The following is a 230686-nucleotide window of genomic DNA, read 5'->3' on the forward strand; positions in this document are numbered from 1 at the left end:
CCCCGACCAGACCAGCACTGATGCAATGGTGATCAGGGTGGATAACTTTGCCTGTAACATTGGTGGTAATCCCATCGAATCAAAGTGGAATTTTACCACACCGGTTTCGGATCTCAACATCAATGGATTTTTTAAGGGAAACGTGGATCTGGCTACCCTGAAGGACGTTATTCCGATGGAAGACTATGATATTAAAGGAAAAATCAATGCAGATATCCGGTTGAATGGCCGTATGAGTGCTATTGAGAATGAGGAATACCAGAAATTTGATGCTTCGGGTTATATGAGCCTGAACGGTTTCTGGTTCAAAAGTAACGATGTACCACAAGGCATATCCATCAACGAAAGTACCCTCGCCTTTTCTCCCAAAGAGATTGATCTGAAATCCTTCAATGCCAGAATGGGCGAAAGTGATTTTACGCTGGATGGTAAATTTTCAAACTACATCAACTATGTGTTCAGTGACGGCACCCTTAAAGGTAAATTCAATCACAAATCGAATTATATCAATGCCAACGAATTCCTGGACCAGGAAGATGATAACATAGCTGAAACCGATACGAGCGGCAGTGAATTGTTTCTGGTTCCGGATAAACTGGATCTTATATTCACCAGTAACATCCGGAAAATGTTATTTGATAACCTGAAAATATATAATACCACGGGAAAAATTACTGTGGTGAACCGCAAAGCCATTCTTGACAACCTGAACATGCAGATGCTGGATGGTTCTGTGACCTTAACCGGCGTATATAATACAGAAGATACAACGAAGGTTTTCTCTGATATGCAGATGGTTATAGATAATATTGATGTGGCTCAGACCACGGCTTCATTCAGTACAATCCGGAAACTTGCTCCCATTGCAACCTATGCCGAAGGGCGTATATCTCTAAATTTAAACTACTATTCGCCGTTTATGGAGAATGGGGAAATTGACATTGACAAGCTGGCCAGTCAGGGTTACCTGTCCTCTCCCAGTCTGTTGGTGAAAAACAATGCAGCACTGGATGAACTGGCCCGTGTCACTCAGAATCCAAAGTATAAAGATTTAAAAACCGGCCCTTTCAAAGCCAATTATATAATTGAAAACGGCAAGGTGGTCATTAAACCGTTTAAAGTTGTTGTGGATGATAAACCTATGGAAATCTGGGGTGATCATGCGCTTAAGAATGATATGAATTATCATATTAAAACGACAGTAGCGGCTAACGAACTTGGTAAAGATGTGGCCAACCTGGTAAAAATGATCAGCGATCCGAACAAACAGCTGCCCGTTACTGTAAATATAAAAGGCAGCATCAATAAACCATCGGTATCCCTGGATGCAAAAGAAGCAATCAAACAACTTCAGAAAGATGCCTCTAAAGGTATTTTAAACGGTTTGTTTAAATAAAGTATCTTCCTTTTGATTGATGAGTAGCAAAACATATTGTAGCGTCATGATTTTGGTTGACTCTTTTACCCTTCCAAACCTCCCGTAAAATAGGAGGTTTTAAGTCCCCTTTAGGGGATTAAGGGATGGTTTTTAAAAAGCAAATCACATTTCGTAAGTAAAGTTTATTAAGTTATTACTTTTCGGACCCTCTCCTTAAAAAAAAAATAGCCGTAGCAAATTAAGCCACGGCTAACATATATTTTTAAATCTTATTTTCTAAACTTCCAGGGCTCCAACCAACTCAGTCGCTGATTTAAAGCCGTTTTCATCGAGATAGGCATTGATACCTTCCTTGACTTTAATCGATACAGTGGGATCAATAAAATTAGCTGTACCAATCTGTATTGCTGTAGATCCAGCCAGCATAAATTCAATGGCATCGGTGGCATTCATGATCCCTCCCATCCCAACCAGTGGAATTTTTACAGCATTGTAAACCTGCCAGACCATTCTGAGGGCAACAGGCTTTACAGCCGGTCCCGATAAACCACCTGTAACCGTGGATAGCTTCGGACGACGGGTTTTGGCATCAATCGCCATGGCTAAAAGCGTATTGATCAGTGACAATGAATCGGCACCTTCGGCTTCCAGCACCCGTGCAATTTCCGTCACATCTGTCACATTGGGTGACAGCTTCACCATCAGATGCTTAGGGTATACTGCTCTTACGGCTTTTGTAACAGCCGCTGCGGAAGGACAGGATGTACCGAAGGTCATACCTCCTTCTTTCACATTCGGACAGCTGATGTTCAGTTCAATACCGGCCACATGTTCCAGATCAGCCAGTCTTCGGGAAGTTTCGGCATAGTCTTCCACTTTGGATCCTGATACATTAACAAAGAGTTTAGACGAATATCTGGTCAGACGCGGATAGATATGGTTTATAAAATAATCCACCCCTTTATTCTGAAGACCTACAGCATTCAGCATGCCTGAGGCCGTTTCAGCCATTCTGGGATACTTATTACCTTCCCGGTGTTCTAGGGTAGTACCTTTCACCACATAGCCTCCCAGAGCGTTTAAATCAATAAAATCCACAAATTCCTCACCATATCCGAAAGTGCCGGATGCGGTCATTACCGGATTCTCCAGTTCCAGTTTACCAATATTTACCTTTAAATCTGCCATTCTTTTATATCCTTAACATTGAATATGGGACCTTCAACACACGTGGTTTTGTGTCCTTCACTGGTGTCAACCACACAACATAAACATACACCAAAACCGCAGGCCATAAGGTTTTCAAGAGATGCTTCACAATAAATATTGTTTTTCTGTGCATACTTGGCGACAACTTTCATCATCGGATCAGGGCCACAGGTGTATATCCTGTCGAATTTCTGATTTTCATCCCATAGAATATCATGATGCACGACATACCCTTTTTTACCCACAGATCCATCTTCAGTGGTTATGTGTACTTCACCAAACGCTTCATATTTATCAATCAGAAAGATACCTTCCGCTTTTCTGGCTCCCAGTAAAAAGTGTGGACGTATGCCAAGCTTATTCATCTCACGTCCAAGGTATAATAAAGGCGCAATGCCGCAACCACCACCGATCAGGAGCACATTTTCTCCCTTTTCCGGCATGCTGAACCAGTTGCCGAGTGGAAATATAGTATTCATGGTATCACCGGGCTTTAGCTGAGCCATCTTACGTGAACCATCACCAACCTCCTGAATCAGCAGACTCATAATATTGGTTTCAGGATCGTAATCATGAATGGAAATGGGGCGTCTGAGAAAGGTATTGGGTGAATCTTCAACCAGAATCTGGACAAACTGTCCCGGCATCATTTCAGGTATTTTATCCTTATGCGTTACATAAATAACGACATAATCCCTGTTGAGCCTTATATTGCTGACGACCTCCAGGTCGAGTATATGCTTCTTCATTTCAAATCCCTGCATTTTTGAAGTGCAAATATAGAAAAAATGAAGACAAGAGACTATTCTAAATGCGTATCCAGCACAAATTCATCCATGCTGAAATCATCATATATTACCACAATTTTTTTAATGCGTTTGCCGGACGACCTTTCAGCCATAATCCGGTGTTCCGCAACCTGCTTAACATGTGTTTGCTCCGGTTTTTGCTGAACTACAGACGATTGTTCCTTCGGTGTAAACAGATCAGTTCCTTCTGCCTTACTCGCGGTTTGATCCGGTTGAGTGGATGTACTTTTATACATTGGGCCTTCACCCGACAATAACCAGTCGCCACTGATTTCAGGGAAGGAGGCTATGATTTTCTGTAAAAAATCCAGGCTTGGTTTGTTCCTGCCTGCCAGGATATGCGATATATTTGACCGTTGCACCTCTATCAAATCGGCAAACCTGGAGGGTGTAAGTCCCTCTTTTTCTATTAATTCTGCTATTCTATCCTTCATGTTAACGCTAAATGCTGACGATATTCGGTTTAAACCGGGATTATGTACGTGAATATGACCGGTTTTTGCAGTTTACATAATGCACTGTTCAAAAGTACAAAACATGTTACATATCTAAAACTCTATTTACTAACAATCAATTCACAAAAAACAATATGTAACATTTGTAACCTGTTTATGCATATTACACTTGTAAACACAGTTTACATAATTACCATATTACAAATGTATACACTCAGGAATTATAAAATTTTATTCATGCTGTTTAGACTCCCACTCCGGGGCATTTTGAGAGGTCCTTCATTGATGCTGCAGGTTTAAATAAAGCCCTTGGTTTACAATTTACAATATAGAATAGTTGTCGTAGGGGAACAGATTAAATGTTTACAGTTTTGTTTAACGCTTAGTATATAGCATATTAAATCAGGTATTGTTAAGTATTAGATTATATAAATTACCTAAATATATGGAAAACAAGTATATATAACTTCAAGTCGACTGATAAATATTAATCTTAACGTTAATCTAAACCTGAATTATATATATCCGTAGTATTACTTTAAATATTAATTATAAACTGCTGATTATATGATATATAATTTTATTTATATATGTTATGGGGGTTAGTGTTAACGGTTTACATTTCTGCATAATAAGCTTGCTTACAAATGTAACTACTCTTAATTACATTTGTAACTCAAACTATATCTATGTCATATTGTAATCTGAACTCATTAATATTGTTACATCTGTAAATCATAATTCACATTTTACATCTGTAATTTTGTCAGTTTTGTAAATTATATTCAGCACTTTCAACTTCACTCCAGCCTATGTTAGCGATACAGCAAATGTGATATCTGAAATTCCATTTTCAGGATTATGGAAATTTATCAATTCCGTTAACCTGTTTAAATGCAGATCCCATTTTTATAGATTAATGGTTTTCTGAAACTGAACATCAAATCAAGGATTAATACCCTATCTGAGTGCAGGTTGAAATGAAATATGACAATCTCAGACGCTTAAAAGCAAGGGTAATGTGGCTTATTCCACTATTAATCAATGTATTATATATGTTTTGCACCTGTTCAATTTTTTATATGAATAGATTATTTAGTGTTTTTTTATGTGCCTTGACCCAAACACACCTAAAATAAACCGGACAAGCATGTGTACAAATTGAAAGCTGAATCCTTTAGCACACATCCATATTTGAAGTATTGTATTTCCTGAGGCAAAAAACTAATACTGCATTGATAGGTATCTGTATTTCAAAAAAAGATAATCTTATTGTGTTATATGTATTTTTTTACCATCAGATTCTGTTATAAATGATAAGGTTTTTCAATCAAACATGTTTTATCTAAAAAAATTAAAACTCTATCCTACTCATAATAAGATATATAAAAATATATTTTACTTTTTTTCATTTTTTCTATTAGGGTGGTTTACTGGTTTTGTGTGCTAAGAGTGAAACAAATGAATATTAACTTTTTAAAAATAGAAAAATGAAAAAGCAAATTTTAAATTTCAGTGTGTTGGCATTTATGTTCCTTATCATCTTTGCTTCGTGTGAAAAAAACCTGGAAGATCCGTTTATTCAGGATGAAAACTCAATTTTACCAACCCGTTTTAAAGTTGACCTGCCAACTTCAATGAGTAACAGTTCATCCGGCATTTCAACAAAAAGTGCTGAGATTGACACCCTGAAAGGAAATCTGATTTACAGCAACCTGATTACCTTCATTGCAGTTGGCGAAGGTGCTGCTGATATTGTTGAAGCAGTGATCAATTCAATCAGGGTTTTCCGGATTTATGATATCGTGGATATGACTTATGTTTCCGATGACGATAACCGGATGAAACATCTTGTTATTGTTGAAAACACTGAGTTTAAGGGACGAACCTGGCAATATCAGTTAATCATTTCCGATGTGGATTCAGAAGGAAATGCGGATGGTGGCAATGCCATCCAGGTATTCTGGAATAACAAGCCGGTGGAAGGAATTGCAATGATTAAACCATACAACCTGAATCGCAGGGAGAACATGAAAAATACAGAAGCCATGTTGAGTGTGGAATATTCAGAAGCCGGAAATGAAAATTACGAAACTTACATGAAAGTCGATATTTCCGGATTAGCCGTTAACGAAAGAGAAACTTTCGGAATAGACGCCTTGCAGATGTTTGTTGGTAAAAATGGGGATATCCTTGATGTTTACGGTAACTCAAACCATCCAAATGCGAAGTTCTTCACAGAAACCAAAGGTTATAACTGGGCGTTTGTAGCATCCGGAAATAAAACAAAGAATATCTCTGTTGTCGAGTTAGGCCTCCCATTCAGTAATGTAGACAGTGATTCAAGAGATGTGATCCTTAAAGATTATTCCATCAAAAATGTTCTGACAGAAGAAATTAACACCTGGTTTCTGAAAGTCTTTCATGTAAGGCCAAATGCTGAAGATCTTGCCGGCTACCTTAAAGATGCAGATGCTCCCGGTTATTTTGGCAATCACGGTTTTATTCAGGGTGGTACTGCACCATCTTCAGATTATCATGTTCTGAAAGACCGCACAGAGCAACTCGCACCTTACAATCCTAAAGCTGTGAACGATTTGGTGATTGAATTCAAATAAACTGTTTGATGTTGCATGCCAGGGTCCCTTTTCAAAAAATTGATTAGGGACCCTCCTTTTTATAATTGTCACTTTACAAAACAATATGTATTTTAGACAATTATAAACCGGAGGAATTGAGCAGTTCAGAAACCATATTACTGGAAAAATTTGAGCACTTATTCAGGGAGCATTTTACAGCCCTCTGTTTTTTTGCTCAGAAATACCTGGGCGATATGGATAGCAGCAAAGATCTTGTACATGAGGTGTTTGTAAAAGTTTGGGATAAACGGAACGAGTTTGACTTTGAAAAACCGGCCAAATCGTATCTCTTCACTTCGGTGTATAACCGCTGTCTCAATCAGATACGGGATGCCAGGAAATTTAACCGGACAGAAGACAATGAGCTGGAACAAAGTCTGTCGCATGACGGATCAGATAATGAAAGCATAGAAATGGCTGAACTCAAAAGCCTGATCCAAAAGTCACTGAACAGTCTTCCTGAAAAATGCAGAGCCGTGTTTAATCTGAGCCGGTACGAAGGGAAATCATATGCAGAGATAGCTGAAGTTTTGAAGATCAGCAATAAAACGGTGGAAGCTCACATGAGCAAAGCCCTGAGGGTACTAAGAGAAGATCTGAAGGAATATCTGACGATTTTAATACTAATCATACTCAAAAACAATAATTTATTATAGGGTAACCCCTATATAAAGTGTGTAAGAAATATATAAATGAACCAGGACAAACAACATAATATTCCTGTCGGTCTGTTTATCAGAGTCCTGACCAATGAGGCCTCAACAGACGAAAAACGTGAACTGGAGGATTTGTTAAAAACTTCCGATTCGGTGCGAAAGGAATTTTCCTCGTTTGAAATGGTTTGGAATATGTCAGCTGAAACACATCCTGAAGAATCAATTGATGTGGATGCCGAATGGTCAATACTGAGAAACCGTATTTCTTCACAAGGAAAGGTTATTTCGTTCAGACGATTTGTACAGATTGCCGCATCCATAATTGTTATCCTGGGATTAGGTTATCTTGGATGGTCACAACTGGGCATAACCAGAATTGAATCAGGCCTGGCACGCATGGAAAATATTAAACTACCGGATGGTTCAACAGTGAGCCTGAATGCCGAATCAAAACTATCCTATGCCAGAGGGTTTGGATCAAAGAACAGAAATATTAAAATGGAAGGTGAAGGCTTCTTTGAGGTTACAAAGAACAAGGCTCTCCCCTTTATTATTTCTGCTAACGAAGCATCTGTAAAGGTGGTTGGTACAAAATTCAACGTAAAGGCATACAAGAATGATCCGGATATAAAAGTAACTGTTGTTGAGGGTGTTGTAGAACTTTACAACAGAGAAAAGCCACAGGTTAAAACAAGGATCAAAGCAGGTGAGAGCGGAAGTTATAAAAGTAAAAGCGACACGTTGCTTTTACATCCCAATGCTGACCTGAATGATATTGCATGGAAGACACTAACCATGAAATTTGAAAATGAAACACTTGAAAATGTTTGTAAAGTATTGCGCAATACGTATCACTATGACTTCAGTATAACCGAAAAGGTTAAAGATTGTACCATAACCGTTGAGTTTCAGGATCAGGATTTAGGATCGGTTCTGAAAGTACTGAAATCTACACTGAACCTTAAGATGCAACAACAGGGTAAACACATACAAATTTCAGGAGAGGGATGTCCGGAAATAAAACCATAGGATTAAAACTATTTTCGTATTGTACTGTAATTCTGTTGATTTTCGCGGTTAGCATACCACTCAATGCACAATCAACGGACCTGGAAAGATCCTGTTCTGTCCGTTTTAAATCTCTTCCACTGGAAGAAGTCCTCGTCGATTTTGCACAACGCTATCAACTGGAGTTTTCCTACAGTCCTGTCATCATACCTGAAAACGCCCTGGTTGATTACCGATGTGATTCATGCCAAATAAAACAGGCCCTGAAAGAGATCCTTTTTCCATTTTATATAGATTACCAGATTGTAGGAAAACATATCGTACTTATACGTTCTTCCAAACGATCCGTAAGCGGAACAGCGCCTAAAACAGAAAGGTATACAGTAAGTGGCTACATCGTGGATGAAAAAACTGAAGAGGCACTGATCGGTGCAGCCATTTATAATTCTGAAACTGGTATCGGTACGATCAGCAACAACTATGGTTTTTATTCTCTCACACTACCGGAGGGTGATTATCAGCTGCGTTCATCCTACCTGGGTTACCGGGAAAAAAACAGAGCGGTCCACCTGAACTCCGACATATCCTGGAATATTAAAATGAGTATATCACAGTCTTTCATGACTGAGGTGACTGTAAATTCAAGGATACATGACAGCATCCAGGTTCTTCCTTTTGCAGCCGAAACGAATATTTCACTGCAACAAATTGCGGCTAAAAGTACGGGATTAGGCATAGATGATTTCCTCAAGACCCTTGAAAATCAACCCGGGGTTAACTTTCAGGGTGATGGATCAAGCTATTTTTATGTGCGCGGTGGAAACCGTGATCAAAACCTGGTACTTCTGGATGAGGCACCAATTTACAATCCTTCTCATGTGTTTGGTTTATTCACACCTATCACGACAGATGTCATTAAGAAAACCACCATTTATAAAGCAGATTTTCCCATTCAGCAAGGGGGAAGATTATCATCCCTTATCGACATCCGTACAAAAGACGGCAATATGGAAAAGCTTTCCGGAATGGCCAGTGTTGGTATTTTGTACGGTATGCTCAACCTTGAAGGTCCTTTTAAAAAGGAAAGAAGCTCTTATTTTGTAAGTTATCGCCGGTCCTATATCGGATCCCTCATAAAAAGATTTCAGCCTTCTGTAAAAGACCTCTATTTTGATGATTTCACCCTTAAACTCAATTTCCGGATCGGTGAAAAGGACCGTTTATTTCTTACGTCTTATACCGGAAATGATAAATTTCTGAACAACACCAATAATCTGATTAACGGGCTGGAATGGGGAAATCAGTCTTTCACTGCCCGGTGGAACCATATCTTCGGTCCCAGGCTTTTTGCCAACACCACTTTTTACACCAGTAAATACGATTACAGGCTTCATACGGATTATGCCAATAACATTTACTGGAATTCTCATATTTCGAGTGTACACTTAAAAAGTGACATCACTTACTATCGCAATACTGAGAATAAGTTGTTTCTCGGGGCCAAAATATGCAACTATTTCTTTAATCCCGGTAATTACACTGCACCGGATATTACTCCGGCCAACACCGTATCAAAGGTGAGATCGAGAGAACTGGATCTTTATGCGGGAAGCTTCCGAAAATTAACTAACCGGATAACACTGAATTATGGCATCAGAATGGTAAGCTGGAGTAATTTGGGTAAAGCATTTGTGGTCAGCTATGAAAACGGTAATGCAACAGAATACAATAGGTATGAAAACGGCACGGTATTTTATAGTAATATAATGCTGGAACCTCGAATATCAGGATCATATAAACTGAATAAAAACGGATATCTCAATGCCTCATACAACAGAACAACACAGCATATTAATCTGATTAATAATAGCATAAGTCCGTTTAATTCGCTGGAAGTATGGTTGCCGGCCGGCCCAAATATTAAGCCACAAAAAGCTGATATTCTTAATGTTGGTTTCGTACAAAGCTTTAGAAAACAGCAGATAGAATTCAATGCCGATCTGTTTTACAAATTAATGTATAACCAGATTGGCTACAAGAACCATGCGCAAACGGTATTAAACCCTCTTATTGAAGGTGAACTGTTGCAGGGGAACGGTCTGGCTTATGGATTTGAAATGCAACTGACAAAAAAATATGGCAGGCTGAACGGAGAAATTTCTTATGCCTATATCAGGAGTATGCTTCAGATTGATGGACTGAACAACGATGAACCATTTCCGTCTGTACAGGATAAACCGTTCAATTTTACATTTAACCTGAATTACAGGATCAATCCCGGATGGAATACAGCATTAAATATATTATATAACTCCGGAATGAGATACACCACTCCCACTGCATTTTATGTATATAAAGGCTACCAGGTACCTGTGTACTCAAAACTAAATAATCAGCGCTTACCGGATTATAACCGGGTAGATTTAAGCACTGATATTTTACTGAACAAACCGGTCGATAAGACAGAACATCATCTGATTATTGCAGTTTATAACCTGCTGAATTCTAAAAATTATGCATTTTTATATTTCAATAAAATGATGAATGATAACGGACAACTCGTGGTTCCAACAGATCAGCAGAATAATCAGGAACTTGTACCCAGTTACCGCTATATTTATTCTATGATACCTACAATAACTTATAAATTAAGCTTTTAATGGTAAGAAAGAAATCATATCCACCTCAATTGATCATCGTTTTATTGATGTGCCTTCTTTTTTCGTGTGAAGAAAAGACATCCTGGAACCTGGAATCGTCAGGACAGTTTCTGGTAATTGATGCATTGATCACCAATGAGTTTAAAACGCAAAAAATCCGGGTAACACGTCCATATACAGACTTAAATGGCGACCCGGAGGTTGTATCAGGTATTAACATAACGGTTAGCGAAAATGAAAATACCTATATTTTTAATGAATCAGAAGTTGAACCGGGTATCTATTACTCATCACCTTTTAAGGCAGATGCTGGTAAAACGTATAAACTTACCATAAGCTATAATGCCTTTACTGACAGTGCGTTTGCTCAGATGGCTACCGTTTCTGCGATGAACGCATTTAACGTTACGGCTCAAAACAAACTTTATAAGTTCAACTACACCGGCAGCTCTTCCGCAGCTATGACGGAGGTTTACTACAACTGGTCAGCTGTGGATACCTTTTGTACATGGTATGGCGCCTGCGGCGCTATGGAAACGTATTATACTATAAATACTTACGATGTAAGCAAAGAATTTGGACCGCCCAGACAGAACATCCTTTTTCCGGCTGAAACCCAAATAATCAGACGGAAATACAGCCTTACTGAAGCGCATCAGAATTTTATCCGCTCACTGTTAATTGAAACGGAATGGCGTGGTGGTATTTTCGATGTTGAACAGGGTAATATACCGACCAACTTTAAAAACGGTTCCAGAGGTTGGTTTGCTGTATGCGAGGTGTTAAGTGACACAACCACAGTTGAGTAATATTCATAAAAAACGCCCTAATCGTTTTGAAAACAATTAAGGCGTTATCTGTATTTTTAAACGTCTATTCCCACTCAATTGTGGCCGGTGGTTTGGAACTGATATCGTAAACAACGCGGTTTATACCCCTTACTTTATTAATAATGTCGTTCGATACCTTGGCCAGAAAATCATATGGAAGATGAACCCAGTCTGCTGTCATTCCGTCGGTTGAGGAAACAGCACGTAATGCGACCACATTTTCGTAGGTACGCTCATCTCCCATCACACCTACGGATTGTACAGGTAACAACATCACTCCTGCCTGCCATACCTCATCATAGAGGTTCCATTCTCTCAGTCCATTGATGAAAATTGCATCAGCTTCCTGCAAAATTCTCACTTTTTCAGGTGTGACGTCACTTAAGATACGGATGCCGAGTCCCGGCCCGGGGAACGGATGCCGTCCAAGCAATTCAGGTTTTATACCCAGAGCTTTACCTACCCGGCGTACTTCATCTTTAAACAGAAGATTCAAGGGCTCCACTACTTTCAGCTTCATAAAATCCGGTAATCCACCCACATTATGATGCGACTTTATCGTAGCCGAAGGACCGTTGACAGAAACAGACTCAATTACATCAGGATAGATTGTTCCCTGTCCCAGCCATTTTACATCTTTTATCTTATGTGCCTCATCATCAAACACTTCAATAAAGTCACGTCCGATGATCTTACGTTTTTGCTCGGGTTCTGTTATACCTGCAAGATCACCAATAAATTTAGCCGATGCATCCACGCCAATTACATTCAATCCCATGCCCTGATAGGTGTTGAGTACGTCGTGAAATTCATTCTTACGTAAAAGGCCATTATCAACAAATATACAGGTCAGGTTTTTACCGATCGCTTTATGTAAAAGTGTTGCTGCAACAGTTGAATCTACACCACCGGATAAGCCCAATACCACTTTATCATCTCCGAGTTTCTCCTTCAACTCATTCACTGTTGTTTCAATAAACGAAGCCGGTGTCCAGTCCTGTTTACATCCACAGATATCCACAACATAATTTTTAAGCAGCTTAATACCTTCAGTCGTATGATAAACTTCAGGATGAAACTGAATGGCATAGGTTTCTTCACCTTTAATATGATAAGCCGCGTTCACCACATCGTGTGTACTGGCAATGACTTCAAAATCCTCCGGAAGTGCCTGAATGGTATCACCATGCGACATCCACACCTGTGTATCCGGGGTCATATCTTTCAGTAAATCAGAATATTGACTAATAAAGGATAACCGGGCTCTTCCATATTCCCTTGAATCCGACGCTTCCACGCTCCCACCTGCACTCTGTGCCAGATACTGAGCCCCGTAACAAATGCCGAGCAATGGTAAATGTCCTTTAATGCCGTTCAGGTCAGGAAAAGGAGCCTTTTCATCTCTTACGGAATAAGGACTACCGGAAAGCACCACACCTTTAACTGTCTCATCCATAAGCTCCTGAGCCTTATGAAATGGATGAATTTCACAATACACATTGAGTTCACGAATCCGGCGACCAATAAGCTGGGTATATTGTGAACCAAAATCCAAAATCAAAATTTTTTCCTGCATACCTCTTTGAAATACTGAAAATTATGGCGCAAAGATAATATAAACCAAGGCTCCTTCAAACCTATTTTTTTTAACACCTTTTCAGACTTGTTACTTTCTCTCTTTGAACCATTTTCGTAAATTTATCAGACTCAATACAATGACATAAGATTGAGCCTATGTATAATTTCAAGAAAAATAATCTGCAAATTCTGGAAAACGACAGGAGACCTGTAGTTGCCGGCAAGTTTTATCCATCATCAGCCAATGAGCTGAAGAAGGATTTGGAATCGATCTTTTCAGAAAGCCCTTCATACCATGTAGAAGAACCGTTACAGGCCATCATCGTTCCACATGCAGGATATATTTTTTCCGGACATGTAGCAGGATCAGCCTATAAAGCCCTGCAAAAATTCGACAACCCGGTGAATATATTTCTTATTGGAAGCAGCCACAGCATGAACTTTGGCGGCGCCAGCATCTATAATAAAGGGGACTACATAACACCGCTTGGTAAAGTGAAAGTAAACAGGGAATTAGCCAATCAGCTTTTCAAAATGAACGAAAACATAACGTTCTTTCCTGAAGCACATAAAACTGAACATACCATTGAAGTTCAGTTACCCTTTTTACAAATGCTTTATGGTGAAGATCTGCAGATCATACCGATAATCATTGGCACCAATAACAAAGCGGTCATTAAGTCCGTTGCACATACCTTAAAGAATTTTCTTAAAAAAGAAAACCTTTTCATTGTCAGCAGCGATTTCAGCCACTACCCGTCTTATCACGATGCTACCAAATCCGATGGGATGATTGCAAAATCAATCCTAAGCAATGATCCGGAAACATTTATCCAAAGCAAACTTAGGGTTGAAGGCATGAATTTTGACAACCTGGTAACAAGCATTTGTGGTTCAAGCGCTATTTTAACACTGCTTTATATGACCGAAAAGAGCAACTATAACTATAAACTGTTTGATTATAAGAATTCCGGAGATCATGTATATTTTGGAGATAAAACAAGAGTCGTCGGTTACTGGAGTATAGGTGTGACCAAACCCAGAGATGTATTTCATATCACTTCTGATGAACGAAATGCTTTGTTAAGTATAGCCCGCCGGACGCTTCAAAAGTATATTGCAAATAAAGATGTTGATCCGCTTGAAAACATTGAGCTGACCAATGCCTTACAAAAACCGGTAGGTGCCTTTGTATCAGTTTATACAAACGGGAAACTCCGTGGATGTATCGGACGTTTTAATCCTGACTATCCGCTCTACAGGATTGTTCAGAAAATGGCGATAGCAGCAGCAACAGCAGATAACAGATTTTCCCCGGTTCATGCAGATGAACTGGCTTATACCGAAATTGAAATTTCGGTTCTCACTCCTCTGGACAAGGTACATGACATAAAAGAAATAAAACTAGGAAAACATGGGGTTTATATTAGACAGGATAACAAAGCTGGAACATTGCTGCCACAGGTTGCCATAAAAAATAACTGGACACTGGAAGAATTTTTAGGAAGATGTGCCAGGGACAAAGCCGGAATTGGCTGGGACGGATGGAGAAGAGCGGAAATCTTCAAATATGAGGCAATTATATTTAAAGGTTGATTTTAAACTGTTTAAGATAATTTTTAGTGGGTTCTGCCACCAGATTAAAACCATATTCATCAGCACTGTAAGCTTTTTGAACCAGTTTATTGGTCTCAAATAACTTTTCTTCGAAGTTATATCCTTTGTACTTACTTTGAATAAACAGCACATCAACCTGAATTTTATCTTCAACGAGATTGCCCGCCAGGAATCCTGCTATTTCGAAGTTATTGTATATGAGATGAAGATCTGATTTATTGTGCTTATAATCAAATTCAGGAAAAAGCTTAATAATTTCTGAATTGAATCTGCACATAAACTTCTTTGTTAACGGATTTTGCCAGTCCTCCCTTTTCAAATGAAGCTTAAGGCTTTTATTATTCAGTTTAACAAGATAATATATGTTAACTACAACAAGAAAAGCATTCATCAGCAATACCGGCCAGGAATCAATAAGTGCCCCGTAAACGGTAAAAACGAACGCACCTGCCATATTAATCCAGCGCAGTTTTTTTACTGAAGACATCAAGAGACTCACTGCCACCAACGCTGATGCCAGATATCCGATCCACTCCTGCCAGTTACTCATCAGGCTGCTTTAAATTTCATTGGTTTACACACTTTATCCTCTTTTTTTGCCAGTCTGCCACATTTTTTACACTCGTATTTTGGCTTTTCCGGAACCTTTTTGGAATATTCCTTATCAGATAATTTACATCGTTTATTTCCCATGAATATTTACTTATAACCACAAACCAGAACAACTCAGCCATCATTCTGTTTAATAATTTAATATCTTTTGCCGGATATGTTCAATTATAATACTGGTGTCTTCCGGTGAGAACCAAACGGTGTCCGGGTCTTTTTTAAACCAGGTCAGCTGTTTCTTGGCATATCTACGGGTATTCCTTTGAATCAGTTCTATGGCCCGTTCAAGTGAGATTTTACCATCCAGGTATTCAAAAATCTCCCTGTAGCCAACGGTATTCAGTGCATTTTCTCCTTTGTAATGTGCCAGCTCTTTTACCTCTTCCACCAATCCTTCTGCTATCATCTGTTCCACTCTTATGTTAATTCTTTCAAACAAGTCCTCCCGTGGGATATTCAGTCCGATTTTTATCACATTGAATGGCCTGTCCTTTTGCTGTTTTGTTCTGAATTCAGAAAAGGGCTTTCCGGTAGTCAGACAAACCTCCAGAGCATGTATAATCCGAACCGGATTCTTTAGGTCTGCCTCGTTATAATAAGCAGGATCCAGCTGTTTCAGCTGTAAACGTAAAGCGTCTATCTCACCGTTTTTGTGTGCCTCATACAGGTTTTTACGAATTTCAGGATCGACATCAGGCATCAGATCGATGCCCTTAACAACAGCATCAGCATAAAGCATACTGCCACCACATAAAATTGCAGTATCATTTGGCTGGAATATATTTTCCAGTAGTTCCAGCACCTGATGTTCAAATGTACTGGCGTTGTAATACCTGTCCGGTTCAAGAAAATGAACGAAATGGTGTTTTGCTGTTTGAAGCTCATTTGCTGTAGGTGCAGCTGTTCCAATTTTCATATATTTATAGAACTGCCTGGAATCAGCTGATATTATTTCGCATCCAAAAGTCTGAGCCAGTTCCAGACTTACCTTTGTTTTTCCAACTGCTGTGGGACCTACAAGTACAATTAGGTGTTTTACGGGCATTAACTAAAAATATTCATCATATGAATCTGAATCGAGATCCTCAAATCGAATGTCGTTAAACTCATCATTAAATTCATCGTCATCCTCTGTAAGACCAAGCAAAGAGGATACTTCGTCCAGGCCTATGTCATCCAGCAAAATCTGTTCAGGTGGTTCTCCCTCAGATTTAATCAGTGCCGGCTGTGCTATGGTACGGTTCTCGCTTAAAGAGAGTAATTCAATAAAAAAACCTCTGTTCGAAAAAAAGTCAAACTGGTAAATCAGTCTGTCTTTTCTGTTTTTCATAATATCCAGAAGTTTGACATCCTGCATGATCAGTTCTTCGTCATCAGTCCGTTTATCCATCCTGATGAGTGTTATTTCCTGGCCTTTGTCCCAATCTTCATCTGAGACAAAAAAAGATGCAATCTGGCTGGTATCATATCCGACACTTTCCTGTATGGCTTCGTGAAAATCAAGAAAAGTAGCATCACTGTTGATCAGTATTTCACGCACAAAATCCTCTTTTTCTCCGGATAATATTAAAAAATGATATAACATGTTGTTGTCCCCTGTTTTGTATGTCCAAAGTTAAAGAAAAACGGATGGACATTCCAAAAAGTTTAAAAAAAAGGCACTTCAAATTTGAAGTGCCTTGTAAATATTTAAAAGTCAATAGATCAACCACATTTTGAATTACCGCAAGATGTACAGATCAAGCATCCTTCCTGATAAATCAGAGAGTCGCTGTTACAATTCTGGCAGTGTTTTCCGTGTGCCTTGGTTCCATCAGGAATATATTTTTTAAGGGCACGTTCCACTCCATTCTTCCATGTATTAATGGATTCGCTGTCCAGATCAAGTCCCTGAATCAGTTTAGCAGCCAGATTAATAGGCATACCATAACGGAGTACTCCGGAAATCAGCTTCGCATAGTTCCAGAATTCAGGATCAAATTTACAGCTCAAACCTTCGATGGTAATTTTAAACCCACGGCGGTGAACATACTGGAAGTCATATCGCTTATGCCCTTCCTCATCCACGTTCTTTATAATTTTACCCTTCGTCACCCATTTTGGCAACAGAATTCCATCTTCATCATCGGCGAGACCCGTAAAAATCTCGTAAGGTCTTCCATCGAGCAAGCCAACAAAAGCAATCCACTTTTCCTTGTTATTCTGGAAACGAACAACATCAGCCTCAAGTTCTTTCGGACGTTCCTCAATAACTTTCACCGCATCTTCATCAACCACAACGGCATCTTTTTTATCCTTATCAGATACCAGAACACCGGAACGCGATCCATCCCTGTATACTGTTACACCTTTGCAGCCAGATTTCCATGCTTCAATGTACAATTCGCCAACAAGTTCTTCCTTCACATCTTCAGGAAGGTTGATGGTAACGCTTATGGAATGATCGACCCATTTTTGTATTCTTCCCTGCATTTTCACTTTCTGAACCCAGTCCACATCATTGGAAGTTGCTTTAAAATAGGGTGATTGTGCTACGATCTCATCCAGTTCTTCATTGCTGTATTTTTTAGATGTATCATAACCATTTACTTTCATCCAGTCCAGAAACTTATGGTGATAAACGGAATACTCTTCCCAGGAGTCTCCCACTTCGTCCACAAAGTCGACTTTTATACCCGGATCATTGGGATTAACCTTTCTGCGGCGGGTATAATATGGCAGGAATACGGGTTCGATACCGGATGTTGTCTGCGTCATCAGACTGGTAGTTCCTGTAGGTGCAATGGTCAGACACGCAATGTTGCGGCGTCCGTACTGCTGCATTTCATCCAGTAAAGTTGGATCAGCACCTGCCAGTCGTTGAATAAACGGATTATTAATCTCACGCTTCGCATCAAAAATCGGAAACTGACCACGATCTTTTGCAAGATAGACCGATGAACGGTATGCTTCAACGGCAATTGTTCGGTGTACCTTAACCGAGAAATCTGTAGCATCTTCAGTACCGTAACGGAATCCCAGTGCTGCCAGCATATCACCTTCTGCAGTGATTCCAACACCGGTTCTTCTGCCCTGAAGTGTTTTATTCCGGATGTTTTCCCATAAGTTACGTTCTACCCGTTTTACTTCTTCTGATTCAGGATCAAGATCGATCTTTTCTATTATTTTGTTGATTTTTTCTATTTCCAGATCAATAATATCATCCATCATGCGCTGAGCATAAGCAACATGTTTTTTAAACAGACCAAAATTAAATGATGCATTCGGCGTAAACGGATTTTCCACATAGGAAAACAGGTTTATCGCAAGCAAACGGCAACTATCGTAAGGACACAAAGGAATTTCTCCACACGGGTTAGTGGATACAGTTCTGTAGCCTAAATCGGCATAACAATCCGGTACTGATTCATTAATTACATTATCCCAGAATAAAATTCCCGGTTCTGCTGATTTCCAGGCATTATGAACAATCTTCTTCCACAGTTTCTGTGAATCAATCTCCTTAGTCACCACAGGATCATTTGCCCCAATCGGATACTGTTGTTTATAAGGTTGACTTGCTTCAACAGACTGCATAAATGCATCGTCTATTTTAACGGACACATTGGCACCGGTTACTTTGCCCTGCTCCATTTTTGCATCAATAAAATCTTCAGCATCAGGATGTTGAATTGATACGCTTAACATCAATGCACCGCGTCTTCCATCCTGGGCGACTTCGCGTGTTGAATTTGAAAAACGCTCCATGAAAGGAACCAAACCAGTTGATGTCAGTGCTGAGTTCTTAACAGGTGAACCTTTTGGACGTATATGAGAAAGATCGTGACCAACACCGCCACGTCTTTTCATGAGTTGAACCTGTTCCTGGTCAATTTTCATTATTCCTCCATAGGAATCCGCATTATCTTCGTTACCAATTACAAAACAATTAGAAAGTGATGCAATCTGAAACGGATTTCCGATTCCGGACATCGGACTTCCCTGAGGTACAATATATCTGAACTCTTTAATAAGATCAAAAACTTCAGTTTCACTTAGTGGATTTGGATAGCGCTGTTCAATTCTGGCTATTTCTGAAGCCAGCCTTTTATGCATGTCATTGGGAGTTTTCTCATAGATTTTTCCATGCGAATCTTTTAAAGCATACTTATTTACCCAAACGCGTGCAGCAAGCTCATCTCCTTTAAAGTATATTTTTGAAGCTTCAAAGGCTTCTTCAAACGTATAAGTTTGAGAATTTTGCTGTACAGCGTCAATTTTTAATACAACATTTTTTACGTCCATCAGTTCTTTTTTTTGCTAAAGATTTATTTTCAGTTAGTTATTATACTTCAATTTTTTAAAGAGTCAGTCTGCAATTTAGTAACGAATAAAATGCAACAGAAGAATATTTAATCGTAATTATCAACAAAGTGTTTACAGCGCAGGTGTTAATTACAGATCACTGAATAACAATATCTTAGCATTAAATTATACTGTATAAGTGTTGCAATTGTTAATATTATTATATTTTTTTTAGAAAAGTTTTTTCTGCCCTACAACAGAAAACTTTTCTTATGTAGAATCATTCTAATTAATATACAGCTTATTTATCTTCTGTTTTAAGGAAATACAGTGCTTTTTTAGAGTATTTAATTTTCATAATTTAGTCTGCATTGTAATTTTGCAAAAATTTTTGAGATAATGCAGGACAAGGAGCATAAAAAACTTTTTATTGAAACATACGGCTGTCAGATGAATTTTGCGGATAGTGAAGTTGTGGCAACCGTAATGAAAATGGATCAATACGACATAACGGATAAAATTACAGAGGCTGATGCCATATTTATAAATACCTGTTCAATCCGCGATAATGCGGAACAAAAAGTACTAAACAGGCTTGACTATCTTAATTCACTCCGAAAATCAAAACCCGGACTTATAATAGGTGTTTTAGGGTGTATGGCAGAACGCACAAAAGAGGAACTGATTAAAATAAAAGGCGTGAATCTTGTTGCCGGACCGGATGCCTACCTTGATCTTCCGAATTTAATTGGTGCAGCAGAATCAGGTGTAAAAGCTGTTAATGTCAACCTCTCAACTACCGAGACCTACAACGAAGTTATTCCGGAACGGATTGGTCCGTCAAGAATATCCGGTTTTGTATCAATCATGAGAGGATGCAACAATTTCTGCACCTATTGTATAGTGCCCTATACCAGAGGTCGTGAACGAAGCAGAGATACGAAAAGTATATTAAATGAAATACAGGATCTTCAGGTCAAAGGATTTAAGGAAGTAACAGTACTGGGACAAAACGTTAATTCATATCGGTACGAATCTGAAAACGGAGAGGTAACAAATTTCACAGGGCTACTTGAAATGATTGCTAAAACGTTTCCGTCCATGAGGATCAGGTTTACCACTTCGCACCCAAAGGACATGAGCGATGACACGTTAAGAATCATTGCAAAATATCCGAATATATGCAATCATATCCACTTACCGGTTCAATCCGGCAGTTCTGAGGTATTAAAGCTTATGAATCGCAAATACAACAGAAACTGGTATCTGCAGCGGATAGAAGCCATAAAAGATATCATACCGGGATGTGGCATAAGTACAGATATTTTTTGTGGATTTCACGGTGAAACAGAACAGGATCATCAGGAAACATTAAGCCTGATGCAGGAAGTTGAATTTGATGCTGCATTTATGTTTAAATATTCCGAAAGACCCGGCACCTATGCAGCAAAACATTTGGAAGACAATGTACCTGAAGAGGTTAAAAAGAGAAGGCTTGAGGAAATAATTGAACTACAAACGCAGTTATCTTTACATAGCAACAGGAAAGATATCGGTAAAACATTTGAGGTTTTAGCGGAGGGGGTTTCAAAACGCTCCCGGGATAAACTGTTTGGCAGAACACAACAGAATAAAGTGGTAGTTTTTGCAAAAAACAAATACAGAACTGGTGATCTGGTTCAGGTTAAAATTAATGATGCCACATCTGCAACACTCATTGGCGAGCCCGTTTTTTAACCTGACTGTTAAACTTTGAACAGCTGCTTAATTCTATTATTTTTGTAAAAAACACAACAATGCGTAAACTCATTTATTTCCTTATAACAGCATTCACTATTCTCTACGCCTGCTCCCCAAAAGAAAAAGGTGCAGAACGCATAGCTGTTATAAAAACGGATTTAGGCAATATAAAAATTAAGTTATATAACGAAACACCGCTACACAGAGACAATTTTATTAAACTGGTTAACGACGGCTTTTACAGGGATCTTCTCTTCCACCGTGTCGTTGACGGAATGATTGTCCAGGGAGGAGATCCGAAAAGTAAAAATGCACCGGCCAGTGTTCAGCTGGGGTCTGGTGGTCCCGGATATACCATACCGGCAGAGATAGTTTATCCGAAATATTTCCACAAACGGGGCGCAATTGCAGCAGCAAGGCAGGAGGACAGGGTAAACCCTTTAAAGGAATCATCAGGTTCACAGTTTTATATCGTGCTGGGAACTGTATATGATTCCACCCAGCTCGTTAATATTGCGGTTAAAAAAAATGATATTGAGCGCAACAAATATTTTAACAAAATAGTACCAAAATACAGGGACAGTATGAATACTCTGATGTATTCGGATATGCCTGATAAACTGATTGAATTACAGGATTCCATTATGGCAGAGACAGACAGGGCTTTTAAAGAAAACAGCGGCATTTTTTCTTTTACCCCGGAACAGATAAAAACCTATTCAACCATTGGTGGTGTGCCTTTTCTGGACAGAGATTATACGGTTTTCGGAGAAGTAATAGATGGCATGGATATTGTTGATTCGATAGCTGCAATGAAAACCAATCCGGCTACGCAACGGCCGGTAAAAGACATGAAATTTACAATTAAAATGTTAAACTAAAATGCACATTAAACACCATATAATTTCTTTTCTCTTTTTGTTTCTTTTTTCTGCGGCACAATCACAATCGCATGAAGTGTTGATAAGCACAAACCTTGGAGATATAAAGGTAAAGTTGTATGACGGAACACCGGAACATGCCAAAAACTTTATGCAGCTGGTAAATTCAGGCCATTTTGACGGAACATTGTTTTACCGGGTCATCAAAAACTTTATAATACAGGGCGGATCACTGGACTCCAGGAATGCGCCTCCGGGAAAGCATATAGGTTACGGAGTTTCAACCCGAATTATCAATTCGGAATTAAATCCGGATTATTTTCATAAAAGAGGAGCACTGTGTGCGCCACGTCAACCGGATGATATTAATGTGTTTAAAAAATCTGATGTAAGTCAGTTTTATATTATATCAGGCAGGAAATACACGGATGAGGAACTGGACATCATAGAAAATAACCATAATAAGCCTATTGAAATTGAACTGAAAAAAAAATATTACCTCCCTGAAAAAGAGAAGCTTGCAGAGTTAAAACAAACGGACCCGGAAGCTTTTAATGAATTACTCAGGGAGATAAAGAATAAAATTCGGGTCGAATATCTGGCCTCTGATTTAAAGCATTTTACAGATGAACAGCGGAAGGTATATACAACAATGGGGGGTGTTCCGGCGCTGGATGGAGAATACACAGTTTTTGGTGAAGTTACTGAAGGAATGGATGTTGTAGACAAAATTGCAAATCTTAAAACGGACAAAAATGACAGGCCATATCAGGATGTCAAAATGGATGTTCGCGTACTAAAATAAGATGAAGAATCTACTGTATATCGTTATCGGTGTGTTGCTCTTTTCCTGCGGGAACAGTAAACAAGAAAAGAGCAATGCAAAGCAGGACAGTTCAGGCGATGTGGAACAATACAGGAAGAACTTTCTGGTTAATACCGAATTTATAACCTATAATCAGTATGCAACAAAAGTTGAGACCGGTAATGGCGTTCAGGTAGCAGGCAAAATTGTGGCTATCCCCTTTTCAGCATCTTCTGATGCCTATTCAATACGTATATTATATAAAGGTTCAGATATTGAACCCATGTCACGTGGTTACCTGTGGTACGATATAACACAAAATATACTGTTACTCAGAGTCAGTGGCCAGTCTCATAAATTCCCTGATCTGCTGGAAACAGATGTGCCGGAAGAGATGTACGGTTTAAAAATAGTAGACCGTAAATTACAGAAATACATTTGCACGAGGGACTCTGCTGTAGTGGTTAAGTCTTTGAAAATGTATACATTGAACACCCCACATGCCGGTGTCGGAACCGCTTTGTTTGCTGAAAACCACAAACTGGCCGGTATAGTTACTTCCGTTAATATTGATGGGAAAACACAAAAAGTTGTTTACCCTGCATATCGCTTAAAAGCCATCACGGATAACTTAGCGGATAATTTTCAGGCTATTTCCAAACTCCGGTTTAAAACAGATAAGGTTTACCCAGATCCTGAAGATGTTAAAAGCTTTATCATTGAAACAACGATGGGTAATATTGAGATAAAACTGTCAGACAAACTACCTGAATATGAAAAGAACTTTATCCGGCTATCCAGTGACGGATACTATGACAGTCTTCTTATCCACCGTGTGCTTAGAAATTTTTTAATTCAAACAGGAGCAGCTGATACCAGATATGCAAAAAAAGATGATCCAGTAGGATGGAAAGGTCCAGGATACACCCTGCCAACAGAGATCATTCCGGGATTATATCATAAAAGAGGTGCTGTAGCAGCTTCAAAATTGCCGGAATACAAAAACAAGTATAACAGATCGGATGGTTCCCAGTTTTTTATTATTGCAGGAAGGATTTTTTCCAATGACGAACTGGATGAAATAGAAAACGTAAAAAAAATAAAATTCACGCCTGATCAAAGAAAAATGTATACAACAGTAGGCGGAGCACCTGTTTACGATGGTGATTTCACTGTATTTGGTGAAGTTGTAAACGGAATGAATGTTGTTGATTCCATTGCAGCGGTAGCCACAAATGACAAGGACCGGCCTTTAAAAGATATCCGTATAAAAAAAATTCGGATCATAGAAAAATAGCCTGAATTGCGTTTTTTTACTAATTTCGCGCTTCAAATCAGAACAAATCAAAGATATATGAAGGTTATTGATCATATTAAAAAAGCTGAGTCTGATAACAGAACGGCCTTTTCTTATGAAATTTTACCACCTCTGCGGGGTAAAAATATTGACCGTTTATTCCGTAACATTGATGCACTGCAGGAGTTTAATCCTATTTATATCAATATCACCACACACAGAAGTGAAACCGTATTTAAAGAGACACCCGATGGTTTGTTTAAAAAAGTTACGGTGCGAAGCAGACCCGGTACAATTGCTATAGCAGCAGCGATAAAGAGCCGTTATAATGTAAATGTTGTACCACATATGCTTTGTAGTGGTTTCACAAAGGAAGAAACCGAATACGCGCTTATCGATTTACAGTACCTTGGTATTTTTGATTTGCTGGTTTTAAGAGGTGACAAAGCCAAACACGAGAAGCAGTTTATGGCGGCTGATGGTGGCCATTCTCATGCAACAGAGCTGCAGCAACAAATCAATGACTTCAATAGCGGAATTTTATGCGATGGTTCAAGTACAGATTCGTATGAACATAAATTTTCTTATGGAGTAGCCGGATATCCAGAGAAACATGAAGAAGCACCGAATCTCGATTCAGATCTTCAATACCTTAAACAAAAAGTAGATAATGGTGCCGAATATATCGTGACCCAAATGTTTTTTGATAATGCCAAATACTTTGCCTTTGTCGATAAATGCAAAAATGCAGGTATAAATGTCCCGATTATTCCGGGTTTAAAGCCTATTACATTTAAAAGTCAGCTGACTGTATTACCTAAAATTTTCAAGTCTGATATTCCACAGGAACTTTCAAACGCACTGATAAAATGTAAAACAGATGAGGAGGCCGCAAAAGTTGGTACTGAATGGACGATAATGCAGTCGCGGGAACTTATTAAAGCGGGTGTACCAAACATTCACTACTATACTTTGATGGCAACGCAGAGCATCAGGCAAATTGCAACAGAATTATTCTGAGAAACATTTAACATACAATAAAGGGAGGCCAAAAGCCTCCCTTTTCACTTGTAACTCTAATAACGCTCGCGCTCAACATATTTAGTGTGGAGTAAATGATGGGACTTTTCGCCAAGAGGCTGTCCAAGAAAATCGTTATATAATTTGACTACTTCAGGATTTTCATGCGATTTACGGGTTGCCATACCCATGTCTTCCGCGTAAATGGCTTCCATTCGTTTCTGCCGTATTTCAGGGCTTGTCGGAATAGGCTGACCACCACCACCAAGACAACCACCAGGACAGGCCATAACCTCCAGAAAGTGAAAATCGGTCTCCCCTCTCTTCATGGCATCCATAACCTTTTTGGCATTGATTAATCCGTGAGCCACAGCACACTTCAGTTCAACACCATCCAGGAAAGCCCATTCTTTTTTGGGATCATCAATTTTAATGCTGGCTTTTCTTACCCCCTCAAGACCACGTACCGGAGTAATATTAAGGTCCTTAAACGGCACCTCACGTCCGGTAACTATTTCGTATGCCGTACGCAGGGCAGCTTCCATAACACCACCGGTGGCACCAAAGATTACAGCTGCACCGGTTGAATCTCCCATCAAACGGTCAAAATGCATATCTTCAAGTTTCATAAACTCAATACCTGCCTGTTTGATCATAATGGCCAGCTCTCTTGTTGTGAGCACAAAATCAACATCTTTATAACCACTATCATGCATTTCCGGCCTGCTGGCTTCAAATTTTTTAGCCGTACAGGGCATTATAGAGACACTGATAATTTTATCCGGATCAAGATTCCTGGCCTTTGCATAGTAAGTCTTCACCAAAGCACCGAACATTTGCTGTGGTGATTTACAGGTTGAGAGATTATCGAGGTATTCCGGATACATATGTTCAATGTATTTTATCCATCCGGGAGAACAGGACGTAGCCATAGGTAGCTTAACTGTTTCATCTTTATCGACCAATGCTCTTTTCAGACGTGTTAACAGTTCGGTACCTTCTTCCAGTATTGTCAGGTCAGCTGTAAAATCGGTATCCAGTACGGAATCGAAACCTAACTTATTCAGGGCTGCAACAAGCTTTCCTGTAACTCTGGTTCCCGGTTCATAGCCTAATTCTTCGCCCAGTCCGATCCTGACGGCAGGAGCAGTCTGAACAACCACATGTTTTTCCGGATCAGCAATGGCATTCCACACATCCTCAATATAATTGCGTTCAACCAAAGCACCGGTGGGACAGTGATTAACGCATTGACCGCAATTAGTACAAACCACATCTGTAATTGGTTTTTCGAAAAACGTGGAAATCTTCATATTCTCTCCTTTGTAAGCTACTGTGAGGGCATTTACCCCCTGCAATTCAGCGCAGGCTCTGACACACCTCTGACAACGAATACAGCGGCTGTTATCTTTAATGATAGAAGGAGAAAAGAGATCTACAGTATACGGTTTATTTTTGCTGATCTCAATAAAATCCTGAGTCATAATTTTGTATTCTGAAGCCAGGGTTTGCAGTTCACAGTTCCCGTTTCTGTAACACTGCGTACAGTTAGCATTATGTTCAGCCAAAAGAAGTTCTATGACATGCTTACGTGCATTGCGCACTTTTAGTGTATTCGTGTACACTTCCATTCCATCCGAACATGGTGTGGCACATGATGCTGCCAGACGTCTTTGTCCTTCTACCTCTACCACACATACCCTGCAGTTTCCTGCAACACAAAGGTCTTTATGGTAACAGAGCGTAGGAATTTTTACATTCAGCATTTTTGCAGCATCCAGAATTGTTGTTCCCTGATCCACAGTACATTTAGTACCATTTATTAACAGATTTATTTTTTTTGCCATAACAGTCATTTTTTAAAATTAGTAAATCATCTCCTCCCTGAAATTTTCAACAATAGCCGCAAATGAATTTGCAACAGACTGTCCTAATCCACATTTTGCAGTGACCTGCATCGTTTCAGATAATCTCAGAAGAGTATCAAGATACTGGGCATTACGTTCACCACGCTTAACCGCCTGAATGCCTTTGTAAAGAACCTGACAACCAACCCTGCAAGGTGTGCACTGTCCGCATGATTCTTCCTTAAAGAAATCAAGGTAGTTGTTCAGCACGTTAAACATAGATCGTGTACTGTTATATAGCATCATTGAACCACCGGTAGGCAGCGAAATACCAACCAGTTTCCCCTGGTACCCTATTGCCGTTTCCTTAAACTTTTTCCTTGGAACCAGAAAACCGGAAGCACCTCCTACCTGGACGGCTTTTGTATCACCATCTCCGAATTCAGAAACAAAGTCCTGTAACGACATACCCAGCTCCAGCTCATAAATGCCGGCAATAGGTGTATCGCCTGAAATAGAAAAGACTTTTGTTCCCCTGGAATACTGCACACCAAGATCATAAAATTTCTTGTCGCCATATTTAAAAATCGTGTATGTATGTGCCAGGGTTTCCACATTATTTACTACAGTAGGTTTATGCAGGTATCCATTATCGGTAGGAAATGGTGGTTTATTCCTCGGTTCTCCCCTTCTGCCCTGCATGGATTCAAAAAGTGCGGTTTCTTCACCACAGATATAGGCTCCACTCCCCATAAAGATTCCAATAGTAAAATTAAAGTTGAGTTCCTTACAGAAATACTCAAATTCACTGATAGCTTCTTCCAACGGTTTTTTCAGAAAGGTATATTCCCCTCTAAGGTAAATGTATCCCTGGCTTGCACCAATAACCTTGCCGCAAATGGCCATCGCCGTTAATACCTTATAGGGTACTTTTGTAAGTATTTCTCTGTCTTTAAATGTACCCGGTTCACCTTCATCGGCATTACAAATCACATATTTTTTATCCGCTTTAGCCTCTGAAGCCAGTTTCCATTTCAGCCCTGTGGGAAAACCTGCGCCTCCCCTTCCTTTGAGTTCTGAACTGATCAGACTGTTTACAATTTCCTGGTTATCTCTTGCCAGTGTATCTGTTAATATTTTTTCCCAATCATTATCGTTTTTAAAGATCAGGTCTACTCTTTTTAATTGATATGCCATGACAGTTTCGTTTATCCCATTTTTAAATAATCAGATATAACATCTCTTACTTTCTCCGGTGTCAGCTCAGTATATACCTCATCATTAATCAGTATTGCCGGCGCTTTATGACACCATCCCAGACAGTTGGTCTGTAAAAGAGTAAACATACCATCAGGTGTTGTTTCACCTAACTTGATCTTTAACATATCCTGAATTGCCAATAAAATCTGATTTGTCCCTTTCATTGAACAGGAAATCGTTTTACATACCCGGATTATGTTTTTACCGGTTTTTTTATTCTCCATAAAAGAATAAAAAGTAGCAGTACCAAAAACCTCAGCGGCGGGCAGTTCAAGTTCACGGGCCACTTCCTTCATTGAATATTCCGATAAGTACCGTTCCTTTTTGACTACACCCTGAAGTATGGGTAACAGACTGGTTCTTTCACGACCATGAAACTCTGCCAGTTCGTGAATTAATTCCTTGATAGGATCCATAAGCGATTAGTTTAATTAGAGAATTACAAGTGTTTAGTTAAATGAGAGTACCTTGTGGTTTGTTCCTTGCTAATGTGATCAACATCACGACTTTAAATATAGAAATATTTCTTTAATTAAAATTCCAGGGTATAATGTTATTCAACATAATTAGAGAATTTTTTCTTTAATTAAAATGAGATTGAATAAGGCTGTCCAAAAAATTGATTTATAAATACTTATGGAAATTAATGAATATATAATTTTAGGTATAGGGCAAAAAAAGCCGCACCCTGGATCTGAATAAACTCCTGTATTACAGGATTTGAGTGCCAGAGCAGTCAAGTATCTGCCGTCCTAAAAAGGAACCCGAAGGTTGCAGCCCGCTTTCCTACTCTTAAGCTTTCTCGGAAAATTTTGTAGTGTTGAGTTTATCAATCTATTCTGATGCGGCTAATATCTTATATTCAATGAACGTTTTCTATTGTCGAAAATAGGCAAAAAACCCTTTACCTGCAAGGATTTTAATACTTTTTTTATTTAAAAAGGTTTAAATAAATCGGTGTCCGTTTTACACCAAATTATAATTTACTCATTGTCAGAACATACATAAAACAACAGTACAAATCAGTTGAACTGATAAAATGAGCCAATATGCCCCAACATTGTTAACAATAGCAGTAATAAGTTCCCATTTCACGAAATTTCGTTTATTTTTGTGCCCCGTAAAACAATAATATTACAACAATGTCAGAGGATATTTTTAAAAAACTGATCTCACACTGTAAAGAATATGGATTTGTATTTCCATCGAGTGAAATCTATGATGGTCTAGGTGCCGTTTATGACTATGGCCAGAACGGTGTAGAATTAAAAAATAACATTAAAAAGTACTGGTGGGACAGTATGGTTTTACTGAATGAAAATGTGGTAGGAATTGATTCAGCTATATTTATGCATCCAACCATATGGAAAGCCTCCGGACATGTAGACGCATTTAATGATCCCCTTATCGATAATAAAGATTCAAAAAAGAGATACCGGGCTGACGTTCTGATAGAAGAACTGATGGCTAAATTTGAAGGCAAGATTGCCAAAGAGGTAGAAAAAGCTAAAAAACGCTTTGGGGATGCATTTGATGAAGCTCAGTTCAAAGCTACAAATCCCCGTGTACTGGCAAACCAGGAGAAAATAGATGAGGTACATGGTCGCTTTGTACAGGCATTAAATGACAATGATCTGGCAGCATTAAAAGCGATTATTGAAGATTATGATGTAGTTTGTCCTGTTTCCGGCACAAAAAACTGGACGGATGTCCGTCAGTTTAACCTGATGTTCAGCACCGAAATGGGATCAATGGCAGAAGGTGCCATGAAGATTTTTTTACGTCCTGAAACAGCTCAGGGGATATTTGTGAATTATCTGAATGTTCAAAAAACCGGTCGTATGAAATTACCGTTTGGTATTGCACAGATCGGTAAAGCCTTCCGCAATGAAATAGTTGCACGTCAGTTTATTTTCCGTATGCGTGAATTTGAGCAGATGGAGATGCAGTTTTTTGTCCGTCCAGGAGAAGAAATGGAATGGTTCAAGAAATGGAAAGATACCCGTATTAAATGGCATAAAGCCCTTGGACTGGGAGATAATAAATATCGTTTCCATGATCATGATAAACTGGCGCACTACGCTAATGCTGCTACCGATATTGAGTTTGAGATGCCGTTTGGTTTTAAGGAAGTGGAAGGTATTCACAGCCGTACCGACTTCGATCTTTCACAGCATGAGAAGTACTCCGGTAAAAAAATACAGTATTTTGATCCGGAACTCAATAAATCTTATGTACCCTATGTTATAGAGACATCCATTGGGGTGGATCGAATGTTCCTGAGCATTCTCGCTGGCTCATTCCACGAAGAAGAGGTTAAGGGAGATACCCGTGTAGTTCTAAAACTGCCACCGGTACTGGCTCCGTTTAAACTGGCGGTTTTACCGCTGGTGAAAAAAGATGGTTTGCCTGAAAAAGCAAGGAAAATAATCGATGAACTTAAGTTTGATTTCAACTGTCAGTATGACGAAAAAGATTCAATCGGAAAACGCTATCGCAGACAGGATGCTATCGGAACACCATTTTGTATCACTATTGACCATCAAACACTGGAAGAAAATACAGTGACTATAAGACACAGAGATACCATGGAACAGGAACGGGTTAACATTTCGGACCTGCACTCCATTATTTCTTCCAAAGTAAGAATGAAAAGTCTGTTTAAACAGATAACAGAATAATTTTATTTATACTGGCAGTTTATACCTGAATTGCCAGTATAAATTTCACCCATATTGATGCCATAACGACAAGGGCCATGGCAATCCTGGAGTGCCAGAACACATTGGCAATATACAGACCGGATAAAATCAGGTGCTCATCATGTTTTGTTGTTTCAATAACGCCTTTACCCGATGATCCGTTAAATTTGATGGTGGTACCATTATAATCTGTCAGTTCCCACTTGGAATTCCAGAAATTATAATTTTTTAGATCAACCGTTTTCTCCTTAGACCTGATTTTAGCTGTAGAATTGAAAAAATTATAGCTGATAGTGCCTACAATGTTTCCATCTTTATCGGTAACCCTGGTTTTAAACCGTAGTATACCTGTCGTTTTAAAGTGAATCTGTTTACGTTTCAGATCCGCTTTCGCAACCCTGTTAAATGTACTTTGAATCAGGTTACCAACATGCGATCCCTGATTATAAAGATAATAGGTGTTTTTGAAATACTCTTTTTCCCAAGTGTAATCAGTATTCATAACGTAAGCTCTTTAGGTTGTACTGGCGTTCTTACAATCAAATTTAGTGAATTTTAACAATGTTAAGGATTGTGTAATAGTTAAGTTTATGTCTTTTTATTGTCTTAGCTACCCAAACCGAACATATGCTTTACGACATTTTATGTTATTAAGCCAATCCCTGAGTTCAAGATTTTCAGTCACATAACCCCCTTTTAAATCAGCTTTTTAAAACAATTCTAAATAAATTAAGTCATGGTGATTTTAGCAAATATATATTACATTTGTTGCCATAAATTGCAAAGTGGAGATTGCAAAATGCACTCAGAAACGATAACACATTCAGGAAAGGTAAAAGAGATAAAGGACACATGTGTTGAGGTTGAAATTCAGACCGGTTCAGCCTGCGGACACTGCAGTGCCAGTGATCAGTGTGTAGCAGCGGATTCGGGTTCCAGAAAAATTTCGGTGGAGAACTACAGCGGTCCACCCTTACAGGTTGGAGATTCGGTTACGTTAACGGGAAAAAACCGTGATGGTCTTTCTGCTGTTTTCCTGGCCTATTTTCTTCCATTTATACTTATAATAATCACGCTTTTTACAGCCAATACCATATTGAATAATGAGGCTGTGTCCGGTTTGATTTCATTAGGGATCCTGGTACCTTATTATGGAATAATATGGTTATTTAAAAACCGTTTGAAAAGGAAATTTTCATTTAAAATAAATAGTTAGCAGTAAATATGAGTCTGACATTAATAGTTATGATAAGCCTTGGTGGCCTTGGAGGAATCTCTGCTGCAATTCTCTATTTTGCGGCACAGAAATTCAAGGTTTATGAAGATCCAAGAATTGATCAGGTTGAAGAAGCACTCCCAGCAGCTAATTGCGGTGGATGTGGTTATCCCGGATGTCGTGGATTTGCTGAGGCATTAGTAAAGGCGGATGATCTTGCAGATTATAACTGCCCCGTCGGTGGTGCGGATGTAATGAAAACTGTGGCATCTATTCTGGGAAAAGAAGCTGCTGTTGTCGATCCTCTGATTGCAGTGGTCAGATGTAACGGCACATGTGAAAACCGTCCAAAAACAAACAGTTACGATGGAGCGACCTCCTGTGCCATTGCGTCATCATTATATGGTGGGGAAACGGGATGTTCTTACGGCTGTCATGGTCTGGGGGATTGTGTGGTATCCTGTGATTTCGATGCCATCTACATGGATGAAACAACCGGATTACCGGTAGTTAATGATAAGTGTGTGGCTTGTGGTGCCTGTGTAAAGGCTTGTCCGAACAACATTATTGAGTTACGTAAAAAGGGACCAAAGGACAGACGTATCTATGTATCCTGCGTGAACCAGGATAAGGGTGGTGTTGCCAGAAAAGCCTGCAATGTTGCCTGTATTGGATGCAGCAAATGTTTAAAGATATGTCCGTTTGATGCCATTGTCATGGTAAATAATCTGGCTTATATTGATTATAACAAATGTAAGTTATGTCGCAAATGTGTAGATATTTGCCCGACAAATTCAATTCATGAGCTCAACTTTCCACCCAGAAAAATAAAAGTGGATGCAGAAGCAGTTAAAGAGGCAAAACAGGAAAACGAAAACAGCAATACTAACTCAATTAATAAGGAGGGATAATGGGTTTAAAGACATTTTCAATAGGTGGTGTTCACCCTCCCGAAAACAAACTTTCGGCAGATAGGAAAATTGAAATTCTTCCTGTTCCTGAAGAGGTAGTTATTCCGCTTGGACAACATATTGGTGCTCCTGCTTCGGCAATAGTAAAAAAAGGAGATCAGGTCAAAACCGGCCAGTTGATCGCTCAGGCAGGTGGATTTGTTTCTGCGGCAATTCACTCACCGGTTTCAGGTTCTGTGACTAAAGTTGATGAGGTACTTGATGCAAGTGGATACAGAAAACCAGCCATTTACATCAAAACCGACGGTGATGAATGGGAAGAAACAATAGACCGTTCCGAAAAGCTGATTACAACCTGTAATCTTGATTCCAAAGCGATAATTGAGAAGATTAAGGATGCCGGAATTGTAGGTCTTGGAGGAGCTACTTTTCCCACACATATAAAACTTTCCCCTCCTCCGGGAATGAAAGCTGAAGTCCTTATTATCAACGGTGTGGAATGTGAACCGTACCTGACTTCCGATCATCGGGTTATGCTTGAAAAAAGTGATGAGTTACTGGTTGGGATTGAAATCCTGAAAAAAGCACTTCATGTTGACAGGGCCATTATCGGGATTGAGAACAATAAAAGGGATGCGATTAAGCTACTCACAGATAAAGCAGCCAGGTATGGAAACACACAGGTTGTTGCATTAAAAGTACAGTATCCTCAGGGTGGTGAAAAACAGCTGATTAAGGCAACAATAAATAGAGAGGTCCCTTCGGGGCAGTTACCTATATCTGTGGGTGCAGTTGTTCAGAACGTGGGAACAGCCCTTGCTGTTTATGACGCTGTACAGAAAAACAAACCCTTGTTTGAGCGCGTGGTTACGGTAACCGGTAAGTCACTTAAACAACCGGGTAATTTTCTGGTCAGGCTCGGTACACCTGTGAAAACCTTGATTGAAGCTGCTGGCGGTTTGCCCGAAGATACCGGTAAAATTATAGGCGGTGGGCCCATGATGGGAAAAGCCCTGGTTAATACCGATATTCCTGTTACCAAAGGAAGTTCAGGTATACTTATCATAAAAGATGAGGAAGCTAAGCGGAAGCCAATGCAAAACTGTATCAGGTGTGGTAAATGTGTTAATGTATGTCCGATGGGACTTGCTCCTTACCTGTTAATGGTACTGGGTGAAAAGGATGCACATGACAGATCGGAAAAAGAACGCATCATGGATTGTATAGAATGTGGTTCCTGCAGTTTTACCTGTCCTGCAAACCGGCCTCTCCTCGACTATATAAGACTGGAAAAAGGAAAGGTAGGCACCATAATTAGAAACAGAAAAAATTAAATACTTAACTATGTCAAAGATAACAGTAGCCCCATCACCTCATGTGCACAGTGGCGACAGCATCTCAAAAAACATGTACTATGTGTTGCTGGCACTGATACCTGCATTTGCGGTTTCGGTATTCAATTTTGGATTGGGCAGTATTGTCGTTATGGCTGTTTCAGTCGCATCATGCCTGCTTTTTGAATATGTTATTGCAAAATACATTCTTAAAACAGAACCTTCGGTAACAGATGGTTCGGCTCTGATTACAGGTGTTTTGCTGGCATTTAATGTTCCTTCCAATCTCCCGTTCTGGATATTAATAATCGGAGCTTTGGTTGCGATTGGCGTAGCAAAAATGAGCTTTGGAGGCCTTGGAAACAACCTTTTCAATCCGGCACTTGTTGGAAGGGTCTTTTTACTGATCTCATTTCCCGTTCAGATGACATCATGGCCTGTTCCCGGAGCTGACAGATTAGCATATACTGATGTAAGTACAGGAGCAACGCCATTAGCCATAATAAAGGAAGGACTGGCCAATGGCGAAAGTTACAGCTCTTTACTCGGCAAACTACCCTCATATGTTGATATGCTCTTTGGTTATACAGGAGGTAGTGCAGGAGAAATGGCAGCAGCAGCACTGGTTCTGGGTCTTATATTTATGCTTTGGAAAAAAGTAATATCATGGCATATCCCGGTAAGCATCATCGGAACTGTCGCCGTGTTTACTTCCATTCTTTATTTTGCCGGAGCACCTTCTGCTGATCCTATTGTTCATCTCCTTTCCGGTGGTCTGATGCTGGGAGCTGTTTTTATGGCTACAGATTATGTGACATCCCCAATGAGTAAAAACGGAATGATAATTTATGGAATTGGGATTGGGATTATTACCGTGGTTATAAGAGTTTTTGGGGCATATCCTGAAGGTATTTCATTTGCAATTCTTATCATGAATGCCTTTGTTCCCATTATTGATATGTATATCAAACCGAAACGTTTTGGTATTGTAACGGCAAAAAAGTAAAGTGAATTTACAATGAAAAAATTAGAATCGACTTTTATAAACATGTTCCTTGTATTGCTTGCGATTGCTTTAATTTCGGGTGGAGCACTGGGAACTGTATACAATATAACCAAAGCACCTATAGCTGAAGCTAAAATGGCCAAACAGTTAAAAGCCATTCAGCAGGTAGTACCGGGCTTTACCAACCAGCCATCCCAGGAATCGATAAATGTGGATACCGATGGTGGAACCGTGGTACTTTATCCCGCAAAGAAAGATGGTAAGTTCATTGGAGCTGCAGTGGAAACATTCACTAAAAATGGGTTCAGTGGTCTGGTAAAGGTAATGGTCGGCTTCGACAGGGAAGGTAAAATCATTAATTACTCGGTTCTGGAACACAAGGAAACCCCTGGTTTAGGAAGTAAAATGAATGAATGGTTCAGAACAGGAAAAGGGGATATCAACGGGAAAAATCCCGCTACAACAAAAATGACGGTATCCAAAGATGGCGGGGACATTGATGCCATCACAGCAGCCACCATTAGTTCAAGAGCTTTTCTGGATGCTGTAAACCGTGGTTATAAAGTTTATATGGATAATATTACCTCCCTGGAGGGAGCGACTGCTACAAATGAATAAACATTGTACACATGAATCAGTGGAAAAATTTTAATAAGGGCTTTTTCAGAGAGAATGCAGTATTTGTTCTGCTTCTGGGAATGTGCCCTACCCTGGGTGTTACCTCTTCGGCCATAAACGGACTTGGTATGGGCCTGGCAACAACCTTTGTATTAACAATGAGTAACCTGGTTGTATCACTGGTGAAAAATCTGATTCCGGACAAGGTGCGAATACCTGCTTTTATTGTTATTATTGCATCATTCGTAACATTGGTGGAGTTATCAATGCAGGCTTACTTACCTTCATTGTTCGAAAGTCTGGGTATCTTTATTCCACTTATTGTAGTGAACTGTATAGTGCTAGGTAGAGCTGAAGCGTTTGCTTCAAAAAACAGCCTGTTAAGTTCCATTATTGATGGTCTGGGTATGGGACTCGGATTTGCCATGGCACTTACAATTTTAGGTTCTGTACGTGAATTTCTTGGAAGCGGAAAAATTTTCAATCTGACCATCTATCCAAATCAGTATGGGATGCTGATATTTGTACTTGCACCGGGAGCATTTATTGCCCTGGGATATTTAATAGCATTTATAAACCGTATGCGTAAAGTTGCATAAATCAGAAAAAAGGGATCATGGAATATATATTGATTTTTATATCGGCAATTTTTGTAAACAATATTGTTTTAGCGCAGTTTTTAGGAATCTGTCCGTTTCTGGGTGTATCCAAAAAAATTGATACCGCTGTTGGTATGACAGGTGCAGTAACGTTTGTTATGGTTATTGCCACAATAGTAACATACCTGATACAAAAATACATTCTGGATGCATTCGGCATTGGCTTTCTGCAGACCATAACCTTTATACTGGTCATTGCTGCATTGGTTCAGCTCGTAGAAATTATACTCAAAAAAGTCAGTCCACCCCTGTACCAGGCACTTGGAGTTTTTCTTCCCCTTATCACAACCAACTGCGCCATTTTAGGTGTTGCTATCATGACCATCCAAAAGGAGTATAATTTAATGGAAGGTGTTGTATTTTCCTTCTCCACAGCGCTTGGATTTGGTTTAGCGTTGATACTTTTTGCAGGACTTCGTGAACAAATGGACCTTGTAAAGATTCCTAAAGGTATGAAAGGGACTCCCATTGCACTAATCACTGCCGGATTACTGGCTATGGCATTTATGGGATTTGCCGGTATTGTATAATCAAAATCAGACAGTTATGTCAGAGGACTGGAAAAAAAGACTGGGAATGGTTTACTCCACCAATCCGGACTTCAACTACAATGAAGATGAAGAAAATACTGAAGAGACACCGGAAAATGGAAAGCAGAATTTAAAAGTTTTTCGGGACAGCAAAAAAAGAAAGGGGAAAACAGTCACCCTTATCACTGGCTATGTTGGGCACGAAGACGATTTAAAAGAACTGGGAAAACTTTTAAAAACCAAATGTGGTGTCGGGGGAACGGTAAAATATGGCGAAATCCTCATACAGGGTGATTTCAGGGATAAAATCTTTGACATTTTAAAATCTGAAGGCTATAAAGTAAAAAAAGCAGGCGGTTGAATTAAGGATCTGCCTTTTCATCAGAAGACATTATAATTGGGATTCAAATGCATGCATCCGCTGAAGTAATGTTGGATGTGAGTAATAAAAAAAGACGTATAATCTGTGCGGCTTCAGATTGCTCAGCGATTTTACCGAAAGTTTCTTAAGCCCTTCTATCAAAGCCTGTGCTGAATAATGGTCTCCTGCAAATTTATCAGCTTCATATTCATTTTTGCGTGATAGCATATTCATAAATATTCCCAGAATAAAAGACACCGGGCTGTAGAGTATTCCAAATGCCAGAACATTGATATGAAAACCCGGAACTTCAGCGCCCAAAGCTGAACTCAATTCACTGCTTTGCAAAAACAATGATAGTATATAGAGCATTATACCACTGTTAGCGATGGTAATAAAAATACTCTGAAGTGTATGTTTCTTTTTATAATGACCAATTTCATGAGCCAACACAGCCGTCACCTCATCTTCCGACAGATCATTTAAAAGTGTATCGTATAATACAATTCTTTTTTTAGGACCCAGACCGGAAAAAAATGCATTGGCTTTCGTACTGCGTTTGGATCCATCCATAACAAAAATATTATCCAGATGAAATCCTGTATTTTTGCTCAGGCTCTCCAGGTTATCTCTTAATGATCCTTCTTCCAGTGGCTTTTGCTTGTTAAAAAGCGGCAGAATCAACGAGGTATAAAACATAGACATAAAAAGGGAGAATACAATAATTATTCCCCAGGCGATCAGCCAGAAATAGTGCGGTGTTAAGGTATAGACCCAGACCACCAGACTTAGAATACCACCCCCGAAAACGGCGGTAATCAGCCATCCTTTCAGTGTGTCGAGAATAAACGTTTTAGGTGTGGTTTTGTTAAAGCCGAATTTTTCTTCAATCACAAAAGTGGAATAGATACCAAATGGCATAGTTAATAAATCTGATGCCAGACCTATAATTCCAAAAAAGAGCAACGCCATTAATACCGGATTTTCGGTAACAGACCGGACATGATTGTCCAGCCAGCCAAAGCCCCCGAAAAATAGGGTCAGGAGAATTAATACGGTGCTGAAGGTTCCGGTAATTTGAGAAAAGCGTTGTTTAACCTTGTAATAATCCTGAGACTTCCGGTATTCCTCTTCGTTATATATCCCCTTGAGTTCTTCGGGTAAAGTGTTACTTAATTGTCTTGTATTTAGCCAATCGAGATACAATTCGAAACCATAATCGAAAAGTAAAATAACAATGATAATCCAAAAAACTGTATTTTCCATTTAAAGAGGTTAAAATAACGCTAATTCATCAAGCATTGACAAAGATATTATAATTCTTTAATCGACAAACAGTTGTTCGGATAACACTACTGCTACAAAACTTCAATTAAGCGGACATCAAAAGAAATTACGGCAAAGGGAGGGATTTTACCCGATGTTCCTTTTCTTCCCCAGCCAAGTTCCGGAGGTATCCAGAATTTAAACCGGCTCCCTTCCTTCATTAACAGGAAACCTTCCTTTAACCCTTCAATAAGTTCATCAAAGTTAACCTCATCCGGGATATTTTTACGGTATGTATCTTCAAGTATAGTACCATTCAACAACAAAGCCCTTTGGTGAATTACCAACCTGCAGTATTCATCCGGTGTTTTTCCGTTGCCGTCTTCAATAATTTGATATTGCAAACCTGATTCCGTTTCATGAACTCCATCCCTCCTCCTGTTTTTAACAAGAAATTCCTCACCATTTTTCTTGTGCAGGCCTGCACCACCACGGTTCTTTGATTTCTGTTCCCGTTTAGCCAAAACTATCTTCTTTAAACAGATTTGTCTGAACATGTTTAACAGTCCGGTTGAGCTCCACAAACTGAACCAGTCGTCTCAGGCAGCGGCCACAACTGGCTGAAGCTCCTGTCATAAGTCTGATATCCTGTACAGAAGCATCAGGTCTCTTCTTCAATGCCTTTAATATTTCAGCCCCACTCACTCTGTTACACATGCAAATCATAGCTACAAAACTAGCGTTTAATTATAGAAAGAGACTTTAGTAAAAGCCATGGAATACTAACATTTTTTCAAATCGGTTGCCATTTTAATGTTATGATCATAAATTTGATATAAATCAATACGTTTCTGTTATGAAAAAATCACTGTTCTTTTCAATTGTAAGTTTCCTGATGACTGCATGCGCCCCTGTATATTTTCCAAATCAGTTACAGACACCTTTATTACAATATGAAGGAGAAGCAACAGCTTCGGCTTCCATCGGAACATCCACGTTCGACATGCAGCTGGGGTATTCCCCCATTCAGCATATTGATTTACTGGCAGACTTTTCGCTTGCCAATGGAGACGATCATGAACATCTTCAGTTTGAAGGAGGCCTGGGCCTGTATCAGACTATTGATAACACGCTGCATCTTGAACTTTTGGGAGGCGGCGGTGGTGGTTACTCCACAACGACAACGCAGGGTACATTCGGAGAACATAATGAAGGTGCTTTTACACGCTTTTATATCCAGCCCAATATTTTTATGGTGAGTGAATACGTTGAAGCAGGTTTAGCCACCAGGGCTTCATTCATCTCATTCAGAGAATTTGGAACCGGTGTTTATATTGAACCTACTCTGGTTGGCAGGTTTGGCCTGCCGCATTTAAAATTCCAGTTACAGGCCGGTTTATCTTTCAATATTAATGATAACTCTGTACTGGATTACAACCCGATTATTTTTAATGCCGGCCTGGTTTATACATTTCATAAACGCTATTATCCTTAATGCATTATTTTACGGGAGCATCCGGTTCCTTTGCCATATGATTATAGGTTAACCTTGTGAGTAATCCAGGTAAAAACTTACTGAGAAAAACAGTCAGTTTACCTTCCACAAAGGTCAGTATAAGCGTACGTTTTCGTTTGATTGTGGCATGGTATATTCGTGAGGCTACCTCTTCGGCGCTCATCATCTTTTCTTCTTTCCTTGGTGTTTCACCCTGCGAAGAACCATCAGCTGTTAAGGCAGAGTATCTTACATTAGAAGCCGTAAATCCAGGAGCGGCTATCAGTACATGTAATCCCTTTTTAAGATTCTCAGTTCTGATGGTGTTTAAAAAGCCATGCATTGCAAATTTTGATGCTGAATAACCGGTTCTCCCCGGAAGGCCTACATATCCGGCAATAGATGATACCCCAACGAGGGAACCTTTACGCTCTATCAGATAAGGGAGTGCATATTTTGTACAGTACACGGTTCCCCAGAAATTAACATCCATCAGACGTTTTAAAACTGAAAGCTCCACATCGAGAAAGTTAGCACGCATGGAGATACCTGCATTGTTGATTAGCACGTCAATCTTGCCAAAGGCACTCACTGCTTTATCTATCAGATTTTTACAGTCCTTTTCAATGCTAACATCCGTTTTTACTGTTACCACTTCCGTTCCACTGCTTCCAAGTTCTTTTCCAAGTTCTTCCAGTTTATCAATAGACCGGGCAGCCAGAACCAGTTTTGATCCTTTTAATGCAAACTTTCGTGCTAATGCCAGACCAATTCCGGATGATGCACCGGTTATAACCACAACTTTGTTTTTCATACCGTGTATTGTTTTTGGATCAACAAAAGTAAGATTTGAAAAATTAAATTGCACATTCCCCGTTAAACTTTTGCATTGGACAATGCAATGACATGATTTTTTTTAACTTTGCTTAAGCTTATAACATTTAAACTATGATTCAACGCATTCAAACACTATATCTGTTTCTGGTAGTGATTCTTACAGGAGTAATTCTGTCAACAAATATTTTAAGTTTCATGAATACAGGGATTCTGTATCTGAGTCCGTACAGGCTGTACAATGAAACCGGAATTACCTTAAAGGAATCAATGCCGCTGGCAACACTTTTCCATCTGGGGTTTATATTAGTAGCCGTAGCTATATTTTTTTATAAAAAAAGGGTTATTCAGATTCGTATTTCCATATTCAGTCTTGTCTTATATTTAGGCTCTTATGCCCTGATAGCATATTACTATTTTACATTTAAAAAAGATTTATCTTTAGAGTTTAATTCCGTAAAAATCGGAGCCATACTGCCGCTTATAAATGCAATTTTACTGTATCTGGCAGTCAGAAGTATCGGGAAAGACGAAGCTCTGGTTAGATCACTCGACAGAATTCGATAGAAAATTATACGTTATTCTAAAAATTAAAACAATGGCAAAAACAAACTCAATAGAGGAAACAAAGCACAATCTGATTACATCAGGAACAAGAATAAAGGGTGATTTATCAGCCGAAGGAGATTTAAGAATTGATGGAAATGTTGAGGGCACTATAAATTGTAAAGGTAAGTTAGTGGTAGGCCCTGAAGGCACATTAAAAGGTGAGATTTCCTGCAAAACAGCCGAAGTCATGGGAGCCATTGAAGGCCAGCTTCTGGTCAATGAACTGCTTTCCATTAAAGCCACAGCAAAAATTAACGGTGATATAAAAACCTCACGCCTTGCAATTGAACCCAATGCTGTATTTACCGGAACCTGTGACATGGGAAAGCCGGTTGCTTCAAACACGACCGTAAAAGAACAGAATGATAAGAAAAAATAGCAATGAGTCCCCACAAAATTCGCAGAGCTTACAGATTTATGGGATTATATGCCCTTATTTTATTTGTATTGCATAATGCCGTGAACGCAATCATACCACATCTTTCAATTTTGAAGGAGCTGGTTATTATTCATGTCATTATATATGCCTTAAGCATCATTGTGTATGCAGCATCCAAATTCCTCATTGATCACAATAAATCAAATAAACTTCTTGTTGTCTTTGGTAGTATAACTGCGAAAATGTTTCTGGTACTCGCTGTCATTCTTGTGTTTTACTTTATAAAGGAAAATAACCTCAACACCTATATTTACTCCTTTATGATAATATATCTGTTATATCTCCCTGTTTTAACTTACTTCTTTGTAAAAGACTTTAAATAAGCATTTTCAGCATGTTCATTTCCAATTATATTGATTCTTTTAAATCAAAACATATTCTTATTATCGGTGATGTGATGGTAGATTCCTATCTATGGGGAAGCGTTAAGCGTATCTCACCGGAAGCACCGGTTCCTATCTTAAGCCGTTCAAGGCGGGAACACCGTTTAGGTGGCGCTGCCAATGTAGCAAGAAATATTAAGCAGCTTGGCGCTATACCACTTATATGCAGTGTGATTGGCGACGATTCAAACGGTTCTGAGTTCAGAACACTACTGAACGAAAAAAATCAAATAACAGATCGCTATATCGTAAGTGATCCTTCCCGCCCTACCACCATCAAAACAAGAATTATCAGTGGCGGTCAACAGCTGTTAAGGGTAGACGACGAAGTCACCGATCCACTATCGCACGATATAGAACTGGAATTGGAAAAAACAATTGAGCAATGTATCAGGGAGAATACGATAGATGCTGTTATCATTGAAGATTACGATAAAGGAATTATTTCAGAAGAATTGATCCAGAAAATCAATGAACTTTTTATTCCGCTTACAGTGCCTGTTTTTGTGGATCCGAAACGTAAGAATTTCTTTTCATATAAAAATGTCACTCTTTTCAAGCCCAATTTCAATGAGTTTTGTGCCGGAATTAACAAAGATCTTGAAAAAGATGATATCGTTGAAATTGAGAAACAAGCCAAGCTTTACAAGGAAAAGTACAACATCAGAAATATGCTAATCACTTTATCTGAGCATGGCATGTTGTTGAGCGGTGAAGAGAATCTGCATATTCCTGCTCAGAAAAGAGATATTGCTGATGTTTCAGGTGCCGGAGACACGGTGATCAGCGTTATTGCGGTCTGTTATTCAGCTGGGATGCCTATGGAGATGGCGGCTAAAGCGGCCAATATAGCAGGTGGACTGGTTTGTACCAAATCGGGAGTTGTACCGGTTGACATGGATGAACTGCTCAGAGAGTGTGAACGGATTTATAAAATCTGATCACAGCTTTTTAATAGCCAGCCCATAAAGCTGCTGCATTCGGGCCACAATCCTTTCTTCATCCCTCAACCGGATACCAATATCAATTGTACAACTGAGTTCAAATATCTGGTTTTTAATTTCCGGTTCTTCCTCTTTCAGCAAGCGCATAACGTCATTCATCAACGGATAATCAAATGTTAACCGATATGGCTTCGTCACTATACATTCTTTTGTTTCAGCCTTCATAAGTGCATCCTGAGCAGCCTCCCTGTAAGCCCCGATCAAACCACTCACGCCTAATTTCACACCACCAAAATACCGAATAACAATAACGAGAATATAAGTAACATCAAACGAAAGAAGTTGTCCCAGAATTGGCTTTCCAGCTGTACCGGATGGTTCTCCATCATCGTTTTGGCGATACTGTTCACCCATTGATCCTAAACGGTATGCGTAGCACACATGACGGGCATCATAGTAGGTCTTCCTGTATTCCTCAAGCAGTATTTTGACTTCTTCTTCTGACGACACCGGATGAGCATGGGCAATGAATTTACTTCCTTTCTCCTTATACAGGCCTTCAGAATGCTCCTTAATGGTTCTGTATGTATCCTTTACCATTTAAAATGTTATTTCTTTTAGTTGCTGTTTGCCCATATCCAGTAAAAAAAGATGATCCGGCTGAAGTGCATGATGATATTCCAGCAGTTGTCTCCGAGTGGATTCGTTGTGCACCGATGGTGCAGACTCGCCTGTTTTGACTTCGATTACACACAGTTTACCTCGCCTTGTTGCTGTAAAATCGGGGATGATTCTTATATTTTTTTGTCTGCCGTCCTCAGCAAGTTTATACTGATATGGCTTTTGGTACTGAATATGTCTAAAACCTTTTCGGGCTAAAAATTTTTCGGCTTTTCCTTCCATTTTTTTCCCAAGCCGCATCCGTCTTCTCTGCTTCCGGTTCATCCGGTACTGTATAAATACCATCCTGAACAGGTACAGAGAAAGAAATACCAGCAATAAAATGACCCCGTACAACCAATATTCACTCATCCTTCACTCCTTCCAGAAAAAACAGATCTTCTGTAATTGCGGTTATTCTTCGTTCTGCAGCCCCTTTATATGTTGCATTGCCTTCTGAAACTTTCTTGCTGCTTCTATCCAGAAAATCAATAAACTGCTGGTAATAGACTTTGGCCTGCTTCTTTTCATTCAAATCAAAATCATACATAGAACCTTTATAAAACATTGCCAGAACAGCCTGTGTTGAATCAGCTTCAAGCGCCAGATCGAACTTTTGTTCAGCAGTTTCAAATAACTTCAGCGCCCTGTTGCTTATTCCCATCTGCAGATTCAACTCAGCAATCACTTTATTTTCAGGCGTGAGCAGATCAAGTGCCTTTTGGAGGTATGGCAGGGCGAGCACATTATCACCAGTGTAACTAAGTGCACAGCCAAGGAAAAAGTCAACATCAGGAGCATGATCGTTATCACTGATATAACGTTTAAGTAAATCTATCGACTTGTCATACTGTTCAGTCTTGAAATATGCAATTCCCAGATACTTTTTAATGTTATCATCAAAAGAATTCCTGCTGTATGCTTTTTCAAGAAAGAAAACAGCACTTTTAAACTGTGCTTCTTTATAAAACGTCATGCCATCATAATAATAAAAGAAAAAATCGGCAGGGTATTTCTTCATACCGTTACGGCAAAGATTCTGCACAAAAGCCAGATTATCGAGGCTGTAATTCAGTTTTACAAGATTACGCTGAATTTTAAGATTTTCCGGATCAAACGCATATGCTTTTCTTAGTATCTGGTCAGCATTTCTTAACCGTTTTGCAGCTATATAGGCATCAGACAACCGCATCATATACTGTACATTTGATGAATCCTGCTGATGGGCATATTTTAAAACCGAGATCGCTTTGTACACATTATCAAATGCAAGGTACAGATTGCCTAACGGCAGGTAGGTCTGCTTATTGCCGGAGTCTGCCTGAAAAACCAGTTCATAGTATTTGAGGGCCTGGTCCAGGTAACCGGCTTCATAACTTATATCTGCAAGCTGTAGTGCCAGATCAGCATTATACTCTTTTTCGGCCACATAATCGCTCAATGTACTTGCTGCGGTCTGAATCGCCCCTGATTTTCTTAATGCATAAGCCAGATAACTGACTTCTGTGGCACTCAAATCTGTTTTAGGCCCCAGTAATTCAATAACACGATCGTAGGCTCCATTTAAAAGATGCAGGTTCAGTGAATCTGCTTTCGTCTGTGATACGGCAGGGATCACCAAAAAGAAGCAAAAGATATTAACAAAAAGAAACTTCATAAGGTTATTTTACTTCATAACGCAGAAAAAGTGATTCATGTATGTGAACCCGTTAATTTCCCTGCCTTTCAAATGTAACTACAATTTAATGAAGTTCAAAAATCCTTTTCGCTATTCGAATAAAAAAAGGCTACACCGCTGTGTAGCCTTTTCTCTGTTTGTTGACCTACTGAGCTTAATAATCGCATTAAGCTATATCTTTATATTAATCAAATAGTCTTTTTATAATTTTCAGACCGCCCTGTGTACCTTTGGCCACAAAAATGTATTCATCCTGAACCGTCACATAGTTTGCAGATGCATCTTCAATATCTTCATCCCAAACGTACAGCGGTTCTACAATTACCGGATCTTCGCCATAAGTTATTGTCGGTTTTTTGCATACAACCAAACCGTCAGCACCATTAGCAAGGTAGATGTACTCGTCATCCACACTTATGCCATTTGTATTTCCGTGATTCAAAAGTTTTGGTGATGATTGCAAAACAATCACTTTTTCGAAAATATCCACTGCGACAAAACCATTTGCCCCCATTGACACATAGCAATAACGTGAATCGTTCTCCATAAAACAGGTCGCTTTCCCTGAATACTTATCAGCGTCGTTATCAACATTATGGTATAGTGAACCCAAAGGAACTACTGTCTCGTTTTCTGTATCATTTAGTCCAATTCTGTAAACATGGAGTTTTGCAGCTTCCCCTCCTTCGAGTGATGCATGAAATTTCCCCATGGTATAACCATTCGTGGCTGAAAATTTTGCATTGGCAAAATAGTCTGTACCATCATCCCGGTATCCTTTTTTAAAATTAAGCGCAAATGTTCCACCACCCGAATTACCGGCAGTAATCATCAACCAGTCACCTGCTTCCTTAATACCGTTAACTGATGCAACATTTTTTATAGTGATAATATCCAGTGTCAGTGCACTGCCGGAATCGGCTGTTACATTTCCTTTATTATCAAGTTCCACAGGAATAATAACAGCACCTTTCTTAAACGAAGAGCCTCCCAGCCACATCAGTTTGCCGGCATGGTAGACTTCACAAACATTAATATCAATATCGCTGAAAAGAATTTCTTTTATGATGGTAGGATTTTCTGAATCAGTGAGATCCAATACTACAAGTGCACCTCCGTGACCAGCTCCACTAAGGTTATAAGTAATGTACGCTCTGACTTCAGAGTTTACCTTAAAAACTTTAACGTAACTTGCACTTAACATTTCACCATTAATAACCGGTGAATTTACTGTTGATTCCAGCATAAAGTTTTCAATGGAAACCTTTACACTTTTCAACTGAACCTGGGTATCGTCATAGTATTGCGTAAAAGGAACCTCAACGCCCTGGTAATTAACACTTGAAGAGAATTGCCCCTCACCGTTGACCACAATATCAGATAACTCACCAAATGAGACAAGAGGCTCTTCCTGTTTTTCACAGGATGCTATCAGCACGCCTCCCAAAATAAGTAACAGAAAGTAAATTAAGTTCTTCATCTCTAGTGATTTTAACAATACTATAACATAATGTTATCACAAAGATAAACAAACTGTTTTAATTTACAAATTATTTACATTAAATTTTTACTTTCTAAACAATAATGCGCGTAAGATTAAGTTAAGTATAATTCATTTTATTTATTGGGCATGCATAAAGCCCTGTTTTTGAAGTACATCAAGCAGTAATGCTGAGAAATGTTCATTGTCATTTTTTTTGTATCTCACATCAGTGAAAACCTGAGCCAGGGTCTCTTTTTTATTTTCAGTAACGAATTGTTTGTTTTCTTCCAGTGCTTCTTTAGGCGCATAAACCTTTTTAATCTGTTCCGCTGTGTAATCCTGATAAACTTCAGTATGTACCACTGCTTCAAGCGGCAGCCGGTCTGTCTTTTCCGGTTTCTCATCCGGCCAACCAAGTGTTACCGTGGTTACCGGAACAACACCAACAGGCAGATTAAGAACGTCAATAATCTGATGTGCCATATATGTTGTTGTACCCAGATAGCAAATACCAAGTCCTTTATCTTCAGCTGCTATACATACATTCTGAGCCACAAGCAGAGCATCTATCGCAGCCGTCATAAATGAAAGAAAATTATCATAACCCGGCTCAGCCTTATTTATTCTGCACCATTTATTGAACCGGTTAAAATCGGCACAAAAGGTTAAAACAACCGGGGCATTTTTTACCATTGGCTGATTAAAATGGCAAGGCGATAACCTGTCTTTAATCTTCTGAGATTGTGTTGCCACAATACTGTAAACCTGCATATTACCTGTGGTTGATGCTCTGCATCCTGCTTCCAGGATCGTATGAAGCAATGCTTCATCTATTTTTTCTTTCGTATACTTTCTAACGGATCTGTGATTAAGCAATGTATCTGTCATGTGTTTAATAATTATATTCAGAATTTTAATATACGGAATACTTTACCTGCAAGCTTTAACATTCCCGGGTATTTTGTCCATTTCCACCTGAAATTTATCTCTTCCTCGCTACCAAAACGGGCTTTAAAATCGCGAACTCCATAGGGTACTCCTGGTATCCCTCCCCCCATAAAATCAAACCGTTTGGCTTTAAAATCCTCCGCTTTACGTATACCGCCCCATGTAGCCATCACGCTTGGGAAAAGATGCTTATATGCTTCATGCAATCCGCCAATATACCATTCAAAAAAAGTCTCTTTCTCAACACCAACCAACAAAATACCTCCAATCACCATGCGATTATATTTTACGGCCAATAACTGAATACTGTCATTATGCCTGCCTAAACGAAAAGCAGAAATAAAAAAACTTTTGTCAGGTAATGGTTTTCTGATTTTATGCCTGTAGAGCTGGCGCAAAATTCCATAAAAAGTGCCTACTTCGTAAATATCTGTAAATGGTTCTACAGATACGCCGGCTTCAGCACTTTTATTGACCTGCCTTTTCTTTGATTCACTCAACAGTTCAAATGTATTTTCAGAACCAAAATCGATATACAGATTAACTCTTTCCTGAACGACAAAGTTATGCGCCGTCAGGACATCCTCCTGAATCTCATTTTTTTTAATGTTCCTGAATTCCGTATAAAAAACCTTATGCCCCAAAGCCGCTTTATACGCTGAAATCAATTCATGCAAACATTCTGCATTATCCTCTTTAATCACAGGTTTTTGCATCAGTATAGCCCTTCGACCGTACTGCCATAAATAATAGGACCGGATAATAACAACAAGCATCAAACCGTTTATCTTTCCATCTTTATACTGTACAAAATATACCGGATGATACCCTTTTGTCAGGGTGTAAAGATTAAAAACAAGTGGTAGATGAAATACTGATTCCGGAGATTCCTGCTGGAGAAAAGCCAGAATTTCTTCTTCAGTAGCTGTGGATAGTATGTTTTCGTATTGTTTAACCAATGCCTTAAAATTGTTTAAAAAACTCGTTTTTAACCAGTTCCTCCCTTAAATTCTTTAGATCAGCATGCTCAATAAGCCAAAAAATAAAGGCGCTCAAGTTAATATAATCCTTTAAAAACAGGGTATAACTTTGCGTTGAATTATGAGTTTTCAATAGTTCTTCAGCCTTTTCCAAAAGGGCAGAAATGCATGATTCACCACATCTGAAATTATAAACCAGTTGATATTCCTGTTGAAGCTTGTCTGTATAACTCCGGCCAACCGGATCACAATATACAGCGGGTACATTCATACATGCCGCTTCGCTTGCCATTGTTGCACTTTCACCGATATACAGATCTGAACTGCCTAATGCGTCATGAATTTTTTCAACTGGCCCGGAATACCTGTACTGCTCTAATGTCTGAGGTAAAGGTTGTTCTGAAGAAATTATGATGTTAGCCTTAGCTTTAAAATGATCGATCAACTCGGTTTTTTGCTGCATTGAAAAACCGTTTCTGAAAAAATCATGCGTTGCATTCCAGGATACAAATCTGAAAAAAATTGTTGGTTTTTTACCATGTATTTTCCGGGCAGGCTCGCCTGCAGGCAAATAAGCCAGTTCATGCAAGCCGGGGTATCTAATATGCTTATGTCCCAGATCAAGCGTAAAAGGTTCCGGTGTAAATATCAGGGTTGATCCCAACCTGTAAAACACAACCTGTTCCTTGTTTTCTGTGTCATCAAAAACAAAATGTTTTATACCCGACAGACCGCATACTACTGAGGCATAAGGTGATGCGCCACTGAGCACCAGGTCAGGTTTAAAATTTCGGACAACTTTAGCCAAATGAACGGAGTTCAGCCAAAACCCTTTCAGTTTTCCTGATTTGGTTTTATAGTTTTTACCTGTCTGAACAGCAGGCAATCCAAATGCGGTGAGTAAAACATCACACTGATCCTTATTTCTGTAAGAAAATAATACATCATAACCTGACACCATTGCATTCTGAGCCGCTTTCCGGAATAAATGCACAAACGAGGGATGTCCTATATCAAATAATATCCGCATTAAAATCTGTATGAAAAACCAACGCTGGTTAACTGCTTAATCTGAAGCTTCTTGGAATATATCTTATTCCCTTCGCTATCGTCTCCGATGTAAATTTTTTCATCATCATCATACTTTAAATTTACGGAGAATCTTACAGAAAAAACATGACTGAATTTATATTCAAATTCACCTTCCCAATCCACATCTATATTTTGCGGGTTTTTAACATAGTTGGAAAACAGATAAAGGTTGGAATTCACATGGGTTTCATCATTGATGTTCCATTTAAGATTGGCTTTAACGTAAGCTCCTGCTTCAGTTTTAGAGCGTTTTCCGGGTTCCACACCATATTTCTGCACACTTATCTTTGCCGTGTCACTGACCAGTGTATTTTTCATTGTCAACGGAGAAATCAGTACTGACAGGAGATTTTTTTTGTATTTGTAATCCAAACCAATGGAAAGATAAGTTTTGGCCGGAGATAAAAAACCTGAGATGGGCTGTGAACGGCTGGCATCATTCGCATCATAACCGTAGAATATCTGTGACTGAAAGTCGAAATCAATTGTATAGTACCAGTTTTTGAATGCTTTGTACCCCACTTTTGAACTTAGCTTTAAACGGTCATCATTTTTTCTGAACAATTCATCCTCATCAAACTGCTTAATTGCTCCAAGTTTAAGTTCAGCTTCATTCTCCCATTTTACATTCTTTTTATTATAGTCGGCTTCAAACCGTCCTATACCGAGTAATGAAACGGAACTCTCTCCTCCCTTAGCCCAATGCTTTGTAAATGTTTCGTTAGCCTGTAAGGCACCATAGCCTTTCAAATCCCATGGATTCTTTATTTGATCAAATCCCGTAATCTTTCGTACATAATCTCGCTCCTCTCCAGAGAAATTCTTATAGTCCAGTTCCACATTCCGGATAAACGGCATATAAACAGTATCTGAAATTTCCGGTGGATCAGGGAGCTGATCCCAGTGCAGATCAATATACGAGGGATTATCAAAACTTATAAATGTCCTGGTATCGTCCCATATTTTATTTTCAACCTGAACCGTCGTATCAATGAGCACGGAATCCAGCTTATATGGCAGTGTATCAACGTCCATCATTAACTGTTTCTTTTTCCATAATTCCGGGTATACCAGATCGTGGTAAGTCACATAATCCAGTCCGTAATAATTCAGAATAAGACCGGGGATAACAGGCCTGTATCGGTATACATTAAAATGAACACGTTCATCGAATCTTTTCCATGATTTGTAAATCAGCTTTAACTGTTCGTCGTATGTAAGATTGCTGTGAATGTAATTAAAGTTGTATAAATCCGGATATTCAACAAAATGAGGCAGGTCCGGAACAATATAACCATCTTTTCCCGGAATATAGGGTTTGGCGTTCCGAATAACAATCTGTGCTACAGAATCCTCCATTAAACTGTCAATCTGACTTAGAATAACCTTAACTGAATCTGTCAACGCAAACGTATCTGCAGGTGCTGTCTTAACAGAATCAGACTGCGGAATATAATTAAGATGGAAATCATTCACATCATTACCGTATCCGCTAAATGTGATTAACAGATTAGAAATCAGATAAATTATCAGGTAGCGATTATATCGGCTCATACCTTAAACCAAGGCGTTTTGAATAAGCCGCAAGTTATAAAAATGTTTGAGCTTACACAATACAATGTATTAAACACAAAGCTATCTTTATATCCAAAGCTTATCACAGAATTAATCAATAAATCTTTTTAAATTTGCGATTCTTAAAGTGAAACGGGAAATCTTAAATATTGTTTTACTGGGAAGTGGAAATGTTGCGACCCATCTTGGGCTGAACCTTCATAAAATGGGGATCAGGATAATCCAGGTTTACAGCAGAACCGAAACAAATGCAAAGGTTTTGGCTCAACAGTTAAATGCATCATTTACAGCAGACCTTGGCAGCATTGAAAATGATGCCGATTTGTATATTATTGCCTTAAAGGACAACTGTATCGCAGAAGTTGTATCAGATAAACGCCTGAAAAACAAACCCATGGTTCACACTGCAGGCAGTGTTGGCACTGATGTATTTAAGGATTCAACGCAGCAGTATGGTGTACTGTATCCCTTTCAGACTTTTACCAAGTCCAGAGAGGTCAGTTTTAAAGCTATTCCGGTTCTTATTGAGGCCAGCAACCCTGATTTTGAATATGCATTAATGAAGCTGGCCGGCAGACTTTCGGACAGGGTAATACAAGCGAATTCAGCACAACGGGCTATACTGCATATTTCGGCTGTATTTGCCTGCAACTTTACAAATCATATGTATGCGGTTGCAGAAGACTTACTTCAGAGCAGCGGTCTGTCGTTCGATTTATTAAAACCGTTGATTTCTGAGACCGCTGAAAAAGTAATGATGATGCGTCCTGTCGAAGCACAAACAGGACCGGCAGTTCGCTTTGACTCAGTTATCCTGGATCAGCAAATGAAAAAGCTGAAGGACGAACCGGTATACCAGAAAATATACGGATTACTGAGCGAAAGCATACAAAAACAACAAAAAAGGAAAAATGGCTAAAAAGAATTTTAAAGAACTTTTACCGGATATAAAAGCATTTGTTTTTGACGTGGATGGTGTATTATCAGGCAGTGAAATTGTTTTACATCCCAATGGCGAACCTATGCGGACTGTAAATATAAAAGATGGATATGCCATGCAGCTGGCTATTAAAAAGGGGTATCCTATTGCTATTATAACCGGTGGTAATACGCGCAGTGTCAGAATGAGGTATAAACGACTTGGGGTATCTGATGTCTATATGAAATCGTCGGAAAAGATTCATGATCTGAACCATTTTCTAGAAAAGCATCATCTGGATGCCAAAGATGTGCTGTACATGGGGGATGACATCCCTGATTATCCGGTTATGCAAATCTGTGGATTTCCGGTCTGTCCTGCAGATGCAGCTCCTGAAATAAAATCGATCTCAATTTATATCTCCGATAAAAAGGGAGGTAAAGGTTGTGCCAGAGATATCATCGAACAGGTTATGAAAGCACAGAATAAGTGGATGGACGACCACGCTTTCGGCTGGTAATATAGTCTTAGCGCCCAACATATGATCGATAGTCACCGGGAATAATCTGTTCCAGCTTATCTGTTGCATGGTTATATTCATAAACCCAGCAACTATGAATAACAGCTCCGCTGTTCAGTTGAACCGGTAATTGAACCCGCCTATATTCCCAGGGTTCCGGAAATTCTGGTGTACACTCCTCGTATTTATCCAAATGATAAAACAGCTGAAGGGCTTCTTTCAGCATATACACATCTCCATAAACACGACTTTCCTCTTCAGCTGAATGCACAAAGCCCGGATAACCACTGACTTCAAATAGTTTTCCGGTCATAAAACCATCTCCCAGATTTATCCCAAACTTTTTTACTAAAGCATTCATTTCACGGTTAACGCTGGCTGCCAGTGTACCATATACAAAAAGATATTCTTCCTTCAATGAAATATGTTTATTGTTATTATATACAACGTTCTCTCACTTTAACAACTGAGACTCAGAAATTGTTAGGTAAAATAACGCCATAATATCTCATATTAAACTAAATTTACATTCCGGAAAAAACTTACGGTAAAATGGACAAAAAGCAGGCACCACAAAGCATTGAAGAGTATATATCTGATTTTCCAGGGGAGATCCGTTTGAAATTACAACAACTGCGTACAATAATAAAAGAAACAGCCCCGCAAGCCATCGAGAAAATAAGCTATGGAATGCCCGCTTTTGCACAAAACGGAAACCTGGTTTATTTTGCTGCGAATAAAAAGCATATTGGCTTCTATCCTACTCCGTCTGGCATAAAATTTGCTGAAGCAGATTTAAAACCATTTAAGTATTCCAAAGGTGCTATTCAGTTTCCAACGAACAGGGAGTTACCGGAAAAACTGATTCGCAGAATTGTAGAATTCAGGGTGATGGAAAATATGAATAAAACCAGGAAAAAAAAGCAATAGTATTTAAGTTTTAAACCAAATGTAAAAATATGAAAAAGCAAACCCCACTTGTTAAAGTAGCAGCATTTTTAATGGCTGTTACTGTTTTATTCAGTAGTTGTGTTAGTTCAACCGTTATCAGAACATTGCCGGAAGGTGCAAAACTGTATATGAATGACGAATTCGTAGGCTTGACTCCTTACAAGCATAAAGACACAAAAATTCTACTGAGCGAAACAAGCATTCGTCTTGAAAAAGAAGGTTACGAACCTTTTTACACCTCAATCACAAAAGATGAACAGGTTGATCCGGGAGCTATTGTAGGCGGTATCTTTCTTACCTTTCCATTTATTTGGGCACTAGGTTACAAACCGGTTCACACGTATGAAATGATACCTTTAAGGCCCGAAGAGAATGTTATTGAGCCTTTTGATCAGCAGGATATACAACTTACCGAACCTGTTGATACTGTACCGGCTAAGAATCCTACGGTCAAAATTATAAAATAAGATATCAGCGTTTTACATCAACCAGGGCACCATTTATAATCTTGTCCACGACATCTTCATCAAGAAGAGTCGTGGTATCGCCCAGGTTTGTCGCATCACCTTCTGCAATTTTTCGCAGTATTCGTCGCATGATTTTACCACTACGTGTCTTGGGTAATCCCGGTACGAGCTGAACCAGATCGGGACGTGCAATAGGACCAATAATCTTTGAAACGCCCTGTTTAACGCTTTTACGTATTCCTTCTTCTCCACCTGTTGACAGTTCACCACATACAATGTAGGCATATATGCCCTGCCCTTTAATGGGGTGTGGATACCCTACCACCGCTGATTCATTAACTAGAGGATGCTCATTAATCGCATTCTCAATTTCAGCGGTCCCCAAACGGTGTCCTGAAACATTAATTACATCATCTACTCTTCCCAGAATACGGTAATAACCATCCTCGTCTCTTTTAACTCCGTCTCCGGTAAAATAAAGATTCTTAAACGTACTGAAGTATGTTTCTTTAAAGCGCTGGTGATCACCCCAGATCGTTCTGGCCATTCCCGGCCATGGATATTTAATACAGAGATTACCTTCCACTGAATTTCCTTCGAGCTCACGGTTATCACCATCCACAATCATGGGCTGAATGCCCGGAAGCGGCAGCGTAGCAAAAGAAGGTTTAGTCGGTGTAACTCCGGCTATCGGAGATATCATAATACCTCCGGTTTCTGTTTGCCACCAGGTATCTACAATCGGACATTTATTTAACCCTACATGGTCGTGGTACCAGTGCCATGCCAGTTCATTTATCGGTTCACCCACTGAACCCAGAACTTTAAGGGAAGACAAGTCCTTATTATCCAGAAACTCATTCCCTTTTGCAAGTAATGAGCGGATTGCCGTAGGGGCTGTATAGAACTGATTGACCTTATGCTTTTTTACAATATCCCAGAATCGGCCGGCATCCGGCCAGGTAGGAACACCTTCAAACATGAGTGTTTTGGCACCGGATAATAAGGGACCATAAACGATGTAGGAATGCCCGGTGATCCATCCGATATCTGCAGTACAGAAATAGACATCACCGCTGTTGTACTGAAATACATTGGCGAAAGTATACGCAGAGTAGACCATATAGCCACCGGTGGTATGCACAATCCCCTTGGGTTTTCCTGTTGAGCCCGAAGTATAAAGAATAAATAAGGGATCTTCAGCATCCATTTCAACTGCAGGACATTCATCTGACTGTCCACTCACAACATCATGCCACCAGACATCTCGACCACCTTTCATGGCTATCTCTGTTCCCGTGCGTTTAAGAACAATAACATGTTCTATTGTAGGACAGGTTTGAAGTGCTTCATCGGAAATTTCTTTCAATGGTGTGATTTTGTTTCCTCTGAAACCACCATCTGCAGTTAAAAGGACCGTTGCCCTGGCATCATTAATTCTCTCCTGAAGTGCATTGGCCGAAAATCCGGCAAAAACAACGGAATGAATGGCACCAATTCTGGCACAAGCCAGCAGCGCTACAGTAAGTTCCGGTACCATAGGCATATATATCGCCACACGGTCACCCTTTCCAATACCCAGTTGTATTAAAGCATTGGCGAATTTATTGACTTCAGCAAACAGTTCGCTGTAGGTAATCGTTTTGGCTTCTTCCGCTGGATCGTTTGGTTCCCAGATAATAGCGGGTTGATTACCGTAAGTAAAAAGATTGCGTTCAAAAATGTTTTCTGTAATATTCAGTTTACCATTGACAAACCATTTAACCTCGGGCTTCTCAAAATTCCAGTCAACAACTTTATCCCATCGTTTTCTCCAGTAAAAAGATTCTGCCTGTGCTGCCCAGAATTCACCAGGATTTGCTATACTCTTTTGATACTCATGAATGTATCCTCCCAAACTGTGGATTTTATTTATCATTTTAAATCAGAATAAGGTTAAACATCGATTTATCAATTTAAACTAATTTAAAATAACAATTTGCAAAGTGATACAGTTCAAACTTTCATCCTGTCGCAAAAAATCGAAAAAAAAAGCCTGGGTAAAAAATACCCAGGCTTTACATTATTATTTATATAATATATTAATCAATTCCTTCGCCTTCAATAGCTTCAACAGGAACAAACTCCAGATAATCCATTTGAAACTGACCTGTTCTTGATGCTTTGATATGAAACTTATGCTCTTTAACTTCGTCAAACGTATATATGCCAAGAATTCGTCGCAAGACATTGGAACTTAATCGCACGTTTACTGTAGCATTTGAATAAAAACCACCATCTGACTTGTAACTGGAAGGCCCTTTCATGTAACCCCTGTTGCGCATGGTTTTATCGTTTTCGTAACCGTTTGGATCAGCCGGATTTGAACCAGGTAATTCATAACCTATCGACGGATTGGTTGCCAGAATATTTAAATCCAAAGGAATACCTGTTGGCACTCCATCCCAGTACATCTGCACAGCTCCCCTGTTACCATTGGAATGATAGCACATCCTCACTTCATACGTTCCTTTCGGTATAATAGGCGTTGTTATGGTAAATTCATACAATCCTTCCAGCAGGAATATCTCATCGCCCTGAAAATCAATAAGCCGCGAGTCGTAGCAGTAATAAAAAAACACGGTCTGCTCAGAAAACTCCAGGCGATCCACATATCCGTGAGGAAGTATAAACCTGCTTCTGTTGTTTACTCCATCTCCGATACCTCTCATGTTATTGTTTGTAAGTTCAGGAAAGAAGGAAGCCAGGTCCAGCCTCAGTCTTTTACTTGAGACTTCAGAAGCTACATTCAGGTCATATTGCAATATTCCATCTATTTCATGGTAAACACCATTCAATGCATCATTGTCATAGTTATCGGTCAGAGTAACAAATTCACCGGTTGTACTGTTATAATTAAAGACGTTTGTTCTGTTACTGCTTCTCAATGTTCTTACTTCCATTAAGGTCTTCGGACACATCATTTCCACATATTCATACATATCATATGTCTGGATCGTATTTGATGTATTATAATAGTCGATAATAAACTTTGTACGACCAATTTGCTTGTTAATGAGATGGTATGCAACAAATTTGTTCAGGCTGTTTCTTGGATCTGTAATGTCTTCTACACCTGCATCTTCGGGAAAAACGGCATCATATACTGTTTTGGCATACGCTTTCATGTCTTCGAGATTTTCAATTCCATGAGCTTTGTATGTGGAATCGCTTTCCATTAAAGCCGTATATCCGTATTTTTTAAATTCAGGAACATAAATTGTCGTTCCCAGACGTTCCCGGGGGACATCGTCATAATAGGTATTCCAATAATTATAGCTATACGATTCATCCTCTATTAAGGTCAATTTCTCATTCAATCGGGTTGCCAGTAAGGCCTCTGAAAAAAGCTTGAATTTAGGATCCTCAGTTATGGCTTCCACCAGCGTTTTCTCTGTTGGCTTCAATACCTCTCCAATCACATGAATAATTCCGTTATGCACAATGACATCGGGTTTAAGAATAGGTGAGGTCTTATTGACACGTATAGTATGATCACCGGTTTGAAAACCAGCAAAGGTTACTGATATATATCGCTTACTCATAGTCAGATAAGGCAACCGTCCTTCCAGAAAATTTTCCGTTCCCAGTTCCTCATCTTTTATGATATGATCAAATGCAATTTTTTTCAGTGTATCAAGTGAAAAATCCTCCAGCGAACTTCGTCCTCTTGAGGTATAAAAATCATGCATAGCCTCATTTGTCGGCGCAAAACAAGTATATTGTCCATATGCGTTCAGAAGTCCCATGACCTCTGTAGTATCCAGTAATTTTCTGAATTCAGAGAAAGAGTCCGGGCGGTTCATAAAATAGCGTCCCATCATTTCTTCCTGGAAGGTGTAATAACTGCTGCGCGTAATATTATCACTGTTGCAGGATGCGAACAATACAGAGAAAAATAATGCAATATATACCAGGGATCTAAGCTGATAGCCCGGTTTACCAAAACGAATTTTATCTGTAATTTTATCAGTATTCATATTTTGTATTATCAGAAAGGTTTAATAAAAAAGTTTTATTCTACATATTTTGAAATAAAATACAACAAATTAAATTATAAATAAGCGCAATGATTGATATAATTTCGAAATATCATGTCATATTTTCACAAAGATAATCTGAATTTCTCTTTATCAATTAAGTAAATATACAAAAAAAGAGCCGGAATCAGAACCGGCTCTTTTTATACTTGTTAATACTTTTCTATCCTAAAAACGATATCAGTACTCCAGCAGCAACAGCAGAACCAATCACACCAGATATATTACTTGCCATACAATACTGCAATACATGGTTACTGGAATCTTTTGTTAATGCAATTTCATTGGCAACCCTTGATGCCATTGGGACTGCACTTAAGCCTGTGGCACCGACGAGTGGATTAATCTTTTTCTTACTGAAAATATTGTAAATCTTAACCGCATAAATTCCTCCTGCCACAGAAATTGAGAAGGCAATAAAACCGCCCCCTACAATCATCAGTGTTTTCCAGTCCAGAAATACATCTGAAGTCATTGTCGCACCAACTGTTAAGCCAAGAAAAATGGTACTGCTGTTCATAATGGAATTGCTTGCAGCATCGAACAGCCGAAAGGTGTTGGCCCCGATTTCCTTAACCAGGTTACCAAACAGCAGCATGCCCAGAAGCGGAACTGCAGATGGAACAAATATGGATACCACAATTCCCAGTACAATCGGAAAAGCTATTTTAGCTGCTTTCAGATTCTTGATCTGGTATTTTGGCGGATATTTTTTATCCATTTGCTTCATATTGATTTTGAGCTCTTTATCCCCACATGTTAGTCTGACCACAAACGGAATAATTACCGGAACCAGGGCCATATAAGAGTAAGCCGCAATGGCTATCGGCCCTAAAAGATGAGGTGCCAGTTTCAATGTTGTATAGATGGCTGTAGGACCGTCAGCTCCACCAATTATACCGAGCGATCCGGCCTCTTTTGGCGTAAACCCAACAGCAGTAGCACCAAACAGAACGGCAAAAATACCAATCTGGGCTGCAGCGCCAAAGAAAGCAAGTTTCAGGTTACGCAACATGGGACCAAAATCTGTCAGTGCCCCAACACCCATAAATATAAGAGGTGGCAGCAAACCTGTTTTGATCAGTGAGTAGTACAGGAAGTTCATTATTCCGTATTCATGCGCGATTTCAAACAGGTTCATATATGAGGATTGTTCAGCCATATGCGCAACAACCTTTGGGTCCAAAGCCTTAATGGCATTCTGATCCATCCCTAAAAATGCGGTGTGAACCCAGTCAGCCGGTACCACGCCCATCGTTCCACCGGGAAGGTTGGCTAAAATCACCCCCATACCAATAGGAACCAGTAACAATGGCTCATATTGTTTTTTTATGCCAAGGTACAAAAGAAATGCACCTACTGCCAGCATGAGGAGATATCCCGGATGCGCCGCCAGTTCTGACAACGCTGTCATCTCAAATAAACGTCTTAATATCATAATATAACAGTTCGTGATTGATTAAGCCAGCTTAAAGAGCACATCATCTTCTTCCACATCAGACCCGTTATCAAAACAAATCTCAACCACGGTACCCGACACATCGGCTTTAATGGCATTCATGGTTTTCATGGCCTCAACATAACCAACCAAATCTCCTTCATTTATTTTATCCCCCACTTTAACGGCCTTATCACCGGCATTTTTAACCAGGTAAAACTTACCTTCAAGCGGTGATGTTATTGCAGCACTTCCCTGGGCAGATGCTGCCACAGCCGTTGGAGCCTCTTCCTTTTTCACTTCCTGAACCGCAGCTGAACCTGTTGAATTACCGTACGACACTGTCACGTTAAACTGTTCACCATCCACTGAAACCATCATCTGTTTTGGTGTTGTATCCATTGCTGGAGCTGTGGATGGCACTGCAGGAGCAGACTCTGCAGCCAACGCTTCTTTTTTAGCTTTTAAATCAGCTTCAAAATCTTCTTTTGCTTTACCGGACTTATACGCCCTGTATTGTTCCGGATGCATGGCGAGTTCGAACAATTCTTCATCATCCTGTCCGTAATCCCAACCTTTTTCATCCATCTCTTTTTTGAAGTCTTCCAGGGCATCAGGATATTCATTTTGTGGAATTCCTGTAAAAAATTCCCGACCCTGTTCTTTGGCCAGTGCAATAATTTCCGGCGCAAGTTTACCCGGAACCTGCCCTGTTTTGCCGAGAATCATATCCCATACAGAATCCGGAATCATGGACCAGCGTTCCTGACCTTTTTCCATCTGCATCACATTCATCAATGCCACATTCTTAACATACTGACTGTAAGGTGTTACTAATGGAGGATATCCTAATTTAGGCCATGCATACGCCACCTCATCAAACAACTTAATCAGAAGATCATCCTGTGTCAGTTCAGCTTCATTATGCTTAACCTTCCATTTATTCAAACTTTTCAGGTTATTCTCAAGGTCAGCCATTAAACTCCCCATCATACCTCCCGGAAGTCCCGGACCAATAAGCAGCGAATTCATGAAGCGGTTTTTCGGATTGATGTACAGGCCAAGAAAATCGTCAATAAATTCCTGTGTCAACTCACGAACCTTCATATAAGCCTTCATATTAATATCGGGCACTTTGAATCCGGCATCCCGCAACATTTCATGTATGGTTAAAATATCCACATGTCCTGTTCCCCATGAAAGCGGTTCCATGGCTACATCAATGATATCGGCACCGGCCTTGGCAACTTCAAGAATGGAAGCAGGAGCAAAACCAGGTCCAGAATGTGAATGGTACTGAATGATAATATCAGGATGATTTTTCTTAATGCCTTTTACAATTTTTCCCAGCCAAACCGGACGTCCGATACCGGCCATATCTTTGACACAAATCTCGTCAGCCCCCATTTTAATGAGCTTTTCTGCCAGATCCACATAATATTCAACGGTGTGAACCGGAGAATATGTGATACTTAACGCAGCCTGAGAAATCATTCCGGCCTCTTTGGCAAACTTAATGGAGTTCTCAAGGTTTCTAGGGTCATTTAAACCGCAGAAAGAACGTGCGATATCTGTTCCCTGCGCCTTTTTAACCTTAAAAAACAAGCGCCGTACATCTGCAGGTACCGGTGTCATGCGGATACCATTTAATGCGCGCTCAAGCATATGCGTCTTTATTCCGGCTTCGTGAAATGGCTTGGTCCACTCACGAACCGCTTTATTAGGGTTCTCACCAAATAAAAGATTAATCTGCTCAAAGCCACCACCATTGGTTTCCACCCTGTCAAAACATCCCATTTCAACAATGTGTGGTGCAACTTTGGTTAACTGATCTACCCTGGGTACATATTTACCCGATGACTGCCACATATCTCTGTACAGCAGTGAAAATTTTATTTCCCGGCTCATAGTATTAATGTTTTATAATTTTTCGACTTTTTCCACAATCCCCTTACCGTTAGTGACGATACTTACAGCAGCTGAAATTGCTGCGAGCTTTTTGGGACTAATCGTCTGTTTAACCTCTGCAATCTTTTCTGTAACGGGAAGTTTAATAAAACGGTTGGTAAATAATATGATGGCCTTTCCAACGTAAACAACAAGAAGAAGAATAATAAAAACGGTTATCATTCCTATTGCGAGCAGTGAAAATGCCAACTGATAATCTGCGTTCATCTTAAATTAGAATTTATAAGAAATAGATTGGACATTTTAATAAAAAGATGCAATTTTAATCAAATAACTTATAATCTAAAAGTCAATTTATCAATCCTGCCAATGAAAAGCTATAAGAATCTCTAGCATAAGTCATTCTATCTGCAATTTATACAGAGTCTAAATCATATCTACTTTTCTAAATATTTGTTAAAATGGTATAACAGAGCGCATCCTAAACAGATAAAATGCACGTATAAATCAATGAAGTCTCCCCCTTCACTCAACAAGGTCATTTATTGTTGAGCTTATCTCAGGATATTGAAATTTAAACCCCAGTTCTTTAAGTTTTGCAGGTATAACTTTTTCGCCACCTACAACCACTTCTGCGGCACCGCCATAGAGTAATTTCAATGCGAAAACAGGTACAGTAAACAGGGCAGGTCTGTGCAGAGCCTTTGCCAGCGTTAGGGTAAATTCTTTATTGGTGCAATATTGGGGAGCCACAAGATTATAAACACCATTGGCTTTTTTGTTGGTGAGCAGTTCCTCCAGCGCCCTGATAAGATCTTCGATATGAATAAAAGACATGACCTGTTGCCCATCGCCTATCTTTCCACCGACAAACCACTCAAAGGGTTTCTTCATAACCGGAAATGCACTGCCGTCTTTCCCCAATACTACACCAAACCGGGTTATACAGCTACGTATTTCAAGGTCATTGACTTTTTTTGCTTCTGCTTCCCATTGTTTAACGACATCTGCCAGAAAATTATGGCCGAAATAAGGTGTGGTTTCATCGTTTTCATGTTCATAATCATAAATACCGATGGCAGATGCGTTGATATAAACGTCAGGCTTTCTTTTCGTGACGGTAAGGGCAGCAACAATTTTTCGTGTGGTTTCAACCCGGCTTGAGAGGATTTCTTTTTTCCAGGATTCTGTCCAGCGTTTTATCACAGGTGCTCCGGATAAATTGATGATGGCATCACATCCATTGAGATATGCAGCAAAGTCGTCTTGTGATAGTTTAAAATGGTTTCTTTTGACGGGGACAATTTCATGCCCTTCAGACATCAGATACTTACTTAACTTCTGACCAATATACCCGGTAATACCTGCAATGGCTATTTTCATGTTCTGTTTAATTCATATTTATATCAATTAAACAAAATAAAATGCATTCTGTTTGAAAATATATTGAAAGAAAAAGAATTTACGAAATTACCTCACCAATCAGATCGTATGATTCTGCTCCGATAATTTTAATCGTATAAAAAGATCCAACATTCAGATTTTTACCACTAACAAGGACTTCAGGGTCAACTTCGGGGGAATCAAATTCTGTCCGGCCAATATAATAGTCTGCTTCTTTACGGTCTATCATTACCTTCATCTCCTGTCCCACTTTCTGAACACTAAGTTCATTGGCAATTTCTTCCTGAACGGCCATCAGTTTTTCAGCACGGTCCAGCTTAACTTCTTCGGAAATATCATCGATCAAATGATCACCGGCGTAGGTTCCGTCCTCTTCTGAATACGGAAACACCCCTAAACGCTCAAAACGGATATCTTTTACAAACTGCACCAGCTCCTGGAAATCTTCCTCCGTTTCTCCCGGAAAACCGGTCATCAGTGTTGTTCTTAAATGAATGCCCGGCACTTCCGTTCTTATTTTTCGGATCAGGTCATATGTCTGCTGTTTAGATACCTGGCGTTTCATCTTTTTCAGCATGTTATCACTGATATGTTGAAACGCAATATCCAGATAAGTGCAAACTTTAGGATTGGTACGCATCACCTCCAGAATCTCAAAAGGGAAACCAGCGGGATATGCATAATGCAACCGAATCCATTCTATGCCCTGAATTTCAGACAGAGCTGTGACCAGTTCGGCAAGTTTGTGTTTTTTATAAAGATCCAGACCATAATACGACAGATCCTGCGCAATCACCTGGAGTTCCTTCACACCTTTTGATGCTAGCTGTGTGGCCTCCTCAACAAGCTTGTCAATTGGCACTGATTTATGTTTTCCGGTAATCAGAGGAATGGCACAATAGGCGCAAGAACGATTGCAACCTTCTGATATTTTAAGATAGGCAAAGTGTGAAGGTGTAGTTATATACCGGTTGCTACTGGTTGTCTCTTTATCATTTTTGTTTTCAACGAGTTCATCTAAAACCTTGCTCCAATTAAACTTTCCGAAATATTTATCTACCTCCGGAATTTCACGGTTCAGATCTTCCATATACCGTTCAGACAAACAGCCCATCACATACAGCTTTTCTATGTCTCCATTGGTACGGGCATCGGCCAGTTGCAGGATCATGTTTACCGACTCCTCTTTGGCATCACCAATGAAACCACAGGTATTTACCACCACAATATCTCCGGAAACTGATTCCGGATCATGTTCCACATCAAAACCGTTATCTGAAAATTTCTGCAATAAAACCTCAGAATCCACAAGGTTTTTAGAGCACCCCATTGTAATAACACTTACCTTCTTCCTCATCCCGAATGGAGCATTAAAATGAAATATGATTAGCTGAAAAGAGAATCCACAAACTCACGCTTGCGGAAAACCTGAAGATCATCTATGCCTTCACCGATACCAATATATTTGACAGGTATCTTAAACTGATCCGATACGCCGATCACAACACCACCTTTGGCAGTTCCATCCAGTTTTGTGATGGCCAGTGCATTAACTTCTGTTGCCAGGGTGAATTGTTTGGCCTGTTCAAAGGCATTTTGTCCGGTTGAACCGTCAAGAATGAGCAGAATTTCATGTGGCGCACCCGGAACAATGCGGTCCATCACCTTTTTCACCTTACTCAACTCATTCATCAGGTTTATTTTATTATGCAAGCGGCCGGCTGTATCAATAATCACAACATCGGCATTCTGTTGTTTGGCAGACTGCAGGGTATCGAAAGCCACTGAAGCAGGATCAGCACCCATATGTTGCCTGACGACAGGTACATCTACCCGTTCTCCCCAAATTACAAGCTGTTCTATTGCCGCTGCCCGAAATGTATCCGCAGCACCTAAAATAACTTTCTTTCCCTGTTTTTTAAACTGATAAGCTAACTTCCCGATGGTTGTTGTTTTTCCAACACCATTTACACCAACCACCATAATCACATATGGGTGATCGGACTCCGGAAGTTCAAACGCTTCACCGTCTCCTGTTTCATTTTCTGACAGTAAATCAGAAATTTCATCCCTCAGTATTTGATTTAACTCATCAACGCCAAGGTATTTATCTTTTTGCACACGCGCCTCAATCCGTTCAATTATTTTAAGTGTTGTTTCCACCCCCACATCTGATGTAATCAATACTTCCTCCAGATTATCAAGTACTTCATCATCCACCTTAGACTTTCCTGCTACAGCACGCGAAAGTTTTTTGAACACACTTTCCTTGGTTTTTTCCAAACCTTTATCCAGCGTTTCCTTCTTTTCTTTAGAAAATAATCCGAACAGAGCCATGTGAAATAGTTTACTGAATTATTGAAGCGTAAAAGTAAAAAAAAACTTCCCTTTTTGGGGGAAGCTCTTTGTATTATTAAGAATAATAATTATTTCTTAAAAAAATCCTTAACCAAGTCGTTAGGAACAATTTCTTCTTTGAAAGAATAAGCTCCGGTTTTATCGGATTTTACCATTTTAATTACTTTGGCATGACCTTTACCGGCTCCTTTCTGTAACGATGCTACTGCTTTCTTAGCCATAACTCAATTATTTTATTTCTTTATGAACAGTTACTTTTTTTAGGATTGGATTGTACTTTTTAAGTTCCATCCTCTCCGGAGTATTTTTACGGTTTTTTGTTGTAATGTATCTTGAAGTTCCAGGCATACCGCTTTCTTTATGCTCAGTGCATTCAAGAATAACCTGTACTCTGTTTCCTTTCTTAGCCATTGTTCTATCTCCTCAATTAAATATTTTTAGCTACTAAACCTTTTTCTTTTGCTTCTTTCAGCGCTTTATTCAAACCAATTTTATTGATTGTGCGTAAACCTGAAGTAGAAACCCTTAAAGTGATCCAACGATCTTCTTCCGGGAGATAAAATCTTTTATTGATCAGGTTAATATCGAACCGTCTTTTAGTTCTTCTTTTAGAGTGTGAAACATTGTTTCCCACCTGTGCTTTCTTCCCTGTTATCTGACAAATCTTTGACATTTCGCTATGCTTTTATATACGTTTTTCAAACAGTGCGCAAAATAAGCAATTATTTTCGATATAAGCAAAATTTATTTTCCATAAAATTTAATGCTTTTACGCTTCATTTCAAGGGTTTAATCATTTTGATCACAATTTCTGCAGTCCGGAATTGATAATCTAAAACAAAAACCGCACATAATCATCTGTCCTTCAGCTCCTTTATCAACACATCGCATTCTCCGTCCAGAAGAGACTTAAACGTCTGTGCATCCGCTGTCTTTCCCTCATAGAGGCCATAATGGAAAGGAATTGCAACCTTAGGTCCAATATCTTTTATAGCTTCAGCAGCTTCTTCCACACTGTTCATCGTATAGGTCTGCCCCAGAGGCATAAAAGCAATATCACAATCTATGGATTGCATAGCAGGAATACGTTCCGTGTCTCCGGGATGGTATATCGAAAAACCATTGTATGATATGATGTAACCGACCCAATTATTGGCCTGCGGATGAAAACTGGTTTTGACCACATTATAAGCTGGAACAACTTTAACTCCAATACCATCCAGATCAAATTCATCACCGGGTTTCACAAGAACAAGATTTTCAAAACCACCTTCTTTCAGCTTACTTTCGCATGTTTCAGGTGCTACAATCAACACGTTATTCCCGTTCAGCTTTGCAATTTCATTCACGTCCAGATGGTCGCCATGACTGTGTGTGATAAAAACAACATCAGGAGTATCATTACCGGGTAGCCTGAACGGATCAACATACACCGTTTTATTGCCAAACGGGATTTTAATTGATGCCTGACCAAACCAGTCTATTTTTTTAGCAAAATCCATTGTCTCTTTTGCTGATTTCTGACTAAAACCTGTCAAAGAAATCATTAGCATTAAGACAAAGCAAACAACTCTGTTGTTCATTTCATACTTTTTAAATACTTGTATAACTCACTATCGGTAGACAATATCACCGATGTTTCACCATCAAACGTCTTTTCGAACGTTTCCATAGACTTCATAAAAGCGTAGAGTTCACGTGAGCTGCTGTTTTTATTATAGGCTGTTGCATAGATTGCGGCTGCTTTGGCATCCGCCTTACCTTTTATTTCCTCGGCTTCCTTAAACGCTCCGGACTGTATGGTTTGCAGTTCCCTCTCCTTCTCTCCGTTTATCCGGGAGGCTTCTCCCTGACCTTCAGACCTGAATTTATCTGCAATCCTGTAGCGCTCACTTTTCATTCGCTCATATACCTGGGTTCTTACTTCTTCGTTGTAATTGATCCGCTTAAACCTGAAATCCAGAATTGCTATTCCAAGTTCGGTGGCCAGCTTATTTGCTTCCTGAAGGATCATTTTCTCAATCTTTTCTCTTCCTACAGTAATGTCCATCAATGAATCGCCAACGAGTTCCCCGATAATACCGGAAGACTGGGGCTTGCGATTACTGTTTCTTACGGCTTCTTCAATATTGTTTTTCGCGATATAGTCCCTGGTTTCACCATCCAGAATATCATCCAGCCGTGACTGAGCACTGCGTTCGTTATTGAAACGTTTAAAAAACTGCAACGGATCTGTTATCTGCCAGCGTGCATAGGTATCCACAAAAATATACTTCTTATCCTTGGTGGGAACCAGATCAGGATCACCATCCCATTCCAGAAAGCGCTTATCAAAATAATTAGCGGTCTGTATAAACGGCTTTTTAAATTTCAACCCGGGAGTCAGAACAGCTTCTCCAACCGGCTTCCCAAATTGCGTGATAACAACCTGCTCGGATTCCTTAACGATATAAACACTTCCAGCAAGTAAAATCACTGCCACAATTAAAATTACGGATATAAATATTAGCTTTTTCATGATTTCTTATTTTGCAGGTTGAGAGTTTGACATTTGCATCTGTAAGAGCGGAAGAACATTATTACCCTTATCATCAGTAATAATTTTCTTACCCAGTTTTGGAATCACATTCTGCATGGTTTCCATGTAGATCCTGCGTTTTGTTACTTCGGGTGCTTTAATATACTCTGAATAAAGGGCATTGAAACGAGCCACATCACCCTGCGAATTATTTACTCTTGCAGTGGCATAACCTTCTGCTTTCTGAATGGTCTCTTCGGCCTGCCCCTTAGCCTTAGGGATAACCTTATTATACTCTGACTTTGCCTGGTTAATCAGCGTTTCTTTTTCCTGCTGAGCTTCGTTTACTTCATTAAACGCATCTTTTACCGGTTCCGGTGGATTTACATCCTGTAAAACTACCTGATCAATTTCAAATCCTAAAGCGTATTCTTTGCAAATTTGCTGAACAAGGGCTTCAACTTTACTCGAAATTTCTGTTCTACCTACAGTCAAAACCTCATTCACCGTTCTGTCCCCGACTATCTGTCTCATTGCAGCCTCAGAAATATCCCGTAACGTGGTTTCCGGATTCCGGACTTTGAACAGATAATTGTAGGGATCATTAATTCTGTACTGAACCACCCATTCCACATCGGCAAGATTAAGATCGCCGGTTAGCATCAGAGCCTCATCCCTCACACCAGATCTGGTATATGTCGATCTGACATCGGCCTTTACGGTTCTGAACCCAAATTCCTGCTTTAACTGCCGTTCTACCGGTACCTTATACAGTTTATCAATAAGTGGGAGTTTTACATTCAAACCGGGTTCCACGGTTCGCTGGTATTTACCGAAACGAACGATTACACCAACTTCTTCGGTGTTAATCTGAAAAAATGTCCCAAAAAGAAGTATAAGCAATACTATTGCTGCTACGCCATACTTTACTAACCTGAGTATGTTTTTAACATCCGGCTTCTGGGATCCTAAATCATTAAAGTTAATCTGTGCCATAAAATTTATTTTCCTGTGATAGTGTGATATTTTAATTTATTATTTGCTTAAAACAAAGGATTGATACTTTAGCTTTATTCGGTAGAATTAGAAAACGGATGCATTTCTTTTCCTTTTTCAGCAGCCTGTCATCCTACCTCCGCCATACTAAAAATATATTTAAAAACGCTTAATCAGTTTTTTGGGTTTTATGCGTTAAATCACCGTTCCTGCAACACAGCAACAGCATCTACCTCCACAAGTACACCTAACGGCAGGGTTTTAACAGCTACAGTAGCTCTTGCCGGAGCTGTGGATTCATCAAAAAAGGATGCATAAACCATATTGAAAGCTTTAAAGTTATCCATATCTGATAAATAACAGGTCGTCTTAACCACATCATCAAATCCGGCTCCTGCCTCCTTCAGTACCTGACCCAAATTAGTCATAACCTGCCTGGTTTGATCTTCTATGCCACCTTCCACAACAGTCATTGATTCCGGATGAAGACCGATTTGTCCGGAAGTAAATATCATACCACCAACTTTAACAGCCTGAGAATAAGGCCCTATTGCTTTGGGGGCCTGCGATGTTGAAATAATCTCTTTATTCATAAAAACTCAATTGGGGTTCCAAGGTAGTGAAATTTAAGGGATTTAACTTAAAAAACAATACGATGATTTAATTGAACGACACGGATTATTAAGATACAGGCAGTACAATTGAAATTACCCGGATACGGACAACACTTTAGCTCCCTTAATCTTTTGGCGTTTAATCTCCAGTAATGCTTCATTAGCCTTATCAAAAGGATATACCGTAACTTCTGCTTTAAGTGGTATATCTGCTGCTATATCTAAAATTGCTTCCAGATCCGATCCTGCCACATTCGCAACGGATTTAATTTCTTTTTCCATCCATAAATGTTTCTCATAGCTTATCTTTCCCATCAGATCAATATCGTGATCCTCCTTTCTAATAGCATTTATTACCAGCCTTCCACCCGGTCTGAGGCATTCAAGTGCGGATATCACCGGTTTCCAGACCGGTGTAGTGTCGATAATAGCGTGCAGCTGCTCCAGAGGCTTATCCGAAGTATTTCCGGCCCATTTACAGCCAAGATCAAGCGCAAATTTTCGTTCCTCAGGATTACGGGCAAAAACAAATACATCAGAATCAGGATATTGATGCAGAATCATTTTTAATACTAGATGAGCAGAAGCCCCAAAACCGGTTAATCCAATCCTGTTTCCATTGCTGATTTTACTCAATGCCACAGATCGAAAGCCAATGGCCCCGGCACACAGTAGTGGCGCAGCCTCACTGTCTGAGAGCATATCAGGGATTTTATGAACACTTTGTTCAGGCACTTTCATATATTCTGCATATCCTCCATTCCGGTCGCGACCTGTTGCCAAAAAATCTTTACACAGGTTCTCATTTCCCGATTTGCAGTATTCACAGTGTCCGCAGGCCGAATAAATCCAACCTACACCTACCCTGTCACCTAACTTAATATCTTTACGTATACCCCGGTGTTTTTCTATTATGCCTACAACCTGATGCCCCGGAACAACGGGTAAATCGGGAGGAGCAGTCCGCCCTTCTATTTCATCCAGTTCTGTATGGCAAATTCCGCATACCTTTACTTTTAACAACACCTCTCCTTTATCAGGTTCCGGCCTGGGGAGTTCTTTCATCGTCAGCGGAACATCATCTCCAGACAGATCTGTGATTTTATCAATTACCCAGGCTTTCATATATTGGATTTTAAGAGACATAAAATGTAATGTACTGTAGAAGCTATGCTTTAAATTTAAAGATAATATCAGTAGAAATCAAAAATGTGTTTTCAGATATAACAATTCTTAAAATATTATAAAAACTAATTTATATCGTGCGCGATATATAATTATGTCTTACATTTGTGTCGCAAACGATACAATAAAACATACTTAAAATGGACGCACAATTTTATGATTTTAAGGCTAAAAGCCTTCAGGGAAAAGAGATAACGATGGACAGTTACAAGGGAAAGACGGTATTAGTTGTCAATACAGCCAGTAAATGCGGGTTCACCCCACAGTTTGAAGGTCTGGAAAAAATGTATGAAAAGTACCGGGAGCAGGGGCTGGTTATTCTGGGTTTCCCTTGTAACCAGTTTGCAAATCAGGAACCGGGAGACGAGCAATCCATAGCTGAAGGATGCATGGTGAATTATGGGGTAACCTTTCCAATGTTTTCTAAAATTGATGTCAATGGAGAAAACGCACATCCATTATATAAATATTTGAAATCTGAGTTGGGCAGTGTTCTTGGAAGTAAAATAAAATGGAATTTTACGAAGTTCCTGATTGATAAGGATGGAAAGCCGGTTAAACGATTTGCGCCGGTAACCAAACCGGAAAAGATAGAGCCCTACATAGAAAAGATGCTGAAATAAAAGTTATTTCAGCATCTGGTCATGAATTTCGGTTTAAACCAATATTTTTGCAGACTCAATATCCGGATGTGATATGAAATACGAACAGCTAAAACTAAGTAACCAGATTTGTTTCCCGGTGTATGCCGCATCAAGGCTTATCATCAGGGAATACCAGCCATACCTGGACAAGCTTGGTATTACGTACCCACAATATCTTGTTCTAATGATATTGTGGGAACAGGATGGAGTAACGGTTAACGAGATTGGTTCAAAGCTTATATTGAACACCAATACGGTAACACCCCTGCTGAAACGTATGGAAGTAATGGGACTGTTGTCCCGTGAAAAATCGACATCAGATGAACGAAAGGTGATTGTTAAACTAACATCCAAAGGTAAGTCAATGATGGAAGCAGCTTCAGAGATTCCTGAGAAGCTTGTGTCGAATACCGACATCTCCACCATGGATATTGAGGATCTCATTGATCTCAAAAATAAACTATACGAAGTGATTGATGTACTTTCTAAAAAACAACCATTAAATGCAAGACACTAACTATTCTATTCTCTTTTTACTGGCGCTGGTAGTATTTATTATTAATCTCCCGTTTGGCTTCTGGCGCGGAAAGACAAAAAAATTTTCTTTTAAATGGTTTCTGTTTATCCATCTTCCCATTCCGGCGATTATTTTATTAAGAATTTACAGTGGCGTAGGTTTTGCATTTATAACTTATCCTGTGCTTTTGACATCCTTTTTTATGGGGCAGTTTGTCGGACGGAAGTATATTACAAGCCTTATTTCCTGCAAAAAATAGGTTTATTTCTAAATTTGTCTGACAAATTCACCGACACCGGTGAGCACCATTTGAACACCTATGGTTGCCACAATAAGCCCGAATATCCGGATCAGTGAATTCATAAGGTTGAGTTTATTCAGTCCGTTACCTATTTTACGTGCATATTGCATAAAGAAGAAGTTTATAAATAATGCTGCGATAATTGAAACCACAGTGACAGTATAGCCGTAATGTGCGGGGAATGTTACAGCTGCGGTTATGGTTGCCGGACCCGCGATCATAGGGATTGCTATCGGAACAGCGGTAATGTCTTTAACAGATATGTTTTTATCCAGTTTTATAAACTCGCCACGCTGTAAGCCCTGAATACCATTATAAAACAACACAACGCCACAGGTAACCTGAAATGCATAAAGCTGGATATGGAACACATAATTAAACACAAATTGTCCCAAAGCCAGAAAAAACAAGAGAATGACCATAGCTGTTATGGTTGATTTTACAGCTATGTATTTTATGGACTGATGATCGAACTGGTTTTGAAGCGTATTAATCACAAATACCTTGTGTACCGGATTGACTAAGGCAAAAAATGCTACAAAACAACTTAAAAAGAGATTAAGGCTAAATCCGTCCATCGCAAATTACTTTTGTTTTCATTCCTGTAGAGTGACACTTTTACATCCGGAAATGACATACAAATTTTATGTTATTTTGCGATAATTCCTAAAAGCAGATGTTATAAATTTTTAAATCCAAAAGAATCAGCACATCCCGTTATTATTTGCAGATTCTTTGGGAACCTGTTGAAGAGAATCCCAGTGTTCCACAATTTTTCCGCGTTCATCAAAACGGAAGAAATCCATAGTAATATATTCTTCATTGCCCGGCCACACCTGATGTGTATGGAGGGCTACGAGGTCACCTTCTGCCACACTTCGTAAAAAACTTACTGACTTTTCGGGATACTCCTTTTTCATTCGATTAAAATACCTGATAAAACCTTCCGGTCCATCTTCAACGGCCGGATTGTGCTGAATATACCTTTCACCCACATAGAGTTTTACTGCAGTTTCCGGATCACCATTAAATGCCATCCTGTAAAATGCCATCGCATTTTCTTTGTTTTTGTTTTCAATCATATCAGTTTCGTTTAACCTCATTGTATTAAACAAATCATACCGGAATAGTTTCAGAGCGGACCGGGAATACCCTTATTTGATTCAATTGCAACATAAGTTCAATGAAATGTAACATGGCATTACAGCGTTTTAATAAGCAAAATTTACCCTGTCAATAGCGTTTATCCTCTTTCACCAATATAGAGCTGAAACGACAAATGGATATTAAAGGATTACTGTCAATTCCTCTTCCCCATTTGTCAGATAATACGCTACAAATGTCATGGGTTCTGTATCTGAATAATTATCAAAATGGACGATTGGAGTTTCAGCCGGTTCATAAAAGGCTTCTCCGGCTTTCAGAACCTGTGGGTTCTCCCCTTCAACCTGAAGCAGACAGGAGCCGGATACAATTTGTCCGACTATCGGGCAGGGATGACGATGATATGGTGCCTTCTGGCCTGCCTGAAATTCAACTTCCATAATTTTTACCACCGAAACATCCCGTTTGCCGATATCAACATTCAACAATCCTTTTCTGCTGATGGTGCTTTGATCATTCTTTTCCATTACTGTCTGATTTTGAATTATAAATTCTGTTCATAATGCCAACTCAATTCAATTAGAACATGCCTGATAATACGGCCAAGTCATAAGTTATATAACATAAACAGCCCCAAAACGTTGATAAAATCAATATTTGTTAACGTGATGGTTATTGTAAATGTGTAGACAATTTTACTTTTCCCAAATACCAGATAATATGAAAGGTTTGTATTTAGATATGAGTGCGACTAAATAATAAGCTTAATCCATACAGCAGAAGAACTTTTCAACTACAATTTAAATAAAAAAGGAAGATCGCAGGAATTCATAGTACAGATATCTATAGCTGGATGAGTTTATTAAGGCGATTACAGGCCAGAAGCAAATGGATTGTTTTAGAAAAAAACAATTTACAGATTATGCATCCTGTCAAACCAAATATTAGAGCAGAAAATTAACATAAATCTACATTAAATATCCAAACATTAATCGCATTGTTTTCATTTCTGATTTTTATCCATCCCAGCACCTTAGAGACCCTTTCAGATTGTACATCTTCATTCCGGTATACAAGACCAAGCTTTACAAAGTCACCTTTTTGATCAATTATTTTGAGTAGTTTTCTTCCTTTTTCAGATCGGGACAATACAATACATTCCGATTCTAAATCCGGCATAGAATAAACTTTTCTTTGATCAACCTGAAGCATATCAAAAATTGAAAGAAAACAGTCATCAGTTTTAAGCTCATTAAAATACTTAATACTGACATAAAACCTGCTTTCCAATTGATACCTACTGATCCAGGCTTCAGATTTATTTTCAATATCATATACGATCTTAATATAATCTTCATTTTGATCAATAATTAAATACCGGTAGTTCGATATTGCAGTATCCAGGGGTGGATGATATCCGAAATTGCTAAATGGTTTACTGATTCTTAAATCCAAAACTGTTGTTTTTTTAAAATTATCATCGAATATATCCAGATCAATACCTCTTTTTATGCCCGAATTAAGTGTTAGTATTCCAGTCCCTTTTTTTAATAAATCTGTGGGAAGATTATCTTTAGTCACATAAAACTTTTCCCAGGGAGCATCTGAGAATATATTCATCTGAATAAAAACAATACAAAAAAGAATTAATGCTGTTTTTTTCATTTTATTTTTTCAGTTCAAATCCAATATAACCTAATCATTTAATGACAACTATAATTTGTTGCCAAATCATATATAAATGTGTTAAGTTTAATTATCTATATTTTAACAAGCAAACCTCACTATTTAATTTCAACATATACAAGTCCAGGTATTTAACTCAAAAATCAACGTTTATTCCAAGTGAATAAACCTCTGGTCGCGGATAACTGTAATAGTCTGTTCCATCAGCCACTTCAGGATCTCGTCCGCTGTAACTGGTTAAAGTCAAAACGTTTTGTGCCGAGAAATACAGGTCAATTGTATATCTTTTCAGAACCGGTTCAAATTTATAGCCAATGCTAAAATGGTCCAGTTTCAAGAATGATGCGTTTTCAACAAAGTAATCACTGCTAAACTGGCGTTTAATAAAGTTGGTGCTACTTAAAGAAGTGCTTTGATTTTTCCAGTAATCAATTGGGTATATCTGATCGTATGATGAACCTGCAGAGAACTCATTATAAACATAATTACCAAGATGAATACGGGAACCAAAGGAGATATCCAGGTTTCTATAGTTGAACTGACAGGACAATCCCATCAAATACTCCGGTGCCGGATTTTTATATATGTACCTGTTATCAAGATTATTAACATTAGCTCCTTCACCGGTGAAGTCAACATACAAACCTTCAATGGGATTTCCATTATTATCATAAACCTGCTTATTCAAATAATAGGAAAACACAGGATATCCAACCCTGGTAACCTGTTTGGTTCCTGTAAGTCCACTTCCGTAATATATTTCATCAACAAAACGGAATGCATTGGAATACAAACTCCTGACCGTATTGCGATTATGTGACAAATGAAATCCTACAGTCAAATCAATGTTTTCTTTTGATAAAGGTTTAAGAAATAAGGCACAACTGTAACCAGTATTCTCTATGCTGCCACTATTTGTCAGAAACGAATTTGAATAATTACTAACCCTTGGTATATTAACTGAAATCAATAAATTTTCAGATGATATTTTATAAGTACTGAAAGTTCCGCTGATACGATTCTTAATAAGTCCAAAGTCCATACCAAGCGTTAATTGTTTAATACTTTCATATAAAGTATAATGTTCAGTGTTAGCATCATTATCCAGATTCAGGGGACCATAACCAAGTTTTAATTTCAAGCCGGAAACAAAATCTGAATTTTTCAGAAAAGCCTCTTCTTTAATCTTCCAGGCTAATAATAAGGATAACGTGTTATGTCTGTATGGAAAACGAGAATTAGCATAACTGTTAACGATGCAGGAAAGTAAATATTTATCCATCAGACTATAATTCAATCGGCCAAACAGAAGTGATTTGTAATTTTCAGTCCAATATATTGATTCGTACGGATAATATGTTTCGTTTGTTTCGTCTACATTACTACGGATGTAACTGGAATTTCCTTTTTTTGCATGGTTCCAAAAGAAACCAGCCATAGCGCTGATTTCACTTTTAATAGGTGTGAAATACTTTCTGTATTTTAAACTGAAGCCCAACTGATCATTATTGTTGGTAAAAGAGTAATCGGATAAACGTCCGGTATATGGTTGCGTTAGCATTACCGGAGAAGTTACCGGTCGGTTATCATATCCGTCTGTTTGTGAATGATCTGCTCCAAAATTCAAGCTTACCTTAAACTCATTGTTTTTGCTATTTTTAAAAACAGGCAGCCTGTAATCAAGCTGAATGTAGGCCATAAATCTATTATTTACCGATTTATGGTCCGCTTCCAGTATCTGTTCCAAGGGATTAGGGGTGCCTAAAAAAGCGTCGTAGTTTTCCCACTGAAAATAACCGTTTGAATTTACATTGCCATCCATAATCAGTTGAGTTGGATCCATAGATATGGCTGAACCAATCGCATTAACATCACCATGGTTTTGGTTCGCTTTCAAACCTTTGATATTTATATTTAGTTTCAGATTATCTTTTAAAAATGATGGATGCACATCAAGAGAACCTATAAATTTTTCCTGCCCTGTATTTTTTAGAACCCCGTTCTGGTTTACATATACCAGTGATATTCTATATGGAATTTTTCGTGCCCCTGAAATTGACAGATTATGAATCTGTGATATGGTTTTTCTGAATATCTCTTTTTGCCAGTTGGTATTTGCGGAACCAATACTTCCCATAGCTTCAGGTTCATATAAATCTTTGTGGTTCTGAATGATCTGTCGGAACTCATCACCACTGTATACATCAACAAAATCACCAGGCGTTGAAAAGGCAAAATTAGTCTTATAACTTATCCTGAGCTTATCCCCTGAATGTGCCTTTTTAGTGGTAATTATAATAACACCATTATTTGCTTCATAGCCATAAATTGCTGCAGCAGAAGCATCATTTATATACGTAAAACTTTCTATGTCATTCGGATTAACGATTGAGAGATCAGCATTGTACATAATGATATTATCGACTACCATCAATGGGGCATTGCTTTCATATAAACTTGTTGTGCCTCTATTGAGTAAGGTGGAACTGCCTCCCGGAATACCATTAGAGGTGATCTGCAAACCCGGTATTCTGCCAATTATCAGTTCTTCCGGTGAAATGAAAAAACCACGATCCGATTGATGCGGATAAAAAACAATACCGGAATCAAAACCATCGTTTTTTGAGCCAAATTCGTAAAAGACATTTTTCTTTTCTGAAGCCTGATTTATCAAGCTATCCGCTTTGTTTAATAAGCCATTCCCGGACTGACTTCTTACAGGAGATGAGATACCTAAAACAAAGCAAATAACAGCAAGTGTCTTACATAGAAGTAATTTCATTGTTTAATTTTATTGATATCAGAATCCGTGATTTCAACATCTGACCAACACGTCGTAAACCAGGCAAACAAACATGATATTATTTATTCATTCGACAATTTCCGAACTTGTCATTTTTCAAACAGAATAAAAGAACTAGTTCTCATCAGAACTTCATTCCAGTCCTGCTTTTTCCTTCACTAAAGCCTCAAACTGCAATAAACTGTCTCTTAATTCACTGTTGGTTACTTCAACCATATCTGAATCCAGATCAAAAAATATTCTTGCCCATGTTCCGGTTGGCAGTCCGGAAGGTGTGTAGTCACCAGCCAGCTCATTTTCGTTATGAAGAGCTGAATAGAAGTAATTAAAAAGATCCACAGTTTCGGTATTCTGTTCCAGAATTACATCTTTGCTAATATTGCTGAAATTAAAATACGTAATATGTGCTTTTAGCTTTCCGTTATTAACGGTTTCATAGAGATCAAAATGCAGACTACCGGCGCCGTCCCGCTCAAAATGCATGCACCTGTAATACCCGGTAACTGTATCAAGATAATCCTCTTTTTGGCAGGACACTATGCATATGGAAGCAAAAAGCAGCAGGAAAATTACTTTTTTCATGGTTCAAATTATTATCAACAATCAAATATAAGATAAAAACCAGAAAGAAGAATCAGCATAATCATAAATAAATACTGTAATTTCTACAGATCAGTACCTTTTTCCTGTACTGATTTATGCCTTCGTTTTCCAACAGGTTTTTATGCATCTGACAATCAAATAGGGTACCATCGAATAATTCAATAAGTTTCATAAGATATTATATTGGTTAAATGTATGAAATTTCAATAAAATTTCAATGTTTCACGGGTACTGTCAGCAATAGTAAAAGTAATCTATCCTTTAATTTAATTTATCCAGGTAACGTTTTATTTTTCCCGGCTCAAGAGGAACATACCCTGTTGCTCTGATAAATTTCTGGCCATCGGTAAGCGACCAGTTAATGAAATCGATAACAACCGGCTTATCAGGTTTATCTCTTGCTACGATGAAGAGTTCCCGGGAAGGTGGTGATGGATAGTTGCCCTTTTCAATGGCTTCTAAAATAGAATCAAACGTATCATAAAAATCTTCCTCAGGATCAATGATCCCATTTGCATTAAGATCCAGAGGAATTACTTCTATCCCATTTCTTTTCAGTCCGGTATGTATATTGTATATATAAGACGTATTGTTAAAGGCGATCCCCTCCGGATCTTTGATAACCTGTGCTAACAGGGCTGAATCGCCCTGTATTTTTATTCCCTTCAGGTCTTTTTGTTGTCCTCCAAGGTATTTAGCCCATGTACCTGCCGCTCCGGAAGCATCATTGCGCGTATAAACCCGAATTGGTGCTTCGGCATTAAGATCTAAAATTTCGTTCCAGTCAGAAATTGTACCATCAATAAAAATACCTTTAAACTCCTCTTTTTTTAAACCACGGTTTTTAAGGACTTTCAGATAAGGATTATTCAGATAGACCGTTGGTAAAACAGCATTTTTACAAAGACCAACCCACCAAACCCCTTTGTCAATAAATTCCTGTTCTATTACAGAAGAGTATAGTCCTAAATCGACTTTCGATTCCAAAGCATCTGCCATACCCTGCCCGGCTCCTACTGCAGAAATATTAAACTGAACATTTTCATGGTCCTTTTTATATTCCTCAGCCCATTTAACAACCAAGGGATACAGTGCGTATGCTCCGGAAATATTAATCGTATTTTCCTGCTTTTTTTTCGACGTACAAGCCGATAGTATAAAAGCTACCAGTATCAGGTAAATAAAAGATCTCTTTTTCATACTAAACAGATTTTAAACGTATTATTAAAGTTGTATTGTTCTGAATTTTATAAGGACCTTCTACTGGAGATCAGTAATTATAATGCCAATTATCCCCTTCTACCTAACTGTCATACCACCAGTCAGTTCTATCATTCAAATTTACAACATTCCCCAAAATCTTTCACGGTAATTTGTTATGTTTTAGTGTATATTTTCGTACTTCGTTTATTCAGTTTGTATCCGTTATCATTCTTTATACAGATATCCTATCTGACCCGTTAATTTTAAGACCGATTTTAATGACATAACCTTAAGATGTTTTCTATGTCCTCCTGCTTCACCCCGTTTTGATTTAATAGCATTTCTTTCAGGAAAAAGGCTATCAAAGTGTAACAGATGCGGGTAAGACAGCTGCAAATATGGAGGATTAGCGGGTAGATTCAGCCTTTGAAATTAAACCAATTAACAATCTTATCCTGCAGAATAAAAATGAAAGGCAGGTTATACCAGGGATTTATTTGCTGCAAGCATTTTGCACCACCGCTAAAGCTTTTGGCAACACGCGGTTGGTTTCTTTTGATGCATCAAAAAAAAACTACTGGGTGAATCCTGAGCTTGGTGAAGGAGAGGGTGTTAAACCCCACGTAACAGAATGTGATTTCAGTGGTATTATTTATTCTTCACCAATCCCAAATCAGTTGATACATATTGTTTAAGCTTTTTATACGGGATCACAGACCAACCTGCGTCATCGCATTTCCGATTGGATATAGGTGATTTACTTCCCAGGTACAGTCCTTTTTCAGTGAGACACCAGGTTGGAAACTGCCACATTTTCACATTATCGTAGTTGCAGTTCTGTGCATTGACCGAATCCATTTTATCAGGATATTCAGCTTTCATAAGCTCCAGTATTTTAGGTCCGAAAACCTTGTAGCGGTACTGAAACCAGGCATACTCTCCATCGCTCAGTTCAGGCTGTGGTTTTTCTCCAAACCAAAACAGAGATTCCAGAGAAACAGGTGCTGCATTTTCTATGTAAAATGTGTTGTAACTGATTAAATCCTGAGCAGGACTTCCATAACACGCTGCGTTGGACGTAACCTTATAGCTGATTAGTTTGCTGCTTAAATACTTAACCTCATATTCATAACGATAATCACCTGGAGTTCCCAGGTAAACACAACCATACCTGTTATTTATAGCCGTCAACAGTTCCGCCTGCAGTTTTATATTTACGGAATCAACCTCCGGCAGCCTTTTGTCATTCGGGATCAGGCGAAACCATTTTATTCCTGTCATTGGTTCAAGCTCATTCATGATGTAAGTCCCCTTCCCTATTTTCTCTTTTTTCAGGTCGATGAGCTTAATATCTTTCGTTCTGTATGCGGCAAAAGGAGAAACACCATATTTCAGAATAGCTTCAATAAACGGATGATTCAGTTCTTTCACATCAATACGGCTCAGTTTAACCTCCATAACCGATCCATCTTCCTCCGTCCAGGTACCTCTCCATACATCCAAATGTATTTCTTTTATATCCAACACATTACCGCGTGTATTAGCATTAGAATATTCATCATATACAATAGCATGCAGTTCAAATGTTGTATCAGGCAAAATAGCGCCTTCCATAACCTTATCATACTTATGATCGGGTGTAAAATAGCGGGCCATACAATTATTTCCATATTCATCAATCTGTATGGCCACAGGTTGATCACCAAACGTTCCGTGCAGGAAATAAGAGTTCTCCCGGTGGGCAAAAAGAGATGTAATATGCATAAAGACAAACAGAATGATAAGATATATGAAGCGCATAACTTATTTTTGACGTTTAAACAGTGATTGTAAAACAATAAATATACAATCTTGTTTCAAAAGAAGTATTAATCCGGGATTTTCACAAAATAATGGATCAGTTCTTATTCTATCTCGAACAAGGAATTAACCACATTACGGACCTTAATGGTCTGGATCATATGGTATTCATTATTACTTTATGTGCTGTTTATACGCTTAGGCAGTGGAAACAGATTTTAATTCTCATTACCGCATTTACACTTGGACATACTTCAACACTGGCATTAGCCGGGTTGAATATCATATCGGTTAATCAAAAACTGGTGGAAACATTGATCCCAGTAACTATTCTTTTAACCAGCATTTACAACATTGTTAAAAAAAGCGCCCCGGATAAAAAGTTTCAGATTAATTATTTTCTGGCGCTTTTTTTCGGTCTGATCCATGGCATGGGCTTTTCGAATTTCTTCAGAGCCATGATGATGGGTATTTCGGATGACTCAATTGTATTTCCGTTATTCTCATTTAATGTGGGTATTGAGGTGGGGCAACTGATAATCGTCAGTCTGTTCCTGATCGCAAATCTTATTTTGTCTACCCTCTTTACCATAAAACACCGCGACTGGAATCTGGTTATTTCAGGTGCTGGCGGTGGTATTGCCGCAACCATGATTATTAAAGCATTGTTTTTAGGGTGAAATCGTTAAAATCCATAGGACTTTTGTTGATCCTGCTGATTCCGGGAGGCTTACTTTATGCACATCCCATAAAAATGACCACGGGAAAACTACAGATTGATACCAAAGACAAAAACTGCATTCTCACCCTGAATTTCTTCATTGATGATTTTGAAAGTGCCCTTCGGCAGATCTATCCGCAGCCGGCGTTTAATTATGATGAACCGGGAGAAATCATGAAGGCAACCATTTATGAATACATTAGCTCCAATTTTGAACTAAAACTGGATGATACCATAATTAGATTCGATTTGGGATCCATTAAAAAGATTGAAGATAATGTATGTCAGGTAAAGCTTAACGGAAATTTCACTAACCTGTCTGATTTTAATCTCATAACCGTGAAAGACATACTGCTCTTTTCATCCTTCAGCAAACAGTCCAATATCTTACATGTGTTTATCGACAACGGATCACATAAGATTCTGCAGTTTTATCCCGGTGTTCCGGTAAGGATTGAAAAATTATAGTTAATAAACGTTTCGCTCTTTTTACTTATACTGAGTATGAATTATTAAGCTACTACGAATCCGTTTATTTTTTTCTTATTTTAGTAGCATTGTTGAGATACATTTAACCTAATATTACTTGCTATGTTACGAAGATTATTACTTGTTGTATTCATTTCAACTTGCTTTATGTATAATTTGCTGTCTCAAACCCAGGACAGTATTGTTGATAAGGGTATAAAATTATACGACGAACAAAAATACCCAGAAGCCATTGAAGTATTTAAAACTGTAGATGAAAATGATTCTGCTTACACCCGCATGTTATATGAGCTGGCTATTACTCACCTGGCTGAGGATGATTACAATCAGACCATAGAGACCTGTCAAAAGGGAATGACAGAACCTTCAACCTATGACGGTTTGTTTTTGGCGACTATGGCAACGGCATTTGATAATATGGGTAAAAAAGATTCAGCCATTTCATATTATAGCAAAGCAATTGCTAAAAAGCCATTTAATTATTTGAACCATTATAATCTTGGATATACTTATTATAATATTGGGGATATGGAGAAAGCTACAAAATGTTTCCAGGAAGCACTCAGATGCAATCCCTTTCATGCCACAAGTCACCTGTTCCTGGGAATAATAAGTGCCCGGCAGCATCAGTTAACAAAGGCAATGCTATCTCTGGAAACCTACCTTATGGTTGAACCTAATTCAAGCAGAAGTAACAAATACCTGGTTTATTTGGATAACATTGCGCAAAGCTATGTGGATACAGCACATGGTGAGTATATTGAACCTTTTCTGGATAATACACTGTTCGAAGAAACTGATCATCTTATTGCATCCAGAATAGTAATTACTGACGAATTTGAACCTGTCATAGATTTTAGTGCAGCTACAGTTAAACAGACACAACTTTTATTCGACAAATTACCGTTCGACACCACAGATAAATCATTTTGGGTTGAGATGTATTTCCCGTTTTTTAAAAGTATTAAAGAAAAAGGATATATGGCACCAATGCTTTACACAATACTAACATCAACCAAAAATAATAAAGTACAGGAGTGGAAAGCAAAAAATGAAAACCTACTTAAAGAGTTTTATAAACTGGGATCTGAACTTACCGCTGTGAAAAACTACAGAGATGTCATTACACCAAACGGTATTGTACATAATATAGTTGAATTCGACAATGACGAACCATACAGCATTGGTGCATATAATTCGGATCAAAAGGAAGAAGGTTACTGGCAGTATTTTAATAACAATGGAGGTTTGAAAGCCTGCGGAAATTACATTAATGGGGAAAAGAACGGAACATGGTTATATTATACATCGGAAGGAAACCTGGAATTTAAACAGGATTTGACGGGTGGTAAAGTAAACGGGATGGAATATAAATACTTTCCGAATGGAAAGATCAGATATGAAGTGGCCTACATAGACGATATTCCTGATGGCATAGTAAAATTCTATAACAAGACCGGGCAACTTGATGAAATAAATTATTTCAAGGACGGAACGCGAAACGGACCTGCAATAGGCTTTTACGATAACGGTGATACCTCTTTTATCTACAACTATCTTGATGGTGAAATAAATGGCCTGTATAAAACTTACCATTATGATCAAAAGATTTATTTAATCTCTAGGTATAAAAACGGAAAAGAAGAAGGAGAAGAAACAACCTATCATCCAAACGGAAATGTTAGTTCAAAAGGTAGTTACATAAACGGTAAAGAAACAGGACTCTGGCAATATTTTTCTGATAATAATATATTACTGAGCGAATACCTTTACAATGACACAATTTTAAAATCAATTACCCAGTACTATGAAAATGGGAAGATTCAACAAATTACGCCATATAATGATGCAGGAAACATTGACGGGGAATTAAAATCCTTTGACAGAGAAGGAAATCATTTCTCCACAGAAGTATATGAAGACGGAAGTATATTAAAACTGATTAATTATACAGGTGATAAAGAAAGAGACAGTTATAGTTCTGATGATATGTCATTTGAGTTTGTAACCTACTACCCTGATGGTCCGGTCGCCAGAAAGGGAAACATCCGAAATGGAAAACTTGACGGTACCATAAAGGATTTCTGGCGAAATGGTAATCTGAAAACAATATCTTATTATAAGGACGGGACAAAACTTCCCAGGGAAGAAAATTACTACATAAACGGGACTTTAATAGCCAAAACATCAGAAGCAGGCACGTATGGAATAAGCAAATATGAAACCTATTACAACAACAGCAATATTAAAAGTTCAGGGTATTTAAAGGATGGCTCTTTTACCGGCCAATATCTGCAATATAATCCACTGGGCCAAAAATCATTTAAGAGCTATTACGTTAATAACGAACCAAACGGATGGTCAACCTACTTTTTAAATGACACCATAATAACTTCACGCTATCAAAACAAAAAAGGAGATTTGGTAAGGGTTGATTATTATGACGAAGCCGGAAACATATATTGTACTAACAATTATGATAAAAAGCCAATATTTGAATCCTATAGTCTGACTGGCGAATTAAGGGGCTCTGTAAATGTTTATAATTATTGCTTTTACGACACATTAAAATGGTTTTACCCAAATGGAAATATTGAGTCTGAAATGTATTTTTTCAACGATCAAAGACAGGGTGATTATAACAGATATTACTTATCGGGAAAACTGCGGCAAAAAGGGAAATACCGCTATGATAAAAAACACGGATTATGGGTTTCGTTTTACGAGAATGGCTTGCCCGAAGATTCATCATATTATATTGATGATAATAGATTTTACCGTAGGACTTCTTATTATGAGAATGGGAAAATACAAGCTATGTCCATGTATATTAATGATGAGATGGATGGTTATACCACATTATGGGATTACAATGGAAACTTGCAAATCAGGATTTTATACAAGGGAGACGAAATTATTTCATATCAAACACCCTTATCTTCTGGTTGGTCTGAACCTATACAGATAAAAACCGGTAATGAACTGATAAAATCATACTTCCCTAACGGGAAAATTGCATACGAAATGCAACTCAAAGATTTTTGTCCCAATGGCGAACAAATATTGTATGCCGCAAACGGCAAAATAATATCACAGGCAGAATATTCATGCGGTTCATTAAACGGTAAACATACATATTACTACGCCAATGGAAATGTAAAATCAGAGGGAAGTTATATTATGGGTGACAGGTATGGTTTATTTAGTGAATTTTACGAGAATGGAAAACTACGCAATACTACAGAATTCAATCAGGACGATATAAACGGAGAAGATGTTTTTTATGATAACACAGGAAAGCATAACAGAACTGAAATTTATTTCAACAACAGATTTATGAAAATGAAAGAATAATTAAGAAAGCAATTTGATTTGAAAAATATAAAAAAAATATATTGGGTTATTTCAGGAATTATTTTAACTCAGACATGTTTGGCAGCGAAAATAAAAATACCTGACATTAAAGATATGACTGCCAGATACAGCAATCAAAATGCAGTGTTCCTGTATAATAATAAAGATATCACATTTGATATTGTTAACGATTCACTAAAGATTTTTCAGCACAACGAGGAAGCAATAATGCTACTTAACGAACATTCCAAAAACGGTGCTAAGAATCATATCTATTTTGGAAAATTCAATTCAGTAAATAATGTAAATACATATACATATTACCTTTCAAAAGGAAAATACAAAAAAGCTGAGGCTACAAACAAAAAAACTACAAATAACATCGGCAACTCTGTATTTTATGATGATTCCAAGCAAATTGAAATCACCTATCCCATGGTAAATAAAGGTTCAGTTATGATTATGGCTTATGATGAGGTCATAAAAGACGCTCATTTTTCAGACTTGTTTTATTTTCAATCCTCTGTGCCTACGGAACGTACAGTCCTTACCGTTAAAGTACATGATAATATAAAAGTTGAGTTCAAAAAATTTAATTTTGACAGGGTGCACATTGCCTGCGATTCAACGCATAAAGGGAAATACACCATTTATACCTTTACAGGGGACAATATGCCTGCAGCAAAATATGGCAATAATTACACCAGCATTCGCCATCTCTGGCCACATATTCACATGCTCGTTAACGAAGTCAGGCTTTCTGATAGAACCGAACGGTATTTTGAAACGACAGATGATCTTTTTACCTATTACAATGGCTTTATCAAAACAATTGACACCACTTATTCTGAAGAGTTTAAAGTCAAAGTAAAGGAAATTACACAGAACTGCATTTCAGACAATGATAAAGCGAAAGCTATTCTTTATTGGGTTCAGGATAATATTAAATATGTTGCTTTTGAGGATGGATACAGAGGATTTATACCCCATAGTTCTCAAAAAGTTTTTGATCAGAGGTATGGTGACTGCAAGGATATGACCAGTATTATAGTCGGAATGATGAAAGTTGCCGGGTTGCCCTGTTATTACAGTTGGGTTGGTACAAGAGACATACCTTATACCTATGAAGAATTACCAACAATAGCAGCAGATAATCACATGGTAGCAGCCTATTTAACCAGGGATTCTTTAATTATTTTAGATGGCACAATGGATATGTATGAATTTGGATATGTTCCACATCACATTCAGGGAAAAGAAGTGCTTATCCGTTTATCCGATAAAGATTACACCATAAAATATTTACCTGTAACGCCTTTTACTGAAAGCCGGATTATTGATTCCTTAAGTATCCGCATTAAAGGATCTTCAGTTACCGGAGTTGCTCAAAAGCGCTGGGAAGGTTATAACCGTTACGAAATTTCCAGTACGTTGGATGGCGTAAAAAATGATAAACTCAACAAAACATTAAATAAGATTCTGGTTCTTGGGAATAATACGTTTATCGTTAATAATTTTAATATCCCGGATATTAAAGACAGAGACAATCCCATAATTATTGATTATTCATTTAATGTCACTGACTACGTGCAAAATCTGGGTAATGAAATATACATTAATTTAAATCTGGATAAAGAATTTGCTGAATATAAAATTGACACAACCTTCTCATGCAGGCCATTTGCAAACGACTTTAAATTCAATGAAACTACTATATCATCATTAGAGATACCTGACGGTTTTAAAGTCAGTTATGTTCCGGAAAACATTTCATATCAGAATCCGTATTTTAGTTTTAAAATTGAATATTCCCAAAATAATAACCGTATCACTCAACATAAAACAATTATTATGAATTTACTTGATCTTGAGCCGAAGGATTTTTCTGAGTGGGATAAAATGATTCTGGAATTGAATAAAGCATATAATCAGACTGTAGGATTAGAAAAAATTTAAACCAACGACTATGAAAAAATTATTTCTTTTACTGTTTTTGGCATCACAGATAATTGCTCAGGCAAAAGGATTTGAAACCACCGATTGGGAAACTTCACCGGATTACAAAACACTACCGGATTCTTTGATGAACGAAAATGTTATTTGTTTGAACCTGAATATAGCATATGACTTCAGACACGGAGATGATGGAAACCTTTATGCATACGAAACAGAACATAAAGTATATCGCATCCTGAATGAAGAATCCATTCAGAGTTTTAATAAATACTATATGTATGATGAGTCCGTACTTGAATATATAACCATAAAGGCACGGACAATTTCCTCCGATGGTACAATAAAGGAATTTGACAAGTCCAACATAAAAGAAATAACAGATGAGGAAACCGGGAAAAAATATAAGATCTTCGCTGTTGATGGTATAGAAGAAGGTAATACGGTAGAATATTTTACCGTGATGAAAAAAGAAGCAGAATCCTTTGGACGAAATTACTTTCAATTCGGCTTCCCTGTATTAGAGGCGAGCTACAGTCTTACATGCCCAGAAAAGTTGCGATACCTAATAAAACCTTATAATGGTCACATGACGCAAAGTGAACCGGAAATAAAAGATAGTACCGTTTATTATTCCTTAACCGGAGAAAATATTCCGGCAATAAATTCTGAACTCTTTTCGTATTTGAATCCCAATAAAGTTCGGGTAGAATATCGTCTCGACAGAAACCTGTTTAAAGGAAAATATCAGTTAAATACCTGGGATATTGCAGCAAAAATTATTAACAATCAGTTTTCAAACCTGAATAAAAAAGAAGAAGCAGCTCTGGAAAAATTTGTAAAAAAGCTTAAAGTACCCAATGGCGAAAATATAGATAAAATCATTGCCGTGGAAAACATCATAAAAAAGGATTTTCTCATCCAGGAGCAGAACAGCTATATTTATAACGATCTGACCTTTACTATTGGTGAAAAGGTCTCGTCGGATAAAGGTCTTGCCAAATTATATGCTAACATTTTTACAAAGCTCAACATACCTTATAATGTTGTACTAACATGTGAAAGAGATAATGTAAAATTTGACAAATCCTTTCCCAGCTGGAATTACCTTACGACCTATCTCATTTATTTCCCGGAATATGATTTATATCTGACCCCATCCATGCCTTTTCTCAGAGTGGGAATGACCAAAGAAGAAGTTATGGCTCAAAATGCTCTATTCATTCGTAAAGTAAGTGTAGGTAATTTTCATTCAGCCGTTGCCGATATTAAATACATTGAAGAGAACTCTTATTTGGATAACCAAAATAATATCATATCTGATATTACACTTGATGTTGAAAATAATAAGGTTAATATTGATCTTACTAAAAAGTTAAAAGGGTTATCAGGTGGATATTTTGAACTTATTCTGTCATCGATGGATGAAGACCAAAAGTTAAGCACATTTAAAAATCTCTCAGGTTTGGATGATTTAAATCCTGAATTTTCCGATTTTAAAATAATCGATCAGAATAATAACAAATACCAGAATGAATTCGGACTTAATTGTAAAGTCTCTACTCCCGGATTAATTGAAAATGCCGGAAATAAAATCTTATTTAAAATGGGGATGGTTATAGGGCCTCAGGCGGAATTATACCAGGAAGCAGAACGTACACTTCCCGTTGAAAACCAATTTAACCGCAGCTACGACAGAATCTTAACGTTTAATGTTCCAGAGGGTTATAAAATATCCAATCCCGAAGCAGGTATAATTAATGTGGTAAGTTCCAGAGAAGAAGATCCACCCTATGGATTTATATCTGAAGTGGAATATTCCGGCAATACATATACAATTAAAATCCATGAGTTTTATAAAGACCTGCTGGCTCCCATAGAACAATTTGAAGCTTTCAGAAGAGTCGTAAATGCCGCTGCGGACTTTAATAAAGTTGTTCTCGTTCTTGAAAAAACAGATTAAAATCCAAAGTTAAAAATCCCTTCTATTACATAATCCTGATGGCTAAAAGAATAGCCGACTTTGGCTCCTACTTTCCATTCAATCGGATAACGGAACAGATTCATATCTATATACATCGTTCCACCCAGAGCATTATATTCATATTCACCTCGACTGAATTTAAACTGTCCAAGGTCAGCCCAAACGCCAACATTTAATCGTTTAAGATATGCCAGCCAAAATATTTCTGCATCCGCATTTGCCAGGGGAAACAGGTATTCAAAGCCTATGCGGTAATTATCCTTGCCATATCCGGAATTTGTTAGTGTACTCCATCCTATTGGCATGGATAAGGGTTGTGTAAATACCATTCCGTATGGTTGATCCTTACTCAGGTGCAGAAAAGTAAGATTCAGTTGAAGACTATGATTTACTTCAAAACCAGGCAGATAAAAACTGACTTCAGCCCCTGAATATATTTGAGAATCTTCAGAGCCTGACATTTTATAGTGCCTATCAAATTTTTGCAGGATTGCCGTAATTTCATATCCCCAGTTTGTTCTAAGGTTCCGGTAAGCGTTTTGTTTCAACCAGGAATGATACAATCCAATACCATAAAATGTTCTGGTTCCCTGGCCTCTGTCAAATTCTATTGAACCGGTATTCTGAAATGTATACCTGTCTGTTGCATAGCTACCGTAGATAAAAGGAGATAATGTAATATACTCTGAAAGATGCCTGAAGACAAACGGGAATTCTACCTTGCCCTCGAACCGCAAGGCATTGATATCTGTACTCACATCATACCCGTATCCTGTTTCATCAATAACTAAAATATTTTGGTTCCATGCACCATAATAGGTGTTAAAATGAATCACAGGAAGAAAACCGCGGTAGATGTAGTTAAAGAAATATTTCTCATCCTTATTGGTCGCTGCAAAATTAACTCCAACCGACATTGTTGCATCATTCAGCATGCTTTGAGACAGCAACGACACACCAGGTAAATATGCCTGTCCACCAAGTTGATAGGCAGCACCGGGTATCCAGCTGTGAAAATTAAACTGATGTGCAAATTTATTGTACCGGCTAATGCTGTATTCTGTTGAATCTTTTTCTTTGAAATCAACTTTACCTAACTCCATTTCAGCCAGATTTCGGTAAAGGTTAGGGGCATAATTGGGCACCTCTGTAAGGTTTTGATTAAGCATCTGATTGTCATTTTGTTTGACAACCTCGTTTCCTTTCCATGTGTAATCAAGGTACACCAGATCACCATCAATAAAAGTAGGTGATATTGCCCCAAACCTTGAATTAGTAATACGTACAGGTTCTCCTCCGGTAAGAGGTATCTGGTAGATATTTTCTATTCCGGACCAATCCCCTGAAAAAAATACATATTCGCCTGTCACATAAGGATGCTTGAAATCCATATTATCGGGCCCAAATAAAATCTTCTCCTCTTTAAAATCATTCCAGCACAGTATTTTGCCACCATCTGTGATTTTGATATATACCAGTGACTTTCCGTCCGGAGTCCATTTTGGAGTAATAATATACCCGTTATTATCATTTTTAAGCCGCTTAATTATGCTGCCATTCTGCGGATTAAGGATTACCAGATTACAACCATTCAGATCATTCATTTCTACTGCAGCAATCTGATCCTTTACAGGATTAAATACCGGACTGTAATAGCTGTTGTAATGCGTCAACCTTTTATTCTTGAACTTTTGCATATCATATACATAAACAGCCTGCTGACTTTCCTGCTCCCATCTTGCATTCGGCATTTCAAGAGTATACAACAACTTATGATCCTTAACATCAAAATACTTCCCATTGCTGTACCCCAGCGATAAAACAGGTACCACAAAACCGGATGTGTCAATTTTCACGATCTGAGGCACACGGCTCAGATTACTTTGATATGCGTAAAGATCAGATCCCTCTTCTGTTATGTATTCCAAACCTGAATAATCCTTTGACGTGTAAATTATTTCCGGCTGATCAGCCTTTACGAGTTGATCCTGTGCTTTCCATAATTCCATAAGGGTATCTGCCGCAAATTTGTAATATTTAAGCTTTCGTGTATCCTTTAAACCGTTACTACGCCTTGAAAAGGGCCAGATATACCATGGATACCGGGCAATTTTATCCAGCTTTGTTTTAAATATATCAGGATCACGAAAAACCCTGTTAGCAGCAACTATCTGGTAGCCGGTAGCATAATGGTCAGGTATAAAATCCCGGTACGATCCAAGAATCATCTTATCGTATCCCGGATTTCCTTTTTGCAGAAAATATGCGCGCATTTCCTTTTCAAAGGAAGCTTGTCTACCCCGTCCGAAGTCTGAAAGCGCTGTTTCAGTAACAACCGCATCACCTTCCATAAACCAGTTTGGGATATATAAGCCAACCGGGAAAGAATATCCCATTTGTCCGGTCAACCAGATGGGAAGTTTGGATGCCCCCCTGTACATACTGGTAAACTGAACCACATGTCTGCCTTCGTGCAAAATCAGTTGTTCATCCCAGGCCTGCCCGTAACTGTCCTGATAAGGCTTGGTCCATAATTCTACCTTATTAGGAGCTACAGCGGTCATACCATTGGCAACAGCAGAATGTGTGCGTAGCACATAAGTAAATTTTTTAGGTTCAAAACCAAGCGAATAATTGACGTATTTATACGCCTTTTCAAGCTTCATAGCGTATTCAATAGCCTGACTTTCATAATTCTCAGAATAAATTACAATGTAATGCAATGTTTCTATTTTTTTCCAGTCTATCGAGGATCGATCCGTGCCGGCATTCACAAATTGAGCATAAATATTGGGGACTGAGACATAAAAAAATATCAAAAGCAATATTTTAGTCATGTTTTTAAAAGATTTTTGTAGGTTTATTACCATAACTTTGTATAAAAATTCAGGGATGGAAAAATTTATCATTTACCAGGCATTTACAAGACTATTCGGAAACAAAAATAATACAAATAAACCTTCCGGCACCATTAGGGAGAACGGATGTGGAAAATTTAACGATTTCACATCCGAAGCATTTAAAGGAATTAAAGAACTCGGGGCAACCCATATCTGGTATACCGGGATTCTTGAGCATGCAAGCAAGACCGGATATCCGGAATTCGGAATTCAGGCCTCTCCGGCTGAAATTGTAAAGGGCCAGGCCGGTTCGCCCTATGCCATAAGGGATTACTATGACGTATGCCCTGATCTTGCTGAAGATGTGCCTAACCGGATGGGGGAATTCGAGAACCTGGTAAACAGAACGCATGAAGCAGACCTGAAGGTCATCATTGATTTTGTACCTAATCATGTTTCAAGACTCTATAAATCAGACGCCAAGCCTGAAGGCGTATTTTGTCTGGGTGAACATGACAACCAGGCTGAAGCTTTCAGTCCCAAAAACAACTATTATTACATACCGGGACAGCCACTTCGTCTTCCAAATACGACTGATCCTGTTCAAAGGGGCGTCTTTTATGAATTTCCTGCAAAAGTAACAGGCAATGACAGCTTTACTGCTAATCCTGAAGAACACGATTGGTATGAAACCGTAAAACTGAATTACGGGGTTGATTATTTAAACGGACATGCTAAATATTTTGATCCGGTCCCAAACACCTGGTACAAAATGCTTGAAATCCTTTCATTCTGGACAGACAAAGGCATTGATGGATTTCGCTGTGATATGGCAGAAATGGTTCCTGTTGAATTCTGGGAATGGGTCATACCACAAATCAAGGAAAAGAATCCTTCTCTTATTTTCATTGCAGAGGTATATAATCCTCAATTATACAGGGAATACATTCATAAAGGCAGGTTTGATTATTTATACGATAAAGTCGGACTTTACGATACGTTAAAAGGTGTTCTGCAAGGTAAACAGTCAGCTACGGACATAACCCGCTGCTGGCAGGATATTGATGACATTAAACAGCACATGCTCAACTTTCTGGAAAACCACGACGAACAACGAATAGCCTCAGAATATTTTATTAATGGCCCATTCGCAATTCTTCCGGCCCTGGTTATTTCCACCTGTTTGCATCCGGGGCCCTACATGCACTATTTTGCTCAGGATGTTGGTGAAAAAGCAGCGGATACTGAAGGATTCAGCGGAAATGACGGACGAACCAGCATATTTGATTACTGGGGTGTAGAGTCTCACCAGCAATGGATGAATAAAGGTGAATTTGATGGTGCAAACTTAACTCAGGAACAGAAACGGTTAAGAAAGCTATATACCGATGTTCTGAATTTTGCGAAAAATGAAAAATGCATCAGTGAAGGACTTTTCTATGGTCTGCAATGGGCCAACAAGGATAATCCGGAATATGACAGTGAAAAAATCTATTCATTTTTACGTTACAACGACAACGAAGTTCTCTTATTCATCTGTAATTTTTCGGATGAAATAAAGGTAGTCAATCTCATCATTCCTGATGATGCCATGGAAATGTCGGGTTTAAAACGCTTATGCCATTTTAAGGGTGAGGAAATCAGTTTTAATTTCGGTTCAACCGAGATAGAATTTGCACAAAAACGTTTTTTAAGACTGAATCACGAAACGGAAGCAAGAGATGTTTTAATCTACCGGATCAGGAAATAAGTTTGTCGTCCAGAATAAAGTTATCAAGCGTTGTATTTTTTAAAATAGAAATAAACTGTTTTCTGGCGCTGTCAAATGACGTATGCAATACACAATGCGAACCTTTCTCTACCGGACAGTTCTCAAAACCCATAATACAACGGTGAACATTTGTAAATCCTTCGAAAGCTTCAACTATTTCTGAGATATAAATTTCTTTACTGGGCTTTACCAATACAAAACCACCTTTACGCCCGTGTATGCTCCTCAACAGATCTTTGTTAGTGAGATCGGTAAGAATACGGCGACAATACTGTAAAGGAATATGTAAATCCTTACTTAACATAGTGGCAGAAACATTCATATCAGGATGTTTTGCCATATGTGTCAGAATCATTAAGGCGTATGTCGTTGTTTTATTAAAAGTCATTGACTCAAACTAAACTAATTCCGGAAATCATTTCAATCTACAGACTAAGAGGCTGAAATTATTATCGTTGCACAAAAATAATGAATTACATAAAACAAACACAACCCGCTCACTTTAATCTTTTATCATTTGTTTTATGCATTGAAGGTCTCCAACGATTCCGGTGGTAAGTCATTTATATCCAAAATCATTAGCCCGTCAAGTGAATAATTAAAATCGGGATCAACATTAAATCCAACAACTCTGGCATTTTGACTCAGATATTTTTTAATCAGAACCGGTATGCGCATTCCCTGTATTTCAAGAGCCGAAATATAGTTATCCAGCTTTTTTAAATCGTCTTTGTGAGAGGCAAGGATCGACTCCACTTCATGTTCCCTGAAACCACTGACCTTAAACTCCATTTTGGGATGAATATATGTAGCCAGTTCAGTGTTGAAATAATACTTCCGGATAAATGACATGATCAGTTCCTTTGAAAAACGGGAAAAATCGTTACTGATGCTTACGGGTCCCATCAGGTACCGGTGGGTATTATGTCTGAGTACAAATTTCAGAATTCCGTTCCATAACAAAAACAGTGATAACGGTTTCTTCTGATATTTTGAAACCACAAAAGAGCGTCCCATTTCGATGGTTTGTTTAAAAACCGGAATCAATTCATCATCCACATCAAATAACGAGGTGATATAGAAACCTTTCTTCCCAAACCGATCCATAATATGACTTCCTCTCCCCAACCGGTAACCGCCAAGCAGCTCTTTTTCCACCCGGTTCCATACGAAAAGCTGATCATAATATGTATCGTAATCATCCAGATCGTATGAACGGTTTGTGCCTTCCCCTACCTCACGGAATGTAATCTCCCTGAGGCGGCCAATTTCGGTCAGAACATTCGGAATAAGCTCTTTAGATGCATAAAACACATCAAACTCATTGCGTGACATCAGCTTATGTTCTGCAGGTAAAGCAGCAATCTCTTTTTCCAGGACGTCTCTGTCAACAGGCTCAATGATCTGTTCCGGTTTCTTTACCCTGAACTTCAGATTCAGCTTGAGTATTTTTTTATCCTCCGAAGAAGAATATTTCAGTGCATTTACGGTTGAATGTAAAAAATCGCGGGTCGCAAAGGAATCCTGCTTAATGTAGTCTTCCGGTTTTAAAGGCATTCCTATTCTGAAAAATACTTCTTCGTCCCTTTTCCGCAGAAATTCCCCGGGCAGTGATATTGTTCTTAAAATGGGGTTTATGCGTTCGGATATATTATATAAGCGGCTGTTTTTACCACTGAAATAAACCGGAATGACCGGTACTCCGGCTTTTTCAATGAATTTTACAGAAGAAATATTCCATTCTTTGCTACTGACAAACTTTCTTTTACGTGATCTGGTGGTAATATCGCCGGAGGGGAAAATGCCAAGCGGATGCCCATCCTGCAGATGCTGAAGGGCGCCTTTGATCCCCTTTTTATTGGGCTGTTTACCAAGTGTAAACGGATCTACCTCAATAAAGTAATCGGCTATGGGTGAAAAAAGACGTAAAAAATAGTTGGCAAGCACTTTAAAACCTTCAAAGCGTTCTGCGAAAATGCGGATCAGAATCAGACCGTCAAGAAAGCCATACGGGTGATTTGAGATAACTATGAATGGGCCTGTTTTGGGAATGTGTTTTAAATCGTTTTCAGGACAAACATATTTAATATTCAGTGTTTCAAAAGAGGCATCAATAAAATTTAAGCCGGTTTGATTGACGAGGTATTTTTTATATAACCTGTTAATTCTTGGAAAACCGGAAGCCTGATAAGCAACATTGAATATAAGCGGATTTTTTAGTGGTCCACCCATATATTTCTGCAAGGCATCCTTATCAAAAAGGTCCATCATCTTTACGTATTGATCATAAAACAAATGTAATTAATAATCTATATTATCTACCGTTTTAATAGGTTAAGAACTAAAAAATAATAATTTTGCATATCCTCAAAATAATGAGACAGAATGATATATCCCTCACTATTCATACGAATTTTAAATAAAGCAAAAAGATTAAAGAAATATTTCCATAATTAAAATATTTTCTATTTTTGTACCGCTCTAACAGGGCGGCTCACAATAACCGAATAGAACAATTATTAACATAAAAAAACGATTACAAGTTATGGCAAATTTAGATTTAAGCAAGTACGGCATCCTGGACGTCAAGGAGATCGTCCATAATCCATCGTACGAGCAGTTGTTTGAAGAAGAGATGAAACCGGGTCTGGAAGGATTTGAAAGAGGTCAGCTTACTGAACTGGATGCAGTGAATGTGATGACCGGTATCTTCACCGGACGTTCTCCTAAGGATAAGTACATTGTTAAAGATGCTACAACAGAAGATACCATGTGGTGGACCTCCCCTGAGTCTCCAAACGACAATAAGCCTGTATCTACCGAGGTATGGAATGATCTTAAAAAAACTACCGTTGAACAGCTTTCAGGTAAAAGACTGTTTGTAATGGATACCTTTTGCGGAGCCAATCCTGACTCAAGACTTAAAGTTCGTTTTATTATGGAAGTGGCCTGGCAGGCACACTTCGTAAAAAACATGTTCATTCGTCCTACAGAGGAAGAACTGGCCAATTATGGCGAACCTGATTTTGTATCGATGAATGCCTCTAAAACCACTAATACAAAGTGGAAAGAGCACGGATTAAATTCAGAAGTTTATACTGTATTTAACCTTTCGGAAAAAATGCAGGTTATTGGTGGTTCATGGTATGGTGGTGAAATGAAGAAAGGTATGTTTGCTATGATGAACTACTACCTGCCATTAAATGGTATGGCTTCAATGCACTGTTCTGCCAATAAAGGTAAAGATGGTGACGTAGCTATTTTCTTCGGTTTATCAGGAACCGGAAAGACAACACTTTCCACAGATCCAAAACGTGAGCTTATCGGTGATGATGAGCATGGTTGGGATGATGACGGTATCTTCAACTTCGAAGGTGGATGTTATGCAAAAACCATTAATCTTGATCCTGAAGCTGAACCGGATATTTATGGTGCAATCAAAAGAAATGCACTGCTTGAGAATGTAACGGTGGATGAAGCTGGTAAAATTGATTTTAACGATGGTTCTGTAACACAGAATACACGTGTTTCCTATCCGATTTACCATATCAACAATATTGTTAAACCGGTATCAAAAGCTGGACACGCCAACAAGGTAATTTTCTTGTCTGCAGATGCATTCGGCGTTTTACCTCCTGTTTCAAAACTGACCAAAGAACAGACAAAATACCATTTTCTTTCAGGTTTTACCGCTAAACTGGCTGGTACTGAGCGTGGTGTAACATCTCCACAACCTACTTTCTCGGCTTGTTTCGGTGCTGCATTCCTTTCACTTCACCCAACGAAATACGGTGAGGAACTCGTTAAAAAAATGGAAGAACACGGTGCAGAGGCTTACCTGGTAAACACAGGATGGAACGGAACAGGAAAACGTATTTCTATTAAAGATACACGTGGTATTATTGATGCTATTCTTGATGGTTCTATCGAAAAAGCTGAAACAAAAACAATTCCTATTTTCAATCTGGAAGTACCAACGGCATTACACGATGTTGATCCTAATATTCTGGATCCGCGCGATACATATACTGATCCTAAAGAATGGGAAGAAAAAGCCAAAGATCTTGGCTCACGCTTTATCAAGAACTTTGTTAAATACACGGATAACGAAGAAGGTAAAGCACTGGTTGCTGCAGGTCCTCAACTTGACTAATTCCAAACAACTCCATAAGAAAAAACCTTCCGGTTTCCGGGAGGTTTTTTTATGCTCTGATTATTAGCTTTAATATTTTAAACGCTACTGCGACTGTAATTCACGCACAATTTTATCGGTTGTCCCTGCAATGTTATACAACAACCGCAACCGCTGTTTTTGCAATCCTGATCCGGAAGCTGATAGCTGCTCCTGTAAATCGTTTAAGAGAACCGTAAAATCTGAAGAAAATCCCTGTTGTCCTGTTTCGGAATAATGGCCTGCCTCTTTTAATCCTTCCATCACCCTATTACTTACTGTTCTAATTTCATTTAAATCGGGCGTACTGGTCTCTCTGTGTGCTCCGAGTGCTGAAATATGCGATAACAACGCATGATTAAGATATGTAAGGGTAAAAGCCTGCTGCATGGACATTTGTTTACTTTTGGGTTCAAGACGCATGCTGTTCCATGCCAGCGCCAGCTCATTGTCTGCCAGATGTGCCTCCCGTCGCGCTATGCGGTATTCCAGATCGTCCTCAGTATGTACATTATATTCATTGGTTATAGCCCGGAGATAAGCCATATTCTTCAGCAAGGCTTTGGAAATCAGGCCAGGCATGCGCCTGAATTGCCATCCCGGCCAAAGCAGCCGTATAACGATAAATGCTATGGTTGCACCAATTACCGTATCTATTAAACGAGGAACCATAATGTGCAGTCCGGCATCTTTTGATATCAGGTTAAATGCACTGATCACAAATGTGGTAATGAAAACCACGGCCACAGAATACCTGCTTCTGACCCAATAGAAGAATGCAAAAGCTGAACCAAGCATCATCAGCACCTGAGCTGCCGTATTGGTAAAAACCTGCAGCAGTATTACACCCAGCACAACTCCACTGGCAGTTCCCAGTAAACGCTGAAATAAACGGCGGCGCGTTTCACTATAGGTTATCTGGCTTACAAACAAACTGGTCAGCATGACCCAGGCTCCCTTATCCAGTTGAAAATACCGTTCGATAACAAACCCAATCAGAAAACTCATGCTTAGACGAATAGCATAACGCATGCGGGGATGTTCAAAAGTCAGAAGCGCTTTAAACCGTTGAAATGGATTCCTTTCGTCTTTTCTCAACCGGGGAACAGCACTACCCTCTTCAGCGTTATCGAGGTATTTTAGCGCCTGTTGGGAACGATCAAGGTTATGATGCAACAGACGAAGTGCCTGAGCCTTCTCTGTATCCATTGTTTTCAGTTTTTCATCAATGGCTTTTGAAATCAGTTCCAGGGCAAGCGGATGTTGATATTTTGTATCGGTGAGCATATTTTCACCTACCTGCCTTGTAGCGTAAGACAACTGCCGCAGCATCTCTCCCATGGCACTCATCACCTCCGGGCTTCCGGCTTCACCACTTAATTTGTCATGCTGTTCATGGCTTGAGGCAGCACGTTCATGCAGGCTCTGCAATACCATAAAACGCTGGAGATAAGGACGAAGTTGTTCCGGTGTATTGAGTTCTCTGCCATAGCTGTTCAGCACATCCTTGATTTTTTCAAGCGAATTAACCACGCTGATATTCAATAGTGCCAGCTCCTGATTGATAGGCTGCTGGTCTTTTAAATTACTCGGGAATAACCCTGATTTCTTTTCAAGATAGACCGAAAGATTAATAAATCCATTGGACATCTGTTCATCGAGTAGTCGAAAAGGCTTTCGATACATCAGGATGAGTGTTAACAGGCCATGGAATAATGCTCCTGCAGGAAGCAATACTGCCTGCCAGTACCAGGCGGGACTTATTTCAATTCCGAGCATGGCGTAAATACCGATAAGTATTGATCCTAATGTGATTGCACGGTATCGTTCTCCGGTTCCTCCAAGAAGAATAAATAAAATGGTAGACAAAATAAATCCTGCACCTAACCAGATGGGATGATTATTCAAAAGACCAACGGCAAAACTCGAAACGAAAAAACTTATAACGGTCAGAGACAGTGCTTTTATACGTCCCCTCGGATGGTCATCTGTTTCTGACAGACCTGCAGCCAATGCCCCTAAAGCCAGTGTAACACCATAAAATGGCTTTCCTGCAATGATAAAAGGAATGGACAGCAATGCCATGGAAACGGTCATCCTGAGCGCAAACAACCTGCCGGGTGAACTGTTGAATGCAAGGGTCAGTTTTAAAACTGCTGAAGATAGTTTATTTGTTCTTCCTGTTATCATTTCATCCTATTAAGTCAGTGCAAATGTAAGCCAAACCAGCCTGAATTTTAAATCTCCGTTGCTGAGTTTAAAACTTCATCAACATTCTGGTGAATGTTCTTTTAAAATCAGGCTTTCAATTGCTGAATATGTTGCTGTTATATCAAAAGGTTTTACTATTTTCGTCCCTAAATAAAATTTTAAACCATGTACAAAAAGACCTTTATTTTAACCCTTCTGACAGTCGCTTTGTTTGCGTGCAACAGTAAATCAAAAGAATCTAAAGCCGAAGCTGAAGTTATAACGGTAAATGTGAGTGAACTGATTGGTTCCCTCGACCAAAATGTCGATAAAGTTGTTGTAGTGTCTGGCACTGTTGACCATGTATGCTCTCATTCCGGCCGCAGAGCTTTTCTGATTGATTCCACAGGAGAACAATCAATCCGCATAGAAGCAGCGGGTGATATTGAAAGTTTCGGCAAGGAACTGGTCGGATCAAACCTTAAAGTAAAATGTGTTATAAAAGAAGACCGTTTAACAGCTGACGATATTCAACAAAAGGAAGCTGCTGTACTGGAAAAACATCCGGAAGATGCAGAAGCTGATGGTGAAAACTGCAGCATTGAAATGCAGAATATCAAACAGATGCGTCAGTGGATGAAAGATAACGGCAAAGATTATTACGCCACCTATTACGCCGAAGGTATTTCGTATGAAGTGGCTGACTAATAAATGGATCAGAAAATGGCTCAGAATCCTTCATCGCGATCTGGGTTATTTTCTGGTCGGGATTACCATTGTTTACAGCATATCGGGTATTATTCTGAACCATAAAAAACAGGGCGTTGATCCGGCCTATAAGACCGTTTTAATCAAAGATAAGTTCGAAAACGCATTGACTATTGAACGTTTTACCGCCGATTTCGAACAAAGTTACCCCGAATATACGCTTAACAGGATATTACCTCAGGAAGCAGGATATCAGCTATTTTTAAAAGGTGGCATTGGTTTTTATGATAACCGGAACGGAGAACTCTGGTTTGAATATTATAAGAAAAAGCCTGTGGTTTTCTTTTTTAACAAACTGCATTACAATCAAAAGAAATTCTGGACCACTCCCGCTGATATTTTTGCCGGCGCCCTGATTTTTCTGGCGTTGTCAGGCCTTATCATGGTACGCGGTAAAAACGGATTTGCAAAACGAGGGGCCTGGTTTGCCCTGGCAGGTATTCTGTTTGTGGTTGTTTATATCTGGCTTTGATTTTTTTTTTAAAATCGGTAAAGTCAAAATAGAACCTATAAATTTCAATCTGCTGTACGCTGAATAATTCAATTGTTCAGTTTTCAGATACTTACTCCCTAATGGAACGAAGGTTATAATCGACTTAACATATTTTCAATCAACCATTCTGTTTAAAAATTTGTTATAGAGTAAATTGAATTGGTATGAAACGAGCATGAACTTTTTAATCAAAAATTCGACAAATAAGCATGATTAAAATAAGTTCATGTGAGAACGGAGCGGTTACATCCGTTCTCAAATTTTAAAGTATTATTTTCCCAAACTTGAAAATTTTAAACGGATGAAACGAATTGTTATTCTATTGTTGGCGTCATTTTCCCTGTTAACAATACAAGCTCAGGATTTTGCAGTGAAGGAACTGGATGCATCACCAAGGCATCAGGAATGGATAAAGGTTAAATCAGGTGACCGTGATGTGAACTGTTTTGTGGTTTATCCTGAAACATCAAAAAAAGCGACAGTTGTTATTGCCATACATGAGAACCGGGGCTTAACGGACTGGGTACGAAGTTTTGCAGATCAGCTTGCAGGCAAAGGATTTATTGTTGTTGCTCCGGACCTCCTATCGGATTTTGGTCCTTCAATTAACGGAACTTCAGACTTTAAAACCTCCGATGAAGCGCGTAATGCCATCTATGCTTTAAAACCGGATCAGGTGATGAATGATTTAAATGCGGTACAGAAGTATGCAGCGCAAATACCGTCAGGAAATGGCAAAACTGCTGTAATAGGTTTTTGCTGGGGTGGAACCCAAAGTTTCAGAATGGCAACGTACAATCAGAATATTAAAGCGGCTCTGGTATTTTATGGCAGTGCACCCGATAAAAAAGATATAGCTAACATTACAGCTCCTGTTTATGGATTTTATGGCGGAAATGATCAGCGCATCAATGCCGGTATTCCTGAAACGGAAACATTGATGAGAGATGCAGGTAAAAGTTATGAATATGTAATTTATGATGGTGCCGGTCATGCATACATGCGACAGGGGGATGATCCCGATGGATCTGCTGATAATAAAGCCGCGCGGGATAATTCATGGAAACGGCTTGTTAAAATTCTGGATGAGATATAAAACCACTTACAGGATAACCGGCTCAACGGTGTATCCCTGGTTTCTTAACAACTGAATTACACCGGTCTCTCCGGGAAGATGAGCGGCACCAACGGCAATAAATGAACGGTGCTGACTTATCTGATAAACAATCTTAGGTATCCAGTCCATGTTTCTGTCATCCAGAAAGGTTTTCATAAACGCCATTAATTCTTCATCCTCCCCTGCTTCATCTTCCGAAAGTTCGTACAGCGCGTTAAGATCCTGAGCCTGATACAAACGGATCAAATCGTGTAGTTCGCTCATTTCACGCACATCAAGGAAATAGTCCACCTGCGTCTCAAAAGGCAGATTTTCGACCAGACCAAATTGAAAATCTATCGTCTCTAGCTCTGAGATTGTTTTGTCATGCTTTCTGGCCAGTTTATAAAATTCCTTTTCATACATCTTGTATTTCCCAATATATTTTGCAGTAAATAACGAATTAACAGCAAATGGTGTTAACCGGTTATATTTCTTTCTGAATTTCTTCTCTCTGATGCCCAAAGAATCCCTGGCAAAACCAATAAGCGCTGCAAATTCATCAGCCTTCAACTTCTGTTCCAGCGTCATTCCGTTTTTAAGATACATCTTTGACGCCAGGTTAAATTGTTCTTTAAATGACAGATCAAACATGTTGACTTCAAATGTCACGACATCACTGTTTTCAATAATTTCTACAACTTTTTCAGAAATATGAAACAGCTTTTTCGGCATGATATGCATGGTTCCAAACAGATACGATGGTTGCTCCAAACCGTTTCCACTGATTTTCCACAAGGTGCTGTTGTATTCCTGTCCGGAAACACTTATACCTACAAAAACTAAAAGGAGTAAAACTAATTTTTTCATTTATTGGAATTTATAATTTAGCATTATTGTTGTCCGGGTAAAAAATAATTATACATATAAATTCTTCGCTTCATTTTATTACGCTCAGAATGACAGTCTGTTAGGTTCATAAGGGGCTGAAGGCCATCCAATACCTGTCTTTCCGAGTGAAGCGAGGAATCATTGAAGTGCTACCCGTACAACAGTAATTTAGAATCATGAACCAGGAGCCAAGACATTTTGTGCGCATAAAGATATTGATTTATACCTTTGAGCAGAACCCGGATACCTGTAATTATTTTTTTAAATTATACTGTATGAAATAATAATAAACGTGTTAAGCATACCATAAGTCAATGATTAAAATGCGTTCTTTTGAATTCCTGAATGCATTGCAATTTTTTTTACAGATTTTCTGCAAAGCAAAAAATTTCAAACAGATGAAACACATTTTAACATATACAGATACCATATTATCTTTATTTTTATCAAATATAAATTACAGTTTTTAGCAAAAATTGCAATCTCTACTTTACAATTATGCCATCAAAATCTCTACTTTTGCATTGCAATTTTTAAAACGTGGACGCATTTTACAGAACACACCGGAATTTGGTTGAGAACATCGACTATCATGTTGAGCGACTTCTTATGCAGGAGATCGACTGGTCTCAACCGCTCATTGGAATCAAGGGTAGCCGCGGTGTTGGTAAAACATCATTTCTCCTGGCATATGCAAGGCAATTTCTGAACGATGAACGTTCATGTCTTTATATCAATCTCAACAGTTTTTATTTCACCCAACGGTCGCTGATTAATTTTGCAGACGAGTTTTACAAGAAGGGTGGACGGATCCTGCTGATTGACCAGGTATATAAATATCCTGATTGGTCCCATGAGCTCAGGTTTATCAACGAAAATTATCCGGAGCTGAAAGTTGTATTTACCGGATCGAGTGTTATGCGGCTGAAGGAAGAAAATCCGGATCTGTATGGAAAAGTTGCATCATACAATTTAAGGGGATTTTCATTCAGGGAGTATATCAACGATAAAACAAATTTAGGATTCCCGGCCTTTGACCTGGATTCCATTTTAAAGGATCACAAACAATTAGCAAGGGAAATTACCTCAAAAGTACGTCCCCTCGCCTATTTTCAGGATTACATACATCATGGTTACTATCCGTTCTATCTTGAGAAAAGTAATTTTTCAGAGAACCTGCTGAAGACCATGAATATGATGCTGGAGATTGATATTACCTTACTCAAACAAATTGAGTTAAAGTATCTGCCCAAACTGAGGCAGTTGCTTTATCTGATTTCCCAGGATGCTCCGGCAACACCCAATGTGAGTAAGCTGAGTACTCAGATTAAAACATCACGCGCAACTGTAAGTAACTATATAAAGTATTTAAAGGATGCCCGTCTGGTCAACCTGCTCTATCCTATAAATGAGGATTTTCCAAAAAAACCGGACAAGGTTTATTTGCATAACACCAACCTGGCATTTGCCATTGACAGGGATTACTCGAATCCGCAGATTCTGAACGAAACATTTCTTTACAACATGCTTCACAAGGATCACAAAATAAACAGCGGAACACTTAAGAATCCTTTCATTGTGGATCAGAAAATCAATTTTGATGTATCACAGAATGCCCGGAGTACGGAAAAAAACAGCGATATTATATATGCTGTGGATATGATTGAGAAAGGTAATGAGAATATCATTCCCTTGTGGTTATTCGGATTTTTATATTAATAAAGTAACACAGAACATATAAACATTTTAAAATTTGTAGAAATGGCAAAGAACAAAAAATTCTTAACATGTGACGGTAACCATGCCGCAGCTCACATCGCTTACATGTTCAGCGAGGTAGCCGCCATTTACCCGATCACCCCATCTTCCAACATGGCCGAAAACATTGACGAATGGGCCGCCAACGGAAGAAAAAATATTTTTGGGGAAACAGTTCACGTTGAAGAGATGCAGTCTGAAGCCGGTGCTGCCGGTGCTGTGCACGGATCATTGCAGTCAGGTGCATTAACCTCAACCTTTACAGCATCACAGGGACTTTTATTGATGGTTCCTAACATGTATAAAATTGCCGGTGAACTTTTGCCGGGAGTTTTCCATGTGTCTGCCCGTTCATTGGCCGCACAGGCACTTTCAATCTTTGGTGACCACCAGGATGTTATGGCAACCCGTCAGACAGGTTTTGCCATGCTGGCAACCGGATCCGTTCAGGAAGTAATGGATTTAGCCGGTGTTGCACACTTAGCGTCTATCAAAACAAGAATTCCTTTCTTACACTTCTTTGATGGATTCCGTACATCACACGAAATTCAGAAAATTGAAGCCCTGAGTAATGAAGATCTTGCCCCACTTATCGATCAGAAAGCTCTCCAGGCATTTCGTGACGGCGCGTTAAATCCTGAAAATCCGGTAACCAGAGGTACTGCAGAAAACCCTGATATCTATTTCCAGGCGCGCGAAGCATGTAATCCGTTCTATATGGCTATTCCCGATGTCGTTGAAGATTATATGGGAAAAATCAGCAAAATCACAGGACGCGAGTACCACCTATTTGATTATTATGGTGCAAAAGATGCTGAAAATGTAATCGTGGCCATGGGTTCTGTAACTGAAACCATTCGCGAAACCATCGACTATCTTGTAGCTAAGGGTGAAAAAGTCGGATTAATTGCCGTCCATCTGTATCGTCCATTCTCAGCTAAACATTTTATGAATGCGTTTCCTAAAAGCTGTAAACGTATTGCTGTTCTGGATCGTACTAAAGAACCGGGATCAGAAGGTGAACCTTTATACCTTGACATTAAAAACCTGTTCTACGGTAAAGAAAATGCGCCGGTGGTTGTTGGCGGACGTTATGGTCTTTCATCAAAAGAAACAACTCCGGCTTCTATCGTAGCAGTATATGACAACCTTAAAATGGCTGAACCTAAAAATCAGTTTACTGTAGGTATTGTTGACGATGTAACGTTTACTTCTCTGCCAATGGGTAAAGAAATTTCTTTGGCTAATAAAGGTACGTTCGAAGGTAAATTCTACGGTCTGGGTTCAGATGGTACTGTTGGTGCCAATAAAAACTCCATTAAGATCATTGGGAATACAACCGATAAATACTGCCAGGCTTATTTCGCATATGACTCTAAAAAATCAGGAGGTTTCACAACTTCACACCTGCGTTTCGGTGATTCTCCGATCCGTTCAACTTACCTGGTTAACACACCGGATTTTGTAGCATGTCATGTTCCTGCATATCTGGGTCAGTACGACATGTTAAAAGGTTTAAAAGACGGTGGTACTTTTCTTCTGAATTCAATCTGGGATGAAGAAGAAACCAAAAATCATCTGCCAAATGATGTAAAAAAATACATGGCCGATCACAATATCAGCTTCTATACCATTAATGCAACTGCACTGGCTGAAGAAATTGGTCTGGGTAACCGTACCAACACTATCATGCAGAGTGCATTCTTTAAAATTGCCAACGTAATACCTTACGACATGGCGGTAGAAGAAATGAAGAAGATGATTGTGAAGTCGTTCGGCAAAAAAGGAGAAGACATTGTAAATATGAACTTCGCCGCAGTTGATGCAGGTGGTTCAAATATTACAAAGGTCGAAGTTCCCGCTGAATGGTCAAAACTTACAGTTACAAAAGAAAAAGATACACGTGATATTCCGGATTTCATCAAAAACATTGTTGAGCCTATCAATGCTCAGAATGGCGATGATCTTCCTGTATCTGCGTTCAAAGGATATGAAGACGGAACTTTCCCAGCCGGTACTGCAGCATATGAAAAACGCGGTATTGCAGTGAATGTACCGGAATGGCAGATGGATAACTGTATCCAGTGTAACCAGTGTGCTTATGTATGTCCTCACGCTGCAATCCGTCCGTTCTTACTGGATGAGAAAGAAATGGCAGGTGCACCGGAAGGACTGGAAGGTAAAAAAGCCAATGGAAAAGCACTGTTAGGATTACAGTACAGAATACAGGTTACTGTACTGGACTGTACCGGTTGTGGTAACTGTGCTGATGTTTGTCCTTCAAAAGAGAAAGCCCTGATTATGAAGCCGCTGGAATCTCAGCGTCAGGAACAGAATAACTGGGATTACCTGGTTAAAAACGTAACAATCAAAGATAATCTCCTTGATAAATACACTAACGTTAAAAACTCACAGTTTGCTCAACCGCTGTTTGAATTCTCCGGAGCTTGTGCAGGTTGTGGTGAAACACCATATATTAAACTGATCACACAATTATACGGTGACCGCATGATGGTGGCAAATGCTACCGGTTGTTCTTCAATCTATGGAGGTTCTGCTCCTGCAACACCTTACTGTAAAAATGCAGAAGGTCAGGGACCGGCATGGGCCAACTCATTGTTTGAGGATAACGCAGAGTACGGTTTAGGTATGGCTAAAGGTGTGAACCAATTGCGTAACCGCATTGAACGCCTGATGACAGAAAACCTTTACAATGTTAACGAAACAACCAAGGAAGCTTTCAAAGCCTGGATTGAAGCCAAAGAAGACGGAGAAAAAACAAGGCTTGTTTCAAAAGCTGTTGTGGATGCACTGAAAAATGAGAAAGCTGATGTAGCCAAAGAAATTCTCGCATTAGAGAAATACCTGGTTAAGAAATCCGTCTGGATCTTCGGTGGTGACGGTTGGGCATACGATATCGGTTACGGAGGTCTGGATCATGTGATTGCAACCGGTGAAGATGTAAACATTCTTGTCATGGATACAGAGGTTTACTCCAATACAGGTGGTCAGTCATCCAAATCAACGCCTGTTGGTGCGGTAGCCAAATTCGCTGCGTCAGGTAAGCGCATCCGTAAAAAGGATCTCGGTCTGATGGCAACCACTTATGGTTATGTTTACGTAGCGCAGGTAGCAATGGGTGCCAACCAGGCTCAGTATTTCAAAGCACTGAAAGAAGCTGAAGCTTATCCGGGTCCGTCGCTGATTATTGCTTACTCACCTTGTATCAACCACGGTCTGCGTAAGGGAATGGGTAAATCTCAGGATGAAACCAAACTGGCTGTAGAAAGCGGTTACTGGCACTTGTGGCGGTTCAACCCACAGTTGGAAGAAGAAGGCAAGAATCCATTTGTTTTCGACAGCAAAGAACCACAATGGGATAAATTCCAGGACTTCCTGAAAGGTGAAGTTCGTTATACTGCACTGCTGAAATCATTCCCTGAAGTTGCTCAGGAATTATTTAAAGCGGCAGAAGATAATGCAAAATGGCGTTACAGTACGTATCAGCGTTTTGCAGCCATGGCTTATGCTCCTGAAGCTGAAGCAAAAGAAGAATAAGTCGTCCATTTCTACAAATAAGAAAAGCCCTCCCAAAATTGGGAGGGCTTTTTTAAATCGTTAACTTTTAAACCTGTTAGTAACCTTTTTCCTGTAGTATCGACTGTATCTTTACACCAAGTTTTGAACCCCAGTCAGCTCCAACCTCCATTGATTCCTTCATAATAGCCGGTGTATTTTGGGCATACTTTTTACCTACAGGTGATTTATAAAATGCAATGATACCTTCAAGATCAGAAAGTGTCATATACTTTTGATAAACAGGAACCAGCATTTCTACAAGATCATCCATAGAAGTTTTCAGAAATTCTGTTTCCATTGTCTCCCATACTTCAACAGGAACAGTTGCACTTTGTTGACGATAAATCGCAATAATCTGATTAATAGCCACTTTAAACGTTTCCTCCGAACCGGAAAGAATCATCATTTCTTTTAAGGTTTCTTTATAACCTTTATTCTGTGCCTGAATAGCAATAACCGAGAGTGAAATCAACAATAACAAGATAAGTTTTCTCATGATATAAATGTTTATTTAGTTAAGATTTGAATTGATTCTTTTATTCGTACCTTATCGTCACGATCCATACTACTACCTGACGGTAAACAAATTCCATGATTAAACAAATATTCTGAAACACCATTCAAATATGATGGATAATTACAAAATACCGGCTGAAGATGCATCGGCTTCCAGAGTGGTCTGGTTTCAATATTATGCTTATCCATTTCTGAGGCCAGATCATGATGAGAAAAACCTGTCTTTTCAGAATCAATAGTTAAGGTTGTCAGCCAAAAATTAGAAAAAAAACGGTTATCAGGCTCTTCCAGAAATTTCACACCGTTAGTGTTTTTAAACAGATCTTTATAAAAGCTTTTATTCTGTCTTCTTTTCTCCACCCATCGATCCAGCACTTCCATCTGACCACGTCCTATTCCCGCCAGCACATTACTCATCCTGTAATTATAACCAATTTCTGAATGTTGGTAATGCGGAGCATTGTCTCTTGCCTGAGTAGCCAGAAACTTAGCCTTTTTAATCATTTCAGCGTTGGAAGATACTAATGCTCCACCTCCTGAAGTTGTAATAATTTTATTGCCATTGAAAGAATAAATTCCAAGCTGACCAAAAGTACCCAGTGCCTGTCCATTAAATTTACTTCCCAAAGCTTCAGCAGCATCTTCAATCAATGGAATTTCATATAAATCACATATTCTTTTTATTTCATCAATTTTGGCAGGCATTCCATAAAGATGAACCAATATCACTGCTTTAGGTTTCTTCCCTTTTGATCTTCTTTCTTTAATAGCCGTTTCCAGTAATTCCGGATCCATATTCCAGGTATCAGGTTCACTGTCAACAAAAACAGGAATGGCCTTTAGATAAATGATTGGATTTACAGACGCAGAAAAGGTAAATGAGGATACAATGACTTCATCATCCTGTTTTACTCCCAGAAGCATCAAAGCCAGATGAATGGCAGCCGTTCCACTGCTTAATACTGCACTGTTCCCACAACCTGTATAATCGATGATATCCTTTTCAAATCCATCAACATTGGGTCCCAAAGGTGCAATATAATTGATATCAAAAGCCTCCTGGATATATTTTTGTTCGCTTCCGCACATATGCGGCGGAGATAAGAAAATTCGTTTAGTCATTTTTGTATTTAATTATTCTTCCCGGATTTCCAACTACAACAGCATTATCCGGCACATCCTTAATAATTACTGATCCGGCACCTATAGTTACGTTAGAACCTATTGTAATGCCTTGAATTACCGTTGAACCAGCTCCAATCATTGTCATACTACCAACTTTAACTGCACCACACAAAATCACTCCCGGAGCAATATGGACAAAGTCACCAATTATGCATTCATGATCCACTGAACATGCATTGTTCAAAATACAATGTTTACCAATGGTTGTTTTACTTTGAACAGCAACATTATAAAATACAACAGTCCCTTCCGCTATCATGGCATCCTGAGAAATAAATGAACCTGGCGCGATAGCTTTCCCAAAGATACAACTCAGTTTTTGTGAAACCCTATATCTGAGTAGATTATCTCCTATTGATACAATTACCGGTTCATTGCCCGCCAGTTCCTGTACATTTTCATGTTTGACTTCTATGCCGTCGTACTGAAATTTGGCCGGATCATCATCCATGTAAAACAAAACTTTTTCACCCCTGCTTTCAATTATTTCTTTAACCACAAGTGAATGTCCGCTGGCTCCAAATAAAATCATAGTTATTTATTTCCTGTAAATTTAGTCATAGTTTCCACTCCTCCACCGGAGATACCTTCTCTTTTTATCACATTCCGAATTGTCAACAATAATATTTTAAAATCCAATCGTAGACTAACATGATCAACATACCACACATCCAGTTTAAACTTCTCCTCCCAGGAAAGGGCATTTCTGCCGTTTACCTGTGCCCAACCTGTAATACCAGGTTTCACATCATGACGTCGGGATTGTTCCTTATTGTACAACGGTAGATATTCAGGTAAAAGGGGTCGTGGACCAATCAGAGACATCTCTCCTTTTATAACGTTTATAAGTTGAGGTATTTCATCAATCGATAATTTTCGGATCATTTTACCTGTCCTTGTAAGTCTCTGGTCATCAGGAAGTAACTTTCCATTTGCATCTTTTTTGTCGTTCATTGTCTTAAATTTAACAATCCTGAATATTTTTCCATGCAAGCCAGGTCGTTTTTGAAAGAAAAATATTTTACCATCATTACTAAAAAAAAGAGGAATAATAAAAAATATTGAGAATGGGGAAAAAATCAATAATATCAAAAAGGAGAATAAAATATCAAAACACCTTTTTATATTAAAAAAAAGACTTTTCACTTTAGGATAATTTCTGGTGAAACAAAAATGACATAACCACTTAATTCAGAGATATTATGTTCCTCATAATTTGCAAATTGCAGATAATAATCAACTTTAAAATTTGGACAAACAGATTTAATAGTTAAGTATTGCCAGGTTCCTTTCCGGGATAAATCATAGTCATCTTTTACCAGGTAATTAGATGTATAACCACCTAAAAACACATTTTCTCCATCAAATTCATCTGACACATAACAAAAAACTGATAACATTACACTATCGCATTCATTGGGTCTGACATGCAAAATTTTAGTTCTATGTAAATAATCTAAATACATGAAAGGTTTAGCATCTTTATCCAACTTATACCCTATTGCATTATTAGGGAAACTATCCGGAAGTTTTCCGGGAAATTTAGTAATGGCCGTATAATTGCTTTGAGCATAGGTTGCAGGATCTAAAGAATTTAAAGTAATAGTTTTAAAACTTACGCTAATTAGAAAAGCAATGAGTAAATATGAAAAGATCATAGGATAATAAATTATATCTATTCGTTTTATATTTATTTTCTCAGTGTTCTCAGAATTTATATAATTATTAATAAAAAATATTCCTACAACGAACGATGTTACCCCCCAAATCCTTAGCAGTACTGATTCAAACATAAAATTGAGGACAAAAACAAACGTAATTATTATTGGATAAATCCTCCTTTTTCTATTACTGGAATATACAGACCCTATGAAAATCCATATAAGTAATAAAATACTTAATACGCCCGATTCACCTAAGTATTCAATGAATTGATTATGAACATTTAAATTATACTTCAATCCCTCCTCAAAACCTGAACTATGATAAAGCCTTAGCATTTCAGTCTTAAAGTCCCCGATACCGTAGCCAAATAACCAATTCTTTTTTAAAGCACTTAAGGCAATTTTCCATATTTCAAATCTTGGCTCGTCGGAATTACTAAAATGTGCAAATAACTCCCATACACGAGGGAAAAAAAGGATAAAGAATACTAACAATATTAAAAAAATTGCAATTAAAATATATTTGGAATGCTTGTTCTGAAATCTGGTATACGATCTTATTAAAATAATTGCAAATACTACAGCTGATGTAAGTGCAGCAATTCTGCCTCCTGTCATAAAAGCGAACGATACCATTAATCCCATTATCAAAAATATTTTGTAATTTGCTTTATTATCATCTGACTTGAATAAAGCATATAAAATAATTAGTGATAATGAAATATTTATACCTAAATATGTTCGATGCTGAAATAAGCTTATCTTCTCCTGAAAATAATTAAAAAGGTCTTGTCTAATCAATATTTTCACATAATCTGTACTAAAATATTCGATTAACATCTCAAGTGCGATATAGAATATTGATAATATAACACCTGCCAAAAAACATCCGATAATCAATTTAAAATCTAACTTCCTGCTGTAACCAATAATTCCCATTATGGGGAAAAGAAGTAACAACAATCTTTTTTCTAAAAACTTTAATCCTATATCAATATCAGAATAAATAAGCGATAATACACTGATAATGAACAACAATAACACTGGAATATATATATAATAAGTATTTTTATTATCACGAATTAATGTTTTCTTATTTAATATTACATCTGTAATCCATCCTATAATAAATATTACAGAAAGCAGAGGTAAAAAATGTCCTCCAAATCCCACAAAAAAAGCAAAAGCACTTATCAATAGGTTAGGCACATAAACAGGACTTATTAATCGTTTGCTATTATTCATCCTATTAATGTTCTATATTCGTCATGAATTAGTTTCCACATTAGTTTATTATCATATCTGCTAACAATTGAATTTCTTGCATTATTCTTTAGCTTTTGATACAAAGATTTATTTGAAAGGATTAAAGTCATAGCTCTTTCTAATTCATTATCATTTTTAGGCTCAACGATTAAACCATTATATTCATTTTTTACAATTTCATTGCAACCATTTATATTTGAAACAATTGCAGGAATATCCATAGCGAGAGCTTGCATTACAACATTGGGAAATCCTTCCCTATAACTGGGATGAATCAGGCAATTAGATAAATATAAATAAGGCCTCACATCGTTTTGATAACCGCATTCAATAATATTCGAACTTTTTTTAATAAATTCAATCGTTTTTTGATTTATAGTCCCCTGTTCATTTTCATAATTACCGACGAGCAATAACTTTACTGCGGTGCAATTTATAATCAATGCATAAAATGCTTCTATAAGCTCATTTATACCTTTATCACCAGTGATTCTTCCAATAAATATAAATACAAAATCATTTTCTTTTATATCCAACTTCTGATAGAGTTCATTTGCTTTTTCCTCAGGAATTTCAGATCTGGAAAAAAAATCAGTGTTTATTCCGTTACTACTCCCATTACCTAACACTTTAATTTTACTTGACGTATAAATATTCTTATTGATATAATCTTTTAAACCCCGAGAGTTTGGCCAGACATGTGTAGCACAACTATATGTAACTTTTTCTACAAACTTCAAAATTTTAAATTTGCATCCTGTTGCTTCCACTAAAGGGAGCCCTGCCACTGTATGAATCCTGTATTTAACACCTGTTATTTTCCCTGCAATCATGGAAAGTGTACCAGCTTTTGGAGTATGCGAATGAATTATTTCAGGTTTTTCTTTTCTAAAAAGTCTAATCAAATTAAAGAGTGCCAACAAATCCTTAAATGGGGAGATATCACGGGTCATTTTAAGACTATATGTTCTGACTCCCTCCTCCTTCTCAACTTCCATTAATAAATCGCCATCCGATGAAGATACTGCCAATATCTCATAAAAGCTTGACATATATTTTAATTGTCCTTTTAATAGCACTTTTAATGAAACAGGAACTGTAGTTATTCTAATTATTTTTTTCATATCAGTGTTTACCATTGACCCAACTAAAAAAATAAGATCAAATTAATTCTTAGTTTTCTATTCTATAAATATGATGAATAAGATTACAGACAAAATAAAATGATTAAGAGAGCATGAAATTTATTAATCCTAATTAAATGCTAATACTCCATGGTCAATTTCAAATAAAACTCTTTCAGTATATTGGTTTGTACCACTATATCGTATCCTAATTCTTTAATACTATCAACTCTGTCACTTCTATGTTCAATTTTATTATCAATTATTTCCTGTGCCCATTCTTTAGCTGATTTTTTTAATGAATGATAAAATAATAAATCAGTTGCTTTAATCTCAGTTGGTAAAACGTCAGAAACATGAGTCGGTAATCCTGAGGCTTGCGCCTCCAGTGCAGCAATACCAAAACCTTCAAATATTGAAGGAAATATAAATGCGTCTGCCCCCATTAGAATATTTGGAATATCATCACGTGAACCAAGAAACAATACACTATCAAATAATTTATCGGCACTAATTCTTTCTATTAAATTTTGTTTTAAATCTCCTTCTCCCACCAATAGTAGCATTGTATCATTTTTTTTATGCAATATTTCTTTAAAAATTGCCAGTAAAAAAATATGATTTTTGGGTTTCGTGAAACTGCCGACATGTACCAACACCAACTTGTTTTCTAAACCATAACTTCGTCTAAATTTCTTTCTAATCTTATCGTCATATCTGAACGTCTCGGCATTAATTGCATTTTTAAGTATTAATGTATCCGATACTTTTTTCTTGCCAAACAACCAGGACGCAGCTTCTTCAGAACATGCAAAAAAGTAATCTGATATATACCTAATTGGTAACTGCATAACATTCTTTACACTTCTACTTATTAAATTACCCCTGGAGCCAGTTGCATGACTATGTATAATTGTTATTCGGTTAAATTTCTTTGCCAAAAGAAGATAGATTGATGCCGTACTCCTGATATGTCCATGAATTATTGTATATTCAGGATTGGTTTTGAGAAGCTTCTTCCATAGTCTCACATATATAAAATGATTTATCCCTGTATATCGTTCAATAACATGAATTTTACCGCCTAAAGATATAATTTCATCATCGTAGGCACATTTTTCATTCGTATGCTTCACAAAATGAAACTGAACTTTAGACCTATCGATGGTACGGTACAGGTTCATTATAAGTGTTTCAGCACCACCCCGATTTAAGCGACCAAGTACATGTAAAACTATTAAAGGTGTTTTCAAATGTTTTATATTAAGAACCTATTGTTGACATTTGATTATTACAGTTTTTATTAAATCATTAACAGTAGGATATATTCATGAATATATTGAATCCTATCTTCTCTATTAATTAATTATATCTAATACCATACTCGTTTTTAAACCTATTGACCAATCTTGTCTATATACTGGATAACCACTTGTTGTATAATCAATTTGCTGTGATGGAAGTGCCATTTTTATGAAAGGGTTTAATCTTATTTTAAACATTTTATATATGTCTAATTGATAAGTGAAACCAGATTGAATAGCTAAGTTAAGCTTACGCGTTATATCCGTTGGAGAATCTGTGCCATAAACATACTCATCGAAATTACTATTCTCTTTAATGAAGAATTGATAGATAAGATTAAGGTTAAAAGCTATTTTCCTTTTATTTCCAATAAATACATCAAATAGTACTGGTACTTCCCAAAAGTATCTTTCTAAATTATAACTTCTATTTATTCCATTTAATTCAATATCAAAACCATACCCCATTTTACTATAATTAATTCCACATCCCAAAGTCATTCTTTTATTGAAATAATTCCTGAATCCTAGACCAACATCAAAACCAAAATTATATTTACTGTCGACCTTACTACTTTGAGATGTAGGAGTCTGGTAAATATCATTAGTTAGAGTAGGTGAAATAAAAGCCTCCAATTGAGTTTGTCCAACCAAAATTGAAGATATAAATAATGATAATACAAGAATATAATATTTCATAATTTAAAAGTTTTAAGTAAATTTATTTCACAATGAATGTTTTCTTAAAAATGTTGATTAATCTATCTATTAGAAAGCTTTTTTAATATCTCAATTGATTTCTTAATTGGACCTTTTTGACGATAAATATAAAATGCTATTACTATTATAAACCATATTGGGGAAATAAAACTTCCGAAAAAACTTCCAGTTAAAATAAAAAGAAATATCAATCCAAATTCGATCATACTTTCTTTAACTATGTTAACTTTTATATACTTTGAAAGCCACAATTCCGCTAAAAAAGTTCGTAAGCCTAAAACAACTACTACAGAGGCCATTAAATAGTCTAAACTTCTGTATACTAACGTAAATATTAAAGTCAAAATCAAACTTACAGCTAGAGCCCAAAGATTTACGTGTAATAATAATTTTTCTTTTCGCAGAACTTTTAAAAAAGTATTATTTAATAATGCCATTTTCCCTTCGAAAAAGCAAATCGGAAATACAAACACAAAATATATCAATCCTTCTTTATACGAAGGAAGCCATTTATTTAGAACAACCTGAAGCGGATAATAAAAAATTAACAGGGATAATAAAAAAGGAGACAATAAATCTCGAATAGAATTATAATATTTTGAAATCTGTCGGTCATCCATCTTACGTAACAATGGATATAATACGACTCCAACAGCATTTATAAAAACCATCATCAATCTTGCTGCACTTAAGGTAAGTGAAATCTTTCCAAAAGTTATAATGTCCCACGCCCTCTCCACTCCTAATCTGATGATACCAATCATTAATACGCTTGCAAGATTTGCAAACATTAGTTTAATACCCGATTTTAAATTTTCAATAATATCATAGATATCTATTAAAAAGGTTTTTAATTTTAATTCTGTAATTTCTTTTACAAGATAAATTGCATAAGCCAACGAAATTACTTTTGCAATTACGTCAGCAACAACCAAGAGTTTATAACTCTTATATCCTACAACTAATAAAACAATAATAAAAAATACATAGATAAACCTATCCATTATCATCACAAAGGCATAGTCCTTAATTCTATTTGTAGCCTGAAGTACATAAACTAACATCCACCTCATATTTGTTGCCACCAGGCAAAATGTAATTAAACGAATTACATACTTTCTATCATCACCTAAATTTAAGTTTAAAGTTGTTAAATAAATAAGTACAGAGAAGATCAACTGTATTATAAATAGTAAATAGAATTGTCCATTTAAACTTTGTTTATTCAGATCATTATAATTCTGCCCTCCATAACGGAGATATATACCGTCACACCAACCAAAATGCAGAAATCCAACATAAGTAGAATAAAACAAATAAAGTTGCCAGTAACTATATTCTTTAACACCTAATACTTTTGGTAAAACCAGACTTGTTAACAGCGATACAATTAATACAAGTAGATTACTAAGTATTGCATAAGAAAGATTGGAAAAAAATTTTTGAAATAAATGACTGGACTGTAATCTCATCTTAAAACCTTCCCGATAATATTTGAAATTTCAAAAATAAAGTCCCTTTAATCGTATTTCTCTTCAATAAAGGATGCATACATAACTTCAAACGACCTGAAATCTTAGTATTTAAACTTAATATTTTGAATAATTTATTTTGTAATGTACTATCTAATTGATCTTTATATCCTGCTAAAATTTCAGAAATTACCTTAGAGTAAAAATTAGATTCATCTTTTAATTCCCTAAATTTAGTCGTAATAATTGTGTATATAGATTTATTTACACCAAATACATTCGTTTGATGCTGTCTGTATAAAATACAAGGTTCCGGATCGTAAACTATCTTTCCAAGATAAACATGTAATAAAGGAATCCAATAATCATGCGCAACGGTAATTTTAGGAATATTTGATTTTATTATCTTCATCGAAGCATAGTTTACAACCATTGTACAACCATGAACAAAACCCTGAGTTATAGCCATTTCCTGCTCAGGGACCTTTACTTTTCCTGAAGGATGTAACAGACCTGTTTTAACTAAATTTTCATCAGTTAAATAACAATTTGAAAAATAAAGTGTAGGGATTTCACTTGATTTAATCTTTTCCGTTGCAACATATAATTTATTATTTAACCATAAATCATCCTGATCAGAAAAAGCATAATAATCAAATTTACCGGCTTTATTTATCAACTCGAAAAAACTCTGTTTATAACCAATATTATTCCCTGTGAAGATTTCAATATGTGCATTTTTCCTTTTGTAGGTATTAAGAATTTCCAAGGTTGCATCTGTAGATCCATCATCTCTTATTAAGCAATAAATTTCAACATCTTGTTGAGATAAAATAGAATCCAGTTGTTGTTTTAAATATCTACTGCCATTGTAGGTAGACATTAATACGAGTACTTTAACCATGAATTACTTCTTTTTCATGCTTAGTAGTAAATAAAAATTCCCTGCGTGAAAACAGCCAAAGCCAAATTATATTTTGAATCCAGGAAGAAAGTTGAGACAAATACGTATCTGAAAAATAGTGGTAAACTAATGGGAAATATAACATTGCTAATAAACAATGATTAAATATATTAAATTCTTTACTATACCTTACCTTTTTATATAAGTAACCATATAATATGCCTAAAATTAATAAAACTAACATCGAATACCATAAACCAAAATCAGCCGTATAATACTGAAATATAGTATATACATTGGTTTTTGTATCTGCAATCTTAATATAATCCTGTACAGTATCTTCTACCTTAGGTCCCCCAAAAGATTCAAAGATTGCATAAAAAAATCTAAAGCTATTTGTCCCATGTTTTAAGGGTTCATCTAACTTATACCATTCTATAAAAGCAACTGGAGGATTTGCAAAATATGCACGCAAATGAAAATTAATAAAATTAACAGTGTCACTTTGATCCTGATAAACAAATTTGGCAAAACTGGATAAAATAAAAATCGAAAGTATTACGATTGCAGTTCGAACAAATATTTTAAACAATCTCTGGTTATCAAAATTTTTGATGTATAAATAACTAAATAGTAATGATATTATTAGTAAGAATATAGCACCTCTATTTGTAACCAATATTCCATATATAACAGATAAAACTAAAAATAAAATAAAATAGATTTTATTTTGCTTTATGGGATTACTAAAATATACTGTTCCTAATAAAATTGTTAATATAATAACGGGACTCCTAGAATACGCAATATAAAAAGGAATTACATATTCACCCCTTGAACGAGCTTCCCCAAGGGTTTGCCAAAAGTTAAATTTTATTTGATGTAATTCAATAAATCTATAAACCTGATAAATATTTAGAGATACAAAAACTACAGCTAAAACAAAAAATAGTTGTAAAAATAAGATTGAAAACTTAAGATTTGTCTTACGTTCTCCGTCACGGACATGAATAATTCCTCTTCTATTTCCAATTAATGAGAATCCAAGTATAAAAATAAACAGACCTAGAAAGTAAATACCATATAAATAATCATTTAGGTCAATAATACCGTTCCAGTATATAAAGACTGAAGAATAAATAATCACCCATATGGCAGCTAGAATAAAAGGAGGTGACTTTATGTCCTTTACAACTGCCCGTACAACGAGTAATAAAAAAAGACACAATATTAATGAAACTATTACAATCATATAAATGAACCTATCAAATGAAAAACATCCCTGTACAAATTTTTAAATACAAATGTATTTTTTTCATCAAAACTATTTAAAAACATATCCAAGGAATAAAACCGGGGAGGTAAAGCCAAAACCATCTAAATCAAGCTAAATTCTGAATTTATAATAATTTTTTATCAAGCCACAACCGATTATTAAACCCATATTGGAGTGTGTAATCTGCCCGTTACTTTCAACAGGTTTCCTTTCCGGTTCGTATGGGTAAAGAACAGTTGATATAGATTTCTCAGTTCCAAAACCGAACTCTAAGTATGGCCCAAAATCAAATAATATTTCAGTTTTTTTCATAGTGTTCAAAGTTCCTTTAAACAGAACAGGAATAAATAAATTTTTTGTTTTTTTCTCCACCAAAGACTCCTTGTCCATACCCGGATAACTTTGAAATTTAGCTTCTTTTATAAAATAAAATCTCTGGTTCAATTGAGAAATAATTGTTATACTTAAAATCGAAACCAGCTGCTATATGAAATCCAACATTACTATCCTGATCCAGGATTTCTCCATAATAGTCATTGTCACGTTGAACTGAATAATTTATTCCTACGTTAATTTGGAAATAAACCTGACCATTAAGAATGACTTGGAAAATAAAAAAACAATAATTATTGCTCCCACTTTTTTCATAAAGATATTCATTTAAAGATATCGTAGTTTCACCGATATTTCATATTTTCAACCTAATAACTACAACTCCAAAAACCAGGCATCCTGCGAGCTGAAAATTAATAGGAGCAAAGGCAATCATATTATCGAAGACAGATAAAGCCATATACAAGGATAAGTTTGCAATAACCGGAATTCCCCACTTCCCCAATTTTTGTTTTGTAAATAAAAAAATCAAATAAACTAACGAAAACAGAAATACCGTGTAGATTAATACACCAGACCATTTAGCATACAGGTATGGTCCATAAAATGCCGTTCCTACAAACCAGGGCGGCAATTTATATGATGATACTCTCTTATTGTAATTCAGATACTTATTGAACCTTTCACCAAAAGAATATGGCATCATTTCAAAAAGTACTAAAGCCCCATAATCATTTTTTAAAGCATTAATTTGCTTGTCCTGAACAGTATATTGCATTTTAGCAATGGGAGAAGTAAAATAATAGTATCCCCAAAAAAACTCATCAGGCAGAAAATCAGGATAACTATTATTTTGATAAATAGAGTAAAAATTAAAACTTCCGTCTCTTTTTTTGGCTTCTTCTCTACTGTCCCCAAATCGCCCAAATAAATAAAAAAACACGATCCCTAATACGATCAGTGAAATTAATTTCCTTACATCCAGCTTTAAGTAATATAACACGATAAGAACACCCGGGAATAGAACTAAAACAGTATAACCACGACTTGCCATTAAAGCTACATGTAATAATCCAATTCCAATTAAAAACAGATATTTTTTATCACGAAAGATATAAACAGCATTTATCCATAAACATATCAACGACGACATGCCATACATTGTTATAGTAGATAAATAATTAATACCTTTAAAGTCCTGATAGTTGTAAGTATTCCCTGAAAATAAAATATTATACATTGGAACTCCGCCATTAATATACAAGGCAATAAAACCCAATGTTAAAATTATTCCAGCAACAACAGAAAAAAACCAGAATTTTTCAGGTTTTAATTTATTTTCTGACTCTGACTTAAAGTATCTTACTTTTAAACCTAACAGAAAAGAAATTATAGCAGAACCTAAAATAAGTAGCAGAACAGGAAATGACAAATTTGGGAAATTGCTCCAACCGAAAGAATAAAATACCAGGCTTAAAGAAACAAATAAGGCATAAGTAAAAAAAGGATTGAATAATACATTTTTTAAAATTTTACCCAAGTTCATTATAAATATTCTATAAATGAGATGTTTTATACAATGCTAATTCCTTAAATATGGCGTTCTTTATTTATTCTTATCATAGTACCACTCACATACCTCTTTCAATCCTGTCTTCATATTATATTCAGGATAATACTCCAATGCCTTTTTTGCCTTTTCAATTGAAGCTAAAGAATGAGGGATGTCTCCCTCTCTTTTACTTTTATAAATTGGTTTTATTCCTTTAATATCTTCTCTGTATTGAGATAGATTTTCAACTAAATATTTAAACAAATCATTTAGAGAAGTTCGTTCTCCATGAGCTACGTTGAATACCTCAGATAAATAATTTTGTTTCTTCCCAACTTTAAGTAAAATACTCTTCCTTGAAGCAAGAGCTGCTAACTCATTAACTTTAACTACATTCCGTATATAGGTAAAGTCCCTTGAAAATGATCCATCTCCATTAATTGAAGGGGATTCGTTATTTAATATCTGTAAAATAAACTTTGGGATAACCGCTGCATATGCCCCACTGGGATCCTGTCTTTTTCCAAATACATTAAAATACCTGAACCCAATAGTTTCAATACCATAAATTTTGGAAAAATTTTCAGCAAATAATTCATCAACATATTTTGTTATTGCATATGGTGATAATGGATTACCTATTACCTCTTCTACTTTAGGCAAAGCTTCATGATCGCCATAAGTTGATGAACTTGCAGCGAAAATAAAACGCTTCACCTTAGCATTTACAGCTGCCATTAATATTTTAACAAAACCACCAATATTCACATCTGTAGATGTAACCGGATCATTTATTGACCTGGGAACAGATCCTAAAGCTGCATGATGAAATACGTACTCAACGCCTTTACACGCTTTCTCGCAATCCTCTGTATTCCTGATGTCTCCTTCAATTAGGGTAAACTTCTTGCTCTTAAAAAAGGGCTCAATATTTTCCTTGTATCCTGTTGAAAAATTATCAAGGCATATAACTTCATTATCATTCCACAGAAAATACTCACATAAATTAGAACCTATAAATCCGGCTCCACCTGTAACTAAAATTCGTTTTCCTTTTAGATGCCTCATCTAATATTTATTATTTTATAACAAAAAATCTATTACTATATTTTTATCAAATAATGGCTTTTGTTTTTAAACTCATGATAAATATAAAGTTTCAAGTATTATGTCTGAAGAGTAATTTGCAAAAAAGACTATCAGTGACTTTAATCAATTAAGCCTTTACTTATTCTAATCTTAGATTAAATCGTTTTAAAGATATTCCTTACGTTTTAATGTTAAATCATCCAGCCAAAGATCAGAAAAGGTATCAAAGTAAATAAAAAATGAAAAATCTTCTTTTAAACTTTCAAAAGTTAGTTCATAATAACACCATTCTTCCTCCTTATACTCAACACCTTCACAAAAGGGATATTTTTGTGCCCATTGAAAAACATCACCAAAATCTACTATTACATCAGAACATTCACTGGCATGCCCTTTCACCCTAAACCAAAATGAAAAAGTATACTCTGTGCCGACAACTAAGTTGGAAAATCTTTGATGCATTATTTGTCTGCCCAACTTAGCTTCTGTAGTTAAGTGTAAAGAAAATGTGCCACTATGTTTAATTTCAGAATCTAAAATTGTAGAGTTTGATTCAGTTAATCCCCAATAATCTAATGCTAAATCAGTTTCAAAACCTCCATCTCCAAATAAATTTAAATTTTCAGTCTCAATTGAAGCAATATTGCTTCCACTTAATTTACCGTATTCATTCATTGCATAGACTCTAAAAAAATATTTCTCATTTGAAGATGTATTTTCAAGAATAAATGTGGTATCCTGTTTTCCTATTGCAACATGTATTAATTGCCCAGAAGTCTCGTCTATTCCCGAATTGGTATTTAAATATACTTTATATTCTCTAAAATCATCTGCATCAGTTGCTGTCCATATTATTTGTACTCTTCTTGAATCAAGCTGAAGAACTGTATCAATTTTCACAGGCTTGGGTAACCTCAATGAATTAAGTTTTACATCATCGTTTACGTCAACTTTATACGAACTTATTGAATACCCCACAGATTCATCGGCGCTAAAATTTGTATTTTTATGTGTCGTGCTGCTTTTATACGTTTGAAGCATATGAATACCTCTTGAAACGTTACCAATTTCAAATTTCCCCTCTTCATCAGTATAAACAGTACGGTTAATTGCACTATCTAAAGAAACCTTAACATTCTCAGCAGGAATATCTCCTTGATAGACAATACCCGATACCTTGAACAGATCAGTATCTGTATTGGTATCACAACTTTCAAAGACAAGAAAAAAAATTCCTGCAATTAACAAACTTAATTTCATTTTTTTCATGATAGTTATTTTAGCCTTAATTATTATGGTTTAGTACATTTTATATACGAATCTTTAATACGCCTTTGCAAACAAAACCCTGCCTTTGGATGGCTTTCCTGAGTAAACACACACACCTTCCTCATCATTCATTTCCAGCGGAATGCAGCGCAGGGTTGCTTTGGTTTCTTCCTGGATCTTTTCTTCCGTTTCGGTTGTTCCATCCCAGTGTGCTGAGATAAAACCTCCCTTGGTTTCCAGTACTTCTTTGAACTCTTCCCAACTGTTGACCTCTGTTGTAGCGGTATCGCGATAATCAGAAGCTTTCTGGTAAATATTGGTCTGTATTTCTTCCAGTAGTTGCGCAATATAGTTTTCAATTCCGTCAATATTCACCACTTCTTTTGTCAGGGTATCACGACGAGCAACTTCCACGGTGCCGTTTTCCAAGTCTCGTGGTCCCATGGCCAGACGCACAGGCACGCCTTTCAGTTCGTACTCAGCAAATTTCCATCCCGGCTTTTTATTGTCACTGTCATCATAACGGACTGAAATACCTTTCGCACGTAACGCTTTCACAATTTCATCCACTTTTTCAGAAATCTGTCCCAGCTGTTCTTCTTTTTTGTAGATTGGTACAATCACTACCTGGTATGGCGCTAATTTAGGAGGAAGCACCAGTCCGTTATCGTCAGAATGCGCCATAATAAGAGCACCCATCAGTCGGGTTGAGACACCCCATGAGGTGGCCCAGACAAAATCCTGTTTACCTTCCTTATTGGTAAATAAAACATCAAAAGCTTTAGCAAAATTTTGTCCCAAAAAGTGAGATGTCCCCATCTGCAGTGCTTTACCATCCTGCATCAAACCTTCAATACAATAAGTATCAACGGCTCCGGCAAACTTTTCGTTTTCTGATTTCAATCCTTTATGAACCGGAACAGCCATAAACTCTTCAGCAAATTTGGCATAAATATCCAGTATCAGTTTTGTTTCCTTTACCGCCTCATCTGCGGTTGCATGAGCCGTATGCCCTTCCTGCCAGAGGAATTCAGCCGTTCTAAGAAACAAACGTGTGCGCATTTCCCAGCGTACAACATTGGCCCACTGGTTCACCAGAATTGGAAGATCGCGGTATGATTGGATCCAATTCTTATAGGTATTCCAGATGATGGTTTCGGAAGTTGGTCTAACGATTAACTCTTCTTCCAGTTTGGCTTCAGGGTCAACCACTACTCCACTGCCATCATCGGCATTTTTAAGCCTGTAATGCGTGACAACAGCACATTCTTTGGCAAAACCCTCCACATGGTCCGCTTCCTTGCTAAGAAAAGATTTGGGAATAAATAAGGGGAAATAGGCATTTTCATGTCCGGTTTCCTTAAACATTTTATCCAGCTGAGCCTGCATTTTTTCCCAGATGGCATAACCGTAAGGTTTAATAACCATACAGCCGCGAACCGCAGAATTTTCAGCTAAATCAGCCTCTTTAACCAAATCGATATACCATTGTGCAGCATTTTCCGCACGTGGAGTCAATACCTTTGCCATTATAATTTTTTGTTAGAATAAAACCTTTAATTTTAGAGGCACAAAGAAATAAAAAATTAGCGAGATTACCTTAAACATAAGAGTCCACCTTAACTTCCTTGATGTTCAAATTATATCTTAATTCTTGTATCTTATATCTTATGTCTTAAAAAACACAGCTTCGCCACCTCACCCACATTTTGCAGTAATTTTGAAACTCCCTAATACAAGTTATGCTATCCGAAGACAGCATAAACTATTATTTATAAAAACAGGATCCAAAGATACCTATTCTTAAGCTTTTCTTTCCAATGTCACATATGAAAAACCAAATTCTGCCACTTCTCCCGGTTTAAAATCCTTTCGCTCTGTTTCTTCCCAATCTTTCCATTCTATTTCAGGAAAATAGACATCAGCATCATATGTTTTATCCACAATGGTCAGATACAGTTTGCCTGCTATCGGGTAAAACTGTTTATAAATCATGCCACCTCCAATAATAAAAGCCTCATCCTCTTCTCTTACTTTTTCCACGGCCTCATCAATAGAATAAACCATCTCACAACCTTCAAATGCTTCTTCAGGATTGTCTGTAATCACAATATTCCTTCTGTCTTTCAATGGGCCGTTTGGCAGACTGATCAATGTGTTCCTTCCCATAATTACCGGATGCCCTGTGGTTATTTCCTTAAACCGTTTCAGGTCACCGGGTATATGAACCAACAGATCATTGTTTTTTCCGATTGCAAAATCCCTGGTGATGGCTACTATAATTGACAGGTTATTGTACATGTGCATTTACGTTATACTGAAATTGGGGCTTTAATATGCGGATGCGGATCATAATCCACCAGTTCAAAATCTTCGAACTTAAAGTCAAAAATGGATTTCACATCCGGATTTATCTTCATTTTTGGTAATGGCCTCGGCTCACGCGTAAGTTGCAGCTTTGCCTGCTCAATATGATTCAGGTATAAATGCGTATCTCCAAGTGTATGGACAAAGTCTCCGGGCTCCAAACCTGTAACCTGAGCCATCATCATGGTCAACAATGCATAGGACGCTATATTGAACGGGACACCCAAAAATGTATCTGCACTGCGTTGGTAAAGCTGGCAACTCAGCTTTCCGTCTGCGACATAAAACTGGAAAAAAGCATGACACGGCGGAAGGTTCATATTGGGCAGATCCCCCACGTTCCAGGCACTTACAATAATCCTGCGCGAATCAGGGTTGTTTTTAATTGTATTTATTGCATTCGCAATTTGATCAACATTACCACCCTCATAATCAGGCCATGAGCGCCACTGATATCCGTAGATATGTCCCAGGTTTCCATCGGAATCTGCCCATTCATTCCAGATTTTAACACCATTATCCTGCAGATATTTCACGTTGGTGTCACCATTCAGGAACCATAAAAGCTCATATATGATGGATCGGAGGTGCAGCTTTTTTGTGGTCAAAGCAGGAAAACCATCCTGAAGATTAAACCTCATCTGATGTCCGAAAACACTTATCGTTCCGGTTCCTGTCCTGTCCCCTTTTTCTACCCCTTCATTTAAAATTCTGTCCAGTAAGTCAAGATATTGCTTCATCTTTTACTATTTCCCGGGTTTATAATTGGTTGAAATCACTTTAAATTCTGTTCTCCTGTTAATCTGGTTACAGATATCCTGTTGCTCCGGTGTCAGTTTCATGATAAATTCAGGCGTTAACACATCCTCTTCCTTTATAAAGTCATACTCTGAAGCCAGTTTCTTGTCCGCCACCACCGGTTGCGACTTGCCATATCCCTTTGCTTCCAGACGGTCTGCCACAACACCTTTCGAAATGAGATAGTTCATAACAGAAGAAGCCCTTTCCTGCGACAACTTCATGTTAAATTCTTCATCGCCAATCATATCGGTGTGTGCACTCAGTTCAATCGCAATATTCGGATTATCATTCAGGACCTCCACCAAAGTATCAAGCGATAGTTTCGACTGCTGGTTTAATTCGGCACTGTTGAAGGCAAAGAATATATTATTCAGACGAATCGGTTTTTTAATGGATGAAAGCTGAAAATCATAATCAAAACTTTTATTCTGTTCAAGCCCGATTGTTGACGCCTCACCTTTTTCATTGAGATAGCCACGACAGGTGACAAGAAATACAAACTCTGCGCCTTTATTCAGTTCATGTGAATAAGTACCATCCTTTTTAGTTCTGATAATCGTGTTGGTTCCGTCGTTTCCAACCAGTTTAATCCGGCTTTCAGATAAAGGAGTACCATCCCGTTCATCTGTTACCTGTCCCTCAAGGATAAACTGTAACTCGGGAAGTTCAAACGAGTAAATATGATCATTTCCCCGATACTCATTCCGGTTCGAGGTAAACAACCCCTTTTCACGTTCACCTTCAAAGGTGATCCCAAAATCATCGGCCTTACTGTTAATCGGAGCGGGAAGCCTTGACCTGATCCATCCGCTGTCCGTTTCCACAGCCTTATAAATATCAAGTCCACCCAATCCGGGCCAGCCATTCGATGAAAAATACAGCTCATCATTAACCCTGAAGTATGGAAATTCTTCATTACCCGGTGTATTGATGTCCGGTCCCAGGTTTTCGGGCGTACTCCAGTTTTGTCCTATTTTTTTAGTGATCCAGATATCTTTTCCACCGTAACCACCCTCAAGGTCGGATACAAAATATATGGCACTTCCATCATTATTTATGGCAGGATGAGCCAAAACAAGCGTATCAGCTGTTGAATCCTGAAAAATCGTGACAATCGTCGGAGTTCCCCACTGTGCTCCTGTCCTTGTAGCACTGTAAATTGATGCGCCATAAGCTTTGCCGTCCTCATTGCGACAAACCGTAAAATATAAGGTCTTTCCATCCGGTGATACAGAAGCGACACCTTCATCCTCCTCCGTATTCAGACTTCCCTCAACCAGTTCCGGTTTGATCCATTCATCCTTACTGTCTTTCCGGGTCATGTAAAAATCAGCCGGACGCATTCCCGTAATATCACTGTTTTTCATTGATATTCCCCCTTCACGTGTTGAGTTGAAATAAACAACATCGTAATCAGGACCAACATATACCGGACAAAAATCACTTCGGCGCGAATCAAAGGCCCGTTCACGTTTAACAATATATCTTGAGTTTTCTTTATTCCATACATCTGCGCTATCCAGAGACAATAAAAGATTCTTTGCTACAGCATTCGTCGAATCATACTTCAGATAGGTATTTACCGCATCCTTTGCCTGGTTTTTCTGGCCCAGACCTGCCAGTGTCTGACCGTAGCGCAGAAACACCAGTGAATCAGGATATTTAAAGGTAATGGCCAAACGATATGAATTGGCTGCAAACTGGTTAAAATTCAGAATACGGTAACATTCTGCCTGCCTGTAGAATATTTTTGCACGCTGTTGATTATTCTTAACTTTTTTAACTGCTTTACGGTAATAGGAAGCTGCCTTATTATATTCTCCTATTTCGTATGTTTTATTCGCCCTCGAAATAACTTTTTTAGCGCTGCACCCCCCTAAAAGAGTCAGAATTATTGTAAAATATGTTAATGTTATAAGCTTTCTTTGCATCTTAATGTTTAGCAATTACTATTGCTTTTATATTTGTAAAAAAACCATCTTTTTAGCAAACGCTTTTTAGATCGATTTATTTTTTTGTCAACTATGTTTTAACAAGTCCCGCGTAACTTTGATGAAAGCACTTTTAATAGCATTACTGGTTTACTTTTTTTACAAGGTACTGATCTTTTCATTCCGGATCCGGAAAGCTTATAAAACAGCACAGGATCAGGCAGAAAATCATGGATCAGAACACGAAGGAGAAGTAACCGTTACCGACAATCACTCCAAAAAGAAAAAACTGGATAATGATGTTGGTGAATATGTAAATTATGAAGAAGTGGACTAACCTTCATTCTTCTCCGGAAAATCGATGGTATAGTGTAAACCTCTGCTTTCCTTTCGTTCCTGAGCCATTTTAATTACCAGGTAACCGACATTTATTGAGTTTCTCAGTTCACAAATTTCCTTGAAAACGATGGACCGGTCAAAGAGGTCTTCGGTCTCCCTGTATAATGTTTCCAGACGGTCGAGTGCTCTTTTCAGTCGTAAATTTGAACGGACAATGCCGACATAATTGCTCATCACCATTTCCAGTTCCCTCCGGCTCTGTGTGATCAGGACCATCTCTTCCGGCAATCTTGTCCCCTCATCGTTCCAGTCCGGAACATTAGTATTATAATCGTATTTTTTAAAGTGCTTTAAAGCATGTAATGAAGCTGAATCAGCATAAACAGCGGCTTCAAGAAGGGAATTGGATGCCAGTCTGTTAGCACCGTGCAGCCCGGTTGATGAACACTCGCCTACGGCGTATAAACGGTTGATTGAGGATTTGCCATCCTGATCCACTGAAATACCCCCACAAAGATAATGGGCTGCAGGAACAACCGGTATCATATCCCTGGTTATGTCAATTCCGACCTCCAGACATTTTCGCGTAATATTTGGAAAGTGCTTTTTGGTCTCTTCAGCATCTTTATGTGTTACATCCAGATAAACAAAATCATGTCCACTGATTTTCAGCTCATTATCAATTGCACGGGCCACAATATCCCTGGGAGCAAGAGAGCCACGTTCATCGTATTTATACATGAATTTCTTTCCGGCATGATTGCGGAGTTCTGCACCGTATCCGCGCATTGCTTCAGTGATCAGAAAACTGGGACGTTCCTTTGGATTATACAGGGCTGTGGGATGAAACTGAACGAATTCCATACCACTGATAATACCTTTGGCCCGATAGACCATCGCAATACCATCGCCGGTGGCAATACCCGGATTTGTTGTGGTCTGGTAAATATTTCCAATTCCTCCGGTCGCCACCAGGGTTACTCTTGACAAAAACGTGTGCATGGTACGTTTTTTTATGTTCAGCACATACGCCCCATAGCATTCAATATCCTTATTCCAGCGATGAACCGTTTTACCTAGGTGATGCTGTGTAATTAAATCAACCGCAAAATGGTTTTCAAGTAGGGAGATGTTATGGTGCTCCTTTACCCTTTTAACCAGGCTGTATTGAATTTCCTTCCCGGTTTTATCCTTTACATGAAGAATTCTGTGTTCACTGTGTCCGCCTTCCCGGTGCAAATCGAACCTCCCGTCTTCCGTTTTATCAAAATCAACACCCCAATCCAGGAGCTGCTTTATTTCTGTCGGTGCATTTTCCACAACTTTTTTAACCACACCGGGATTATTAATGCCATCGCCTGCAATCATTGTATCCACAATATGTTTTTCAAAGTTGTCAGGATCGTACATTACAGATGCGATACCGCCCTGAGCATAACTGGTGTTAGTCTCATATAAGTTCGTTTTCGAAATAATACAAACCGTACCGTAATCTGCCGCCTTCAGGGCAAAACTTAATCCTCCAATACCTGAACCAATGACCAGAAAGTCGTATGTGTGCTTCATTTTTTGAAAAATTTGGTCAAAGTTATAAAACAATAAACGTATTCAGGTATAAAACTCTAACTTTACACAAAATTCGTTATATGATTCGCGCTGAGGATTGCATAAAGATAGGAAAGCTGGGTAAAGCACATGGCACAAAGGGTGCCTTTAACCTGACCCTTTACGATGCATTTTTTGATGATGAAGATACAGTGGAATACTTGCTGGTACTCTTTGAAGGTTACCTTGTTCCTTTTTTTATAGAGGAACTGGTTCTCACAGACATTAAAAGCGGAATTATAAAATTCGATCACATACATAAACCGGAGGATACCCGTGAATTTGTAAATTGTGAACTATATGCTGCCCATGATCAGGTATCATGGCATACAGACGTTCAACAGGAAAATGAACTGGAAGGATTCTCAGTTATGGATAAACGATTTGGAAACCTTGGAACAGTTACTGAAGTGCAGCTTGACACACCGAATCCATTGTTATTGTCAGAACACAATAAGAAAATCATATATATACCTTATAATAATTCTATAATTCTATCCATTGAACCGGAAAGCAGAACCGTGATAACGGAGGTTCCTGATGGATTATTAGATATAAACGATTAATATGATGCTCAAAACGATACTTATTATTGGAACGGGAGGATTTTTAGGAAGTATATCACGCTATGGCGTAAGCTTGTTGACCACAAAATGGTGGGGCAATGGTTTTCCCTGGGGCACCTTAACGGTGAATATTTTGGGCAGCTTTTTAATTGGTGTAATTTATGGACTTGCCGTACAGAACGACTGGCTCACGGCTGATATGAGATTATTCCTGGCTATTGGTTTCTGCGGAAGTTTTACAACGTTTTCCACCTTTTCATACGATATCATCCAGATGATCAATACAGGTCATTTTATATATACCGCATTGTATGTTGCCGGAAGTATCTTACTGGGTTTGATGGCCGTATTTGCAGGGATAGGTCTCTTTAAACTCGCATAAGTATAAACTGTATATTAATTTATTCTTTTTGCATATTCCTTCATTTTGATAAGTAAAACCAAAACTTTGTATCCTTTTGCAACAAATAAGCAGCATTAACAATCAATACGTTTCAAATTGAATATTTATAAACATGAATTGTTAAAATCCGTAAACTTTCAATTGTGTTATACAACATAATGTTAAAATTTGTAGTTATTTAAAAAATCTTCAATTTTGTCCATGTCCAAAGCAATCACCAAGATTCTTTTTACCTTAACATTCTAGTACCATTTTGAGAAAACTCAGAAAAAGAAACCAGCGATGGTTTCTTTTTTTTTGTTCTTTTTTGAAAAAAATAGACAGAAATTATTTTGCAATATTAAGACGGAAACCTATATTTGCACCGCATTTGAAGAAATGCAAAGATGGTGGATGTAGCTCAGTCGGTTAGAGCGCTGGATTGTGGTTCCAGAGGTCGCCGGTTCGAACCCGGTCTTCCACCCTTAAGAGCTTCCTGGTGATTCAGGGAGCTTTTTTTATGTGAAAAACTCAGACCGGGTGAGAAGTTTATCCCGACAGGACAACGTGAGTGTCGGGAAACCCGGTCTTCCACCCTTAAGTGCTTCCTGGTGATTCAGGGAGCTTTTTTTATGTAAAAAAACTCAGACCGGGTGAGAAGTTTATCCCGACAGGACAACGTGAGTGTCGGGAAGCCCGGTCTTCCAACCTTTAGGAGCTTCCTGGTGATTCAGGGAGCTCTTTTTATGTAAAAAACTCAGACCGGGTGAGAAGTTTATCCCGACAGGACAATGTGAGTGTCGGAAAACCCGGTCTTCCACCCTTTAGCAGCTTCCTGCTCTTTCAGGGAGCTTTTTTTATGTGAAAAACTCAGACCGGGTGAGAAGTTTATCCCGACAGGACAACGTGAGTGTCGGTAAACCCGGTCTTCCACCCTTTAAGAGCTTCCTGGTGATTCAGGGAGCTTTTTTTATTTAAAAAACTCAGACAGGGTGATAAGTTTATCCCGACAGGACAATGTGAATGTCGGGAAACCCGGTCTTCCACCCTTTAGCAGCTTCCTGCTCTTTCAGGGAGCTTTTTTATTTCAGATCAATCTTTAATAGATCCATATTCGGATACAACAGTATAACTTCCAATTGCCATCCAGGATTAGCTGAATAAATTTAAAGCTGAAATGTTAAAAACCAGCAGGTTCAAATGAAACGAGGAGCTATATCTCCCAAACGCTCGCTCAGAACAAAATCACGGGGTTAATAATAATGGAAGTTTATCGCAAAAAGGCACCACGAAAATTATGAATTACACCATGATACCGCTTCTGGTTTGGTCGTGAAAAGTTTAATCTGCCAGTTGGTATCAGCCATAATTCCTGCATAATAATCCACAAGCTGCTCCAATTCATTATTCGTTGTTACTATGGCTACTTTAACATGATCATTCCAGCGACTGGCTTTTTTATCAAGTACACCGATCACCTTCATGTCAAAAACGTCCATATTTACATGAATAGTTTGAGAAAAATCAAATAACTGAAAATGCATCTCCTCTAATCTGCTGTCACCGTATATGATATCATCGACTAAAAGAATCTCCTCTCCCTCTACCCGGTCTCCAAATGTGATATAAACATCAGAATCGCACCATTCCATTGTGTAGCTCATGCCGCTAATATAACAACTTTTTAAGATATTCAATGACCGGTTTTAATATTAAAAATACCACACTCTTTTGTGGTTATATTTTTTAATCAGTCATGGATGAAACAATCCTGAACTCGCCATCACTCTGTAACAGGTAAATTATACTTTGAACTTGCACGTGAAATTGCCAGGCATGAGAAGAAACCGATAGCATCGTTATTCACATTACCTTCAATATTGGCTGGAGGACCACTGAACAATGGGATATTCCCAAAAGATTCCAGGTTAACAGCCTGAAGAAAATCATAGTAATCTCGGGATATCTGGATTTGCTCCAGGGTAAAGACATCACCTGGTTGTAATATCTCAGTTGAATCCGTCTGATCGAGATATTTAACAACAATACCGTTGGTATAATTTCCATTGAAAAACTCATCGTTGGTTAATCCCCAATCTGTTACCGATTCGTTTAAAGGTTTATCATTGATTACAGATTTAAAAAGATAATTATTCCGTTCCGGAGGATCCATTGTAAACAACATGATTCCTACGAAATAACGATCAGGTCCTTCTATATATGTCCGCATAAGATTTATGGAATCAACGGGAACAGGATAAGTCATCTCGTCTGTTGCCCTGTATTCTTCCAAAGCACCATCATCATTAATATCCACGTTTTGAATAACGAGCTCATATTCAGTATTAAATTTTGCTGCAAAATCCCTGGGTGTGTAATACATTCCTGCCTGTTTTTCATTCAGATGTATTGTATCACCACCTTCGAGAATAAAAACAGTTGCGCCTGTTACATCCGGTGCTTCAGTACCATCAAAGAAATCTGCTGATTTGGTCAGACGGATCAGATGTGCCATCGGATCATTGGATATACTTCCATCCACTACAATCCTTGCATATGATTTATCTATTTGTATATCTATCCGTTCTGTACATGAAGCCAGAACAACCAAAAACACTATGTATAATACCTTTTTCAATCGTTAAAATTTAAAATTATACGTTATAGCCGGCAAAACCGGAAACAGATAAGTCATCTCAGCATACAACAGATTTGGATTATAATCTTCCTGGTAAAAATTGATCGTCCATGCATTATGGCGATTATAAACATTATAAACCGAAAGGTTCCATTCACTATGCCAGCGTTTGGATGAGTTCGGTTTTGGAGTATATGTGATACCAATATCAAGACGATGATATTCCGGCATCCGGTAAGAATTACGATCTGAATAAATAGGTAAAATCTTGCCGTTATAAACAAACCTGCCCGTAGGGAAAGTCACCGCATTTCCGGTGGCATATACCCAATTGGAAGAGATGGAAAAATTATCATTGAGCTTATAGTTAAACACCAGTGAAAGATCGTGAGTTTTGTCATATGGCGCGAGATAGGTTCGTCCGTGATTAATCTCCGGAATAGTACGTTCTGCTCGCGATAAGGTATAGGCTATCCAGCCATTCCATTTTGTCCGGTTGAACCGAACCAGCAATTCCATACCATACGCCTTTCCTTCCCCAACGCGAACCTCACCTTCAAGATACCGATTCAGAAACAGGTTCGCGTGATCCCTGAAATCTACAGTATTGGTATACTTTTTATAATAACCTTCAATACTCAGTTCAATGCTGTTATCCAGGAAGTTTCTGAAAACACCAAGCGCAAACTGGTTGACCTCCTGTGGTTTAATATTCGGACTTGCCGGAAACCAGATTTCAAACGGGGAGCCGGAAGTAGCATTGGACGCAATCTGCATATACTGATAGTTTCGGTTATAACTTCCTTTTAATGAAGTGCTTTTATTCAGTATATAGGTAAAACCCACACGAGGTTCTATGCCCCAGTATGTGTTATAAATGTCCCACTGATTATGTACAACGGAATCTGTAGGTTGATAGTTTTCATCATAATTATATACAATGGATTCCCCCATGCTTTGAAATGCTGAGATTCGCAGACCCAGTTTCAGTTTGAGTCTGTTACCTATATTAGGGTTTACGGAAGCATATATACCGTGTTCCAGTGCCTGGGTGCCTTTAATGACAAAATCCTGAAAAAAGGCAGAATCCGATTGAGCATAAAAAGCACCGGGTGAAAACTGATGCATGGTTGTACTAAAACCGGTCTGCAGGTTTATATTTTCTCTGATGTGCCAGTTAAGATCGTATTTAACGCCAAAATCCTTAACTCCGGAAACCCATTCAAATGAATTGCTTTCTTCCTCCGGGTCACTATTTCCAAGAATATACCGGTATTGTGTTCCAATCAACGTCAGATCGCTCCATACATTATCACTAAAAATATGGTTCCATCTTAACGACATAATCTGATTCCCGAATCGCATTGCAAAAGTACTCTGCCCGAAGGTGTCATCACCAAGGTAAGCGCTTAAAAACACCCTGTCATTTTTTGAAAACCTCTGATTTAGCTTCAGGTTCAGATCGTAAAAAAAAAGTTTTGTATCTTTAAACCTCTCCGGATCATACAATTTAAGTCCAAGGTCGGCATAGGTTCTTCTTCCCGATAGGGCAAAAGTTGTTGATTTAGTCAATGAACCCTGTAGCATCAAACGCGATGAAATAGTACCAATACCACCCTGTCCGGATATTTTTCCGGGTGTTCCGTTTATTGATTTTATGTCAAGAAAAGATGAGAGTCTTCCACCTACATTTGCCGGAATATCGCCTTTGTACAAAGTAACATCCTGAACAAAATCGTTATTAAACACTGAAAAAAAACCCAGGAGATGAGATGCATTATATACCGGAGCATTATCCAGGAGAATCAGGTTTTGATCCGGTGATCCTCCCCGCACACTGAAACCACTGCTTCCTTCTGAGGTAGCCTGAACACCCGGGAGCAGTTGAATTGCTTTAATAATATCCACCTCACCCATGAATGCGGGAATGCTTTTTATCGTTGTTTTGTCCAGTTTCTGAATGCCCATTTGCACCGAACGCACATTTTCGTCCGGCTGTTTTCCTGATACATTTACCTCCTTAAGCTCCTTATTCACGGGACTCAAGGATATGACAACCGGCTTATCGACCGGCACACTTATGTTAACCGATGACCTTTGATATCCAACGAATGTAACCTGGAGGACATACTCACCCTCTGACAACATCAATTCAAAATTTCCATCCAGATCTGTCGCGGTACCACGGGCTGTATTTTCAACATAAACAGCAGCTCCCGGAAGGTGTTCCCGGGTTTGCACATCCACAACAGTTCCTGAAACCTTATAGCCTTTATCCACAGGATTATTATCGGCATAAAGATTCGCAAGTGCAAAAATTAAGATGAGTATACTTAAAACGTATCTGTCCATAAATTGTGTGTTCAATATAGAAACACCAAAAGGTTTAAAAAGATCAAACAAGGTTGCAAAGCTAAATAAAAAAGCAACCCGGTGGAAATTATAATGAGAAAGCTATTACTAATGTTGCCGGGTTGCTGATTTCAAGATTTTTACTTAACCAAAAAACATCTTTTATGATTACAACATTATGACGAATCCCAGGTATTTAAGTTACAAATCCCCTTATTTTATTAACATCTTTTATAAATGTTCATTTTATGAATCCACCTGTTAGCATGTGTTTCAACAGCATTATTTTATAGTTGGTTACACTACTGACTGAAAACCGTTTATAAATGTTTGATAATTGTTTTTAAAAAAATTTTCAGCTTATCAATAATGGAGTATTTTTGTCGCAGAAAATTCACTCCTTAATATACTTATATAATGAAAAGGGATACAATCATTTTTAATCTTATCCAGAAAGAATACGAACGCCAGTTAAATGGCATTGAACTTATTGCTTCTGAGAATTTCGTGAGCGACCAGGTTATGGAAGCCATGGGTTCTTACCTGACAAACAAATACGCTGAGGGTCTCCCGGGAAAACGCTATTATGGTGGTTGCGAAGTTGTTGACCAAAGTGAAAACATTGCCATAGAACGTTTAAAGGAACTTTTTAATGCGGAATGGGCAAATGTTCAGCCGCACTCAGGTGCTCAGGCCAATGCCGCTGTTATGCTGGCTGTCCTGAATCCGGGCGATACATTTCTTGGACTGGATCTGGCACATGGTGGCCACCTTTCACATGGTTCTCTTGTAAACAGTTCAGGAATTCTGTATAAACCTGTAGCTTACTCCGTTAAGAAAGAGTCAGGTTTGGTGGATTATGATCAGATGGAGGAACTGGCAGTTAAGGAGAAACCAAAACTGATAATTGGTGGTGCTTCAGCATACAGCCGGGACTGGGATTATGAACGTATGCGTGCCATCGCTGATAAGGTAGGTGCTTTACTGATGATTGATATGGCGCACCCGGCTGGTTTAATAGCTGCAGGCCTGCTTAAAAATCCGGTCAAATATGCACATATTGTTACATCAACAACCCATAAAACATTAAGAGGTCCACGTGGTGGTATCATTCTTATGGGTGAAGATTTTGATAATCCTTTTGGTAAAACAACCCCTAAAGGCGTAATTCGTAAGATGTCATCCCTGCTTGACTCAGCCGTCTTTCCCGGTACTCAGGGTGGACCACTGGAACATGTCATTGCAGCTAAAGCTGTCGCATTTGGTGAGGCATTGACACCGGAGTATAAAGCATATCAAAAGCAGGTTCAGGTCAATGCAAAGGCAATGGCAAAGGCATTTATCGATAAAGGATACAAGATTATTTCCGGTGGAACCGATAATCACTCCATGTTGATAGACCTGCGCACAAAATATCCTGAAATTACCGGTAAAATGGCTGAAAACACTTTGGTTCAGGCACATATTACACTGAATAAAAATATGGTACCTTTCGATGACCGTTCACCATTCCAGGCCTCTGGCATTCGTGTCGGAACACCGGCAATTACAACCCGTGGTCTCAAAGAAGATATGATGGCTAAAATAGTGGACCTGATAGATGAAGTTTTAGCTAACATTGAAGATGAATCGGTTATCGCAAAAGTTTCTGATAAAGTACATGCACTGATGAATCCCTATCCGTTATTTTCTGAATAAACTGATCATTATTTTATACTCAGAAGCCGGCAAGCAACTTGCCGGCTTTTTATTTATTCGCAATTATTGTATCTACATATTCATTCCCAAATTTATCCCATCAAAAAACGCCTATTTTTATTGTCCCGGAGTTCTTTTCTGTTTCTACATTCAGGAGGTAAATTCCACTTTTAAACTTACTTAATTCAACCTCTCCGTAGTTGGAATAAAAACTCTCTCTAAATAAAACAACTCCGTTTAACGCATAGATTTTAACATTGACAGGAACACTAACAAAATCATTAATCACAATATGAAGTAGATTTCCGGATATGTTCGTCCTAAAAAAATCTTTATCCATACCATTGCCTTTTAATGCAGTACCGGAACAATAGTTTTCCGACGCAGGACTTGGGGTATTAAATATTATCCATTCAGTATCACATTTACCATAACTTACATCGGCACTCAGCGGAGGGAGGGTTACAGAATCAATTACTGTTGTTCCATCTGATTTATACAAGCCAAGATATTCTCCGTTAGACGCAGACAATTTAAAATTTGTATGAAACTTACCTTGTACTTCTTCATCATCCGCCCACAACAAAAAATAGGTTCCCGGCTGCATAATGGTAATAGGATCACCCGAGGGGATTTGCCAGGTATCCACATTATCCTTTAAGATGAGGCCTGCAATATCAACTTCAAAATCATTGGAATTGAACAGCTCTATCCAATCTTCATATTCACCGTAATTATCTTGAATTGTTGAATTATTGGAGCTTTGAACTTCATTTATAATGATCTGTGCCTGACTATTCAAAATGAAGAATAGAAATAACAGCGAAAGTGTAGTCGTTTTCATTAGAGGTGTATTTTCAGAATAGTGAGCTTTGCAGGCACAAGTTAGGAATAATAAATATATCATTGAAATAATATACTGAGTATTAATAAAATGCACCAGAACGGTTAAGCTAACCCGATAATTGGAGATAAAAAAAACCGCCCTGAAAGAGCGGTTTGGCAATATGCTTAATATTTTATTTATAAATTTTGTTCAGCAACAGCATATCCAGCATAACGATGGCAGCCATCGATTCTACAATAGGTACTGCACGGGGCAACACACAGGGGTCATGACGACCTTTGGCCTTCAATACTGTCGCATTGCCTTCACTGTCAACTGTATTCTGATCACGTAATACTGTTGCCACAGGCTTAAATGCAACCCTGAAATACACATCTTCACCATTGGATATTCCACCCTGTATTCCTCCGGAATGGTTTTTCGTTGTTCTAACCTTACCATTACGAATTTCAAACGGGTCGTTATGCTGCGAACCTCTCAGCTGTGTTCCGGCAAATCCCGATCCGTATTCAAAACCCTTTACTGCATTTATGCTCAACATGGCTTTGCCAAGCTCAGCATGAAGCTTATCGAAAACCGGCTCTCCAAGTCCAACAGGTAAACCTTTAACCAGACCTGTAATTACACCACCAATGGTATCACCTTCCTTTCTGACCTGATCCACCAGGTTTATCATTTTTTCAGCGATTTCCTGGTCAGGACAACGTATAATGTTGTCCTCAATGGTTGAAAGATCAAGCGCGGTGTAAGGTGTTTCCATATGCAAATCGCCCACACTCGAAGTGAAAGCTTTTACATCAATGCCATGTGTTTTTAATGCCTGTTTGGCAATGGCACCTGCAACAACACGGGCTATTGTTTCACGGGCGGATGACCGACCACCTCCCCGGTGATCACGTATGCCGTATTTACTTTCATACACATAATCAGAATGTGAGGGCCTGTACACACTTTTCATGTTGTCATAGTCCCCGCTACGCTGATCTTTATTGTGTATCAAAAAACCGATGGGCGTTCCGGTTGCTATGCCATCAACAATACCGGAAAGGATTTCAACACGATCCTCTTCCTTTCTTGGTGTAGTAATCTTACTCTGACCCGGACGACGACGTGAAAGTTCATTCTGAATAAATTCAATATCAATTGGTGTTCCTGGAGGACACCCATCTATGACACCGCCAACTCCTAAACCATGAGATTCACCAAAAGAAGATAATCTGTAAATATTACCCCAGGTATTTCCAGCCATTGATTTGTATGCTATAGATTAGTTACAACCACATCCGCTACCACAACCACAGCTTTCTGCTCCGGCTTCTGTGCTGCAACTCTCATCTCCACAACCGCAACCACCACTTCCACAGCCACAACCACCGCTCATAATTCCGGCAGCTTCAGCCAGCTCATGTTCCGAAGCTTCACGAACTTCCAGAACTTCACCTTTAAAACACAAATCCTGCCCGGCCAACGGATGATTAAAGTCCATTTTAACATTATCATCAGAAATAGTGACAACGGTTCCGTTTAATCTGTTACCTGAAGCATCCATCATCGGAACGACATTACCTTCAAAAAGAATTTTTTCGTCAATTTTTCCATCAACTTCAAAAATATTCTTTGGCAGGTCCACAATACGATCTTCCATAACCGGTCCGTATGCATCCAGATGATCAATAACAAATTCGTAGTTATCACCCTCCTCAAGGCCCATCAAATTATCCTCAAATTTCTGGATCATCATACCTGCTCCAAAAACAAAAGTTAAAGGTGTTTCCTTTACTGCTTTTTCTTTAAGCTCACCCTCAACTCCCCCTGATCTCAACTCGTATGTAAGGGAAACAAATTTATTTCTGTCAATTTTCATCTTTTAAATTAGTTTTTTGATGAATAAAATATTTACTGTTTAAATTCAGTCCTGATAAAAATCAGATAACCTGAAAAATTTTTTGCAAAGATATACTATTATTTATAAACTATGAACTCAGGTTATTAACAGCTTTTTCAATACGTTTCAGTGCGTCAGCTATCACAGTTCTGGGAGCGCCTACATTAAGTCGCTGAAATCCTTCACCGCCGGGACCAAAATCAGCACCATTGTTCATTCCTATCTTACCTTCCTCAATCATCAACTTCCTCAATTCCTTACTGTTAAGCCCAGTATCTGTAAAGTCAAGCCATAATAAAAACGAAGCACCAGCATCAAATGGTTTTACCTGTGGTATATTCTGATGAATATAATCCAGTGCAAAATCAAAGTTTTGTCTCAGGTATATTTTTAACTGTTTTAACCATTCATCACCATTTTTAAATGCTTCCATTAGTCCAATGTATGCAAACATGTTACTGTGGGCAATATGGAGTGCATTTAAAGCATCATAAAACTTCTTTCTTATTTTCAGATCAGGCACAATACAAAATGAAACACCCAAACCTGCAATATTAAACGTTTTACTTGGAGCCATCAGCGTTATTGAAATCTCTTCAGCCTTTTTTGAAACAGTTGCAAAAGGAATATGTTCATACCCCGGATGGACCAGATCACAGTGTATTTCATCGGAAATTACAAGAATCTGATGCGCATAACAAATTTCTGCAAGCTCGGTTAACGTTTCTCTGTCCCAAACAATACCGGCAGGATTATGGGGATTACTCATGATAAATACAGAAGCACCCTCTTCAGCCTTTTTTCTGAAATCATCCAGATCCATTGTATAGGAATTTCCCCTTCTTTTCAGCTGGTTGAAAACAACTTTTCTGTTATTGGCTTCAGGTATACTGATAAACGGGGGGTAGATTGGAGATTGTATGATCACCTTATCCCCTTCTGAAGAAAAAGTCTGCAGAGCCACTGCAATTGAAGGCAGCACACCGGACATAAACTTAATCCATGATGTATGGATATCCCAGTTGTGGTTACGCCGGATCCAGTCCGCTATTATCTGATTCATTTCACGAGAAGGTATGGTATATCCCAATACGCGGTGGTTGGCTCTTTTTATCACCTCTTCCATAATAAAATCAGGTGTTTCAAAATCCATGTCGGCCACCCACAAGGGTAAAATATCTTCGGTACCGAAATAATAATGACTGAACTCATATTTAAATGTTGATGTTCCTCTGCGGTCAATCAGTTTATCGAAGTTGTATTTCATGAAATTATTTTTAAGCAAGCCTTCAAAATGCAGGTTTGTATGGTATAATAAAGCATAAGAATCTGTATTGTTTAAATGGACACAAAAATAAACAACACAGAATTAAATGCAGAATCAAAAAATGAAAATATAACATTGAACAAACAAAAAACCCGGTTTCCCGGGTTTTAGTTTTTATGAATATCTTTTTCAGAACAGGATTTTAAATCCAGGTACTCATACGACCGTGCAAATTTTTTAATAAAATCCACCTTGTCCTGAGGTGCTTGACGAATAAATCCTTTTTTAATTCCCAAAGGTGATTCATTAAAATTTCTTGAGGTCATTAATCGAAAAGTAAAATGTTTCTGCATAGGCAATATATTTATTATTTTCTACCAAAACGCAAAACAGTATTTACTTATTGTATGCCTGAAAAGTTTTTTAATGCGATCACTGCAAATTAATTGTTTTTAACACACTTATTGCATCAAAACAGGAAACTGATTTTAGAACCACAATCCCTTTGAAATGCAGCATCATCCGGTTAATAATCAAAATATTACAGCTGAAAAATTTAGAGATTAAGGTCTATATTTTTTTCTTCAACAATTTTTCGCAGGTTAATGATCGCATAACGCATTCTGCCCAAAGCTGTGTTAATGCTTACATCTGTCTGATCTGCAATTTCCTTAAAACTCAATCCCTGATAAAATCTGCGTTTTACCACATCCTTCTGTTCCTCCGGTAACAACTCCAGCAGACTTGTCACGTCATCCAGTACCTGCTTTAATACCAACTCTTCTTCAATATGGCCTTCACAATAATTCAGTGAATTAAACTCATCCTTTTCAGAGTCTTCATTAAAATAGGTGTTCTGACCTTTACCCTTGCGGTAGTAGTCGATAACAAGATTATGTGCAATGCGGGTCACCCACGAATAGAATCGGCCGTTTTCAATATACTTTCCCTGTTTCAGTGATTTAATAACCTTAATAAAGGTATCCTGAAACAAATCCTCAGCAAGCTCCTGATTTTTAACGGTGAAAAAGATATATGAATACAACCTGTCCTTATACTTGTCAACAAGAATATCCATGGCTTCATAGTTGCCACGTATAAATTCCTGTACAAGCACGTTGTCATCAAGATTCTTTAGCTCAACCATCTTCTTTATGTATTAGTTAGTTAACGATGGTAGAGTTCACTTCGATAGGCAAATAATGTTTAGTTTGACAAATATTATATCTACAAATAAATGAAACAATTTTGAATTATCCAAATTTAACAAAAAAGAGGCTGCTTTAACAGGCAGCCTCTCTTATTTAAACTTTGAAATATTTTTTAACCGAGATAAGCTTTCAAAAGTTTGCTTCTTGAATTATGACGTAAACGTCTGATGGCCTTTTCTTTAATCTGACGAACCCGTTCGCGGGTCAGCCCGAAACGTTCACCAATCTCTTCAAGCGTCATTTCCTGCGTATTGATACCGAAAAACATTTTAATGATATCGCCTTCTCTTTCTGTAAGTGTTGAAAGTGCGCGCTCAATTTCACGGCAAAGAGACTCGTTAATAAGCGTACGGTCCGCAATGGGCGAATCATCATTCACAAGTACATCCAGAAGACTGTTATCCTCACCTTCCACGAAGGGAGCGTCAACAGAAATATGCCGTCCGGAAACTTTTAATGTATCGGAAACTTTTTCAGCAGGAAGATCCAGCGATTCTGCCAACTCTTCAGGAGAAGGTTTACGTTCGTTTTCCTGTTCAAACTTTGAAAATGCTTTGTTTATTTTATTTAATGAACCAACCTGATTCAATGGTAATCTTACAATACGCGACTGTTCTGCCAAAGCCTGTAATATAGACTGGCGAATCCACCATACAGCGTAAGAGATAAACTTAAACCCTCGTGTTTCATCAAATTTTTCAGCTGCTTTGATTAAGCCCAGATTCCCTTCATTTATAAGGTCAGGAAGGCTTAATCCCTGGTTCTGGTACTGTTTGGCTACGGAAACTACAAATCGGAGGTTTGCCCGTGTCAGTTTTTCCAACGCGATCCTGTCACCTTTCTTAATCCTCTGTGCCAACTCTACTTCTTCTTCCACAGTGATCAGATCTTCACGTCCTATTTCTTGCAAATACTTATCAAGTGAAGCGCTCTCCCTGTTTGTAATCGATTTCGTAATCTTTAATTGTCTCATAACACCATATAAAAATTCAAGGCCGCAAAATTACGTAAATTAAATATTAATGTCAATTATTTTTTTCACGTGAACCCAACGCCGTCCTTAGGAAATATAACAATGCGAACAAATTTAAACCATTTTAGTTTTAAGTGTCAAGTGTTTTTTTGTTAAATCCTGCTCTACGAAGCTTAAACGGTTTAAAAAACATATTATTATTGTAACTTTTACACCTAACATTTTTTAACTAATACCACCGTAATAGTCTTCATGTCATCGTGTTGCTCTGTCCTACTTTAAAACCTTATTCCTTTTATTTAGTTTAAATATTTAATTCATTTTATCTTAAACTTTTTAAAAATTGTATCCTTTCTGCTTATTTTTCTGAATCGGCATGACAGAATGCATCAAATCGCAATTCAAAAAGTATGTTTAACAAAAAACATTTTTTATATTTGCAGCCGCTAAAGCAAAAACAAAGCCACAGGGTACCGTGGCCGAGTGGCTAGGCAGCGGTCTGCAAAACCGTCTACGGCGGTTCGAATCCGCCCGGTACCTCACTAAAGCTCCTCAACCCGAGGAGCTTTTTTATTTACAACCTTCATATATTTGCGCATACTGGTTTCAATCGACTGAACACTGTAAAAGATAAGTTTCGCGTACCAGAATGCCAGAACAGGAACGATCAGCCCTATTCAGATTTAATTATTTTTCATATTTAAAATTCAAGCGCATTTACTAACTTCGTACTACAAAACTCAAAACTAAAATACCATGTTATACGTCACAACAGAAACCATTCCCGGAAAAGAGATTAAAGAAACACTTGCCGTAGTACGGGGCAATTCCGTACGAGCCAGAAACATAGGGCGGGACATATTTGCCGGTCTGAAAAACATAGTTGGCGGAGAAGTATCAGAATACACCCAGTTAATGGCTGATTCAAGAGAACAGGCCATATCACGCATGCTGAAAGATGCTGAACGTATAGGAGCGGATGCAGTAGTGAATGTACGCTTTATGACCAGTATGATTATGCAGGGCATGGCCGAAATTCTGGCTTATGGCACTGCAGTAAAACTGAAATAACATGATCATTCTTTGGATATACGGAGCCCTGGCAATAGTGGCATTGATTATTATCATCTTTCTTATTATCAAAAGGATAGAAGACAGAAAAAACGAGGATTTTGAAAAACGCGACTACTGACACGGCGTATTTCAGATCACAGGCGGATAAAAAACTATATCCAAGCGCTTTAATACAAAAAAAGTTTCTATATTTGCAGCCCGTAAAAAGTAGGTTGTTAATTATTAAATTTTTTAAAACACATGCCAACAAAAATTCGTTTAGCAAGACACGGACGTAAAGGTTATGCTTTCTACCACATTGTGGTAGCAGATAGCAGGGCGCCACGCGATGGTAAATTTATCGAAAGGATTGGTTCTTACAATCCAAATACAAATCCTGCTACGATAGATTTAAATTTTGACAGAGCTCTTGATTGGGTTCTCAAAGGCGCTCAACCTACTGACACAGCAAGATCTATTTTGTCCAGTGAAGGTGTTATGTACATGAAACACCTGACAGGCGGTGTGAAAAAAGGTGCATTCGATGAAGCAGAAGCTCAGAAACGTTTTGAAAGCTGGAAAGCCGACAAAACAAAACAATTAGCCACTCAGGCTGATGATCTTTCTGCCAAAGAAAAAGCAGCTGAAAACGCCCGTCTGGAACAAGAAAAGAAAATCAACGAGGAGCGTGCTGCGGCTATTGCTGCACAACAGTCGGAATTAGCTGCTGAAGAAGCTGCTGAGGAAGCTACTGAGGAAAGCACTGAAGTTGAAGCTGAAGCTGAGGCTACAGAAGTACCTGCAGAAGAAGCAAAGGCTGAAGAAGCTCCGGTTGAAGAATCCAAAGCATCAGAAGAAGCAGAAAAACCTGAAGCTTCAGATGAAGAAGAGAAAAAAGAAGCGTAATAACATATTACCTCTTTACAAGCCATCAGTCGTTTGACTGGTGGCTTTTTTTTTAGTAAATTTAAACATGGATTTGCATGATGCGTTATTCTGGACTGCTGAAAATAACCATGTCGACTGCCACCTTTGCCCCAATAACTGCAAACTGAAAGACGGCCAGACCGGCCCTTGTAATACCCGGATCAACAAAGAAAACAAACTCTACACGCTGGCCTACAATAATCCTTCGGCCATACAGGTTGATCCGGTTGAAAAAAAGCCGCTCTATCATTTTATGCCGGGGCATTCAACGTTTTCATTGGCTACCAATGGCTGTATCTTGCATTGCGTACAATGTCAGAACAGCTCTATCTCGCAATGTGAGCCCACGCAAAAAAGCTCTGAGGCTTATAGTCCGGAAGCCATCATAAAACTGGCAAAGAAACACCATTGTGAATCCATATCACTGACGTATACCGATCCGATTGCTTTTTTTGAATACAGTTATGACATCTGTCGCGAAGCACAACAAAATGACATCCCTGTAACACTGATATCTTCGGGATATATTAATCCTGAACCCCTTAAACTGATCAGCCCACTAATTTCTGCAGCCAACATTGACATAAAATCCTTCAATGAGAACAGCTATAAACTGTTCTTTAAGGGAAAACTTGCACCTGTCCTGGATTCAGTGCTTTATCTTAAAAAACAAAATATATGGCTTGAGATAACCGTTTTACTAATACCCGGTATAAATGACAGCAGTAAAGAAATAACCGCACTTTGCGAGTGGATGGATCAAAACAGTTTAAATGATGTACCTCTGCATTTTTCACGCTTTCACCCCTCACATAAACTTTTGTCAAAATCACTTACTCCACTCACCTCGCTTGAAGCGGCTAAATCCATCGCACAGGAGCATCATATTATCTATTGTTACATCGGAAATGCAGAAAACAAGGACTATCATTCCACTCATTGTCCAAATTGCGGAAAAGTGCTCATAGAACGACACCGGCTCAGTCTTTCCTACATCTACATGCAAAACGGCAAATGCCCGGAATGTCAAACTCACATCGCCGGTATTTGGTAGGCAGTTTCCAATTTGTTTTATTTGTACAAAATTGAATATATGATAATCAGGGAAGCAAAATTTCTGGTCAGCAGCAGTAATGTCAATCAGTGTCCTGATTCTGATATACCTGAATATGCGTTTATAGGACGTTCAAATGTGGGTAAATCCAGTCTTATTAATATGCTGACCAACAATAAAAAACTGGCCATGACCTCCTCCAAACCCGGAAAAACCAGGTTAATCAACCATTTCCATATCAACCAGGAGTGGCATCTGGTGGACCTTCCCGGCTACGGATACACCAGAACAGGTAAATCCAGTCGGGAGCAGTTTTCAAAGCTGATCAGCGATTATGTATTGAAACGGTTGCAGCTGACCAGCATGTTTGTATTAATTGACAGCCGTTTGACACCTCAAAAAATTGATATTGACTTCATAAACTGGATTGGGGAAAACGGCATCCCTTTTTCCATTGTATTTACAAAAGCAGATAAAATTTCAGGATCAAAAGTAAATACAAATATTGAGGCGTTCAATGCTGAATTACTGAAAAGCTGGGAAGAAACACCTCCGTATTTTATCTCCTCTTCTGTTGAGGGAACGGGTCGAAAAGAAATTTTAAACTATATTGATCATATAAACAGTGAATTAAAAAAGCAGACGATTTAATTTTTTCATTTTTAGTTGGTACGGCTGTGCCTTAACAATAATTGTATTAAATTTGCACACCAAATAAGTTTACTAAAATTCAAAAATCATCCCAATGAGGAAAGCCCCTATTAAGATTTTTTCAGGGACATCAACTGAATATTTAGGCGAGAGAATCTGCAATAGTTTAGGCGTGGAAATGGGAAAAATGAAGATTCAGCATTTTGCGGATGGTGAATTTTCAGTTTCTTACGAAGAATCTATCCGTGGATCTCATGTATTTCTGATCCAGTCAACTTTTCCGAATGCTGATAATCTGATGGAGTTATTATTAATGATTGATGCAGCCAAACGCGCATCAGCAAAGATGATAAACGCCATTATTCCCTATTTCGGTTGGGCCAGACAGGACAGAAAAGACAAACCGAGAGTATCGATCGGAGCCAAATTAGTTGCTGATCTTTTAGGCGTTGCCGGTATAAACAGAGTAGTAACCATGGACCTTCACGCAGACCAGATACAGGGCTTCTTCGATGTTCCGGTTGACCATCTTTATGCTTCAACTATTTTTATTCCTTACATCGAACAGCTGGGACTTGAAGATCTGGTGATTGCTTCTCCCGATGTAGGTGGATCCAAAAGGGCAAACTCCTATGCCAAATATCTGGGTGTTCCAATGGTCATCTGCCATAAATCGCGTGTAAAGGCAAACGAGATTCATGAAATGCGGGTTATAGGCGATGTTAAAGATAAGAACGTTATTATAATAGATGACCTTGTAGACACTGCCGGCTCCATAACAAGAGCAGCAGATTTAATGATGGATGACGGTGCCAAAACTGTTCGTGCCTGTGCATCTCACGGTGTATTATCTAATCCTGCCATAAAGCGTATCGAAGATTCATCGCTGACAGAGATTATTTTTTCCGATTCCATACCGTTTACAGGTAGCTCTCCCAAAATTAAAGTACTCTCTGTAGCTGATATGTTTGCTGATACCATCCAGAGGGTTTATAACTACCAGTCCATAAGTTCGCAGTTTTTACTCTGATTTTAAAGCATTTAAATGATATACACCCTGAAAAATTAATTTTTTTCGGGGTGTTTTTTTTCAACCAATAATTACTATCTTTGCAGCCGCATTACAGCATTGGTGTGATGGGGAATTAAGCCCAGTACCATATGACTTAATTTTGAGTAGCACATTTAAAAAATTAAAAATGAAAACTTTTGAAATCAACGGTTCTTTAAGAACTGATTTAGGTAAAAAGGCAACCAAAGCCTTAAGAAAAGAAGGTTTAGTACCTTGTGTTCTTTACAACGGAGACGACAATGTTCATTTTACGGTATCCGCACAGGATCTGCACCATTTATTATACACCGATCAGGTTTATATTGTTGCATTAACCATTGACGGTAAAGTTTATGAAGCTGTGATTAAAGAACTTCAGTTTCATCCGGTATCTGACGAAGTACTACACATTGACTTTCTTCCGGTTTCTGAAGATAAACCAATTCAGATTAACATTCCGGTTAAACTGGTTGGTTCATCAGAAGGTGTTAAGGCCGGTGGTAAATTACAGCTGCAGATGCGTTATCTGAAAGTGAAAGGTATCAAAGCCAATTTACCGGAAAAACTTGAAGTTGATGTTACAGCTCTTGGCCTTGGTAAAAGTATCCAGGTTGGAGAACTTACATTCGAAAATCTTGAATTGCTCAGCGCAAAAAATGCAGTTGTTGTAACAGTTAAACTGACAAGAGCAGCAAGAGGTGCGGCAGCAGCTTCAGCAGAAAAATAAAAATGCTAACAGTTATGCTGAAGAATTTATTGAATAAGTTCAGAAGCCATAACGAAATTGATCCTATGAAGTATTTAATAGTCGGCCTTGGTAACATTGGCCCGAAATACGAAAATACAAGACACAACATAGGTTTTGACATATTGGACGCCCTTGCAGAGGCGTCCAATGTTGTTTTTGAGAGTAAGCGTTATGGCGATGTGGCCACCCTTAAATTCAAGGGAAGAACGCTTATTTTATTAAAGCCATCCACATTCGTGAATCTGAGTGGCAAGGCTGTCAGATACTGGATGCAGCAGGAAAACATTGATGTAAAAAATGTTTTGATTGTTCTGGATGACATTGCCTTACCCTTCGGAACATTACGCATTCGATCCAAAGGTGGTGATGCAGGCCATAACGGTTTAAAGAACATCCAGGAAATATTAGGCCACACCAATTATGCCCGGCTCAGGTTTGGTATCGGAGATGATTATTCCAGGGGACAACAGATTGATTTTGTGCTGGGAAAATGGTCTGAAGAAGAAACAAAAATCGTTGATGAAAAGAAAAAAGTGGCCTCCGAAGCTATAAAATCATTTACAACGATTGGCGTTGAACGTACCATGAACCTGTTCAATAAAAAGTAATGGGAGACGATATCCGTATCGATAAATGGTTATGGGCGGTCAGGCTTTTTAAAACCAGGTCGCTGGCTTCTGAAGCCTGCAAAAAAGGCCGTGTTTTTATAAACGGGCAGGAATGTAAAGCATCCAGGACGGTTCACATTGGTGATCAGGTTGAGGTAAAGGAACCTCCGGTTACATTCCGTTATAAAGTTCTTGATCTGGCAGAAAAACGTATGGGGGCAAAACTTGTCCCGGGATTTCTTGAAGACATTACACCTGAAGATCAGAAAGAGATTCTTGAGATGCAGAACCTGGATCGTAAATACAACCGAAGAAAAGGATTGGGCCGCCCTACAAAAAAAGAACGCAGAGACATCGATAAATTCAGAGATGATGTGTAACACCACAGATTTATTGTTATGTTAATTGCTCAACAGAAGAGAAAAGAAAATATTGCAGAATACCTGATCTATATGTGGCAAATCGAGGATCAGATCAGGGCCTTTAATTTTAACATAGAGGCTATACAAGTTAATATTGTAGATAAATATGATCAGCCGGTTGAAGTGAAAAAGCAGATCAGAAATTGGTATGAGAACCTTATCCTTTTAATGAGAAACGAAGGTATAACAGCATCCGGTCATTTACAGGTAACAAAAAACCTGATTCTTGATTTATACAACACGCATCTGTATCTTCTGAAAACACCAAAGGAAATTAAATACCAGACTACATTTGCCACTGCCAGACCGGATCTTGAGCTGCTGAAGGTAAAGACGAAAGAAACAAATGATATTGCTGCTGCATTTCAGTTCCTCTATGGTACCCTGCTACTGCGATTGCAGGGAAAAGAGTTAAGCAGAGATACAGTTAGCAGTCTGAAGCGAATTTCATCTCTGATAAGTTTACTGGCTGCCAGGCATCACCGGTTTGAACGCGGAGAAGAAGAAATTGATATTTAATAAATCAGGAATATATTCGTCTGGTGATAATAAATTTATATCGCCAAACCCATGAATTATTCTGTATTCAGTTATGAATTGCAAGAAACTCCAGCAGTACTTCAAAGTCCGTAGTTAACACCTTACATTTAAAAGCATGAAAAAATCAGTTTTTGTATTTGACCTTGATTTTACAATATGGGATGCAGGAGGAACCTGGTGCGATTGCACAACACCACCCTATCGTAATGTCAACGCACATATTCTGGATTATCATGGGGCAGAAATACGACTTTATAAAGATGTAAGAACAATACTGGACCGGCTTAAAACATCAGGAAAAATTATAGCTGCTGCATCAAGAACCAATGCACCTGAAATTGCCAGGGAATTACTTGAAAGATTCCGGATCAGACCTTACTTTGATATTGAAGAAATTTATCCATCCTCAAAAGATAAACACCTGTCTGAAATTATGCATCAAAGTAAAATGAATAGCGAAGATCTTGTATTTTTTGATGACGAGTTACGGAATATAAGGGATGTTTCAAAGTTGGGCATTAAAAGCATCCATATACCCAACGGAATAACGGCAGCTCATATTGAACCGTACCTTTAAACCACCAGTGTCTCGTCAGGCTTGAACAAGCCAAGCACTCTTCTGATTACGACTGCCGGGTCAGGATCAATCGGAAATACAATTTCAGGTTTCAGATGGTAGATTTTATGTTCCTTCCTGAACCGTTGCCCACCGCCACCGGTAATATTCAGCATAATAATCTTATCTTTTTCAATTTTTCCTGATTTTACACTGTTAATAAGTGTTGCCAGTGCAATGGCAGCTGCCGGTTCAACATCGGCCCCCTCCAGTTCTTTAAACATTTGTGCAGCCATTTCTGCCTCGTTGTTATCTGCTATCAACACCTCCCCGTCTGTAGCTTTCAGTGCATCATACAAACCACCGGCAAGACTGTAAGGTGGTTTTCGGTTGGATAATACCTTCGCATTAATAATTTCAACCTGTCGACGGGCTTCATCATCATCAAACGGAAAAAGATCACGCGAGTCAGCCACATAAGCATCTGCAATTGGTACAAAAGGATGATTTTGTGAAACCATCAGCTTCATCATCTTATTGCCGTACTTCCCGTCTTCAATAAAACGCAAATTGGCTTCCCAGGCAGCAATCGCTCCTGTGCCACTTCCTACAGCCTGAAAATAATAATGCGGTATTTCACCTATGGTCGTTACCGCAGAAAGCACCGTTGTTCCCATGCCATCACGACGGGCAACATTTTTGGCTCCACCTTCAGGTAAAAACTGCGGATGCGTACAGACGATATTGGATAAATGAATCGCATCAAAATAGTCGGCTCCTTTTTGTGATGCAATAAGTTTTACGCATGGATCCACGGGATGATCGAACCATAAAGCATCCAGATTGTCTTCAGGAACACAAAGTAAAAGTGGTATTTTATTTTTGCTGCAAACACTTGCAAAAGCACGTGCTGTATTACCTGCAGATGCCACAACCAGTATTTTATCACTGATACCTGAAAGACGGGCACAAACTGAATATGCTTCACATTCCTTGAAGGAACCTGTGCGCATCTCTGCTCCCTTTTCCGGCCAGTAACCATTAAAGGTGATGTAAAGGTTTTCCAGTCCCAATTCTTTTGCCAGTCCCTCACTTTTATAGGTTACCGGAGACCCTGAACCTGCCAGTATAGTTTTAATCGGCAACCAGTCCGCAAAACGATATAAACCAGGCAGTTCTTCTCTTATGTTTAATTCCTTTTTCTCGTATTCAGCACGTATAAGTGATGGCGTTTCATCACCTGAATAATCAAGCGTCCAACCTTCATCTTCAAATTCAGCAGCACTGCTTACTGATACTAATCTGTATTTTGTAGGGGCAAAATTCATTATCCTCTGCTTAATTTCGCGTAAAAATAGCAATATTTATTAGAGAATTCCTAATATGCTACCTTGCGGTATTATTTTATTTTATATTTTAGTGCGAAAATTTTAATTCTTATAAAATATTGATAATTTTATAATTCTTTAAAACTGATGTTTAACTGAGAACTGTGTATGAGTCTACTAAAGAAAGTATTCCGGTTTTATTATGAAGGATTCAAAGGCATGACGGTTGGGAAAACATTATGGGCAGTCATCCTGATTAAGTTATTCATTATGTTCGTTATTCTCAGACTTTTTTTCTTTCCGGATTTTTTAAAAACAAATTACAAATCAGATAAAGAGCGTGCAGAGCACGTGAGAAATGAACTTATTAATTTAAATTAAACCACTATGCTAGAGAACTTTGACTTGAGCCTTGTCAACTGGTCCAGGGCACAATTTGCACTCACTGCGATCTACCATTGGCTATTTGTCCCGCTAACACTCGGGATAACGTTTATTATAGCCATCATGGAATCCATCTATGTTAAAACCGGTAATGAGCAGTGGAAAAAGATCACAAAATTCTGGATGACCCTTTTTGGCATCAACTTTGCCATTGGTGTTGCTACCGGAATTATCATGGAATTCCAGTTCGGCACAAACTGGTCGAACTATTCATGGTTTGTAGGTGACATATTTGGTGCACCACTGGCAATAGAAGGAATTATGGCATTCTTTATGGAATCCACTTTTATTGCTGTTATGTTTTTCGGTTGGAATAAAGTCAGTAAACGTTTCCACCTTATTTCCACATGGTTAACTGCCATTGGTGCAAATTTATCCGCCTTGTGGATTTTAGTAGCCAACGGCTGGATGCAGAATCCAACCGGAATGTGGTTCAACCCGGAAACCGTACGAAACGAAATGGTAAACTTCTGGGAAGTTCTCTTCTCTCCTATGGCCATCAGTAAATTCATACATACAACGTCCTCAAGTTTTGTTCTGGCAAGTTTCTTTGTCATAGGCATCAGTTCCTGGTTCCTGTTGAAGAAAAAACATGTTGACATGGCCAAAAAAAGTATTCTTGTAGCCACGGTATTCGGATTTCTATCTTCAATATATGTAGCTTCTACCGGCGACTACAGTGCTGCATCGGTAAGTGAGACGCAGCCCATGAAGCTGGCGGCTGTTGAAGGCCTATATGAAGGTTCAACCGAAGCGCCGTTAGTTGCATTTGGAATACTCACCAACACGGATTCAGAAGATTTGTCAGCCGATGGAAAATACCTTGTTAAAATGGATGTGCCCATTCCGGGATTTCTTTCGTTAATGGCATTTGGCAACTTTGAAGCTTTTGTACCCGGTATTAAGGATCTTGTAAAAGGTAATCCCGAACAGGGCATATTATCGTTTGAAGAAAAAATATCGCGCGGGCATGTGGCCAAAGAAGCATTAAAAGAATTCAGTTCCATTAAAGATAAATCAGATCCCCGCTACAAAGAGTTATATGCTCAGTTTAAAGATGAGCAGTGGCTGGAAAGTTATTTCAAATACTTTGGTTACGGCGATTACTATCATCCTGATAAATCGGTTCGTGAAAAGAATGCCTATGAACTGATCCCAAATGTGCCCTTAACATTTTACTCGTTCCATATTATGGTAATTCTCGGGTTCCTTTTCATTATAGTACTCGGCATCTACGGCTTCATGATTTACAGGGGAACCCTGGAGAAAAACAAATGGTTATTGTGGGCAGGCGTTTTCTTTGTTCCCTTAGCCTACATTGCTTCCATTTCGGGCTGGAATGTTGCTGAGCTTGGAAGACAGCCATGGGTAATACAGGATTTAATGCCAACACTGACTGCTGTGACAAAAATAGACAGCGCCTCAGTTATCACAACCTTCTGGATGTTTGCTGCCATTTTTACGGCGCTTCTTATAGCTGAACTACGCATTATGTTTACCCAAATTAAAAAAGGTCCTCAAGAACACTAAAAAAGAATATCATGGAACAAAGTACATACAATATATTTCAACACTACTGGTTTTTTGTTGATGCCCTTTTAGGTGGATTACTCGTTTTTCTGCTATTTGTTCAGGGTGGTCAGACCTTTATACTAACGCTGGCCAAAAACAACCAGGAGAAAGCCCTAATTGCGAATTCACTGGGCCGTAAATGGGAATTTACATTTACAACTCTGGTTACATTCGGAGGTGCTTTTTTTGCTTCTTTCCCACTGTTTTACTCCACCAGTTTTGGCGGAGCCTACTGGGTTTGGATACTCATCCTGTTTGCCTTTATCATTCAGGCTATATCTTATGAATTCCGATCAAAACCAAATAATTTTCTGGGACAGAAAACCTTTGATATATTTCTGTTTTTAAATGGCACTCTGGGAACCATCTTACTGGGAACTGCGGTTGCAACACTTTTTACCGGTTCAGCTTTTACAATTACCGAAACCAAGTCGGTTATCTGGGAAGGTCCGCTCAGAGGAGTTGAAGCAGCTTTCAATATACACAACCTTTCCCTTGGTCTGGCAGTATTCTTCCTGGCCCGTATCAACGGTTTATTATATTTCATAAACTCCATCAGTGATGAAGCATTTATTGAAAGAACGCAAAAAAGGATTTTACCCAATACAATTGGTTTCCTGGTTACCTTTCTGACTTTCGTCATCTGGTTATTCCTCAGAGATGGTTATGCTGTGAATCCCGATACCGGTGAAGTATTTATGCAACCGTTCAAATATTTCAATAACATGATCCAGATGCCACTGGTCGGAATCGTCTTCCTTACAGGTGTTGTACTGGTTCTGTTTGGATTATTCAGGGTATTATTTACAGATAAAAAGAATGGTGCCATCTGGTTCACCGGAATAGGAACAGTGCTGGCTGTTGTTACACTGCTGCTCGATGCCGGATTTAACAATACCTCATTTTATCCGTCATATAGTTCGTTGCAGAGCTCGCTGACCATCCATAACGCATCATCCAGTCCGTTTACACTCAAAGCCATGTCAATCGTATCCATACTGGTCCCCTTTGTACTGGCTTATATCTGGTATGCATGGAGTGCCATGAATAAAGAGAAGATAACCACCAAAGAGCTGGAAAGCAAAGACGGAGGTCATGTTTATTAATTAACCTATTAAAACGAAATATTATGTTAACTGAAATATTCTGGTTTTTAACCTGGCCTGCGCTCATAGCAGTAACTTATTTTCTTACCACATGGTTGGTTAAAAAATACGAAGAAAAGACTGAAAAGTAGATAGTTCTCTAAGTATAAAATGCCCGTTATGCCGGATATACGCCGGATCTATAACTGATCCAGATCGTAGCGTAACCTGTCCAGCATAATGGGCATTTCATTTTGATCCACACCCTTTTCAATCAGTAAGGTCTTATCCACATTAAAGACTTTGATAAACTTCTCCATATCACCTTTAAACAGGTTTACACTTTGCTTATACATAGCTAAAGCACCCTGCCTGTCCTGTTTTACCCACATTACATGACCAAAATTCATATAATCATGCATATCCGCTTTGTCATCTGCAATTCTCTGATAGTATTTTAAGGCCTGATCCAGTTTCCCGGTAACGAATGAACACCAGGCTATCGGCTTCCAGACGCGCGTATTCTTTGTATCAAGGTATTCAACTCTGAAATAATACTTTAATGCTTCCCCGTATTTCTTCTGATCCAACAGACAATGTCCGATGGACAGCTGCACCCTCAGGTTTTCATCATCAATAACTTCAGCCTGACGGTAATACTCCAGTGCCTTATCCGGCATGCTCAGCTGTCTGTAGCAATAGGCAATCTTTTTAATGGTCCAAAGTTCCTGAGACCGGATCAGGTCAGCTTTAGTATAGAATTGCAGTGCTCCCTGATAATCTCCGGCAAGCTGCATGGAATAACCGGCCTTTTGCAGAATCTCAACATTTTCGGGATCATCCTGCAACAAAATCTCGAATACCTCCAGGGCCTCTACAAAATAGTTTTTGGCAAAGTAGTACTCACCTATATTACGCCACTTCTTTTTATCCTCAATAATTTTCTCAAAAAATGTCTTGTTATGAAAATCGAGGCGCCAGCTGAAAAGATCGCCAAAATCTCTTTTCTGAGGATGTAACTTCGCAAAGCGATATAAATCCTGAATATACTGGTTTGATATTTTTTCTGCATCGAGATCCGGTTTGATGACTGCATCGTCCTTATCGTTTTCATCAAACTGCCCCAGTTCAGCATTTAATGCCTTCGACATCATCTCTTTGTAGGATGAGGGAACCTGCTGAACACTAAGCACAAATGAATATTTATCTGAGTTGCACAAAAAGCGCGTATCTTTTAACGCAGATATAAAATCGGTTTTCAAGTCTTCACCGGCAGCTCTCACAAGATCAGGATGCTGAACCGAAAATGGAATAAACCAGTTGATCAGACGCTTAAAAAACGGAAAACTCTTGAGCATAGCAAAAGTGCTCATAAACACGTCAGCACCTTCCATCTGTAGCTCAGAAAACTCCTCAAGCTTATTGGTCAATCCCGGAACATCATCAAACATGTGTTGCCAGTCCGGGTTCTTATCTTCTGTTATATCGTCTTTCAGAAGATTATCCAGGTTAAGTTTATCCATGATATAGGGGTTCATTTTCACCATTTCAGGCAAAATCTCCTCCTGCATCTTTTTTGTTAGTTTTTCAGTTTCTTTGCTACGAATCAGCTGAATCACTATTTTTTCCACACTTTTAACAAAGCTTTTATCCTCACTTAAAAGCTCCAGACGATGGTTTATTTCAGGAAAAAACTGCAACCGCCCATCAAAAATATAGAGGACAATCAGCGCACCAAATATGGCTCTCTGTCTGATCTCATCGTTTTTATGAACCGAATAATCGAACAATAACTTAAGTTTCCCCGGATCAAAACAACGCATTGAACTCAGCGTTAAAGCTGAAATCATTAAGGATTTTCCAAATACAGGTCCGTTATCCAGAAGCATATAATCGCGAAAATGCCTTACGGTCTGTTCATTATAAAAATCCGACAGCCAGAAATAATTAAAGAAAAACTGCAGATCCTCAAGGTATTTTTCACCTTCCTGCGAATGATCTGCGGCAGATTCTACAAGTGCAGAAAGTTCCAGTTTATCATGAAAGCCTTGTAGTGATTCAAATTTATCGTTCACAATTTCTGCCTTGGGAATTGGAAACGACCGTTTCAGACTGAAGGGAAATGCCGGCGAATATTTCGTCAGCATTTGCTGTGTCACCTCATCCAGCAGACGAAAAGCTGAAGTAATTAAATCATGATAAATGGTATCCCGTTCCGGATCCTTAACACCGGCCACGGTGTATTTCAGCATAAATTTATAAGTGGTCTGGTATTGTTCCATTTTATCCTTAAGATCTACAGATTGCAGATCCTCAAGCATTTCGCTGATGATATCAAATGTATCTTTTAACAAACGCTCCCTGAGATAAGCCTCAGCTTTCCTGTTCAATTCAACTATCTTCTTCTCTTCCATTCTTATTTCCTTATAAAATAGGCTGTTGCCGTATAACTGCTGTTATCCATGGTATAACTGTAGTCCAAACGAAACTGATCCTTATCGCTGACCACACCATTACTGTTTTTTATTTCTATCACATCAACCTGTTGCGGATCAACAATCATCCTGCTCCCTTCTGTCCTGACCTGCAGCATGTAATTCCTTATGGTGGTTTCCGGATCATTAGCGGTATTTAAAAAGTTAGCAATCAACAGCCGACCGGCATTATTCGGATCAACCGATATGCTAACCTCATATGCATATCCGTCATAATAGCCACCAACTTCATTTACAATCCAGTTGCCTTCAAGTTCTGTGATATCCACAACTGTTTTTTCGCAGGATGTCATGACCAATGACATTATAAGTAGCAGGTATATTGCAATTTTATTCATAACAATCTTTTTATGTAAAGATACAAAGTTAATTATCCGCGCTTGCACATTTCAATAACTTCCAGATCCTTTATATTTTTTCCGTCAATCACAAAACGAATCAGTGTCCGTACCTGGTGAAATCCACTATTACCAGCTGCTCCCGGGTTGATATGCAGTAAGTTGAATTTATCGTCATACATCACCTTTAAAATATGAGAATGTCCGCTAATAAATAAATCCACCGGAGATTCAGTAAACATTGTTTTCATGCCTGACGCATATCTGCCAGGATAACCGCCGATATGTGTCATCAGCACATTAACGTCTTCGCATTTAAAGCGCAACACCTCAGGATATTTCTTGCGGTATTCCCAGCCATCAATATTTCCATGTACAGCACGAACCGGGGCGATGGACTCCAGATCGCTGATCACCTGCCATGAACCTATGTCGCCGGCATGCCATATTTCATCACATCCTTTAAAATTATCAAATACGTGGCTGTGTATCTGTCCGTGAGTATCGGAAATTAAACCTATCTTCTTCATTCATTGTAATTAACGAGTTCAGGTTGACAAATAGCATGCCATCAATTTTTTTTGTCGTAAATTGCATATTATTCCAAAAAAAAGTGAATATTTGTCATATGAAAAGATGCCACATATCCAACTGCTTCTCATATTATTTCTAAATATGTCTAATTAATAAATTCAACTACTCTTATTAAAAATGAAACGTTTGATTTTTGTGCGTCATGCTAAAGCAGAAACCTGGGATGGCGAAAAAAATGATTTCGACAGGCAACTAGCCTCCAGGGGACAAAATGATGCAGGTATAATGTCTACGGTATTGCTTAAAGCAAACCTGAGACCGGATCTGATTTATTCAAGTTCTGCTGACAGGGCCTTTCAAACAGCGCAGATTTTTGCAGAAAAGCTGAGCATCAGTCCCGGTAAGGTTAAAAAGAAAGATGACCTGTATGAAGATGTAACTACATCAGACATCCTTGAGATCATTTCAACCAGTATGGAGTCGATAAAAACACTGATGATCGTTGGTCATAATCCCTGGATATCTGATGTTGCGGGAACCATGTCGGACAGTTATGATGACATTATTCCTACCTGTGGTGTGGTGGTACTTGACTTTAAAGTAGACTACTGGGATGAAGTTTTACCGGGTAACGGTTCACTCAAACTCGATGATTATCCTAAAAATTACAGGTAGTTAAGCCATTATAATACTTTCTTTTATAAACTATTTGGTTATTTTTGCCGACGAAAATTAAAAATTTAAAATAAAAATGGCTACAACTTCAGACATACGAAACGGACTTTGTATGGATTTTAAAGGTGGACTATACACGGTAGTTCAGTTTCAGCATGTTAAACCCGGTAAAGGACCGGCTTTTGTAAGGACAAAACTAAAAAACGTAATTACAGGAAAGGTAATTGACAATACGTTTTCTGCCGGGCATAACATCAGCGAGGTAAGAATTGAAAGACGTTCATATCAGTATCTGTACAAAGACGATTTGGGATACAACTTTATGAACAATGAAACATTTGACCAGATTAGCATCAACGAAAACCAGATAGAACATCCTGGTTTTCTGAAAGAAGGGGAAAGTGTGGAAATCGTGTTTCATGCAGAAAATGACACACCACTCCTGGTTGATCTGCCACAGCACATCATCTGTGAAATCACCTATACAGAACCGGGAGTTAAAGGAGATACAGCAACCAATACTCTTAAACCGGCCACCATTGAAACCGGCGCAGAGGTCATGGTTCCGCTTTTCATTGAAATCGGTGAAAAAATAAAAATTGACACATCTACCGGTTCTTATGTAGAAAGAGCAAAATAGAAAATTAACATTAGTTGATGATATAAGCATTTAAAAGCACGTCGTTTGGCGTGCTTTTTTATTTAAGACCGTAAGAATCCATTCAATACTTCTAACATATTTAACTATATATTAATATTTAAATGAAATAATTTGTTATTTTTAACTTTTAATGTTACTTTTGTGTTATTGATTAACGCAATTCATACATTAACAGATGAAATATTTTATTTTTTTGTTAATTACACTGATCCTCTCAGGTTTTACATCCATTTCAGGACAAAACAATCCATACTTAACATTACCGGATTCTTCGGTCACATATATATACAATTTAAGCGGTGACTCCATACCTGCAACTAAAACCTACCGAAGTATAAAAGGCGACAAAACAACCGTAACCACTGTCGGATTTGAGGGGATTGACTGGAAGAATAAAACACAGGTCATATTTATCAGTGGAGTTTTATCATCCAAAGAATTCAGCTATTCATGGTCCGGCACAGCATGGCAACCTGAAACATTAATCACAAAACAATTCGATGATCAGTACATATCAGAAATATGCACCTATTTCAGTTCAGAGAAATCCAATGACTGGATACCTGATTCCAGAACTACTTACTTTCGTAACGTTAATTACGGTGTAGATTCTGTATATACGTATATCCTGAACTCAGACTCAACAGATCTTAATCTGACGTCAAAAGAATACAGAACAAACTGCTATGACCGGCCGATCCAGTCAGTTCAATACACCAAAGACAAAAACAATACCTGGATCATTACAGGCAAAACTGAATATAAGTATTCAGAAGAAGATCATGATGAAACTGCCACACATTACAGTTTCTCAACAGATTTCACACCTGAAAAGAAAGTCTACACCGATTACGACAATACCGGAGAACCTGCATTCCGACAGGAATTCAGCTGGCAACCGGATAAGAAGAACTGGAGCGGCGCAAAGCTATTTGTGAGAAAAGCACCAAACCGGTTTTTAAGCGAGTTAACCCAATACCGGTTTGACGGTCAAACCTGGATCGAAGCTTCAAAGACAGTCCGTCATATGGATTCCGGTATGCATGTTTCCGTTATCGAGAATTTAGTATGGACAGATTCCTTAACCTTATGGACCATGAACACCAAAACCTTTAATGAACAGACTACACGCACAATCACTAAAAATAACACTGTAATGGATGAACAAGTCTACCTAGCTGACCGGAGTATCATCATTCAGAATGAAAAGTACTCACAATCAAGTTATTCATTGTATTCATTGGGTGGTTTACTTCTGCAAAGAGGGACCATAGCACAAAACCATATTGATATTGATCCGAAAATTCAGGAACAGACCCTGGTTTTAATCCTGATGTGTCATTCGGCAATATTTTCAAAGAAACTACACTTCATGCAATAACTCAGAGATTTTAGGAAAAAGAAAGATGCTCCTGTCTTTGGAGCATCTTTTTTCTTATATTCGTAAATCTATTTAACCACTGTTTTGAATACTAGCAAGTTAATAGCATTCTGCCTGTTTCTGTCCACAAGCTTAGTGGCACAGGATCTGGTTATTCTGCATACCAATGATCTGCATTCAAGACTGAATGGTTTTTCACCGGAATCTGAATATACACCACTGAGTATAAATGATGATCCGACTATTGGTGGTTTTTCACGCATAGCAAGTGTAATCCGGAATGAACACAACACATACGGAGAAAAAGTTTTAACCGTTGATGCCGGAGATTTCCTTATGGGCACTCTTTTTCATAACCTTGAACCGACAACAGGTTTTCAGTTGTCACTGATGAAAAAGATGGGTTATGATGTGGTTGCTTTGGGTAATCATGAATTTGATTTTGGTCCGGAGACGCTGTCAGAAATCATAGGCAAAAGTCTTAAAAACGGACCGATTCCAGCGCTTACCCTATCCAATATTCATTTCAGTCAAACATCTGAAAAGGATAATTCACTGGAACATTTCTACCAGAACGGCACCTTATCGCGCCATAGAATTATAGAAAAGAACGGCATAAAAATTGGCATCTTTTCTTTACTGGGTAAGGATGCACAACAGTCTGCAGGCGGAGCATATCCTGTGACGTTTAAAAATTATATCAGATGTGCACGAAAGGAAGTGAAGCTTCTGAAAGAAAAAAATGTTGATTTTATCATTGCCCTCTCCCATTCCGGTGTTGAACAGGATAATTCAGGCAACTGGACAGGTGAAGATGTGGTTCTGGCCCAAAAGGTCCCGGAAATAAACCTGATCATCAGCGGACACAGCCATACAAATCTAAAGGAGCCAATTGTTGTTAACGGCACCGGTATTGCGCAGGTTGGTTCATTCGGATCAACCGTAGGTAAAATTGAAGTTTATAATATCAGGACAAATCCGTCGTGTAAATTCACACAGATTGAAATAAACGACGGTATTAAGGGAGACAAAGACATACAGCTGGCTATCAACGCCCAGGAAGAACGGATTAAAAAAACCATCCTTACTCCCCTGGGATTGCACTACCACCAGGAAATTTTTGAAACAGATTTCCCTCTTGTGCTTGACAAAGCAAATAATCCGGAAGAAGGAAATCTCGGCCCTTTCATCGCCGATGCCATACTAAATGAGACCAACCTCCTGAAAGGAGGAAATACGCATATTGCATTAATTCCAGCAGGCATGATTAGAGGCAATATTTTACCCGGAAACAAGGGACTCCTTACAACTGCCGATCTCTTCAGCATGCTATCGCTGGGCATCGGCAATGATTCCGTACCTGGCTATCCGCTGGCGAGGGTCTTTTTAAACGGGAAAGAGCTTAAACGCATCATGGAAGTATTGCTGATTGCTTATCAGTCCGGAGCATCGAGATATATGTATTATTCCGGTTTGAGAGCGACTTATAATCCTGAGAAATTCTACCTGAGACAAATACAGACACTGGAGGTGCGAAATGATAAAGGAATTTTTGAGACGGTCAATCTCAACGATGATAAAAAACTCTACGGCCTGGTGGGTAATTCTTACCTGCTTAGTTTCGTGAATATGGTCAAAAAGATGAGCATGGGCGTGATTCAGATTACCCCGAAAAATATCGATGGCACACCCATTGACCAGATGTATAAAGCTGTTATTGATTTTGATCCTGAGAGTCCCGGAATCCAGGAAGGAAAAGAATGGATTTCTGTGATTCACTTCAGCGAGACCTTTTCTGATATTGACAACAACGGAGTTCCCAATATCCCCATCACCTACAAGGAAAAAATCAATCCGCTGTATACTATTGAGTCCCTTCCCGGCCGACAAACAATCGTGGAAAAATAAATGAACCGCAGATATTATTTTTCAGCCTGTCTGGCCTTATATTCTTTCTCAAGCACTTCACCAACATAATCCGGAATTATAGTCTGCTCCTCAATTGGCGGCCTGATATATGATTTGTTCTGCTGTTTTGGTGGAAGTGTCAGTTCCTCGTACTCAATTTTTTTATACGGAACCATTGTCAGAAGATGGTGAATACAGTTCAACCTTGCCCGTCTTTTACTGTCCGACGGGATCACAAACCAGGGCGCCTGTTTAATGTCGGTATAATCCATCATTTTATCTTTGGCCATGGAATATTCCACCCAATGCTTACGGGATTCAAAGTCCATTTTACTGACTTTCCATCGTTTGGTTGGATCCTTAATGCGGGCCTGAAAGCGCTTTTCCTGTTCTTCATCACTCACTGAAAACCAGTACTTAATAAGGATAATACCGGAACGCACCAGCATTTTTTCAAATTCAGGACAGCTGCGTAAAAATTCCTGGTATTCATCATCGGTACAAAACCCCATAACACGTTCCACTCCGGCGCGGTTATACCAGCTGCGATCAAACAAAACCATCTCACCTTTTGCCGGCAGATGCGGCACATAACGCTGAAAATACCATTGTGTTTTTTCCCTTTCGGTTGGGATCCCAAGGGCCACCACGCGACATACCCTCGGATTGAGTTTTTCAGTGATCCGTTTAATGGCACCTCCCTTACCTGCAGCATCGCGCCCTTCGAATATCACCACAATCTTCAGTCCCTCCTGTTTTACCCATTCCTGAAGTTTTACCAGTTCAACCTGCATCTTAGCCAGTTCACGGTCATAAATTTTGTGCGTAAGTTTTAATCCGGATTTCATGATACAGCAATTTGAGATGTAAGTATTTGTGTGTTATACAAATATACACCAATTATACCAGCATGTAAAGCAGAATGTTTTACCGCTGAAAGCCTTAACGAACTGAAAATTATTTTCTAAGTATTGTTTTTAATGCTTCCTCCACCCTTCCGGCTTCATAAACTTCGATACCGGACTTTTTCATGGACACATTTTTCAGGTTTCCCTTAGGAATAATAATTTTGGTAAATCCCAGTTTTTCTGCTTCCAGAATGCGTTGTTCAATGCGGCCAACAGGACGTATTTCGCCGGAAAGGCCTATTTCACCGGTAAGACACACATCAGGCTGAATTACCATATCGATATTGGAAGATACGATAGCAGCCAGTATAGCCAGATCAATGGCCGGATCAGCCACTTTTAGGCCACCCGCAATATTCAGGAACACATCCTTGACTGCCAGTTTAAACCCCACCCGCTTCTCCATGACAGCCAGCAGCATGTTCAATCGACGTGTATCAAAGCCAGTGGCCGAACGTTGTGGTGTACCATAAGCTGCCGTACTCACCAGGCCCTGAACCTCAATAAGCAGTGGCCGGATTCCTTCAACTGCAGCCGCAATAGCCACACCACTCAACCCTTTGTGTTCATTCATCAACAAAAACTCAGAAGGATTTTCCACCTCACGCAAACCGGTATGCTGCATTTCATAAATCCCTAATTCAGATGTACTGCCAAACCGGTTTTTAACTGAACGCAGAATCCTGTACATGTGATTTCGGTCCCCTTCAAACTGCAATACGGTATCCACAATATGCTCCAGAACCTTCGGTCCGGCCAGACTTCCCTCCTTATTAATATGTCCGATAAGAAACACCGGCAGATTCTGTTCCTTACTGTATCTGAGTAACATAGAGGCACACTCCCTTACCTGCGTTACACTTCCGGGAGATGATTCCACCCGTTCTGTCGAAATGGTTTGAATGGAATCGATGATAAGCACATCCGGCTGCACATTTTTGATATGCGTGATGGCTTTTTCAAGCGAAGTTTCGCTCACCACATAGCAGTTCTCTGTTCCACCTTTCAGTCGCTGTGCCCTTAATTTCAGTTGCTGAGCTGACTCTTCGCCGGATACATACAGTATTTTTTTATTCGGAATGTTCAACGCTACCTGTAATACCAGGGTTGACTTGCCTATTCCCGGTTCACCACCAATAAGCACCATAGATCCGGGAACGAGACCACCTCCCAGCACCCGGTTCAGCTCGCTGCTCCCTGTATCAATACGGGGTGCATCTTCTGCCCTGATATCACCGATAAGCAAAGGTTTTGAATTAGACTCCACCAGCCCGGCATGCGTACTACCGGCGCTTTTTGTCACAATCTCTTCCACATAGGTATTCCATTGTCCGCAGGACGGACACTTCCCGATCCATTTCGGTGAATCCACTCCACAATTCTGGCAGACATATACGGTTTTGGTTTTGGCCATCTTAAAATGCTTTTTTTATGCGGTCAATGAGTGTTGTGGTAGAAAATCCTTCCACAAGATCCACAGTTATCACATCTCCGCCTTTGTCCATTACGACATCATATCCGGCAATGTCTTCCGGTCTGTAATCTTTCCCTTTTACCAGTATATCAGGTTGTAAAAGTTTAATCAGTTCATAGGGGGTATCTTCATCAAATATCACCACAAGATCGATAAAACCGAATCCTGCGAGGAGAAATGCCCTGCTTTTCTCATCCACCACAGGCCGTCCTTCACCTTTTAGCCGGCTAACCGAAGCATCGCTGTTTAAGCCCAGAACCAGCCGGTCGCCCAGATTACGGGCCCGGGCCAGGTAATCCACATGACCTTTATGCACCAGATCGAAACAACCGTTGGAAAAAACCACCTTCAGCCCCTGCTTTTCCCATTCTTTTACAGTTTGTCCGGCCTGATCCCAATCCTGTATTTTAGAAACGATCTGTTCAGTCTGGTTCATACAGTATATTTTTGAAGAATTATTATAACAACAGGTAAAGATAAAAAAACCGTTCCTTTTGGGAACGGTTCTCACTATAATTATGTACTATAAATTTCTAATCGATAAGTTTGTTGGTTGCTGTGTCAGGAAAAACAAAAACCGGTTCATGCGCTTTTGCCTCTTCGTAAGGCATGGATGCATAGGTAATAATTATCACCACATCGCCCACAGCTACCTTTCTGGCAGCGGCGCCATTCAAACATATCTCACCGGAACCGCGTTCTCCCTTAATCACATAGGTTTCGAACCGTTCACCGTTCGTGTTATTCACCACCTGTACCTTTTCGTGTGTAAGGATGTTTGCAGCATCCATCAAATCTTCATCTATTGTAATGCTTCCAATGTAGTTCAGGTTTGCACCTGTAACAGATACATTGTGCAATTTTGATTTTACTACTTCGACATTCATTCCCATACCGCAAAGTTAATAGATAATATTATCAATTAAACGAATTTTGCCTGCAAAAACTGCAACACAGCCGATCAGCTGCTCATGACCATGCCATGAAGCGACGGGTTGCAGGTTATTTACATCTGATATTTCAAAATACTCCACTTCCAGTTCCGGATCATCGTTAATATAGTCCACGACCCATTTTTTAACGGAATCAATGTCCGTTGTCCTGGCCAGTTGACGGGATTTAAACAATGCCTGCGAGATCCGGACAGCACTGTTTCGTTGTTCTGCTGTCAGTCTCACATTTCTTGAACTCATGGCGAGTCCGTCATCTTCACGCATGATAGCGCAGGGGACGATCTCCACCTTGTAGTTGTATTCACGCACCATAGCTTTTATGATGGTAAGTTGCTGAAAATCCTTTTCACCGAAATAGGCTTTGTCAGGTTGAACTGCATCAAACAACTTGCTTACAATCTGAGCCACACCATTAAAATGACCCGGCCGGTGAGCCCCTTCCATGACGCTCTCCAATGGACCGAAGTTGAAATTCCGCGTATCCGGTTCAGGATACATCTCTTCAGCTTCGGGATTAAAAACCAGATCCACCCCTAAAGGTTCAAGCAACTTCAGATCGTTTTCCAAAGTTCGGGGGTATTTCTTTAAATCTTCAGGATTGTTAAACTGAGTCGGGTTTACAAAAATGCTGACTACTGTAAAACCGCAATCGTTTAAGCTACATTCAACCAATGATAAATGTCCCTTATGTAAAGCCCCCATGGTAGGTACAAAACCTACACTCTTGCCGGCGCGTACAGCGCCATCAATAACGGAACGCAGTTCCCTTACCGTTTTTACTAATTTCATGTTCCAAAATATCGCTGCAAAGTAACAAAATTATATAATTACTCTAAAGCAATAAATGTGATATTCTGTTAAACGTTTGTTTATAACACTATTGTTCAATAAGTTACATTCAATTAACAACAATTAAAAATAATTAATTATTAATTAAATTTAAACTAAGTAATAACATAAACTTAAATGTCTTCAATAAGCATTATGATTTTACGTTTGTTAATGTATTATAACTAATTTTGCAAGATAATTTTTCTGAAAAAATGGCGAATGCTAGTCGTAAGCAAGTCAGAAGAGGGTGGGCACTTTGGATAATTGACCTGTTAATACTGGTCGTTGCATTCCTCTTTATTGCTAAACTGAAACCCGCTACGGTACGGATATATCTTCCAAGATATTCCGATCCGTTTTATGTCTTTCTGGGCATCTGGAGTGTCGTCTCGTTTATTACCGGTAAATATTTTCTGATCCGGAAACTGCGCCGCAAGGATTACCTGGTCATGATTCTTTTATCGAACGCGGCCATCACCGGAATTGTATCTTTTGCCATTTATTTTCTGGGTTACTATAACTTCAGCCGATTAATTGTTTACGGGACGATCGGTATGGCTACGCTTCTGGAACTGGGGTTTGCTGGCGTATTTACCTACTATTTAAAACTGAACCGAAAAGGTTTCTATTACGAGGGTGAACCTGAAGGCCGGCTCCTTGAGCCAATAAAAAGCCGGAAGGAACGCAAACGATTAAAAGAAGAAGCCCGCGAAAAAGAGATTGATGTTGATACCGAGCTTGATGAGACGCTGATAGAAGCTTCATCGCAGGAGGTCCATGATTTTATTGTTAAGTATGTGGACCTTAATTCACCTAAAACAATTCTCTTCTCCACCACCACACTTTTTAACATACAAAAACTGAAACGCAATCACGCTGAAGCCATTATCAACCTTAAACGAATCAACGATGTAAGACATCTGAATACCTTTTTCAGAACGGTTAATGAACGCCTTGTTGAAGGGGGAACATACATACTGAATGCAGAAACAGCCGAGGAAAGAAGAAAACGCCTCCTCGTAAAATTTCCACCGGTATTCAATTATATCTACCTCTGGCTGGACTATCTTCTGAAGCGTGTTGCACCGAAAATAAAAGCAACGCGTTGGCTCTATTTTCTAATTACAAGGGGAAATAACCGTGTACTAACACATGTGGAAATACTTGGACGTCTTTATTACAGCGGTTTTGAGCTGATCAGGGAAAAAGAGATTGAAGGCCGTTCCTATCTCATTATGAATAAAAAAGGAGCGCCCAAAAACAACTCCAATCCATCGTACGGTCCGCTGATACGCCTGCGCAGGCAGGGAAAAGACGGTAAAACTATTGGGGTATATAAATTCAGGACCATGTATCCCTACTCCGAATTTTTACAGGAATACATATTTAACCTGAATAACCTTCAGGAAGGTGGCAAGATAAAAGATGATTTTCGTGTGAGCCCGATGGGTAAATTTTTACGTAAAGTATGGCTGGATGAATTTCCGATGATCCTGAACCTGCTGAAAGGGCAGTTAAAAATTGTGGGTGTAAGGCCGCTTAGCTCGCACTATTTCAGCCTGTATTCTGATGAGCTGAAAGAAAAACGCACAAGGGTGAAACCGGGATTGATTCCACCTTTTTATGCCGATATGCCGGAGACCCTGGAAGAAATCCAACAATCTGAACTACGGTATATCGAAGCCTATCAGAAATCACCGCTTAAAACGGACTGGAGTTATTTCTGGAAAGCCGTGGAAAATATTGTATTGAACAGGGCAAGATCAGCTTAGTCAATTACGAATTAGGAATTACGGATTTCTGATCCTTTGCATAAAACATCGAATTACGAAGGAATTAAGAATATTTACCACCATATTCAATGGCCGACAAGAACAACAACCGGAAATTGCTTTATACTGCGCGGCCATGATTTACATTTCATATATATTTTCTACCATACTTACGCTCCTACGGAGCTTTGTCTGCGAAAATCAGCGCAAACATCAGCGTACATCTGCGAGAAACTTTTTTAGATCGTTAGCCGTGAATCGTTAATCCGATACATTCCGGTTTGATACTGGCCCACTGAGTAATCTGGAACTGGTAATTTGCTCAATAAAAAAGCCTCGGAGAGGCGAAAGTATGGTAGCACAAAACCATCAGAATTAAAACAGAGGGCCGTAGGTCCCGACAGAGATAGAATTTCGTTGCATTAATCCGCCTTGTACAATGGCCGACAAGAGCAACATCCGGAAATTGCTTTATTCTGCGCGGCCATTCTTTTCATTTCATACGTATTTTTCTACCAATCTTACGCTCCTCCGGAGCTTTGTCTGCGAAAATCAGCGCAAACATCAGTGTACATCTGCGAGAAACTTTTTTAGATCGTTAGCAGTGAATCGTTAGCAGTGAATCGTTACTTCGATACATTGTGGTTTGAAAGCGGAAAACTCCGTAACCGGGAATCAATAATCTTGTACCATCTGTGGTAAAAACAAGCCTCGTAGAGGCGGAAGTATGGTAGCACAAAACCATCATATTTAAATCAGAGGGCCGTAGGTCCCGACAGATATTTAATTTCCTTGCATTGATCCACCATATCCAATGGCCGACATGAGCAACACCTTGAAACTGCTTTATTCTGCGCGGCCATGATTTACATTTCATATATATTTTCTACCATACTTACGCTCCTACGGAGCTTTGTCTGCGAAAATCAGCGCAAACATCAGCGTACATCTGCGAGAAACTTTTTTAGATCGTTAGCCGTGAATCGTTAGCCGTGAATCGTTAATTCGAAACATTCCGGTTTGATACCGGAACACTTAGTAACCGGGAAATCTTTGATATCTGCAAAAATAAGCCTCGAAGAGGCAAAAGTATGGTAGCACAAAATCATCATATTTAAATCAGAGGGCCGTAGGTCCCGAAAGATATAGAATTTCGTTGCATTAATCTACCATATTCAATGGCCGACAAAAACAACATCTGGAAATTGCCTTGTTCTGCACGGCCATGTTTTTCATTTCATATATATTTTCTACCAATCTTACGCTCCTACAGAGCTTTGTCTGCGAAAATCAGCGCAAACATCAGCGTACATCTGCGAGAAACTTTTTAGATCGTTTGCCGTGAATCGTTTGCCGTCAGCCGTGAATCGTTAGCCGTTTGCCGTGAATCGTTACGTCGATATATTGTGGTTTGAAAGCAGAACACTCCGTAAACGGTAACCCTTTGTCTTATCAACTTGCGGGAAATATTAATATGGTAATTTATCTGCGTTATTCTGCGCAATCATCGGGAAAAGTTTAAAAAGCCCTGAATACCACCAATGCACCACCTGTAAATTCAATCCGGAAAGAGGTTCCAAGAGCTTCGTTTAAGGTGCCTTCCCAAAGGTTTTTCAGCACAGAATCATTCAAGGGATATTTGAGTTCGTACAGTGTGATGGCAGGATTACCCATGACAGAGAATATGGAGACCTGTTGTGCTTTGAAAGAACCAATTGTTGTCGTCTCATAAACCGGATTAAAAATGCCGTAATCCGAAACCATCTGTAGTTGCAGTTTTTGTCCGTGTTCAGCCAAAAGTCCGATGTTACCCATGGTATGATCTTCCCGTAAGCCAGTGGCACCTAGTATCACCACCTTGTCTAAACCCAACTCCAGGGCTTTATTGACGGCTTTTGTCAGATCGTTGGTCAGCTGATCGGCAGAAGATGAGATGATGGCCTCAAAGCGGCGTTTGAACTGTTCCGGCAACGAATCCATGTCGCCCACAATATAATCGGGTTTTAACTCGTGTTCCAGCAATTTCACCGTGGCACCGTCACAACATATAATGGTTGATGCTTTATGCAAATATTCCAGTGCACGTTGTGATTCCGGAAACAATCCGTCTGCCAGAATCACCGGAACACCCGGTTTTAAATCCTCAATCTGCTGCATGTTCAAACTGTTTATCATAATCCCTACGCCATCGATAAAAACCTACTATAGCGAGCAATGTATAAAAGAAAAAGAGCACCACCGTAGGATACAATCCTTTATACACATAAAGTCCCAAAGATACAGCATTCACCAGGATCCACACCAGCCATTGCTCCAGAATTTTCCTCGCCAGCATCCAGGTGGCGGTAATGCTCAGCGCTGTGGTAAAGGCGTCCCAGTAAGGCACCGGTGAGTCCGTCCACGTAACCAGAACATAAGCAATCACAATAAAAATTAGGACTGTTATAAGCAAAAGTGTTAAAATTAAACGCCGTGTTATCCGGCTTACCGGCAACTCTTCACTCACCTCCTCACTCTCACTCTGTTCCTCACTCTCACTCTTCTTCCCTCCTTTCAGCCAGTAATACCACCCGTAAATGCTGATGACCACATAATACACATTCAATCCCATGTCCGCATAAAACTTGGCACTGAAAAAGATAAAGATGTAAAATGCAGAAGTCAGAATTCCCAGCGGCCAGAGCAGCTTGTTTTGCTTTATCTCAAACCAGAGATAGAGTATTCCAAGCAGTGCGCCGGTGATTTCCACATAATTTTTTATGATCCAGTCTAACATTTAATCAATTACGAATTAGGAATTACGAAATATTAATGAACAATGAAAAGTGAAGAATGAATAATTGTTCATTATTAATTATTCATTCTTCATTCATTCCCTAAAACCTCAGCACGACCTTTGCTGCATAATTCCTGCCTGCCTGAGGAAAGTAGTATTTCCAGGTATATTCGGTTCCCTGCTCATACCAGTTTCCACCATACGCATTGTTGCTGTACATGGCATCATACACATTATTGACCAGGAACTGTGCGCTCAGCTTCATCTTCCAAACGTCAAAAGTACCAACATCCAAACGGACATTCATAAAATGATAGGCATCAATAGCGCGGTCCTCGCTCATGGTATTGTCAAAATACTGTTTCCCCACATATTTATTGATAAGGTGTAATGCAATTTTTTGACTTGCATTGATCGTTACATCACTGCCGGTAATTACCGACGGAGAATAGGAAATATCGGTATTACCCAATTGTTTTGCCTGAATAAATTCGTCCCACATCTCATCGTAAGCCTCAGCATACTCCACATAATCAATGATCTTATTCCGGCTGAGCGTTGCATTGGCCTCCCACGACACCTGCTTAACCGGCTGTATCTTCCAGCCCAGTTCCACGCCCAGACGATAGCTCTTATCCACGTTGGTCATAATGGGATACCCCACACTGTTCAGTTCACCTGTGTTGACCAGCTGATCCTTGTAATTCATGTAATACAGGTTGACGCTGGCCGCTGCCTTTTCCGACGACCATACCGCTCCGGCCTCTGTATCGTAAAGCCTTTCCGGCGTAGGAATATCGTTTCCTCCGGCCTTGGTGGCATCCTTCAGATCGGCTCTTGCAGGTTCACGATTCGCCGTAGCAAAGGATCCGTAAAACCGGATATCGTTGTGTTTATACGACAATCCGAACTTGGGATTAAAGAAGGTCCAGTTATGCGACTGATCCACCAAAACAAGGTCATCATCAGGTCCTACCATGTCGTATTTTATGTTGCGCAACTGCAGATCTTCAAAGACCCAAAAATTCTCCAGAAGCTGGTATTCTGCTTTGGCAAACACGTTAAAATCCTTTTTAAGACCGGTATTGCGGTACCATTCCATGTTCACATCCTGATTGCCGTCACGTAACCATTTTATCAGTCCGTAATGGTCGCCATCGTAGTTGGTGTAGGCTGAACCAAAGGTCATGCGCGATTTTTTACCCTGGTAAATCAACGAAGCATTGGCGCCGTAGAAGCTGTTATCGAGCCATTTCTGACGGATCATATCGGTAGAACTACTCAGCTCAGAAAAACCGTAATCTGCCAGATCTTCACCGGCCTGATACTGCTGGTAGTAGCCTTTTCCGGTTGTTAAGTGAATCGCCGCATTCAGACTGAGTTTTTCACTGAAGGCATGGTTGCCCATCAGCTGGTAATGGTTCTGCCAGTAATTATCGGTCTGACCATCGTAATATTGTGTGTTGCCGGCATCATCCACGTACTCTCCTGCAGGATTAAAGCGACGGTTGGTAGACAGCGAATCGGAAGGCACGCCCCACCAGGTAATGCCGGTATGCTCCTCTCCGATCAGCACGATGGCTTTTAACAACGTGTTCTCATTCCGCCATCCTGCCGACGCAAAAAACGACTGATGATCCGTGAATCCGCGTTCAATGTATCCATCGGAGTTTAATTTGCTGTAACGCACATCTACATTGAACCCGTTCTTCAGAAGTCCGGTTCCTGCCATAACCGTATTTTTAAACGTATTGAACGAACCGCCCATGCCCTGGTACTCGAAGTACGGTTTGGGTTCAACCCCTAAGGTGGTAAAGTTGACCGATGCACCAAAAGCAGCGGCACCATTGGTTGAGGTTCCCACGCCGCGTTGAACCTGAATGTTCTGCACAGACGATGCAAAATCCGGCATATTCACCCAGAACACGCCCTGCGATTCACTGTCATTCAGCGGCACACCATTCACTGTAACGTTGATGCGGGAAATATCGGTTCCGCGAATCCTGAAACTGGAATATCCAAACCCGGTTCCGTTTTCCGAGGTGGACACCACGGACGGCAGCATCTGAAGCAAGGTTGGCATATCGACTGCCACATTCTTCTCCTCCAGTTCCTGCTGATCCACATTGCTGTGCGCAAACGGACTGGAATTGCCGGCCTTAATGGCCGTCACCAGCAACTCATCCATGGTCACCAGCGAAGATGTCATGGTAATCATCACCCGGGGATTGTCTCCCGCTTTAAGCGTAACCGTGCCGGTCACTTTTTCATATCCCACAAAAGATACCAGATAAGTGTAGGTTCCGGGCTCCGTAAGCTTCAGGGAAAACTCCCCATTGTCGTCTGCCACCGTTCCAAGCCTGCTGTTTTCAATCTGAACAGCCGCACCCATAACGGGTTCTCCGCTTTGGTCCACTACCTTACCGTTAAACACACTCGTCTGACCATAAACCACCACCGAAGTCAGCAGCAGAATGGCCATTGCCAATACATTTTTCATGAAAAACACAATTTTTTAGTTAATAAAAAACTATGTGAAATGTGGGTTTACTCCGATTCCCTTCGCCGGCACTACCCGGATCAGGTTCAAAGGGTTTGATCTCAGCCCGTTTTATTAAGGCACCCCCATCACACTATCGCCGCAAAAGTAGAAATTAATTAGGAATTCTAAATTACGAATTACGAATTATTGCGTAATTTAGAATGGGTGAGATGGTAAAATGCATTTCTGAATTGTGACAATGGTTCTCTTAACTTTGAAAGTTTTGATCATTAAGAAGTATAATTAAAACTATTTATTCATCGTAATTTTAGAATCAAATTTGTATTTGTATGAATATCGAAGATTTTTATAAGAAAATAGAAACCGTTGAAAACAAAAATTATTTGTTAGCCGATCTATTATTTTCAGCTATACAGTTAAAGCGCCGAAATTCTACAATTAAAAACCAATAAAATGAAAGTAACATTGATTAGCATTCCGGTGAGGGATCAGAAAAAAGCCTTAAAATTTTATACCGAAAAATTAGGCTTTATCAAAAAGAAAGACGTTGATCTTGGCGGTGGTAACAGATGGCTGACTGTGGTTTCAAAAGATTGGCAGGATGGACCGGAAATATTACTGGAACCGGCCCCTCTTCACTTTGAACCATCAAAAGTTTACCAGGATGCATTGATGGAAGCAGGAATTCCCTGGACACAATTTGACGTTGAAAATGTGGATTCTGAATTTGAACGGTTGACGCAGCTCGGTGTCGAATTTTCGGTAAAACCTACTGTTATGGGAAACGTAAAATATACCATTCTCAGTGACACCTGTGGAAATAATATTCAATTGGTTGAGGAATTATAGATGAATGAAATTATCCCCAACAAATTCTATCGTAGAGACGGCGATTTATCCCGTCACTAATTCTATTCAAACCATGCCCCGGATTTTCACAGGATGAATATGCCGGTCCTGTAAATTTCATATGTCGTTTGTACGCAGAATCACTTAGCGTTCATTATCTGCTTTGATATTAATAAAATTGATGGCCAAATTTAAAATGTAATTATATCAAGACCCTATAAATAGACGTCTCTAAACCTAGTACATTTTATTAGTCACCGGGTGATTATTTAAAATCGTATACGTATTGACCCGGTGAATAAAAACCGATCCTTCCTTTTTGTTGTACTGATTAATAAAAATATTTTCTAATTTTATGTCTCAACGACTTACCATTACTTGACGACTAATATTCATAATTAACCTCAAAAAAATGAAAAAGCTTTTAGTTATTGCTTCCGCTTTACTGCTCTTTACGAGCATCTTATCAGCCAAAGAACCGTTAAAAGATTACAGTTTTATCCGTGGTGTCTGTCACGGAATTTATGGTGATCAGGAAATACTGGAAAGGGATTTAGGCTTTATGGACAGGTTGCAGTTAAACAGCACACGTGTCTGGTTGAATCAAAGGGGCTACGAAAGAGATCCTGAAGCTTATATTAACAGACTTGTTAACTATGTGCGAACCTGCAATGAACACGGTGTAAGCGTTATGCCTATTTTATTTAACGGGAACGGATTAAACCCGGATATGCTGAAAAAAGAGGCACGAAAAGGCTGTGAGGAATATGTCACTGCAATTGTTAATGCCTTAAAGGACGAAGAAGGGCTCCTGATGTGGGACATCATGAATGAACCAAACTGTAACGATTACTACCTGAAAAGTACCGGAGAGACCCAAAAGCAGCATGAGGATGAAATAACTGACTTTGTACGCCATTTTATCAGGTTTGTCAGGAAAACTGACCCAAAGAACGCCATAACTGTCGGACATATGTATCCGAGATTTTGTGAAAATACAAATGATCTGGTTGATGTCATTTCCTTTCACGATTACCTTGAAACCCGTTCGCGCATTGAAGCCAGCTATGTTCTGGCAGAAGAATATTCAAAAAAATACAACAAACCGCTAATCAACAGCGAAATGGGATGTCTTGGCCGTTCCAACCCCTATGATATGGCCCTTGAGATCTGCGAAGAACATAATGTGGGCTGGTATGTCTTTAATCTGGTAATTAACGGGTACTGGGGAGCCATTCATGGCTTGGTATATCCCGATGGAACCATTCGTGATCCGGCTACCATTGCTGCATTATATGGTTTTTACAGAAAAAGAGATTTAAATACCAGCGTTAAGGTAAACCCGAATATGGAAGGACACGCCCAAAAGGCCATTAAACTGGTTCAGGAAATGCTTGGTGGCGAAACCGAAGTATTCCGGTTCTCACAACATTCGGTTGATGACATACTGGAAGCCGCTGAATATTGTGCTAACATCCTGGAAAGTGCCGAAATGGTGCCAATGTGGGAGCCGCCAACAGCCAAAATTGAAACCTGGCGGGCCATGTCAAAAGAAGACAAGGAGAAAGCAAGGGATGAAATTCGCGCTTTCACCTACGATCTTGCACTACAACTAAAAAAATGGTGTGAAATTTTCTAGTAACATCCGAATGAAATATTTACTTGAAGGTCAGCAAACCGACCGAATAAAATTCAGACTACTGCAGCGCAGTGATTTTAATGTCTGGCTTACCTTTTTTGAGCATCCGGATGCGGCAGCCTATTTAGGCATGAGCAATATTGGTTCTCCAAGGGAACAATGCGAAGCGTGGTTTCAAAAAGTAGAAGGCAGATACAAAAACAATACTGGTGGCTTAAATGTCCTGGTTGAGAAAAGCAGCGACAGATTTGTTGGTCAGTGTGGCCTGTTGGTACAGGAGGTGGATGGTAAAGAAGAACTGGAGATTGGCTATTCCCTGTTACCGGAATTCTGGGGCAAAGGCTATGCCACCGAAGCCGCCCGCTTGTGCAGGGATTATGCCTTTGAACATAACTTCCGGGATTCTCTTATTTCCATTATTCACGTGGATAACATCCGGTCAGAGAAGGTCGCCCTGAGAAACGGAATGTCCATAAGCAAACAAACCACCTATCACGGATTACCGGTTAATATTTACCGGATTACACGAGAGGAATGGGATAAATTAAAATAAATGTAATTATCCCCGAATAATTTCTACAGTAGAGACGGCGATTTATCGCGTCTCTAATTCTAATCAAACCATTCACCGGATTTTCACCGGATGAATATAACCGGTGTTGTAAATTTCGTCCGGCGAATGCGTGCCGGATAACCTGTTATTCAATATTTACCTTTGATGTCTCAAAACTATTGGTTTATTATTTATATGTATTTTTTCCGAGACGCGATAAATCGACGTCTCTATCCAGATTCCGTCGTGACAAATAGGGATATTTCATAATAGAAAATCTATTAACAGAGTTGGACTCCGGATGGAGTCTTATATTTGTAGCATTCAGGTATGCTACAAACGTGTGACCCCGGATGGGGTCAAACATTATGCGACGGATTGTCACCGAATGAATATAACCGACTTATAGATTTAATTATTTTAATAATTTGATTCAGGCACATTAATTGCATATGCATTAAAACACAAATACCAGAAGCTATGAACCGAATAACTACACTACTAATGATTGCTCTGTTAGCTTTATCAGGAAGTATTACAGGTCAGATTTTTACGGATAAAGAGGGAAATCCTTTTTCAGGGATATTCAGAACCTATTACAGAAATGGTTCAATTAAAAGCCAGACAAACTATAAAGATGGAATGCCTGTAGGTTTAATGCAGGAATGGCATGAAAACGGTGTGGTCAAAAGTGAGAAACACTATCTTCATTTAATGGGAGAACCGGTTATTAATGGTCCTGTGTATGCCTGGAACTCCGACGGGAAACTTATTTTGGTGAAGAACTATATGTGGGGTAAACTTGACGGGGAATGGATAAGATATGATGCAGCAGGTAAAATTATATTCCATGCTGTTTTTAGAAACGGGAAACATATTTCAGGAGATAAAATAGATATGTATCCTCACCCTCCTCCAAAAATGATACCATATGCTTCCTGCAGATAATTGTTTGAGTAATTTCTTATTGCAATTCCTCCAACTTACTTTATCTCAACTACGTCGTTACAAAGAGGAAAAAATCCATATTAAATAATCTGTTACTACAGTTGGACTCCGGATGGGGTCATACATTGCGCAAAAGATTGCAAATTTCATCCGGCGAATGTGTGCGGTGTGATTCGCTATTTATTATTTGCCTTTGATGTCTCAAAACTATTGGTTTATTATTTATATGTATTTTTTCCGAAAAATAATAAATTGACTTCTCTACCTAAAATCATGCTGGTTTATCAGTTCATAATTTTTTTTATCTTTACGCCTAAGTAATTTGTATAATTATCTGTTGAAATTCTAGTAATCCATTTTAGTAAAGTGTAATTAATTATGATGATTGTAGATACGCATTTCCGGCTTATTGTCATGCGGAGTTAAACAATCCAACTAAAAAATAAACACAAAACAACCATGAAAAAATCTTTGAAAACTCTACCCTTTTTTTTCTTCCTCTTTTTAATGACCTCATATACATTTGGTCAGATACGATTCGAAAAGGGATATTTTATTGATAATGAGAACATTCGTACAGAATGCTTAATAAAAAATATTGAATGGAAAGATAATCCTGTAGACTTTATCTATAAATATAACGAAGCTGATGAGATTAATAAGAATACAATTGATTCAGTTAAAGAATTTGGAATTTATGGAAATGTATTGTATCGTCGTTTTAATGTTAAAATTGACAATTCAAGTGACAATGTGAACAGAATATCCTTAAAAAAGGACCCTGTCTGGTCCGAGGAAACACTGTTTCTTAAACTTCTGGTTGATGGCAAAGCTTCTCTATACATCTATGAAGATGGAAACATAGAACGCTATTTTTATTCCGTAAAGGATTCTCCTGTTACCCAGTTAATTTACAGAAAGTATTTGAATGATAAAGCCATTACATATAACAACAAATTCAGACAGCAGTTATGGATTGATGTGAGATGTGATAATACAAAAATGAAAACTGTAGAATATTTAAATTATCGACAGAAAGATCTGAAAAAATACTTCATGAATTATAATGAATGCATGGGGGATACCATTACGACTTCGAATATCTATAATGGCAAATCCGCAGTCCATCAATTTAAAAATCATTTTTACAATTTAAAAGTAACCTCTGGAATAAGTAATTTATTTTTTTCGGCAGACCATCATACTTCCGATTCAAGAAATTTTAGTTTTGGAACTCAAAGAAATATCCGGTTTGGCTTAGAATCTGAGTTTGTTTTACCATTCAATAAAAATAAATGGAGTTTATTTTTTGAACCAACATATCAGTACTTCTCTGCAGAGGATAATTCAGGAACTGAATACAAACGAATTGATTTCAAAACAATAGAATTTCCTATAGGTTTAAGATATTATTTTTTCCTGAATAAAAATTTTAAACTCTATTTGAACGCTAGCTATATTTCAAGTTACGCCATGTATTTTGATTCGAAGATTGAATTTGAATATAGCTATCATCCTGATTTAGAATTTCCACACAAAAATAATTTCGCTTTTGGAGGAGGATTTGATTACAAAAGGTTTAATCTGGGTTATAGGTACTATTTAGACCGTCATTTATGGAACCCATATTATACAATTAACTACGAAAGAACATCCATAATTATTGGTTATAAACTCCTAAAGTCAAAATAACAGTACCATTCTTAATGCCATAGGTTATTTGATGACTTCAATATTGATTACCCGGATTTTCACCGGATGAATATAACAGGTTTTGTAAATTTCATCCGGCGAATGTGTGCCGGGTGAACCAGCCATTTATTTTTTGCCTATGATGTTTCACAATCCTGGTTTATTATTTATATGTATTCTTTACGAGACGCGATGAATTGACGTCTCTTCAAAAATGAACCGTGCACCGGATTTTCACCGGATTAATATAACCGGTATTGTAAATTTCGTCCGGCGAATAGGTGCCAGGTGATCAACCATTTAATATTTGCCTGTGATGTTTCACAATCCTGATTTATGATTTACATGTATTTTTTCCGAGACGCGATGAATCGACGTCTCTACCCAAAAACAATTTCATCTTTTTTGTTATGCCTGCGTGTTTTTTTCGTTATTTAGATTAGATGAACGCAACAGAATTCAAACAACAGGTGGTTTCACTGTCGGACAGGCTCTATCCCATGGTCGCTCGTATGCTGGGGAACGCGGAAACTGCAGAAGATGCCATCCAGGAAATTATGATTCGCTTATGGGATAAACGCCGGCAATTGAAACACCATCCGAATGTTCCGGGATTTGTGTTCTTCACGGCACGGAATTACTGTCTGGATCTGTTAAAAAAGAGCAATCCGGTATTTGAGAAGGCCGGCGAAATGCATCAATCAGGTTGGTCTGAAAATAGAGGACCAGCTGACCTGGAGTGGAAAGAACTGAATGTTCTGATTCAGGACGTGATTAAAACATTACCGGATCAGCAACATGAAATCATTACACTGCGTGATCTGGACGGACTGGAATTCAAGGAAATCGCAGGTTTGACAAATCTGAACGTGGAACACATCAGGGTGTTGTTATCCCGCGCACGGAAACAGGTTGCTTTGGAACTGAAAAAGATTTACAGCTATGAAGGAAAACATTGATAAACTGATTAAGAAATACGAAGCAGGCGAAAGCTCTTTAGCCGAAGAGAAGTTTCTCCGGGATCATGCCGGGCAGGCAGATTCGGATCATAAACCGTGGTTCACTTTTATGCAGAAAACACACCAGGAGGTACCGCAAAACCTTGAAAAAGCTGTATGGAAAGCGGTTCAGTACAGAAGAAAGCGTAAACGAAGGATAAATACAGGTTTTTTGACAGCTGCCGCTTCCGTAGCCATCTTACTGTCGCTTTTTGTTTACAATCCCCAAAAACACAGGTTGAGCTACCGGGAAAAGGAAGCTGTGCTGAATGAAGCCTTAAGCATGTTCAGTGCGCATAACACAACGCCGCAAGAGGCTCAAAATGTGCTGTATGAAGACGATATGATTGTCATCTATCTGGCGCAGGAATAATGAACATAGAAGTAACACCGGGCAGGACTTCAGTCCAATAAAACTAAAAATTAAACAATTAAAACATATCGCAAATGAAAAATCTGATGATTACAATGTGTCTTATTATTCTGTCCGTGTATGCTCTGTCGGCACAGGATTCGACTTCGGTAATGAAAAACTCTGAAAAACAGGAAAAACTGCAGATCAAATTAAAGACCGATGCCGATCCCGACTTTTATATTGATGGTGTAAAATACGATGCTAAAATTTTCAATTTGCTGGATCCTGATAAAATTGAATCCGTCTCCGTTTTAAAAGGGGATCAAGCCATGGAAAAATACAATGCACCGAACGGGGTCGTTCTGATTAAAACTAAATCAGCGGCAAAGGCCGACTCAGCAAAAACGGCAGATAAACTTGGCCTCAGGGACTATGGCTACTCCGATAAAAAAGATCCCATGGTTATTATTGATGGTGAGGTTTCTTCATATAAAGCTCTTTCGGAGTTAAAACCTGCTCAGATTAAATCCATTTCGGTATTTAAACAAAACGCAGCCATTAAGATGTATAATGCACCGGAAGGAGTTATTATGGTTGAAACTAAAAAAGGAGCAAAAAAAGCGAAATAGACCTCAGGAAAAAATAGCAGCACACCGGATTAAAACAGCTTATAAAGCAACATTTAAAAGGTTTTTGGTGATGTTACACCAATCGTTTAATCCACACTTAGTCACTTAAATTAATTTAGATTAATTCCGTATAGACAATTATTTTTCGTAAATTAAGCTTGTTTAATTAAAAATAATTGCCTTATGAAACAACTATATAAAGTGCTTTCATTTCTTCTTTTATCCGGCATCGTACTAACAGGATGTGATGAGCTGGTGAGCAAACTTGAAAACGTTAAGGACAGTACAATAAAAGCGGTTAAAGCCGGTGAGACAGAAACCGGTGATACAGTCAGAGTGCAGGGAACGTATGTGGATGCCAATGCTGTTTACCTGGTGGACGACGCTTCGAAGCTCCTCATTAACACGCCCATGGATGAAGAGAGTTACCTGCGTCTTGATCCGGTATCGGCAGAAACCTATACCAACGGTGTGGAAACCGGACAGATTATTGAATTAAAGGGTGTTGTGGTGGAATTCGACAGCGAAGAAGACAAGATGAACGCTGAACATCTCGGGCAAGCCTACGTAAGAGGCATACGGGTCATAGAATTTCCAAAGGTCATTGGTAAGACAGATGTTGACCTGACTTACATCACCCCTGGCATCAGCCTTTGCGAATTGAATCCTGTGCTTTGTGAAAAAATCGGAGAGACTCTCAAAGCTGATGAATATGCACTGCTATACAGCGGCGGATGCAATGCGGCAAACAATCACAGCCGATACTGGAACGATCTGAAATTCATGTATCTCACCCTCGTCAATGTATATGATTATGATCCGGATCATATAAAAGTGGTTTATGCCGGCGGAACGGCCGCTGATTCTGAAATGCCGGTTGACTATGCCGCTACAAGCACCGGACTACAAAATGCTATGAACGAGCTTCAGGCGGACATTGATTTCACCGACAAGTTGTTTGTGTTTACCACCAATCACGGCGGTGGCTATGCAACCAGTGATTCAAAAAACCACGGAGGCTTAAGCGATTCTGACGGCGATGAATTTGACGCCTATGGATACGATGAAACCATGTGCCGGTACAATTCAAACCTGTTAAGTGATGATACCTTTGCGGCATTAATAGATAACATCAATGCCGCACAAATGATTTTTGTACTGGAACCTTGTTTCAGTGGTGGATTTATCAGGGATCTCAGTGGTGAAAACAGAATTATCATGTCAGCAGCCAATTCCTTTCAGTTCTCCTATGCACGTACAGGTGGTGCTTATGATGAATTTTCCTATCACTTTACCTCTGCTGTGAACGGAAATGATCCCGATGGTAATACCATTGATGCCGATGCCGATAACGACGGCAGGGTAAGCATGCTTGAAGCTTTCAATTATGCGATAACAAATGATACAAAATCAGAAAATCCGCAATATGAAGATGACGGTGATGGTTTATCCACATCTACCCCATCGGCCGGCGGCGGCGGAGATGGTGCATTCGGCAGTAACATCACACTTTAGTATACAGGTTAAGCGGATGATCTGCTAAACCTCAGAATAAAAGTCACCGGGTGAATATTTCAATGCTGTTAATATTCACCCGGTGACTAATCTTACCATCCCCTTTTGTTTTCAGTCACTTATTTGATACATTTACTGTTTCAAATAACAAAATTGAATACCACTATGAGAACGGGATACACCTCACCAATACTTTTATCGTTACTGGTTTTAACAGGTTTATTGGTTTTTAACTGTAAACCAAAGGAAGATGTCCCGGTCATGGAAACCGGTTCTCAGAGTCCTATGCCAAACCAGTGGATCGACAAGGACACACAGCATAAACTAACCAGACTAACATCCGTCGAAGGCGACAACCGTAGTTTCTATTTTCATAATAATCCATTTCTTCCTTCTGCGGACGGAAAAGAAACACTCATGGTCTATTACGGCAGTCCTACCGAAGGCAGATCCGATCACTGGTACCGTGGCCGGGAAGTGCGCCAGTTGCATGTAATGAACCTTAAGACACTGAAGACCAGACAGCTGACATTTAACTCCACACCCATTCATGGTGAAATAGTTGCAAAAAAACACAGGGAAGTTGTTTACCAAAGCAGGGATACCGTTTTTGCCACCAACGTGGATGATCTGTCAACACGCGTACTTTATATCTTTCCTGATTCCCTGAAACGTACAGGGATTACCACCATGAATGCAGATGAGACTTTACTGGCCGGTGTTTTCAGTACAAGTGAAAAAGACTCTATTCTGAAGCATCACCCCAGCAAAGGCGAATTTTTCAATTTAATTTACGAGGCCAAACTTCCCCACACAATTTTCACGGTAAATGTAGAAACCAAAGCATTAAAGCCTGTCATTACAGATACAGCATGGCTGAACCATGTTCAGTTTTCTCCTACCGATCCGGATGTATTGATGTTTTGTCACGAAGGCCCCTGGCATAAGGTAGATCGCATATGGACTATCCGGATGGGGGCAAGCACACCTGAACTCATGCACAAACGAACGATGTACAGGGAAATTGCGGGCCATGAATTTTTCAGTCCCGATGGACAAACGGTCTGGTTCGACCTGCAGAAACCACGCGGTGAAACGTTTTTCCTTGCCGGAACCAATATTGAAACAGGGAAAGAAACAGATTACGAAATGACCCGTGATGAATGGTCTATTCACTTTACTATTTCTCCTGATCAAAATTTGTTTGCCGGAGATGGTGGTGATGAAGGTCAGGTTGCTCATGCCGAAAACGGCCGCTGGATCTACCTTTTCCGTCCGGATACAGCAGATCATAAACTTGAAAGTGAAAAACTGGTGAATATGCAGCACCACAACTACGATCTGGAACCGAATGTACATTTTACACCCGACGGGAAATCCATTATTTTCCGGGCAAATTTCGAAGGTAAAAGCCAAATCTATAAAGTTGATATCTGATCATGATGAGTCACCCGGTGAATATAGTAAGTTATGGCTATATTCACCGGGTGACTTAATAATAGCAAATCTATGACTAAGGAGATTGACGTCTTAACGGAATTGCCCAATATTGGAAAAACACTTGCCGACAGGTTACACCAGGTTGGAATTGATACGCCCGATCAGTTAAAACAGGATGGAGCTGAAAATACCTTTATAAAAATCCAAACCGTTGATAAAGATGCCTGCCTGAGTATGCTTTGTGCACTAGAAGGAGCCGTTCAGGGGATACGTTGGCACCGGTTAAGTTCAACACGTAAGGCCGAACTCAAAATTTTTCATCAAAATATTAAACGCAACAAATTTTAAAATCGTTAAGTATATATAACAAAGCTGACAAACATTGACTTTCAGCCGGTATTGTGCTATTTTTGATTTCAGAATTTTCCCGTTTACACACTTAGATCTGACTTACAGGTAATTTGTTGCCCCATTTGAGCTTTGGACGAAAGTACAAATGATGCCAGTTTTTACCGGAATATAACAACCGGTTATACGAACAATACCATTAACAACCAAAATACAAACACAATGAGGAAACTTAAGCTACAGATCCAGATGTCTCTTGATGGCTTTATTGCCGGGAACAATGGAGAAATGGACTGGATGGAGTTTAACTGGGATGATGAACTGAAAGCATATGTAGAAAAGCTGACCAGCTCTGTCGACTGTATTATCATGGGACGGAAACTGGCTGAAGGTTTTATACCGCACTGGGCAAATATCGCTGCGGAGCATGATCATCCCGAGTATGATGCAGGAAAAATGTTTACAGACACCCATAAAGTCGTCTTTTCCAAATCGCTTAATCACACCGTGCCGGCTGCATATGGCTGGGAAAACACAGTTATGGCCAACGGTCACCTGATCGAGGAGATTAAAAACCTGAAGGAACGGGATGGTGGCGACATTATCGTCTATGGTGGTGCGCAGTTTGTATCTTCCCTAATAAAATCGGGCCTGATCGATGAATACCATTTATTTATCAATCCGTCTGCCATCGGAACCGGCAAGCCGATTTTTGCTGAACTTGAAGGGAGTTTAAACCTTAAACTTGTTGAATCACATGCATATAGCTGTGGTATCATCATCTTAAAATATGTGCCGGACAAACCATAACCTGAATGTATACTTTAACATGTAACCTTTCATGAGGAAAAGTTAAAGACGGACGGAATTTCAGGAGATAATTTAACAATTGTTATCAACAGGGACCTCTATGACCTTATCAGATCTTTACAACGGTTTTTTAAAAGTTGTAAAAAAGGCTGTTTTTTAATGCACAGACCTGCTCAGCTGAATCATTTTAATGATAAACCAAATTACCTGAGAGAGCTGATTTACCGGAACAGCGGTATTCATTCTGATGACCGGATTATATTCTTTGGGATATAGACCATACAGTATGCAAAAAAATAATTATCTTGTTGCTCAGAATTAAACTTTTGAAAGAAGTAACCTGAAATCCCTGAAGATTCAAATGTTTATTCAGATATAGAATAGAGAGAGATTATTTTATCCAATGAATATGAACCTCAAAAAAAGACACATGATCCGCTTAAATGTAATCTCCATTTTGCTGGTGTTCATTGCACTAAGCAGCTGTACAGGAAATAAATCTGATCAAACCGCTAAAAAACAGGAAGCAGATTCGACACAACTGGCTGAAAATATACCGGTGGCATTCGAAGAAAATAAGTATGATCTCAGTTCATTAGCTAATGCAGGGCGTATTAAAGGGGATCAAATTGACAAATTGTTCGATGATTATCTGGAAGAGCATGCGGAACTTGAATTGGCTATTGAAAAATACCGCAAATTACAGGAGCAGGCAGCTGAAAAAAATGACCGGATCACAACCTTCATTAACAATAATGACAGATACTACAGGCGGGCTGAGGGATTGCTGAATTCGGTAAAGGACAATGACACACTGATATTTAAGCTTTTAGAATCAAGATTAAACAGCAGTATCAAAAATTTTACTAAACAAAAGGAAGCATACGAAAACTTAAGCCAACAGGAATCTGAACTCAATGATTCATGGCACGCATATTTAACCGCGCTGAAAATACTCAAAACCATGGAAATGGTTGAAAAATATCAAGACACCGAACCACTGGACAAAGAAGCATACAAGGAGTTGATAAAGCAAATGGAAACCAGTAGAAAAGATCTGATTAAATGGATCCAATAATATTTTAGCATACACATAAGTGGTACTTCCTTTCTAAAAATAAACATATAACCTGCTGATCAGATGAGTTGCAAACCCGAAATACAGAATAACCATGAACAAAGAAATGTTCAACGATATGCCGCCATACTATTTGCTGTTATATGTTTATTCAGCTTTAACAGCTGCTCGATCTACTCCCCTTCTGTTTCATCTCCCGTACTGGTTAAAAACAAGGGTGATAAACAGACCGATATCAGTATTACTACATCAGATCAGTTAGGATCCGGAGTCGGTTTTTCCTTCAGTAAAGCATATGGGCTTAAGGATAATACTGCTCTCCGCTTTACCGTTACAAAAGAATTGGGTGGAAAAAATGAGTTGGATTTTACCTTAGGTAAGTACACCGTTTTAAGCCCTAAAACACGTTTTGGCCTTTTCCCGGGTTTAAGCGGCGGATTTATTAATTATACCGATATGACCGGAGATATTAAAAACGCAGATTGGGAAAGATGGTCCGGGCATTATTTCTCCCCTTATCTCAGGCTTCAGTTCCTGGCGGAATTTGACTTTATGACCGTTGGCGCCGGTACGACCATCCGGTATTTCATTCCTGATTTTTACCGTGACGATGAACGGTTCAACCAAACCGGATTTGCTATTGAACCATCTCTTTTTATTATGCCAACCTATGCAAAACGCAGAACGCACCTCACTTTAAACTGTGCCTATTCTGATTTTCATCCTGTAGGCAGACTCCATCCGGGATACAACTACTACAGTGATCATTATTTTAATAAACTGGTGTTCAGTATTGGAATAAACTATTATATCAGCAGCAGGGAATAAGCAGGATTACACTGAAACGCTAATCTCAAATCGGGCTTTATTCTCTGTAAAGTATTGACAATCACCTGATATTGTTCTATATTTGAGAATCAGTTATCCCACTTCACGGTATCTTTATCTGTTCATCTTTTAACCGGAATCACCATGAAAGCAGTTGTGTATAATCAGTACGGACCACCGAATGTTTTAAAACTTACCATGATAGACAAACCTGTGCCGAAATCAAATGAACTTCTGGTAAAAATATATGCCACGTCGGTCACGGCAGGAGACTGGCGTCTGAGAAAGGCGGATCCCGTGCTGGCAAGATTATATAATGGTCTGTTACGTCCAAGACGGGTAAAGATACTGGGATTTGAACTCTCCGGCATTGTTGAAGCAGTTGGCAATAAAGTGAGTACCTTCAAAACCGGTGACGAAGTATTTGCCTCCTGCGGAATAAAATTCGGGGCTTATTCTGAATATAAATGTTTCAAAGAGAAAGAATTGATCACACGAAAACCACAGAACCTGACTTTTGAAGAAGCTGCAACGGTTCCCATCGGTTGTTTGTCTGCTCTGAAATTTCTCGAAAAAGCAAAGCTTAAATCCGATCAGTCTGTTTTAATCTATGGAGCCTCAGGAAGTGTCGGAACCTATGCTATACAGCTGGTTAAGTATTTTGGCTCAACCGTAACCGCCGTTTGCAGCACCAATAATACGGATCTGGTAAAATCACTTGGGGCTGATAAGGTGGTGGATTACACCAAAACAGATTTTACCGCCGGAGATGACAGGTATGATATCGTTTTTGATGCGGTTGGAAAAACCAGTAAAACCAAATGTAATCCTATCATAAAACCAGGAGGCCAGTATATTAGTGTGCGCGGATCTGCCAGACATACGCGACAGGACATAGAACGTCTGAGGGATATTATTGAAACCGGAAAGGTAAAACCGGTAATCGACAGGGTTTATCATCTTGAAGATATCAGGGAAGCGCATGCGTATGTGGAACAGTTCAGAAAACGGGGCAATGTAGCGGTCACGGTTGCGGATGACATTGAATAAACATCCGTGAATATGAAACCTGTCAAATCAGGATTTATGAAATAAACCACTTCTGAGATGATTAAAATGATCCGGCAGCTGCATCATAAAACTTGACTTTACAATATAATTGCCATACATTTAAGGCATTAGATTTTATTTACCCCTTTCCGATATACGGAAAAACCGAGCTATCAGAGATTAATTTCTAGTGATTTATCCTGATTTTATGTTTTTCGAGTCATCTGTACGGCCTCATCCGGTTTACATGATGATGGTATAAAAGTGAACGTTCAATTTTAAAACTTATTAACCATGAGTATTTTAACTAAAATTTTCAGCGATAGTGCCAAAGACATCCTGAACGAAGGCGGTAAAATAGTTGACAGTCTGACCACCAATACTGAAGACAAACTAAAAGCCAAAAATGAACTGACAAATATTGTGCTAACCTCTTTAAACAAGATCCAAAATGCACAGAAAGAGATCATCATGTCTGAAACGCAAGGCACAAAACTGCAACGCAGCTGGCGCCCTATCGTCATGCTGGCCTTTGCCTTTATTGTGGTCTACTCCTACTTTATACAACCGGCATTCTTTCCCAAAGCCATTCAAATGACCGATGTAATCAAACCTGAATTCTGGGAGTTACTAAAACTGGGGCTTGGCGGATATGTGATTGGGCGTTCTGCTGAAAAAATTGCCGGTTCAGTGACCAAAAACAGTGATATTACCTTTTTGAGAAAGAAAGACAGAAAAGACGCATTAGGATAGAGCCATGTTAAAGATAAGCAATCATAGATTCACAAAAACCAAGGACATTTCATTTATTTCATGTCCTAAGAATAACCGTCTGTTTAATGCTGGTCAGCCTGATACGATCATTATACATTATACAGCCGGCAGAAGTGGCGAAAACTCGGCCAGTTATCTTGCCAGAGATAATGTAAAAGCCTCGGCTCATATTGTTATTGACCGAACCGGACATATATATCAGCTTGTACCATTTAACACAGTGGCCTGGCATGCCGGACCAAGTTCATATGACGGACGTTCAGGATATAACAATTTCTCCATTGGAATTGAAATCGATAATGCCGGTATACTAGAACCTTCCGGAGATAAATATATTTCATGGTTTGGCAAATCGTATGAACCGGATGAAGTAATCAAAGCTGTTCACCGGAATGAATCTGTTGAACGTTACTGGCATACCTATTCTGAAATTCAGATTCAACTGGTTCAGGATATATGCGAACTTTTGATGGATACCTACCCAACCATAACGACTATCCTGGGACACGAAGAAATATCGCCCGGAAGAAAACAGGACCCGGGACCTGCTTTCCCTTTGGATAAACTACGGAATCTGCTTCTGAGCAACCGCGATTCCGATGCGCCAACCGAATTAAAAAGTGTTGGTTTTGTGGATGCCAACCTGTTGAATATCCGCGAATTGCCATCCGGTGAGGCTGCCATGGTATCTTCCCCTTTATCGAGGGGAACAAGGGTCCGGATTAAAGCCAGTCATGATGGCTGGTACCAGGTTACTGCAGAAATTGAAGGCTGGGTATACGGAGAATACATCTCTTTAGAATAAAAGCCTTTTGCCCTTTGAAATCAAAGGGCATTTTTATTGGTAAGCTTCGGAAATGTTATTATCTTGTCGTTTGTTTATCAGCATCTTATCCGGTTTAAAACGGATGAACATCAACAAAAACCACTTTATCATTTATTTAACTGAAAGGCTATGGATTCCCGCATGAACACATCCCTGTTATCATTCGCATTAAGTGTGTTGTTTCTGGCAACAACAATTCAGCTTTGCGCACAATCCGACAACGGAAATAAGGCAGCAGAGTTAAAAGCCAAACAGGAAAAACTGGCAGCGTTTAAACGTACCTTTTACTGGTGGCCGGAAATCAGTCAGAAGTCCTACACCTGGTACAAATCAGATGAAGGAAAACAGATGGCAGAAAATATTCTTTCGTGGCAGGATCACGGAACAGGATGGCCACTAATGAACACCGCCAGACGACCGTTCACCGGTGATTCAACTATGGCAGGTCCCTGGGGTATGAAAGCGGCTCTGGTAAAAGCAACGGTGAATGAGATCCGGTTCATGGCTCGTGCCTTTACGGCAACCAGGGATGATCGGTATAAAAAAGCACTGCAGGGTGGTATTAATTATATTCTTGAAGCACAGCATGCATCAGGAGGCTGGCCTCACTCCTATCCCTACCGAACAACCGATTATTCTCATTATGCGACCTATAATGACGATGTAATTCCGGACATCATGACCCTGTTATCGGAAATTATGAGTTTTACCGATTACAGAGTTATAGGTGATACTGCAATGAACCGGGTGAAGAACGCCTATAACAACGGGTTGGATTTTATTCTTAAAAGTCAGATTACAGATAATGGCCGGTTAACAGCCTGGGCTCAGCAATACGATGAAACAAGCGTTGAACCCAAAGCCGCAAGAGCATTTGAACCGGTGGCTATCAGCGGTGGTGAAAGTGCAGCAGTGCTGCTTTTCCTGATGAACATCCGAAAACCGTCGGATGAGGTAAAACAGGCTGTTGAGGCAGGTGTACAATGGTACAGAGATGCACAGATAAACGGGTTTAAGATTGTAGAAGAAAACGGGGATGTTGTGTTGAAAGCCGATCAAAAAGCCGGACCAATATGGGCAAGATATTATGAGCTGAAAACACAAAAACCAATTTTTGCCGGACGTGATGGAATTGTAAGATACAAGCTTGCTGAGATTGAAAAAGAGAGAAGAACAGGTTATGCCTGGTATAATCAAAATGGCTTAAAAGTTTTTGACCGCTATTCAAAGTGGAAGCATGAACGAAAATGGGATAATCAGCCGGCCACCAACACAGATGAATCAAAAGTTGTTGAATATTCACTTCCTGATCCGCTTTTATCAAATGGGAAAAAAGTGAAAACTGTGAAAGTCTGGGAAAAGAAAAGACGCCCTGAAATAGTTCATCTGTTTGAAGAATACCAACACGGTAAAACACCGGATCATCCAATCAGAATTAAAAATGAGGTTCTGGAGAAAGACGTTCCCGGCATGAATGGATTATCAAAACGCACCCAGGTTCGTATTACGTTTCCTGATTACCCGGAAGCACATCCAATCAGGGTGCTGCTCAATGTACCGGCAAATGCCACAGGTCCTGTCCCCACTCTGCTGCATATCAGTTTTACACCAAATCCCGTCCTGTTTAATGAACCGGGCATAGATGAAGATATGGCCTGGAATACCAGGTTAAAGATCCCGGTTCCGGACAAAGAATCGTGGCGATTACAGGATACCGATCCAAAGCATTTTATCGATCATGATTATGGTATTGCAACCGTTTTTTATGGCGATATAGAGCCCGATTTTGATTCTGAAGGGAAATATGGTGTGCGTTCCTGGTATAAAAGGGATAGCGTTCAGCATGCTGATGACTGGGGGGCTATTGCCGCCTGGTCATGGGGACTGAGCCGCATTATGGATTATCTTCAGACGGATCCGGATGTGGATGGATCAAAAATTGCCCTATCCGGCGTATCGCGCCTGGGAAAAACCGTAATCTGGGCAGGAGCCAGCGATCAGCGTTTTGCTATGGTCATACCAATGGTTTCGGGCGAAGGAGGAGCAGCAATAAGCCGTAGAAACTTTGGTGAAACCATTGCTGACCTCACCAATCCTCAGCGCTATTATTACTGGTTTGCGCCACGATACAGCGATTATGCATTTCAACCGGATCAGCTTCCTGTAGATGGACACATGCTTATTGCCCTGATTGCACCACGCCCTGTATTGCTGATTGTAGGACAAAAAGATACCTGGTCTGATCCTAAAGGTGAATGGGTTGCAGCAAAAGCAGCAGAACCTGTGTATGAACTATACGGTCTCAAAGGGCTGGAGCAGGAACAATACCCTGAACCCGAGAAACCGATATTAAACGATATGGGCTTTTACATGCACGAAGAAGGGCATGGTGTTTTTCCAAATGACTACAAGGCTATGACAGATTTTATGGATCTTCATTTTAAGTGAACATCTCAAATCAGATAGTGAAACAGGTCTGGTTTTTCATTGATGTATTCATATACAAACCCGTTGTCAGTGAGGCGCTGAAGCAGGGCTTCAAAGTCGCTTTTGTCGGTTAATTCTATGCCCACGAACGCAGGCCCTTTTTCACGGTTATTTTTTTTGGAATATTCAAAATGTGTGATGTCATCCCCCGGCCCAAGCACTTTATCCACAAAATCACGCAACGCACCTGCACGCTGAGGAAACCGAATGATAAAATAATGTTTCAGCCCTTCAAACATCAATGAACGTTCCTTTATCTCTTCGGTCCGGGTAATATCATTATTACTGCCTGAAACGATACAGGCCACATTTTTATGCCTGATCTTATCTGCATAATAATCCAAAGCCGCTATGGATAATGCTCCTGCAGGCTCCACCACAATAGCTTCCCTGTTGTAGAGTTCCAGAATTTTAGTGCAGATTTTCCCTTCAGGCACCAGTACGATATCATCGACAACCTTTTTGCTGATCTCAAACGGAAGTTCACCAACGCGTTGCACAGCAGCTCCGTCAACAAATTTATCAATTGAATCCAGTGTGATAACCTCACCTCTTTTTAAAGATTCATACATGGACGGGGCTCCTGCCGGTTCTACACCTATAATTTTTGTGTTCGGACTGACCTGTTTAAAATAGCTGCCAACACCACTTACTAAACCACCACCGCCAATAGGCACAAACAGATAATCCAGCTGGCACGTTGACTCCTGCAGAATTTCCAGAGCAACCGTTGCCTGCCCCTCTATGATCTGAGGATCGTCGAATGGATGGATAAACGCCATGTGGTTCTCTTCACACTCCTTTTTGGCAGCACTGCCGGCCTGATCATAGGTATCCCCTTCAAGGACAATATCCACATATTCCTTTCCAAACATTTGCACCTGCTTAATTTTTTGCCGGGGTGTTGTGGTAGGCATATAAATTCTGGCTTTGATCCCCAGTTTAAAACAGGAATAAGCCACTCCCTGCGCGTGATTTCCTGCACTGGCGCATACTACTCCATTCTTTAACTGCTCTTTACTGAGACTTTTAATTTTATTGTAAGCGCCACGAATTTTATAGGACCGGACAATTTGCAGGTCTTCCCTTTTTAAAAATACTTTGGCACCAAACTGTTCGGATAAAATCAGATTTTCAGTAAAAGGTGTGTTTCGCAGTATCTCGTTAAGTGTCAGTTTAGCTTTATTTACAGCCTGTAAAGACGGATAGTAGAGTTGAGCCATTTATTTTGGTTTTAAACAACAAAAGTAAGATAAATGGATTGGCAATTGTTTATAAACATGCATTTTCTGAAATCCATTTGATAGAGGAACACAAAGCCCTTCAATTGGTTCACCCTGTGGTTTGCTTATCCTCCAGTTCTGAAACACAATAAACCGAGAATGTCCGGTCCCCCATGCACCGGGGAAGTATATCCCTAATTTTGGGAAATCCTGCCCTCTTCAATCCCGGGGTTAACACTTTTAGCTTAATAATTGGTTTAAATTTGTATGTTGAAAACATTACAAACTAAATTACATATTTATGAGACTCAAATTTTACTTTGCTGTACTGTTCAGTATTTTGCTTTTTCAGGCAGTAAGTGCCCAGACTGTAAATACAACCAGTACCATAGCCTGGCCGCATAATACGGCAGATGATCCTCTGGCAACTTATTCTGATAATACTGCTGACTATTTCAAGCAGGATTATGTATCTCTTGGAAGTAATCTGCATTATAAAGGCGTTAGAACCAGTAACGGTGTAACTTTCAGGACCTATCAACCCAATGCACAAACAGGTACAGGACCTGAAAATGCGATTAGTTTCAATATTAAACCGGTCACAGGACTGACTTTTGTACCAACAAGCATCTCATTTAAAGCACAACGTTATGGTACAGATGGTGGATTTATAGATGTTGTCTGGAAATCCACAAATGGAACAGAAACAGTACTGGCAACGGATATAAAACCAGACAGGGACAATTCAGGTTCTTATACAGACTATTTTTATAGTTTGCCGGAACATTCCGTTAATGTTACTGGTTCTGATGCAGAATGTTCTCTAATTCTGATATTACATGATCTTGGGAATACAAAAGAAGCCGGATTTGCTGACGTAACGGTAGTTGGAAATATCTCCGGAACAGTTGCCAATGTCACCACATACACTTTAACTACCTCCGTTTTGCCGGATGGTGCAGGTGAAGTATCTACTTCTCCCGTTGGAGATGAATTTGATGAAGGAACAGAAGTCACACTGACTGCATCAAAGAATTTCGGATATAAATTTTCTCACTGGGCTGATGCTTCAGACCAACAGGTGTCCACGGCAAATCCGTATACCGTAACGATGAATGCCAACACCGTACTGAAGGCGGTATACAATGCTGTCAATACCTACTCCCTGACCGTAACGCCTGATGGTGGTGCCAATGATTATATGATCTCCTATTTGCCGGAAGGTAACATGATTGACAATAAACGGATGTACGAAGATGGCACGAATGTAACGATTACTGCAAGTGGCAATCCTGTGCTTACCTTCACCAACTGGGACAATGGAGAAACAGGAACGGATCTGACCGTTAACATGAATGAAGACAAATCGATAACAGCCTATTACAGTGCTGTGGATTACATTGTAGGCTGGGATTTTTACCTGCCCGGCAATTCTGGTCGCGTAGCCGATTTTTATTCCACAGACGATAACCAGTCCGCTTCGCTGATACTCCGCGATGCTGCCGGAAATACCACCTCATGGCTGGATAAATCAACTGTCGCTGCCGGGGGTTACGAAGCAGCAGATGGAGCTGCGGTGAACTGGAATAACCTGGCTGACAAATACTATTACCAGATCAGTTTTAATGCTGCTGATTTTACGGACATAAAAGTTTCGGCAGATATGCTGTATAACTATAATGTATACTCTGTTCAGCGCTGTGAATACTCCCTGGACGGAACCAGTTTCACTTTACTGGGAACCTATACCTTAAATGCAGCCAAAGCACTTTTTCCGGGTGAATTCAGCTTACCGGCTGATGCCAATAATGCAGGAATGGTTTACATCCGCTGGATTCCTGATTATACATCAGATGTTGTAGGTTCATCTACTGAAAAAGACGGCACCTGTATCTCTGCCATTTATGTTACAGGAACCGAAGCTATTGTGGATGATGGAACTGCTCCCGTTCTGGTAAACAGTGTTCCTTCTGACGGTGCCACCGGTGCCTCAGCATCAGGAAAAGTTGTACTGACCTTTGATGAAAAAGTTAAGATTGCTGAAAATACAACGGGCCTGGTTGGACAAAAAACATTGATACCCGCCGTTTCAGGCAAGACCATTACTTTCCCCTACACAGGACTTGACTATAATACCGAATATACGTTCACTTTGGCAGGTGGCGTTATCTCCGATCTGACAGACAATACCATAAGCGATCCGATAAGCATTACCTTTACAACCCTTGATAAACCCATGGTTAGCAAGAAGGTTTACGACTTTATTGTAGGTATGGATGGTGATTTTGCTGCTGCATTATCTGCTGCACAGGCAGCTTCATCGAGTGGCAACCGCTTTTATATTTTCTTCCCTGACGGTGATTACAATATCGGTGAACTTACAGGAGATGGCAATGAGATGACGACCATATCGATCCCTAACGTATCCTATATCGGAGAGAGCACTGATGGAGTTATTCTGCACAACAATCCGGCCAGCGAAGGAATTGGTACTACGGCGACGATCTATTTCACCTCTTCTTCATCAAACATTTATATGCAGGATATCACACTGCAGAATGATTATGATTATACAGGCTCTACCGGCCGGGCTGTGGCCCTGAGAGATCAGGGTGATAAAAACATCTACAAAAACGTCAGGCTTTTGAGTTTTCAGGACACCTATTATACGGGTGATGACAGATCATACTGGGAAAACGGAGAGATTCACGGTACAGTTGATTTTATCTGCGGTGGCGGCGATATTTTCTTTAACGAATGTTTGTTGTATCTCGAGGACAGATCAGGAAACTGCCTTACGGCTCCTGCATCCAACGGCGACTGGGGTTACGTGTTTTCAAACTGTACCATTGACGGATATCCGAGCAATAAAGGATCGTATCGTCTGGGGCGTCCCTGGAGCAATGCCCCAAAAGCCGTATATATTAATACGACCATGAAGGTACTCCCTACTGCAGAAGCATGGGGCGATCCGATGAATGTTGTTCCTGCTGTTTTTGCTGAATACAACAGTATGACAGAAAGCGGTTCGGCTGTGGATCTCAGTAACAGACGCACAACTTATACCAAAGATGCAACCACCGTTGTACTTGATCCGGTTTTAACATCAGCGGAAGCAGCGACATACACAGTAGACAACGTTGTGGGTGGCAATGATGCATGGCAGCCAAAGATCAATACAGAGCAGGCTCCCATACCGGTAATAACAATTGAAGGCAATACCATTAGCTGGGACAACAGCGATTATGTATTGGGATGGGCTGTAATTAAAGATGGGCAATTTGTGGATTTCATCACGTCAAACAGTTATACTGTCCCCGTAGATGCAACCAGCGGAACCACCTATTCTATACGCGCCGCAAATGAAATGGGTGGTTTAAGCACTGCCTCAAATGCAGTGGTGTACAATGCGACGGCCATTGAGTTGAACAAGGCTGACCGTAAGATTTCCGGATACAGGTATTATTCTGTTAACGGGAAACCAATCCGCAATATGAAGGAAGCCAAAGGTGTAATCATCATTCAGACACTGTATGATGATGGTAGCATCACGACACAAAAAGTTGTCAGGCTAAAAAAAGACTAAAGGGCTAAGACCCCATAATCCTGAGGCTGCTCCTACCGGGCAGCCTCTTTTTATGTATCTTGTATCTTGTGTCTTATATCTTACCTCTTGTGTCTTATATCTTGTGTCTTATATCTTGTGTCTTATATCTTACCTCTTGTGACTTGTATTTTACTCAAATACCATTAATTTTGAATGAACATTATACCGGCAGGCTATGGAAGTTTTAGTATTAATGCTTTTAACATTTGGAGGGTACATTGCAGCTTACCATCTGTATGGTAAATTCCTGTCCCGTAAAATCTTTAAGATAAACCCGGCTTCCAATGTGCCATCACACAACTTTCAGGATGGTGTGGATTTTGTACCTTCAAAAAAGAAAGTCGTATTCGGACACCATTTTACATCCATTGCCGGTACTGGTCCTATAGTTGGTCCTGCAGTAGCTATTATCTGGGGTTGGGTCCCGGCATTGATCTGGGTATTCCTGGGAAGCATATTCATGGGTGCGGTTCATGATTTCGGGTCACTCGTGATATCACTACGTAACCAGGGAAAATCAATATCTGACTACACAGCCAGATACATGCACAGGCACACCCGGTTTCTGCTTTTCCTGGTGGTATTTCTGGAACTGTGGATCGTAATTGCCATATTCGGCCTGGTAATAGCGATCATTTTTAATATGTTCCCCGCATCAGTCTTTCCTGTATTTATGCAAATTGCCATTGCCGTGTGGCTGGGCCGGATGATCAATACTAAAGGCAGAAACATTAACATTTATACTGCCATTGCAGTGTTACTAATGTTTGCGACCATAATAGCAGGTGTTTATCTGCCATTCAAAATGCCTGGTATTGCAGGTATACCGGCAACCGGTGTATGGACAATTGTGCTCCTTATCTATGCTTTTATTGCCTCTGTTCTACCTGTATCTACCTTATTGCAACCAAGGGATTTTATTAATGCTTACCAGTTAATTGTGGTTATGATTTTACTGGTTGGCGGAGTCATTGCAGCCGCTTTCAGTACCGATCTGAGTCTGGTGGCTCCTGCGATAAGTATGGATCCCAAAGGAGCACCCAAACTGTTTCCGTTTCTGTTTATTACGATTGCCTGTGGAGCTATATCGGGATTTCATTCCGTGGTTTCATCCGGAACATCGGCTAAACAGCTGGATAACGAGAAAGATGCTCTGTTTGTAGGTTATGGCTCCATGCTGATGGAAGGCACACTGGCATTGCTCGTCCTTATAGCAGTGGCTGCAGGCATCGGGTTGGGCTATAAAGCCGGAGATCACACTTTAACAGGTATTTCGGCATGGAATTCCCATTACGCGTCGTGGCAGGCTGTTTCCGGTCTCGGATCCAAACTCAATGCCTTCGTGGTCGGATCATCCAACATGATTGGTACGCTTGGTGTACCATACCAGTGGGCATTGGCCGTTATGGGTGTATTTATAGCCTCATTTGCCGGAACCACGCTGGATACAGCCACACGGTTACAACGCTATGTGATAAGTGAAGTATTCACGGGTGTAAAACCCATGCAAAATAAATGGCTTGCAACATTTATTGCTGTCCTCACCGCGGCTGTTCTGGCCTTTGCAAACGGAGCTGACGGGAACGGGGCATTAAGTCTTTGGCCTTTATTTGGCGCAGTAAACCAAACTTTGGCAGCGCTTGCCCTCATTGTAATCACCCTTTATCTGAAGAAAAAGGGTAAGTATTTCTGGATGGTCTCCGGATTACCGGCTATATTCATGTCCGTGATGACCATTTGGGCATTACTGGCAAATGAAAAAGATTTCTGGGGAGATAAAAACTGGCTCCTTGTTGTTGTAAACTTTCTTGTGATAGCTATTGCATCGGTTATTACGCTGGAAGGATTTGGACTTTTCCTGTTACCGGAACGACATAAGGAAATCAGATCAGAAAAAGCCTAAAATTTAATAATCCATCTGTTTAACGATCTTCTTCTTCAGGATCAGGTTCTGAATGAAAATAAAAAAGACTGTAAAAGATGGCCATCATCATAATACCCCAGTACCGGTTCATCATGGATTCAAAGTTCATACTAATCCCGAATAATAAGGCAAAGGTAATCATCAGAAAATTTCTGCGTTTGAATCCAAACCAGATCAGTGTTCCTAAAATCCACAAAAGGGTTAATAAGCCCGGTATACCGGTTTCAGCCCAGGTATGCAGGTACTGATTATGCGGATTTATTCTGAGCTCCTTCATCTCATCCAATCCGCTGTCCTCGTATTTTTGAGCCAGCATGTGATAAAGATCGCCGTTACCCACACCAAGAAAAGGGTGCTCTTTTATAACGTCGAGCGTAATTTCCCTGGCTTTTAACCGCATGGTATTTTCATCTGATCCTGACGTTCTGCCCGATAATACCTGAAACTGCGGATTGTATGCTACGCCGCTGAGAAGAATCATGGCGACCAGTATCAGCCAGTATTTCTTCAGATCAAGATAATGTCTGTACCGGATGGTCAAAAAGATTAGGATTACGGACAACACAACAGCAGACATCAGGGCACCATTTGTAGAAAGCAGAATAAGCACAAAACTTTCCACAATAAAAACCGGTATTGCAATGCGCTGGATCAGAAGGGATTTGTGTTCATTAATCAGCGTAAATACTACAATGGAAATGCTGAACGCCAGCAATACTGCGGTATAAGTCGGATGCATCAGAAAAGAAAAATTATCACCCATCAGATAGTTGTTATGAATGACAGTATCCAGCAGGTACGTTTTATCGGAAGAAAACCCGGGCACGATACACAGCATCCCGTCACCTATTTGAGTAGAACGGTACAAACCGGTAACAATATAAAGCAATGATACAAGCAATGTTCCCAACACGAAAAAACGAAATCCTTTCCGGGCCACTCTGCGACTGAAGGCCGTAAATAAAAGCAACAGGGGGATAGCCAGAAATGAACTCTTCTGTACCAGTAAGTCAAGCCCACGTCCCGGGTGTTTACTGTAAACCAGACTGATTAGCATTATAAGGAAGTAGGCAAAAACAGGCAAAAAATAGATCACTTTTTCTTTCGATGGAGTGATTCTTTCCTTTAGTGCCTTCCGAAACATTAACACTCCAAATAAAAGCAGGGGAATAATGGAAAACTGCCACCCGAACGGAAGGGTCATCATTAAAATCGAGAATACAAATTCATCAACAGTATCAAAGACGTCAATAATCCGAACGGCTGTTTTATCCATGAGTTGTTATTTAGCAATAACAAAAATAAAAATAAATTTTTGTCTGCTGCTAAAACTCAGAAGTAAAGAAGAATTCAATGTCTTTAAAGTTATCCTGTGCCATTTGAAGCATATACTGAGAATCGGCTAAAAACACATCACGACCATGCTTATCCTTTGCCATGTACTGTGCTTTTCGCTTTTTAAAATCCTCAAGTGCTGCCTTGTTTTTGCTTCTGATCCAGCATGCTTTAAATAAGTTGATGGCATCGTAACGGCACTGTGCATTGTATTCATGCAACAACCGGTACTGTATGACTTCAAACTGCAGCTGTCCCACCGTACCAATAATCTTCCGGTTATTGAACTGATTGATGAACAGCTGGGCCACACCTTCGTCCATAAGCTGATCAATCCCTTTAGCCAGCTGCTTGGACTTCATCGGGTCAGCATTTTCTATGTATTTAAACATTTCGGGAGAAAAGCTCGGCAGTCCTTTATAATGAAGATCCTCACCTTCGGTCAGTGTATCACCAATTTTAAAATTGCCCGAATCAGGTAAACCAACAATATCGCCCGGCCAGGCCTCTTCGACAATACTCTTTTTCTGAGCCATAAAAGCAGTCGGACTGGAAAATTTCAGATTCTTTCCCAGTCTGACATGTGTATAGTTTGTATTGCGCTGAAACATACCTGAACAGACTTTCACAAAGGCGATGCGGTTTCTGTGGTTGGGATCCATATTGGCATGAATCTTAAAGATAAATCCGGTAAACTTTTCCTCGTCAGGCTGCACTTCACGTTCGTCTGCTTTTGATATTCCCGGCATGGGTGCAATATCGATGAAACAGTCCAGCAACTCTTTCACGCCAAAATTATTCAGTGCACTGCCAAAAAATACAGGTGCCACATTTCCGGCACGGTATTCATCAAGGTCAAGCTCAGGATAGACACCTTCGACCAGTTCAGCCTCTTCACGCAATTTTTCGGCATCTGCATCCCCCAGCATTTTATTCAACCGTTCATCAGAAAGGTCGCTGATCTCGTGCATTTCGGTAACAATCTGTTTGCTGGGTGCGAATAAACGCAAATCACGACCATACAAGTTATAAACACCTTTAAATGAAGGGCCCATATTGATTGGCCAGGACAAAGGACGAACCTTAATCTGCAATTCTTCCTCAATTTCATCCAGCAATTCAAAGGCATCCTTTCCTATGCGGTCCAGCTTATTGACAAACACAATTACGGGAGTTTTACGCATGCGACAAACCTCCATCAGTTTACGTGTTTGAGCCTCAACACCTTTTGCCACGTCTATCACAATAATAACACTGTCCACGGCTGTCAGTGTCCTGAATGTATCTTCGGCAAAATCCTGGTGACCGGGCGTATCCAGAATATTAATTTTTCTACCGTTGTATTCAAAGCCCATAACAGAAGTTGCAACCGAAATTCCACGCTGCTTTTCAATCTCCATCCAGTCGGATGTTGCCGTCTTTTTTATTTTATTTGACTTTACGGCACCGGCCACATGAATAGCACCGCCAAAAAGTAGTAATTTCTCTGTCAGTGTCGTTTTTCCCGCATCCGGGTGACTGACAATGGCGAATGTCCTGCGTCGTTTAATCTCTTCCTGTAATCCCATAATCGTATTAAAAGCCTGCAAAATTAAAAATTATGTTTTGCAAACCATGCATAGTTTAAGATTTTAAACGTAATAGCGGAAAATAAACAGAAGGAAAAAAATGAAATTAAAAACTGTAACCGTACTTAAGGCCTATAATATGCGCGTCTACAGGCTTAACCACATTAAATTCATTTTCGAACATGTAGTAAAGGTTAATTTCAGAATGGTTGGTGAGTATATAAGAAGCTCCGGCTTTTAACCGCCACTGATTCAATATACTACCATGGGGATGATTCAGGTGGTGAAACAATTCGAATTTTATTCCCGGTTTTATTTTCTTACCAAACCAGTCATAATCTATGTCTATCGAATTGCGGTTGATTAATTTCTGATCCACACTGAATGCGGCATTGGTGATATCATCAAATCCATATTGCAGGATAGTGCGCAGTTTAATCTTAAAATCCAGGTAGGATACATCGTATTTTACAAAAGCGGAATAACGCTGTTCAGAGAACATTTTGTAACTGTTGTTCTCTCTTATCTGTATCCTCCAGATAACCCCTACGCTGAAATGTTTGGATAAATCGTAGGAAAGAGACGGCTCAATAAATGTTTTATCATAACTGGATATGTTATGCATATACCTTTGCTCCAGTTCAATATGAGCGTCCAGATTATCAATAATCTCTTTTTCTACCTCTAACCCAAAGCGCATTTTAAAATCGGTATACTGAGCTTTCAGAGAAAAAGGGATTATTGATATTGTGATCAGTAAAAAGCTGAAAAGAAAGCGTGATCTAATCATCGTCATCATTAACGAAACCGTCAATATCGGCATCATCGGCCTGATTCTCACTCTCAAAATAATAGATATCCACCCGTGCGGTGTCGCGCAGAAAATCTATTTTACCAACTTCTACCCTGTTGATTTTAAGACCGGTGCGTTCTTCAAGATCCCTTTTCAATTCAGATCTTGTTTCTGGCTTTATGAGTTCAATTTTTTCGTATACAATAGATTTTGTGGATTCGTGACGTAATAACATCATTCTTTCCAGGAAGTAAGCAGTAATAACCAGAATAGTATTCGTCAGCAGTAACTCAGCATACGAGATTTTTTTATTTGCCAGGGCATTGATAACGGAAATACCGATAACCAGGAAGAGATAGGTCATCTCTTTAATCGGGATCTGCCGTGTTCGGTACCTTATTATTCCAAATATGGCAAACAGACCAAGTGCGAAACCAATCTCCAGCTTTACATTTTCAAGCAGGAAACAAAGCAGGAAGATAACAGTGGAAATAATGATATATGTAAAAAAGTAATCCTTACGTTTTCTTACCCTGTAATACAAAAATCGTACGATAACAAATACGAATATAAAGTTAACCAGAAACCTGACAAACAATTCAAGTGTACTGGGACCATCGATGAGATCGATATTGAAAATTTCTACCATTGTGTTTTTTACTTAAGATTTTGGATTTTGTTTATTCTTCGTTTAAAGTTGTTCTGTTTTAAATTGTTCTGTAATAAGCTAACACCTACACAATACTTGCTGAATCCCATCGGATAAACCTTATTGTCTTTTAACAGGGTGGCGAAAGCTGAATTTTTCTCGTACAGGTTCCTTTTTATTTCTATGATACAAATTGACTCGTTCGTCAGCGACTTTTCGGTTTCAATATCGGTAAAGTTGAGTTTATAATCTATCGTCACCCGTTCCTGAATCACCTTATTGACAAGGGTGATACGGATAAACCTGTTACCCAGTTTGGGTTCAAGTAATTCAGATTCATATGGCGTATACTTTGCAACAAACCAGCCATCGCCATTGATGGTTTGTTCGGTATGTTCACCTGAATTCTCTATCCGTTTTTTTATGGTTTCACCCTTATTATTCTTGCGTTTTATTTCCAGAAACTGTTTATTGGTGTATACATATCTTCTAACCCTGATTTTATGACGGTTTAGTTTACCGTTGTGGTGCATCTTGTACATGCTGAAATCATTGGTATCGAAATACGTGGTTTCATAAGCATGCTCACGTTCCTCCTCTATTTCCAGGACATAATAATCCTCTTTCAGCTGCTCCAGAAAGTATGGCAACTGGGATCTTCCGCATACATATTTTGTATCCTTCCGCCTCATCAGTTCCACATTACCCATCTGGTCCAGCGAAATAGGATCAAACCGGCTTATGACTTTCCGTATATCAGGATCGGAATTCGTACTCATATTTTTTCTTTTTGTATAATCGGTCTCTGTCATCATAATAATGACGTTCCACTTTTAAATCATCATTGTAAATCGTTACAATACGCTCTTTCTGCTCCCCCTTCTCATTCAGTTCTATTTCTTCCACAAGGTTGGAATTGGTATCATACTTATACTTAACCCACTTTTTCAGATCATCACCCTTGTCGGAGTATTCTTTTAGTTCAATCAGATTTCCCCTGGTATCGTAAAACTCTATCTGTTCAATCCAGTATTCCTTATCTCCATCGTCAATGCGCATTTCAGAGTTTTTTACCACTTTGATACCCTTCTGTACAATCTTTTTTTGCGACTGAGCAAATCCACCTGCCACACAGAATATTAATACAATCAGACTAAAGGCCCTTAAATTCTTCATAATTATAGTTTTTCAATATTTATGGTTTCAGTTAATTCAACAATCTGATCATCCCCCGTTATGGTAACATACTGTTCTTTTACAATATTTGCAGTTCCTCCCCTAACATCCTCAGAATAGAGGAAAATCCGGTATGTTCCTTTTATCAGATGCTTAAATTCAAATGTCCCGTCATCCTGTGTTCTGATACGGTCATCATAAAACGTATGATTACCATAAGTGATGTATATTTCCTGCTCCTGTGCCGGTGTTATATCCTTTACAACAAGATTAGGATAGGTGGTAGAGTTTTTATAATTGATTACCATTACTTTACCCCTTATAGCAGATGATCCTTCATCCCACTCCTTAATTTTATAGGTATACATGGTATCAAGATGCATACTTACATTATTGGACAGGCTCACGTTATATTTCATTTCCACATCGGGCTGGGTATGATCCGCAGTGTCGTCTGAGAGATAATACAACGTATAGTCACCTCCCCAGATATTGTTAAATTCAAACTGACCATTATAGCTTGTTTCAACCTTATCATTAAATGCAGTATTGCCTTCAAGCATGATATATACATCCTCTGCTTTAGCCGGCCCTTCAGACAAAAGAATAGAAAGGTCGTCGTTATATATTCGTTCTATAAGCACACCGTTAAGTGAGCTGCTTCCCTCATCCCAGTCTTTTAACTTATAGGTATACAATGATCCGAGATCAAATGATTCGTTTTTACCCAGTGTTACATGCTGAACCATCTCAATTTTTGGTTTAGAATTATCCGAAGTATCATCTGACATATAATAAATGGTATATTCCCCCGGCCATAAATACTGAAACGAAAATTCACCGGTATAGCTGGTCTCGACCTTATCATCAACGGATGTATTGTTACCGAATACAATATATACATCTTCAGCCTTCGAAGGCGCTTCAGACAAAACTGCAGAAAGATCTTTATTATAGATTCTTTCAATCAGCTCGCCTTTAATCTCGCTGTTGCCTCCGAATCCCTCTTCCTGAGAACAGGATGTCAAAACTATAATTCCCGCAACCACAAGCATGCAGAGGAATTTTGCCGAAACATTCTTTATCATTTTGTAAAATTAGTGTTAATTCTTGAAACAATCACCCTTTAAGCGCGCTAAAAATAATAAAATAATTTTAACATTACAATACAATTGTATCAAATCTGCAACAGATTTGTAATATCAGTAATTCTCCCGTCTGAAATATGCCCAAAGTACAAAAAAAATTAAATCCGACGGTGTCGCTTTTGGCGATTGCATTTTATAATATCGTGGTTTTAGTTATATTTGCTTGCCAATTTCCAAGCATAAAAATTGATGTATGATTAGCTATATTAAAGGTGAAATTGCCGATAAATTTCCAACGCATGTTATCGTTGATGTACAGGGAATCGGATACCATATAAATATTTCCCTTAATACCTATACACAAATTGCCGAACAAAAGAAGATTCAGTTACATATTCACGAAATAATACGAGAAGATACACATGAATTATATGGTTTCTGGTCGGTACGTGAGCGTGAAGTCTTCAGGCATCTTATATCGGTATCGGGCATTGGCGCAAATACGGCAAGAATGATGTTGTCATCGTTGAAGGTTGAAGAACTGGAACAGGTTATCATATCCGGAAATGTTAATGCATTGAAAAGCATAAAAGGAATCGGGTTAAAAACCGCGCAGCGCGTTATTGTAGATCTGAAAGATAAAATCGGAAAATCTGCTTCATCAGCCGAAATATTTACGCCGGCAGACAATACTATAAAGAATGAAGCGTTATCTGCTTTAGTTATGTTGGGCTTTACACGTAATGCTTCAGAAAAGGCCGTAGATAAAGTGTTAAAAACATCAGAAAATAATGCCGTAGAAGAAGTAATTAAACTTGCCCTAAAACAGTTGTAAGTATTTGATGAGGTTGATAAAAAAAGTGCATTGGAATCTGTTCAGACTTAAAATAGTACTACCCGTTTTGTTCAGTACTTTTTTGTTTTTGTCTTCGTTTGGTCAAACCAGCGATACTACCCTGTTATATCCGGTAAAGAGTATTCAGTCTGATCCATATACACAGGAAGACGCCTCAGGTGTAGACCTTAAAAATCCAAAAAACTTTAAACAGGTTACCGAATACGATCCCGAAACAGGAAACTACGTCATACGGAACATGGTGGGTGATGTGGAAGTAGGCTCACCAACCCTGATGTCTTATGAAGAATACAAGAAATACGACATGGATCGTTCGCTAAATGCGTTTTGGCGTAATAAACAACTGGAGGAAGCCGGCAGAAAAGAGGGTGGTCCACTTGATATTAATATTAACCTCGGCAAAGCCAGCGCTATTTTTGGTGAAGGCGGTATAAAACTTAAGCCTCAGGGTTATGCTGAGTTGCAGTTTGGTGTAAAAACAAATAAAATTGATAACCCTGCCCTGTCTGAGGATCTCAGAAAAACCACCATTTTCGATTTTGATGAAAAAATTGTATTGAGTGTTGCCGGTTCAGTGGGAGACCGGATCAAAATGAATATGGATTATAACACCGAGGCTACATTTGACTTTGACAATACCATTAATCTGAATTATGAAGGCAAGGAAGATGATATTGTTAAAAAAGTGGAAGCCGGTAACGTCAGTCTTCCTCTTGGAGGATCACTCATCCGTGGTAGTCAGAGCCTGTTTGGTGTAAAAACAGAACTTCAGTTTGGAAAACTTAGCGTCGCGGCTGTCTTTTCACAACAGGAATCCGAAACAGAAACCATGACGCTGAAAGGTGGTGCCACCTCAAGTGAATTTGAAATCAGGGCGGACGAATATGATGCCAACAGGAACTTCTTCCTGACGCATTTTTTTGAAAAGAATTACAACAGCTGGATGAAAAATATTCCGGTCATCATGTCCGGTCTGGTCATCAACCGCATTGAGGTTTGGGTCACAAATAAGCGGGGTGATTACGACAACTCAAGAAATATTGTTGGTTTTATGGACCTTGCTGAACCGGAAGCTGCAGACATCTATAACAAGAAATGGACGCCCAGAACTGCAGGAGAAAATCCAACCTATATTGCCCCTGCCAACAAGTTTAACACCTTATATCCCGAATTAAACACCACTTACAGCGGATTTCGCGATATCAGCAATATTTCCACAACCTTTAACGGTGTAATGCAGGGTGGTGTGGATTACGAAAAAATTGAAAATGCCAGGTTGTTGTCCCCCAATGAATACACCCTGAATAAAAACCTGGGATACATCTCTTTAAATACAGCCCTGAATTCGGACGAAGTCCTTGCTGTAGCATTCGAATATCAGTACAGGGGTAAAGTTTACCAGGTAGGTGAATTTTCCACCGACAGTATCCGCTCGCCACAGGCACTGGCGGTTAAATTACTGAAAGGTACCAACCTGAGTCCTCAATTAAAAACCTGGGATCTGATGATGAAAAACATCTATTCCCTAGACGCCCGGCAGGTAGATCGTGAAGGGTTCAGATTTGAGGTCATGTACCGGTCAGACAGTCTGGGAACCAACATAAATTACATTCCTGAACCGGGATTAAGAGACGAGCGGTTGCTGAATCTGATGAATCTGGACAGGTTAAATTCACAGAATGAACAGGGATCGGACGGTTTCTTCGACTGGGTACCTGGATTAACGGTAATACCCGACAGGGGAAAAATTATATTCCCGGTAACCAAACCATTCAGCTCTGAATACCTGAGTACACTGGAAAACATGACACCTGCACTGGCACAAAAATACGCCTACGACTCCCTTTACACCCAAACAATAACGGTGGCTACACAGGATGCTGAAAAAAATAAATTCATTCTGGAGGGATCATATAAAGCTGCTTCCGGTTCAGAAATAAAACTGAACGCCTTTAACATCCCACGTGGTTCGGTGGTTGTAACAGCAGGAGGACGCACGCTTACTGAAAATGTGGATTATACTGTTGACTATGCCTCCGGCTATTTAAAAATACTGAACCAGGCGATCCTGGAATCCGGAACACCGATACAGGTTTCCATGGAGAACTCAGCAACCTTCAGTCTGCAGAAAAAGACCATGATCGGCACACATCTCGATTACCGGTTCAACGATGATTTTACTCTGGGGGGTACTATTATGCACCTTTATGAAAGGCCATTAACCCAAAAGGTTTCAATTGGTGAAGATCCGATTTCGAATACAATCTGGGGCCTAAACGGTGCTTATAAAGCAGAAATGCCATTCCTGACAAAACTGATCGACAAACTGCCGTTAATCGAAACCAAAGCGCCATCATCCATTGCTCTGAATGGTGAATTTGCCCAATTGATTCCGGGTCATGCCAAAGTGATAGGCGGTGGCGGTTCTGTTTACCTGGATGATTTTGAGGCTACAAAAATCGGTATTGACATTAAACACTATTTTTCCTGGAAACTATCATCAACACCAACTGAAATCATCGATGCAACCAATCCGATAACCAATCTGGATTACGGCAAACACCGGGCACGTATCGCATGGTATACAATTGACAGGCTCTTCCAGTATGACAACAGCAACCTGATGCCGGGACACATTAAAAATGATCCGGGAATGCGTTCAAATCACTATTCACGTGCAGTGAGCGAAAATAACCTTTTCCCGAATAAAGATAATGCCTACGGAGAATCGACCCTGATTCCGATATTAAACGTTGCATACTATCCAACAGAAAAAGGACCTTACAACTTCAGTCTCGACCTGGATCCCCAGTCCGGTAAAATGAATGCCCCGGAACAAAACTGGGGTGGTGTGATGCGCAGAATGGAAACCACGGATTTTGAACAGGCCAACATAGAATATATTGAATTCTGGGTGATGGACCCGTTTATTTATGATGATTCGGAAGAAAGAGCCGGTAAACTTATCTTTAACCTCGGTGAAATTTCAGAAGATGTGCTGAAGGATGGCCGGAAATCATTCGAATATGGTCTGCCGGCAACCAGTGAAGTAACAGGACTGGTTGATACCACTTCATGGGGACGTGTGCCAATTAAGCAGTCTCTAACCCAAGCTTTTGCCAATACCGAGAACAGCAGGATATATCAGGATGTAGGTCTGGATGGCCTGAACGATGAAAACGAAACGACCTTTTTCAGCGGCTATCTTGATTCACTTTCAAGAATAGTGACAAGAGGAGCAAACAACTATATCGACAGCCTCTTTAATGACCCGGCGCAGGATGACTATCATTACTACAGGGGATCGGATTATGATGCAGCTCAAACCAATATTCTGGACCGGTATAAGCTTTATAACAATGTTCAGGGCAACTCGCCAACAGATGCGCAATCCAGCGAACCCTACTCTACCACAGGAACTAACCTTCCCGATGCTGAAGACATTAACCAGGATAATACACTGAGTGAAAATGAAAATTACTACCGGTATGAGGTTGATCTTGATCCTCGTCAGATGAAAATCGGTGGGCAACGGTACATTACCGATGTTAAAATGGAACACGTAAAACTGGCCAACGGTGAAGAAGATTCCGTAAAATGGTATCAGTTCAGGGTTCCGGTATCAGATTACGATTCAATTGTAGGTTCTATTTCCGGTTTTAAATCCATCCGTTTCATGAGGATGTTTCTCGAGGATTTCAAAGAACCGGTTATCCTTCGTTTTGCCTCTCTGGAACTGGTACGCGGTGAATGGAGAAAATATACGGTACCTCTTGATGAGATAGGCGAAAATAACCACAGGGATGCCGGTGTTATTGATATCGGATCGGTGAATATTGAGGAAAACAGCGACAGGTCGCCGGTGAATTATGTTCTTCCTCCGGGAGTTGACAGGGTAATTGATCCGGGGCAGCCACAGCTACGTGAACTGAATGAGCAGTCCATGACCTTAAAAGTTCTCAACCTTGCTCCCCAGGATGCCAGAGCTGTGTACAAAACACTGCAAATGGATATGCGTCAGTTTAAACGCCTTCAGATGTGGGTTCATGCCGAAGAACTGGTCAATGCTCCAGATGTGAATACAAACCTGGAAGATGATGATCTCTCCATTTTTATCCGCCTGGGTTCTGACTTTAAAAACAACTATTACGAATACGAGATACCATTAAAGCTTACACCGGCAAGGATTTACAATAACGATAATACCACTCACCGTGAAATGGTGTGGCCGGCTGAGAACAGGTTCGATATTCCTTTCGATCTGCTGACAAACTTCAAACTGAAGCGGAACAGGGAATCCAGGTCATCCGGAAGTGATGTGAAGATTTCCCAGCGTAAAGGAGAACCGGTACCGGAAAATCCGACACACTGGGTATATGTAAAAGGAAACCCGTCGTTAAGTGATGTCCGGACCATTATGATTGGCGTACGCAATAAACGTCGTCAGTCATCGGAATTCCGTTCAGGTGAAGTATGGGTGAATGAACTGCGCCTGTCGGAGTTTGAAGAAGACGGTGGTTGGGCAGGTATCGGTAGCATGTCACTTAAACTGGCCGATCTTGGTACAGTGAACATGTCTGGCAGTATCAGCACAGCTGGATTCGGGGGACTGGAGCAGAACCTGATGGAACGTCAGATTGATGACCTGAGCAGTTACGATATTTCAACTAATTTACAGTTGGGCAAATTCTTCCCTCAAAAGGCTCAGATCAGCCTGCCGGTTAATTACTCCTTTTCCAAAGATGTGGTGAGCCCTAAATATAATCCGCTTGACGAAGATGTAAAACTTCAGGATGCTATTAATAACGCGACCACGCAAACAGAAAAAGACTCTATCAAAAATATGTCACTGGATGTGACAACACGCAAAAGCATCAGTCTTCCCAACGTCAGAGTTGGCTATGGTGGCGAAAAGAAACAGTTCTTCGACCCGAATAACGTTTCTATGAACTTTGCTTACAACGAAACGGAACGTACCTCTCCTACCATTCAACGGGACTTATCCAAGAACTTCAGGGGCGGGCTGCAGTACAGCTACTCCACTTCGGCAAAACCGGTAGAACCATTCAGAAAAGTCAAATTCCTGGATTCTGATTACCTGGCACTGATCCGTGATTTCAATTTCTATTATCTGCCCTCAACATTCAGTTTCAGGACAGATATGAACCGGAATTACAACGAGATGCTCTACAGGGACATCAGTAATACAGGAATTGAATTACCATTGTCAGTGAGTAAAGACTGGTACTGGAACAGACAATTTGATATAAAATACAAACTGACCAATTCGTTACAGTTGAGCTTAACATCGCAATCCAATGCACTTGTTGGTGAACCTGAAGGATTTGATCAGAACAATAACCCATTATCACTGAACAGGAATACGCAACGGGCGTATTACGAGGCCTGGCAGGATTCTGTGATGCAAAGCATTCGCGAATGGGGTCGATCGGTAATGTATCATCAGGTCTTCAGCGCCAGTTACAGTGTTCCATTCTCGAAACTCCCTCTTCTGGACTGGATTTCAGCCGATGGGAGCTATAATGCGACATACGACTGGCAACGTGGTGCAAACTCGTTGAAACCAAGCTATTCTGAAGACGGAACAAGTCTGTTTTTGGGTCACACGATAGAGAATGCCCGGAATATCAACATCAATACAACATTGAACTTCACCGGTCTGTATTCCAAGTGGAAATTTCTGGATGATGCCAATAAGAAATATGGCCGTGCAGGAGGAAACCGTTCAGGTGGAGCCAAAAAAATGGTGACTGTCAGGTTTGAGGATAAATATAATTTCCCTGAAGGAGAAAAAGTAATCATCAATCATAAACTGGGAAGTAAAACCCCGAATGTAAGGATATACGATGCCGAAAACAAGCAGGTGATGGGTAAACGCAACATAGTGGATGAAAACACCATAGAGTTTACAGCGAATCAGACTGTGGATGGTGCTCGTGTTGTCATTACTGCGCGGGTACAGGAAAAGAGCAATCCGGTCATTGAAGTTCTTCAACGCACAGCACGTGTATTGATGGGGGTTAAAAATGTATCAGCAAACTACACCAGGAACAACAGCCTTATCATACCGGGATTTGATGGGGAACCCAATCTTATAGGTCAGGATAACATCGGCGGTATGCCGGCTCCCGGTTATGCATTTGCTTTTGGTAGTCAGAGCCGCGATATTATCGATAAAGCGAACAAAAACGGATGGCTCATTAACAATGCGTTGATGACAGATCCGTATATCAGTCAGCAAATGGAACAGTTCCGTGGTCAGGCATCCATAGAACCAATTAATGGTCTTCGGATAACCCTGAATACCAGCTGGGCTCAAAATGAAATTATCGGGGCGAATTACTTCTATGATTCCGAAAACGGAAACAGGTTCATCCCTGAAGCCAATAAAACAATGACCGGTAACTTCTCTATGTCATGGATCTCCATCCGCACGGCTTTCGAAAAAATACAGGAAGATGACAACTATACGTATAAACCATTTAACGATTTTGTACTAAACAACAGAAATATCATAGCCCGCAGAACAGGTAACGCTGATCTGAATTCGCAGGAAGTTCTTATACCTGCATTTCTGGCAGGCTATTCCGGTATTGATGCCAATACCATTAAAATTCATCCGAATGGAATGCCTGACATTTTCAGCCAGCTTCCAAACTGGAATATTCGCTATGACGGTCTGTCCAAAATACCATTGCTTCAAAAATATTTCAGGAATGTAACGCTGAATCACAGTTACACTGCAACCTATAACATTGCAGGGTTTAATACCAACCTCTCAACCGGCAGACTTGAGATTCCCACTGTAAATATTACGGAAGCACTGAACCCGCTTTTAAATGTGGATATGGCATTTAAAAACAGTCTTACAGGATCGTTGGAAATGAGTAAAATGCGGAACATCATGCTCAATATCAGCAACAACCAGGTCGTGGAAACCGTCTCAAACGATTTCTCTGTAGGTGTGGGTTACCGCTGGGACAACTTTAACCTTATTATAAACAGTGGTGGCCGGTCAAGAAACGTGAGCAACGATCTTAACCTGAGGGCAGACTTCACACTGCGGGATATGAAAACCATCATCCGAAAGATAGAGGAAAACTATAATCAACCATCAACAGGTCAGAATGCACTGAATATTAAGTTTACAGCCGATTATACATTAAGCCGGAGTGTGACTATCCGATTATTTTACGATAGACAGGCCATTAATCCTCTGGTATCCACATCATTCTCTACGGCCACATCTAATTTTGGTGTAAGCTTTAAATTTCAGTTGATACAGTAAAGGTCTGTTTTTATATCTGTGTAGAATCACTCAACCATTTAAGTCAGATGCATCCAATTCAGTCAACTGAGTTCACGAAATACGAATGTGGAATAGGATTTAGGAATTTTGTATGTTCTGTACTTACGAGCATAGGCATGGAATGTTCCTGACCCAAATTAAACTTGAACTTCTTAAAGTAACGATTTACGATTCACGGCTTACGATTAACGACGAACAATTCTAAAAGTTTCTCGCTGATTTACGCTGATGCTTGCGCTGATTTCCACAGACATAGTGCCGAATTCTTATTCCATATGATACGAATCTTTATTCCTAATTCGTTATTGATTATCTATGTAAAACATGGCCGTGCAGAACATGGCAATTTCCATATGCAGTTCCTGTCGGCCATTGTATATGGTAGAACAATGCAACGAAATACTATCTCTTTCGGGACCTACGGCCCTCTGATTTAATTCTGATGATTTTGTGCTACCATACTTTCGCCTCTATGAGGCTTGTTTTTTGCAGATATCAAAGATTCCGGGTTACTGAGTATTCCGGTTTCAATTCGCAATGTATCCAAGTAACGATTTACGATTAACGGCTTACGATTAACGACGAACAATTCTAAAAGTTTCTCGCTGATTTACGCTGATGTTTCCGCTGATTTCCGCAGACATAGCGCCGAATTCTTATTCCATATGATAAGAATCTTTATTCCTAATTCGTTATTGATTATCTATGTAAATCATGGCCGTGCAGAACATGGCAATTTCCATATGCAGTTCCTGTCGGCCATTGTATATGGTAGAACAATGCAACGAAATTCTATCTCTTTCGGGACCTACGGCCCTCTAATTTAATTCTGATGATTTTGTGCTACCATACTTTCACCTCTACGAGGCTTTATTTATCGAGCAAATTACCAGTTCCCGGTTACTTAGTGTTCCGGTTTCTAACCGAAATGTATCGAAGTAACGATTAACGATTCACGGCTTACGATTAACGGCTTACGATTAACGGCTTACGATTAACGGCTTACGATTAACGACGAACTATTCTAAAAGTTTCTCGCTGATTAATGCGGATATTAGGAGCTATCGGGAAAGCTCCGTAGGAGCGTAAGTATGGTAGAAAAATATATGAAATGAAAAACATGGCCGTGCAGAACAAGTAAATTTCCAAATGCAGTTCTTGTTGTCCATTTTATATGGTAGAACAATGCAACGAAATTCTATCTCTTTCGGGACCTACGGCCCTCTGATTTAATTCTGATGATTTTGTGCTACCATACTTTCGCCTCTATGAGGCTTTATTTATCGAGCAAATTACCAGTTCCCGGTTACTTAGTGTTCCGGTTTCTAAACGAAATGTATCGAAGTAACGATTCACGATTAACGGCTTACGATTAACGTCTTACGATTAACGACGAACAATTCTAAAATTTTCTCGCAGATTTACGCTGATGTTTGCGCTGATTTACGTGGAAAGCTCCGTGAAGCGTTAGTCCTGTAAAATCCTGAAATCCGAAAACTCATTCCCAGAATTCCTTACACCTTTCACTTTCGGCTTGTTTCAGGACGGAAAATCCCAGATCAATGGCTTTTTGAAAATCTGCACACCCCTCCTCTTCCATTCCGATACTGTATTTAGCCAGACCACGCAGAAACCATGCATTTTTATTCTCAGGATCCAGATCGATCACCTTGTTGCAATCGGTGATGACCATGTCCATACGATCAGGAAACCAGGTCCCTGCACGGTTAATATAAACACGGGAATCTGTGGAATCTACATCCAGGTAGGCTGTAAAGTCTTCTCTGGCCTGTTGTGGATCGGCAGTAGCCATATACATTCTTGCCCGGTTTAAATACAATGCAGGATCAGCACCGGATCTTGCCAGAGCTTCATTTAACTGTTGAAGCTTTTCAGAAAAATCCGGATAAACCCAGAACCCCATTGTGGACTTAACCCGTCCGCTACAGGTATCTGTAATCAGATCAAAAGAAATATAATAATCTGTTTGGTACATTTTATAAACGCCCGGCCCCGGACAGGTTACACCCTCTAAATCGGTAAAGGTAATGGTATCGTTGCTGACCGCATAGTTGCTGACAACCTCTATGGTACTGTCATTTCCAAAATCAACACCTAGAGTGCCATCAGGACTAAAGTTCAGGCTTACAGGCCCCTGCATCGACATGCGCAACACCTGCATATCCAATACGCTTCTTTTTGCCTGTTCTTCTTTACCGTCTTTTTTTGTGGTCTTATTGTGACAAGCACCTAATAAGAAAAGTACACACAGGAATAAAAGTGGAGTTTTCATGGGACAAAATTTGGACGATTAATAATGTTATGTAACAAATTTAGCTTTTAATCTTTTGAATGTAAAGGCATTGTACAAGATTATTTATTTTAAGGTTGAATCACAATTTTTCGACTCCCTGTAAAATGAGCAGCATCCCGGATCAGGATAATATAAACACCGGCTGCTAATCCTGACAAATCCACCGGCGAAAGCTCACTTTCAATTATGACTTTGCCTGAAAGGTTATAAACAGAAATTCGGGTCTGATCAGTATTTTGCGATAAAATCAGTTGATTTTCTTTAATTATATAAGTCAGGACATCTTCAGTTGCAGTTTGCATGAAATCCACATTCATCTCTTTAAGGTTTAAACTGAATAGTGCTGCCTTTCCTGTTACACTTACTTCCGATGTCACGAGGTAATGCTCAGAACTGACAGCTGCAATGCCTTCTATTTTTGCTGAAAACCCTTGAAATACATCCAGTTTATACCGCGAGTAGGATTTAACAGCCAGTGGGGTGCGGTCAAAGCCATCAATACTGATAAGCATCGGGTATTCATCGCTGTAGCCTGATAAAACAATTTTTCCGGTATACCGGTTATATGTTGCATCCGTAATCAGTCCAAAAGTATTAAAGCTGTCCCTCAGTACAGCCAGCTGTTCACCGGGTGTTTTGGCAAGCTTGTAGATATTACATTTTGCATTTCGCCAGTTTTTTGTGAAGATCCATAACGAATCACTGAAAGCCAGAAAGGCTTCTGCATCATAATCCGATGCATAGGGTTCCGCTGTAAAAGTGCTTTGATCCGCATAACGGAATCGTATAGTATCCACCATAAGAGAATCCGCATCGCCATACAGATAATCGTCAAGAGAAAGACGGTAGATTTTCAGGTTGGTACGTGCGCCGTAGTTATTACCAAAATCCCCAACATAGATATAATCATCGTCTGAACAAACTGCTTCCCAGTCCGTATTAGATGCATTTTTAAGGAATATGGTACGCTTAATGCCACCTGAGACCGTATCAAGTTCAAACAGTTCCGGCAGGCCTTCAGAATCGTTGTGAGAGATCAGCCTCCCGTCAACTATTTCCAGACCAGAAGATTCTGAAACAAGATTGTCTAAATGACAGATGGGATGCAGCTGCTGAGGCCATAGTGTGACTGAATTCAGGACAAATAAGAGAACCAGATAAAGAACCAAATGAAAATGAAGGTCTTGCTTATACATGCGAATCAAACTTTACCGGCACATAATAAAAACTTCCGGCTAAACAGAAACCGGAAGCTTTTATTTGATACAACTCAGTAGGTTATTTCATACCTGTCTGAAACGCTGTCAGCCTTGTATGAAAAGTCAAACAGAACCTAAATTTACAACATAAATCACTCGTCGTCAAGTGCTTTTATATGTTATAATTTACAAATATGGAAATTACCTACTAAGTTACTGGGATAAAATACTGACTTTTAATCCAGTCTGAAGTGATACGTGATTGTACCTATCTGCTTTATTGGTGCGGTAGGATTATCGTTGAACCGGGCTTTTAATGCGGCTTCTTTGGCCACCCTCCACAGTTCAGAATTTTGTGTGGTTGAACCTTTCAATATCGGCGTGGCACTGATAACTCTACCGGAACGGTCCACCTCAATCTGTACCACAACAATTCCTTCTTCCTGTATATTGTATGCCGGCTGAGGAAGAGATCCATTCAGGCTTCTTCCTGTCAGGCTGAAACCACTGCCTTTATTCCCAAGTCCTGATCCGGAATAGGTTCCTGTATTGGCAGCTCCGTTAGGAGATCCCTGGTTGCCGGCATCACCGGTCTGGCCTTCACCGGAGGTATTGTTTGTTCCTGCACCACCACCAAAAGCATTCTGCGTTCGCTGGCGTATTTCTGCGGCTTTACGTTCGCGTTCCAGACGTTCCTGTTCCAGGCGTTCCTGCTCTTCCCGTTTTTTCCGTTCAATCTCTTCCAGTCGTTTACGCTCGGCTTCCTCAGCGGCTTTCTTTAATCGTTCAGCCTCTGCAGCTTCTTTCTGCTTTCTTAATTCTTCCGCTTTCCTGGCCAGTTCCTCCTCTGTCTCCTGTTTCCGTTTTCCGCTCTCAATCACTGGTGCCTCGTCAAAATCCTGGGTTTGTACATCTTCTTTTACGTCCTCCGATGTTTGCGGTTGCGTTTTGACCGGTTCAGAAACCTGGGGAGATTTAGGCTTGGAAGCCGGTTTTTCTACTGAAGGAGCCGGTTCCTGTGGACCGGAACCAACAACAGAATTACCAAAATCCACCAAAATACCTTCTTCCGAATCCGGCATTATCGCCTTAAACCCGAAAAAAATCAGCAATAAGAGCATCACCACAACTGATATTATGGTGTAAATTGTTGCTTTTGTATTTTCTTTTTTGTGTTCCAAATCGTATTATTTTCCCCTTGTGGCCAGAATAAGTTTGTATTTGTTCCTCCGTGCTATATCAAGAATCCTGCCAACTTCTGAGAATGGTACATTCTCGTCCGTATGCAATGCGATATAAATATCAGGATCCAATGTCAGCTTTTCCTGCAGTTTTGGCTCTATCTCATTAAAGTTTACCTGCTCGCCCTCAATATAGTAATGCAGATCCGAAGTTATGGATACCGTTGTATTTGGCTTGGCAGATGTTTGGTGGGCACCAAACGGTAACTTCAGTTTCCTGATCGCTACCGGTGTCACCAGTGTGGATGTAATCATGAAAAAGATAAGCAAAAGAAATACAATATCAGTCATGGATGACATGCTGAATCCTGAATCTACCTTATTTCTTCTTCTGAATCCCATTTATTTTATATTTAAAGCCACCTGGAAATTATTGTCCTTTGCCAGGTTCAGCACAGTCACGGCCTGTTTAGTCGTTACGCCTTTATCAGTGGTCAGATTGATATATGTTTTGGACGGATCATCAATAACAGAACTGATTTCCTGTAATAATCCGGCTTCATCCACCCTTTTCCCATTCACAAAAAAGGTACCTGAACTGCTTACCCGTACTGTGATATAATTACTGATCTGTTCGGTCTTTGTTTCGGCTTTTCGTGGCATTAACAGTTTCAATGCATTCGGGTGAACCAAGGTAGAGGTAACCATAAAAAATATGAGCAACAGAAATACGATGTCGGTCATTGACGACATGCTGAATGATGCATTTACCTTGGTTCTGCGTTTATAAGCCATGAAACGAAAATTATGCCGGTTCGTTTAACAGGTCAAGAAACTCCATGGTTGAAGATTCCATCTTATGCACTACCTTGTCCACACGGGCAACGAGGAAATTATATGCAAAATAAGCTATAATCCCTACAATAAGACCAGCCACAGTGGTTACCATCGCAGTGTAAATACCATTGGACAGCAATCCAACGTCAATGTTGTTGCCGGCATTGGCCATATCATAAAACGCCCGGATCATTCCGATAACCGTACCCAGGAAACCGATCATTGGTGCACCACCTGAAATGGTAGCCAGAAAAGCCAGCCCCTTCTCCATCTTGGCAATTTCAAGATTACCGACATTTTCAATGGCAGCATTCACGTCTTCCAGCGGCCGGCCTAAACGGGTGATTCCCTTTTCAATCATCCGGGCAACAGGTGTTTTGGTCTGCTCACAGAGATTAATGGCAGAATCAATTTTATTGTCCGAGATATAATCCTTTATACGGTTCATAAAACCCGGATCAACTTTGGATTTTTGTTTGATAACCAGAAACCGTTCGAAAAAGATATACAGGGCAAAGATGAAGAGAAGAGCAATCGGAATCATTATCCAACCACCTTTTAATGCCAGATCAAAAAAACTTATACCGGTCTGAGCAGCCTCTTCGGTTGTATCACCAGTCAGCACCGGCATGTCACCCTGAGTTTGTGCCAGCATAAACAAGAAAGAATTCATATAGTTTGCTTCTTTTATGGTTTACTTAATAACGCAACGCTAAATTAATTATTTTCCGTCAAAGAGAAATGGATTGTTAATTGTGTGTTGAAAGGTTGAATTAAATGTAGAACTGACAATGAATAACGAACAATTCAGAAAAAAAACTAAAGCATAAACTGTCTGCCGTTAATTATTCTTTATTCACTTTTAATTTCTGTTGTCTGGTTAAAGCTTCAGAGATTCTGATCGGAATAAAATGAAGCCAGTAATTTTTATGTTGTACTGGTATTTTTAACGGATAACGATGACTGTTAGTTGTTCATGCGTATTTTTTCATAAACCGCAATCATTTCGTTGGCATGTTTATCAATTTTAAAGTGTTTTTCCACACCTTTACGTGCATTGTTACTGGTTTTTGCATGATGCTCCGCGTCATCAAGTAATGTTCTTAAAGCCTGTTCCAGTTCGTCCGGTGTATTGTTTTCGTAAATAACCCCACCGTTTGTTGTATTAATAATCTCAGGGAAAGCACCCAATGCCGGCTGAACCATAGGAATTCCGGATGCCATGGATTCGATCATATATAACCCAAAAGCCTCACCGTTTCTTACAGGAACAGAAATCATAGAAACCCTTTCAAAAAAGGTATGCCTCGCCTCTCCTTCAAACTCATCCAGTACTTCAAAATGGTCCGTCAGTCCTGCTTTTTTTAGCTTATTCAGGTTCTGCTTAATAAATTTAGTATCTGCACCCGTTGATCCACCGGTCAGGATCAGTTTGACATCTGCATATTTTTCATCATTCTTTAAGCGGATAAACGCATCCACCAGGATATCCATGCCATTCTCATGACACATGCGCGAGACATAACCAATATGCCGTTCACCTTTTCCCCGCTCAAAAAAACGGTAGTCGTCAGGATTAACGCCCAGGTGTATGGTATGTAGTTTATGATCCGGAATATCCAGAACGGGTTTCATCCGTTCAGCAAAGTAACTGCTTACCGAAATATAGGCATCAATTTCTTTTCCCTTATCGGCCATCAGTTTCCATACGCCTTCACGCACTCCGGGCTCCATTACATCCACCCAAACATCCTCATCCTGTAATGAACAGACAAGCGGAACATTCAACTTTTGCTTCATTTTGTGTGCCAATCCAAGGAGCAAAGCATTTGAAATATGAATTACATCGGGTTTGCAGTGTTCGGCAATCCAGTCGGTCATCCTTTCCAGTTCCTCTTTTTGCTTGCCATCCTCTCCCATCAGCATCGAAATGGTCATATCTTCCAGTCCTGTTGCGTCGGTTGATCCTGACATTCTAGCCGCAAACTTTAACATGGGTCCCGAATTAAGCAGCTTATCAAACCACTTCGGTGCTTTTCTGAAAACAGGCATCAGCTGCTTCAGGTAAATACTGATGGCACCATAAAATACCGGTGTGTCACCCAAATCGTGTTCATCGGAAAAGAGCGGCAGGTACATCGGAATTTTTACCACATTATGTCCCTGTTCACGTAAGGCCTCAACGAATTTACTGTCGCGCAGACAGTTGCCGCAGTAGAACGATCCGCCTGATCCGGGAATGATTTGAATGATATTCATACAAGTGTGTTTTTAATGAGGAAAACAAAGATAATCAATTTCATTTTTCACCAAGACAATAAAGATTACCATCCTCGGCAGCCACCAGAATTTTCCCATCCACAACGGCCGGTGTTCCACTGATAGCTGAACCAAGCTCATAGCTCGTCAGAACTTTCCCGTTGTTAAGATCAAGGATAAGTACATCGCCACGCATATTGGCTGCCAACACTTTTGATCCACTGATTACCGGGGAGGCATCCACCCTGCTCCCTGTATTATATTTCCAGATGACTGAACCGTCGGACTTATTAAAACAGTACAGAAATTTATCCCGACAACCTGCAATAACGGTTTTACCGCTTAATGCCGGTGAAGCTATGAACGCCAGATTTTTTGTCGCATCCTCCCAACGCCATTTGATACTTTTATGAGCAAGATCAATAGCTGAGAAGCGTCCGTCATAGTCCCCCGTGTAAGCCATCTTATCTTCCAGTGCGGATGATCCGGCAACATAGGTTGCCACCTCAACCTTCTCTCTGAGTTTACCATCCGGCACACCGATAACGTGCAGGAAACCATCGCAACCTCCAAATATCACTTCTCCGTTTAAACACGCCGGAGCACCATTGATATAGTTATCTGATTCATATTTCCACAACAGCTTACCGGATTCAGGGTCAAGGGCATACAAAAAATAGTCATAACTGCCAAACATCAGAGTCGTTTTACCCTGCCAGGTGTAGACCACTGGTGATCCCATAATCTGTCCATCAGTTTTATACTGCCACTTCTCCTCACCATTCTTTAGATCAAGACAATGCACACTACCTCCCAGATCACCTACATACACATAAGCGCCATGCATGGTTGCCGGTGCTTCAAATCCGCTTTCAGAGGTATATGTCCAGACCTTTTGCCCCTGCATATTTACCGCATACAGGATACCGTCCATCGAAGCAACAACGATAGTACCTTTACAAACAACCGGACTGCTTTTAAACTGATCCCCTGAGGCAAAAGTCCATAGTATTTCGGGATCAGCAGGTAAGGCAGATTGAGTCACACCGGTAAGAGCCGGATCACCCCGGAAAACCGGCCAGCACGATTTGGTCTGACTGTTAACCGAGAACGTGATAAGTAATAATAATAACATTAAAAGTTGTCTCATAAACCAGTGTGAAGCATTAAATTTAAGTGCATAATATACAAAGTTTTTATTAAAACCGATATCCGGCCTAAGTGAAAAATTCGTTTAATGATCCTGTTTTGCCGGGAATAAAACCTGTATGATCTACTGCAACTGTACAACATTCATTTTTCACATCATGTTCCAGAAACAGAATATAATTGTTCTGAACTGCTTCTTCAAGAAAATGATGTTTTTCCTGCGCTGTGAGCAAAGGGTTGATATCGTAAGCTGAAATCCACATATGTTGTACCGAAGCTGCCAGTGGTATCAGATCAGCAGCATAAACCAGTGTGATATTTTTAAACCGTATAATCGGCACCAGTTGGCCGGGCGTATGTCCGTTAAAAATCTGTAAGGAAAAACCCGGAATTAATTCAGTCTCATTGTCCGGAAATAGCAAATTTCCGCTTTCAGAAACCAGCTTCATGTCTTCAGGGAAATAGGAATCGGACTCAAGCAAATTGGGGTTAAGGTAGTTTTCCCATTGCGCTCTGCTCACCCAGTATTTTGCATTTGGGAATGTTAATACAGGTTTCGTTATCCTGTTGTTGTGCTGCACACTTCCACCACAATGATCAAAATGCAGGTGTGTAAGTACCATATCAGTGACATCATCAGGCGTATACCCCACTTTACTGAGGGATGTAATCAGTTCCGTCTCCCTATTCAACTCATAAGACGCATAAAACGCCTCACTCTGCTTGTTTCCCATTCCGTTATCTATTAAAATCACTCTGCTCCCGGTGTCAACCAACAGAGAACGCATGGAAAGCAATATGTTATTGTCTGCATCAGAAGAATGCCATTTACTCCATTGTTTTTTTGGTATAGTGCCGAACATGGCTCCCCCGTCCACCTTAAAAGTTCCGTTCTCAATACTATATAATTTCATGTTATAACCTTTGAGATCCACAAATATAGCACATAAAATCCACCTGAATTTCAATGCATTATTTATGTTGATTTTAGATTGAAATTTGCCTAATTTTAGTAGTGAAAAACCTTAAAATACAGAGTATGGAAACCCTGCAATCAGAATCAGTATCTTATTTTGTAGTCTTTAATGAACGCTTTGAGAATCAAAAAGACTTTATCATTCAGAACCTGGAAAACCGTTTTGGGAAGACTGTTCCTAATTTTACCGAAGACGTGGAAATCACCTTTCTGGACTCCAGTCATTATGGAAAAGGCTACAGCCTGAAAATCACTGCGCCGCTTATGCTGGAAAATCTTTTGCACGAACATTTTTTAACCAGCAGCAAAGCCATGGCTATTATAAAGATTGACTAGTTTATTACTTTTTGGCTCTCGAATATTGGAGCGGCCATTCAACATCGACGTTCAGTTCTGAGGCAGCATGTAAAGCAAAATAGGGATTACGAAGCATTTCCCTTGCCATCAGTATTAAATCTGCCTTGTTTTGCTGAAGAATTGATTCTGCCTGCTCTGCATCAGTGATTAAGCCAACTGCACCCGACATGATACCAGTCTCATTCTTTATGCGATCAGCAAACTGAACCTGAAATGCCGGCTCAACAGGAATTTTTGCATAAGGCACCAGACCGGCAGAGGAACAGTCAATCAGGTCCACCCCCCTGCTGTATAAAACAGCAGCCAGCTTTACAGACTCATTGAGATTCCACCCTCCCTCAACCCAATCGGTGGCAGATATGCGCACAAACAGGGGCAGATGATCAGGCCATACAGTTTTAACCGCATCTGTAATTTCAAGTAAAAAACGGATCCGGTTTTCAAAACTACCACCGTACTTATCAGTTCTCTGGTTAGAGATGGGTGATAAAAACTCATGAATGAGATATCCATGCGCCGCATGCAGTTCAAGCACCTTGTAACCTGCTTTTAACGCCCTTTCAGCTGCCTGTTTAAAATCAACAAAAACTTTTTCTATCCCGTTAGAATCCAAAGCCTGCGGTGCCGCATCCTGTTCAAAAAAAGGGACAGCAGAAGGAGCTACTGTTACCCACCCCCCATGATTTTTATCCAGTTGTTTGCCACCATCCCAGGGTCTGGCGCAGGATGCCTTTCTCCCCGCATGAGCCAGCTGAATACCGGCTACCGATCCCTGTTCATGAATAAACGAGGTGATTCGCCGCAACATTTCGATGTGTTCGTCCTTATAAATTCCCAGATCACCCGGTGAAATCCTTCCTTCCGCTGAAACAGCTGATGCCTCCTGTATAACCAGGCCTGCACCTCCTGTTGCACGGCTTCCCAGGTGAACCAGATGCCAGTCGGTAGCAAAACCATCAGACGATGAATACTGACACATAGGAGAAACAGCTATCCTGTTTCTGAATGTGACATCTTTAATTTTTAAGGGAGAAAACAATTTTGACATGCTATTGTATGCTTAAATGTTCTACAATTTATATTCTTTCATCTTATCGCGGTTGGCATTGGTACCAAACACATAAATCAAGGTCTGACCGGGCTCTTGTTTTATATCAAATGTGACTGCACCACGAACCTGCCAGTAATCTTCGATGGCAAACTGCTGTTTTGTTTCCGGATCCCACATTTCCGGAGCACCAGCCAGGGTCCCGAACCGTCCTCGGAATGTAACTTCTTCATCTGATAAATTCCTAACAACAAAAAGGTCTATTCCGTTATAATTATACTGATTCCACTCTAGATTCAGATCAGCCGGGTATTTAAACTGTGGCTCAACTTTCATCATTTCCAGTACTTTATTTGGCTGTACATCATTAACAATGCCACCGCCTCCGAATTTTATGGTTCTGAAATCGTTCAGGGGTAAGTCTTTGACCGGACTGTCCGGTACATCGTATGCAATTACACCACCGTCAGAAACTATTTTTTTATACGTGGTAAAATCAGATACTGCATTGGCATACAGCAAATGGTATACCTGCTTATCGATGGTTATGGTCTGTTCACCAACACCGGCTTTAGCAAGATCCACCGAACTGATTTCATGAAATGCATAGCCATTAAGATATAGACTGTCAAGGTAAACTTTTGACGGTTGCATGGCAGTATCAAGCAAAACCGCCACATCATAAACCGGTTCAGCAAGATCGGAAATTCTCTGCAGACACAAATCGGCATTTCCGTCTTCAGCAAAGGCGTTCTGTAATGCGTCACTACTTTTACCGTGGCTGCAGGCTGTTAAGACCATAGCTATCATCAATAGGGGAAAATTGTATGTTC

At 39.2% G+C, this 230686-nt stretch carries 205 protein-coding genes, 2 tRNA genes and 1 riboswitch (2 of these 208 only partly in view); of the genes, 92 read left to right on the forward strand and 115 right to left on the reverse strand.

The genetic code is table 11. From position 1 onward, the window contains the following. A protein-coding gene (locus tag ACE1EF_RS03075) for a DUF748 domain-containing protein (protein WP_375719144.1) crosses the window boundary here: on the forward strand, positions 1-1396 show its 3' portion. Its footprint begins 1025 nt before the window's first position; only the last 1396 of its 2421 coding nucleotides appear in the window; the start codon falls outside the window, past its left edge; its stop codon occupies positions 1394-1396. A gap of 258 nt (positions 1397-1654) precedes the next feature. Here ACE1EF_RS03075 and ACE1EF_RS03080 read toward each other — a convergent pair whose 3' ends face one another. Genes ACE1EF_RS03080 through ACE1EF_RS03090 form a run of 3 tightly spaced genes read right to left on the reverse strand, consistent with a single transcriptional unit; the run spans position 1655 to position 3830 of the window. After that, entirely contained in the window at positions 1655-2566 is a 912-nt protein-coding gene (locus ACE1EF_RS03080) for a dihydroorotate dehydrogenase (RefSeq protein ID WP_375719145.1), read from the reverse strand. Beyond that, complete coding sequence (locus ACE1EF_RS03085; protein ID WP_375719146.1) at positions 2554-3336, reverse strand: dihydroorotate dehydrogenase electron transfer subunit; 783 nt, start codon at positions 3334-3336, stop codon at positions 2554-2556. The genes ACE1EF_RS03080 and ACE1EF_RS03085 overlap by 13 nt, the downstream gene beginning before the upstream one ends. Before the next feature lie 53 nt (positions 3337-3389). Beyond that, positions 3390-3830, reverse strand: a complete 441-nt coding sequence (locus ACE1EF_RS03090; protein WP_375719147.1) for a helix-turn-helix transcriptional regulator — start codon at positions 3828-3830, stop codon at positions 3390-3392. A gap of 1511 nt (positions 3831-5341) precedes the next feature. Here ACE1EF_RS03090 and ACE1EF_RS03095 point away from each other — a divergent pair. The 5 genes from ACE1EF_RS03095 (at position 5342) to ACE1EF_RS03115 (ending at position 11623) form a co-directional block, all read left to right on the forward strand. Continuing rightward, complete coding sequence (locus tag ACE1EF_RS03095) at positions 5342-6469, forward strand: hypothetical protein (RefSeq protein WP_375719148.1); 1128 nt, start codon at positions 5342-5344, stop codon at positions 6467-6469. A gap of 116 nt (positions 6470-6585) precedes the next feature. Next, positions 6586-7146: an RNA polymerase sigma-70 factor gene (locus tag ACE1EF_RS03100; RefSeq protein WP_375719149.1), complete on the forward strand. Its 561-nt coding sequence runs from the start codon at positions 6586-6588 to the stop codon at positions 7144-7146. Between the two features lie 36 nt (positions 7147-7182). Continuing rightward, positions 7183-8175 carry a FecR family protein gene (locus ACE1EF_RS03105; protein WP_375719150.1) on the forward strand — a complete coding sequence of 331 codons (993 nt, stop codon included), beginning with the start codon at positions 7183-7185 and terminating at the stop codon, positions 8173-8175. Beyond that, positions 8154-10814 carry a TonB-dependent receptor gene (locus tag ACE1EF_RS03110; protein WP_375719151.1) on the forward strand — a complete coding sequence of 887 codons (2661 nt, stop codon included), beginning with the start codon at positions 8154-8156 and terminating at the stop codon, positions 10812-10814. Before ACE1EF_RS03105 ends, ACE1EF_RS03110 begins: the two co-directional genes overlap by 22 nt. After that, positions 10814-11623: a DUF4249 family protein gene (locus ACE1EF_RS03115; RefSeq protein ID WP_375719152.1), complete on the forward strand. Its 810-nt coding sequence runs from the start codon at positions 10814-10816 to the stop codon at positions 11621-11623. The genes ACE1EF_RS03110 and ACE1EF_RS03115 overlap by 1 nt, the downstream gene beginning before the upstream one ends. A 64-nt stretch (positions 11624-11687) precedes the next feature. Here the strand turns inward: ACE1EF_RS03115 and guaA are convergent, their stop codons facing one another. Next, on the reverse strand, positions 11688-13220 hold the full coding sequence (guaA, locus tag ACE1EF_RS03120; RefSeq protein WP_375719153.1) for a glutamine-hydrolyzing GMP synthase: 1533 nt from the start codon (positions 13218-13220) through the stop codon (positions 11688-11690). Between the two features lie 158 nt (positions 13221-13378). Between guaA and amrB the strand changes: the two genes are divergently transcribed. Beyond that, the gene (amrB, locus tag ACE1EF_RS03125) at positions 13379-14818 is read left to right on the forward strand and encodes an AmmeMemoRadiSam system protein B (protein ID WP_375719154.1); all 1440 of its coding nucleotides are present in this window, start codon (positions 13379-13381) and stop codon (positions 14816-14818) included. Here amrB and ACE1EF_RS03130 read toward each other — a convergent pair. The 5 genes from ACE1EF_RS03130 to ACE1EF_RS03150 form a co-directional block, all read right to left on the reverse strand. Further along, complete coding sequence (locus ACE1EF_RS03130) at positions 14808-15389, reverse strand: YgjV family protein (protein WP_375719155.1); 582 nt, start codon at positions 15387-15389, stop codon at positions 14808-14810. The two genes, amrB and ACE1EF_RS03130, sit on opposite strands and share 11 nt — an antisense overlap. Next, a complete protein-coding gene (locus ACE1EF_RS03135) occupies positions 15389-15532 on the reverse strand; it encodes a hypothetical protein (protein ID WP_375719156.1) in 144 nt (47 codons plus the stop codon). The genes ACE1EF_RS03130 and ACE1EF_RS03135 overlap by 1 nt, the downstream gene beginning before the upstream one ends. A gap of 49 nt (positions 15533-15581) precedes the next feature. Beyond that, entirely contained in the window at positions 15582-16493 is a 912-nt protein-coding gene (gene miaA, locus ACE1EF_RS03140; RefSeq protein WP_375719157.1) for a tRNA (adenosine(37)-N6)-dimethylallyltransferase MiaA, read from the reverse strand. 3 nt (positions 16494-16496) lie between these two features. Then, positions 16497-17033: an IS1096 element passenger TnpR family protein gene (locus ACE1EF_RS03145; protein WP_375719158.1), complete on the reverse strand. Its 537-nt coding sequence runs from the start codon at positions 17031-17033 to the stop codon at positions 16497-16499. A gap of 119 nt (positions 17034-17152) precedes the next feature. Further along, positions 17153-19732: an adenosylcobalamin-dependent ribonucleoside-diphosphate reductase gene (locus ACE1EF_RS03150; protein WP_375719159.1), complete on the reverse strand. Its 2580-nt coding sequence runs from the start codon at positions 19730-19732 to the stop codon at positions 17153-17155. A 399-nt stretch (positions 19733-20131) separates the two neighbouring features. Here ACE1EF_RS03150 and miaB point away from each other — a divergent pair, with 399 nt between their 5' ends. Genes miaB through metF form a run of 5 tightly spaced genes read left to right on the forward strand, consistent with a single transcriptional unit; the run spans position 20132 to position 25475 of the window. After that, a complete protein-coding gene (miaB, locus tag ACE1EF_RS03155; RefSeq protein ID WP_375719160.1) occupies positions 20132-21469 on the forward strand; it encodes a tRNA (N6-isopentenyl adenosine(37)-C2)-methylthiotransferase MiaB in 1338 nt (445 codons plus the stop codon). Positions 21470-21528: 59 nt separating this feature from the next. Then, entirely contained in the window at positions 21529-22353 is an 825-nt protein-coding gene (locus ACE1EF_RS03160; RefSeq protein WP_375719161.1) for a peptidylprolyl isomerase, read from the forward strand. 1 nt (position 22354) lies between these two features. Next, entirely contained in the window at positions 22355-23158 is an 804-nt protein-coding gene (locus tag ACE1EF_RS03165; RefSeq protein WP_375719162.1) for a peptidylprolyl isomerase, read from the forward strand. A 1-nt stretch (position 23159) separates the two neighbouring features. After that, entirely contained in the window at positions 23160-24455 is a 1296-nt protein-coding gene (locus ACE1EF_RS03170) for a peptidylprolyl isomerase (protein WP_375719163.1), read from the forward strand. A 57-nt stretch (positions 24456-24512) separates the two neighbouring features. Continuing rightward, positions 24513-25475 carry a methylenetetrahydrofolate reductase [NAD(P)H] gene (metF, locus tag ACE1EF_RS03175; protein ID WP_375719164.1) on the forward strand — a complete coding sequence of 321 codons (963 nt, stop codon included), beginning with the start codon at positions 24513-24515 and terminating at the stop codon, positions 25473-25475. Between the two features lie 56 nt (positions 25476-25531). Here the strand turns inward: metF and ACE1EF_RS03180 are convergent, their stop codons facing one another. Genes ACE1EF_RS03180 through ACE1EF_RS03190 form a run of 3 tightly spaced genes read right to left on the reverse strand, consistent with a single transcriptional unit; the run spans position 25532 to position 28998 of the window. Continuing rightward, positions 25532-27322, reverse strand: coding sequence for an NADH-dependent [FeFe] hydrogenase, group A6 (locus ACE1EF_RS03180; RefSeq protein ID WP_375719165.1), 1791 nt, complete (start codon positions 27320-27322; stop codon positions 25532-25534). Between the two features lie 18 nt (positions 27323-27340). Then, a complete protein-coding gene (locus tag ACE1EF_RS03185) occupies positions 27341-28519 on the reverse strand; it encodes an NADH-ubiquinone oxidoreductase-F iron-sulfur binding region domain-containing protein (RefSeq protein WP_375719166.1) in 1179 nt (392 codons plus the stop codon). Positions 28520-28530: 11 nt separating this feature from the next. Continuing rightward, entirely contained in the window at positions 28531-28998 is a 468-nt protein-coding gene (locus tag ACE1EF_RS03190) for an NADH-quinone oxidoreductase subunit NuoE family protein (RefSeq protein ID WP_375719167.1), read from the reverse strand. A gap of 726 nt (positions 28999-29724) precedes the next feature. Between ACE1EF_RS03190 and ACE1EF_RS03195 the strand changes: the two genes are divergently transcribed. Beyond that, entirely contained in the window at positions 29725-31263 is a 1539-nt protein-coding gene (locus ACE1EF_RS03195) for a glycine--tRNA ligase (RefSeq protein ID WP_375719168.1), read from the forward strand. Between the two features lie 19 nt (positions 31264-31282). On the opposite strand, the gene ACE1EF_RS03200 is transcribed toward ACE1EF_RS03195, so the two are convergent. Then, positions 31283-31786: a hypothetical protein gene (locus ACE1EF_RS03200; protein WP_375719169.1), complete on the reverse strand. Its 504-nt coding sequence runs from the start codon at positions 31784-31786 to the stop codon at positions 31283-31285. A gap of 234 nt (positions 31787-32020) precedes the next feature. Between ACE1EF_RS03200 and ACE1EF_RS03205 the strand changes: the two genes are divergently transcribed. The 8 genes from ACE1EF_RS03205 to ACE1EF_RS03240 are packed head-to-tail and all read left to right on the forward strand — an operon-like array spanning position 32021 to position 37919. Then, positions 32021-32500 (forward strand): SoxR reducing system RseC family protein, encoded by a 480-nt coding sequence (locus tag ACE1EF_RS03205; protein ID WP_375719170.1) that lies wholly within the window; start codon positions 32021-32023, stop codon positions 32498-32500. A gap of 8 nt (positions 32501-32508) precedes the next feature. After that, positions 32509-33411 carry a Fe-S cluster domain-containing protein gene (locus ACE1EF_RS03210; protein WP_375719171.1) on the forward strand — a complete coding sequence of 301 codons (903 nt, stop codon included), beginning with the start codon at positions 32509-32511 and terminating at the stop codon, positions 33409-33411. Next, complete coding sequence (rsxC, locus tag ACE1EF_RS03215; RefSeq protein ID WP_375719172.1) at positions 33411-34745, forward strand: electron transport complex subunit RsxC; 1335 nt, start codon at positions 33411-33413, stop codon at positions 34743-34745. The genes ACE1EF_RS03210 and rsxC overlap by 1 nt, the downstream gene beginning before the upstream one ends. Before the next feature lie 10 nt (positions 34746-34755). Further along, positions 34756-35751 carry an RnfABCDGE type electron transport complex subunit D gene (locus tag ACE1EF_RS03220; protein ID WP_375719173.1) on the forward strand — a complete coding sequence of 332 codons (996 nt, stop codon included), beginning with the start codon at positions 34756-34758 and terminating at the stop codon, positions 35749-35751. A gap of 12 nt (positions 35752-35763) precedes the next feature. After that, positions 35764-36369, forward strand: coding sequence for an RnfABCDGE type electron transport complex subunit G (locus ACE1EF_RS03225; protein WP_375719174.1), 606 nt, complete (start codon positions 35764-35766; stop codon positions 36367-36369). A gap of 11 nt (positions 36370-36380) precedes the next feature. Continuing rightward, complete coding sequence (locus ACE1EF_RS03230; protein WP_375719175.1) at positions 36381-36968, forward strand: RnfABCDGE type electron transport complex subunit E; 588 nt, start codon at positions 36381-36383, stop codon at positions 36966-36968. Between the two features lie 17 nt (positions 36969-36985). After that, complete coding sequence (rsxA, locus tag ACE1EF_RS03235; protein WP_375719176.1) at positions 36986-37558, forward strand: electron transport complex subunit RsxA; 573 nt, start codon at positions 36986-36988, stop codon at positions 37556-37558. 16 nt (positions 37559-37574) lie between these two features. Then, complete coding sequence (locus ACE1EF_RS03240) at positions 37575-37919, forward strand: translation initiation factor (RefSeq protein ID WP_375719177.1); 345 nt, start codon at positions 37575-37577, stop codon at positions 37917-37919. A 30-nt stretch (positions 37920-37949) separates the two neighbouring features. Here the strand turns inward: ACE1EF_RS03240 and ACE1EF_RS03245 are convergent, their stop codons facing one another. The 3 genes from ACE1EF_RS03245 to ACE1EF_RS03255 all read right to left on the reverse strand — a co-directional run bounded on the left by ACE1EF_RS03245 (position 37950) and on the right by ACE1EF_RS03255 (position 39911). Next, a complete protein-coding gene (locus ACE1EF_RS03245; RefSeq protein ID WP_375719178.1) occupies positions 37950-39185 on the reverse strand; it encodes a M48 family metallopeptidase in 1236 nt (411 codons plus the stop codon). 92 nt (positions 39186-39277) lie between these two features. Further along, entirely contained in the window at positions 39278-39709 is a 432-nt protein-coding gene (locus tag ACE1EF_RS03250) for an FKBP-type peptidyl-prolyl cis-trans isomerase (protein WP_375719179.1), read from the reverse strand. Beyond that, positions 39702-39911 (reverse strand): (2Fe-2S)-binding protein, encoded by a 210-nt coding sequence (locus tag ACE1EF_RS03255; protein ID WP_375719180.1) that lies wholly within the window; start codon positions 39909-39911, stop codon positions 39702-39704. The genes ACE1EF_RS03250 and ACE1EF_RS03255 overlap by 8 nt, the downstream gene beginning before the upstream one ends. Positions 39912-40041: 130 nt before the next feature. Between ACE1EF_RS03255 and ACE1EF_RS03260 the strand changes: the two genes are divergently transcribed. After that, positions 40042-40680 (forward strand): hypothetical protein, encoded by a 639-nt coding sequence (locus ACE1EF_RS03260; protein WP_375719181.1) that lies wholly within the window; start codon positions 40042-40044, stop codon positions 40678-40680. Positions 40681-40684: 4 nt separating this feature from the next. On the opposite strand, the gene ACE1EF_RS03265 is transcribed toward ACE1EF_RS03260, so the two are convergent. Then, positions 40685-41494: an SDR family oxidoreductase gene (locus tag ACE1EF_RS03265; protein WP_375719182.1), complete on the reverse strand. Its 810-nt coding sequence runs from the start codon at positions 41492-41494 to the stop codon at positions 40685-40687. Positions 41495-41628: 134 nt separating this feature from the next. Between ACE1EF_RS03265 and ACE1EF_RS03270 the strand changes: the two genes are divergently transcribed. Genes ACE1EF_RS03270 through ACE1EF_RS03285 form a run of 4 tightly spaced genes read left to right on the forward strand, consistent with a single transcriptional unit; the run spans position 41629 to position 43886 of the window. Beyond that, a complete protein-coding gene (locus ACE1EF_RS03270) occupies positions 41629-42081 on the forward strand; it encodes a DUF4293 domain-containing protein (protein WP_375719183.1) in 453 nt (150 codons plus the stop codon). 31 nt (positions 42082-42112) lie between these two features. Then, entirely contained in the window at positions 42113-42502 is a 390-nt protein-coding gene (locus tag ACE1EF_RS03275; RefSeq protein ID WP_375719184.1) for a bactofilin family protein, read from the forward strand. A gap of 2 nt (positions 42503-42504) precedes the next feature. Next, positions 42505-42885: a hypothetical protein gene (locus tag ACE1EF_RS03280; RefSeq protein WP_375719185.1), complete on the forward strand. Its 381-nt coding sequence runs from the start codon at positions 42505-42507 to the stop codon at positions 42883-42885. Positions 42886-42896: 11 nt separating this feature from the next. Then, positions 42897-43886 (forward strand): bifunctional heptose 7-phosphate kinase/heptose 1-phosphate adenyltransferase, encoded by a 990-nt coding sequence (locus ACE1EF_RS03285; protein ID WP_375719186.1) that lies wholly within the window; start codon positions 42897-42899, stop codon positions 43884-43886. On the opposite strand, the gene ACE1EF_RS03290 is transcribed toward ACE1EF_RS03285, so the two are convergent. From ACE1EF_RS03290 to ACE1EF_RS03325, 8 genes are all read right to left on the reverse strand, one after another. Next, a complete protein-coding gene (locus ACE1EF_RS03290) occupies positions 43887-44489 on the reverse strand; it encodes an IMPACT family protein (protein ID WP_375719187.1) in 603 nt (200 codons plus the stop codon). Then, positions 44490-44921, reverse strand: a complete 432-nt coding sequence (locus ACE1EF_RS03295; RefSeq protein WP_375719188.1) for a hypothetical protein — start codon at positions 44919-44921, stop codon at positions 44490-44492. It abuts the gene before it with no gap. Then, on the reverse strand, positions 44914-46206 hold the full coding sequence (locus tag ACE1EF_RS03300; RefSeq protein ID WP_375719189.1) for a tetratricopeptide repeat protein: 1293 nt from the start codon (positions 46204-46206) through the stop codon (positions 44914-44916). Before ACE1EF_RS03300 ends, ACE1EF_RS03295 begins: the two co-directional genes overlap by 8 nt. A 205-nt stretch (positions 46207-46411) precedes the next feature. Then, positions 46412-47707, reverse strand: coding sequence for an LVIVD repeat-containing protein (locus ACE1EF_RS03305; RefSeq protein WP_375719190.1), 1296 nt, complete (start codon positions 47705-47707; stop codon positions 46412-46414). 141 nt (positions 47708-47848) lie between these two features. Then, a complete protein-coding gene (locus tag ACE1EF_RS03310; RefSeq protein WP_375719191.1) occupies positions 47849-48598 on the reverse strand; it encodes a nitroreductase family protein in 750 nt (249 codons plus the stop codon). 17 nt (positions 48599-48615) lie between these two features. After that, positions 48616-49617 carry a GNAT family N-acetyltransferase gene (locus ACE1EF_RS03315; RefSeq protein ID WP_375719192.1) on the reverse strand — a complete coding sequence of 334 codons (1002 nt, stop codon included), beginning with the start codon at positions 49615-49617 and terminating at the stop codon, positions 48616-48618. A gap of 4 nt (positions 49618-49621) precedes the next feature. Continuing rightward, on the reverse strand, positions 49622-50668 hold the full coding sequence (locus tag ACE1EF_RS03320; protein WP_375719193.1) for a hypothetical protein: 1047 nt from the start codon (positions 50666-50668) through the stop codon (positions 49622-49624). After that, entirely contained in the window at positions 50668-52284 is a 1617-nt protein-coding gene (locus tag ACE1EF_RS03325) for a DUF3078 domain-containing protein (RefSeq protein ID WP_375719194.1), read from the reverse strand. Before ACE1EF_RS03325 ends, ACE1EF_RS03320 begins: the two co-directional genes overlap by 1 nt. Before the next feature lie 148 nt (positions 52285-52432). On the opposite strand from ACE1EF_RS03325, the gene ACE1EF_RS03330 reads away from it, so the two are divergent. Then, on the forward strand, positions 52433-53224 hold the full coding sequence (locus ACE1EF_RS03330; RefSeq protein WP_375719195.1) for a Rossmann-like and DUF2520 domain-containing protein: 792 nt from the start codon (positions 52433-52435) through the stop codon (positions 53222-53224). Further along, positions 53217-53744 (forward strand): KdsC family phosphatase, encoded by a 528-nt coding sequence (locus ACE1EF_RS03335; RefSeq protein ID WP_375719196.1) that lies wholly within the window; start codon positions 53217-53219, stop codon positions 53742-53744. Before ACE1EF_RS03330 ends, ACE1EF_RS03335 begins: the two co-directional genes overlap by 8 nt. A 7-nt stretch (positions 53745-53751) precedes the next feature. Here the strand turns inward: ACE1EF_RS03335 and ACE1EF_RS03340 are convergent, their stop codons facing one another. Further along, positions 53752-54162, reverse strand: a complete 411-nt coding sequence (locus ACE1EF_RS03340; RefSeq protein ID WP_375719197.1) for a gamma-glutamylcyclotransferase family protein — start codon at positions 54160-54162, stop codon at positions 53752-53754. A gap of 134 nt (positions 54163-54296) precedes the next feature. Between ACE1EF_RS03340 and ACE1EF_RS03345 the strand changes: the two genes are divergently transcribed. After that, on the forward strand, positions 54297-54674 hold the full coding sequence (locus ACE1EF_RS03345; RefSeq protein ID WP_375719198.1) for an iron chaperone: 378 nt from the start codon (positions 54297-54299) through the stop codon (positions 54672-54674). Between the two features lie 29 nt (positions 54675-54703). Then, positions 54704-55162, forward strand: a complete 459-nt coding sequence (locus ACE1EF_RS03350; RefSeq protein WP_375719199.1) for a PEGA domain-containing protein — start codon at positions 54704-54706, stop codon at positions 55160-55162. 4 nt (positions 55163-55166) lie between these two features. On the opposite strand, the gene acs is transcribed toward ACE1EF_RS03350, so the two are convergent. From acs to ACE1EF_RS03430, 16 genes are all read right to left on the reverse strand, one after another. Then, complete coding sequence (acs, locus tag ACE1EF_RS03355; protein ID WP_375719200.1) at positions 55167-57080, reverse strand: acetate--CoA ligase; 1914 nt, start codon at positions 57078-57080, stop codon at positions 55167-55169. Positions 57081-57243: 163 nt separating this feature from the next. Continuing rightward, complete coding sequence (locus ACE1EF_RS03360; protein ID WP_375719201.1) at positions 57244-59181, reverse strand: fasciclin domain-containing protein; 1938 nt, start codon at positions 59179-59181, stop codon at positions 57244-57246. Between the two features lie 223 nt (positions 59182-59404). Then, on the reverse strand, positions 59405-60679 hold the full coding sequence (locus ACE1EF_RS03365) for a sodium ion-translocating decarboxylase subunit beta (RefSeq protein WP_375719202.1): 1275 nt from the start codon (positions 60677-60679) through the stop codon (positions 59405-59407). Between the two features lie 21 nt (positions 60680-60700). Continuing rightward, positions 60701-62587, reverse strand: a complete 1887-nt coding sequence (locus ACE1EF_RS03370) for a biotin/lipoyl-containing protein (RefSeq protein WP_375719203.1) — start codon at positions 62585-62587, stop codon at positions 60701-60703. Between the two features lie 12 nt (positions 62588-62599). Then, positions 62600-62854, reverse strand: a complete 255-nt coding sequence (locus tag ACE1EF_RS03375; RefSeq protein ID WP_375719204.1) for an OadG family protein — start codon at positions 62852-62854, stop codon at positions 62600-62602. Between the two features lie 258 nt (positions 62855-63112). Continuing rightward, entirely contained in the window at positions 63113-63970 is an 858-nt protein-coding gene (locus tag ACE1EF_RS03380; protein WP_375719205.1) for a TIGR01777 family oxidoreductase, read from the reverse strand. A gap of 79 nt (positions 63971-64049) precedes the next feature. Continuing rightward, on the reverse strand, positions 64050-65348 hold the full coding sequence (rimO, locus tag ACE1EF_RS03385) for a 30S ribosomal protein S12 methylthiotransferase RimO (RefSeq protein WP_375719206.1): 1299 nt from the start codon (positions 65346-65348) through the stop codon (positions 64050-64052). A 29-nt stretch (positions 65349-65377) separates the two neighbouring features. Further along, positions 65378-66328, reverse strand: coding sequence for a signal recognition particle-docking protein FtsY (gene ftsY, locus ACE1EF_RS03390; protein WP_375719207.1), 951 nt, complete (start codon positions 66326-66328; stop codon positions 65378-65380). 89 nt (positions 66329-66417) lie between these two features. Beyond that, positions 66418-66570, reverse strand: coding sequence for a DUF4295 domain-containing protein (locus ACE1EF_RS03395; RefSeq protein ID WP_375719208.1), 153 nt, complete (start codon positions 66568-66570; stop codon positions 66418-66420). A gap of 7 nt (positions 66571-66577) precedes the next feature. Next, positions 66578-66760, reverse strand: a complete 183-nt coding sequence (gene rpmG / locus ACE1EF_RS03400) for a 50S ribosomal protein L33 (protein WP_375719209.1) — start codon at positions 66758-66760, stop codon at positions 66578-66580. A 16-nt stretch (positions 66761-66776) separates the two neighbouring features. Then, positions 66777-67022, reverse strand: coding sequence for a 50S ribosomal protein L28 (gene rpmB, locus ACE1EF_RS03405; RefSeq protein ID WP_375719210.1), 246 nt, complete (start codon positions 67020-67022; stop codon positions 66777-66779). 181 nt (positions 67023-67203) lie between these two features. Next, on the reverse strand, positions 67204-67932 hold the full coding sequence (locus ACE1EF_RS03410; RefSeq protein WP_375719211.1) for an MBL fold metallo-hydrolase: 729 nt from the start codon (positions 67930-67932) through the stop codon (positions 67204-67206). Beyond that, a complete protein-coding gene (gene hflC, locus ACE1EF_RS03415; RefSeq protein WP_375719212.1) occupies positions 67929-68867 on the reverse strand; it encodes a protease modulator HflC in 939 nt (312 codons plus the stop codon). The genes ACE1EF_RS03410 and hflC overlap by 4 nt, the downstream gene beginning before the upstream one ends. A 6-nt stretch (positions 68868-68873) precedes the next feature. Then, positions 68874-69863: an FtsH protease activity modulator HflK gene (gene hflK, locus ACE1EF_RS03420; protein ID WP_375719213.1), complete on the reverse strand. Its 990-nt coding sequence runs from the start codon at positions 69861-69863 to the stop codon at positions 68874-68876. A 200-nt stretch (positions 69864-70063) separates the two neighbouring features. Next, a complete protein-coding gene (locus tag ACE1EF_RS03425; protein ID WP_375719214.1) occupies positions 70064-70456 on the reverse strand; it encodes a RidA family protein in 393 nt (130 codons plus the stop codon). A gap of 114 nt (positions 70457-70570) precedes the next feature. Then, on the reverse strand, positions 70571-71602 hold the full coding sequence (locus ACE1EF_RS03430; protein WP_375719215.1) for a zinc-dependent alcohol dehydrogenase family protein: 1032 nt from the start codon (positions 71600-71602) through the stop codon (positions 70571-70573). A 200-nt stretch (positions 71603-71802) separates the two neighbouring features. Between ACE1EF_RS03430 and ACE1EF_RS03435 the strand changes: the two genes are divergently transcribed. From ACE1EF_RS03435 to ACE1EF_RS03445, 3 genes are all read left to right on the forward strand, one after another. Continuing rightward, the gene (locus ACE1EF_RS03435; RefSeq protein WP_375719216.1) at positions 71803-72285 is read left to right on the forward strand and encodes a glutathione peroxidase; all 483 of its coding nucleotides are present in this window, start codon (positions 71803-71805) and stop codon (positions 72283-72285) included. A 73-nt stretch (positions 72286-72358) separates the two neighbouring features. Continuing rightward, positions 72359-72823 carry a MarR family winged helix-turn-helix transcriptional regulator gene (locus ACE1EF_RS03440; protein WP_375719217.1) on the forward strand — a complete coding sequence of 155 codons (465 nt, stop codon included), beginning with the start codon at positions 72359-72361 and terminating at the stop codon, positions 72821-72823. Continuing rightward, positions 72810-73082, forward strand: coding sequence for a hypothetical protein (locus tag ACE1EF_RS03445; RefSeq protein ID WP_375719218.1), 273 nt, complete (start codon positions 72810-72812; stop codon positions 73080-73082). The genes ACE1EF_RS03440 and ACE1EF_RS03445 overlap by 14 nt, the downstream gene beginning before the upstream one ends. A gap of 8 nt (positions 73083-73090) precedes the next feature. Here ACE1EF_RS03445 and ACE1EF_RS03450 read toward each other — a convergent pair whose 3' ends face one another. The 8 genes from ACE1EF_RS03450 to ACE1EF_RS03485 all read right to left on the reverse strand — a co-directional run bounded on the left by ACE1EF_RS03450 (position 73091) and on the right by ACE1EF_RS03485 (position 82323). Continuing rightward, on the reverse strand, positions 73091-73702 hold the full coding sequence (locus ACE1EF_RS03450; protein ID WP_375719219.1) for a MarC family protein: 612 nt from the start codon (positions 73700-73702) through the stop codon (positions 73091-73093). 126 nt (positions 73703-73828) lie between these two features. Next, positions 73829-74206 carry a nuclear transport factor 2 family protein gene (locus tag ACE1EF_RS03455; protein WP_375719220.1) on the reverse strand — a complete coding sequence of 126 codons (378 nt, stop codon included), beginning with the start codon at positions 74204-74206 and terminating at the stop codon, positions 73829-73831. A 204-nt stretch (positions 74207-74410) separates the two neighbouring features. After that, entirely contained in the window at positions 74411-74755 is a 345-nt protein-coding gene (locus tag ACE1EF_RS03460; RefSeq protein ID WP_375719221.1) for a cupin domain-containing protein, read from the reverse strand. 430 nt (positions 74756-75185) lie between these two features. Further along, positions 75186-75893 (reverse strand): hypothetical protein, encoded by a 708-nt coding sequence (locus tag ACE1EF_RS03465; RefSeq protein WP_375719222.1) that lies wholly within the window; start codon positions 75891-75893, stop codon positions 75186-75188. Between the two features lie 157 nt (positions 75894-76050). Further along, the gene (locus ACE1EF_RS03470) at positions 76051-78696 is read right to left on the reverse strand and encodes a TonB-dependent receptor plug domain-containing protein (protein ID WP_375719223.1); all 2646 of its coding nucleotides are present in this window, start codon (positions 78694-78696) and stop codon (positions 76051-76053) included. Between the two features lie 153 nt (positions 78697-78849). Further along, a complete protein-coding gene (locus tag ACE1EF_RS03475) occupies positions 78850-79299 on the reverse strand; it encodes a hypothetical protein (protein WP_375719224.1) in 450 nt (149 codons plus the stop codon). Between the two features lie 282 nt (positions 79300-79581). Continuing rightward, the gene (locus ACE1EF_RS03480; protein WP_375719225.1) at positions 79582-80520 is read right to left on the reverse strand and encodes a PstS family phosphate ABC transporter substrate-binding protein; all 939 of its coding nucleotides are present in this window, start codon (positions 80518-80520) and stop codon (positions 79582-79584) included. 651 nt (positions 80521-81171) lie between these two features. After that, positions 81172-82323, reverse strand: coding sequence for a hypothetical protein (locus ACE1EF_RS03485; RefSeq protein ID WP_375719226.1), 1152 nt, complete (start codon positions 82321-82323; stop codon positions 81172-81174). A gap of 92 nt (positions 82324-82415) precedes the next feature. Between ACE1EF_RS03485 and ACE1EF_RS03490 the strand changes: the two genes are divergently transcribed. The 5 genes from ACE1EF_RS03490 to ACE1EF_RS03510 all read left to right on the forward strand — a co-directional run bounded on the left by ACE1EF_RS03490 (position 82416) and on the right by ACE1EF_RS03510 (position 90803). Further along, positions 82416-83003 carry a HupE/UreJ family protein gene (locus ACE1EF_RS03490; protein ID WP_375719227.1) on the forward strand — a complete coding sequence of 196 codons (588 nt, stop codon included), beginning with the start codon at positions 82416-82418 and terminating at the stop codon, positions 83001-83003. Continuing rightward, positions 83000-83512: a DUF6702 family protein gene (locus ACE1EF_RS03495; RefSeq protein WP_375719228.1), complete on the forward strand. Its 513-nt coding sequence runs from the start codon at positions 83000-83002 to the stop codon at positions 83510-83512. The genes ACE1EF_RS03490 and ACE1EF_RS03495 overlap by 4 nt, the downstream gene beginning before the upstream one ends. Positions 83513-83635: 123 nt before the next feature. Then, complete coding sequence (locus ACE1EF_RS03500) at positions 83636-86887, forward strand: tetratricopeptide repeat protein (RefSeq protein ID WP_375719229.1); 3252 nt, start codon at positions 83636-83638, stop codon at positions 86885-86887. A 78-nt stretch (positions 86888-86965) separates the two neighbouring features. Further along, entirely contained in the window at positions 86966-88843 is a 1878-nt protein-coding gene (locus ACE1EF_RS03505) for a transglutaminase domain-containing protein (protein WP_375719230.1), read from the forward strand. Between the two features lie 10 nt (positions 88844-88853). Further along, on the forward strand, positions 88854-90803 hold the full coding sequence (locus tag ACE1EF_RS03510) for a DUF3857 domain-containing protein (protein ID WP_375719231.1): 1950 nt from the start codon (positions 88854-88856) through the stop codon (positions 90801-90803). Here the strand turns inward: ACE1EF_RS03510 and ACE1EF_RS03515 are convergent. After that, positions 90800-93661, reverse strand: coding sequence for a TolB family protein (locus tag ACE1EF_RS03515; RefSeq protein WP_375719232.1), 2862 nt, complete (start codon positions 93659-93661; stop codon positions 90800-90802). The two genes, ACE1EF_RS03510 and ACE1EF_RS03515, sit on opposite strands and share 4 nt — an antisense overlap. Before the next feature lie 55 nt (positions 93662-93716). Here ACE1EF_RS03515 and ACE1EF_RS03520 point away from each other — a divergent pair, with 55 nt between their 5' ends. Next, on the forward strand, positions 93717-95414 hold the full coding sequence (locus tag ACE1EF_RS03520) for an alpha-amylase family glycosyl hydrolase (RefSeq protein ID WP_375719233.1): 1698 nt from the start codon (positions 93717-93719) through the stop codon (positions 95412-95414). On the opposite strand, the gene ACE1EF_RS03525 is transcribed toward ACE1EF_RS03520, so the two are convergent. Together ACE1EF_RS03525 and ACE1EF_RS03530 are read right to left on the reverse strand one after the other, a co-directional pair. After that, positions 95404-95823, reverse strand: coding sequence for an RrF2 family transcriptional regulator (locus ACE1EF_RS03525; RefSeq protein ID WP_375719234.1), 420 nt, complete (start codon positions 95821-95823; stop codon positions 95404-95406). The genes ACE1EF_RS03520 and ACE1EF_RS03525 overlap by 11 nt on opposite strands. A gap of 134 nt (positions 95824-95957) precedes the next feature. Next, positions 95958-97706 (reverse strand): lysophospholipid acyltransferase family protein, encoded by a 1749-nt coding sequence (locus ACE1EF_RS03530; RefSeq protein WP_375719235.1) that lies wholly within the window; start codon positions 97704-97706, stop codon positions 95958-95960. 274 nt (positions 97707-97980) lie between these two features. Here ACE1EF_RS03530 and pckA point away from each other — a divergent pair, with 274 nt between their 5' ends. After that, the gene (gene pckA, locus ACE1EF_RS03535) at positions 97981-99588 is read left to right on the forward strand and encodes a phosphoenolpyruvate carboxykinase (ATP) (RefSeq protein ID WP_375719236.1); all 1608 of its coding nucleotides are present in this window, start codon (positions 97981-97983) and stop codon (positions 99586-99588) included. A gap of 84 nt (positions 99589-99672) precedes the next feature. Here the strand turns inward: pckA and ACE1EF_RS03540 are convergent, their stop codons facing one another. Further along, entirely contained in the window at positions 99673-101796 is a 2124-nt protein-coding gene (locus ACE1EF_RS03540) for an FUSC family membrane protein (protein ID WP_375719237.1), read from the reverse strand. Positions 101797-101982: 186 nt separating this feature from the next. On the opposite strand from ACE1EF_RS03540, the gene ACE1EF_RS03545 reads away from it, so the two are divergent. The 3 genes from ACE1EF_RS03545 (at position 101983) to ACE1EF_RS03555 (ending at position 104153) form a co-directional block, all read left to right on the forward strand. Next, positions 101983-102504 carry a hypothetical protein gene (locus ACE1EF_RS03545; protein ID WP_375719238.1) on the forward strand — a complete coding sequence of 174 codons (522 nt, stop codon included), beginning with the start codon at positions 101983-101985 and terminating at the stop codon, positions 102502-102504. Next, entirely contained in the window at positions 102488-103036 is a 549-nt protein-coding gene (locus tag ACE1EF_RS03550) for a peptidase (RefSeq protein ID WP_375719239.1), read from the forward strand. The genes ACE1EF_RS03545 and ACE1EF_RS03550 overlap by 17 nt, the downstream gene beginning before the upstream one ends. A 322-nt stretch (positions 103037-103358) precedes the next feature. Further along, on the forward strand, positions 103359-104153 hold the full coding sequence (locus ACE1EF_RS03555; protein WP_375719240.1) for a dienelactone hydrolase family protein: 795 nt from the start codon (positions 103359-103361) through the stop codon (positions 104151-104153). 6 nt (positions 104154-104159) lie between these two features. On the opposite strand, the gene ACE1EF_RS03560 is transcribed toward ACE1EF_RS03555, so the two are convergent. Beyond that, positions 104160-105023, reverse strand: coding sequence for a TraB/GumN family protein (locus ACE1EF_RS03560; RefSeq protein WP_375719241.1), 864 nt, complete (start codon positions 105021-105023; stop codon positions 104160-104162). A gap of 561 nt (positions 105024-105584) precedes the next feature. Here ACE1EF_RS03560 and ACE1EF_RS03565 point away from each other — a divergent pair. Beyond that, entirely contained in the window at positions 105585-106763 is a 1179-nt protein-coding gene (locus ACE1EF_RS03565; RefSeq protein ID WP_375719242.1) for an ATP-binding protein, read from the forward strand. Between the two features lie 42 nt (positions 106764-106805). Further along, complete coding sequence (nifJ, locus tag ACE1EF_RS03570; protein WP_375719243.1) at positions 106806-110360, forward strand: pyruvate:ferredoxin (flavodoxin) oxidoreductase; 3555 nt, start codon at positions 106806-106808, stop codon at positions 110358-110360. A 76-nt stretch (positions 110361-110436) separates the two neighbouring features. Here nifJ and ACE1EF_RS03575 read toward each other — a convergent pair whose 3' ends face one another. The 19 genes from ACE1EF_RS03575 to porE all read right to left on the reverse strand — a co-directional run bounded on the left by ACE1EF_RS03575 (position 110437) and on the right by porE (position 131154). Beyond that, entirely contained in the window at positions 110437-110877 is a 441-nt protein-coding gene (locus ACE1EF_RS03575) for a DUF2059 domain-containing protein (RefSeq protein WP_375719244.1), read from the reverse strand. A gap of 11 nt (positions 110878-110888) precedes the next feature. Further along, complete coding sequence (locus tag ACE1EF_RS03580; protein WP_375719245.1) at positions 110889-112019, reverse strand: aminotransferase class I/II-fold pyridoxal phosphate-dependent enzyme; 1131 nt, start codon at positions 112017-112019, stop codon at positions 110889-110891. Then, a complete protein-coding gene (locus tag ACE1EF_RS03585; RefSeq protein WP_375719246.1) occupies positions 112012-112614 on the reverse strand; it encodes an acetyltransferase in 603 nt (200 codons plus the stop codon). The genes ACE1EF_RS03580 and ACE1EF_RS03585 overlap by 8 nt, the downstream gene beginning before the upstream one ends. Positions 112615-112616: 2 nt before the next feature. Then, complete coding sequence (locus ACE1EF_RS03590) at positions 112617-113228, reverse strand: sugar transferase (protein ID WP_375719247.1); 612 nt, start codon at positions 113226-113228, stop codon at positions 112617-112619. Next, positions 113225-114991, reverse strand: coding sequence for an O-antigen ligase family protein (locus ACE1EF_RS03595; protein ID WP_375719248.1), 1767 nt, complete (start codon positions 114989-114991; stop codon positions 113225-113227). The genes ACE1EF_RS03590 and ACE1EF_RS03595 overlap by 4 nt, the downstream gene beginning before the upstream one ends. After that, a complete protein-coding gene (locus tag ACE1EF_RS03600; protein WP_375719249.1) occupies positions 114988-116136 on the reverse strand; it encodes a glycosyltransferase family 4 protein in 1149 nt (382 codons plus the stop codon). The genes ACE1EF_RS03595 and ACE1EF_RS03600 overlap by 4 nt, the downstream gene beginning before the upstream one ends. A 140-nt stretch (positions 116137-116276) precedes the next feature. After that, a complete protein-coding gene (locus ACE1EF_RS03605) occupies positions 116277-117389 on the reverse strand; it encodes a glycosyltransferase (RefSeq protein WP_375719250.1) in 1113 nt (370 codons plus the stop codon). 105 nt (positions 117390-117494) lie between these two features. Then, positions 117495-118139, reverse strand: a complete 645-nt coding sequence (locus ACE1EF_RS03610; protein WP_375719251.1) for an outer membrane beta-barrel protein — start codon at positions 118137-118139, stop codon at positions 117495-117497. A gap of 62 nt (positions 118140-118201) precedes the next feature. Continuing rightward, positions 118202-119632 (reverse strand): lipopolysaccharide biosynthesis protein, encoded by a 1431-nt coding sequence (locus ACE1EF_RS03615; protein ID WP_375719252.1) that lies wholly within the window; start codon positions 119630-119632, stop codon positions 118202-118204. 1 nt (position 119633) lies between these two features. Next, entirely contained in the window at positions 119634-120536 is a 903-nt protein-coding gene (locus ACE1EF_RS03620; RefSeq protein WP_375719253.1) for a glycosyltransferase family 2 protein, read from the reverse strand. Next, entirely contained in the window at positions 120529-121788 is a 1260-nt protein-coding gene (locus ACE1EF_RS03625; RefSeq protein ID WP_375719254.1) for an O-antigen polymerase, read from the reverse strand. The genes ACE1EF_RS03620 and ACE1EF_RS03625 overlap by 8 nt, the downstream gene beginning before the upstream one ends. 135 nt (positions 121789-121923) lie before the next feature. Continuing rightward, positions 121924-122256, reverse strand: coding sequence for a hypothetical protein (locus tag ACE1EF_RS03630; RefSeq protein WP_375719255.1), 333 nt, complete (start codon positions 122254-122256; stop codon positions 121924-121926). A gap of 244 nt (positions 122257-122500) precedes the next feature. After that, positions 122501-123691 (reverse strand): hypothetical protein, encoded by a 1191-nt coding sequence (locus ACE1EF_RS03635; protein ID WP_375719256.1) that lies wholly within the window; start codon positions 123689-123691, stop codon positions 122501-122503. Between the two features lie 60 nt (positions 123692-123751). Further along, positions 123752-124765, reverse strand: a complete 1014-nt coding sequence (locus ACE1EF_RS03640) for an SDR family oxidoreductase (RefSeq protein ID WP_375719257.1) — start codon at positions 124763-124765, stop codon at positions 123752-123754. A 186-nt stretch (positions 124766-124951) separates the two neighbouring features. After that, positions 124952-126055, reverse strand: a complete 1104-nt coding sequence (locus tag ACE1EF_RS03645; protein ID WP_375719258.1) for a carbohydrate binding domain-containing protein — start codon at positions 126053-126055, stop codon at positions 124952-124954. A 54-nt stretch (positions 126056-126109) separates the two neighbouring features. Next, positions 126110-127585, reverse strand: coding sequence for a proline--tRNA ligase (proS, locus tag ACE1EF_RS03650; protein ID WP_375719259.1), 1476 nt, complete (start codon positions 127583-127585; stop codon positions 126110-126112). 273 nt (positions 127586-127858) lie between these two features. Then, positions 127859-128356 (reverse strand): dihydrofolate reductase, encoded by a 498-nt coding sequence (locus ACE1EF_RS03655; protein WP_375719260.1) that lies wholly within the window; start codon positions 128354-128356, stop codon positions 127859-127861. 11 nt (positions 128357-128367) lie between these two features. Next, positions 128368-129162 carry a thymidylate synthase gene (locus tag ACE1EF_RS03660; RefSeq protein ID WP_375719261.1) on the reverse strand — a complete coding sequence of 265 codons (795 nt, stop codon included), beginning with the start codon at positions 129160-129162 and terminating at the stop codon, positions 128368-128370. A 6-nt stretch (positions 129163-129168) separates the two neighbouring features. Next, positions 129169-131154 carry a PorE family type IX secretion system protein gene (porE, locus tag ACE1EF_RS03665; RefSeq protein WP_375719262.1) on the reverse strand — a complete coding sequence of 662 codons (1986 nt, stop codon included), beginning with the start codon at positions 131152-131154 and terminating at the stop codon, positions 129169-129171. Positions 131155-131275: 121 nt separating this feature from the next. Here porE and ACE1EF_RS03670 point away from each other — a divergent pair, with 121 nt between their 5' ends. Continuing rightward, positions 131276-131491 (forward strand): hypothetical protein, encoded by a 216-nt coding sequence (locus ACE1EF_RS03670; RefSeq protein WP_375719263.1) that lies wholly within the window; start codon positions 131276-131278, stop codon positions 131489-131491. On the opposite strand, the gene nadB is transcribed toward ACE1EF_RS03670, so the two are convergent. Then, positions 131488-133059, reverse strand: coding sequence for an L-aspartate oxidase (gene nadB, locus ACE1EF_RS03675; protein WP_375719264.1), 1572 nt, complete (start codon positions 133057-133059; stop codon positions 131488-131490). The genes ACE1EF_RS03670 and nadB overlap by 4 nt on opposite strands. 80 nt (positions 133060-133139) lie before the next feature. Here nadB and ACE1EF_RS03680 point away from each other — a divergent pair, with 80 nt between their 5' ends. The 3 genes from ACE1EF_RS03680 (at position 133140) to ACE1EF_RS03690 (ending at position 134531) form a co-directional block, all read left to right on the forward strand. Then, complete coding sequence (locus ACE1EF_RS03680; RefSeq protein ID WP_375719265.1) at positions 133140-133664, forward strand: ribosome maturation factor RimM; 525 nt, start codon at positions 133140-133142, stop codon at positions 133662-133664. A 1-nt stretch (position 133665) separates the two neighbouring features. Next, positions 133666-134046, forward strand: a complete 381-nt coding sequence (gene crcB, locus ACE1EF_RS03685; RefSeq protein ID WP_375719266.1) for a fluoride efflux transporter CrcB — start codon at positions 133666-133668, stop codon at positions 134044-134046. Positions 134047-134455: 409 nt separating this feature from the next. Continuing rightward, positions 134456-134531: transfer RNA gene (locus ACE1EF_RS03690), tRNA-His, on the forward strand. A gap of 810 nt (positions 134532-135341) precedes the next feature. Here the strand turns inward: ACE1EF_RS03690 and ACE1EF_RS03695 are convergent. The 3 genes from ACE1EF_RS03695 to ACE1EF_RS03705 all read right to left on the reverse strand — a co-directional run bounded on the left by ACE1EF_RS03695 (position 135342) and on the right by ACE1EF_RS03705 (position 139036). Further along, entirely contained in the window at positions 135342-135710 is a 369-nt protein-coding gene (locus ACE1EF_RS03695) for a hypothetical protein (RefSeq protein WP_375719267.1), read from the reverse strand. A 119-nt stretch (positions 135711-135829) separates the two neighbouring features. Next, complete coding sequence (locus tag ACE1EF_RS03700; protein WP_375719268.1) at positions 135830-136684, reverse strand: DUF4249 domain-containing protein; 855 nt, start codon at positions 136682-136684, stop codon at positions 135830-135832. Between the two features lie 3 nt (positions 136685-136687). Further along, positions 136688-139036 (reverse strand): TonB-dependent receptor, encoded by a 2349-nt coding sequence (locus tag ACE1EF_RS03705; protein WP_375719269.1) that lies wholly within the window; start codon positions 139034-139036, stop codon positions 136688-136690. Positions 139037-139453: 417 nt separating this feature from the next. Between ACE1EF_RS03705 and glyA the strand changes: the two genes are divergently transcribed. Beyond that, positions 139454-140734, forward strand: coding sequence for a serine hydroxymethyltransferase (glyA, locus tag ACE1EF_RS03710; RefSeq protein ID WP_375719270.1), 1281 nt, complete (start codon positions 139454-139456; stop codon positions 140732-140734). 100 nt (positions 140735-140834) lie between these two features. Here glyA and ACE1EF_RS03715 read toward each other — a convergent pair whose 3' ends face one another. The 6 genes from ACE1EF_RS03715 to ACE1EF_RS03740 all read right to left on the reverse strand — a co-directional run bounded on the left by ACE1EF_RS03715 (position 140835) and on the right by ACE1EF_RS03740 (position 146917). Then, complete coding sequence (locus ACE1EF_RS03715; RefSeq protein WP_375719271.1) at positions 140835-141578, reverse strand: lamin tail domain-containing protein; 744 nt, start codon at positions 141576-141578, stop codon at positions 140835-140837. A 175-nt stretch (positions 141579-141753) separates the two neighbouring features. Continuing rightward, entirely contained in the window at positions 141754-142830 is a 1077-nt protein-coding gene (aroC, locus tag ACE1EF_RS03720; RefSeq protein WP_375719272.1) for a chorismate synthase, read from the reverse strand. 18 nt (positions 142831-142848) lie between these two features. Continuing rightward, positions 142849-143445, reverse strand: a complete 597-nt coding sequence (locus tag ACE1EF_RS03725; protein WP_375719273.1) for an FKBP-type peptidyl-prolyl cis-trans isomerase — start codon at positions 143443-143445, stop codon at positions 142849-142851. Positions 143446-143554: 109 nt separating this feature from the next. Next, a complete protein-coding gene (locus ACE1EF_RS03730) occupies positions 143555-144733 on the reverse strand; it encodes a MalY/PatB family protein (protein WP_375719274.1) in 1179 nt (392 codons plus the stop codon). A gap of 556 nt (positions 144734-145289) precedes the next feature. After that, positions 145290-145880, reverse strand: a complete 591-nt coding sequence (locus tag ACE1EF_RS03735; RefSeq protein WP_375719275.1) for an RNA polymerase sigma factor — start codon at positions 145878-145880, stop codon at positions 145290-145292. 176 nt (positions 145881-146056) lie between these two features. Beyond that, positions 146057-146917: a sigma-70 family RNA polymerase sigma factor gene (locus ACE1EF_RS03740; protein WP_375719276.1), complete on the reverse strand. Its 861-nt coding sequence runs from the start codon at positions 146915-146917 to the stop codon at positions 146057-146059. Positions 146918-147386: 469 nt separating this feature from the next. On the opposite strand from ACE1EF_RS03740, the gene ACE1EF_RS03745 reads away from it, so the two are divergent. From ACE1EF_RS03745 to ACE1EF_RS03795, 11 genes are all read left to right on the forward strand, one after another. Continuing rightward, positions 147387-147457 (forward strand) — tRNA-Cys (locus ACE1EF_RS03745). 216 nt (positions 147458-147673) lie between these two features. After that, entirely contained in the window at positions 147674-147988 is a 315-nt protein-coding gene (locus ACE1EF_RS03750; RefSeq protein ID WP_375719277.1) for a YbjQ family protein, read from the forward strand. A gap of 243 nt (positions 147989-148231) precedes the next feature. Beyond that, positions 148232-148876 (forward strand): 30S ribosomal protein S16, encoded by a 645-nt coding sequence (locus ACE1EF_RS03755; protein ID WP_375719278.1) that lies wholly within the window; start codon positions 148232-148234, stop codon positions 148874-148876. Between the two features lie 67 nt (positions 148877-148943). Beyond that, positions 148944-149951, forward strand: a complete 1008-nt coding sequence (gene amrS / locus ACE1EF_RS03760) for an AmmeMemoRadiSam system radical SAM enzyme (RefSeq protein WP_375719279.1) — start codon at positions 148944-148946, stop codon at positions 149949-149951. 39 nt (positions 149952-149990) lie between these two features. Next, entirely contained in the window at positions 149991-150602 is a 612-nt protein-coding gene (yihA, locus tag ACE1EF_RS03765) for a ribosome biogenesis GTP-binding protein YihA/YsxC (RefSeq protein WP_375719280.1), read from the forward strand. A 94-nt stretch (positions 150603-150696) separates the two neighbouring features. Next, positions 150697-151632 carry a ribose-phosphate pyrophosphokinase gene (locus ACE1EF_RS03770; protein WP_375719281.1) on the forward strand — a complete coding sequence of 312 codons (936 nt, stop codon included), beginning with the start codon at positions 150697-150699 and terminating at the stop codon, positions 151630-151632. Between the two features lie 169 nt (positions 151633-151801). Then, a complete protein-coding gene (locus ACE1EF_RS03775) occupies positions 151802-152380 on the forward strand; it encodes a 50S ribosomal protein L25/general stress protein Ctc (RefSeq protein ID WP_375719282.1) in 579 nt (192 codons plus the stop codon). A gap of 14 nt (positions 152381-152394) precedes the next feature. Next, the gene (gene pth, locus ACE1EF_RS03780; RefSeq protein WP_375719283.1) at positions 152395-153009 is read left to right on the forward strand and encodes an aminoacyl-tRNA hydrolase; all 615 of its coding nucleotides are present in this window, start codon (positions 152395-152397) and stop codon (positions 153007-153009) included. Continuing rightward, a complete protein-coding gene (locus tag ACE1EF_RS03785) occupies positions 153009-153389 on the forward strand; it encodes an RNA-binding S4 domain-containing protein (protein ID WP_375719284.1) in 381 nt (126 codons plus the stop codon). The genes pth and ACE1EF_RS03785 overlap by 1 nt, the downstream gene beginning before the upstream one ends. An 18-nt stretch (positions 153390-153407) precedes the next feature. After that, positions 153408-153950 carry a DUF4924 family protein gene (locus tag ACE1EF_RS03790; protein WP_375719285.1) on the forward strand — a complete coding sequence of 181 codons (543 nt, stop codon included), beginning with the start codon at positions 153408-153410 and terminating at the stop codon, positions 153948-153950. Between the two features lie 136 nt (positions 153951-154086). Then, positions 154087-154548, forward strand: coding sequence for a magnesium-dependent phosphatase-1 (locus ACE1EF_RS03795; RefSeq protein ID WP_375719286.1), 462 nt, complete (start codon positions 154087-154089; stop codon positions 154546-154548). On the opposite strand, the gene ACE1EF_RS03800 is transcribed toward ACE1EF_RS03795, so the two are convergent. Next, positions 154545-155855 (reverse strand): cysteate synthase, encoded by a 1311-nt coding sequence (locus ACE1EF_RS03800; protein WP_375719287.1) that lies wholly within the window; start codon positions 155853-155855, stop codon positions 154545-154547. The genes ACE1EF_RS03795 and ACE1EF_RS03800 overlap by 4 nt on opposite strands. 168 nt (positions 155856-156023) lie before the next feature. Between ACE1EF_RS03800 and ACE1EF_RS03805 the strand changes: the two genes are divergently transcribed. Genes ACE1EF_RS03805 through cydB form a run of 3 tightly spaced genes read left to right on the forward strand, consistent with a single transcriptional unit; the run spans position 156024 to position 158977 of the window. Further along, entirely contained in the window at positions 156024-156236 is a 213-nt protein-coding gene (locus tag ACE1EF_RS03805) for a DUF4492 domain-containing protein (protein WP_375719288.1), read from the forward strand. 6 nt (positions 156237-156242) lie between these two features. Next, positions 156243-157829 (forward strand): cytochrome ubiquinol oxidase subunit I, encoded by a 1587-nt coding sequence (locus tag ACE1EF_RS03810; protein ID WP_375719289.1) that lies wholly within the window; start codon positions 156243-156245, stop codon positions 157827-157829. 11 nt (positions 157830-157840) lie between these two features. Next, positions 157841-158977 carry a cytochrome d ubiquinol oxidase subunit II gene (cydB, locus tag ACE1EF_RS03815; protein WP_375719290.1) on the forward strand — a complete coding sequence of 379 codons (1137 nt, stop codon included), beginning with the start codon at positions 157841-157843 and terminating at the stop codon, positions 158975-158977. 179 nt (positions 158978-159156) lie between these two features. Here cydB and ACE1EF_RS03820 read toward each other — a convergent pair whose 3' ends face one another. Genes ACE1EF_RS03820 through ACE1EF_RS03830 form a run of 3 tightly spaced genes read right to left on the reverse strand, consistent with a single transcriptional unit; the run spans position 159157 to position 162319 of the window. After that, the gene (locus ACE1EF_RS03820; RefSeq protein ID WP_375719291.1) at positions 159157-161370 is read right to left on the reverse strand and encodes a tetratricopeptide repeat protein; all 2214 of its coding nucleotides are present in this window, start codon (positions 161368-161370) and stop codon (positions 159157-159159) included. A 2-nt stretch (positions 161371-161372) separates the two neighbouring features. Next, entirely contained in the window at positions 161373-161789 is a 417-nt protein-coding gene (locus ACE1EF_RS03825) for a hypothetical protein (RefSeq protein ID WP_375719292.1), read from the reverse strand. A gap of 32 nt (positions 161790-161821) precedes the next feature. Then, positions 161822-162319, reverse strand: a complete 498-nt coding sequence (locus ACE1EF_RS03830; RefSeq protein WP_375719293.1) for a metallophosphoesterase family protein — start codon at positions 162317-162319, stop codon at positions 161822-161824. 181 nt (positions 162320-162500) lie between these two features. On the opposite strand from ACE1EF_RS03830, the gene ACE1EF_RS03835 reads away from it, so the two are divergent. The 4 genes from ACE1EF_RS03835 (at position 162501) to ACE1EF_RS03850 (ending at position 166948) form a co-directional block, all read left to right on the forward strand. Then, positions 162501-162998, forward strand: a complete 498-nt coding sequence (locus tag ACE1EF_RS03835) for a SixA phosphatase family protein (RefSeq protein ID WP_375719294.1) — start codon at positions 162501-162503, stop codon at positions 162996-162998. Between the two features lie 76 nt (positions 162999-163074). Then, positions 163075-163638, forward strand: a complete 564-nt coding sequence (gene efp / locus ACE1EF_RS03840; protein ID WP_375719295.1) for an elongation factor P — start codon at positions 163075-163077, stop codon at positions 163636-163638. A gap of 196 nt (positions 163639-163834) precedes the next feature. Continuing rightward, positions 163835-165040: a hypothetical protein gene (locus tag ACE1EF_RS03845; RefSeq protein WP_375719296.1), complete on the forward strand. Its 1206-nt coding sequence runs from the start codon at positions 163835-163837 to the stop codon at positions 165038-165040. Between the two features lie 84 nt (positions 165041-165124). Beyond that, a complete protein-coding gene (locus ACE1EF_RS03850) occupies positions 165125-166948 on the forward strand; it encodes a bifunctional metallophosphatase/5'-nucleotidase (RefSeq protein WP_375719297.1) in 1824 nt (607 codons plus the stop codon). Between the two features lie 14 nt (positions 166949-166962). On the opposite strand, the gene ppk2 is transcribed toward ACE1EF_RS03850, so the two are convergent. The 5 genes from ppk2 to panC form a co-directional block, all read right to left on the reverse strand. Further along, a complete protein-coding gene (gene ppk2, locus ACE1EF_RS03855) occupies positions 166963-167796 on the reverse strand; it encodes a polyphosphate kinase 2 (RefSeq protein WP_375719298.1) in 834 nt (277 codons plus the stop codon). A gap of 109 nt (positions 167797-167905) precedes the next feature. Further along, a complete protein-coding gene (gene radA / locus ACE1EF_RS03860; RefSeq protein WP_375719299.1) occupies positions 167906-169270 on the reverse strand; it encodes a DNA repair protein RadA in 1365 nt (454 codons plus the stop codon). Position 169271: 1 nt separating this feature from the next. Further along, on the reverse strand, positions 169272-169766 hold the full coding sequence (gene rfaE2, locus ACE1EF_RS03865) for a D-glycero-beta-D-manno-heptose 1-phosphate adenylyltransferase (protein WP_375719300.1): 495 nt from the start codon (positions 169764-169766) through the stop codon (positions 169272-169274). Positions 169767-169863: 97 nt separating this feature from the next. Continuing rightward, positions 169864-170217 (reverse strand): aspartate 1-decarboxylase, encoded by a 354-nt coding sequence (gene panD, locus ACE1EF_RS03870; RefSeq protein ID WP_375719301.1) that lies wholly within the window; start codon positions 170215-170217, stop codon positions 169864-169866. Positions 170218-170232: 15 nt separating this feature from the next. Then, positions 170233-171072 (reverse strand): pantoate--beta-alanine ligase, encoded by an 840-nt coding sequence (gene panC, locus ACE1EF_RS03875; protein WP_375719302.1) that lies wholly within the window; start codon positions 171070-171072, stop codon positions 170233-170235. Positions 171073-171326: 254 nt separating this feature from the next. Between panC and ACE1EF_RS03880 the strand changes: the two genes are divergently transcribed. Further along, complete coding sequence (locus ACE1EF_RS03880) at positions 171327-172886, forward strand: sugar transferase (protein WP_375719303.1); 1560 nt, start codon at positions 171327-171329, stop codon at positions 172884-172886. Between the two features lie 1518 nt (positions 172887-174404). Here ACE1EF_RS03880 and ACE1EF_RS03885 read toward each other — a convergent pair. The 3 genes from ACE1EF_RS03885 to ACE1EF_RS03895 form a co-directional block, all read right to left on the reverse strand. Then, a complete protein-coding gene (locus tag ACE1EF_RS03885) occupies positions 174405-175043 on the reverse strand; it encodes a thiamine diphosphokinase (RefSeq protein WP_375719304.1) in 639 nt (212 codons plus the stop codon). Further along, complete coding sequence (gene pnuC, locus ACE1EF_RS03890; protein WP_375719305.1) at positions 175030-175662, reverse strand: nicotinamide riboside transporter PnuC; 633 nt, start codon at positions 175660-175662, stop codon at positions 175030-175032. Before pnuC ends, ACE1EF_RS03885 begins: the two co-directional genes overlap by 14 nt. 100 nt (positions 175663-175762) lie before the next feature. After that, entirely contained in the window at positions 175763-178162 is a 2400-nt protein-coding gene (locus tag ACE1EF_RS03895) for a TonB-dependent receptor (protein WP_375719306.1), read from the reverse strand. Positions 178163-178202: 40 nt separating this feature from the next. Next, positions 178203-178299: riboswitch (TPP riboswitch) on the reverse strand. 319 nt (positions 178300-178618) lie between these two features. Here ACE1EF_RS03895 and ACE1EF_RS03900 point away from each other — a divergent pair. The 18 genes from ACE1EF_RS03900 to pelA all read left to right on the forward strand — a co-directional run bounded on the left by ACE1EF_RS03900 (position 178619) and on the right by pelA (position 196945). Beyond that, positions 178619-179014: a VOC family protein gene (locus ACE1EF_RS03900; RefSeq protein WP_375719307.1), complete on the forward strand. Its 396-nt coding sequence runs from the start codon at positions 178619-178621 to the stop codon at positions 179012-179014. Between the two features lie 412 nt (positions 179015-179426). Then, complete coding sequence (locus tag ACE1EF_RS03905; protein ID WP_375719308.1) at positions 179427-180653, forward strand: cellulase family glycosylhydrolase; 1227 nt, start codon at positions 179427-179429, stop codon at positions 180651-180653. Between the two features lie 10 nt (positions 180654-180663). Continuing rightward, positions 180664-181206, forward strand: a complete 543-nt coding sequence (locus ACE1EF_RS03910) for a GNAT family N-acetyltransferase (protein WP_375719309.1) — start codon at positions 180664-180666, stop codon at positions 181204-181206. Positions 181207-181686: 480 nt separating this feature from the next. Further along, positions 181687-182154 (forward strand): toxin-antitoxin system YwqK family antitoxin, encoded by a 468-nt coding sequence (locus tag ACE1EF_RS03915; RefSeq protein WP_375719310.1) that lies wholly within the window; start codon positions 181687-181689, stop codon positions 182152-182154. A gap of 459 nt (positions 182155-182613) precedes the next feature. Continuing rightward, a complete protein-coding gene (locus tag ACE1EF_RS03920; protein ID WP_375719311.1) occupies positions 182614-183846 on the forward strand; it encodes a hypothetical protein in 1233 nt (410 codons plus the stop codon). 443 nt (positions 183847-184289) lie between these two features. Continuing rightward, entirely contained in the window at positions 184290-184805 is a 516-nt protein-coding gene (locus tag ACE1EF_RS03925; RefSeq protein WP_375719312.1) for an RNA polymerase sigma factor, read from the forward strand. Further along, the gene (locus ACE1EF_RS03930; RefSeq protein ID WP_375719313.1) at positions 184789-185217 is read left to right on the forward strand and encodes a hypothetical protein; all 429 of its coding nucleotides are present in this window, start codon (positions 184789-184791) and stop codon (positions 185215-185217) included. Before ACE1EF_RS03925 ends, ACE1EF_RS03930 begins: the two co-directional genes overlap by 17 nt. A 74-nt stretch (positions 185218-185291) precedes the next feature. Further along, positions 185292-185828 (forward strand): hypothetical protein, encoded by a 537-nt coding sequence (locus ACE1EF_RS03935; RefSeq protein WP_375719314.1) that lies wholly within the window; start codon positions 185292-185294, stop codon positions 185826-185828. Positions 185829-186011: 183 nt separating this feature from the next. Then, positions 186012-187343 carry a C13 family peptidase gene (locus tag ACE1EF_RS03940; RefSeq protein ID WP_375719315.1) on the forward strand — a complete coding sequence of 444 codons (1332 nt, stop codon included), beginning with the start codon at positions 186012-186014 and terminating at the stop codon, positions 187341-187343. A gap of 165 nt (positions 187344-187508) precedes the next feature. Next, complete coding sequence (locus ACE1EF_RS03945; protein ID WP_375719316.1) at positions 187509-188780, forward strand: oligogalacturonate lyase family protein; 1272 nt, start codon at positions 187509-187511, stop codon at positions 188778-188780. 72 nt (positions 188781-188852) lie between these two features. Beyond that, entirely contained in the window at positions 188853-189131 is a 279-nt protein-coding gene (locus ACE1EF_RS03950; protein ID WP_375719317.1) for a TfoX/Sxy family protein, read from the forward strand. Positions 189132-189353: 222 nt separating this feature from the next. Continuing rightward, positions 189354-189941: a dihydrofolate reductase family protein gene (locus ACE1EF_RS03955; protein WP_375719318.1), complete on the forward strand. Its 588-nt coding sequence runs from the start codon at positions 189354-189356 to the stop codon at positions 189939-189941. A gap of 430 nt (positions 189942-190371) precedes the next feature. Continuing rightward, the gene (locus ACE1EF_RS03960) at positions 190372-191019 is read left to right on the forward strand and encodes a hypothetical protein (protein ID WP_375719319.1); all 648 of its coding nucleotides are present in this window, start codon (positions 190372-190374) and stop codon (positions 191017-191019) included. Between the two features lie 63 nt (positions 191020-191082). Then, positions 191083-191847 (forward strand): hypothetical protein, encoded by a 765-nt coding sequence (locus ACE1EF_RS03965; RefSeq protein WP_375719320.1) that lies wholly within the window; start codon positions 191083-191085, stop codon positions 191845-191847. 144 nt (positions 191848-191991) lie between these two features. Next, positions 191992-192897: an NAD(P)-dependent alcohol dehydrogenase gene (locus ACE1EF_RS03970; RefSeq protein WP_375719321.1), complete on the forward strand. Its 906-nt coding sequence runs from the start codon at positions 191992-191994 to the stop codon at positions 192895-192897. A 294-nt stretch (positions 192898-193191) separates the two neighbouring features. Then, positions 193192-193650, forward strand: a complete 459-nt coding sequence (locus ACE1EF_RS03975; protein ID WP_375719322.1) for a 3TM-type holin — start codon at positions 193192-193194, stop codon at positions 193648-193650. A 4-nt stretch (positions 193651-193654) separates the two neighbouring features. After that, a complete protein-coding gene (locus ACE1EF_RS03980; RefSeq protein WP_375719323.1) occupies positions 193655-194476 on the forward strand; it encodes an N-acetylmuramoyl-L-alanine amidase in 822 nt (273 codons plus the stop codon). Positions 194477-194626: 150 nt separating this feature from the next. Further along, entirely contained in the window at positions 194627-196945 is a 2319-nt protein-coding gene (pelA, locus tag ACE1EF_RS03985) for a pectate lyase (protein ID WP_375719324.1), read from the forward strand. Positions 196946-196950: 5 nt separating this feature from the next. Here the strand turns inward: pelA and ilvA are convergent, their stop codons facing one another. Beyond that, complete coding sequence (gene ilvA / locus ACE1EF_RS03990; RefSeq protein WP_375719325.1) at positions 196951-198207, reverse strand: threonine ammonia-lyase; 1257 nt, start codon at positions 198205-198207, stop codon at positions 196951-196953. 301 nt (positions 198208-198508) lie between these two features. Between ilvA and ACE1EF_RS03995 the strand changes: the two genes are divergently transcribed. Further along, on the forward strand, positions 198509-201793 hold the full coding sequence (locus ACE1EF_RS03995; protein WP_375719326.1) for a pectinesterase family protein: 3285 nt from the start codon (positions 198509-198511) through the stop codon (positions 201791-201793). A gap of 196 nt (positions 201794-201989) precedes the next feature. Continuing rightward, positions 201990-203717 carry a carbon starvation CstA family protein gene (locus ACE1EF_RS04000; protein WP_375719327.1) on the forward strand — a complete coding sequence of 576 codons (1728 nt, stop codon included), beginning with the start codon at positions 201990-201992 and terminating at the stop codon, positions 203715-203717. 19 nt (positions 203718-203736) lie between these two features. On the opposite strand, the gene ACE1EF_RS04005 is transcribed toward ACE1EF_RS04000, so the two are convergent. The 7 genes from ACE1EF_RS04005 to ACE1EF_RS04035 form a co-directional block, all read right to left on the reverse strand. Beyond that, positions 203737-205014, reverse strand: a complete 1278-nt coding sequence (locus ACE1EF_RS04005; protein WP_375719328.1) for an O-antigen ligase family protein — start codon at positions 205012-205014, stop codon at positions 203737-203739. A 49-nt stretch (positions 205015-205063) separates the two neighbouring features. After that, positions 205064-206641 carry a peptide chain release factor 3 gene (locus ACE1EF_RS04010; protein ID WP_375719329.1) on the reverse strand — a complete coding sequence of 526 codons (1578 nt, stop codon included), beginning with the start codon at positions 206639-206641 and terminating at the stop codon, positions 205064-205066. A gap of 106 nt (positions 206642-206747) precedes the next feature. Further along, positions 206748-207431, reverse strand: a complete 684-nt coding sequence (locus ACE1EF_RS04015; RefSeq protein WP_375719330.1) for a DUF2490 domain-containing protein — start codon at positions 207429-207431, stop codon at positions 206748-206750. Further along, positions 207424-208083, reverse strand: coding sequence for a DUF4956 domain-containing protein (locus ACE1EF_RS04020; protein ID WP_375719331.1), 660 nt, complete (start codon positions 208081-208083; stop codon positions 207424-207426). Before ACE1EF_RS04020 ends, ACE1EF_RS04015 begins: the two co-directional genes overlap by 8 nt. Positions 208084-208091: 8 nt before the next feature. Further along, positions 208092-208862 (reverse strand): polyphosphate polymerase domain-containing protein, encoded by a 771-nt coding sequence (locus tag ACE1EF_RS04025; RefSeq protein ID WP_375719332.1) that lies wholly within the window; start codon positions 208860-208862, stop codon positions 208092-208094. Continuing rightward, a complete protein-coding gene (locus ACE1EF_RS04030; protein WP_375719333.1) occupies positions 208840-209259 on the reverse strand; it encodes a hypothetical protein in 420 nt (139 codons plus the stop codon). The genes ACE1EF_RS04025 and ACE1EF_RS04030 overlap by 23 nt, the downstream gene beginning before the upstream one ends. 2 nt (positions 209260-209261) lie before the next feature. Beyond that, complete coding sequence (locus ACE1EF_RS04035) at positions 209262-210347, reverse strand: hypothetical protein (RefSeq protein ID WP_375719334.1); 1086 nt, start codon at positions 210345-210347, stop codon at positions 209262-209264. Positions 210348-210600: 253 nt separating this feature from the next. Between ACE1EF_RS04035 and ruvA the strand changes: the two genes are divergently transcribed. Both ruvA and sov read left to right on the forward strand, forming a co-directional pair. After that, positions 210601-211182 (forward strand): Holliday junction branch migration protein RuvA, encoded by a 582-nt coding sequence (gene ruvA / locus ACE1EF_RS04040; protein ID WP_375719335.1) that lies wholly within the window; start codon positions 210601-210603, stop codon positions 211180-211182. Positions 211183-211189: 7 nt separating this feature from the next. After that, positions 211190-218512, forward strand: coding sequence for a T9SS outer membrane translocon Sov/SprA (gene sov, locus ACE1EF_RS04045; RefSeq protein WP_375719336.1), 7323 nt, complete (start codon positions 211190-211192; stop codon positions 218510-218512). Between the two features lie 1519 nt (positions 218513-220031). On the opposite strand, the gene ACE1EF_RS04050 is transcribed toward sov, so the two are convergent. From ACE1EF_RS04050 to ACE1EF_RS04090, 9 genes are all read right to left on the reverse strand, one after another. Next, positions 220032-220826 carry a tetratricopeptide repeat protein gene (locus ACE1EF_RS04050; RefSeq protein WP_375719337.1) on the reverse strand — a complete coding sequence of 265 codons (795 nt, stop codon included), beginning with the start codon at positions 220824-220826 and terminating at the stop codon, positions 220032-220034. 89 nt (positions 220827-220915) lie between these two features. Then, a complete protein-coding gene (locus ACE1EF_RS04055; RefSeq protein WP_375719338.1) occupies positions 220916-222043 on the reverse strand; it encodes a T9SS type A sorting domain-containing protein in 1128 nt (375 codons plus the stop codon). 239 nt (positions 222044-222282) lie between these two features. Then, a complete protein-coding gene (locus ACE1EF_RS04060; RefSeq protein WP_375719339.1) occupies positions 222283-223227 on the reverse strand; it encodes a TonB family protein in 945 nt (314 codons plus the stop codon). Between the two features lie 6 nt (positions 223228-223233). Continuing rightward, entirely contained in the window at positions 223234-223629 is a 396-nt protein-coding gene (locus tag ACE1EF_RS04065) for an ExbD/TolR family protein (protein ID WP_375719340.1), read from the reverse strand. Next, positions 223630-224022: an ExbD/TolR family protein gene (locus ACE1EF_RS04070; protein WP_375719341.1), complete on the reverse strand. Its 393-nt coding sequence runs from the start codon at positions 224020-224022 to the stop codon at positions 223630-223632. A 10-nt stretch (positions 224023-224032) separates the two neighbouring features. After that, positions 224033-224737 (reverse strand): MotA/TolQ/ExbB proton channel family protein, encoded by a 705-nt coding sequence (locus ACE1EF_RS04075; protein WP_375719342.1) that lies wholly within the window; start codon positions 224735-224737, stop codon positions 224033-224035. A gap of 293 nt (positions 224738-225030) precedes the next feature. Beyond that, entirely contained in the window at positions 225031-226323 is a 1293-nt protein-coding gene (locus ACE1EF_RS04080; RefSeq protein WP_375719343.1) for a glycosyltransferase family 4 protein, read from the reverse strand. Positions 226324-226363: 40 nt separating this feature from the next. Continuing rightward, a complete protein-coding gene (locus ACE1EF_RS04085; RefSeq protein ID WP_375719344.1) occupies positions 226364-227473 on the reverse strand; it encodes a beta-alanine-activating enzyme beta-propeller domain-containing protein in 1110 nt (369 codons plus the stop codon). Between the two features lie 67 nt (positions 227474-227540). Further along, complete coding sequence (locus tag ACE1EF_RS04090) at positions 227541-228386, reverse strand: MBL fold metallo-hydrolase (RefSeq protein ID WP_375719345.1); 846 nt, start codon at positions 228384-228386, stop codon at positions 227541-227543. A 125-nt stretch (positions 228387-228511) separates the two neighbouring features. Between ACE1EF_RS04090 and ACE1EF_RS04095 the strand changes: the two genes are divergently transcribed. Further along, complete coding sequence (locus ACE1EF_RS04095) at positions 228512-228784, forward strand: hypothetical protein (protein WP_375719346.1); 273 nt, start codon at positions 228512-228514, stop codon at positions 228782-228784. Positions 228785-228788: 4 nt separating this feature from the next. Here ACE1EF_RS04095 and namA read toward each other — a convergent pair whose 3' ends face one another. Next, the gene (namA, locus tag ACE1EF_RS04100; protein WP_375719347.1) at positions 228789-229853 is read right to left on the reverse strand and encodes an NADPH dehydrogenase NamA; all 1065 of its coding nucleotides are present in this window, start codon (positions 229851-229853) and stop codon (positions 228789-228791) included. 21 nt (positions 229854-229874) lie between these two features. Next, positions 229875-230686, reverse strand: partial view of a hypothetical protein gene (locus tag ACE1EF_RS04105; RefSeq protein ID WP_375719348.1) — the 3' portion only. Its footprint extends 7 nt past the window's final position; 812 of the gene's 819 nt are visible here — the last part of the coding sequence; the start codon falls outside the window, past its right edge; the stop codon is at positions 229875-229877.

Origin of the sequence: Quyinboa sediminis, from assembly GCF_042219855.1 — a bacterium.
In the GTDB taxonomy this organism is placed as follows: Bacteria; Bacteroidota; Bacteroidia; order Bacteroidales; family UBA5342; genus JBHJHP01.

Coding starts and splice junctions, on each gene's coding strand:
- metF (WP_375719164.1), top strand. CDS start 24,513: ATGAAGGTTATTGATCATATTAAAAAAGCTGAGTCTGATAACAGAACG.
- ACE1EF_RS03375 (WP_375719204.1), bottom strand. CDS start 62,854: ATGAACGCAGATTATCAGTTGGCATTTTCACTGCTCGCAATAGGAATG.
- crcB (WP_375719266.1), top strand. CDS start 133,666: ATGATGCTCAAAACGATACTTATTATTGGAACGGGAGGATTTTTAGGA.
- ACE1EF_RS03240 (WP_375719177.1), top strand. CDS start 37,575: ATGTCAGAGGACTGGAAAAAAAGACTGGGAATGGTTTACTCCACCAAT.
- ACE1EF_RS03335 (WP_375719196.1), top strand. CDS start 53,217: ATGGCTAAAAAGAATTTTAAAGAACTTTTACCGGATATAAAAGCATTT.
- radA (WP_375719299.1), bottom strand. CDS start 169,270: ATGGCCAAAACCAAAACCGTATATGTCTGCCAGAATTGTGGAGTGGAT.
- ACE1EF_RS03440 (WP_375719217.1), top strand. CDS start 72,359: ATGAAATACGAACAGCTAAAACTAAGTAACCAGATTTGTTTCCCGGTG.
- rpmG (WP_375719209.1), bottom strand. CDS start 66,760: ATGGCTAAGAAAGGAAACAGAGTACAGGTTATTCTTGAATGCACTGAG.
- ACE1EF_RS03830 (WP_375719293.1), bottom strand. CDS start 162,319: ATGAAGAAGATAGGTTTAATTTCCGATACTCACGGACAGATACACAGC.
- ACE1EF_RS04030 (WP_375719333.1), bottom strand. CDS start 209,259: ATGAAGAATTTAAGGGCCTTTAGTCTGATTGTATTAATATTCTGTGTG.
- ACE1EF_RS03940 (WP_375719315.1), top strand. CDS start 186,012: ATGAAACAACTATATAAAGTGCTTTCATTTCTTCTTTTATCCGGCATC.
- ACE1EF_RS03845 (WP_375719296.1), top strand. CDS start 163,835: ATGAAATATTTTATTTTTTTGTTAATTACACTGATCCTCTCAGGTTTT.
- ACE1EF_RS04080 (WP_375719343.1), bottom strand. CDS start 226,323: ATGAATATCATTCAAATCATTCCCGGATCAGGCGGATCGTTCTACTGC.
- ACE1EF_RS03185 (WP_375719166.1), bottom strand. CDS start 28,519: ATGGCATATCAATTAAAAAGAGTAGACCTGATCTTTAAAAACGATAAT.
- ACE1EF_RS03200 (WP_375719169.1), bottom strand. CDS start 31,786: ATGAATACTGATTACACTTGGGAAAAAGAGTATTTCAAAAACACCTAT.
- ACE1EF_RS03150 (WP_375719159.1), bottom strand. CDS start 19,732: ATGGACGTAAAAAATGTTGTATTAAAAATTGACGCTGTACAGCAAAAT.
- ACE1EF_RS03510 (WP_375719231.1), top strand. CDS start 88,854: ATGAAAAAATTATTTCTTTTACTGTTTTTGGCATCACAGATAATTGCT.
- ACE1EF_RS03280 (WP_375719185.1), top strand. CDS start 42,505: ATGAGTCCCCACAAAATTCGCAGAGCTTACAGATTTATGGGATTATAT.
- ACE1EF_RS03370 (WP_375719203.1), bottom strand. CDS start 62,587: ATGAGCCGGGAAATAAAATTTTCACTGCTGTACAGAGATATGTGGCAG.
- ACE1EF_RS03530 (WP_375719235.1), bottom strand. CDS start 97,706: ATGATGGACCTTTTTGATAAGGATGCCTTGCAGAAATATATGGGTGGA.
- ACE1EF_RS03165 (WP_375719162.1), top strand. CDS start 22,355: ATGCACATTAAACACCATATAATTTCTTTTCTCTTTTTGTTTCTTTTT.
- ACE1EF_RS03300 (WP_375719189.1), bottom strand. CDS start 46,206: ATGAAGTTTCTTTTTGTTAATATCTTTTGCTTCTTTTTGGTGATCCCT.
- ACE1EF_RS03130 (WP_375719155.1), bottom strand. CDS start 15,389: ATGAGTAACTGGCAGGAGTGGATCGGATATCTGGCATCAGCGTTGGTG.
- ACE1EF_RS03755 (WP_375719278.1), top strand. CDS start 148,232: ATGCCAACAAAAATTCGTTTAGCAAGACACGGACGTAAAGGTTATGCT.
- ACE1EF_RS03895 (WP_375719306.1), bottom strand. CDS start 178,162: ATGAAAAATGTATTGGCAATGGCCATTCTGCTGCTGACTTCGGTGGTG.
- ACE1EF_RS03825 (WP_375719292.1), bottom strand. CDS start 161,789: ATGAATAAAATTGCAATATACCTGCTACTTATAATGTCATTGGTCATG.
- ACE1EF_RS03085 (WP_375719146.1), bottom strand. CDS start 3,336: ATGAAGAAGCATATACTCGACCTGGAGGTCGTCAGCAATATAAGGCTC.
- ACE1EF_RS03740 (WP_375719276.1), bottom strand. CDS start 146,917: ATGAGACAATTAAAGATTACGAAATCGATTACAAACAGGGAGAGCGCT.
- ACE1EF_RS03540 (WP_375719237.1), bottom strand. CDS start 101,796: ATGATAACAGGAAGAACAAATAAACTATCTTCAGCAGTTTTAAAACTG.
- ACE1EF_RS03380 (WP_375719205.1), bottom strand. CDS start 63,970: ATGAAAATAGCCATTGCAGGTATTACCGGGTATATTGGTCAGAAGTTA.
- pckA (WP_375719236.1), top strand. CDS start 97,981: ATGGCAAATTTAGATTTAAGCAAGTACGGCATCCTGGACGTCAAGGAG.
- ACE1EF_RS03680 (WP_375719265.1), top strand. CDS start 133,140: ATGATTCGCGCTGAGGATTGCATAAAGATAGGAAAGCTGGGTAAAGCA.
- aroC (WP_375719272.1), bottom strand. CDS start 142,830: ATGGCTGGAAATACCTGGGGTAATATTTACAGATTATCTTCTTTTGGT.
- ACE1EF_RS03980 (WP_375719323.1), top strand. CDS start 193,655: ATGTTAAAGATAAGCAATCATAGATTCACAAAAACCAAGGACATTTCA.
- ACE1EF_RS03970 (WP_375719321.1), top strand. CDS start 191,992: ATGAAAGCAGTTGTGTATAATCAGTACGGACCACCGAATGTTTTAAAA.
- ACE1EF_RS03560 (WP_375719241.1), bottom strand. CDS start 105,023: ATGAAAAAATTAGTTTTACTCCTTTTAGTTTTTGTAGGTATAAGTGTT.
- ACE1EF_RS03645 (WP_375719258.1), bottom strand. CDS start 126,055: ATGAAAAAAATGAAATTAAGTTTGTTAATTGCAGGAATTTTTTTTCTT.
- ACE1EF_RS03580 (WP_375719245.1), bottom strand. CDS start 112,019: ATGACTAAACGAATTTTCTTATCTCCGCCGCATATGTGCGGAAGCGAA.
- ACE1EF_RS03170 (WP_375719163.1), top strand. CDS start 23,160: ATGAAGAATCTACTGTATATCGTTATCGGTGTGTTGCTCTTTTCCTGC.
- ACE1EF_RS03350 (WP_375719199.1), top strand. CDS start 54,704: ATGAAAAAGCAAACCCCACTTGTTAAAGTAGCAGCATTTTTAATGGCT.
- ACE1EF_RS04020 (WP_375719331.1), bottom strand. CDS start 208,083: ATGGTAGAAATTTTCAATATCGATCTCATCGATGGTCCCAGTACACTT.
- efp (WP_375719295.1), top strand. CDS start 163,075: ATGGCTACAACTTCAGACATACGAAACGGACTTTGTATGGATTTTAAA.
- ACE1EF_RS03480 (WP_375719225.1), bottom strand. CDS start 80,520: ATGAAAAAGAGATCTTTTATTTACCTGATACTGGTAGCTTTTATACTA.
- ACE1EF_RS03470 (WP_375719223.1), bottom strand. CDS start 78,696: ATGAAATTACTTCTATGTAAGACACTTGCTGTTATTTGCTTTGTTTTA.
- ACE1EF_RS03325 (WP_375719194.1), bottom strand. CDS start 52,284: ATGAGCCGATATAATCGCTACCTGATAATTTATCTGATTTCTAATCTG.
- ACE1EF_RS03310 (WP_375719191.1), bottom strand. CDS start 48,598: ATGACAGATACATTGCTTAATCACAGATCCGTTAGAAAGTATACGAAA.
- ACE1EF_RS03955 (WP_375719318.1), top strand. CDS start 189,354: ATGAGGAAACTTAAGCTACAGATCCAGATGTCTCTTGATGGCTTTATT.
- ACE1EF_RS04050 (WP_375719337.1), bottom strand. CDS start 220,826: ATGAAAACTCCACTTTTATTCCTGTGTGTACTTTTCTTATTAGGTGCT.
- namA (WP_375719347.1), bottom strand. CDS start 229,853: ATGTCAAAATTGTTTTCTCCCTTAAAAATTAAAGATGTCACATTCAGA.
- ACE1EF_RS03820 (WP_375719291.1), bottom strand. CDS start 161,370: ATGGAAGAGAAGAAGATAGTTGAATTGAACAGGAAAGCTGAGGCTTAT.
- ACE1EF_RS03225 (WP_375719174.1), top strand. CDS start 35,764: ATGAAAAAATTAGAATCGACTTTTATAAACATGTTCCTTGTATTGCTT.
- yihA (WP_375719280.1), top strand. CDS start 149,991: ATGATAATCAGGGAAGCAAAATTTCTGGTCAGCAGCAGTAATGTCAAT.
- ACE1EF_RS03275 (WP_375719184.1), top strand. CDS start 42,113: ATGGCAAAAACAAACTCAATAGAGGAAACAAAGCACAATCTGATTACA.
- ACE1EF_RS03920 (WP_375719311.1), top strand. CDS start 182,614: ATGAAAAAATCTTTGAAAACTCTACCCTTTTTTTTCTTCCTCTTTTTA.
- amrB (WP_375719154.1), top strand. CDS start 13,379: ATGTATAATTTCAAGAAAAATAATCTGCAAATTCTGGAAAACGACAGG.
- ACE1EF_RS03960 (WP_375719319.1), top strand. CDS start 190,372: ATGATCCGCTTAAATGTAATCTCCATTTTGCTGGTGTTCATTGCACTA.
- ACE1EF_RS03550 (WP_375719239.1), top strand. CDS start 102,488: ATGAAGTGGCTGACTAATAAATGGATCAGAAAATGGCTCAGAATCCTT.
- nifJ (WP_375719243.1), top strand. CDS start 106,806: ATGGCAAAGAACAAAAAATTCTTAACATGTGACGGTAACCATGCCGCA.
- ACE1EF_RS03615 (WP_375719252.1), bottom strand. CDS start 119,632: ATGAGATTACAGTCCAGTCATTTATTTCAAAAATTTTTTTCCAATCTT.
- ACE1EF_RS03790 (WP_375719285.1), top strand. CDS start 153,408: ATGTTAATTGCTCAACAGAAGAGAAAAGAAAATATTGCAGAATACCTG.
- guaA (WP_375719153.1), bottom strand. CDS start 13,220: ATGCAGGAAAAAATTTTGATTTTGGATTTTGGTTCACAATATACCCAG.
- ACE1EF_RS03135 (WP_375719156.1), bottom strand. CDS start 15,532: ATGGGAAATAAACGATGTAAATTATCTGATAAGGAATATTCCAAAAAG.
- ACE1EF_RS03795 (WP_375719286.1), top strand. CDS start 154,087: ATGAAAAAATCAGTTTTTGTATTTGACCTTGATTTTACAATATGGGAT.
- ACE1EF_RS03255 (WP_375719180.1), bottom strand. CDS start 39,911: ATGATTTGCATGTGTAACAGAGTGAGTGGGGCTGAAATATTAAAGGCA.
- ACE1EF_RS03260 (WP_375719181.1), top strand. CDS start 40,042: ATGAAAAAATCACTGTTCTTTTCAATTGTAAGTTTCCTGATGACTGCA.
- ACE1EF_RS03210 (WP_375719171.1), top strand. CDS start 32,509: ATGAGTCTGACATTAATAGTTATGATAAGCCTTGGTGGCCTTGGAGGA.
- ACE1EF_RS03945 (WP_375719316.1), top strand. CDS start 187,509: ATGAGAACGGGATACACCTCACCAATACTTTTATCGTTACTGGTTTTA.
- ACE1EF_RS03410 (WP_375719211.1), bottom strand. CDS start 67,932: ATGAACAACAGAGTTGTTTGCTTTGTCTTAATGCTAATGATTTCTTTG.
- rimO (WP_375719206.1), bottom strand. CDS start 65,348: ATGAGGAAGAAGGTAAGTGTTATTACAATGGGGTGCTCTAAAAACCTT.
- ACE1EF_RS03190 (WP_375719167.1), bottom strand. CDS start 28,998: ATGGATCCTATCAAGGAATTAATTCACGAACTGGCAGAGTTTCATGGT.
- ACE1EF_RS04090 (WP_375719345.1), bottom strand. CDS start 228,386: ATGAAATTATATAGTATTGAGAACGGAACTTTTAAGGTGGACGGGGGA.
- ACE1EF_RS03880 (WP_375719303.1), top strand. CDS start 171,327: ATGGCGAATGCTAGTCGTAAGCAAGTCAGAAGAGGGTGGGCACTTTGG.
- ACE1EF_RS03660 (WP_375719261.1), bottom strand. CDS start 129,162: ATGAAGCAATATCTTGACTTACTGGACAGAATTTTAAATGAAGGGGTA.
- ACE1EF_RS03695 (WP_375719267.1), bottom strand. CDS start 135,710: ATGAGCTACACAATGGAATGGTGCGATTCTGATGTTTATATCACATTT.
- ACE1EF_RS03750 (WP_375719277.1), top strand. CDS start 147,674: ATGTTATACGTCACAACAGAAACCATTCCCGGAAAAGAGATTAAAGAA.
- ACE1EF_RS04025 (WP_375719332.1), bottom strand. CDS start 208,862: ATGAGTACGAATTCCGATCCTGATATACGGAAAGTCATAAGCCGGTTT.
- ACE1EF_RS03500 (WP_375719229.1), top strand. CDS start 83,636: ATGTTACGAAGATTATTACTTGTTGTATTCATTTCAACTTGCTTTATG.
- ACE1EF_RS03705 (WP_375719269.1), bottom strand. CDS start 139,036: ATGGACAGATACGTTTTAAGTATACTCATCTTAATTTTTGCACTTGCG.
- ACE1EF_RS04075 (WP_375719342.1), bottom strand. CDS start 224,737: ATGAATTCTTTCTTGTTTATGCTGGCACAAACTCAGGGTGACATGCCG.
- proS (WP_375719259.1), bottom strand. CDS start 127,585: ATGGCAAAGGTATTGACTCCACGTGCGGAAAATGCTGCACAATGGTAT.
- ACE1EF_RS03670 (WP_375719263.1), top strand. CDS start 131,276: ATGAAAGCACTTTTAATAGCATTACTGGTTTACTTTTTTTACAAGGTA.
- ACE1EF_RS03735 (WP_375719275.1), bottom strand. CDS start 145,880: ATGGTTGAGCTAAAGAATCTTGATGACAACGTGCTTGTACAGGAATTT.
- ACE1EF_RS03915 (WP_375719310.1), top strand. CDS start 181,687: ATGAACCGAATAACTACACTACTAATGATTGCTCTGTTAGCTTTATCA.
- ACE1EF_RS03365 (WP_375719202.1), bottom strand. CDS start 60,679: ATGATATTAAGACGTTTATTTGAGATGACAGCGTTGTCAGAACTGGCG.
- ACE1EF_RS03460 (WP_375719221.1), bottom strand. CDS start 74,755: ATGGAAAAGAATGATCAAAGCACCATCAGCAGAAAAGGATTGTTGAAT.
- amrS (WP_375719279.1), top strand. CDS start 148,944: ATGGATTTGCATGATGCGTTATTCTGGACTGCTGAAAATAACCATGTC.
- cydB (WP_375719290.1), top strand. CDS start 157,841: ATGGAACAAAGTACATACAATATATTTCAACACTACTGGTTTTTTGTT.
- ACE1EF_RS03090 (WP_375719147.1), bottom strand. CDS start 3,830: ATGAAGGATAGAATAGCAGAATTAATAGAAAAAGAGGGACTTACACCC.
- ACE1EF_RS04005 (WP_375719328.1), bottom strand. CDS start 205,014: ATGGATAAAACAGCCGTTCGGATTATTGACGTCTTTGATACTGTTGAT.
- rfaE2 (WP_375719300.1), bottom strand. CDS start 169,766: ATGAACCAGACTGAACAGATCGTTTCTAAAATACAGGATTGGGATCAG.
- ACE1EF_RS03595 (WP_375719248.1), bottom strand. CDS start 114,991: ATGAATAATAGCAAACGATTAATAAGTCCTGTTTATGTGCCTAACCTA.
- ACE1EF_RS04085 (WP_375719344.1), bottom strand. CDS start 227,473: ATGAGACAACTTTTAATGTTATTATTATTACTTATCACGTTCTCGGTT.
- ACE1EF_RS03600 (WP_375719249.1), bottom strand. CDS start 116,136: ATGAAAAAAATAATTAGAATAACTACAGTTCCTGTTTCATTAAAAGTG.
- hflC (WP_375719212.1), bottom strand. CDS start 68,867: ATGAAAAAGCTAATATTTATATCCGTAATTTTAATTGTGGCAGTGATT.
- ACE1EF_RS03575 (WP_375719244.1), bottom strand. CDS start 110,877: ATGAGAAAACTTATCTTGTTATTGTTGATTTCACTCTCGGTTATTGCT.
- ACE1EF_RS04000 (WP_375719327.1), top strand. CDS start 201,990: ATGGAAGTTTTAGTATTAATGCTTTTAACATTTGGAGGGTACATTGCA.
- ACE1EF_RS03465 (WP_375719222.1), bottom strand. CDS start 75,893: ATGAAAAAAACAGCATTAATTCTTTTTTGTATTGTTTTTATTCAGATG.
- sov (WP_375719336.1), top strand. CDS start 211,190: ATGAGGTTGATAAAAAAAGTGCATTGGAATCTGTTCAGACTTAAAATA.
- panD (WP_375719301.1), bottom strand. CDS start 170,217: ATGAATGTCGAAGTAGTAAAATCAAAATTGCACAATGTATCTGTTACA.
- ACE1EF_RS04095 (WP_375719346.1), top strand. CDS start 228,512: ATGGAAACCCTGCAATCAGAATCAGTATCTTATTTTGTAGTCTTTAAT.
- ACE1EF_RS03515 (WP_375719232.1), bottom strand. CDS start 93,661: ATGACTAAAATATTGCTTTTGATATTTTTTTATGTCTCAGTCCCCAAT.
- ACE1EF_RS04065 (WP_375719340.1), bottom strand. CDS start 223,629: ATGGGATTCAGAAGAAGAAATAAGGTAGATTCAGGATTCAGCATGTCA.
- ACE1EF_RS03145 (WP_375719158.1), bottom strand. CDS start 17,033: ATGTTATATCATTTTTTAATATTATCCGGAGAAAAAGAGGATTTTGTG.
- ACE1EF_RS03230 (WP_375719175.1), top strand. CDS start 36,381: ATGAATCAGTGGAAAAATTTTAATAAGGGCTTTTTCAGAGAGAATGCA.
- ACE1EF_RS03265 (WP_375719182.1), bottom strand. CDS start 41,494: ATGAAAAACAAAGTTGTGGTTATAACCGGTGCATCATCCGGAATTGGT.
- ACE1EF_RS03195 (WP_375719168.1), top strand. CDS start 29,725: ATGTCAGAGGATATTTTTAAAAAACTGATCTCACACTGTAAAGAATAT.
- ACE1EF_RS03610 (WP_375719251.1), bottom strand. CDS start 118,139: ATGAAATATTATATTCTTGTATTATCATTATTTATATCTTCAATTTTG.
- ACE1EF_RS03545 (WP_375719238.1), top strand. CDS start 101,983: ATGTACAAAAAGACCTTTATTTTAACCCTTCTGACAGTCGCTTTGTTT.
- hflK (WP_375719213.1), bottom strand. CDS start 69,863: ATGGCACAGATTAACTTTAATGATTTAGGATCCCAGAAGCCGGATGTT.
- ACE1EF_RS03445 (WP_375719218.1), top strand. CDS start 72,810: ATGCAAGACACTAACTATTCTATTCTCTTTTTACTGGCGCTGGTAGTA.
- ACE1EF_RS03725 (WP_375719273.1), bottom strand. CDS start 143,445: ATGAAAATTGACAGAAATAAATTTGTTTCCCTTACATACGAGTTGAGA.
- ACE1EF_RS04010 (WP_375719329.1), bottom strand. CDS start 206,641: ATGGGATTACAGGAAGAGATTAAACGACGCAGGACATTCGCCATTGTC.
- miaB (WP_375719160.1), top strand. CDS start 20,132: ATGCAGGACAAGGAGCATAAAAAACTTTTTATTGAAACATACGGCTGT.
- ACE1EF_RS03800 (WP_375719287.1), bottom strand. CDS start 155,855: ATGAATTTTGCCCCTACAAAATACAGATTAGTATCAGTAAGCAGTGCT.
- ACE1EF_RS03965 (WP_375719320.1), top strand. CDS start 191,083: ATGAGTTGCAAACCCGAAATACAGAATAACCATGAACAAAGAAATGTT.
- ACE1EF_RS03095 (WP_375719148.1), top strand. CDS start 5,342: ATGAAAAAGCAAATTTTAAATTTCAGTGTGTTGGCATTTATGTTCCTT.
- ACE1EF_RS04055 (WP_375719338.1), bottom strand. CDS start 222,043: ATGTATAAGCAAGACCTTCATTTTCATTTGGTTCTTTATCTGGTTCTC.
- ACE1EF_RS03115 (WP_375719152.1), top strand. CDS start 10,814: ATGGTAAGAAAGAAATCATATCCACCTCAATTGATCATCGTTTTATTG.
- pth (WP_375719283.1), top strand. CDS start 152,395: ATGCTGAAGAATTTATTGAATAAGTTCAGAAGCCATAACGAAATTGAT.
- ilvA (WP_375719325.1), bottom strand. CDS start 198,207: ATGGCTCAACTCTACTATCCGTCTTTACAGGCTGTAAATAAAGCTAAA.
- ACE1EF_RS03950 (WP_375719317.1), top strand. CDS start 188,853: ATGACTAAGGAGATTGACGTCTTAACGGAATTGCCCAATATTGGAAAA.
- ACE1EF_RS03105 (WP_375719150.1), top strand. CDS start 7,183: ATGAACCAGGACAAACAACATAATATTCCTGTCGGTCTGTTTATCAGA.
- ACE1EF_RS03585 (WP_375719246.1), bottom strand. CDS start 112,614: ATGATTTTATTTGGAGCCAGCGGACATTCACTTGTGGTTAAAGAAATA.
- ACE1EF_RS03110 (WP_375719151.1), top strand. CDS start 8,154: ATGTCCGGAAATAAAACCATAGGATTAAAACTATTTTCGTATTGTACT.
- ACE1EF_RS03715 (WP_375719271.1), bottom strand. CDS start 141,578: ATGAAAACGACTACACTTTCGCTGTTATTTCTATTCTTCATTTTGAAT.
- ACE1EF_RS04035 (WP_375719334.1), bottom strand. CDS start 210,347: ATGATAAAGAATGTTTCGGCAAAATTCCTCTGCATGCTTGTGGTTGCG.
- rsxA (WP_375719176.1), top strand. CDS start 36,986: ATGGAATATATATTGATTTTTATATCGGCAATTTTTGTAAACAATATT.
- ACE1EF_RS03270 (WP_375719183.1), top strand. CDS start 41,629: ATGATTCAACGCATTCAAACACTATATCTGTTTCTGGTAGTGATTCTT.
- ACE1EF_RS03835 (WP_375719294.1), top strand. CDS start 162,501: ATGAAACGTTTGATTTTTGTGCGTCATGCTAAAGCAGAAACCTGGGAT.
- ACE1EF_RS03620 (WP_375719253.1), bottom strand. CDS start 120,536: ATGGTTAAAGTACTCGTATTAATGTCTACCTACAATGGCAGTAGATAT.
- rpmB (WP_375719210.1), bottom strand. CDS start 67,022: ATGTCAAAGATTTGTCAGATAACAGGGAAGAAAGCACAGGTGGGAAAC.
- ACE1EF_RS03290 (WP_375719187.1), bottom strand. CDS start 44,489: ATGGTAAAGGATACATACAGAACCATTAAGGAGCATTCTGAAGGCCTG.
- ACE1EF_RS04070 (WP_375719341.1), bottom strand. CDS start 224,022: ATGGCTTATAAACGCAGAACCAAGGTAAATGCATCATTCAGCATGTCG.
- ACE1EF_RS03205 (WP_375719170.1), top strand. CDS start 32,021: ATGGTGATTTTAGCAAATATATATTACATTTGTTGCCATAAATTGCAA.
- ACE1EF_RS03935 (WP_375719314.1), top strand. CDS start 185,292: ATGAAAAATCTGATGATTACAATGTGTCTTATTATTCTGTCCGTGTAT.
- pelA (WP_375719324.1), top strand. CDS start 194,627: ATGGATTCCCGCATGAACACATCCCTGTTATCATTCGCATTAAGTGTG.
- ACE1EF_RS03180 (WP_375719165.1), bottom strand. CDS start 27,322: ATGGCAAAAAAAATAAATCTGTTAATAAATGGTACTAAATGTACTGTG.
- ftsY (WP_375719207.1), bottom strand. CDS start 66,328: ATGGCTCTGTTCGGATTATTTTCTAAAGAAAAGAAGGAAACGCTGGAT.
- ACE1EF_RS03555 (WP_375719240.1), top strand. CDS start 103,359: ATGAAACGAATTGTTATTCTATTGTTGGCGTCATTTTCCCTGTTAACA.
- ACE1EF_RS03220 (WP_375719173.1), top strand. CDS start 34,756: ATGTCAAAGATAACAGTAGCCCCATCACCTCATGTGCACAGTGGCGAC.
- ppk2 (WP_375719298.1), bottom strand. CDS start 167,796: ATGAAATCCGGATTAAAACTTACGCACAAAATTTATGACCGTGAACTG.
- ACE1EF_RS03435 (WP_375719216.1), top strand. CDS start 71,803: ATGGACGCACAATTTTATGATTTTAAGGCTAAAAGCCTTCAGGGAAAA.
- ACE1EF_RS03360 (WP_375719201.1), bottom strand. CDS start 59,181: ATGAATACTGATAAAATTACAGATAAAATTCGTTTTGGTAAACCGGGC.
- ACE1EF_RS03080 (WP_375719145.1), bottom strand. CDS start 2,566: ATGGCAGATTTAAAGGTAAATATTGGTAAACTGGAACTGGAGAATCCG.
- ACE1EF_RS03930 (WP_375719313.1), top strand. CDS start 184,789: ATGAAGGAAAACATTGATAAACTGATTAAGAAATACGAAGCAGGCGAA.
- ACE1EF_RS03245 (WP_375719178.1), bottom strand. CDS start 39,185: ATGGAAAATACAGTTTTTTGGATTATCATTGTTATTTTACTTTTCGAT.
- ruvA (WP_375719335.1), top strand. CDS start 210,601: ATGATTAGCTATATTAAAGGTGAAATTGCCGATAAATTTCCAACGCAT.
- ACE1EF_RS03905 (WP_375719308.1), top strand. CDS start 179,427: ATGAAAAAGCTTTTAGTTATTGCTTCCGCTTTACTGCTCTTTACGAGC.
- rsxC (WP_375719172.1), top strand. CDS start 33,411: ATGGGTTTAAAGACATTTTCAATAGGTGGTGTTCACCCTCCCGAAAAC.
- glyA (WP_375719270.1), top strand. CDS start 139,454: ATGAAAAGGGATACAATCATTTTTAATCTTATCCAGAAAGAATACGAA.
- ACE1EF_RS03520 (WP_375719233.1), top strand. CDS start 93,717: ATGGAAAAATTTATCATTTACCAGGCATTTACAAGACTATTCGGAAAC.
- ACE1EF_RS03925 (WP_375719312.1), top strand. CDS start 184,290: ATGAACGCAACAGAATTCAAACAACAGGTGGTTTCACTGTCGGACAGG.
- ACE1EF_RS03305 (WP_375719190.1), bottom strand. CDS start 47,707: ATGAAGAACTTAATTTACTTTCTGTTACTTATTTTGGGAGGCGTGCTG.
- nadB (WP_375719264.1), bottom strand. CDS start 133,059: ATGAAGCACACATACGACTTTCTGGTCATTGGTTCAGGTATTGGAGGA.
- ACE1EF_RS03770 (WP_375719281.1), top strand. CDS start 150,697: ATGAGGAAAGCCCCTATTAAGATTTTTTCAGGGACATCAACTGAATAT.
- ACE1EF_RS03285 (WP_375719186.1), top strand. CDS start 42,897: ATGTTCATTTCCAATTATATTGATTCTTTTAAATCAAAACATATTCTT.
- ACE1EF_RS03995 (WP_375719326.1), top strand. CDS start 198,509: ATGAGACTCAAATTTTACTTTGCTGTACTGTTCAGTATTTTGCTTTTT.
- ACE1EF_RS03395 (WP_375719208.1), bottom strand. CDS start 66,570: ATGGCTAAGAAAGCAGTAGCATCGTTACAGAAAGGAGCCGGTAAAGGT.
- ACE1EF_RS03900 (WP_375719307.1), top strand. CDS start 178,619: ATGAAAGTAACATTGATTAGCATTCCGGTGAGGGATCAGAAAAAAGCC.
- panC (WP_375719302.1), bottom strand. CDS start 171,072: ATGAAATTAGTAAAAACGGTAAGGGAACTGCGTTCCGTTATTGATGGC.
- ACE1EF_RS04015 (WP_375719330.1), bottom strand. CDS start 207,431: ATGATTAGATCACGCTTTCTTTTCAGCTTTTTACTGATCACAATATCA.
- ACE1EF_RS03430 (WP_375719215.1), bottom strand. CDS start 71,602: ATGAAAGCCTGGGTAATTGATAAAATCACAGATCTGTCTGGAGATGAT.
- ACE1EF_RS03525 (WP_375719234.1), bottom strand. CDS start 95,823: ATGACTTTTAATAAAACAACGACATACGCCTTAATGATTCTGACACAT.
- ACE1EF_RS03730 (WP_375719274.1), bottom strand. CDS start 144,733: ATGAAATACAACTTCGATAAACTGATTGACCGCAGAGGAACATCAACA.
- ACE1EF_RS03785 (WP_375719284.1), top strand. CDS start 153,009: ATGGGAGACGATATCCGTATCGATAAATGGTTATGGGCGGTCAGGCTT.
- ACE1EF_RS03625 (WP_375719254.1), bottom strand. CDS start 121,788: ATGATTGTAATAGTTTCATTAATATTGTGTCTTTTTTTATTACTCGTT.
- ACE1EF_RS03425 (WP_375719214.1), bottom strand. CDS start 70,456: ATGAATAAAGAGATTATTTCAACATCGCAGGCCCCCAAAGCAATAGGG.
- ACE1EF_RS03885 (WP_375719304.1), bottom strand. CDS start 175,043: ATGCAGCAGATTGAGGATTTAAAACCGGGTGTTCCGGTGATTCTGGCA.
- acs (WP_375719200.1), bottom strand. CDS start 57,080: ATGATAAATAAAATCCACAGTTTGGGAGGATACATTCATGAGTATCAA.
- ACE1EF_RS03160 (WP_375719161.1), top strand. CDS start 21,529: ATGCGTAAACTCATTTATTTCCTTATAACAGCATTCACTATTCTCTAC.
- ACE1EF_RS03450 (WP_375719219.1), bottom strand. CDS start 73,702: ATGGACGGATTTAGCCTTAATCTCTTTTTAAGTTGTTTTGTAGCATTT.
- ACE1EF_RS03490 (WP_375719227.1), top strand. CDS start 82,416: ATGGATCAGTTCTTATTCTATCTCGAACAAGGAATTAACCACATTACG.
- miaA (WP_375719157.1), bottom strand. CDS start 16,493: ATGCCCGTAAAACACCTAATTGTACTTGTAGGTCCCACAGCAGTTGGA.
- porE (WP_375719262.1), bottom strand. CDS start 131,154: ATGCAAAGAAAGCTTATAACATTAACATATTTTACAATAATTCTGACT.
- ACE1EF_RS03345 (WP_375719198.1), top strand. CDS start 54,297: ATGGACAAAAAGCAGGCACCACAAAGCATTGAAGAGTATATATCTGAT.
- ACE1EF_RS03810 (WP_375719289.1), top strand. CDS start 156,243: ATGCTAGAGAACTTTGACTTGAGCCTTGTCAACTGGTCCAGGGCACAA.
- ACE1EF_RS03910 (WP_375719309.1), top strand. CDS start 180,664: ATGAAATATTTACTTGAAGGTCAGCAAACCGACCGAATAAAATTCAGA.
- ACE1EF_RS03295 (WP_375719188.1), bottom strand. CDS start 44,921: ATGAGTGAATATTGGTTGTACGGGGTCATTTTATTGCTGGTATTTCTT.
- ACE1EF_RS03775 (WP_375719282.1), top strand. CDS start 151,802: ATGAAAACTTTTGAAATCAACGGTTCTTTAAGAACTGATTTAGGTAAA.
- ACE1EF_RS03475 (WP_375719224.1), bottom strand. CDS start 79,299: ATGAAAAAAGTAATTTTCCTGCTGCTTTTTGCTTCCATATGCATAGTG.
- ACE1EF_RS03655 (WP_375719260.1), bottom strand. CDS start 128,356: ATGTACAATAACCTGTCAATTATAGTAGCCATCACCAGGGATTTTGCA.
- ACE1EF_RS03320 (WP_375719193.1), bottom strand. CDS start 50,668: ATGCGGATATTATTTGATATAGGACATCCCTCGTTTGTGCATTTATTC.
- ACE1EF_RS03635 (WP_375719256.1), bottom strand. CDS start 123,691: ATGAACTTGGGTAAAATTTTAAAAAATGTATTATTCAATCCTTTTTTT.
- ACE1EF_RS03640 (WP_375719257.1), bottom strand. CDS start 124,765: ATGAGGCATCTAAAAGGAAAACGAATTTTAGTTACAGGTGGAGCCGGA.
- ACE1EF_RS03975 (WP_375719322.1), top strand. CDS start 193,192: ATGAGTATTTTAACTAAAATTTTCAGCGATAGTGCCAAAGACATCCTG.
- ACE1EF_RS03485 (WP_375719226.1), bottom strand. CDS start 82,323: ATGCGCTTCATATATCTTATCATTCTGTTTGTCTTTATGCATATTACA.
- ACE1EF_RS03805 (WP_375719288.1), top strand. CDS start 156,024: ATGAGTCTACTAAAGAAAGTATTCCGGTTTTATTATGAAGGATTCAAA.
- pnuC (WP_375719305.1), bottom strand. CDS start 175,662: ATGTTAGACTGGATCATAAAAAATTATGTGGAAATCACCGGCGCACTG.
- ACE1EF_RS03455 (WP_375719220.1), bottom strand. CDS start 74,206: ATGATTGAAAACAAAAACAAAGAAAATGCGATGGCATTTTACAGGATG.